Origin of the sequence: Flavobacterium sp., from assembly GCF_041392005.1 — a bacterium.
Taxonomy (GTDB): Bacteria; Bacteroidota; Bacteroidia; order Flavobacteriales; family Flavobacteriaceae; genus Flavobacterium.
Map to the genome: position 1 here is coordinate 57672 of NZ_JAWKMX010000001.1, position 230686 is coordinate 288357.

Below are 230686 nucleotides of genomic sequence, written 5' to 3' on the forward strand. Positions count from 1 at the left end.
TCATCGTTATCATCAAACGGTAATGAACGACCTTGAATTACGTACTCAGCAGTAGTATTATCAATTAATGAATATAAATTAGACGATGCTGTTGATAGTAATTTACCATCTATTGCCGTGTCAACGCCTAAAGTAGCGCCTGTCATATAAGCTACCATCATTTGGTTGTGGTCTAATGAGCCGTTACCAAAGTTTAACCAAATTCTGTTGCGTTCAACTGTATTAGTTGTTTTAAAGAATTGTCCGCTATTTGTATTCATACGCTGTGCATTGTTAAACACCGCATTACCAGCTGTAGTAGCTTCTACAAAGAAACCTTGACCTATTTGAATTTCGCCATTTGGAACAACCGAACTATTATCGGCAGTAGTAGTACCTGCGCCTCCTGCTAATGTGTAAGAAGCATAGTTGTTTTGGTCGTAAGTTCCGCCTGTAGCTTGATTCGATTGGTTTTGGTGTGTCCAGAAATAAAGTGTGCTAATACCTGTAGCCGCATTATCGGTTAAGAAAGTATCGGCATCAATTGTAGAAGCATAAGGATTACCTAATAAATTAAATCCACCGCCTGAACCTACTGTAACTGGCACAGAAACATCTCCATTAAATGGAACTCCTGTAAATTCTCCGTTGTGAACAACCGCAACAGTTGGCGTAGCTTGTTGTGTATTATCGGCACGAATGCTGTAGCCTATTCCTTCTGCAAAACTGCTGTTTACAGGATCTGCGTTTGCCCATGCACCAGCAGATTCGTTATAGCTGTAGAAACGTTGCCATAATGTATTTGGCGAAAACGCCATTAAGTTTTGATCCGATACTGGAGAACTCCAATATGTATAATCTAACCAAAGCATTGGCTCGCTATTACGTTTCACGGTAATGTTTCCTACGTTAGCTACGTCTTGATTTTGAACTAAATTAATATCGTTTTCTAAGGTTACACTAGCAGCAGCATCAACAGTTATAACACCGTCAATAACTAACGTACCAGAGTCGAAAACAACTGTTCCGCTTGTAACATCTAAACTACAAGCCTCGAAACCTGCTCCTGTATAATTACCTGCGATAACTGCTTTTTGATTAGCTACCGGTGCACTTGGCGACCATGCCGTTCCATCCCATGTGTGAGTTACTGAACAAGGAGATGCTGCACAAGAAACAACTGCCTCCCATCCAGAACCGACGACTGAAAAATCAGAAGTAAATACAAAAGTTAATGCTCCTGAAGCGTCAGTTGATGTAAACGGACCTGGTATAGTTGTTCCTGAAAAACCGTCTCCAGAATGTAATGCAGGATAAGTATCATCGGGACCATCATAAACTTTTAAATAATCGTAATCTTCTTCTGTATCAAAGCTACTAAAAGTAACTGTTACCACATTTCCTGCTGTTGGATAAACAACCGTTGTAATATTTTCATCTGTAGAATAATCACTTCCTGCTCCACCTGAATCGTAAAAATTGTCTCCACAAGATAAAACTGTAGTAAAACTACCACCACTAGCCCAAGAACTAGTATCACCACCACCACAATTAGCACGAACCCACCAATAGTAGGTAGTAGAGCTTGACAATCCAGAAGCGGTATAAGGCGATGTTTGATTCGTTACAGAAGGTGTAGTTGTACCATCTGGTGCTGTATTGCTAGTACTCCAATATATATCATAATTACTTGATGGCATACTCGTAGAAGCAGTCCAACTCAATTCTGCTGAATTTACTGTAATTGTACCTGCGCTTAATGCTGTAGGGGCAAGACAAGAAGGCGGAGTTACAATTTCTACATTATAATCTTCCGTTTCTCCCCATGCTTGTCCTGTACAAGCTCCAGCAGCTGTATAAGCAGTATCGCCAGCACCTCTAATACGCATTTTAGTTACTCCTAATGTTGCACTTAGAGGAATATTTATATTATAATTTACTACCGCACTTGAACCTGCAGATGTTGTAGATAATGCTACATTTTCAGACGCTTCAAACACTCCATTTTGGTTAAAATCTATCCATATAGCACTATGCTGCGTACCATCTGTACCCATAGTAATAGCAACTGGAACAATTGTTCCTTGTGCTAAAGATATAGGAGTATTATTAACATCAATATACCATGGTGCTACACCTCCTACATTACCCGATGAATAAGAACCTATTGTAACTTCTGCAACCGTATCTGAAGCACCTCCAGATGTAGTTAAACCAGACGAACAATAAACAAATCCTGTACCCGTTGTAAAACTCATTTCTGAACAGCCTACCGCATCTCCATTTATATTTTTTGGCACCACTTTCCAGTAATACATAGTGTTATCAGTCATTAAAGCTGGCGTATAAGATAGTGCTGTTTGATTTCCTACAAATGGAGCTGGTGTTGTAGTTCCAAAATACACATCGTAAGAAGTTGCAGACGCTTCTGCATTCCAGCTTAAAGTAGCATTTTTGGCAACATCTGTAGCCATATCTGCTGGAGCAAAACCTGCTGTACAGTTAGGTGGTGTTACAGAAACTTGTTGTACAGTTACATCGTCTATATATACATAATAATCTCCAGAAGTTCCCCATACTGCATTAAAACGAACTCTAATAGAGTTTCCATTTGGCACACTCGCACCAGGAACCACATAAGAAACTGTTGCACAAGTATTTGCAACTACGTGATTTGAGTTATTTACTTGCCCAGCAGTAACTGTCCATGTTGTTCCACCATCTACAGAAACCTCAGTAGTTAAAGTACCATTATATGGATCTGTAGCTGCTGTTGCTGCAGACCAGTTTACAATTTTATATTTGAAACTAATTTGAACATCTTGACCATTAGAAGTCCAAGTAGGAGTTGACAATGTTGTACCCGTTGTCGTACTGTAAACATTCTTTCTCCAAGCTGCAGTAGCACAAGATTGCGTAGTTGTAAGACTTCCACTACCTAATGCCCAACCACTCGGAGCTGTCGTTGTAGCAAATGTTTCATTAATATTTACTTGTGAAAATAAATATCCTGAAAACATAAGAAACGCAATTAATAATAAATTGGTAATTTTCTTCATTTGTAGCATAATTTAAGTTGATAATCGTTTTTAGTAATTCAATAAACAATAATTAATAAAGGTAACAAATATATGTTTTTTTTCGTTCATTGTTACAAAATCGATTGTTTTTTTTAAGCTTTATAAAAAAAATAGCAATCGAAAATTTGATTGCTATTTTAACTATTTTATTATTTTTTTACGCTTGCCCTGTAGGCCCAAAGTTCAAAGGGATATTAGGTTGTTCGCCTTCTTTAATTATGCCGTGCTGCGATTCAAACTTTTTAACGTTCTCTGCCAGTGCACTTAATAATCTTTTGGTGTGCTGTGGTGTAAGAATTATTCTACTCTTAACCTTTGCTTTTGGCACGCCTGGCATCATTGCAATAAAATCTAAGATAAATTCGCTATGCGAGTGATTTATAATTGCTAAATTAGAATAAATGCCTTCTGCTGTTTTTTCGTCTAATTCTATATTAATTTGAGGTTGTTGTTCTTTATTATTTTCCATAATGTATTATTTAAAAAAACCTAACAGTTTTTACTGTTAGGTTTTTGTTATGTTAAAATTTTGTTTAAAAATTTTGTTCTTTACCAATCATTATTTCATCAAATGCTTGTTGAGAACCTACAAGAATATCATCATAATCTCGCATACCTGTACCTGCAGGAATACGGTGTCCTACAATAACATTTTCTTTCAATCCTTCTAATGTATCTATTTTACCAGCAACAGCAGCTTCATTTAATACTTTAGTTGTTTCTTGGAAAGACGCTGCCGATATGAATGATTTAGTTTGTAATGAAGCTCTAGTAATACCTTGTAAAACAGGAGTTGCGGTAGCTGGAATAACATCGCGAGCTACAACTAAGTTTTTGTCTTCTCGTTTTAGTAACGAATTTTCATCGCGTAATTGACGCGGCGAAACTATTTGTCCTGCTTTTAAATTAACCGAATCACCAACTTCTTCTACTACTTTCATTCCGTATAATTTATCGTTTTCTTCGATAAAATCGGCGGTGTGAACTAATTGTTCTTCTAGGAATAGCGTATCGCCTGGATCTTGAATTTGTACTTTACGCATCATTTGACGAATAACTACTTCGAAGTGTTTATCGTTAATTTTTACTCCTTGTAAACGATATACTTCTTGAATTTCGTTAACCAAATATTGTTGAACTGCAGATGGTCCTTTGATACGTAAAATATCATCTGGCGTAATAGCTCCATCAGATAATGACATACCCGCTTTAATAAAATCGTTTTCTTGAACTAAAATTTGGTTTGAAAGTTTAACAAGGTATTTTTTAACTTCTCCAAATCGTGATTCGATAATAATTTCGCGGTTACCTCTTTTAATTTTTCCGAATGAAACCACACCATCAATCTCTGAAACTACAGCTGGGTTTGAAGGATTACGAGCTTCCAGCAACTCGGTAATTCTTGGTAAACCTCCGGTAATATCGCCAGCTTTAGACGAACGACGTGGAATTTTTACTAAAATTTTACCGGCTTTAATTTTCTCGCCATCATCAACCATTAAGTGTGCTCCTACTGGTAAGTTGTAGGAACGAATTAATTCGCCATCTTTACCATAAATATGCAACGTTGGGATTAGTTTTTTATTACGAGCTTCAGAAATTACTTTTTCTTGGAAACCTGTTTGCTCATCAATTTCAACTAAGAATGACTCGCCTTGTTTAATATCTTCGTATTCTACTTTACCCGTAAATTCAGAAATAATTACACCATTATAAGGATCCCATTTACAAATTGTTGTTGCTTTTTCAACAACATCGTTATTTTTAACAAAAATGCTTGAACCGTATGGAATATTATGTGTATTTAAAACAATTCCTGTTTTTGCGTCGATTAATTTTAGTTCTGTAGAACGAGAAATAACAATATCAACTGGTTTGCCTTCTGCATCTTCTCCTTTTACTGTTTTTAAGTCTTCTATTTCGATACGTCCAGCAAATTTAGTAACAATGCTTGATTCTTCAGACAATCCACCCGCAACTCCACCTACGTGGAACGTACGAAGTGTTAACTGTGTACCTGGTTCTCCAATAGATTGTGCTGCAATTACACCAACAGCTTCTCCTTTTTGAGCCATTTTACCAGTTGCAAGGTTTCTACCATAACATTTAGCACAAATTCCTTTTTTAGCTTCGCAAGTTAAAGGCGAACGCACTTCAATTTTTTCTAAAGGCGATTCTTCTATTTTCTTAACTAAATCGGTTGTTATTTCATCTCCTGCTGCAACTAATATTTCAGAATTTAATGGGTTTATAACATCGTTTAATGCTACACGTCCTAAAATTCTTTCGCCTAAAGATTCTACAATTTCTTCATTTTTCTTTAACGCTGTTACTTCAATACCTCTTAAAGTTCCACAATCTACCGAATTTACAATTACGTCTTGTGATACATCGTGTAAACGACGTGTTAAATAACCCGCATCGGCAGTTTTAAGAGCTGTATCGGCAAGACCTTTACGAGCACCGTGTGTAGAAATAAAATATTCTAAGATTGAAAGTCCTTCTTTAAAGTTTGAAAGAATTGGGTTTTCGATAATTTCGCCACCAGCAGCAGTAGATTTTTTAGGTTTTGCCATTAATCCACGCATACCTGTAAGCTGACGAATTTGTTCTTTTGAACCCCTTGCTCCAGAATCTAACATCATATATACCGAGTTAAAACCTTGTTGGTCTTCGCGGATATTTTTCATAGCTAATTCTGTTAATAAAGCATTTGTAGAAGTCCACACGTCGATTACTTGATTGTAACGTTCGTTATTTGTGATAAGTCCCATGTTATAGTTCATGGTAATACCTTCCACTTGTTCGTTAGCGTCTGCAATTAAATCGTGTTTTTTCTCTGGAATAATAATATCGCCCAAACTGAATGATAATCCGCCTTGGAATGCGTATTTGTATCCCATATTTTTAATACTATCTAGGAAGGCAGCGGTTGTAGGAACATTTGTTACGGCTAATATTTTACCAATAATATCGCGAAGCGATTTTTTAGTTAATACTTCATTTATATAACCTGCTTCTTCTGGAACTACTTCGTTAAATAATACTCTACCTGCGGTGGTTTGAATAATTTTATTAACTAATTTTCCATTTTCGTTAAAATCTTTAGTTCTAACTTTTATGCGAGCATTTAATTCTAATCGACCTTCGTTAATAGCTATTTCAACTTCTTCTGCAGAATAAAAAGTTAATCCTTCTCCTTTCACTTTTAAAGCAGGAGTTGATAATCTTTCTTTGGTCATATAATACAACCCTAAAACCATGTCTTGAGAAGGTACGGTAATAGGTGCACCATTTGCAGGGTTTAAGATATTATGAGAAGCAAGCATTAATAATTGTGCTTCTAAAATAGCTTCTGGTCCTAAAGGTAAGTGAACCGCCATTTGGTCACCATCAAAGTCGGCGTTAAATGCCGTACATGTTAATGGGTGTAACTGAATTGCTTTTCCTTCGATTAATTTAGGCTGAAACGCTTGAATACCTAAACGGTGAAGCGTAGGAGCACGGTTTAGTAGTACTGGGTGTCCTTTAATTACGTTTTCTAAGATATCCCAAACTACTGGTTCTTTTTTATCGATAATTTTTTTAGCCGATTTAACTGTTTTTACAATTCCTCTTTCAATTAACTTACGAATAACGAAAGGTTTGTATAGTTCGGCAGCCATATCTTTTGGTAAACCACACTCGTACATTTTCAATTCTGGTCCTACAACAATTACCGAACGAGCAGAATAATCAACACGTTTACCTAATAAGTTTTGGCGGAAACGACCTTGTTTTCCTTTTAATGAATCGGATAACGATTTTAAAGGACGGTTTGATTCCGTTTTAACAGCAGATGCTTTTCTTGTGTTATCGAATAATGAATCTACAGCTTCTTGAAGCATACGTTTTTCGTTACGTAAAATTACTTCGGGCGCTTTAATTTCCATTAAACGTTTTAAACGGTTGTTACGAATAATAACACGACGATATAAATCATTCAAATCGGAAGTTGCAAAACGACCACCATCTAGTGGTACTAATGGACGTAATTCTGGTGGAATAACCGGAATTACTTTTAAAATCATCCATTCTGGATTATTTTCTCTGTTTTGATTGGCTTCACGAAAAGCTTCCACAACTTGTAAACGTTTTAAAGCTTCTGTTTTACGTTGTTTCGATGTTTCGTTATTCGCTGCGTGACGTAATTCGTACGACAATTCGTCTAAATTAATACGCGATAATAAGTCCATAATACATTCGGCACCCATTTTAGCGATGAATTTATTAGGATCATTATCATCTAAATATTGATTTTCCATAGGAAGCGTATCTAAAATATTTAAATACTCTTCTTCTGTTAAGAAATCTAATTTGTTTAGAGCTTCTCCATCTGGTCCTTTAGCAATACCGGGTTGAATTACTACGTAACGTTCGTAGTAAATAATCATGTCTAATTTTTTAGATGGTAAGCCTAAAATATAACCAATTTTATTTGGCAATGAACGAAAGTACCAAATATGGGCAATTGGCACAACTAAATTAATATGTCCTACTCTATCGCGACGTACTTTTTTCTCGGTAACTTCAACACCACAACGGTCGCAAACAATACCTTTGTAACGTATTCTTTTATATTTACCACAAGCACATTCGTAGTCTTTTACTGGTCCGAAGATACGTTCGCAGAAAAGACCATCTCTTTCTGGTTTGTGTGTACGATAATTAATAGTTTCTGGTTTTAAAACCTCGCCACGCGACTCTGCTAAAATAGCTTCTGGCGATGCTAAACCTATCGTGATTTTATTAAATCTTTTAACGGTATTTTTATCTTTTCCTCTTGTCATTTTCTTTTAGTTTAAAGTTTCAAGTTTCAAGTTTAAAAAGACAAGATTATGAATATAACCTTGCCTTTTACTAAAAACTATTCTTCTAATCTGATGTCTAAACCAAGACCTTTAAGTTCGTGCATTAATACATTGAATGACTCTGGTAATCCTGGTTCTGGCATAGTTTCGCCTTTTACGATAGCTTCGTAAGTTTTGGCTCTACCCATAACATCATCAGATTTAACCGTCAAAATTTCGCGTAGTGTACTTGATGCTCCGTATGCTTCAAGTGCCCAAACCTCCATTTCTCCAAAACGCTGACCACCAAACTGTGCTTTACCACCTAATGGCTGTTGCGTAATTAAAGAGTATGGCCCAATAGAACGTGCGTGCATTTTATCGTCAACCATGTGGCCTAATTTAAGCATATAAATTACACCAACAGTTGCTGCTTGGTGGAAACGTTCTCCTGTACCTCCATCGTATAAATAAGTATGTCCAAAACGAGGGATTCCTGCTTCATCTGTTAAAGCATTTATTTCGTCTAATGAAGCTCCGTCGAAGATTGGTGTTGCGAATTTTTTACCTAAGTTTAATCCTGCCCAACCTAAAACTGTTTCATAAATTTGACCAATGTTCATACGCGATGGTACCCCAAGTGGATTTAATACAATATCTACAGGTGTTCCGTCTTCTAAGAACGGCATATCTTCTTGGCGTACAATTTTAGCAACAATACCTTTGTTACCGTGACGACCTGCCATTTTATCACCAACTTTAAGTTTACGTTTTTTAGCAATGTAAACTTTAGCTAATTTTAAAATACCAGATGGTAATTCGTCTCCTACCGTAATGGTAAATTTCTCTCTACGCAACCAACCTTGTAAATCGTTTAATTTAATTTTATAATTGTGAATTAAATCGTTTACTAATTTATTGGTATGATTATCTGTAGCCCATTGACCACCTGTAAGGTGTGCAAAATCGTCAACAGCTTGTAACATTTTTTTAGTGAATTTTTTACCTTTTGGTAATACTTCTTCGCCTAAATCGTTCATTACACCTTGCGATGTTTTACCATCAACAATAGCAAATAATTTTTCAATTAACTTGTCTTTTAATTCGTTGTACTTAACATCGAATTCTGTTTCAAGCTTATCTACATCTTCTTTATCTTTTGAACGTTTACGTTTATCTTTTACGGCTTTAGCAAATAATTTTTTATCTAAAACCACGCCTCGTAATGATGGAGAAGCTTTTAGTGAAGCATCTTTAACATCGCCAGCTTTATCGCCAAAAATGGCACGTAAAAGTTTTTCTTCTGGTGTTGGATCAGATTCTCCTTTTGGTGTTATTTTACCAATTAAGATGTCGCCAGGTTTAACTTCGGCACCAATACGAATCATACCGTTTTCATCTAAATCTTTGGTAGCTTCTTCTGAAACGTTTGGAATATCGTTTGTTAATTCTTCGTTACCTAATTTAGTGTCTCTAACCTCTAATGTATAATCATCGATGTGAATTGAGGTAAAAATATCATCGCGAACAACTTTTTCAGAAATTACAATTGCATCTTCGAAGTTATACCCTTTCCAAGGCATGAAAGCTACTTTAAGGTTTCTACCTAAAGCTAACTCGCCTTTTTGAGTTGCATATCCTTCGCAAAGCACTTGCCCTTTTTCTACTTTATCGCCTTTTCTAACAATAGGTTTTAAGTTGATTGAAGTACTTTGATTCGTTTTTCTGAATTTAATTAGTTGGTATGTTTTTTCATCTTCGTCAAAACTTACCATTCTATCTTCTTCGCTTCTGTTGTATTTAATTGTAATTTTATTAGCATCTACATACGTTACTGTTCCTTCTCCTTCTGCATTAATTAATACTCGAGAATCGGAAGCCACCTGACGTTCAAGACCTGTACCAACAATTGGTGATTCTGGACGCAATAATGGAACTGCCTGACGCATCATGTTTGATCCCATTAAGGCACGGTTCGCATCATCGTGTTCTAAGAACGGAATTAACGATGCCGAAATAGATGCAATTTGATTAGGAGCTACATCGGTATAATCTACAGCAGTAGGTTCTACAACAGGAAAATCGCCTTCTTCACGAGCAATTACTCTATCTACTGTAATTTTACCTTTACTGTCTAACTCTATGTTTGCTTGTGCTATTAATTTACCTTCTTCTTCTTCGGCGCTTAAATAGATAGGATCATTTTTTAAATCGACAACTCCGTTTTCTACTTTACGGTAAGGCGTTTCTATGAAGCCCATACTATTAACTTTCGCATATACTCCTAAAGATGAGATTAGACCAATGTTTGGCCCTTCTGGTGTTTCTATAGGACATAAACGACCATAATGTGTATAGTGAACGTCACGAACCTCGAAACCTGCTCTTTCACGAGATAAACCTCCTGGTCCTAGAGCTGATAAACGACGTTTGTGTGTAATTTCAGCTAATGGATTGGTTTGATCCATGAACTGCGACAACTGATTGGTTCCGAAGAATGAATTGATTACTGATGATAATGTTTTAGCATTAATCAAATCGATAGGTGTAAATACTTCGTTATCGCGAACATTCATTCTTTCGCGAATGGTACGAGCCATACGCGCTAAACCAACACCAAATTGTGCTGATAATTGTTCGCCAACAGTTCTTACACGACGGTTTGATAAGTGGTCAATATCATCGATTTCTGCTTTAGAATTTATTAATTCTATTAAATATTTTACAATAGTTATGATATCTTCTTTGGTCAAAACTTGTTTGTCCATAGCAATATCTAAACCTAATTTTTTGTTCATTCTGTAACGACCTACATCGCCTAAATTATAGCGTTGGTCTGAGAAAAATAATTTATCAATAATACCACGTGCCGTTTCTTCATCTGGCGGTTCTGCGTTACGCAATTGACGATAAATGTGTTCTACAGCTTCTTTTTCAGAGTTTGTAGGGTCTTTTTGTAGCGTATTGTGAATAATAGTGTAATCGGCCGCATTATTATCTTCCTTGTGTAGAAGAATAGCTTTTACATCGGCTTCTAGTATTTCTTCAATATTATCTTTATCTAAAATGGTATCGCGATCTAGAATAATTTCGTTACGTTCTATAGATACTACTTCTCCAGTATCTTCATCTACGAAATCTTCGTGCCAAGTATTTAAAACACGAGCTGCTAATTTTCGACCAATATATTTTTTTATTCCAGTTTTAGAAACTTTAATTTCTTCTGCAAGGTCAAAAATTTCTAAAATATCTTTATCGCGTTCAAAACCGATAGCGCGAAATAAAGTAGTTACTGGTAATTTCTTTTTTCTATCGATATAAGCATACATTACACTGTTAATATCGGTAGCAAATTCTATCCAAGAACCTTTAAAAGGAATAATTCTGGCAGAATATAATTTTGTTCCGTTTGCATGAAAAGACTGACCAAAGAAAACCCCAGGAGATCGATGCAATTGTGATACAACAACACGTTCGGCACCGTTAATAACAAAAGTTCCACTAGGTGTCATGTAAGGAATAGTTCCTAAATACACATCTTGTACTATTGTTTCGAAATCTTCGTGTTCAGGGTCTGTACAGTATAATTTTAGTCGTGCTTTTAAGGGCACGCTATACGTAAGTCCTCTATCGATACACTCTTCGATAGTGTAACGAGGTGGATCAATAAAATAATCAAGAAATTCTAATACAAATTGGTTTCTTGTATCGGTAATTGGGAAATTCTCCATGAAGGTGTTATAGAGACCTTCGTTGCTTCTTTCGTCTGATTTAGTTTCTAATTGAAAAAAATCTTGGAACGATTTTACCTGAATATCCAAAAAGTCGGGATAATTCGGAATATTTTTTGTGGAAGCAAAGTTTAATCTTTCAGTCTGATTCGAAATCATCAATGGATAAATTTTAATTAAAAAAGTAATTTTTTGTGTTAAAAACACTATTTATTTTATACTTCCTTTTTTAAATAATCAATACATCTTTAAAAACAAACCAGGAAAGTTGTTTATTTTTTTCTTCGTAATTGATTATTTTTTTTACGTAAAAAAATACGAAATGTATTTATACGCAAAATGGTTTAGGTCTTAGAGAGCATTTCTCAAGACCTAAACCTTGCTTATTATTAAGTTATATTATTTTAACTCAACTACAGCACCTGCTTCTTCTAAAGCATTTTTAAGACCTTCGGCCTCATCTTTAGAAACGCCTTCTTTTACATTTGTAGGAGCTGAATCAACGATATCTTTTGCTTCTTTAAGACCAAGACCTGTTAATTCTTTAACTGCTTTTACTACAGCTAATTTAGAAGCACCTGCATCTTTTAATACAACAGTAAATTCAGTTTGTTCTTCGCCACCACCAGCAGCGTCTCCACCACCAGCTACTACTACAGCTGCAGCTGCAGGCTCAATACCATATTCATCTTTCAATATTGTTGCTAACTCGTTAACTTCTTTAACTGATAAGTTAACTAATTGTTCTGCGAATTGTTTTAAATCTGCCATTTTTTCTACCTTTAAGATTTTTTAATATATTAATTTATTTGTGCGCTATGCAATACAACTTATTATTCTGCTGCCTCTTCTGGTCTGTTTTGAAGAGCACCAATAACACGTTGAACAGGAGATTGAAGTAATCCAATGATTTCAGCCACAACTTCTGCTCTAGATTTAATAGCTGCTAATGAATTTAATTTATCATCTCCAATATAGATATCTTCTGTAATATAAGCACCTTTTAAAAGAGGCTTATCACTTTTTTTACGGAAATCTTTTATAATTTTTGCTGGAGCATTTGCTACATCGGCAATCATTATTGCAGTATTCCCTTTTAAAATTGAGGGTAATTCTCCGTAATTTGTTTCAGAAGATTGCATTGCTTTTTCTAGCAATGTGTTTTTAACAACCTCTAATTTAATGCCTGCTTTAAAACAAGCTCTTCTTAAGTTTGAAGTTGTATCTGCATCTAGTCCTGAAATGTCTGCTAAGTATAAAACATCCACTCCCGCTAACTGTGCAGTTAAATTTTGAATCGCTGTTGCTTTTTCTTCTCTAGTCATGATACTAAATATTTTTTAACTACCAATTATACTGCTTTAGGATCTAAAGCTATAGCAGGACTCATAGTACTTGATAAGTGTATTGACTTAATATAAGTACCTTTAGCTGCAGTTGGTTTTAATTTGATTAATGTTTGAATAATTTCGTGTGCGTTATCGTAGATTTTATCAGCATCGAAAGATACTTTACCTATACCTGCATGCACAATACCCGTTTTATCAACTTTAAAGTCAATTTTACCAGATTTTACTTCAGTAACGGCTTTAGCAACATCCATAGTTACCGTACCTGTTTTAGGGTTTGGCATTAAGCCACGAGGTCCTAAAATACGTCCTAACGGTCCTAATTTACCCATAACAGCTGGCATAGTAATAATAACATCTACATCTGTCCAACCGTCTTTAATTTTTTGTAAATATTCGTCTAGACCAACGAAATCTGCACCTGCTGCTTTTGCTTCTTCTTCTTTATCTGGTGTAACTAATGCTAATACTTTAACATCTTTACCAGTTCCGTGAGGTAATGTTACCACACCTCTAACCATTTGATTTGCTTTTCGAGGATCTACCCCTAAACGAACCGCAATATCTACAGACTCATCAAATTTTGCCGTTGCAACTTGTTTAATTAACGCCGAAGCATCTTTTAAATTATACAACTTGTTTTTTTCAATTTTTGATGCAGCCTCTTTTTGTTTTTTAGTCAATTTTGCCATGTCTAATTCATTTAACGATTAAAAAGGAGCATCTCCTGTTACTGTTATACCCATAGATCTTGCAGTACCAGCTACCATACTCATTGCTTTTTCAATTTCGAAAGCATTTAAATCGGGCATTTTGTCTTCTGCAATACTCTTAATTTGATCCCAAGTAACACTTGCAACCTTTTTACGGTTAGGTTCACCTGAACCAGACTTTACTTTAGCTGCCTCTAAAATTTGAACAGCAGCTGGTGGCGTTTTAACAACAAAGTCAAATGATTTGTCTTTGTACACAGTAATTTGTACTGGTAAAACTTTGCCAGGTTTATCTTGAGTTCTAGCATTAAATTGCTTACAAAACTCCATGATGTTAACCCCAGCAGCCCCCAAAGCAGGTCCAACCGGTGGCGAAGGATTCGCTGCACCTCCCTTAACTTGTAGTTTAACTACTTTACTAACTTCTTTTGCCATTTTAAAAAAAATTTAGCACATCTAACAATTGGAAGCGATGTGATATATAAATACTAATTATTATACTTTCTCTACTTGCATAAAACTTAATTCTAATGGCGATTTTCTTCCGAAAATTTTAACCATAACTTCAAGTTTACGCTTTTCTTCATTTACTTTTTCAACGGTACCGTTAAAACCATTAAATGGTCCGTCTATAACTTTTACAGTATCGCCCACTAAGTATGGTATCGCTAAATTATCTGCTTTAACAGCTAATTCATCTACTTTACCTAGCATTCTATTTACTTCTGATTGACGCAATGGAACTGGATCTCCTCCTTTTGTTTCACCCAAAAAACCAATTACTCCTGGTATTGATTTTATCATGTGTGGAACTTCTCCTGTTAAATTAGCCTCAACCATTACATAACCCGGAAAATAAACTCTTTCTTTTGTTGTTTTTTTACCATCTTTTACCTGAACAACTTTCTCCGTTGGCACTAAAACTTGGGCAATATAATCTTCCATACCTAAACGGGCACTCTCCGTTTCGATATAGTGTTTAACTTTGTTTTCTTGACCGCTTACAGCTCTTACAACATACCACTTTTTAACATTATTATCTGCCATTACGAGAGCTATTTTATGATGTTAAAAAATCCTTCTAAAGCTTTTACAAACAATTGATCTACACCAAAAGTTAACAATGCAAAAATAACAGAAAAAACTGCTACAATAATTGTTAAGCGCTGTACCTCTGACCACTGTGGCCAAGTTACATTAGCTTTTAATTCGTGAAATGCTTCTGAAATATAATTTGTAAATTTTGCCATTTTACTTTTTTTTGCACGGGCAGAGAGATTCGAACTCCCACCAGCGGTTTTGGAGACCGCGATTCTACCCTTAAACTATGCCCGTTTGTTAAAAAATCAGTGTTGCGTGCACAACACTGATTTTATTATATTTAAACTTTTAATTAGTCTAAAATTTCAGTTACCTGACCAGCACCTACTGTTCTACCACCTTCACGGATAGCGAAACGTAAACCTACTGATAAAGCGATTGGACTTAACAATTCTACTTCGATCGTTAAGTTATCACCTGGCATTACCATTTCTGTTCCTGCAGGTAATTTAATAGTACCTGTTACGTCAGTTGTACGTACATAGAACTGAGGACGGTAGTTGTTATGGAATGGAGTATGACGTCCACCTTCTTCTTTTTTCAAGATATACACCTCAGCTTTAAAGTGAGCATGTGGCTTAACAGAACCTGGTTTACAGATTACCATACCTCTTTTGATATCAGTTTTCTCGATACCTCTTAATAATAAACCTACGTTATCACCAGCTTCACCTCTATCAAGGATTTTACGGAACATCTCAACCCCTGTAATTGTAGAAGTTAATTTTTCTGCACCCATACCAATGATTTCAACTGGATCTCCTGTGTTAGCAATACCTGTTTCGATACGACCTGTAGCAACAGTTCCACGACCTGTAATAGTAAACACGTCTTCAACTGGCATTAAGAATGGTTTTGCATTATCACGAACTGGCTCTTCAATCCAAGCATCAACAGCATTCATTAATTCCATTACAGTATCAACCCATTTTTGCTCACCATTTAATGCACCCAAAGCAGAACCTTGAACAACAGGACCATTATCACCATCATATTGATAGAATGATAATAAATCACGGATTTCCATTTCTACTAATTCTAATAATTCTGCATCGTCAACCATATCCACTTTATTCATGAATACTACGATACGAGGCACACCAACTTGGCGACCTAAAAGGATATGCTCACGAGTTTGTGGCATTGGACCATCCGTAGCAGCAACTACTAAGATAGCACCGTCCATTTGAGCAGCACCAGTAACCATGTTCTTAACGTAATCCGCGTGACCTGGACAGTCAACGTGTGCGTAGTGACGGTTAGCTGTTTGATATTCTACGTGAGACGTATTAATTGTAATACCTCTTTCTTTTTCTTCTGGAGCGTTATCAATCTGATCGAATGATTTAGCTTCTGATAAACCAGCATCTGCTAATACTTTAGTAATTGCAGCAGTTAAAGTTGTTTTACCGTGGTCAACGTGTCCGATAGTACCAATATTTAAATGGGGCTTCGAACGATCAAAGGTTTCTTTTGCCATGACTTAATAATTTAATCTTAGTTATTATATATTAGTGTTCAAATTTAATACACATCAAGAGCCAATGACGGGATTTGAACCCGTGACCTCTTCCTTACCAAGGAAGCACTCTACCCCTGAGCTACACCGGCTTTTACCCTGCCATTAACAGGTGTTTTGTGGGGAGAGCAGGATTCGAACCTGCGAAGACATAGTCAGCAGATTTACAGTCTGCCCTCGTTGGCCGCTTGAGTATCTCCCCAAACCATTATCATTATTCTACGAACTTTCTCTAAATTTAGAGCCACTTACTTTCGTAAGAATTAAGAGCCGATGGAGGGACTCGAACCCACGACCTGCTGATTACAAATCAGCTGCTCTAGCCAGCTGAGCTACATCGGCTTATATCAATAAAAAAAGTCCGCTATTTCTAACGGACTGCAAATGTATATAATTTATTTTACAAACAAAACTTTTTTTTAGTTTTTTTACTTTAAGCATGTGCTCTTATTTTTTCTTTATATTTTTTTATCATTCTTTCTAACGATTCTTCTGCCGAATCTATTGCTTCTTCAAATGTTTTACAGGTTTTTTTTATTATTAATTCGTCGCCAGGAACACGCACTTTTACTTCGGCTATTTTGTTTTCTTTATCGCTGGTATTTTCGGTTTTTAGATACACATCAGCTGAAACTATTTTATCGTAATATTTTTCTAATTTAGAGAGTTTTTCATTAATAAAAACCACCAATTTTTTGTCAACATTAAAGTTAACCGCCTGAACATTTACTTTCATATTAAAAATGTTTAAAATTAGACAATAGAACCATTACTCTCCTCTAGGATGTGCTTCTTTATATACTTTTTGCAGTTCTGCCAAACTACTATGTGTATATATTTGTGTTGAAGATAAACTAGCGTGACCTAATAGTTCTTTAACAGAATTTAAATCGGCACCATTGTTTAGCAAATGCGTAGCAAAGGTATGCCTAAGAACGTGTGGACTCTTTTTTACTTTTTGAGATACATTACTAAAGTAAGAATTTATTAATCGATAAACAAATGATTGCGATAATTTATTTCCTTTTTTAGATAAAATTAACAACTTATCATCTGTTATATTCTCTAGTTTTTGTCGTAAATTAATGTAAGTGTGCAAGATAGCTATAGTACAGTTTAAAAGCGGCAGATAGCGTTCTTTATTTCGTTTTCCTAAAACTTTTAGGGTTTTTCTAGAAAAATCGACATCGGATAGTTTTAATTCGATAAGTTCTGTACGACGAATTCCTGTTGTGTAAAGCAATTCTATTATTAATTGGTTTCGAATTCCTTCAAAATCGTCTGGAAAATTATTCATTTCGAAAACTTCGTTCATTTCTTTTTCTGAAAAAGGAACTTGCACTTTTTTTGCTGTTTTTAACGATTTGTGCTTTAGCAACGGATTTACCGATATTTCTTTAATTTTTAATAAAAACTTGTAAAACGATTTCAGTGATGAAATTTTTCTGTTAACCGAATTTGGCGTTATACCGCTATCTACCAATGCTACAATCCAACTTCTAATTAAAGAGTAGTTAGCATTTTCTGCTGGAGTTTCAAAATTTTGAATTGTAAAGTTATTAAATTCATCTATATCATCAGTATAAGCCTTTATGGTGTGCTTGGAAAAATTCTTTTCCTTTGAAAGATAATCGGTATAGGCTTGAATATTGGATTGGGAAGTTTTCAAAATGATGCAAAATAAATAAACCGCTAACGCAAAGTTAACGGTTTATTTTTATTGTATAACGATTTTATTATGATTCCATAGAATCTTTTAATCTTTGAATGTACTGCGCTTTTTGAATTTCAGCTCTTCTAGAAACCGATGGTTTTGTAAATTGCTGACGCGATCTTAATTGACGTACAGTTCCTGTTCTGTCGAATTTTCTTTTGTAGCGTTTTAACGCTTTATCGATATTTTCTCCGTCTTTTACTGGTATTATTAACATAATCTAGGCACCCCCTTTCATTTAGGCTGCAAACTTATAAAATTATTTTGAATTATAAATTATAAATTTTGAATTATTTTTTATTGTTTTATTAAAGTCTTTTTAAGAATGTGTTGTAAATAGTGTTTACTTAACAACAAAAGTAACTTTTTTAAAAGCTTCTTTTTGCTTTTATATTTTTGTTTACACGAGCTAGAAACTCGTGGACAGAAAATCAGCTCCCTTCAAGTTCATGATATGGGTCGGAAAAACAATCTACTTTAATATATCTGATTATTTTCAAATTTTTAGAATTAATGATAAATATATGTGTATCTTGCATACAATCTGAATGATTTTCTTTGAACAGATTTTCCAAGTCATCTTTTTTTATCATATCTATACAAAATTCAAAATCAGAATTATCTTTATCGTAATTTTCAATTTTATAATCTTTAAAAAAATCATCTTTTTCATATAAAAAACGTTTATCATCTATTGCTATTAAATTCCAATTAGAGTGAGTCCAATCATAATCACAAACTTCAAATAAGATAAAATAAGTACTGTCTATATTCTGAAATATAGAATCGTTGCTTTCTAAAATTTCTCTTCTCAAATTGATATTTCTTTCACGAAATGTTTTTTCTGATTTTCTGTTTCCTCCACATTATAAAAATGTTAGCGAGATATCTTCAATTTTATGGCTCAACTGGTCATATTTGTTAGTATAAACTACTTGAGTTTTACATGAGGCCAGTGTTAATAATATTGCTGTTATAATTGTTATTTTTTTCATAAACTAAAGTGTCTTGGCAAACTTGAAATATTTTTATACCCCTCAATAACTATGGTTTTTGCAAATAATAATATTCAAAACTATGAAAAACAGAAAATATTGCCAATTGAATCTTTTAAACCCCTCGCTAGCGCGAGCATCTTGCTCGTGCCACATTCAATTCAAATCAATTTCTAAAACTGTTTGATCATCGTTTTCATAATTTCTTGCACTACTGTATTTCCAATCTATTGGATTAGTAACAAATCCCGATGCTATTGGATTATTGTGTATGTAATTTAATTTTTGTTCAAATACTTTTAAAGACCAAATTTCAATTGGTTTATTATTTTGTTGCCAAAACTGTCTAAATTTCACATTACTATTTTTCTTACCTGCCTTTTCAAACATCCAAAGTAACCATTCCTTTCTACTTTCTTGAATATTTTCTTCAATTATTTTTAACATTTTTCTTGATGTAAAACCTTTAAAATCTCGCATTAAACCCGAAGGATTTCCTAGTGAGGAACGAAAAATTAAATGAACGTGACTTGGCATAATACAATACCCATAAATTTCCATTCCTTTGTTTTTTCTGCAATAATCTAACGATTCTATTATTATATCAAAATAACCTACTCGCGTAAAAACATCTATCCAATACACTGTTGCAAATGAAACAAAATATGCCCCATCTTTTTCTCCAAATTTATATTTTCTACTCATCTTTTTAAAAAGATAAAAGTAAACATTTTTTTATTGGCACGAGCAAGATGCTCGCGACAGCGTGAGGTTGTAAATAGTGTTTAGTAAAAAAATAACTCTTTTAAAAGTTGCTTTTTGTTTTTATATTTTTTGTACCCCCGAGCTAGAAGATCTCGGTATCGTGGGCACGAGCAAGATGCTCGCGCTAGCATTAGGATTAAGCTTCTAAAAACTTACTTTACCGCTGGTTGATAATCTTTATTATCGATTATCATTTTGGCTAAAATTTCTTTTAAAATTTCGGAAGTTCCGCCGCCAATTGGTCCTAATCGGCTATCGCGTAGTAATCGGGCTAATGGATATTCTTCCATATAACCGTATCCGCCGAGCATTTGTAAACAGTCGTAAATAGCATCATCGGCAACTTTAGTGGATTTCAGCTTTGCCATAGTGGCTTCTTTTACTACATATTCGCCTTTATCTAATCGAGCCACGGCAGTATAGTTGAATATTTTACAATGCTCTACATCGGTTGCGTGTTCTACCAATTTATGGCGCAGTGCTTGAAATTTATTAATGGTTTTTCCAAAGGCTTCGCGTTCTGCCATATATTGCAAGGTATAATCAATAGCGTATTCGGCTCTGGCATGAGCATTAATTGCCATAACCAATCGTTCTAAAGCAAAGTGTTGCATAATGTACGGAAAACCTTTTCCTTCTTCGCCCATTAAATTTTGAAGTGGAATTTCTACATTATCAAAAGCAATTTCAGCAGTATCGGAAGCACGCCAACCTAATTTATCGAGTTTTGTTGCCGAAATTCCATCGGTTTTAGTATCAACAAGAAAGATACTAATTCCTTTGTTACCTAAATCGGGTTGTGTTTTAGCTGCCACCACATAATAATCGGCATAAACACCATTGGTTATAAAGGTTTTTGAGCCATTTATTACATACTTATCGCCTTTTTTAACAGCCGTAGTTCGCATTCCTGCCACATCGCTACCACCAAAAGGTTCGGTTATACACAATGCACCTATTTTATCGCCCAAAATACTAGGTGCTAAATAGTCGCGTTTAATGCGTTCGTCGCCTTCGGCATTTAAGTGCGTCATGGCTAAATACGAGTGCGCCCACATTGCCGCTGCAAAACCACCCGATTTTACTTTTTGTAATTCTTCTAAAAAAATAACCGTATAAAACAAATCTAAATTCATTCCGCCGTAGGCTTCGGGATAACGAATACCAAAAAAACCCATTTCGCCGAATTTTTTCCAAATAAATCGTTCGATAGTTCCTGTTTTTTCCCATTTTTCAATATGAGGAACGACTTCTTTTTGCAAAAAATTACGAAAACTTTCTCTAAACAATTGATGTTCTTCGGTAAAATATATAGTATTCATATACGGACTTTATTTGTTTTTACGTTTTTTTAATCTAGTTCCAAATATAAGGCTATTATTTGTAATTTTTCTTGAGGAAAGTCCTTAATTTTTGTTAAATCGTTAATAGTTGTTATTTTTCCATTCATACTTCTATAAGTTACAATATCTTTAGCTAAGTAATAATTGAAGTACGGAAATTGCTTAATTTCATTTATAGAAGCTTGGTTAATTTTTAGTTTTTTTAGCTTGGCAACATCAGCTTCAACAAAAAAATATTTTTTAATATTTTCAAATGTTTCAGGCGAAATACCCCAAACAAATTGCAATTGGTCTAACGAAACGTAAGTTCCAAATTTCTCTTTATCGCGTAAAATAATATCGGAAAGTTTATCGCCAATGCCATAAACTTTCATTAAATCTTCTTTTGAAGCAGAATTAAGGTTTATTTTTTCAATTTTGGCTTGCTTGTATTTCGAATTAGAATTTTGAATGAAATCTGAGTTTTTACTTTGTTTATTTTTAACCCAATCTGGAAATTTAAAATAAGGCGAAATTGCAGCCAAAAGCGAATCGGATATTTGGGTTACTTGTTGAAACTCTTTTGCCGAATTCACAAATTTATTTTGTTTTCGAAAAGCAAAAAGACGATCTAATTCTGTTTCGGTCATTCCTAATTGATACCCTTTGTAATCGGAAATAAAATTAGGATTAAACGGTTGTATTTGAAATTTTTGATTTTGCTTTACTTTCTTTATACTATCTACTTCGGTTTGAAAAGCCAGCCATTCTTTATTGTCTTTTTGGTTACTTTTAGGTTGTAATACTTCGAAAATAGAATCGGAAAAAAACATCAAAAAAGATGTTATCAGTATTAATGCTAATAAAACAAAAATCCCACTTCGTTGTTCGGAAGAAAAAACGAAACAGGATTTTATTTTTTTCATTGTTGTTATTTTAAAAAAGTAATTGCAAAATTATTCTTTTTCTGGTTGTCGTACCAAAACATCGTCGTTTTCGCTATACGAATCGGGTTCTTGTTTTGGTGGTGTACTTAATACTTTATAAAAAAAGTAACTAGCAAAGGCTATTACAAAGCCTTGTGCACAAACCATTGTTATTATTGCTGCTGTATTCATTGTGTTACTCTCCCTTCTTTTACTCGTTTTTTATAAGCTACATATACTACAATACAAATAAATAAGAATAATGAAAGTAATAACATTCTTCCTATAAATTTGTAAAGCGAATTATTCGTAAAATTACCTGTTGCTATTTTGTCTTTTGGCGAAACAACATCATCTACTTTTACAGTTACTTGTTGGTTTTTAGAAGCGTCAAAAGTATATTCTTTGGTATCGATAAAGCTAACTTCTTTGGTTTGTTCGGTTTCTTTATCAAAAACTTTTTTGGTATTTTCAAATTCTAATTTAATGTAATTAGAATTCGCTTCAATTACTTTACCCGTTTTTGTACCTGTTCCTTCAAAGTTTTCAGCATAATAAGCATTGGCAAACCATTCTTTATTATGCGTATCATTGTCTTTAATTTTATCTATCCAATCTGGCACACTTGATACCAATACCCAACCTAGTAATAATGGTGTAACAATTAAAATGATGTATTTGTAAAAACCAGGTAATTTAATATCGGCTCCTTTATTAATTTCTGCCCAACCTTTTTTAATTCCGAAAATATACGAAAATAATACCGTTTCTAAAAAGGCAAACACTACTAAACTTACGGTTCCTGCCCAGTAATCGTATTGATCGAATAAGCCTTCGTTAAAAAATATTACAGTAGGTAACCCCATAATTAAGGCTAAAGCTCCAAAAGACCAAGCACCTTTTTCTTTACTCCAATTAAATTCATCACGCATAAAGCCCATCCATGGCGTTCCCATTGCTAGTGATGATGTAATACCTGCGAAGAACAACAAGCCGAACCAGAAAACTCCAGCAAAAATAGCGATAACATCACCCCATTGTTGAAACAAGTAAGGCATGGTTTGAAATGCCATTCCGAAACCTGCATTTTGAATTACCCAGTCTAAACCAAGATATCCTGCTGCAATTGGAATTACAATTAAACTTCCTAAAACCACTTCTACAAACTCGTTCATAAAACCAGCAGAAACAGCATTTAAAGCAATATCGTCTTTTTCTTTTAAGTAAGCCGCATAACAGTGAATAGTTCCCATACCTACTGAAAGTGTAAAGAAAATTTGACCTGCTGCCGCTAACCATACTTTAGGATTACTTAACGAATCGAATTGCGGTGTCCATAAAAAGTTTAATCCGTCCCAAGCATTAGCATCTGGAAAAATATCTGACGCGCCCGACGTTCCTAGTGTTAAGCCACGAACTGCCAAAATAAAACCAAAAACTAGTAATAATGGAATACCTATTTTAGCTACTTTTTCAATTCCACCTAAACCTTTAGATAAAATATAAGTATTTAAAACCAAGCAAACAATATAAAACAATATAGCTTCAAACGGAATTCCTGTTGTAGATTGAGATACATCTACATAAGACGTAAAAAAGTTTGCCACATCGCCTTGCGACATTCCGTTAAAAGTACCAATTATAGAATGGTACACATACGACATTGTCCATGATTCGATATAACAATAATACGCTGCCACGGCAATATTGGTAAAAATTCCGAAAACACCAATGTATTTCCAGATTCTCCCTTTTGCCATTGTATCTAAAATATACGGTGTACTATGGTTACCAAATTTTCCACCATAGCGACCTGTTGACCATTCTATAAACAATAGCGGAATTCCCATTACTAAAAAACAAACAAGATATGGAATAATGAAAGCACCGCCTCCATTTTGAACAGCTTGTACTGGAAAGCGTAAAAAGTTACCTAAACCTACTGCATTTCCGGCCATTGCTAGTATGAGCCCAACTCGCGAGCCCCACGATTCTACTTTTGCAGACATAAATTTTGATTAGTTGTTAATTTTATATTTTCAAAGATAAGAAAACATATCAATTTTCAAAGTTTTAGTATTAAAATGAAAGTTTATAAATCGAATACCGAACTTCTTTTGGTTCGAATCATATCTTTTAACTTTAGCAAAAAAGCTAAGGTTAAATAAAATCCGAAACCAACACCTACAGTTATAAAAGTAATATAAACAAAAAATAAACGCACATTTGTTGCTCGCATACCAAGGCGCTCGGCAAGCCGAGAAGCAACAAAAAAACCATGCTTTTCAAAATAATGTAATAACTGAATAATCATGGGTCAAAAATACTATTAATTTTTTAAAAATTGAATTCCAACTACACATCGTAAACATTGTTTTTTAGTACAATATTCATTTTTTAATTGTAATAAACTTTGCGAATCGAAAGCATTTTTACTTGTAATTCCTATTGCTTTAAAGTTATTAATAATAGTATTATGCTCGGATTTTAGTTTTGTTTGAAAAGCAATTATTTTTTCAATATCATTGGTTCCTAAGTAATTAGAATATGAAAACTGTAACGGGATTACGGTATTAATAAGTAATAACTCTATAAACGACCGAGATAAATTACTGTTTTTTGTTTTTCTTGTTTTTTCCCAATTATAATGCGTTTTCCAATAATTAGAAATGTCAACAAAAAATAATTTACTTGCATTTTCTACCGATTTAAGTTCAATTATTTGCTCAAATAAATTAGAAAACTTACTAAAAAGTGCTGCTAATTGTGCTAATCGAATTGTGGGAAAGTTATCGGGGCGAAGTTTATAAAATTGTGGTTTTACTGAAGGGTTTTCGGTTAATTGATATTTAATTTTTTGATACTGCCAAATGGTATTCAATTTTTCAAAATAAAAATCATCAACCGTAACCGATAATAAACCCGAAACACCAAAAAACAACGCTTCTAAATTTTCTTTTTCAAAACGTTCTTTTTGAAGCACAGCATACGGAATACTGCGCATCATTTCTTTAAAATTATCGCCGTTGTAATTTAGTCCAAAATTTTTTGCTAGAAGTATAAAAGTTGTTGCTTCCCAGTTTCTATCTGCTTTTTCAAAAACCTGATTTACAAACTGTTGTTTATTTTGCAAGCGTTCTACAAAAAGCTGCTCTTTCCATTTCAAAAATTTAAAATCGTCCGTTTTAGCAATAAAATCTTCACAATTTATCCATTTATTTTGCTCTACTAATTTTTTGATAGAATAAATAAGTTCTGGCGCTACAAAATTTTTAAGTTCTAAAACAGGTATTTCAGTTGTATCTTTTCGGTACACTTCTACATCGTGTTCCCAAACTACGTGTAAAATAACATTATCGTAGGCACTGTCTGTTTCGTGATGATGCAAATACCAATCAGACGATTTTACGTGCATTTCTATGTTTCCCGCCCATTTTTGATGGGCTATAATAAGTTGTGCATTAAAAAAATCGGGACCAGAATTTTGTTGATAAAAACCAAAATTTAAAATTTGAAGCTCTTCTCCTTTTGTGGTTTTTAATTGGGTTGCAAAAATACGTTTGTGCAACCACAAATAGTGTAGTATTATTTCTTTCATAATTAATCTGTATGGCGTATAGAATTGTAAAGATAATAAATTTTATATTTGTTTAACAAAATTCAAATAAAATGCGCTTTCAAAATCTTTGTTTTCTATTTTTTTTATTTACATATTGTTTTTCTTTTGGGCAGAATTATAAAATTACTTACCAAAAAATTTCAAACGGAAAAACCAATACGCAAAACCCAATTCTTGTGTTAGGCAATTCAAAATTATCGGTAATTACCAATGAAGATATTGTAGCCGAAAAAGCCGATTTCCCTTTTGAAATTACGATTTTTAATGCTGAAGAAAAGCTGCTTTTTAACACCACTACACTTTCTAAAAACAAAACCATTAACACATGCGACACTACTTCTATTGCCAAATATAAATTTGATAACACTAATGATTACAAGGAAATTTTAGGATATCGCTGTAAAAAAGCAACTACCGTAATTAACTCGAACACTATTGAAGTTTGGTTTACCAATGCGCTAAATATGAAAGCCTCGCCATCAATTATTGGAATAGATTTAGGTGTGGTTTTAGAAATTAATAGGAATAATACTTTTACAATAAGAGCTGCTAAAATTGAAAAGACAAAACAAGAATTTCCTAAAATACCGAATATTAAAAATTGTATCGATAAATTAACATATAACGATTTGGTTTGGAAAAGTAAGTTTAATACAATTCCTATTTTTGAAAACGAGGTTATCAATTTTTCAGAAAAATCAACATCTAACGATAGTATTTTACGATTTGCAAACGGAACTGTAATTGTTAAAAAAATACAATTCCCTAAACTTTCTTCTTCTGATTTAACGTTTATTGATGTTACAGAACAATCGAATGGCGATGCGTATGACAGAACAGGAAGCGTTTTTATTATTCCACAAGATAAAACCGATTCTTTTTTAAACGGAATGCAAAACGGAACAAAAACATTACCTATTTATACCAACGGAAACGGCAAAGAATACCAAGGTGTTGTTGCGACTGAAAGTTACAATCCGCCAATTGAATTATTGCGTTTTTTTACACCATTTGGTATTGCCCACTACAATTATATTGAATTAAAAGGAAAAGATTGGTTTAACAAGGCTTTTTACCGTCAAGATATTTCAGAATTGAATAGTTATTTAAGCGAAAAAGAATTGTATATAGGCTGTTTTATAGGAAATTACGATAAAGGCGGACATAAGGTTTCTATAAACCTAACTTTACATAAAGAAGAAAATATTGTGAAAGAAAACACCACTATTTTACCGCTTTTTAATACAACCAATGTTCTTGAAATGGCAGGGCAAAATTACGGTTCAATGTTTGACAACGAAAACGGATTGCAAGTAATCTTTACTTTAGAAAAACCGATAAAAAATGCAAAACTTCGCTATATAACCACTGGCCATGGTGGTTGGGAAAATGGCGATGAATTTGTTCCAAAAGAAAACAGTATTTATTTAGATGGGAAATTAGCGTACAATTTTACACCTTGGCGACAAGATTGCGGTTCGTTTCGCTTGTACAATCCGGCGTCGGGAAATTTTAGTAACGGTTTATCATCATCTGATTATAGTCGGGCAAATTGGTGTCCGGGAATGGCTACCAACCCTGTTTATATTGCTTTAGGAAATTTAGAAGCAGGTACACATACACTTCAAGTGAAAATTCCACAAGGACAACCCGAAGGCAATAGTTTTAGTTATTGGAATGTTTCGGGTGTGCTTATTGGGAATTAAAATTTTTGAATGGTTTATAAAAAAAGGGAAGTTTTTAATAAAACTTCCCTTTTTCTTATATTTAGATTCTTCGACTTTACTCAGGATAACAATTTATTCTAGATATCCCATTTCTTTCATCCAATCGTCGTTAAACATTTTGCCTACATAGCGGCTACCGTGATCGTGAAATAGTACTACTACCACATCGTTTGGTTTAAAATGTTCTTTTAGTTGTAGTACACCTTTTATAGCTGCGCCTGCGCTATTTCCTAAAAACATTCCTTCTTCTTTCGCTAGTTTTTGTGTGTAAACTGCAGCGTCTTTATCGGTTACTTTGGTAAAACCATCTATTATAGAAAAATCGACGTTTTCTGGTAAAATATCTTCTCCAATACCCTCGGTTATGTATGGATAAATTTCGTTTTCATCGAAAATTCCTGTTTCGTGGTATTTTTTGAATACAGAACCATACGTATCTATTCCCCAAACTTTTACATTTGGATTTTTTTCTTTTAAATATTTTCCTACACCAGAAATTGTACCGCCTGTTCCTACACCTACTACAAAATGGGTAATTTTTCCTTCGGTCTGTTCCCAAATTTCTGGTCCAGTGCTTAAATAATGTGCTTTTGCATTACTAGGGTTATCGTATTGGTTTACGTACCAAGAATTTGGAATTTCGGTAGCCAATCGTTTTGAAACCGAGTAATACGAACGCGGATCGTTTGGTTCTACGGCTGTAGGGCAAACCACTACTTCGGCACCAACTGCTTTTAAGATATCTACTTTTTCTTTGCTTTGTTTATCGGCCATTACAAAAATACATTTGTACCCTTTTACAATAGCTGCCAAGGCTAAACCCATTCCTGTATTTCCAGATGTTCCTTCTATAATTGTTCCGCCAGGTTGCAAACGACCGTCAGCTTCGGCATCTTCTATCATTTGAAGTGCCATGCGGTCTTTTACTGAGTTTCCTGGATTAAAAGTTTCGTATTTTGCTAGAACCAAACACGGTAGTTCTGCTGTAAGTTTGTTTAGTTTTACTAATGGTGTATTGCCTATAGTTTCTAGTATATTTTTTGCGTATTTCATTTTATAAATTAAAAAGTTGAAAGCCTTCGCTAAATTTGGACAAAGATATTTGATATATTAATAGTTTCCAAAAAATCCTTTTGATGGCTTACTAACCCCGATAGCGTTAAGCACCGCGTGCTAACAATAGCGGGAAAATGGTTGGCAAAAGGAAACTGCGTTTCGTTTTCTATTTAAAAAAGTTCCACACTAAACCAAAGCGTACCATAAAATCGCGGTAAGGATAATTTGGCGCCGAGTAGTAATTATAGCCCGTCCAAGCGGCATTAAAATGTTCGGCTTTTAAGAAAATTCGAGTTTGACGAACTTTTGCATTAATAAAGAAATCGAACATAGGGAAACCTCCTATTTTTTGTTGATTTTGGACAAAAAACTCGCCCAAAACAGGATTGTAATCGTTAGCATAATAACTGGTAAAGTAATTAAACACAATACCTGTTTGAATAAACATTGCTTTTTTGAAAACATGCTCGGAAAAATACAATGAATTTCGCGTTACAATTTGGGGTACATTTAAAACGGGATTGGCTTGTTCTGCATTTTGAAACAAAATAGTATTATCTAATGCAAATTTTCTGTATTTGAATTCTTTATTGGCTTTTATTGATGCGTAATTTATAGTATTGTTGTACTGATTAGGCTTTAGTAATTGTGTAGTTGTACCAGCGGCTGTATTATAGAAGTATAAATAGTCGTTTAAAATTGTATAATTAGCTTCTAGATTTACCCATTTTGTATTAGCCGTAAATTGAAATTGATTTCGCTTTTCGTTTTTAAAATTGTTGTACCAATTATAATTTTTATAATCGCTTTGGTATAACGTATAGTTTAAATTGGGTAATGTATTTAATTTTTGGTATTTAAACTGAAAATTATAATCGTCGTTTACTTTATACTTTGCCGTTGCTTCGATAGTAGAAACATTTTGTTGCGTGATTGCGTTTGTTACAATTAAATTTAGTTTTATATTATTTAAATTGTAATGATAATTAGCGCCGATAGATGTTAATTTATCGTTTATAGCGTTAGGAACTGCTATATTGCCATATTGATCGTATATAATGTTATTATAAAAATAATTATACGTATTGTTTTCTACAAAAACAATAGCATTTCCATATTTTTCGGTTGTAAAGCCAATGCCTAGTTTATTGTACAGCTGATTAAATCGGGTTTTGTTTTTAATAGTATTTGAATACGAAGCGCCTAAACGTGGAGATGGTGTAGGTTGGTCGAAATCGAAAAATTTGTATTCATGATTAAACTGGTGGTAAATAACCAAACTATTAGGATTTGTTTTACTTAATTTAAAATTGTGGTCCACAAACACGCGTAATCCTTTTAATAACGTTTCGGCATCGTTGTAGAACACTTCTAATCGTTCGCGTTCGTTATATGGATCTTCACTAGATTCGAATAGTGCAGTATTTGTAATACCGCCATTTTCTTGGTTTAAAATATCTTGCGAAGTAAAATGAGTGTTTAAAAAATAGCGTTTGTCTTTTGTAAAATAGCTGGTAGTAAACCTGAAGTTTCCAGAACTTGTTATATTGTTAATATATTTTCCTATTGAACGTAAACCTCTATATGCTATCGAAAAATTAAGCTGTTTGTTTGCATTTACTGTTAAAAAAGCATCGAGTGTTTGTCCTTGTTCCATAACCGATTTGTAATATAAATCTGTTAACGGTGTAGGTACTTGATAGTAGTTTATATCGTTATATTCTAAATAATTAAAATGTTTAGCTGTAAAACCAAAGTTAGGATTTGCAGACTTCGGCTTATAATTAAAATCGAGTGTATTATATGTGTGTCCTTCGTTAGCAAAAGGCATTAATCCGAAAATATCTTTTCGAAGTAAATTAAATTTATATTCTTTATTTATACTTAAAGTGGTATCTACATAGGTAGTATCGCGCTGAATAGTATAAATTTTATATAAATCGATAGGTGGCTTTTTTTCTTTAACACCTGTTCCTCTTAAGCTTTTAATAGTGTCTTGGCTTTCTACATTTCCATTACTATCTAAAGCTCCAATTTGAGAAATAACGGTACAAAAAGGAAAAAACAAAAAGAATAAAAAAAAATTTCTCATTACATTTTTAAATATTAGCAAATGTAATGAGAAATTTGAGATAAAAAAACCCTCTCAATGAGAGGGTTTTGAAAAGACTATTATTTAACTCTTCTTTTTAATTTATCTAAACCTTTTAATTGAGGTTTAACAGATCTACCAGAAGCAATGGTTGTTGATGTAGTAGCATCATACATTGTTACAGTTGTTCCGCTAATATTGAAAGAAACAACATAAACTGGAGAATTCAAATTAGGATCAGATCCAAAATCAGAATCCACCGCATTAGCTGCATCTTGAACATAAGAACCATTTAATGTATTACCTTTCATAAAGGTCGTAGTAACTGGAATACTAAAAGCAGGTGCTATGTTTACTGAAGATAAATTCCCATCGTCCCATACATTTTGGAAAATATGAAAATCACCATCACCTAATTCAGATAAAGATAATTGTCCTATTTCTGGACAATCAGCCGTACCAGCGATATAATCTATCAAATTAAAATTAGAATCTGCATAAACAAAGTCATTATCGTAACCTATATCACAAAGCGTATAATCTGAACCACTAAACTGGAAAGTTTGATCCCATTCAAAGATAAATGTTAATAAATCATCCGATTGATTAATAGTAACGACAACCTCTTCTGAACTTGCTGCTACATCTCCATTAAGGTAGCCCATTGAAGACAATCTAAATTTGATAGTTTCAGACGGATCAAACATAAAATCTTCAAAAGCACTTATAGTAAATGTATATGAATTTTGATATTTAGGAAACTCAACTCTGTAAGCATCTTCAGTTCCCGATTCAATTGTTGTATGATCAAGGCTTAATTCATAATCATCAAATTCAGTAGCAGAAGAACCTTCAGCAATTATATCTAACCTAAAAAGCATATCCTCGTTTAAAGGAGTGTTAGTTACTAATGTAATTTCCAAATCTTTCCCTTCATCAACCATGTAAGATGATTGTGAAAATGAAACAACTGGTTTTACATTAGTATTAGTTCTGTAATCAGGCTCAGTTTGCTCGCAAGATGTTAATGCAAATGAAGCTACAACTAATAATGCAAAAGTTTTAAATAAATTATATTTTATATATTTTCTCATAATTATAATTATTAATTTGGATAAATTGTCCAAGTTCTATCTACATACCAAGATACACCTGCAACGTTAACTCCAGTAAATGTAATACTTCCATCAGGATTCACTACACCCTCTGGCATTGGAGTATTTGTACCTGAAATAGGATTAGATGCTTGAAATTGCCAATCTGTAATTACTAAATTACCACAAACATCTGAAAACTCCCACCAATAAACACTAGCAAACGTTGGAAAATAACTAGCTCTGTAAGAACCAGGACCTATTTCAGTTATTGTAATAGGCTGAGGACCTGATGTATAATTAATAACATACTCACCCGCCAAAGCAGATACACAAATTCCTTGTAAAGTTATTTCAATTTTTTCAAATTGTTTACCCACAATAGAATTTGAAGCAGAAGTTATTAAAAGCGTAAGCTTTTTAGGATAATCTGGATCAAAAGTGATTGGGTGAACATTAATTGAAATCGATGAAGTTGTTTCTCCTGCAGGTATAACAACTGTTCCACTACCTCCTGAAGGAAGATCAAATTCGACACCTGCAACTGCAGCGTCAGCATCTGTAGACGATAAAACTTCCCAAGAAACAGTTATATCTTCATTAGGTAATTCTTCATTTGCATAACTAATTAATGTTATTGGCACAACCAACTCGGCGTCTGTAGCATCATTAAGATAATTCTGCGAAACGGATTTACTAGTAAATCCAACAATTGTATCTTGTGGACCGTTAGCGTTTGTAACTTCGTCGTCAGAACAACTTACTAAAGCCATAACCGACAATACTGTTAATAAAATTTTTTTCATAACTATTTAATTTTTAATTTTTCCAAAATGGACCTACTTGAAACAACTGAGCTTGTGGAATAGATGGTACATTTGCAGAATTAGAAACAAACTCTGATAATGGATACTGTAATCTATAAGGTCTATTATTATATAAAGCTGTTGTTGCTAAAGGCAAGTTAGGGAAACCAGTTCTTGTTAAATCAATATAAGCTTCAATAGGATTTATACTATTTGTAGCTAACCATTTTTGAGTCATGATAGATTCAATATGATTGCCAGACCAACCTAGACCATTAACTGAACTAATGTCAGACATATAAGAACCCATAGATACTCCTAAAAAGTTAAAAGAAGCTGCAATCCCTGCATTAAATTCTGTTTGTGGATTAAAAGATGTTAAATAACCTCTTTCAGCAGCTTCTGCTAAAAGAAAATGAACTTCTGAAAGTGACATGATGATACCATCAGAATCAGCAGAAGGCATAGGTAATAAAATTTTTGATAAATCACCTGAAAACTGATTTGCACCTTGATAAGCACCAGATACATTTCCTCCAAAAGTTTCATACAAAGCATCTCTTCTATTATCTACCACACCATTAATTGTACCGTTTAAGAAATCAGCTATATATCCACTAGCTCTCTGTTGGTTATAAAAAGTGGTAAAATTCCCAGCTGCATCAACAAAAACATTTGTGTAAGGATTCATTTGAGTGTCTGTTGAATCATTATACCCTGGATTAATAGTTACAGCAGATGTTAAAAATACACCGTTAGCGTCTAAATCTGCAAACTTTTGAGTTAAATAAGTAACAGACTCTGTATCAGTTAATCCAGATTGACGTAACAATAATTTAACTTTAATAGTGTTTGCAAAAGCTTTCCAGCCATCAACATCTCCGTTAAATACAATATCTTCAGCTCCTAGTGGCGCTTCATTAGCATCTGCACCATCAAACATAGCAATAGCCATATCCAAATTATCATATAATGCTCTATAAATTTCTTTATCATCATCATATTTAGGGAATAGATTATCTTGACCTAAGAATGCTTCAGAATAAGGAGCATCTCCATATAAATCGACTATATACTGCATATAAAAAGATTTCATAATGTAAGCAACAGCCTTATGGTTATCATAATTCTCACTATCGTAATCTATTACACTCTGAAAATTACCTAATTGAACATAAATTCCATCCCATATACCATCATAAAAATTTTGATTAATATCTAAGGTATATTCATTACTTACATCAATACCTGTAACGTTATTTACATCACCATACCAATTTTGCATAAAACGATTACCTAGTATTGTCATAGTTCTAGATTGCACTCTATAAGAACTATTTAGAGCTCCAGGCAATAATAAGTCTGGTCTTATATCTTCCTCATTGATAGCATTTGGATTTTCATTAATATCCAAATAATCATCACAAGAAAACATTGAAAAAGCTAATAATATAGCTAATACATACTTCATATTTTTCATACTTTAATTTTTAAAAAGTTACATTAACAGACATACCATATGTTCTAGAAGGCGGATACAAGCCAATAGAAGATAATCCTTGAGCATTACCAGTAGTAAAGTTAGATTCTGGATCTGAATAAAACTTATTCTCACTTGGTAACCAAATAAATAAATCTCTAGCGTTTAAACCAAACGTTACAGAATTTAAACCTAAATGCTTAACCGCATCAGGGTGTAAAGAATAACTTAATGCTACCTCTCTAACTTTGAAAACTGTTTTATCTAAAATATTGTTCTCAGCATTATTGAATGCGTAATCATTAGAAAAATAGGTTTGATAGCTGTTATAAGAATTACCACCTGTAACAATATTAGTATTTTCTGTATAAACTGGATTTCCATTAGTATCTGTGCCTGATTGGTAAACAGAGTTAGGGAAAATAAAACCTCCCGCACGACCGTTTACTGCAGACTCAATTAAATTACCTGTCCAAGCTAATTGATATTTACCACCAGAATAGAAAACACCACCGTGTCTGTAATCTACAACAGTTGTTAACTTAAATCCTTTATAAGACAAATTATTTGTAAAACCTAAAACAAAATCTGGAGTAGAAGTACCAAAAGTTTTAAACTCTGATGTATATAATGGATTACCTGAATTAGGATCTATTATCACTCTACCTTGATCATCTCTTTGATAACCTATACCTTTTATAGTAGGAAATGCCTCTCCTTTTACAGCAAACACCCCAACCTGGTCGTTTAAAGTACCTAAACTTAATTCATCTGCATCGTCAGCAACCTTATCAACAATGGTTTCATAAGTAGAATAATTTAGTTTAGCCGACCATTCAAAATCACGCCCTTCAGCATCTTTAGCTTCAATAGGTGTAAAACCCAAATCTAAATTATAACCAGTGTTGTGCAACTCCCCTATATTCGTTCTATAATTAGTTAAAGAAGATGCTGATGAAGTTCCAACAACAGTGATTAAATCTTTAGTATCTGTATAATAGTACTGCCCATCAAAAGTTAATCTATCTTTAAAGAAACCTAAACTAATACCAAAATCTTTAGTATAACTAATTTCTGGTTTAATAAATTGATCTGTAGGAGCTGCATTTCTTGAAATTGAAGCTAAATCCCCGATTGGAAAACCTGTTGATGTTACTCCAATTTGATCTGTATTATAAGCACCTACAGCAGAAGAGTTACCTGTTACAGTATAAGAAGCCATTACCTTAGCATAGTTTAAAACATCTGATTTTAAACCACTAAATGCTTTAGTAGGTATAAAAGACACCCCAACACCTGGATAGAAAACACCATCTACAGATCTATCTAAAACAGAAGAATATTGTTGTCTTGCTGCTAAATTCAAAAATAAATAGTCTTTGTAACCAAAATCTAAGTTAGCAAATGCAGAAACTGATCTATCTAAAAAGTAATCATTTTGCATAGCACTTGGTAAATCAGGAGCCAAAACATTATCAAAATTATAGAAAGTATTTTCAATATTTAAATCTTGACCACTAACTTGGTTTATTTTCGAAAACGACTCATTAACATTAAATCCTAAATTAGCTTTGAAGTTTAATGATTCTGTTAAATCGTAATCAAAATTCGTTAAGAAATCGGTATATAAATATCTAAATGACGAATTAGAATCACTAAAACTTGAACGTGTAATTCTATTACTATAGTCATTATAAGTATCATCTTCCGCAGTCCAAGCATTCACATATGTAGTACTTGAAGTAGTTGACAAACGTAGAGAAGAATTTACTACAAAATTAATATTATCATTTAAATCATATTTTAAATTTAAACCTCCAGTAACATAATCATTTACGTTATTGTTTCGAATATTATCTCTTGTCCAATAAGGAGAACGATAATACACATTCCAGTTACTATTATTGTCGTTACCCTCAAATGAACGAACTGGAATATTGGTAGCTGTTTGTAATAATTGTGCATACAAAGCAAATGTTCCACTATTAGGATTAGATGCAGCTCTATGCGTTCTTGCACTAAAATATGAAACGTTACCATCTACAAACAATTTACCAAATTGTTTTCCTGCTCTAAACAAAACATTAGTTCTTTTATATTCATCCCCAGAAACAACAAAATCTCTATCTTGTCTTCCTAAAGTTAAACGAGCATAACCCGATTTAGTATTACCCATGCCAACAGATATAGTATTTTGCTTAATAATACCTGTTTGGAAAAAATCTTTAATATTATCAGAATCTCCAGTATATGGAGCCATTAAAACTTCACCATTAGCTTGAGGCAAACCTACTGGCACTAGCTGACCATCCATTTCAGCACCCCAAGAACCATTTTCAACCGCAATTTGCTCACCATACCAACCTTGACCATATCGCGTTTGACGAAGTGGTAAATAAGCTACTGTTTGCAAATCAATAGACGAAGAAATACTAACTGACAATTTATCCTCTTTATTCCCCATTTTAGTTGTAACAACAATTACACCATTGGCTCCGTCTTGACCATAAAGAACCGCCCCTTGTTGACCTTTAATTACGTTAACAGACTCAATAACTTCTGGCGGCAAACTCTGAAATACAGTAGCAGAAGAAACCACATTATCAATAACAATTAACGCTTCTTGATTACCTGTTAAAGACTTAGGCCCATTAATTACAATTCTAGGCGAAGAATTAACAGAGTTACTAGTAGTCGAGATTTGCAAACCCGAAACCTTACCTGTTAAAGCCTGAACAGCATTAGGAGCAGCTGCTTGAGTTAATTCTTCTGTTTTTACAACATCGTAAGAACCAACAATTTCATCTTCTTTACGCTTAATACCCAAAGCAGTAGTAATAACTAAATCATCTAACAAAACACCTTCTGTAAGGGTAACGTTATATTGATTAGCTGCACCAACAGTAACCTCTTGATTCGTCATACCAACAAAAGAGATTTCTAAAACATCTCCTTGCTTAGCCTGAATAGAATAATTACCGTTAAAATCTGTTGTAGTACCCGTTGTTGTTCCTTTAATAACAACGTTTGCACCTACAACTGGTCCCAATTCATCTGAAACCGTACCTGTAACAGTTTTCTGTTGCGCAAATGAAAACTGTACCGTAAACGCTACTAAAAGCGTAAAAATCCATTTAAACTTTGATCTCATATTAAATTTATTTGAGTTAGTTATTAGGCAAACTTCTTAATAATTTCTTAAATAACCAAATAATCCTTAGGAATATTATCAATTAGTTTGTGTTAAAATTTTAATACTAATGCCTTTCTCCACTAAACCACTCTGTAATTTAGATGCAAAAAAACAAAAAGGGTTGCGTTAAATTTTATACTTTTGTTATTATTATTTTATGTTAAAGAAAAGTTATAGTAATTATTTATTAGAATGCGGTACCGACGAAGCTGGTCGTGGTTGCCTTGCGGGTCCTGTTACAGCAGCAGCAGTAATACTACCTATAGATTATACAAATGACATTTTAAATGATTCTAAAAAATTAAGCGAAAAAAAAAGATTTTCATTACGTTCGGAAATTGAAAGCAAAGCCGTACAATTTTCAATTACTCATATATATAATGTAGAAATTGATGAAATTAACATTTTAAATGCTTCTATGAAAGCTATGCAAGAATGTATTTTGAAGTTTACCACGAAACCAGAATTTATTATTGTAGATGGCAACAGACTTATTTTTAGAAAGCTTGGAATTAAAAACACTGTAGGAAAAATTTTAACAACAGAAGAAATTCAGTATTTAAAAGTTATTCCTAATAAAAGTATTGTTAAAGGAGATGCAAAATATTTAAGTATAGCTGCAGCTTCTGTTTTAGCAAAAACCTATCGCGATGAATTTATGAATCGTATTCATAACGAATATCCTATGTACAATTGGAAACAAAACAAAGGTTACCCAACAAAAGAACACCGAGAGGCTATAGCAAAATATGGCATTAGCCCTTATCATAGAAAAAGTTTCCGATTATTACCCGAACAGTTAGAACTTGATTTTAATTTGTTGTAGCATTAAAATTTTACATTTACTTTTTGTGCAATTAACTCATCGTTATGTTTGTATTCAAAATACCAACCATCGTTCTTTTTAGTAAATACACCTTGTAAATTGCCTTTTGTTGCAGTAAATACATTTTCATTGTTGGTATTTCCTAAAATATAAATCACATTCGGAACGGTATCTACTAGCTTGTAACCCGTTTCGGTGGGTAACGCAAATAATTTTTCTGTAGGAATTGTTTGTTCATTTATTTCAACAGCTGAGACTGCCTCTTCTACTGCTCTTCTGGCTTCTTCAACGGCATCGTTTACTGCTTTCTCAATTTCAACTTGTTCTACCTTATCTATATTGCTAACTTTATTTCCTTCGGAAACTGGAACTTTAAAATTCAATTGTCCTTTTAGCGAAGTAAGCGCTGTACGAAAAACTTCGTTATATGCCACCTGATACGATTTTTCTCTACTGCTTCCTTTAAAACTTTCGATTAAGATTTTATTTTGACAATCTTTAATTACAATTACAACATTAGTTGTGAATAATTTATTACTTTCTACCGCATCGACCAACATTGCTTTGCAACGATTGTTCGCTAAATCAATTGGTAACGCATCAGTATCGTAAAAAACGGTGTAACCTTCGGTTTCAAAAAACGATTTGGTAAGCGCATTGAGTCCGTATTGATTTTTACTTTTTAAAAATTCGAATTTTTCTGGCACAATAACATATTTATAGTTTTCTTGCGAAAAACCACTAAGTGAAAAAAGTAGTACGAATATGCTTATATATTTTTTCATTATAAATAATTTTTTAATTGTAATAAATGGTTAATTTGCGTTACCGAGTTATCGGAAGCTTTTTCGTCAGGATTAAAATAAATGGCTTCCATTCCAAAATCGATTGCGCCTAAAATATCGGCTTCCCAACTATCGCCAATCATGATGCTTTCTTCTTTTTGTGCTGCGGCATTGGTTAACGCATAATCAAAAATGGTAGGATGCGGTTTTTTTTCGCCTGCCATTTCAGAATTGGTTATGGTTTTAAAATAATGTTCAATATTCGAATTTTTTAATTTTTTATCTTGAACAAAATGAAATCCGTTTGTAATTATATGTAAATTATAGTTAGGTTGAAGATAATCTAAAATTTCTATTGTGCCATCAAATAAATGGTTACTATTAGGCAAATGTAAAATATATTGTTCTGCTAATTGTAAAATTGTTTCCTTAGAAACCGCAACTTGCAAAGTATCAAAAACATCTTTTAAACGATAATAGCGTAAATCGTCGTGCGATACTTTATTTCCTTGATATAGTTTCCAATAATATTGATTTCGAGGAATGTAATGTTCTAAAAAATCATCGGTTGAAAACGGAAACACATGCGATTTAAAAATAGTATCAAATGCAGCTTGCGAATTTTTATCGAAATCCCATAAAGTATGATCTAAATCAAAAAAAATATGTTTTTTATTTTGGAACAAGCGTTTTACAATTTAAGCATTCGTAACTGAAAATTCGCAATTGATACTTTCTATTAACTATTTTCCAGCAGTAATTACAGCGTTCTCAACATGATAAATCCAATCTTCCACATCGCTATCGTTATAACGAAATGTTCCTTTTAAAGTTACATATTGATCGGTTTTAAGTTTAGGCAAATCACCTTTAAATTTTATACCCATAATAGTTTCGGGTCCCGATTTTCCGCAGAAAAAACAAGATGCAAAAACATTTTTACTGATAGCATAATTTTTATTGTCAATAGGAATAATAAATCCTTTTATCACTACGGGTTTTCCTTGCAATGCCTTTAGTTTTAAATTTACTACAGGAAACATAACCTCGCCATAGGTTTTATCTTTCTTTTTTACATAATCAATTTTACCTAACAAATTCCAAGTTAATGTATCGGCAAACGTAGTGGGCAATTCAATTTCATATTGACTTTTTTCTGTTGTATTATGAGTAGTAAAACCAAATATCACTAAGGCAATTACAAATACTGAAAGTAAACTTATTATTTTACGCATTGGCTAATGTTTTTGATATATTTAATGTATAAGCTTTAATTGCTGGTAGTAATGCAGCTATAATTCCTACTAATAATGTTACTACAAACAACCATCCTTCTTTATTCCAAATAAATTCATACGGATTGAAACTCAATTTAAAATCGGCTTCTGATGATTTTGAAATTAACAACAAAGCTACTCTTCCCAAAATCGTACCAAAAATAAAACCTATACTGCATAAAAGCAAACTTTCCATGAGTACAAGCCACAATAATTGTCGTCTTTTGGCTCCGTTAACACGTAAAAGTGCAAATTCATTTTTTCTTTCTTTTAAGGTATTAAAAAGCGCTATAAAAATAGAAATACCCGAAATAAGCATAATACCATAGGCTAAGTAGCGAAGTGCTTCAATACCGACACCAAACAAAGTAAATAATCGATTGATTTCGATTGCTGGCGATGCAGCTTGCATTTTAGTGTTTTGAGGAATAATACGTTGCCATGTTAATTTTGCCATTGGGTTTCGCATTTGTAATAAAACCGAAGTGATTTCCATACTCGGTTCATCAATAGTTAAATCCGCGGCATTGTGATGCTCGTGCTCGTCACCTACTTCATGAATGTGACCTTCTTCTCCATGTTCTGGGTTTTCATGCCCTTGATGGTGCATTTGCCAAACGCTTGGTATGTTACATAAAATTAAATTGTCAACTACTTTACCAGTTGGTTTTGTAATTCCAACAACTTTATAGGCATAATGATCATGCACTTCACCTTCTTCGGCATCACCGTGTGAACCGAAAAACTCATCTCCTAATTGCAAATTTAATTTTTGAGCAATTTCACTACCCACGACCACTTCAAAATTATGAGCAAATTGTTTCCCTTTGGATAGTTTTATATCGAAATGATTAAAATAATCTGTTGTAGTTCCTAATATTTTAAATCCTTTGTAATTATCGCCAAAAGCTAATGGAATGGCTTTGCCTACCATAGGATTTTGCATCCAAACTTTAGCACTATCAAAACTAATATTTCCTGTGGGCGCATCAACTTGATAAATTGATGATAAAATTAGTTGTAACGGACTTCCTTGAGCACCCATTACTAAATCGATACCATCTAAATTTTTAGTAAATTTTTCTTCAAATTGCTTTTCGAGTAAAATTAATACGGTAATAATGGCGACACTCGATGTTAATAAAATAATACTCAATAAAGTATTCAACGGTTTAAACCAAAGGTTTCGCCAGGCTAATTTTGTTATCATATTAAACCATTGTTATTTTATTGGTAAACTTTTCTTTTATTCTGGCATCGTGTGTAACAATAACTAATGCCGCCTTGTATTCTTTTGATAAATCGGTGAGTAATTGAATAACTTTTTCAGCATTTTTATCATCTAAACTAGACGTAGGCTCGTCTGCCAATAATACTTTGGGCTCGTTCATTAATGCACGTGCAATAGAAACGCGTTGTTGTTGTCCGATGCTCAACTGACTTGGTAATTTACTTGATTGATTAGCAATATCTAACCTTTCTAACAAAAGATTGGCTCTTTTTGTATGCTTTTTCCCTGTTGCCAGCCAACTTGCCATTTCTAAATTTTCTAATACGGTAAGAGCACTTACAAAATGTGATTTTTGTAACACTAATCCAATGTGCTTTCCTCTAAATTTATCTGTTTTAGATTCGGGAAGTGACGCAAAATCTTTTTTATCAATTTCAATTGTTCCTGTTTTAGGCTTCAACAATCCTGCTAATAAATGCAAATAGGTTGTTTTACCTTTACCTGAATCGCCAGTAATCAAAATGGTACTTCCAGCTTCACAATACAAATCGGGCATGTGAAAAAGTTGGTCGTTATCGTAGGTAAAAGTTACACTGCTTGTGCTAATCATTACAATTTCTAATTATGAATTACGAATCCTTTTAAATCTAAAATCATTTATTATTAATGGCTGCAAGATACAGAAATCAACTTAGAATTTTTCTTAATAATTTCTAAAAAATTCCTTCATCTACAAAACTATAGTAGCTTTTTTCGGTAATGATAACATGATCTAAAACCTGAATATCAAGACTTTTTCCTGCCTCTTTAATTTTTTTGGTAATTTGAATATCGGCATCACTGGCCTGCAATTTCCCCGATGGATGATTGTGTGTTAAAATGATTGCAACCGCATTGTGTTCAAGTGCAAGTTTAAAAACAATCCGAGTATCTACAACTGTACCTGTAATTCCGCCTTTGCTTATTTGGTTTTTATAGATTACTTTATTAGAATTATTGAGCAATAAAACCCAAAATTCTTCGTGGGGCAATTCGCCAATTATGGGTTGCATAATATCGAAAACAGCTTTACTTGACGATATTTTTTTAAGTTCGATTACTTCTTCTTCTCGTCGTCGTCTTCCTAATTCTAAAGCGGCAGCTATGGAAATAGCTTTTGCCTCACCTATTCCTTTGAAATTCATGAGTTGTTGGATTGATAATTTACCGAGAAGATTGAGATTGTTTTGGGTGCTTGCCAATATGCGTTGACATAATTGCACAGCACTCTCGTTACGAGAACCTGAACCAATAAGAATTGCAAGAAGTTCGGAATCTGATAAGGAAGATTTTCCTTTAAGTAAGAATTTTTCACGCGGGCGATCGTCTTCGGCCCACTGATTAATTGGCGTATACATAAAATTTTTATTTGGCGTTTATAAGAACAAAAATAGAAATTTTTGTTGATTTGATGATCTGTTGATTTAATTTTTTTGTCACTCTGTATAAGTCTAAAAAAGATTCCTACGGAATGACAAGTTTTTAAAACAAGAAAAACTTTTGCACAATTTTGTCACTCCGTAGGAGTCTAAATTCTCATTAGTGTGTTTTAGATTCTTACAGAAATCGAAGATTCGACATAGTCAATGACAAAACACACTAAAAAAACAATTTATTCTTTTGGTTCTGAAAATTTAAATCTTTCATTTAAAAATTCCATTTCAGGGTTAAATGCTAAAATCAAATCTAATTTCTTTTGACGTGTTAAGTTTTTAATTTCTTTTTCTCTTTCAATGGCTAATTGAATCCAAGAAAATTTTTCAAAATAGATTAAATAATGAACATTATATTTTGCAGTAAAAGATTTTGGATTAATCTTCTCTTTATGTTCATAAAGTCTTTTTGGCAAATGATTTGTAACACCAGTATACAAAACTGTTTTATTCACATTGGTTAAAATGTAAACATAAAAAGTGTAAATACCTTCATTGTATTCAATCATAATTCTACCTTGTTTATTTTTAGATTCTTACAGAATGACAAAAATAAACAAACTGGTTTTTATAAATCATACTAAAACTATTCAAATATCGTTTTTAATAATAAAACATTTCAATGAAAATATTCAGTTTTATATTTTTAGCTGTATTTCTTCTAAATTGTAAAAAAGAAAACAAGGTGTTTGTTATCCAAAAAGCAACGACACACGAATCTGAAAATATTATTTTAATAGAAAGTCCAACTAATTTCTACCAAAAACTGTCAAACGCAGCAATTTCTATAATTGATCCTGATGTTGTTTATACGCCAAGTTATGTTTCTATTAAATATCCTGGTGGAGATGTTCCTGCAAAAACGGGTGTTTGTAGTGATGTGGTCATTAGAGCCTATCGAAAACTGGGAATTGATTTACAAAAAGAAGTTCATGAAGACATGAAATTAAATTTTTCTAAATATCCAAAAACTTGGGGTATGAAAACTACAGACACCAATATTGACCATAGACGCGTTCCAAATTTGGAAACGTTTTTTGAACGAAAAGGGAAACGTTTACCGATTACTCAAAATGGCAATGATTATCAAGTTGGTGATATTGTTTCGTGGCGATTAAATGGAAATAGCATTCCGCATATTGGAATTGTTACGCATTTAAAATCTGATGATGGGAAACGAAATAAAATTGTTCACAACATAGGAAGCGGACAAGTTTTAGAAGATTGCCTTTTTAATTGGAAAATTGTGGGGCATTATCGATATGGAAATTAGATAATGAGGAAATTAGCGAATTTGAAAATTAACTCACTAAATTTTCTCATTTTCAAATTGGCTAATTGGCTAATTAATTAATTGTTTCACTTCATCAAAATTCAATCCGCCGTAATTACCAGAACTCATTAGTAATAATGCTGAATTATCTAAATTTTGGTTGAAAAGAAAGTCTTTGAATTCGGTTGGGTTGGTGTAAATAATTAAATCGTTTCGTTCAAAAGAATTCGCAATTTGTTCGTAGGTTACTTCTTCCAATTGTTTGATTTTAACCGCATCGGGCGAATAAAAAACTACAGCAACATCGGCAGCATCTAGAGCTCCTTGATATTGTTTCAAAAATTCCGCATTTAAACTACTATAAGTATGCAACTCTAAACAAGCTACCAATTTCCTATCTGGATATTGATTTTTTACCGCTTTGGTTGTCGCCGATACTTTACTTGGCGAATGTGCAAAATCTTTATAAGCTACTTTATTTACACTTTCTGCAATTTTTTCCAAACGTTTGCTGGCGCCTTTAAATGTAGCAATAGCTTCATAAAATTCGGCTTCATCAACACCCATACATTGACAAATCCATTTGGCTCCCGCTAAATTATTCAAATTGTGCGCTCCAAAAACCTCAATTGGCATGGCGCCATCGGGTGTTTCTAATAGTGTAGTTCCATTTTCAACTGAATATTCCGGAGTTTGATAGGCAATTTTACGAATTTGATTTTCACAAGCTTCCGCTACTTGTTTTACCGTTGCATCTTCTTCATTGTACACCAAAATTCCGCCTTTGGTAATTAAATTGGTAAAAATTCTAAATTGATCTACATAATTATCGAAAGTTGGAAAAACATTAATATGATCCCACGCAATACCCGAAAGCAAGGCAATATTAGGTTGATACAAATGGAATTTCGGACGCAAATCGATGGGTGATGTTAAATACTCGTCACCTTCTAAAACGATAAATTCATTTTCTTCAGTTAAATGCACCATCGTATCAAAACCTTCTAGTTGTGCCCCTACCATATAATCTACTGCAATATTATGATAATTCATTACATGAAGAATCATTGATGTAATGGTTGTTTTACCATGTGAACCACCTATTACAACACGAGTTTTATCTTTTGATTGTTCGTATAAAAACTCTGGATACGAATAAATTTTAACCCCTAATTCTTGTGCGCGAAGCAATTCAGGATTATCCTTTTTAGCGTGCATTCCTAATATAATTGCATCTAAATTGGTTGTGATTTTATCTGGAAACCAACCTAATTCGTTAGGTAATAATCCTTTTTTATCTAATCGTGATTTTGAAGGTTCAAATATGGCATCATCGCTGCCCGTTACTTGATATCCTTTTTCGTGAAGTGCTAAAGCTAAATTATGCATGGCTGCTCCGCCAATGGCTATGAAGTGTACTCTCATTTTTAATTAGAAATTAGGAATTAGGAATTAGAAATTTTTCAACTCAAAATTTATAACTCATAACTCAAAATTATTTTTTAATTGTTGGGCTTTCTCTTTGTTTTTTAATTTGTTCAAATATAAATCATATAATTTTTCGAAGGTAGTTTTAGAGTTACCTGTTTTGTGCGCCATTATATAATTTTTTTCGGCACTTTGATACCGTTTAAAATAAACATCGATATAGCCTTTTGCTAAATAGCCGTCAACTTTAGATAACGTCATTAACTCATCGGCATATCTTTGTGCTTTTTTTTCGCTACCGCCTATTATTGCTGGTAATTCGATATATAACATTACCAATGCCCATCGGGTTTCAATATGCTTTTTATCGAGAGAAGCGGCTTTTAGAAAAGCATTTTCCACATCGTCAATTAAAGAAAGAGCTTTGAATTTATTACTTTCTTTAGCTTTCATGCCCAATGCGCCACCATATTTGTACCAATAATTAGCGTTTTTAGGAAAACTTTCTTTTAAAATTTGATAATTTTCTATAGCGTTATCCCAATCTTTTTGCTGTCCGTAAGCATCGCCAATAAACTCAATTGACTCATTCTTTTTATAGTTTTCTGCAAGTGATTTTTTAAAATAAACTATTGATTTTTCCCAATTTCTTGTGTTAAAATATTGTTTTCCCAATTCATAATTTGATTGTGAAAAGCCATAAAACGATAGTAAAAGAAAAATATAATATATTTGTTTCATCTGCTTCAAAGGTAGAAAAATGTAATCATTTGATAAAAAAAATTGTTCAAATCCAACCTTTTTTATAAAAAGTTGCTCTTTACTGTTAAACAAATTGTTTATGAAAAAACTAATTTTACTACTATTATTATTTTTAAGCACTTTTATTGGGGCTCAAAATTTTGAAAAAGATTGGCAAAAAGTATATGAGTTTGAATTAAACGGAAAAAACAAATCGGCTCAAGAAATTGTGGCTAAAATTCAAAAAAAGGCCTCTCGAAAAAAAGATGAAAAAGAGGTTATTAAATGTTTTTTATATTCTTCTAAATTTGAACTTTTAACTAATGAAGAAGGCCAAACAGAAATTTTAAAAAATTTAGATGCAGAAATAAAAAGAAGTTCGCCTATTGCAAAATCATTTTTCTATTATATAAAAGCAACTATTTTATTAGATTATAAAGAAAAAAATTCAAATAAAATAGCACGACGTTCTAAAATAGCAACGAAACAAAATAGTAATTTTTTAACTTGGAATTTAGATGATTTTGATGCTGAAATTGATAAAGACTTCGAAAATATCTTTATTTATACCGAAGCATTAGTTAAACAAAATATTTTAGATTGGAAAAACACCATCGAAATACCTTTTATTATAGATGGAAAAAATTATTCATTATACGATTTTTTCTACCTTAAATATCACAATTATTTAACTTCAAAAGTATATTTAAGACACTACCAACCAAAGGAATACTTTACAAATTTCATTGATTTATTCAGTAAACCATCAAAGGAATTTAGCGCTGCTAAAATTAATTTTATAGAAAACAATAATTTACAAAAACTAACTAAAATTATTCAAAACTATGAAAGTTATTATCAATCTGAAAATAATGATAAAACAGATCAATCGTATTATGACAGACTAAAATACATAGCACAGTTTAATAATAATCTCGACATCAAAAAAATAATTTCAGTAATTGAAAAAATTACTACAAATGAAGCTTTAAAGCAGCAAATTAAACTTGATAACGCAAATGAATTAAATAAATTAGCATTTCAAAATAAAGATGTCTTTTATCATAAACAAGCTTTACAGTTAATTGATTCAATACTTGAAAGGAGAATTAATCCTAAGGTTTTAATTGAAGCAGAGCAACTTAAATTTAATATTTTAAACAGACAGCTACATATTGAAATGTTACCAGAGTTATACCCCCATCAAAACAATAGAGCTTTTGTACGGTATAAAAATGTTGATTCGTTAAAAATTAGTTACTATAAATTTCCACTTAATTTAAGTGATGAAATTAATAACTACAGGAATTCTTATTTAAAAGATTCGTTAGTTCTTAATTTTATTCAAAAAAATAAAGCTGTAAAATCGTGTACAAAAACTTTACCTAATGCAGATGATTACTTTGAACACACAACCGAAATATTACTAGAAAAACTTGCTATTGGAAATTACTTAATATTTTTTGAAACCAAAAACAATAGTACTTCTAAAACCAATGCTTTTTCATATTCACAAGTTTCAGTAACTAATTTTTATGTTGTAGAAGAACACGCTAAAAACAACGACAATTTATATATCTTAAACAGAAAAAATGGTCAACCTATTCAAAACATTAAAATAATTAGCAATGAAGAAATTGTAAAAACCAATTCTATTGGTAAAACTAGTTTTCAAAAACAAGAAAGAGAAGAAAATAAAAAATACAACAACAAACTTTTACTTGTAAAAGAAAGCGATTCTATTCATTATAATTACAAAAGAGAATTTATTTATAGTGATGAAAGATACGATTCATTTGAAGCTAAAGCCCAAATTTTTACGGATAGAGCAATTTATAGACCAGGACAAAAAATGTATTACAAAAGCATTCTTGTTCAAAAAATTGATACTCAAAAAAATATTGTTCCTTTTGTAACCGTAAAATTAATTATTGAAGATAGTAAAGGAAACAAAATAAAAGCAGAAGAAATTCAAACCAACGAATTTGGTTCTTTTTCTGGTGAATTCGAAATTCCAAAAAGCGTAATTACAGGCAAATTTTCAATTTATGTTGATGAACCTGATAATTATGAAAATGACAAAAAATATTATAATACCGAAGAAGATGAACACTCTTTTTGGGATAATGTAGATTTTGATAATTGGCAAGGCAGAGTTGATTTTTTTGTAGAAGAATATAAACGTCCGACTTTTGAAGTAACTTTTTATAAAACAAAAGAAAACTACACAATTGGCGATACTTTAAAAATTACAGGAAATGCAAAATCGCTTGCAGGAAACAATCTTACCGATGCTAAAGTAACCTATACTATTTCGAGAAGTACTTCTGTAAAAGAGAAATTTATTCCTTATGAAGAAAATTTTGTTGTTTCGGAAACAAAAACCGATAAAAACGGAAATTTTACGATTTTTATTCCTGCAACTCACAATGAAGTTTTAAATGACAGTATAAATTATTTTCATTTTACGATTAATGCCGATGTAACCGATACAAATGGCGAAACTAGAAATGCTTCCAAACAGGTTTTTGTAGAACAAAAAATGCTAAAACTCAATATTTTTACAGAATACACTTACTATAAAGAAAAAGAAAATAAAGTTACAATACGTGCCACAACTTTAAATGATTATCCAATTGCCACAAATGCTACTGTCGAAATCTATCAAATAAATCAAAAACAATTTAGAAAACAACGATTATTTCAAGTTCCAGAAAATTCAACAATTAGCAAAGAAGATTTTGAACAACTTTTTCCAGAAGAACCATATGATTATAATGATTCGGAGCCATGGGAAACATTAATTAAAACTCAAAAAATAAATACCGCTGAAACTTCAGTTTTAGATTTATCATTTCTAAAAAATTATGAAAATGGAACGTATAAAATTGTAGTTAATGCTAAAGATAAAAAAGGAAATAATATAACCGATAAAAGAATCTTTTTTTTAGATTCCAAAGTAAAACCCGATTTAAAAAACAATATTTTCGGTTATAAAAACATCACAAAATCAGAAAGTGATTATATCGAAATTGAGCTGTATTCTGAAGTTTCAAATTTATGGATTACAACACGTTATATAGAGATTAACTCTAAGAATTTTAACACACAAATAAATCAATTAGAAAATGGTAAAAAGGTGCTTAAATTTAGGAAATCTGAAAATGCAATTTCTTTTCAATTTTCAACAATTTGGGAAAACATTCCTTACGCACAAGAGCTAGTAATTTTTAAACCTGTAGAAGAAACCAATTTACTCATAGAAATTGAAAGTTTTAGAAATAAAATTGAACCTGGAAGCAATGAAAACTGGTCGTTTAAAATTGCGAATTCAAAATTAGAATCCGAAATTTTAGCTTCTATGTACGATAGCTCATTAGATTTTTTTACTACAACAAATTGGCAAAGAAACCTGTTTAACAATCATGCTTTTTCGGGTTTAAATTTTCCTCATTTTTATTCTTACCAAAAAAGAGAAAATATCTGGTTCAATAACTTAAAAATTTTTGAAAAAAAATATAATCAAAATTATAATACACCTTTTGAAATTAATTGGTTTGGCTTTAATTTCAATAATTTTAAATACATTTCAGAGCAATATTTAAAAAAAGTAAAAACATGGAGTAAAATTCCTAAAGGAGCAAAAATGATTAGCGGCATAGTTTCAGATGAACTAGGTCCAGTTGTAGGAGGAAACGTTGTTATTAAAGGAACAACAACAGGTACTACTACAGATTTTGATGGCAACTACCTAATTCCTGCCAAGGAAGGAGATGTTTTAGAAATTTCTTTTGTTGGTATGATTACTGAAGAAGTTACTATTGGCACAGCTAATCAATACAATGTTACTTTAAAGGAGGGCGTTTTGTTAGATGATTTAGTTATTACTGCTTTAGGTATAAAACGAAAACCAGACTTATCAACTTCTAATTATGAATTAATTGTTGGAGAAGATTTAGCAGACAGCTCTAATCTTTCGCAAGCATTAGTGGGTAGAGTATCTGGGTTAAACATTCAAACTACTAGCGTTGGTCTAAATAATAATAGAATTACTTTGAATGGTAACCGTTCAATTACAGGTAACAACGAAGCTTTAATTATAATTGATGGTGTTATTGCAACAGCTGCCGAATTCAATAATTTAAAAACTGAGAACGTTCACGAAATTCAAATTATAAAAGGAGCTCAAGGTGCTGCACTTTATGGTTCTGATGGCGTAAATGGTGTAATTATTGTAACTACAAAAAGTGCATTAAAACAACTTGTGCAAGTTAAAACTAGAACTAATTTTAACGAAACTGCTTTCTTTTATCCACAATTAAGAACAGATAATAACGGTAAAATTTTATTTAACTTTACCACTCCAGAATCCTTAACAAAATGGAAATTACGACTATTTGCCCATAACAACAATTTTGAAACAGGATATTTAGAATCGTCTATTATTTCACAAAAAGAGTTAATGGTTCATACCAATATGCCTCGATTTTTTAGAGAAAATGACAGCATAACGCTTTCGGCAAAAGTGGCCAATATGACTACTGAAACAAAATCGGGAATGGCTATGCTTATGTTATTTAATGCCGAAAATAACCAACCTATTGACTCTATTTCGCTAAACACTAACAATCACAAAAACTTTACTTGTAAACCCAAAGAAAGTGTTACCTTAAACTGGACTATTACAATACCGAAAAATATTAGTGGTTTACAATATAAAATAGTAGCAAAATCCAGTACTTTTGCAGATGGCGAAGAAAATATTATTCCTGTTTTAAGTAATAAAATTGTACTAACAGAAAGTAGAAATATTTGGCTAAAAGGAAATACTAAAAAAGAAATTGTTTTTGAAAATCTTTTGAATACTAATTCAACTAGTCTAGAAAATCAGAAATTAACCCTCGAATATACCTCTAGTCCTATTTGGATAGTTCTGCAATCGCTTCCGTATTTATTAGAATATGAACATGACTGTGCTGAACAAACTTTTGCTCGATATTATGCTAATTTTATTGCTTCAAAAATAATTAACAGTAATGATAAAATTAAAAATGCTTTAGAAAATTGGAAAAATAACAATGTAAAATCAAAATTTACTTTAAATGAAGAATTAAAATCGATTGTGCTAAACGAAACACCTTGGCTTTTAGACGCCGAAAGTGACGAGGAAAAAAACAGCCGCTTAGCGCTACTTTTAGATTTAAGTTCGCTTAAAGATTCTCAAGAAAATACATTCAAAAAACTACTAGACAAGCAAAACGAAAATGGTTCCTTTTCTTGGTTTAGTGGTGGTGGCGAAAATGTTTTTATAACACAACACATTGTAGCTGGTTTTGGTCATTTTATACAAATGTTCCCCGAAGAAAAAGAAAATATAAAGGAAATTACAGCTAAAGCAGTTGATTATTTAGATAAAAAAATTAACGCAAAAAACATCGAAAACAAGCATTATATTACCAATAATTTAGAGCTTCATTATTGGTATGCACGTAGCTTTTATTTAGACTATTATCCTTTAAATAAAAAACTTACAAACATTTTTAATTATCAATTGGAAGATTTCAAAAAAAACTGGCTTACTTATTCGCTTTACCAAAAAGGAATAGCGGCGATTATTTTACAAAGAATGGGCGAAAAAAAATGGGCAAAAAAAATTATTACACATCTTAAAGAAACTGCTGTAAAAGACAAAAACAAAGGTATGTATTGGTTAGAAAATGAAAGTGGTTATTATTGGTATCAATCACCTATTGAAACTCAAACCATTTTGATTGAAGCCTTTAATGAAATTGAAACCGATAAAAATTATATAGAAGAATTAAAAGCGTGGTTGCTATACAAAAAACAAACTAATCGTTGGACTACAACTAAATCAACTTCTGATGCTGTTTATGCTTTATTGTTACAAGGAAAAGATTGGACAACTACAAAAGAAAATATTAAATTTACTGTTGGAAATGATAAAATTTCGTCAAAAAAGATGGTTGAAAGTGAAAAACAAGCAGAAACAGGTTATATAAAAATCAATTGGAATAAAGAAGAAATAACAAATGAAATGGGAAAAATTTCAATCGATAATAAATCTAAAAAACCAGGCTTTGGAGGTGTTTATTGGCAATATTTTGAAAATTTAGAAACGGTAAAACGCGATAGTACTTCTGTTTTAAACATTGCAAAAAAACTATTCAAAAAAGTAAAAACTGTAAACGGAAATACTTTACTAGAAATTTCTGAGAACAATATTCAAGTAGGCGATTTAATTACCGTGCAATTAATTGTTAAAACAAAAGAAAATTTAGAATTTGTGCATTTAAAAGATTCTCGTGCTTCTTGTTTTGAACCTGTTGATGTACTTTCTGAATACAAGTATAAAGACGGCACTTCATTTTATCAAAGCACAAAAGATGTTGCAACACATTTCTTTTTTGACAATCTAAACAAAGGAACGTATATTTTAGAATATGATGTAAGAATAAATAATTCAGGTAAATTTTCAAATGGAATAGCTACTATACAAAGTATGTACGCACCAGAATTCTCGGCTCATTCTAATAATCAAACTATTATTATTAAATAATATGCTAAAACAATTTTTTTTACTTCTTTTCTCATTTACCTTATCGGCTCAAGTAATGTTTTCGGGCAAAGTAATCGATATTAAAACAAAAGAAACGTTAACTGGAGCATCTATATATATTCCTAATACAAGCATTGGTACAACTTCAAATTTTGAAGGTTATTTTAATGTTCAACTTCCGCTTACTACAAAAGAAATTGTAGTTAGTTTTATGGGTTACACCACTGTAAAAATACCTTTAACATTAACCGAAGGACAAAACATAACCGAGACCATTTTTTTGCGAGAAGCCAATGCTAATCTTGAAGAGCTAGTCATTAGAAAACAAAAAATAACCAAAGATTGGAAACGAAAGTATGCCATTTTTAAAGCTAATTTTATTGGAAAAAGTAGTCTTTCTGAAAATGTTGAAATTTTAAATAAAGAAGAAATTTATTTTGAGGAAGAACGAAATGCTACAGGCTACGTATTGGTTGCAAATAGCAATAGCCCGCTGCTTATTAAAAATGAAAATACAGGTTATTTAATGACGTATGATTTAATTGGTTTTACCTACATACATACTAAAGATCACGAAGATTACGCTTCTTATTTTGGATATTTATTTTTTGAAGACATTGTAAAAAAAGAAAAACTTAATGCAAAAAAAACAACTAAAAATCGAGTAAAAGCATACAAAGGTTCGTTACAGCATTTTATTAAATCGGTTTTTGAAAATAATTTTACAGAAGAAGGCTTTGAGATAAATCAATACATACTAAAAGACAACCCCGATTATCCTTCTGAAGCAGCGCTTAAAATTAGAAACGAACGTATTAAAAAAGAAGGTTTTATAAAGCTTAACCCACTTCCTCCTAAAAAAATTGCAATTCTAGGTAGAAAATATTCAAAAAGCGATTTTATTAGCGAAGAAAACAACCAACAGTTTTTTAATTTTAACGATTTGATTCGAGTAATCTACACAAAGGAGAATCCCGACAAAAATTACACATTTTCATTACGACAAATGTCTTATCTAAAAATTGATGAAAAAATAGAAATTTTTGAAAATGGCAATTACTTCCCGCCTACACAACTTATTGCTTACGATTATATGGGTTGGAAAAAAATTGGCGATGCCTTACCATTAGATTATGAACCCAAAAAAGATTGAAAATTGGTATAATTATTGTAAATTAGTAGTCAATATTAATTAAAACTTTAAAAAATTATGGGATTATTTTCATTTATTAAAGATGCAGGCGCTAAAATTTTTGGCAAAAAAGAAACCGAAGCACCTGTAGAAGAAAAAGCACAATTAAAAGCTAGTGCGCTTTTAAACCATGTTAAAGAGCTTGGTCTTTCATATCAAACTATTGTTATTAAATTAAAAGGCGACGATGTTACCTTAGAAGGAAAAGTGGACAAACAAGAAGATGCTGAAAAAATTGTTTTAGCCGTTGGAAATGTTGAAGGCGTTGACACAGTTGACAATCAAATGGAAGTAGTAGAACCAAAACCAGAAGCACAATATCATACTGTTGAAAAAGGCGAATGGTTATCTAAAATTGCAAAAAAATATTATGGCGATGCTAATAAATATACAGTTATTTTTGAAGCGAACAAACCCATGCTTAAAGACCCAGATTTAATTTATCCTGGTCAGGTTTTGCGTATTCCAAACCTAGATTAAGTATAAAATTTCCAACAAAAAGGAGTGCAAATGCACTCCTTTTTTATTTCAACAACTTTTAATGTTTTTTTACTTCATTATCGTTAGTGTTTGGCAATCTTTTATACTGACAACAACCGTGTAATTCTTCATACGCTTCGTCTGTTGCTTTAAATGTATCGGTATCGTGTCCAGCAACTGCTATTGCTTTTTTTACATCGTCTGCCGAACATTTTCTTTCGTCAATTATAACATGAACATCTTGGCAATCTTGATGCCATTGTGCATCTTTCACGCCTTTTACAGAAAATGCTGCTTTTTCAATGCGTTTTTCACACATTTCGCAATTTCCATTTACTTTAAAAACAATTTCTTTCTTTTTACTTTTTTTCTCTTGCGCTAAACCAACAAAAGAAATCATCATTACTAAAATAAGCGTTATTTTTTTCATCTTTATAGTTTTATAGTTAATTATTTTATTTTAAATCGTAATCCTGCATAGTACATTTGCCCAAAAACAGGACCATATATCATACTGCTATCAAAATATGTTCCAAAAGGGTTTTCGGCTTGAATAATTGCATTTTTTTGTTTGTAATTTCCTATGTTTTCGCCGCCAATATATACTTCAAACGTACTTGAAAAAGTTCTCGTAATTTGTGCATTTAGTGTAGCAAAAGCAGACGAGTAATTGGCTAAACGATACTGACTTGGATTAGTTTGTGTAGTTGGCAAACGTTGTTTTCCTAACCAATTATACGTAAAATCGAACTTCCATTGTTGCCCTTTATCTAAAATATGTGTTTCATAAGCTACATTGGCAAAAAAGCGATGTTTTGCTTGTAATGGTTGTTCTAACTTACCTGTTAAATATTCTGTTTGTACATCGTAATATTTATAAGCTGTTTTAATATTAAAGTGCGTAAAAGGCATTATACTAAATTCGGCTTGAAAAGAATTAGCAAAACTAGCACCATTTAAATTGTGAAACACTACTTGTTGTGGGCTATAATCTAAATCTACTACGGCTCGTTGCTGAAAATCGGTACGGTAATAATCGAGCACAAATTCCGATTCCATATTCCAAAGTTTAAATTTTTGAATAAAACTCATACCATAATTCCAAGCTATTTCGGCATCTAGTCCATAAATTTTTCCATCGTTATTTAAAATGGAGAAATTTCTAGACGAAGCAAATAAACTTTGATTTTCAGCAAAAATATTCGCGGCACGTTTTCCTCTTCCTGCAGAAGCTCTTATTACTGCATCGTGCCAAGGATTATAACGCAAGTGCAAACGAGGCGTAATAAAAGTTCCTAATCGGTTATGGTTATCTATTCGTGTTCCTACAACTAAACTAAAATTGTCTAAATTATCGTAAGTGTATTCAAAAAATGTGCCTATTGAGTTATCGATACGCGAAAAATCTTGAACAAAATTAAAGGCAACAAACTCATCGTACGCATCGTAACTAAAGTTAATTCCTGTAGCAAATTTATTTTTAGTATTGCTAATTATTGAATTGTAAATTAAATTTGAATAATAACTTTTTTGATGAATATTATATTGGTTTAAACCAAAATACGAATCTTGTTTGTGTGCTTGAAACGAGTTTTGAAAACCTATACTTTTATAAGGTTCATCTGGAAAAACGTAACCCGTTTTGTTTGAAATTTCAAAACGTTCGGTAGTAATTTCACTGCCCCAAAAATTAGTAGTCAACCTATCAACATCTGGATTAAAATTAACTTGACCCGAATTTTTATCATCGCGCAAATAACGCAAATTTAAAAAACTAACCCAACCTTTTTCGGCATTGTTATACTGCCAACGATTTAAAATATTAATTTGTTTTCCTAAAGGATTATCTAAAAAACCATCGTTATTGTTGTCGTTTTTTACATTTCGAGTGTTTCCATGAATAAAAACTGATGAACTTAACTGATCTGAAAATTGTTGGGTAAAATGAGTATTTAATTCATATCTACTATCCATAGAACCGTATAAATTTAAAAAAAAGGGTTCGCCTTGAAAAGGTTTTAGCAATTCGTAATTAATTTGTCCCGAAATACTTTCGTAGCCATTAATTACACTTCCTGCACCTTTTGTAATTTGGATACTTTCTACCCAAGTTCCAGGTATAAACGACAAACCATAAGCTTGCGATGCACCACGAACCGAAGGTATGTTTTCTTCTGCCATTAATATGTATGGACTAGTTAAACCTAGCATTTTTATTTGTTTGTTTCCTGTAACAGCATCAGAAAAATTAACATCTATTGAAGGGTTTGTACTAAAACTTTCCGAAAGATTACAACAAGCTGCTTTTAGCAACTCTTTATGTCCCATTTTTTGAACGTTAATAGCCGAATATAAAGAGTTTTCGGTGCTCTTGCGTATTTTGGTAATTTCTAATTCGTTTAGTGTTTTGGTTTCTTTTAACTGAATCGTTATAAAATCGTTAGTTGTAATGTTTACAACTTGTGTTTCAAAACCTATAAAACTTATGACCAGCGCGTTTGTAGTAGGTGTTTTAGAAAGCGAAAAAAGTCCTTTTGTATCTGCTGTAGTACCAATTGATGTGTTTTCCCAAAAAACATTGGCACCATATAATGGCAAGTTATCTTCATCAACAACTTTCCCTTTTAATAATTCTTGAGAAAATATAAAATTACTAAAAAACAGTAATGAAATAATTATTTTGTTTTGCATATAAATACTTTTAATGTTTAAAATTTTGATTAAAATCTAATTTAGAAACATTAAAAATTTATGCGTAAAGTACTAACTTGCAATATAGTTTATAGAGTGGCGGCGAATTAGATTCGCAGTAGTTTTCAATTATTTTTTTTTGAATAACCGAAACAATGTTTGTTGTTAATTTATACCAATTAGAATATTGTAAAACAAAAAATTGTAAGTCTAATTGAAACGATTTTACTAAAATGTTATCCGCTTTTTCATCGGCTTTTATTACTTTATCGGAACAACATTTTGAATGATTATCGTCATTACTACAACAAGTATTTTTTGTAGCATTACAAGTTTCATTTTGCTTAAAATTTATAGATACAGAAGCTATTTCATTATGACAATAATGAACATTAAAAGCCAATCCTAAATTAGAAAACAGGATAAATACCGTTAGTAGTATTGCAGTTAGCTTTTTGATAATCATAGCACAAAGGTACATTTTATTTTTTATTTGTCATTTTTTTGTGATTTTTTTTGGAAATAAAACGCTGGTAAAAACAATAGTAAAAACAGTGGCTGAATTAAAAATCGGCGTATGTAAAATATAACTAAATAATCTTTGAAAAAATAAAGACTAAAATAAAAGGCAACCAGTAAAACAATAAAAAAAACAGCTAGCATACTGGTTGCAAATTTTATCATTTTAAAATCTTTAAAAAGCACATATAAAATAGCCAGTGTACTAATACTATTGAGTAAATAACGAACGAAATAACTAAAACCTAAGGAAACCGAGTTAAATTGCGGTAGAGATTGGTTATGATAATCGCCTTTAAAAAAATCGAGAAAAGGATCGTAGAACAATTGTTTTTGATAAAACCGAATTAACGCTAAAATTACTACGAAAAAAAGAACAAAAAACACTTCTTTTTTATGTTTTAGTATTTTTTTCATAGCCCGAAAATTTGGTTATCCATACTATCCATAAAACAAATACAACACCGTAAATAAATAATGGAAAAAGTATATCGTGTAAAAAATCGTTGTATTGCGGATAATAATAAAAAGCATAATTTAATAATGCAATCCGTAAAATATTCAACAAATAAATAATTATAGAACCTGCTAAAATAAAAACAAAAGTTTGCTTAAAAGTATTGGAAAATGCAAATACAAAAGCCGCAAATAAAATAATGACACTTATTGCATTACAACCCTCAACAACTCTAGAAACATATTTATTACTAACTAAAAACGACATATAATTACCCATTTCGTTAGGATAAGTATAAGCTTCCTCGCCAAACATATTTAATAGCCTAGCCGAATAAATAGCTACATTTTTAGTAATTCCATCTACTTCATATTGGTTTTCATCATATTGATTTAGATATAACTTATAAACAACCGTAAATACAATGTAGAAAGCCAAAAACTTAAATAAAAATAAGAAAAAAGGTTTATATTGAATAAATGCCGACTTCACGTTGTAATTTTTAACAAAAATATAGATTTTAATTTGTTTCAATCTAACTATTTTCGCAAAAAAAAATAAGTATGAATTTCAATTCTTTGCAACCTAGCATTAAAACAATTATTTCATCAAACAAAACAAGAGATGAAAAATTATTTGCAATTTGTCAATTTCTTAACCAAAATGTACCGTATTACAATTGGGTTGGATTTTATTTTGCCAATCATGAAACCAAAACTTTACACCTTGGCCCTTATGTAGGAGCAGCAACAGACCACACTATAATACCTTTTGGAAAAGGAATATGCGGACAAGTTGCCGAATCCAATCAAAACTTTGTTGTACCCGATGTACAAGCGCAAGATAATTACATTGCGTGTAGCTTAACGGTAAAATCTGAAATTGTTGTGCCACTTTTTGTGAACGGAAAAAATATTGGACAAATAGATATCGATTCGCACGAAATTGACCCTTTTACAAAAGAAGATGAAATTTTTTTAGAATTTGTAAACCAGCAAGTTGCCTTATTGTTTTAATGTTTTAAAAAATAATTCATAATTCATAATTCATAATTCATAATTATTTTTATCTTTGCAACCAAATTGAGAAACACTCAATTGTACATAAAAATCATTTAAAAAAATATTGGAATGTATTTAAGTAAAGAAACAAAAGCTGAAATTTTCGCTAAACACGGCGGAAAAGCTGAAAACACTGGTTCTGCTGAAGGACAAATTGCATTGTTCACTTTCAGAATTAATCATTTAACAGGGCATTTAAAGAAAAATCGCCACGATTACAACACCGAACGTTCATTAGTAAAATTAGTAGGTAAAAGAAGAAGTCTTTTAGACTACTTAAAGAAAAAAGATATCAATAGATATCGTGAGATTATCAAAGAATTAAACATCAGAAAATAATCAATATAAGGGGCTTTGCGCCCCTTTTTGTTTACAATAAAAGACAGAAAAAAGTTTGGTTTTTCATTGGGTTTTAAACAACTAGCAACACACAACAACACAACTACCCTTTGTTTAATTAAGAATTAAAATTTTTTATGATTCCTAAAGTAACCCAAGAAATTATCGATTTAGGAGATGGAAGAACCATCTCAATCGAAACAGGTAAATTAGCCAAACAAGCAGACGGTTCTGTCGTGGTTCGTATGGGCGATGCTATGTTATTAGCAACTGCAGTATCGGCCCGTACTGCCAACCCAGGAGTAGATTTTTTACCCCTAACCGTAGATTACCGCGAAAAATTTGCGGCAGCAGGTCGTTTTCCAGGTGGTTTTTTCAAAAGAGAAGCTCGTCCTAGCGACCAAGAAGTATTAACTATGCGTTTAGTTGACCGTGTTTTACGTCCGCTTTTCCCTGACGATTATCACGCCGAAACACAAGTTATGATTCAATTAATGAGTCACGATGAAAATGTTATGCCCGATGCTTTAGCTGGTTTAGCTGCATCTGCCGCTTTAGCTGTTTCAGACATTCCTTTTTACAACTTAATCTCGGAAGTACGCGTAGGTAGAGTTAACGGTAAATTAATCATCAATCCAAGTCGCGAACAATTAGCAGAATCTGATTTAGACATGATGATTGGTGCATCTAAAGATTCTGTAGCAATGGTTGAAGGCGAAATGAAAGAAATTTCTGAAGCCGAAATGATTGAAGCTATTAAATTTGCACACGAAGCCATTAAAGTTCAAATTGAAGCACAAGAAAAACTAAGAGCCGCACTTGGCTTAACCGAATACCGTGAATATGAAGGCGAACTAGAAGACGAAACGGTAAAAGCTAAAGTAAAAGCAGTCGCTTACGATAAATATTATGCAATTGCTCAAGAAGCATCGTCAAAACAAGAACGTGGCGAAAAATTTGCTGTAGTTAAAGAAGAAGTAGTAGCTTTATATTCGGAAGAAGAATACGCAGAAAATGCCGATTTAGCAGAATTGGTTTCAAAATACAATTACAAAGTACAAAAAGAAGCTGTTCGCAACGTAATTCTAGAAAAAGGAATTCGTTTAGACGGAAGAAAAACTACCGAAATTCGTCCTATTTGGTGCGAAGTAGATTACTTACCATCTACACACGGTTCGGCCTTGTTTACTCGTGGCGAAACCCAAGCTTTAGCTACTGTAACTTTAGGAACATCTAGAGAAGCAAACGTTATTGATTTACCTTCAGAGCAAGGCGAAGAACGCTTCTATTTACACTACAACTTCCCTCCTTTTTCAACAGGCGAAGCACGTCCACTACGTGGCACCTCTCGTAGAGAAGTTGGTCATGGAAATTTAGCACAACGTGCTTTAAAAAATATGATTCCTGCCGATTGCCCTTACACTGTACGTGTCGTTTCAGAAGTATTAGAATCAAACGGTTCTTCTTCAATGGCTACCGTTTGTTCGGGAACGTTAGCTTTAATGGACGCTGGTATTCAACTTAAAAAACCTGTATCGGGTATTGCCATGGGCTTAATTACTGATGGTAATAATTTTGCTGTATTATCTGATATTTTAGGCGATGAAGATCATTTAGGCGATATGGACTTTAAAGTAACAGGTACAGAAGACGGAATTACCGCTTGCCAAATGGATATTAAAATTGACGGTTTACGTTACGATATTATGGAGCAAGCCTTAGCTCAAGCTCGCGATGGTCGTTTGCACATTTTAGGTAAATTAACCGATACGTTAGCACAACCTAGAACTTCTGTAAAACCAAAAGCACCAAAAATTATTACACGAACTATTCCAGGTGCATTTATTGGCGCTTTAATTGGTCCTGGTGGAAAAGTTATTCAAGATTTACAAAAAGCTACCCAAACTACTATTGTTATTAACGAAGTTGATGAGCAAGGTGTGGTTGAAATTTTAGGAACTAACCAAGAAGGAATTGATGCTGTATTAGCAAAAATTGATGCTATTATTTTTAAACCACAAGTAGGCGAAACGTATGAAGTAAAAGTAATTAAAATGCTCGATTTTGGTGCGGTTGTAGAATATACACAAGCGCCAGGAAATGAAGTATTACTTCACGTATCAGAATTAGCTTGGGAACGTACCGAAAACGTAACCGATGTAGTGAATATGGGCGATGTTTTTGAAGTAAAATATTTAGGAATTGATCCTAAAACGAGAAAAGAGAAAGTTTCACGTAAACAATTACTTCCTCGTCCGCCAAGAGAAGATAAAAAACCACAACCTAAAAAAGACAATCAAGGTTAATTTTTTTACATATTAATTCAAATATAAAATCCCTCGAATAAAATTCGAGGGATTTTTGTTTAAGCTGTATTGGCTCAAAAAAAGCTGCTTGAAAATTCAAACAGCTTCTGGATTTTGTTCTTTATTACACTTACTTATACTAATTTAACATTTTCCACAGTTTATCTTTTAATTCTTGTAAACCTTGTTGTGCTACAGACGATATAAATAAATACTCTACGTTACCAAAAGCATTTTTGAGTTCTTGGTTCATTTCTGTTTTTAGCTCTTCGTCGAGCATATCGCTTTTAGAAATAGCTATTAACCTGTCTTTGTCGAGCATTTCAGGATTATAACGACGAAGTTCATCTAATAAAATTTCGTATTCTTTTACAATATCGGTTGCATCGGCAGGAATTAAGAATAATAATGTAGAATTGCGTTCAATATGACGCAAAAAATAATGGCCTAAACCTTTTCCTTCGGCTGCTCCTTCTATAATTCCTGGAATATCGGCAACTACAAACGATTGAAAATTGCGATAGGCTACAATTCCTAAATTGGGTTTTAAAGTAGTAAACGGATAATCGGCAATTTTTGGTTTTGCTGCTGTTATTACTGATAGCAATGTTGACTTACCTGCATTTGGAAAACCTACTAAACCTACATCGGCTAGTACTTTTAATTCTAAAATAATATCGAGTTCTTCGCCTGCCAAACCAGGTTGTGCATAACGCGGTGTTTGATTTGTTGCACTTCGAAAATGCCAATTTCCTAAACCACCTTTACCGCCTTTTGCCAAAATTTTTTCTTCGCCATCTTCTGTTATTTCGAATAAAATTTCATCGGTTTCCTTGTCTTTTATAACAGTACCTAAGGGTACTTCTAAAAATTTATCTTCGCCATCGGCACCTGTACTACGACTGCTCCCACCATCGCCACCATGACCCGCTTTTACGTGTTTGGTAAATTTTAAGTGATACAATGTCCAAAGGTTTTTGTTCCCTTTTATAATAACATGACCGCCACGACCACCGTCGCCACCGTCTGGTCCGCCTTTTTCAATAAATTTTTCGCGGTGTAAGTGTGTGGAACCTTTTCCTCCTTTGCCTGATGCTACATAAATTTTAACGTAATCTACAAAATTCCCTTCTGTCATTTTTATTAGCAGTTAAAAGTTGGTAAAACAACTTATTATATATTAATTTTGACAAAGATAATCTATCTTCTATTTCTTTACTATTTTAATTGTAAAGTTTGCTGTTTTTATGAAAATTATTTAAAAAAATCGGTTCGAATACGACCTATACTATTACTAATAGTAGCCTTTAATGTATTATAATCATTAATATTTTGCATAGCCTGTTGCAAGGAAACTTCTGTAGTTTCTTTACTTATTTCTTCTAGTAATTTTTTCGATAAATTTTGAATTAAATATTCTCTATACGAAACTAGCGTTTCTAAAATTAATCGTTTTAAAACCGCTTCATCGTCTTTTGTTTTTACAAAAACTTGTTTTTTATCGAGCCAACCGTGCAATTCATACTTTTCTTCATTCATTAAAATATCGATAACTATTTGCTCTAATTCTGGCTCAAGTTGGTTTAAAAATTCATTGCGCTCAAAATTTCCTTTGCTTAAAAAAATGGCTAAAATTTGATGGATTAATTTTTTAAAAATAGGGTTCGAAAATTCTATTTCATCTTCTTGCAAATTCATATATACTTTTTCAAATATTTTCTGCACGCGCTTTTCGGTAAAATTTTCTTCCTTTCCATCTTCATTTAATCGCAAATAAGTTTCTTCAAATTCTATTTCTTTATTGCCGTAAAGAATTAAAATTTCAATAATTTTTCTTTCCAATAAATTAGCTACTTCCTCACTTGTAAGCAATTGGGCAACATTTTCATTACGAACAACTTCCAGTTCTTTTTGTTCTTTTTTAAATTTTTTATTGGTTTCCTGAAAATCTTTTTTATCAATTTGTGCTAACGTATTGTACAAAACATCTTCTGAGATATCCATTATACGCGAACATTCTTGCAAATACACTTCCCGTTTAATTCTATCAGAAATTTTAGAAATACTTACAACCATATCACGAATGAGTTCGGCTTTTTTTATAGGATCGTTTTGCGCTTCATTCATTAACAACGAGGCTTTAAACTGAATAAAATCTTTAGCATTTTCATCTAAATATTTTATCAACTCGTCATAAGGCGTTTTTTTGGCAAAACTATCTGGGTCATCGCCATCTGGAAAAGTACAAACTTTTACATTCATACCTGCTTCAAGAATTAAATCGATACCACGAATTGATGCACGTAAACCCGCAGCGTCACCATCAAACAAAACCGTCATATTTGGTGTTAAGCGTTTTACTAAATTGATTTGTTCTACCGTAAGTGCCGTTCCTGATGATGCAACTACGTTTTCGATTCCGGCTTGATGAAACTGAATAACATCGGTATAACCTTCAACCAAATAGCAATTGTTTTGCTTAGCTATGGCTTGTTTTGCATGGTAAATTCCGTAGAGAATTTTACTCTTATGGTAAATATCACTTTCGGGCGAATTGAGATACTTTGCTGCTTTTTTATCATTGGTTAAAATTCGACCACCAAAACCCAATACCCGACCACTCATACTTTGTATCGGGAACATTACACGACCTTTAAAACGGTCGAATTGTTTTTCTTCTTTTACAATCGTTAAGCCTGTTTTGTCGAGAAATTCTAATTTATAGCCTTTCCCTAAAGCTTCTTTGGTAAAAGCATCCCACTCGTCGGGCGAATAACCCAAACCAAATTTTTTGATAGTATCGGTAGTAAATCCGCGTTCTTTAAAATAACTCAACCCAATGGCTTTGCCAGCTTCGGTATTGTGTAAAGTATTTTGAAAGTATTTACTAGCAAATTCCGATACCAAATACATACTTTCTTTTTCATTGGCTAAAGCAGCTTCTTCATTGGTTTGCTCGGTTTCTTCTATTTCGATATTGTATTTTTTTGCCAAGTAACGAATGGCTTCTGGATACGTAAAATGCTCATGTTCCATAAGAAAAGTGACGGCATTTCCTCCTTTTCCAGATGAAAAATCTTTCCAAATTTGTTTAACAGGCGATACCATAAACGACGGCGATTTTTCGTTTACAAATGGACTTAATCCTTTTAAATTACTTCCGGCGCGCTTTAATTGCACAAAATCGCCAATAACTTCCTCAACGCGAGCGGTTTCAAATACGGTTTCTATAGTAGCTTGTGAAATCAATTTTTAATTCATTTGGAATTTTCAAAGATACAAAGTAGAATGGGTTTTATACAAAAAACCTGTTGGCTTTTACAAACAAACAGGCTTTTATGATAACTAACTGAAAAGATTAATTAAAATCGAAACGAACACCTAATGAAATGTTGTTTTGATTAACGGCATTGTTTTTAAATAAAGGATTTAAATCGTATTTAATATACAAACTTGTTGCTCGATAACCAATGTATGCACTTAAACCGTAATTGAAATTAGAAACATTAAAATCGCCTTTTTGTTTAACTTTTATACATTGATCGTCTTCTTGATAGCGTAAAATTTGTTTTGATTTAACACGAATTCCACCATAACCGCCAATACCTAAACGAACCGATTCGTGTGTTCTAAAATAAGGATTGCCATCTTTATCAAATTTTTTAGGAGTAAAATCGAATTCCAAATGTAAGGGAACCGTCAAATACACATTTCGAAAACGCGATTCTTTGAAATTGGTAAAACCATTTTGCAATTCGGTAACGTTTCCATTTTTAACAAAATAACGGTTATCGGTTGGACGCAAATTGTTGTACATTAATGACAATCCGTATTTTGCATGCAATAAGTTGTTGTTTTTAAAAACACGCGTATTACCTGTAATTCCCCATTCATACGAATGTGAACCCCAAAAACGAAAATCGGAATTATCTAAATTTTCACCGTCAGTAACTACATTATTTAAACCCATAGCGAATACGAATTGTGAAGTTGTTCTTTTAGAAAGACGCTTCATTTTATCTTCTTCTCCTTGATACACTTTCATTGCTGTTAAATTTATTTCGGTTCTATTTTTCCCAATTGAGTCGTTAGAACTTGATCCAATAACTATTACTGTTCCTTCTTTCTTAGTTCCTTCGTTTATTTTACCCTCAACTTTATCTTTCACCAATTGTTCTAATTTTTCATGTTCAACGGTTACTTTTTCTTCTATGTTTCGAGCTCTTTTTTGCGAAGCTATCATCTTTTGATTATCAGCTTCTTCTTTGGTAATTTTACCATCAGCCAATTGTTTATCAATGGCTTCAACTTCAAGTTTAAGGGCGTTTTTTTCTTCAGTAGAAATTTTTTCTATGGTATTGGCAATTAAATTAGCTTGTTTTTCAAAGCTCAATTTTTTAATAGAATCGTTTTCTTGAGCTTGTAAATTGCTTACAAATGCTAGTAAGAAAATGGCGGTGTAAAGAATAATTTTTTGCATAACTGTTCGTTTTTTGATTATTGATTATTTTTGATTTGATGATTATTCATAATTGCGGTTGGCGACTGCTTCACGTGCTTCGGCAAATTTTCTTTTAAGTTTATCAAAAGTGGTTTCTCTATATTCTACATCTATTTCTTTTTCTACCGAAGAAAGTAGTGATTGTGCATCTACTTTAATATTACTTTTCGAATTGTTGTTTGGTGTGCTTATTTTTGCATTTGAATTGGATTTGTTTTCAACAGTTGCCAATAATTTTTCGGGTGAAATATAATTATACTGATTTATTGTTGTTGGTTTATCAGTCGTAGCAATTGCTTCAGTAGAAGTAGTTGGTAACGTTTCTTTCACTTCATCATTTGTACTGTCTTCTATATTAAGCGATGGCTTTTTTTGATTACTTTTTGAATTATTTTGAACGACAACCTTTGTATGAACAGGCAAAACGGTTTCATTAATGTTAATTTCATCTTTATTTAAATCATCAATTATTTTTGTTTCATTAATTGGCGATTCATCTGCGTTTACAACTGAATTTTGTGGTGTTTCTAGTTTTGAATTTTGATTTAATAACCAAAATGAAATCCCACAAACTACAAATAAAGATGCCGCTACATAATACCAAACCATCAATTTCTTTTTAGGTTTTGCATCAACAGAAAGCATTGCGTCCAAACGATCCCAAGCAGCAGTAGATGGCGCAATGGTTCGTTGTTCCAACTTATTTTTTATGTTTTTTTCGATATTATTTGGTTCCATTTTCTGTTGCATTTAATTGGTTAATTTGGTGTTGCAATAATTTGCGTGCATGCGCCAATTGCGATTTTGAAGTTCCTTCAGATATTTTTAGCATTTCAGCTATTTCGTTGTGCTTATAGCCTTCAATTGCATATAAATTGAAAATTGTTTTGCAACCATCAGGAAGTTTATCAATCATTAATTGTATATCATCAGCAGAAAAACTCAAAATTTCATCTGTCAAATCATATTGAAATTCATGATTTACAATTTCATTTGTTTTAAAAACATTTTTTTTTACTCGAATATAGTCGATACATTCATTTACCATTATTCTTCGAATCCAACCTTCAAAATTTCCTTTCGATTCAAATTTTTTTAAATTGGTAAACACTTTCATAAATGCTGTTATCATAACATCTTCTGCAAAATGACCATCTGAAACATAATAGCGACAAATGCTCAACATTTTGGGTGCATATTTTTGATACAGTGCATGTTGTGCTTGCCTGTTGTTTTGTACAGCTTGCTTTATTAGGTTGTTTTCGTCTTTATGTAAATTGATAACTTTCACTTTTTGTCAAAATTCAATATCAAGTTCAATATCAAAATTCAAGTTTAAAATTTGCTTCTAAAAGTATAGACGAGAATAATTTTGAAAAGGTTGTATGTGTTTAAAAAATATGTCAATTTGAAAACATATTGACTTATTGGCTACTTGACTTATTTCTTACGTTCGATAACGTAGTTAACCATTAAAATAAGTGAATCTTTGTAGGGTGAATCAGGAAAATCTTTGAGCAATTGCAACGCTTCTTGTTGAAATTGTATCATTTTTTGTTCGGCATATCCTAATCCATTGGTGTCTTTTACAAACTGAATAACTTCTTTAACGCGTTTTTTATCTTTATTATGATTTTTAACCGAATTTATCAGCCAACTTTTTTCTTTTGAAGAACAATTATTTAAGGTGTAAATAAGTGGTAATGTCATTTTTTGTTCTTTAATATCGATACCTGTAGGCTTTCCAATGGCATCATCGGTATAATCAAACAAATCGTCTTTAATTTGAAAAGCCATTCCGATAAGTTCACCAAATTTTCGCATTTTTTCAACCAATTCGGCATCATTTGGAACCACCGAACAAGCGCCTAAAGAACAACAAGCGGCAATAAGCGTAGCGGTTTTTTGACGGATAATTTCATAATAAACATCTTCAGTAATATCAAGCCGACGCGCTTTTTCAATTTGAAGTAATTCGCCTTCACTCATTTCGCGTACGGCTACCGAGATAATCTTTAATAAATCAAAATCGTTATTATCTATTGACAACAACAAACCTTTAGACAGTAGATAATCGCCAACTAAAACTGCAATTTTATTTTTCCAAAGTGCATTAATAGAGAAAAAACCACGGCGTTTGTAGCTATCATCAACTACATCATCGTGCACTAAAGTTGCCGTATGAATCAATTCAATAACGGATGCACCGCGATAAGTACGTTCGTTTACATTTCCTTCTGAAACCATTTTGGCCGTAAGAAAAACAAACATAGGTCGCATTTGCTTTCCTTTGCGATTGACAATGTAGTGCGTGATTCTGTTGAGCAACGCCACTTTGGTAGACATCGCTTCACGGAACTTTTTTTCGAAAAGTTCCATTTCTGTACCAATAGGCTGTTTTATTTGCTCAACGATTTTCATCTGGGGTCAAAAATACGGAAAATTAAGAAAAAAACTACGACTTATTTGCTAATTGTCCACAAGCAGCACCTATATCTTTTCCTCTACTTCTACGAACTTTAACAACAATTTTATTTTTCTCTAAAGCAGAAATATAATCATTTATAGCTTGTTCAGTAGCTTGTTGAAACATTCCATCATCAATTGGGTTGTACTCAATTAAATTTACTTTACAAGGTACATATTTACAAAATTTAACCAAAGCATCAATAGATTTTTTATCATCATTAATTCCTTTCCAAACGACATACTCGTAGGTAACTTTACTTTTTGTTTTTTTGTACCAATATTCGAGGGCTTCACGCAATTCTGTAAGTGGAAAATTCTTAGTAAACGGCATAATTTCATTTCGGATTTCTTCAATTGCTGAATGCAACGAAACGGCTAATTTGAATTTTACCTCATCATCTGCCATTTTTTTAATCATCTTTGAAACACCCGAAGTGGAAACTGTAATGCGCTTTGGCGATATGCCTAAACCTTCTGGTGACGTAATTTTATCGATGGCTTTCATCACATTTGGATAATTCATCAAAGGTTCACCCATACCCATAAATACAATATTTGACAACGGATGGCCGTAATACAAGCGACTTTCTGCATCTATTGCAGCAACTTGATCGTATATTTCATCGGGCTGAAGATTTCGCATTCTTTTTAAACGTGCTGTAGCACAAAATTCACAATCCAAACTACAGCCTACTTGACTCGATACACAAGCGGTTGTTCTTTTTTCTGTTGGAATTAATACCGATTCAACAACCAAATCGTCATGCAAACGCACTGCATTTTTAACCGTTCCATCGGAACTTCGTTGCATCGTATCAACTTTAATATGATTGATTACAAAATTAGCTTCGAGCATAGCTCGGGTTTCTTTTGAAACATTGGTCATATCATCAAAAGTGTGTGCATTTTTTTGCCACAGCCATTCATATACTTGATTGCCGCGAAAAGCTTTATCGCCATTGGCAACAAAAAAATCACGGATTTGTTCTTTAGTTAAGGCGCGAATATCTTTTTTATCGGTTTGCATGGTGCAAAGTTAACTAAAATCGTTCAACTGAAGCTTTCTTCCAAAAATGTAAAAATTTATTTGGAACAGAATTTTCTTGCAATAGGCAACCTTCTGGAATTTCAGGAAAAGTTTCAGCAAATGTTTCCACTTCATTACGTTCTACTCGAGTACTCACAGCATCGCGAGTAACCTCATCGGGATGCGTTAAACCAGCCGACGCCATTAATTCTAAGGCACTATGTATTGTTTCCTTGTGATATTGTGCTACACGAACACTTTTATCAGCAGGAACTAAACCTTTCATTAAAACAGGATCTTGTGTGGCAACTCCTGTTGGGCAGGTATTTGCATGACATTCCAATGCCTGAATACAACCTAGTGCCATCATCATGCCTCGGGCCGAATTACATAAATCGGCACCTAATGATAGTGCTCGAATAATATCGAAACCAGAAACCACTTTACCACTAGCAATTATTTTGATTTCATTTTTAAGTCCGAAACCTTTTAAACAATCATACACAAAAGCAATGGCATCGCGTAATGGCATACCCACGTGATCTGAATATTCTGGTGGCGCAGCGCCTGTTCCGCCTTCGCCTCCATCAACGGTAATAAAATCGAAATACGTTTGGGTTTGCACCATGGCTTTACAAATAGAGATAAATTCTGATTTATTGCCTACACATAACTTCATACCAATAGGTTTACCTCCAGATTTTTCTCTAAGAAGTTTTACAAAATCCATTAATTCTAGCGGATTGGTAAAAGCGGAATGTTTGGGTGGCGAAATAACATCGCCTCCATCTTTACGAACCAAACGAATATTGGCTATTTCATCAGTAACTTTTGCAGCAGGTAAAATACCGCCATGACCTGGTTTTGCACCTTGCGAAAACTTAATTTCTATCATTTTAACATTATCCAGAGTTGCTCTTTTGGTATATTCTTCAACTGAAAATTTACCATCTAAGGTTCGTGCGCAAAAATAGCCTGTACCAATATTCCAAACTACATCGCCACCTTCTAAGTGATACGGAGAAATTCCACCTTCGCCCGTATTATGGTAAAAACCACCTAATTTTGCTCCATTATTCAAAGCACTTACAGCATTTTTACTCAACGAACCGTAACTCATAGCACTGATATTAAACATACTTGCTTCGTAAGGTTTTGTACATTGCGACGAACCAATTTTTACACGTGGTTCTGTTACTGTTTTTGAAAATGAAATGGCATTCATACTGTGATTAATCCATTCGTAGCCCGTGTCGTACACATTGAGTTGCGTACCAAAAGGCTTATTAGACGAAACATGTTTACTTCGCTGGTAAATCATACTTCGTTCTAATCGATTAAACGGACGACCATCAGTATCGGTTTCTATAAAATACTGACGCATCTCGGGACCGAGTTCTTCAAGTAAATACCGCATTCTTCCTAATAGCGGAAAGTTTTTGCGTATAGTATGTTTGGATTGATACATATCATACAATCCCATTAAAATTAAGGGAATGAAAATAAATAATAGCAATAAAAAACGTGAATTTACATAGGATAATATTGCAATAAACGCTATTGATGTGATGGCAAATACCAGAAAAGCTTTTCTCATTTTGATTAATTGAAATTTGAATATCATCAAAATTATCAAAATAATACAAACAACGAAAATAGATTTTGTAAATTCGCTTAAAATAAATTCGTTCAGATTCTGAAATAAGTTCAGAATGACAAAAAAATTGTAAAATATTATGCACTTTATATCAGAAGATTTGGAGAATTATGTAGCCAATCATTCAGAAAACGAACCTGATTTGTTAGCAAAACTCAATAAAGAAACCCATCAAAAAATATTGCAACCTCGTATGTTGAGTGGTCATTTTCAAGGCAGAGTTTTGAGTATGCTTTCAAAAATTATTCGTCCGCAGCATATTTTAGAAATTGGCACTTATACGGGTTATGCAGCTTTATGCTTGGCAGAAGGTTTAGCCGAAAATGGCACGTTAGACACTATTGATAATAACGAAGAATTATATGATTTTCAGAAAAAATATTTTGATGCTTCGGATCATAAAAATCAAATTGTTCAACATTTAGGAAATGCTTTGGAAATTATTCCAACGTTAAACAAAAAATTTGATTTGGTTTTTATTGATGCTGATAAAGAAAATTACATCAATTATTTTACTATGATTGTTCCGATGATGAACAAAGGTGGTGTTATTTTAAGCGATAATGTGTTGTGGAGTGGCAAAGTTTTGGGCGACGTAAAAGCCAACGATAAATCGACAAAAGTGTTGTTGGAATACAATCAATTATTAAAGAATGATTCGAGAGTGGAAACTATTTTATTACCTATTCGCGATGGATTGACGGTGAGTCGGATTTTATAAATATCTTTTATAAAAAATTTCATACAGTTTATAAAACAAAGTTCCAGAAAACGTTCCAAAAACATAACCTGTTAAAATATCACTTGGAAAATGAAGTCCTAAATAAATACGACTATAGGCAAAAACAAGTGGAAAGAAAAATAACAAACCTGTAAATTTATAATATTTACGCATTATCAATACAATAAAAACCGTGCTTGCCATTGAATTAGCAGCGTGTCCTGAGAAAAAACTATAGGAATTACGTTGCATTACAATTCGAATAAAATCTTTAATTTCGGGATCGTTACAAGGGCGAAATCGTTGAAAATGATTTTTAAAAAAATTAGTAGCTTGATCGGTAAATGTGATGAGAACCGCCAAAAATAAAATTATAATTCCTAGATTTTTCCAACCTACTTTTCGTTGTAATAAATGAAAAACCGCAATAAAAAACGGTGACCAATACAGTTGTTTGGTAATAATTTTCCAAAAACCATCAAACGCTTCAGAACCCAATCCGTTTAAAAAAATGAATAATTCTTTATCAAGTGTAAGTAATTGTTCCAAATTATTGCATGCGTTTAATAGGTCCGGTTAAATTTTCGATGTCTTCTTTAACTTCTTGAATTGGATTTTCGATAGTTGACGAAACATCATTTAACGGGTTAATAGATTTCGAAATTTCTTCTTTCGCTTTTTTAATTTCATCAGAAATACCACCCGATAAAGAATTCATATCTAAACCCGATTCTTTAGCACTATTATTAATTTCGTTTTTAATATCGTTAGTAGCATTTTTTATTTGCGCCATTGTTTTGCCTAATGTTCTGGCAAATTCAGGAATTTTATCTGAACCAAATAACATTAATGCAATAAAAATGATAAATAATAATTCGCTTCCGCCTATTCCAAACATAATTATAAAAATTGCAAAAAATTAAGAATGTAAAGTTACAAAGTTATGGTTGAGTTTTTGTTAAAATTAGCTAAAAAACAAACGTTGCATTGAACAACGTTGAAAAGTGTTTTATGATTTTTTCTTTTACTTCGCTTTCATCAATTTTTTTACCTAATTCTACTTGAAGTGAAGTTACGCCTTTTCCGCGAATACCACACGGAATAATATTATCGAAATATCCTAAATTAGTATTTACATTAAGTGCAAAACCGTGCATAGTAACCCAGCGGCTAGCACGCACACCCATGGCACAAATTTTTCGGGCAAATGGTGTACCAACATCGAGCCAAACGCCTGTTTCGCCTTCGCTACGTGTGCCTTTTAATCCATAATCGGCAAGCGTTAAAATTATTGTTTCTTCGAGTAATCGTAAATATTTATGAATATCGGTAAAGAAATTTTCCAAATCTATTATAGGATAGCCTACTATTTGCCCTGGACCGTGATAGGTAATATCGCCACCACGATTTATTTTGTAAAACGTAGCTCCTTTTTCTTCTAATTGTTTTTCAGACAACAACAAATTTGATACATCGCCACTTTTTCCTAATGTATAAACGTGCGGATGTTCTACAAAGAAAAAATAATTTGGAGTTTCTATATTAGGATTATCTCTTTTTTGTTTCTTTTGTGCTACCACTTTAGCAAATATTTCTTCTTGAAAATCCCAAGTGGCTTTGTAATCTTTTTTACCTAAATCTTGAAGTTCAATTTTTTTATTCATTTTTTAAAATATTACTTCAATATTCGATTTTTCCACATCGTTCATATATTCCTTAAAAGGCATTTCTATAGTAATGGTTTTTCGGTCTTCGCTGTACATAACTTCATATTTTGAAGTTACTTTTTTTACAGCTTTTGGAAATGTATATTTAATTTTAAAATGCGATTGTGCAAAAAGCATTTCTATAGATTCATCGTGTTGTTTTGAAAATGCAGCTTCAGATTCGGTTTCTTCGTCTTCAACTACAGTTTCTACTTCTGTTTGCTTTTCTTTTGCTTTTAATGATTTTTTAAAAGTTGCACCATCATAAAAAAATTGTTGTGCAGCATCAGTAGTTGCCGATGTGTTGTTTATTCCTGTTGGTAAATCATCTTTTGCAATACCAAAAATTGTCATACTTTGCAAAGGCGACATCATTTCGTCTAACTCATTTACCGTAGTAAAATCGGCAAACATAGAGTACTTCATTACTTCATCGGCTTCTTTGATTAACATATGAATTTTAAAATTTTCCATTTTTTTTAATCGTGCTTGTTCTGCCGCCGAAAGTTGTGCAATGCTATCTTTTTTTTCTGCAAATATTTCTTTAAACGAAATGATACTATCGATATCTTCCTTTTTAGCATTTTCTTCTAAAGTATCAGAATTTTTTCGATTTCCTGCCATTGAAATTAACTGAGAAGCATCTAAATCGAAGGCGTATTTTCCAGTTCCATCTTCGTTAATAATAAGATTTTCGGTAATTGAACAACTTGTAGAAAGTAGTGCCACACAAGTTGCGATTGCTATTTTTAATAATCTCATTTTTGAAAATTTTTACAAATATACAAAATAGTTTACCTATTAGCCCTGATAGAGCCAATAGCTTGTGTAAAATGCAATCGTTTTACACAACTAAAGGCGAAAGCAGGAAGTACAAAACCAAATAAACCAAAACATTTTGCTTCTTAAAAAAACTTTTAAACTTAAAACAAATGGCTTAAATTTGCAGGTTTAAATTTATAAGTATATGCAACTTTCAGAACAAGAAATTATTAGACGAGAAAAATTAACTAAGCTACGTGAACTTGGTATTAATCCGTATCCTGCCGATTTGTATCCTGTAAACGCAACATCGAAGCAAATAAAGGACAATTTTTCTGATGGTAAGAAAGTTGTAGTTGCTGGGCGTTTAATGAGTGTTCGCGACCAAGGGAAAGCCTCGTTTGCCGAATTGCAAGATAGCGAAGGTAGAATACAACTTTATTTTAATCGCGATGTAATTTGCGAAGGCGATGATAAAACTCTTTACAACACCGTTTTTAAAAAATTAATTGACCTTGGCGATTTTATAGGCATTGAAGGCGAATTATTTACCACAAAAGTTGGTGCACAAGCTATACGAGTTACTCATTTTAAATTGTTGAGCAAAGTATTGCGTCCGCTTCCATTACCAAAAACCGATGAAGATGGGAACGTATTTGATGCTTTTACCGATGCAGAACTACGCTATCGTATGCGCTATGTTGACTTAGTAGTAAACCCACAAGTGAAAGAAGTTTTTGTAAAACGAACCAAATTGTTCAATGCGATGCGAACTTTTTTTAACGAAAAAGGGTATATGGAAGTTGAAACACCAATTTTGCAAGCTATACCTGGTGGTGCGGCCGCACGCCCTTTTGTAACGCACCACAACTCATTAAATATTCCGTTGTATATGCGAATTGCTAACGAGTTATATTTAAAACGTTTAATTGTAGGTGGATTTGATGGTGTTTATGAATTTTCGAAAAATTTCCGCAACGAAGGAATGGACAGAACTCATAACCCAGAGTTTACCGCAATGGAAATTTATGTAGCCTACAAAGATTATAACTGGATGATGGAGTTTACCGAAAATCTTTTGGAATATTGCGCTACACAAGTAAATGGTACAACACAGGCAACTTTTGGCGAACATACGGTAGATTTTAAAGCGCCTTATGCCCGCGTTACCATGACTGATGCTATTAAACAATTTACTGGTTTTGACATTTCGGGTAAAAACGAAGACGAATTGCGAGAAGCAGCAAAGTCTATGGGAATTGACGTTGACGACACTATGGGTAAAGGAAAATTAATAGATGAAATTTTTGGCGAAAAATGCGAAGGCAATTTTATTCAACCCACATTTATTACCGATTATCCAAAAGAAATGAGTCCACTTACCAAAGAACACCGAAGCAATGCCGAATTAACCGAACGTTTTGAATTGATGGTTTGCGGAAAAGAAATTGCCAATGCGTATTCTGAGTTGAACGACCCAATTGACCAACGCGAACGCTTTGAAGCTCAATTAGCCTTATCGGAACGCGGCGATGATGAAGCCATGTTTATTGATCAAGATTTTTTGCGTGCTTTAGAATATGGTATGCCGCCAACATCGGGTTTAGGAATTGGTATGGATCGATTAATTATGTTTTTAACCAATAACGCATCGATACAAGAAGTTTTATTCTTTCCGCAAATGAAACCGGAAGCAAAACCACTTGAAATAAGTGAAGAAGCAAAACTAATAGTTGAGTTATTAAAAACAGAAAACAATCAACCGTTAGCTACTTTAAAAGAAAAATCAGCATTAAGCGGAAAAAAATGGGATAAAGCCATGAAAGAGTTGGCAAAAAATAATCTTACAAAAGTTATGGTTACAAACGATGTAAAAACTGTAGTTTTAAGCTAGATTTTTCACAATTTGCTACAATTTTACTTAAAAGAGTGTTAATTCACTCTTTTTTTTTACATTTGATTAAACCATTTTAAAAAAATAGGTTCTTACTAGTAAACAAAAATATATTTTATGAAAAAAATTTTAGCAATGGCACTTTTAGCTACAACAGTTTTAGCAGGTGCACAAGAAAAAGGCGAAAAAGCCGACAGAATGAAACAACGTTTAACTGTAGAGGAAAGAACAGAACTACAAGTTAAACATATGACTTTAGAGCTTGATTTAGACAGTAAACAACAAGAGCAAATTAAAGCATTAATGCTGGAAGCTGGAAAAGAAAAAGAAGCAAAAAGAGAAGCTTTTAAGGCAAAAAAAGACGGTAACGAAAAACCTTCTAAGGAAGAAATGCTTAAAATGAAAAACGATCGTTTAGACAGCCAAATTGAAATGAAAGCTAAATTAAAAGCGATTCTAACAGAAAAACAATATGAAAAATGGGAAAACTCTCAAAGCAAAAGAAGAGAAAATGCCAGAGAACATATGAAAGAAAATAGAGGTAATTTAAAAATGGGTAGAAAGAAAACTGAATAATAATTTGCAAAAACAGTAATTTTACTTTAAGTTTGGACTAAATTATTAATCAATAATCCAATGAAAAAAATTGTTGCGCTATTTGTTTTTCTTTTTGCTTTTAGTTTTTCAACACAAGCACAAGAAAATAACGCCAAAGCAAAGTCTAAAGCCGAGGTTAAAGAATTAATTGAATTCTTAAATTTAGATTACGCTACTACTAATGATGTTTACGAGGTAGTTTTGTATAAAAACACTAAAAAAAGCAGTGGCAATGCTTATAACCAACAAGAGTTAAGCAACGAAGTTGATCTTAAGTTACGAGAATTATTATCGAAAGAGGCTTATATTAACCTTCAGTCAAACACTGTTTTGTATAAAAAAATTGTTGAGTAAATTGTACTTATGAACAACCCATTTTTATATTTTATTTTAAGTTTTTGCTTTTTTATTTCGGTGCAAGCTCAAGAAAAAAGAGTCGAAAAAGATTTAAAAAAGTACGAAGTTGAAGCACAAAAAGATTCGGCCGCAATTGCAGCTTTTTTACAACTTGATGATGTTACTAAAGATAAAGTTTATACTATTTTGTTGTACAAAGAAAAAAATTTGCCAGACATTTTAGATTTACCAGAAAGAATGAAAATTTTTAGTGCAAATATTACAAATAGTTTACAAAAAGCACTTTCAGACGAGCAATTTATAAAACTTAAAGAAAATGAAGGTTTATACGCTAAAGCATTAAATTAAAATACAGAATAAATATAATTTAGTAAAAAAACTTCTCGCAAAAGCGAGAAGTTTTTTTATTTACACAACTAAAAACGTGTTACTTTTTCAACAGCAGTAATTGTTTTATCTAAATCTTCATACGAAAGCGCATCGGTTATAAACCACGTTTCATAAGCAGATGGTGCAATATAAATACCTTCTTGTAATAAATTATGAAAGAAATTTTTAAACTGTTGATTATCGCCATTTTTAGCTGTTTCAAAATCGAAAACAGGATTTTTATCGAAATGTACCGAAATCATAGAACCTACTCTATTTATAGTAAAATCAACTTTGTTTTTAGATAAAACCTCTCGCAAACCATTTTCTAAATAAGCCGTTTTATCTTCTAACCGTCTGTAAATTTCAGTATCTGCGTTTAATGTTTTTAGCATTTCGTAACCCGCCGCCATTGCTAATGGATTTCCAGACAATGTTCCGGCTTGGTAAACAGGCCCCATTGGTGCTAAATAATTCATTATTTCATTTTTTCCTGCAAAAGCACCTACTGGAAGTCCACCGCCAATTACTTTTCCAAAACAAACCAAATCGGCTTTTACATTAAATAGTTCTTGTGCGCCACCTTTTGCTAATCGGAAACCAGTCATTACTTCATCAAAAATTAACAGCGCATTATTTTCTGTACACACTTGGCGTAGTTCTTTTAAGAAATTTTCTTTTGGTGGAATACAGCCCATATTTCCTGCAACAGGTTCAATAATAACAGCTGCTATTTCGTTTTTATTCGATTCAAAAATTGCTTTTACATTTTCTATATCGTTATAATTTGCTAATAATGTATCTTTTGCAGTTCCTTGTGTAACACCTGGGCTATTAGGCACTCCAAAAGTACTTAATCCACTACCTGCTGCAATTAAAAACGAATCGGAATGACCGTGATAGCAACCTGAAAATTTTATAATTTTATCTTTCTTTGTATAGCCACGAGCCAAACGAATAGCACTCATACAGGCTTCGGTTCCTGAATTTACAAACCGAATTTTATCGATATTTGGTACCATTGCAATTGCTAGTGCTGCAATTTTTGTTTCAAGCGCTGTAGGTGTACCAAATGAAGTTCCTTTTTTTGCTCTTTCAATTACAGCATTAACAACAGGTTCATAAGCATGGCCTAAAATCATTGGCCCCCATGAGTTAATATAATCGATATATTGATTGTTATCTTCGTCTATTAAATAAGCACCTTTAGCTTCTTTAATAAAAACAGGCGTTCCTCCTACTCCTTTAAATGCTCGAACAGGCGAATTTACACCACCTGGTATTACAACTGAAGCTTCTCTAAAAAGTGCGCTACTTCTTTCGTATTTCATTACTTTGTTTTGTTATAAATTATTTTTTGACCTATAGAAAGTGAATTATCCGATAAGTTATTTAGTCGCTTTAACTCATCTACAGTTGTATTAAATTTTTTTGAAAGAGAATATAATGTATCGCCCTGTTGCACTGTGTAAACCTGATTAATTCCTTTTATATTAGGCTTCGCTTCCTCATTTTTATTAGTAGTTATAGTGCGTTTATTTGATGCTACTTCTTCATCGTACTGGTTAAGATTATAACGTTCTATAATCCCTATTAATTTTGCTGGATATTTAGGATCGGTTGCATAGCCTGCATTCTTTAAGCCTTTTGCCCATTCTTTATAGTCTAAAATATCCAATTCGAATAAAGTAGCATAACGACTTCTAGATGTTAAAAACAACGAATGGTCGCGATACGAATCGGCTGGATCGTTATATTTTCTAAAACATTCTTGCTCGGCATCGTCGTCGTGTGTAATAGAATCGCCTTCCCAACCTTTATGGCATTTTATTCCAAAATGATTATTAGCTTCTTTACACAATCTGCCCTTTCCTGCACCCGATTCTAAAATTCCTTGTGCCAATGTTATACTTGCTGGAATTTTATAATTTATCATATTGTTTTTTGCCACATCTTTAAATTGATTAATATATTCGTCAACTGTTTTAGGTTCTACATATACTTTTGATGTAGCCTCTAACGTTTCATTTGGCTTTGATGTTGGTTTTGATACTGGTGTTACTTTTGGTTTAACCACAACCGGTTTTGTAGTAGTTGGCGACTTTGTAGCTGTTTTTGATTTTTTTGATGCACCACAACTAAACAAAAAAACTGATGCTAGTAGAAGCACAATTAGTTTAAATTTCATATTCAATTATTTCTTTATTTTTTGCATTTAAAACTTGGTTTACACCTTTAATACCTTGTAAGCCTCCTGTATGAATAGCTAAAATTTTAGCATTAGGCTTAAAATATTTTTTTTCGATTAAATCGAAAATACCAAACATCATTTTTCCTGTGTAAATTGGATCTAGTGGAATATGAGTTTGTTCATAAAACTGATTTAAAAACGCAACTAACTCGGGTTTTATTTTACCATAGCCACCAAAATGATAGTCTGAAATAATTTCCCAATTTGTCTTTTGGACAAATTTACGAATATCATTCGATAAAAAATCGCCTTTTAAGGCAGCAAAACCTAGAATTTTTTGATGATTACTAGACGAATTTATAATTCCTGAAATTGTACCACCTGTGCCTACTGCAGAGCATATATAATCGAACTCGTTTTTATCTTCTTCTGTTACAATTTCTTCACAACCTTTTATAGCTAAATTGTTTGTTCCACCTTCGGGAATTAAATAAAAATCGCCAAAACGATTGTGCAAACTTTCTATAAAATTTGGATTTTCTTTATTTCTATACGTTTCTCTATCTACATAAAAAAATTGCATTCCTAAACTTGAAGCATGAGCTAACGTAGGGTTTAATTGTTGATACTCTAATTCATTACCACGAATTACACCTATTGTTTTAAACCCATTTTCTTTACCTGCTGCTGCAGTTGCTACTATATGATTTGAAAATGCACCACCAAAAGTTACTAGTGTTGTTTTATTTAATTGCTGGGCTTCTAAAATATTATACTTTAATTTTCTAAACTTATTTCCAGAAATAAGCGGATGCAACAAATCGTCTCTTTTACAATAGAGTGATATAGCAAATGGAAAATTTATTTCGACCTTTTGGTTCATTGTACAAAAATAAAAAATCCCGCAACAAATGCGGGATTTAAACGTATTTATACTATAGTAATTATTTAACTAAAACTTTTTTAGTAAACGATAAACCTTGGCTTGTTTTTACTTTAACAATATAAACACCATTGTTTAAGCTTCCTGTTGGTATTTCTATTTGATTAGCTGTTCCTAAACTTTGTTTTGCGATAACTTTTTTACCCAACACATCATAAACAGAAGCTTCTGCTACGTCTTCATTTAACGGATTAATTAAAGTTAATAATCCTGCTCCATTATTTTGATAAACTAAAAATGAATTTGCTATTTCCTGATTATTTTCGTTTAATACGCTGTTTAATTCAAACACAATTTCGAATTGTGTTGTGTTTTCTCCTGCTGGCAAACTTACAAATGCTTCATCTGTTAAAATATTGTAATATATATCGTTTACTTTATCGTGAAGATAAATTTCATTTGCTAAATCGAAGTTAATAAGTTCTGAAACTTTTATTTTATATACAGAAGCTACATCACTTTTAAGTGTAACCGGTATTTTTTTATCGATTGCGAAAGGCATTGTAGAAACAACTAACTTTTCAGCACCATCAATAGGGTTTAAACACGCTACTTTTGCAACGTTTCCGTAAGGACAAATACCGTCAAACAAGTCGTAACTATCTGAAGTGTTATTTGCAAATACCGCAGCACTCTCATAAACCACAGTGTCATCAATAAAAAAATGAATTTTAAATTGAGGTGCTTGTAATTTAGAAAATTGAGTATAATCTACTCCTGCCACATTTGGTATTTCGTCCCAATTAGTAGCATTAGTTAATGTGGTTCCAAAATTTGCTGTCTTTTCAAATTGCGAATAATTTGCCGCAGGGTCGTTATCTTTTACAAAAGCTCTATAAATATTACGCATAGTGGCGGTTCCTGATGCTACAGCACCGTGAACCATAAAACCTTGACCTACAGGTGTAAACATTCTTTGAAAAGTATTTCCAGATGCAGTACCCGTAGTTGGTGTTTCGCCATCGTTACTATAAGTATTCATAGGAGCAGATGTATAAGTGCCTGGACTATTTGCATTTAAAGGATTTGGCACATAGGTACCATAACCGCCAACATACCCGCCAACATTGTGTGTTGCATTGCTTTTATCGTGCTCCCAAAAGTAAGCGGTGTTATTAATTTGTGGCGTTCCTGTAAGAGTTGGCACTCCAGTTCCGTAATCAATTGTATAACCGCTATTTTCTAATAAATAATAATTTAAATTAATAGCTGAAGGATATGGATTTCCAACTAAAGTTAAATTTATGTAACTGGTTCCATCGTTGTTAGAAACAGTAGCCGACATATTACCATCGTTTGGTTTTCCTCTAAAATCGTAACGTTGATTACTACCCGAATTGTTTTGTTTTGTTTGTAAGCCAGCCATAGCTGCATTAGCATCTTCATCTGGATCTGCAACTGTTGTATCTGTTCCAGATACGCCTTTCATTGTAAAACCCAATCCTGGTTCTACCGTTGTACCCGCACCTACATATACCCAACCGCCAGTTCCTGGTGCATAAACATTACTAGCATAATATTTCCAAATCCATTTATTTGAAATATTTAATGAAGAATTAGACGTAGAACCGTCCCAAGCAGTAGAATTTGTGGCTGGTATGCTTGCTGTTTTTGTAGTAGGTCTATTCAATAAAGTTATTCCAAAGTTAGAGTTTCCAGAAGTTGCATTAGGCACTCCTACTGGAGAACACCAATAATTGTATTGGTAATTATTAGTTGTTCCTTCTTGAAAAACCGAAAGTGTACCCTCACCCACATTACTACTAGAACCCGTAGTTCCTTGCAATAATTGCGACTGATTACGTAAATATACATTTGCTGTATTGGCTAAATTTACGTCTTGCTCTACATATACAAAAGCATTATTTGCATACATATACGTATCCGAACTTACATACATTTGTGAAAAAGATGCAAACGCGGAAAGAAAAAACAGAAATGATACAATTTTTTTCATAACCTAAAGAATTAATAGGCAAAGATAATAATTTTTTACCGTTTAATTACTTCTAGAAATATATCTACAAAGTATTTTAGTGTTAATTAATGTTAAAATAAGTGTTAATTTTTTAATCTTTTTCTTACAATATTAATTTTTATTAACTTTTTGTCGATTTTTTTTGTTTTTAAACTATTTATTTTTAATTTTGATACAATGATAACTAAAAAATAAACCCTAAATTTTTTAATCATGCTACCAAAACCTACTGTAAAAAAGAGATTACTTTTAATTTCTTTTGTTCTCCTTTTTTTGGGAACATCGGCTTATGCACAAGGAATTTCTTGTGCTTCTGCAGAAACCTTATTAATTAATGGTTCTTGCGACACTAACACTTTTATCTCTAATACAACTCAGGATTTACCCAATGCCAGTGGTTGTTCTATGGGAAATTTTAGAAGAGAAGGCTGGTACACTTTTGATGTAACTACAGGGCCACAATTAATAACCATTACAGCTAATGCCGATAATCGTAATCTTTATTTGCAGTTAATATCATCTAGTGGTAGTTGTTCTGGTTTAAGTCAAATTGCTTGTGCAAATGCTGTTAACTCAAATAGTACTCAAACCGAAACCATAACAACTACTCTAAATAATGGTAAGTATTTTATTAAAGTAATAAATTGTGGACAAAATGGCAATATGCTACTTAATAGTATTTGCATAACTTCTCCTGTTACTAATGGAAGTTGCGCAACAGCAACAGCCTTACCTTGTAATACTACAATTTCTGGAACCACAGTAGGCGCTACAGGTAGTACACCAAACAACACTGGTTGTTCGTTAAGTGATTATGGCGTTTGGTACAATTTTGTAGGCGATGGAAATTACAACATTATTTCTTCTACAGCTGCTGCTGGGTTTAATCATGAAATGGTAATTGTTTCGGGTACTTGTAGAAATTTTACCACCGTAACTTGTGAAGATAATGCGTTAAGTGGTGGCACCGAAAGTTATAATTTTATTACAACATTAGGAGAAAACTATTATATATATGTTGCTGATTTCGATGTAAATTCAACCACAACAGGTAGTTTTAGTGTAACTAGAGAATGTATCAGTTGTATGCCTCCTGTAATGACTCCTATTTCAAACTTAACTCAAAATTCGGTTACATTAAACTGGAACGTCCCTCTAGTAGCTCCTTCTAGCGGTTATCAATATGCCGTAACAACAAGTGCTACACCGCCTGCATCTGGCACATTTACAACTGCCACAACTGCCAATGTTACAGGTTTAGTTGCTAATTTAGTGTACTACGGACACGTAAGAAGCGACTGTGGCAATGGCGACTTCAGCACTTGGGATACTATTCAGTTTCAAACAGGTTATTGTACTTTTTCTGCAAATTCTGGATATTATTTTATAGACAATTTTAGTACAACAAACGGAATTTCAAATATCAACAATAATTCTACCTTTTCGCCAGGTGGTTATGGTAATTATTCGGCTTATAACATTGTGAGTCAATATGCGGGACTTTCATTCGATTTTTCGGCAACAGTAAATGGCGGAACACATGGTATGAATGTTTGGATAGACTGGAATAAAGACATGGAGTTTGACGATGCAACAGAACTTGTTTTCGAAAGTAATGGTTATGTTGCAAATGCAAATGGCACCATTACTATTCCAATAGGCACGTTACCTGGAGATTATAGACTTAGAATTGTAGCTAATTATTTCGACACAACACCATCGGCTTGTGGTTCTTTTCCTTATACAGAAGCAGAAGATTATACTGTATATTGTCAAGGAACTTTGCCTTGTGCTGGTTTTCCTTCGGCCATATTCCATAATGTTATTTCACAAACCGAAGTGGAATTTTACTGGAATGAAGCTAATCCTATTCCTTCAAACGGATACGATTATTATTTTGCTTCATCGCCATCTCCAACACCTAATTTTACAACAACTGCAACAGGTAGTGTAAGTGCAGGAAATACAAACGTAATTATTTCTAGTTTAACACCTGGTAACACCTATTACTTTTGGGTTCGTTCTAATTGTGGCGCAAGTCTTGGCAATGGCGGATGGGTTGGCCCTTTTCAGGTTATTATGCCTACTTGTAATGTAGGCAACAGTATGGGCACAACAGATTTAAGTTGTCCTTCTGTTATTGCAGGTGGTTTAGATTTAAATGGAGCCGATGTAGAAGCTATTGATTGTTCTTCTACTTCAACTTGTGTTACACTTGAAGCTAATTATTTAAACTTAGGCGAAACTTCTGATTATGTGGTGGAATCAATTCCTTTTAATCCACCTTATAATTTTTCTTGTCTTAAAAATCCAGTAAGTGTTAACATTGACGATATTTGGTCGCCAAGAGTAAAACTTCCTTTTAACTTTTGTTTTTACGGAAATAATTACGACGAATGCTTAATTGGTTCTAACGGCATATTAACTTTTGATACTACAAACAACATACCTGGTGGAGTTTGCAACTGGGGTTTCGATGATAATATTCCTATAAGTGGCGACTCAAGTTTAATTGAAAATGCAATATTTGGTGCATTTAGCGACATAGACCCTTCATTAGGCGGCGAAGTAGGCTGGGAACTAATAACATTAAATAGTGGTTGCAGAGCATTAGTAGCGTCTTGGAATAATATTCCAACATTTTCTACACTTTGTAACAGTCAGTTATACACTGGTATGATTGTGTTGTATGAAAACACAAATGTTATTGAAGTTTACATTCAACAAAGAAATGCCTGTTCTACTTGGAACGATGGAAATGGAGTAATTGGTATTCAAAATGCCGATGGTACTTTAGCAACTGTTGCGCCTAATAGAAATGGATTAGACCCAGATTGGTCAACAACAAATGAAGCTTGGCGTTTTATTCCATCAGGAAATTCAATAACCTCTATTGCTTGGCACGAAGGTAGCGGCACTTCTGGACCTGTATTAGGAACTTCTAACACACTAGCTGTTTGTCCTACCGAAACCACAACCTATACAGCTGCCATAACCTACGCGTTATGTAACGGTAACACTTTAGTAGAAACAGATGAAACTACTGTTGTTTTTACAGGAGGAAAAATATGGAATGGCTCTGTAAGCAGCGACTGGGACAACGATAACAACTGGACGCCAACTGGAAAACCTATTCAAGACGATTGTGTTTTTATTCCTGAAACAGCAATAGACCCTGTTGTTCAAGGTGAAAATTACAATGCAGTTGCCAAGAATTTAACCATTTTAGCCAATGCTAATTTAACTGTTAATTCGAACAACTACATTACAGTTAACGAACGAGTAGCTGTAGATGCAACAGCCACTTTTACTTTAAACGATTCGGCTAGTTTAATTCAAATTGAAGATACCGCTAATACTGGAAACATTACCATGCACAGAAATGTAAACATTAGAAAACAAGATTATGTGTACTGGTCATCTCCGGTTCAAAATTTCCTTTCAAGTGCAATTTCTCCTGCAACAAGTACAAGCCTTATATGGAAATGGGAACCTACAATTTCGTCATACCTTAACGGTTACGGAATTTGGGTAAACGGCAACGAAAACATGACTTTAGGAAAAGGGTATATTGTAAGAGGACCAAACAACTACTCTACAACTACATTACAAAACTTTACAGCAACCTTTAATGGGGTAGCAAATAACGGAACTATTGCTGTTCCTATTTATAGAGGAACTTACACCGGAACAGATTATAATACAGGAAGTTCTAATACACTTGCAACAAAAGATGATGACAATTGGAACTTACTAGGAAATCCATACCCATCTGCTATAGATGCTGATGATTTTTTAATTTCTAACACAAACGTAGAAGGTTTTATTAAGTTATGGACACACGGTACACTACCTTCTTCTATAATTTCTTCTCCTTTTTACGGCAGTTACGCCTATAATTATACGCTTGCCGATTATTTAACCTATAATTTAACTGGTCCATTAAATGGCCCAGGTTACTTTGGTGGAAAAATAGCATCTGGACAAGGATTCTTCGTGTTAATGAACGATACTGGTACTACTGCACAAACTGCTGTATTTAACAATTCTTTGCGAAGCCATTTATATGAGAATGACGAATTTTTTAGAACCAATAACAATCAATCAATAGCAGATAAAAACAGAATTTGGTTAGATTTACTAAATACTACCACAGAAGCTAACACCAGAACTCTTGTTGGGTATATTGAAAATGCTACAAAACACGAAGACCGATTATACGATGCAAAACTCGAGTCGAAACTTTCGTTTAGTATTTATTCACTAATTAAAGAAAAAGAATTTGCTATACAAGGTATAGGCTTACCATTTACAAGTAACGAAAAAATAAAATTAGGATATAAAGCACCTCAAGATGGCAATTACAGTATTCTAATTGGCGCTGTAGATGGCTTGTTCGAAGATCCTAACCAAACTATAGTTTTAGAAGACTTAGAACTTAACATAGAACACGATTTACGAAGATCTCCATATAATTTTACTACAACACAAGGCGCTAATAATGAACGTTTTATTTTAAAATTCAAGTTTAAAAACCGTAACAACGCACTATTAAAAGATGGCAATACAGTAGTAGTTTCAAAGAATGAAACTAGTGTAACCGTTAATGCTACCGATGAAAAAATAAAATCGGTAGTAGTATTCGATTTTACAGGAAAGCAAATTGCAACCGCTTTAGATGAAAATGCTAATGAAGTAGTAATTACCCAAATTCAAAGAAAAAACGAATACCTATTAGTACAAACCACTTTAAACGATGGCACTATAATTACCAAAAAAGTATTGTTCTAAAGTAATTTTTTCAAAGTATAAAAAAACAGCCAACGTAAGCTGGCTGTTTTTTTTATACCCAAACAAATACTTGTTAAAATTTTACACCAAACTATAAGTTATAAATTTTTTGTGTTAAAAAACAAACATATATTCTGACAAAAAACCACATTTTTAATATTTTTTTAATATTTGTTAAATATTTTTTTACATTTGATAATTAATACCTTCTAACCAAAAATTTAGATTATGAAAAAAAATTACTCAAAAAATTATAGCATTTCTTTTATTAAAGAATATTTGCTTAAGAATATAGCCTTTTGGTTATTATTTTTATTTGGTTCTTTTTATGGATATTCTCAAAGTGATGCATGTTCTGGTGCTGTACTTTTAACATCTAATACAAGTTGTATTACTACAACTGGTTCAACTGTAGGAGCAACAGATAACAATGAAACTGGAGACTGTACAAACGGAACGGAAAAAGCTGTATGGTACAAATTCGTAGCTGTATCTACAGCTCATACAGTTACTGTAGACGGCGCTACTGGCTTCGACGCTGTTGTTGGTGCTAATTCTGCTTGTGGTTCTACTACAAGACCAACAGGCGGGGCTTGTACCGATGCAACTTTTGACGGAGGAATAGAAACCTTGAATTTAACAGGACTAACTATAGGTAATACTTATTATATTCAAGTTTATGATTATTATGGAGATGAAACAGCAAATGGTTTTACTATTTGTGTAACACATAGCATCCCTATAACAAACGATACTTGTAGTACTGCTATAAGTTTAACACCTAACACTACTTGTACACCTACTACTGGTGGTACTAATGGAGCTACTAGTGAAACAGAAACAGGAGAATGTTCATTTTTAGGCACAGCCTATGATGTATGGTATTCATTTGTAGCAACATCGACAAATCATACTGTTACTGTAGATGGCATTACAGGATTTGATGCGGTAATAGGTGCATTCTCTTCTTGTGGGGGAAGTCATCCAACCGGTGGTGGTTGTACAGATGCAACTGCAGGTGGTGGGATAGAAACGATGAATTTAACAGGACTTACAATAGGAAACACTTATTATATTCAAGTTTATGAATATTGGGATGATTTAACAGCAAATGGTTTTACTATTTGTGTTACTGAAACGCCTATGATGGTTCCCGCAACAGGAAACAACACTTATACAACTTGTTCAGGTACTATATATGATAATGGAGGAAGCACTGGTAATTATGCTAGTAGTTCTAACGGATATAGCGTAATAACACCTAGTACAGCAGGTACTTATGCAGAAGTAAGTGGTTCTATAACTGCCGAAGCGGGTTACGATTATTTAACTATTTACGATGGTGTAGGCACAGGAGGAACAGTATTGTGGGGAGGTGCACCTCATGGTTCAGGTACTTCTTGTACAACTTTTACAGTGCCAACTATTACTTCTATTTCAGGCTCATTAACAATACGTTTTCAATCTGATGGAACAGGCCAATGTTCTGGTTTTGCTCTAAATATTAATTGTTCGCCTACTCCAGGTACAGGTCCACCTGTTACCTATTGTTCACCTACTTCTTGGGATCCAGACGGTTTATATATAAATAGTTTTGCTTTTGTAGGAACATTAGCCGACCCTGCTGTAAACACTTCTACATTTAGTGGAACTGGCTATCAAGATTTTACTACCTTAACACCACTTGCAGAGCAAGCACAAGGCGAGGGAGTTAATATTGTTGCTTATGCTACTGGAACAACTTTTTTAAGAGGAACTTGGAAAGCTTGGGTAGATTGGAATAAAGATGGGGATTTTACAGATGCTGGAGAAGAAGTGTTTAATATTTATGGATTTGCAGGTGGTAGTGTAACATTTGGTTTTGCCATACCTACAGCACAAGCCCCAGGCGATTATAGATTACGAATTAGAGTAAATAATGGCGACGACGGTGCAGAAACGTTTGGTTTTGATTTTGATCCTTGTGATGATTTTGATAGTGGTTTTTGGGAAGACAACTATGGCGAAACAGAAGATTATTTATTTACTGTAGTTGCAAAATGTAATTCATTAATCACTAGTGTAACTGATGGTGAAATTTGTGGAACAGGAACTGTTGACCTTGAGGCAGAAGCAACTTCAGGAGTTACAGAATTTAGATGGTATAATGCACTAACTGGCGGAAGTTTAGTTGGAACGTCAACACCAAGCGGAACTACTACAACTTGGACAACGCCTTCTTTAGCAACTACAACAACCTATTATGTAACCGCTTGGGATGGTACTTGCGAATCGCAAGTAAGAACTGCAGTTGTAGCTAAAATAAGCCCTACTCCTTCTGTAAGTTTTACACCTTCAAGCCCTGTTGTATGTGGTGAGCAACCTGTTCAAATTACAGCTGGTGGCGATAAAGAAACTGTACATTTAATAAATGAAAAATTTAATTCTGGATTAGGTGTTTTCTCTACAATTAATAATGATGCTAATCCTACAGCCACAGACAATAAAACTCGATTCACAAACCAAACAAGTGTTTATGTTCCTACCACACTTGTAAATGTTTGGTTTCCAGCAATATCTTCTGGTTTTGGATCAAACAGTTTTGCTGTAGCATCATCAGATGCATCAGCCCCAGATTATCCAGATTATCCAGTAGATAATTCGCTTGCTTTAACGAGCTCCGTAAATTCTACAGATTTTTTAAATTTAACGTTAAAATTAAAATTATACTATTCTAGGTATTATCCTGCAGGATTATACCCAACCGATGAATACGTTGCTATAGAATTATCAACCGACGGCGGTGGAACATACCCTGTAACTATTGCGACTTTTACATCAAACCAAGGGATAGGCACAAAATTTGTAGATTTATCATATGATTTATCTACTTATATCGATGAAACAAATTTAAAAATTAGAATTAGACAATATGCTGATGCCGATGCAAGTTCAGGTTGGACACCTGGTGGAGTAGCTGTAGATAACGTAGAGCTTTTCGGTGAAAAACCATTAAACACTGCATTTAACTACAATACTGCTGTTGTACAGGCATTTACTGATGCTGCATGCACTACAACATATACTTCGGGCACTCCTGTTACTACAATATGGGTTAAACCTACTTTAACGCAGTTAGCCTCTGGTACTACTTTTAACATTCCTGTAACGGCAACACTATCTAATGGGTGTTCAGCAGCAGGAAGTATTAATGTTACTAATAACACTAAAGTCTTTAAAGCAGGAACCGCAGGAACCGATTGGAACAATGCTGCAAACTGGGGTCCTACAGGCTTACCTACTGCTACTGATTGTGTAATTATTGAAGATAACGATGTAAATGTTACAGGTTCGTCTTTTAACGGGTTAGGTTTAAACTTAACTGTCAAACCTACGGGTAACTTAAATATTGAAGCAGGCAATGCTGTAACTATAACCGATTTCGTAAATATTGAGTCAGGAGGGGTTTTAGAAATTCAAGACGATGCTAGTTTGGTTCAAATAAACGATGTAAACAATACAGGCAATGCTCTTGTACATAGAGTAACAACTGGGTCGCCTCAAGATTATGTCTATTGGTCTTCGCCAGTTGATGGGTTTAACACACCTGCTTCAGGCTTTGTGTACAGATGGGATCCTGTTTACACCAACCCTAATGGAAGCCAGGGTTATTGGTTAGGCGCAACCAACACATCAATGGTAGAAGGTAAAGGCTACATTATTCGCGATATATTTAGTAGAGATTTTTCAGGTGTATTACGAAATGGTAATGTATCTATAGGTATTCAAAGAGGTAGTTTTACAACTGCAGGAACATCAAGTGGTGTTGCTTATACAAAAGATGATGATGATTGGAATTTACTAGGTAACCCCTATCCGTCAGCTATTTCTGTTAGCTCATTCTTAGCGGCTAATAACGACCCATCTACTGGTATTCAAGGTGCTGTTTATGTATGGCGTCATAATATTGGTTTAAGTAGTGCTAATCCAGATCCTTTCTATGAAGATTTTCAATTAAATTACGATGTTAACTCTTATATAACACACAATGGAACAGGTAGTACCCCTGCTGGCTACAACGGATTTATTCCTAGTGGTCAAGGTTTCTTCGTAAACATGGTAGATGGCGGAGCTGCAAGTTCTAGTGTAGTTTTCAATAACAGTATGCGAAATGCTTCGCACGATAATTCGCAATTCTACAGAACTTCATCTGCTAACAAGAGTATGCTTACTACTGAAGAAAAACATAGAATTTGGTTAGAAATTTCAAATAGTAATAATAATTCGGTAACCACATTAATAGGTTATGTAGAAAATGCTACAAACGAATACGATAATCTTTACGATGCTATTCCGTATGCGGCTAATACATTTAATATTTACAGTTTAATTAACAATGAAAAATATCTTATACAAGGTAGAAGTTTACCATTTAATGAAAATGACCAAGTACCTTTAGGATTTTTAGTACCTAATGATGGTATTTATACAATTGGTATCAATCAGGTAGATGGTTTATTCGAAACCGATAATCAAGATATTTATTTAGAAGATTTACAATTGGGCATTATTCACGATCTTCGTGTAGCTCCGTATAGTTTTACAGCTACTTCTGGTTATAATGGCACTCGATTTGTATTGCGTTATACAACTAATAGTTTAAATGCCAATACATTCGATTTAGACAACACCGTTTTGGTTCATACTCAAAATGCAATTACAGTTACATCAACAAATGAAGTAATTAAGTCGGTTATTGTTCACGATATTTTAGGGAAACTAATTTATCAAAACAAAAAAGTAAATACTACAGAATTACAAATAGAGAGTATTAAAAAATCGAATACTGCATATATTGTTGAAGTTGAATTAGAAAACGGAAAATCTAAAACAGTAAAAGTTATTTTCTAAATTTAATATACTTTAAATAACACAAAAAAGGCCTCTTCTTTAAATAGTCGAGGTCTTTTTCATTAGCATAAGCTTCTCGTTCAAATGAAATATTTCTATACGCTTTTTTCCAATTTTTATATTGTATCAATCGAATTAAAAACGCAATGCCATACCAAATAAAAAAAGGAACAATTAATAATTCTAATTGTTGTCTAATATGAATTTTTTCATGGTTTAACAACACCTTATTTTGCCTATCTTCTTTTCGCAATAAAAAAATAAACGGAAACACCGTTATTCCTCTATAGCCTTTGGGCAACAAATATTTAAAAACAATTACAAACATTTCCAACAAAGTTGCTAATTTTGTACTAATGAACAAAGATTTACATCCAAATAATTTAATAGAAGGCGAAGATTTTTATTTCACTCCCGAAGGCTATAAAGTTTTTACAGAAAAATACCATTTAAAAAGAGGTTATTGCTGCAAAAGTGGCTGTCGTCATTGCCCATACGGATTCGATAAAAATACAGGAACTATTTCAAAAGACAAAAGAGAAAAGAGAAAAGAATAAAGACAATTTTGCTATACAGAGCTTATCAAAATATATTTTTCTAAAACTTTAAATAAACAACTAACTATAAACAACAAACCTAAAAATGGACAACCACATACAAAATTATCGCATCAAAATATACAAGTCTTACCACAGGTCAAACATTCGTTACCCCTAGTTTTTAATTTTGGGCGTACCCACAAGTGGTCGGGCTATCCGTGCTACACGGTAGCTTACTCCTATCCCTTACGCAAAAAACAACAATCTAAACGAATCGCAAATTGCACATTGCAATAGGCACAAGACTAAACAAAATGACATTTCAAGAACAAATACAACAAGGAATTCCAACCGTTTTACCACAACCAAAACCCTACGATTCAAATATAAACCATGCACCTAAACGCAAAGAAATTTTAACAAACGAAGAAAAAAAATTAGCCTTAAAAAATGCTTTGCGTTATTTCGAACCAAAACATCATACTACACTTATTCCCGAATTTAAAGAAGAGCTTGAAAAATACGGGCGCATTTATATGTATCGCCTTCGTCCCGATTACGAAATGAAAGCGCGAAACATTAACGAATATCCAGGCAAAAGCCTTCAAGCTAAAGCCATTATGTTAATGATTCAAAATAATTTAGATTACGCCGTTGCCCAACATCCGCACGAATTAATAACATATGGTGGAAATGGCGCTGTGTTTCAAAACTGGGCACAATATCGCTTAACCATGAAGTATTTATCGGAAATTACCGATGAACAAACGTTAGTAATGTATTCTGGCCACCCAATGGGACTATTCCCTTCGCATAAAGATGCACCGCGTGTAGTGGTAACTAATGGTATGATGATTCCTAATTACTCCAAACCAGACGATTGGGAAAAATGTAATGCACTTGGTGTTACGCAGTACGGGCAAATGACCGCAGGAAGCTATATGTACATTGGTCCACAAGGAATTGTTCACGGCACAACGATTACGGTTTTAAACGGGTTTAGAAAAATAAAGAAAAACCCAAGTGGTAGTCTATTTGTAACTTCTGGTTTAGGCGGAATGAGTGGCGCGCAACCCAAAGCGGGAACCATTGCGGGTTGCGTTACCGTTTGTGCCGAAGTGAATCCGAAAATCACCAAAATTCGCCACGAACAAGGTTGGGTTCATGAAGTTATTGAAAATATTGATGAATTAGTAACACGAACAAAAAAAGCGTTAACAAATAAAGAAGTCGTATCTATAGCCTATTTAGGAAATATTGTTGATGTTTGGGAAAAATTCGATAAAGAAAACATTACAATTGATTTAGGTTCCGATCAAACCTCATTGCACAATCCTTGGGCTGGTGGCTACTACCCTACTGGTTTTTCTTTTGAAGCATCAAATGAGATGATGGCAAACCATCCAGAACAGTTTAAAGCGGAAGTTCAAAAAACTTTGCGCCGCCATGCAGACGCTATTAATAAACACACAGCAAAAGGAACATATTTTTTCGATTATGGCAACGCTTTTCTTTTAGAAGCTTCTCGTGCAGGTGCCGATGTTATGAATCCTAATCCAACATTAGGACGTGAATTTAAATATCCTTCCTATGTACAAGATATTATGGGGCCAATGTGTTTCGACTACGGTTTTGGCCCATTCCGATGGGTTTGTGCCTCAAACAACCCAGACGATTTAGCAAAAACAGATGAAATTGCTTGCACTGTTTTAGAAGAAATGATGCAAAATTCGCCAGCAGAAATTCAACAACAAATGGCCGATAACATTCAGTGGATAAAAGGTGCACAACAAAACAAATTAGTAGTAGGTTCGCAAGCCCGTATTTTATATGCCGATGCCGAAGGAAGAATTAAAATTGCAGAAGCATTCAATCAAGCAATTGCAAAAGGAGAAATTGGCCCAGTAGTTTTAGGTCGCGACCACCACGATGTATCAGGTACCGATTCGCCTTATCGTGAAACTTCAAATATTTATGATGGCTCTCGCTTTACAGCAGATATGGCTATTCACAACGTAATTGGCGATAGTTTTCGTGGTGCTACTTGGGTATCTATACACAATGGCGGCGGCGTAGGTTGGGGCGAAGTTATAAATGGTGGTTTTGGTATGGTTCTTGATGGTAGTAAAGAAGCATCTAAACGGTTGGAAATGATGCTTTTTTGGGATGTAAACAACGGTATCTCAAGAAGAAGTTGGGCGCGAAATGAAGGAGCTATTTTTGCAATAAAAAGAGCTATGCAAACGCAACCTTTATTACAGGTAACCATCCCTAATATAGTAGATGAAAATTTATTATAGTTTCAAGTTTAAAGTTTCAAGTTAAATAAATTACGTAATAACTCTAAACATGAAGCATGAAACTTTTAACAAAATTTATTATGAAAACAATTAAATTACTTTCGTTCTTATTAATAATTGCAAGTTTAACATCTTGCAGTTCCGTGAGAGTTAACGCCGATTATGATAAAAAAGCAAATTTTGGTTCGTATCATTCTTATGCCTATTTAAAAAGTGGTGTTGATCAAGCTCAAATTTCCGATTTAGATAAAAAGCGAATTTTATATGCTATAGATGATGTTATGGCAACAAAAGGCTTTTCAAAATCTGAAAATCCCGATGTTTTAGTGAGCATCTTTACAAAAGAATCAGAACGTGTAGATGTTTACAATAATGTAGGTTTTGGTTGGGGCGTTGGTTGGGGCGGTCCTTACTGGGGTGTTGGCTACAATAATGTTTCTACCACTCCCGAAGGTACATTGTTTATCGACTTTGTAGATGCTAAAACGAAGGAGTTAATTTGGCAAGGACAAGGAACAGGCTATTTAACACAAAATGTTGATAAAAAAGACGAACGAATTATGCAATTTGTAAACAAAATATTAGCACAATATCCACCTGAGAAAAAATAAATAAAAAATATCCCGTTAAAAAAGGTTTTGAATATCTATTCAAAACCTTTTTTATTTATTGTACCCATATTGCATTTAGAAGCTAAAAGTTATTAAGCAACGTTACTTCGAGTAATTTTTCGTAGTAAAGCGAAGAAATATTTTATCGAGAAGTATTAAATTGTAAGTTCTCGATACATTTCTTAGATAAATTTGCATAAAATTTATCCAAGAAATATTCGAACTGACGAAATAAACAAATAAAATTTTCTAAATGCACTACGGGTTTTATTGTATAATTTTTTAAAAGTAGTCCAAAATAATATCATTCAATGAATATATGTTAAAATAAGCAATCTAAAACTATATTTTTTTGTACTTTTACTACAGAAACAACACTAAAAATATGAATTCCGAATTTGAATCTAATCCATTAATTGACAGGCTTCCGGCGCACTTAAAGCAATTTATAAAACCACAAAACTATGAAGAATACACGCCTATAAACCAAGCGGTTTGGCGCTATGTGATGCGTAAAAATGTAGATTATTTATCTAAAGTTGCTCACGAATCGTATTTAGAAGGATTAAAAAAAACTGGAATCAACATTGAATCAATACCTAGTATGTATGGCATGAATCGAATTCTTAAAGAAATTGGTTGGGCTGCCGTTGCTGTAGACGGATTTATTCCGCCCAATGCTTTTATGGAATTTCAGGCTTATAATGTATTAGTTATCGCTTCCGATATTCGTCAATTAGAACATATTGAATATACACCCGCTCCCGATATTATACACGAAGGTGCTGGCCATGCGCCTATTATTGCTAATCCGGAATATGCCGAGTACTTGCGCCGTTTTGGGGAAATTGGCTGTAAAGCCATATCATCGGCTCGTGATTACGAATTATACGAAGCTATTCGTTTATTATCCATTTTAAAAGAAGCCGAAGATACTCCTGAAGCAGCCATTAAAAAAGCGGAAGATGAAGTAGAATATTTGCAAAATAATATGGGCGAATTATCAGAAATGTCGCGTATTCGAAATTTACATTGGTGGACCGTTGAATACGGTTTAATCGGATCGGTTGAAAACCCTAAAATATACGGCGCTGGTTTACTATCTTCCATTGGCGAAAGCGAATGGTGTATGACTGATAATGTGAAGAAAATTACCTACGATATTTCAGCTGCCGATACTAGTTTTGATATTACAAAACCGCAACCACAGCTATATGTTACACCAGATTTTGCTTATTTAAGTATGGTTTTAGAAGAATTTGCAAATAAAATGGCTTTGCGAACAGGTGGCTTATCGGGTATAAAAAAACTAGTAAATTCAAAAGCATTAGGAACAATTGAACTGAGTACTGGTTTACAAATATCGGGTAAGTTTACAAACGTTATTGAAAGCGAAGGAAAACCAGTTTATATTCAATGTACAGGTAAAACAGCTTTGGCATATAGAGAAAAAGAATTAGTAGGTCATGGCGCAGCTTATCATGCGGAAGGTTTTGGTTCGCCAATTGGTAAGTTAAAAGGCATTAATTTAGCAATTGAAGACATGAGTCCGCGCGATTTAAAAGCCTATAATATTTACGAAGGCGAACAAATTACTCTTGAGTTTGAAGGAAATATAAAAGTTACGGGCGAAATTGTAACGGGAACGCGAAACATTCAAGGTAAAATTGTACTCATTAAGTTTAAAAATTGTACCGTTACACATAATGAAAAAGTTTTATTTCAACCCGAATGGGGAATTTATGATATGGCTGTAGGAAAAAAAATTGTTTCGGCTTTTTCAGGACCTGCCGATGTAAATAGTTTTGACATGGTAAATCATGTTCCTTCGAGCAAAACTATTAAACAAAAAAAATCGGCAGAACGAGAAGAATTAGAAGTATTATATCAAAATATTCGAAATATACGCGAGGGTAAACCTTTTGCTATTACTTTAAAAGAAGCATTTGGTGCAGTTAGTGGTAATCATCCAAACGATTGGTTATTATCGGTAGAAATTGCCGAGCTGGCCAACCGAGAAGGAAACGAAAATTTATTAGAGAAAGTATTACTTCATTTGGAAAATTTAAAAATAAAACGGCCAGATGTAGCGCACCTAATTACCTTTGGTATAGATTTAATTTTAAAAGAAAATGAAGTAGCTTAGTAACATTTGTTGCAATTCTGTTTTAATTTTAGTCCTACATTTGCTTTAAATTTTTAACTAAAAAATTAGGTATGGGCTTTTTAGATATTTTAGGTTTTGGGAATAAAACCAATACAATTCAAGAATACATAGAAAAAGGAGCAGTAATTTTAGATGTTCGCACTAGAGAAGAATATAATAACGGACATATTAAAGGTTCTAAAAATATTGCCCTACAGGTTTTAAACGGAAATGTGTTGGAAATTAAAAAATGGAACAAACCTATAATTGCATGTTGCCAATCGGGTATGCGAAGCGCACAAGCTACTTCTTTATTAAAGAAAAACGGAATAGATTGTATTAACGGCGGCGGCTGGGCTAGTTTGCAAAGCAAGTTGTAATTTTAAAACTGTTGCGTTAATTTGTTTTGTTAATTTGAAATAAATTCAAATTGATAAATTACAGTTTAAAATCGGTTTCTTTTTGAATAGTATTGCCATTATATTGCAATGTCCAACCCATAGTGTTAGTTACCACTAAAAATTTAGTAAGCTCTGCTAACAAACGGTTTTTTGCATTTTTCTTTAAGGATGAATTTTCGATTTTTTTTCGCAAATTTTCCTTGGCAATTTTGTTTATCTTATTGTGGTCTTCGCCTGTAAATTCGTTAAACGTACTCGATTCGGTATTGTAGTATTTAATATCGGGGCTTATTTTTATTTCCTCATCGGGAATGTTTGTGATTTCTAAAATTTTATTTTTTTCGTCTATTTTATACTCAATTTTACTTAAATCGAAACCAACCGTTACGTCGGCATTAATAACTACTAATGCTTTTTTATCGAAAGTTAAACCCGGAATATAGGTTTCGCGTTGGTCTTTATAAGTTAAAACTTCGGCAAAATGACCTTGGGTAACTACAAGTTTGCCTACATTTTTAATTTCTTGTTGAATTAAATTTGTTTGATATTCGATAGTTTCCGTTTCTTTTGGTTGCAAATAATGATACCCAAAAAAGACTACTAAAATTAAGAGCACAAAATAGAATATTTTTGATCGCATTGTTTCAAAATAGATTTGTTACGAAGATATAAAAAAACCACCCGAAGGTGGCAATTTTATTCCTTAATTATTTTCATTTTAATCGATTTTAGTTCATTGTAAATTTCTACAATATATATTCCTGATTGAAAATTTGAAAAATCAACAATATCACTATTTATAAACATTACTTCCTTACTATAAATTTGTTTTCCTGTAAAATCGTAGATTATTATTTTAGTAATATCTTCTTTACTATTAATTAGCAATTTATTTGTTACTGGATTTGGATAAGCTTTAATATTTTCACTTGTAAAATCTGAATTATACATTGTTTCTGTTGATAGTTTTAAAATAAATACATCTTTTAAACCAGCTGAGGTTAAATTAAAAGTTGCTCCACTTGGATCAAAATCGACAATGTCTAAAAATGCTCCAGTTGTGTAAACAGCATCGTTTGTTTTATCTACTATTACACCTCTTGCTAAATCATTACCGGTTCCACCTACTGTTATATTCCAAATAAAGTTACCATTCGATGTTAATTTAGTAACAAAAATATCGTTACTTCCATTTGAGTTTACATTAAAATTAACGGAAACATCTGGGTCAAAATCGGTTGTACCAGAAAACAAACCATTCACCAAAATATTATTATTACTATCAACAGCTATTCCTTTGGCATCACAATTTGTGTTACTAGTAATTGCCTTTGCCCAAACGTAATTTCCATCACTATCTAATTTTGAAACAAAAACACTAAATGAACCCGTGGCATTAAGATAAACAGCAGCGGTGCTTGGATCGAAATCGGCAGTATCAGAAAAATATCCTGTAGTAATAATATTATTGTTTGAATCTATAACTAATTTAGAGGGTTCTTCTGTACCGTTACCTCCCATACTTTTTGCCCAGATAAAATTACCATTATAATCAAATTTTACAACTGCAATATCACTACCGCCCGATGAAGTTAAACTATTTGTAGCCGCACTTGGGTCAAAATCAACAGTTCCATTATAATAGAATAACACAACTACATTTTCTAAAGTATCCAAACCAACTGATTCGGCTCGTTCATTACCTGTGCTACCAAAAGAATGTCCCCACAAAAAATTACCATTTGTATCAAGCTTTACCAAGAATGCATCAATAGAACCGTTTGAAGTAATGTTTAAGGTATTTGCGCCTGGATCTAAATCTATTGTTCCTTGATACCTTCCTGATATATAAACACCATTACTAGATGCTACAATATCAAGCCCCATATCAACAGAAGTTCCTCCAAAACTTTTTGCCCAAATAAAGTTGCCATTACTATCTAGCTTTATTACAAATACATCATAAACCCCTACTGCTGTTAAATTAAAGTTTTCTGTATCACTTGGATTAAAATCGGCTGTGTTTTGATAATAACCCGTAACATAAACATTTGAATTACTATCTATAAAAACTGAATTTCCTTGATTATAACCCGAATCTCCTATTTTTACTGCCCATAGTAAAATACCATTTGCATCATTTTTAGAAATAAAAGCCGTTCTATTAGCTGAAGAATTCAACGCATAAGTTGAAGCGGAAGGGTCAAAATCAGCACTAACTTCAAACCAACCTGTGGTATAAACATTTCCAGAATTATCGACAGCAATATCTGTTGATTCGCTATTATATAGTCCTTGAAAAGGTATTGCCCATTCAAAATCTTGAGCATAAATAGAACAAGTAGCTGCTAATAAAATAACCAATTTAAAATATAATTTTTTCATAACTTCATTATTTTATTCAAAATTATAATTTTAAAAAGCGTAAAGCCATAAGGCAATTGTCGTATTTTAGAAATTATATCAAATTATTGCGTTTTGCTTTTTGAACTGCTTCTAGTTTTGAGTGTACTTGAAGTTTACTGTAAATATTTTCAATATGTTTACGAACAGTTGATGGCGACAAAAATAGATTTTCGGCAATAACGTTATAACTTAAGCCTTTGCTTAATTGTTCTAAAACCTCAACTTCGCGATGGGTTAACTTAATTTCTTCTGTTTCTAGCGAGGCATCAAAATCTACTGGATTTCGTAGTAATTTTAAGGTTTTTAAAGCAATTGAAGGTGTCATAGCGGCGCCACCCGAAAGTGTTTCTTGAATGCCGTTGTACAACGTATTAGGATCGACTTCTTTTAGTAAATATCCATCGGCACCCGCTTTTATAGCGTTAAAAATATTCTCATCGTTATCGAAAACGGTTAACATAATAATTTTTATTTGCGGATAGCGTTTTTTAAGTTCAAATGTAGCTTCAATACCATTCATTATGGGCATTTCGATATCCATTAACACCAAATCAATATGTTTATCAATTGCTATTTTTTCTATAATTTCTTTTCCATTTACTGCCGAATATTTAAACGTAATAGCTTCAAAAAAAGATAGTTTTTCTTTAATTGCCGAAATTAAAAAACTGTTGTCATCTACTATTGCTATTCTAACAGTGTTTTGCATAGTTACTCGTTTACAATCATTTTTAAAAAATCTTCGGCGGTTTTTCGTTCTTTATCATCTTCTTTTTTATTTGCTAAGGTTTTAAATAATTTAGGAAACATTTTATGAAAAAACGATGGCGAATTTCGCATTTTATCGATATAGTAATCGGTTATGGTTCGTAGTACAATTAAAATAATGGCAGCAGCTAAACCCGCTTTTCCAAAAATGATAAATAAACCTGGTAAAATGGCTACAAATTGCTGAATAAATATTCGCAAATAAGGTTGAAACATATAAAGTTCTACTGGTAAATTTTTATAATAACCCGATTTGTAAAAGTTGAACCAAAAACGCAAACCATAAGAAATAATCATAAACAACAAACCTAGTTGCACACCTTTAATTTGCAGTATATTAATAAAATTTTGTATTCCTATAGCATCTGATATTCTGTTGTCTTCCATAGAGAGAAAAACGAAGAAAAAAGTGGTTTGTATAAACACAAAAAAACCGTAATGTATGGTAAAGAAAAAAGTATAAAAAAGTCCTTTTAGGTTTTGACGTGTATTATTTTTCTTTTGAAAAGTTAACACTAACATTTTTAGAATATGAAAAAAACCAATTATAACAGTTTCAATGGCATATAAAATAACTATTTCTGTTGGGCTAATTTCTCCTATTAGCAACAGAAAAATATAAAATAATGGCGTTAGCCAAATGGTTCTATTGTTTTGCATTATACCGTTTTTCATTCGTTTTTATTACCTTTAAAATTGTAATACTACTAAAGTTCCTTTACTACTCGAGCTAATGTTTATTGTACCGTTTAGTTCTGCTGTGCGTTTATGAATTGAGTTTAATCCGTTTCCTTTTTCTACAGAAAGTGTATCGAAACCTTTTCCATTGTCTTGTATTGTAATCTCAAATTGGTTAACCAGTTTAGCAATGGTAACGCTAATTGTGGTTGCTTTAGCATGTTTAATAGCGTTGTTTACCGATTCTTGTATTATTCTATAAATATTCATTCCGTCTTTAGCATTAAATACTTTTTCAGATGGCAAGTTACAAATAAATTGAAAATCGATACCTTGCAAGGAAACATTAGCTTGCTCTATAAAATTTGAAATTCTAGTTTTTAAATCTTCTACCGAAATTTCATCTTTATTCATTGCCCAAATAGTATCGCGAAGTTCTTGAATGGTTTCACGAGTAAACTGGCTCATGCTGGTAAGCTTTTGTGTTACTTTAGTATCGTTTTCTTCTAAAAACATTTTTAAACTATCAATTGAAGAAATAATAAAAGTGAGTTGCGAGCCTATATTATCGTGCAAATCGCGAGAAATATTTAAACGCTGTGCAGTTAACCTATTTTGAGTTTCTATTTTTTGTAACACTTTAGCTAATTCTTTTTCTTTTTCTAACTGCTTGTTTTTATAATATTGTCGGTTTATAAACAGTAACGATACCAAAGCTGTTAATAGAATTATAAACCCTAAAAATAGTAACCAATTATTTTGTGTTCGTATCTTAAGTTCGTGTTCGGTTACTTTAGCTTTCTCTTGTGCTAATGCTTTTTCTTTTTCTGCGGTTTTGTATTTTACTTCAATTTCTGTTAACGCTTTAGCACTTTCTTGCTTAAATTTTTCTTGTATTTTTTCATAAAAAAGTGTGTTGTAATAGGCCCCTTTTTCTATATCATTAAGCATATAGTTGGCTTCGGCAAGTGGCTGGTACACCTCAACTTCAAAATCGGTATTTTCGATGTTGCTTTCGAGTTCTTTGGTACATAATTCGCCATAGTATATAGCTAATTCTGGCTTTTTAAGTTTTATATAATTTTTAGCTAAATTGCCATAAATAGTTACTTTATTTTTTGCATTTATAGGAATTTTAGACGGTCGGTTTAACGACTGTAAGTATAAATTAGTTGCTTTTTGATAGTTTCCAGCATCATAAGCTAAAGATGCTAAACCTTCAATAGCAATATAGTAATCGTTGTTTTTATCTATTGTAGTAAATAATGCTAATGCCTTTTCAAAGGCTTGTGCCGCTTTTTCGGGTTGCGACATGTTTTTATAGCAAACACCTAAATTGTTATAGCTCGCTATTTGTTCTTGAACTAATTTTAAATCTATTCTTATTTTTAGCGCTTTTAAATGATACGTTATAGCTTTTTCAAAAAGTCCCATTTCTTGATAAATTAATCCAATGTTATTGTAATTAGGATCTATTCTATCTTGCTTTTCTAAAGGAAATTGCTGGTTAACTTTTATAGATTCGAAATAATACCGAAGTGCTTGTTCAAAATTACCCTGATTCCAATTGTACATTCCCAAATTGTTCAAGGTATGTTTTTCATGAATCAAGAAATTATTGTTTTTAGCATATTGTAAGGCTTTTTCAAAAAAATATTTTGCAGAATCGGGTTTTCCGTTTATGTCGTAATAAATTCCTTTTATACCTAAAAGCGAATTATAACCAAATTTTTGATGCGTTGCTATAGCAATTTTTTCAGTTGAATCGATAAGTTGCTTGGTTTTTACTTTATCGCTAAAAAGATAGTGCCAAACAATTTTGTTATATACATCTACCTTTATAGAGTCGTTTTTTGTTGTTGTAACAATTCGATACAAGCTATCTACTTTTACTTGCTGCGACCAACCTAAACACGATAGCAATACTAAAAAAAGAAACTTATTTTTCATTGCGTTATGGTTTCCTTGTTATATTCATTAAATATACAAAGTTTACTAATTAATTTAACGTAAAAATACAATTGGCAACTATTTTCCATTGTATAGAAAAGGTGCCCAAAATTGTGGATGTTTATAGGTTTCGCCAAAATCGCCATTTATAAAGCTTCGTTTTATTTTATTTAATGTAGTTGCTGCATTGGCATTTTGTTGTACTACATTTTTAAATAAGTTTTGCATAGTAAGCGCTGTTCCTGCATCGTCAACTGGCCATAACGAAAGCATAGTAGCATTTGAACCTGCAATTAAAAAAGCCGAATTTAATCCGTTTATACCTTCGCCGCCATATAGTTTGCCCAAACCCGTATCGCAAGCACTTAACACAACCAAATCTGAATGTAATTGTAGTTTTGCTATTTCGGGTGCCAATAAAAAAGTGTCTTCATTACCATCGCCACCATTAGGTTGCGAAAACATAACACCACTAAACTCGGGAATAATTTCGGTAGTAAAACCATGCGTAGAAATTAATATGTTTTTATATTGCTTTAGCTCGCCTGTAGCACTTGCTTTTTTTATATTACTTTCACTCATTTCGTAACCTTTATAAACTTTTATATCGTTTGCTAAAGTGCCTACAAATTCTACTTCGCGTAATGTTCCTGCCAAATAGTTAGCGCCTCCAAAACCAAGAGCTTCAAGTTCGGGTTTAAAGTTATATATACCTTTACTGATTTTTTGGTTAACCGCATCGGAAATTTTATAAAAATCGTCTATGTCTCGGGCGGTTGCTTTACTATTTCCCGACGGTTGATAAATAGCACCACCATACGCTAAAACAGGTTTTCTACTAGCGCTATAATTTCGAGTAGCAATAGCTTTCCAAATAGTTGCACTTGGAATATAGCGAACATCGTGCGTAACCACAAAATATTGGTTTTTTGGCGATAAAAAAGCTTCAAATGGTAAATAGTTTAATTCTGAAGCCGAACTGATAATTACTTTAGGATACTTTTCTAGTAAATCGCTAACGGGTTGCAAGGTTAAATTGTACCAAAAGTGCAAAAAATCGGTTTGTGCAGCAGCAACTTTTGGATTATTTTTTTCCAGCACTTGGCGCGTCCATTCTACAAGCATTACAAAATCTTCTTTTTTATAAGCTGCTTCTTTAGAAGCGTATTGCACCAATTGTCCGTCTTTATAATCGACTTGAAAATTAGCCATATAGGCATTTAATTTTGAAGGTATTTTTTTAACTCTATCTGTATAAAACTTTTTTAAATGCAACAATTGATCAATAGGGTAATTATACCGTGTTTCGGCTTTATCTTTTGTAATTGCTGTAATAATTATTTCGCCTGGCCTGCCAATAGTGTAGCTTAATAAAACCTCATTAGGTTGCAATAAACTTTGTGCATCGTTTATAGAAGCTAAAGTTATATTTTTATGAAGTTGCTCTTTTAAATAACCACTTCGACTTTGTTCTTGCAGTTGAAATATTTTCTCGGTAGCATTTGTGTGTTTATAGCTCATTACTAAACCCGTATATACACCCGAAATATCGTTCATATATTCTAATTTTTGTTTAGAATTGAGCTTTTCTTTTACTTTTTCGGCTAGTGCAATACTTTTTTCAAATTGACTAATTGCGTTTTTATAATCTTTAATATTAAAATATATAAACCCTAAATTATTGTATAAATTTTGAGCTTCATCGAAAATTCCTTCTTTTATTTCGGCTTGGGCGGTTTCTTCTGTTATGCGTTGCGCATCGGCATACAAACCCTGACGAGCTTTTACAATAATATAATTGCTATTAATTTCTCGCGATAAATAATTATCGTTTAATTTTTTTGCTAAATTGTATGCTTTTGTTAAATATTCGCCTCCTTTGGCTAAATCGGCTTGTGGACCATCAAGAACATAATACGCACCAATAGAATTATAGGCTTTTGCTTTAAAATAATCGTTATTTAACTGATTTGCCGTTTGTTCTAATTGATACGCCATTTGCAATTTTTCTTGTTTTTTATCGCCTAAATCTGCTAAAACGTGAATTTTATGCAATTGCATACTCGCTAATTGATTCGAAACAAAACCTAAATTTTGGTATTCGTCTAGTGCTGCATTTATATCTACTAATGCGCCTCTTTCGTCGTAACTTTCTTTTTTAAGTATTGAACGAAACCATAGCACGTAGCTTCGTTTCCATGCAAATAATTTATCGTTTTGGGTTTGGTTTAAAAAAACATCAAATTGTTTTTTGCACTCGGCAACATTTCCATTTATATAAAAATTAACTGCTTTTGTAAGTGGTACCATTTTATTGAGTATAGGATTTGCCATAGGCATAGCGTTGTATTTTGCTGCTAAAACATCTATATTATTGCAAGTTGTACCTTTACTAACACCTACAAAGCATTGATCGAATGCTAATGCTAAAGCAGGATTCATTGTTCCGTTTGAAGAAATTTTGGTTAACCAATTTTTATACGAACTGAAATCTTTTTTTGTAAAATATTCTAAAAGCGTTACATCGTTATAAATATCATCTAAACTTTTATGAGAACGCAATTGCACGGCATAATTAAGATTTTTTTCGGCTAAAACGAGGTTGTTTTGCACAAAATAAAGATACGATTGCACCATATACGGATACGGTGAAATAGGTTCTATGTTAAATGCTTTTACGACTTCGGTTTGGGCTTGGTTTACATTTCCGTTACAAATTTGATAAAAGGTATTGAGATAATATCCTGCAAATTCATCGGGAAAATGAATTGTTAACAGCTTAGAACCTTCTTTCATTTTGTCTAGGTTTTTAGTGTTGTACCCTTGCATATAAAGGCCGTAGTAGTCGTTAAAACTATTGGGCTGTGCATAACTATACAATCCAATACATAACATTATTTTTAAAATGGTTAACCTCATTTTGTTTACAATTAAATTAATCTATTGCATATAACAATTTGCCGTTATCGTAATAGCCTTTTTCGGTAATAGTTCCGTCTTTATCTACCATAAAGCCTAAGCCTTCTAAATAGCCTTCGTCAAACATTCCTACGTATTTTGTGCTATCGTTAAAGAAAAATACTCCAAAACCTAATCTTTGACCGCCTAAGTATTGTCCGTAGTACGAATTGCCACTATTCCAAACGTGAATCATTGGAAACTGGCGGTAACCATATTTAAAATAACCTATTGCGTAACCTTTATCGTCTTTTTCCATAGTAAAGCCACTTTTTCCATCGCCTTTTATTAAAACGTATTTTCCTGGTGGTTTTACTTTGTGTCCGCCAAGATCTATTTTATCGTTTTTGTATTCATCGGTTGCAGTAGGCTTACCGTTTGTTATTACAAAAGACGGCCCTTCTTTTTTACTATCGCGATAGGTATATAATTCAATTTTTTGTTTTTGGTTATCCATTATAATAACCGTTCCGTCAATGGTATGTTCTTTGTTGTAGTTTTGGTAGGTTACTTTTCCATCGGAATGTTTTATCATATTTGGTCCTACAATTAACGCACCCATTCTAAAGCCATAGGAAACATCGCCAGCATTGTTCGTAAATGTTTCAAAGGTAATTAGTCCGTTTTTTACATCTTTTTTACTTACTTGTTTTTTCATGTTTTGCTGTGCAAAACCCATTGTTGTAAAAGTTAACAATGCGAATAGAATTATTTTTTTCATCTTTTTATTTATTTTATTGATTGAATAGCTTTTGCATAAAAAATGGAAAACTATTTTTTGGAATTAATTCAACATATTTTCTATATGTGTTTTTATGAACGCATTTCCAGCTTCAAGAATACCATCTTTATATTTTTCTACATCTACAGGCAGTATATAACTGTTTGAAACTGTAATGTTGTTTGCTCTATAAACCTTTCCAAAAGCAGTATTAGTTCCTATATAATCTTCGTCGTTTTTGGCTTCGCTTTTTATAGTTTGGTTTTCAATAGCATCTTCTATTACAATATCGTTTTTAAGGTTACCTATATAACTTACAATAGGCGAACCACCAATGGCGTTTCTTCCGCAGGTAAATTCTATTTGACTTTGCGCGGGTATATCTACTTGTTTTTTCTTTCCAATAGTTAAGGCTTGTAATTTGCTAATTTCTTTTTCGTTTACAGCTTTAACATTATCGTACGCCACTATTCGCAATTGGGTTTCAACTTTAATATTAGCACTTTTATTTTTTTGTGCCCACGAATTTTTATCTTCTATAAAAAACACAAAAAGCTCAACATTTGCTACAAGTGCATCGTCTAAATCTTTTGATAATTTAGAACCGTAGTTCATTTTAAAAAAATTCTCGTTAGACGAATAAAACGCATAATTACTAGGATGTACCGAAGCTACACCGGGAAAAATAGTATAGGCTACAGGATAATTTTCAATTCGTTCACGACCTTTAAGCGCATCGGTATTTTCGAACGCTTTACCATCTAAAAATGAGTAGCCTTTTGCTTGCAGTTGCGATTGAAAATCGGCAAATAAATTATTGGTAATATCTATAAAGTCTTGCTCGGTTAAATTATCTAATCCTAAGAAAAGTTTCGATTTTGCATCGCCTTTTAGTACGCCGCCCATAAGACCGCCTTTTGATGACTTTTCTTTTTGATTATAAAATTGAAAATGCACTACAAAATCGTTTACAAACACTTTTTTAGGTTTGTCTTTTAATTGTTTTGTTCCTACACTTCTATCTTTTGTTTTTACTTCGCTAATGGTTTGTGCATAACTGTTTGCAGAAAAATAAAGTAAAAAGCAAACAACTACTGTAAAATATATTTTTTTCATTTCAATAAATTTATAGTTAGGTATTTTTACTGAGTAATAGTTACGTTAAAAGAACCTTCGGTTATGGTTTTAACAGAGTCGTCATTTGGATTTTTACACGAAAAACTAAATGTTCCTTTAACGTTTGTTTCTGAAAAAGAAGAAATAGCTACTTCGCCTCTATTTATACTATCATCATCGTAAGGCGCTGTCCACATTTGCGAGTTTAGTGGATCGGTTGCATTTCCTTCAACATAAGAAGCTATATTTGTATTTACGCTATTTCCACCTAATTGAAAAGTTCCTTCGCCATCGACATCGTTTATGGTAATACGATAACCTTTACCTTCCATATTAGTTCCTTGAATACTTAATACATTGCTAGAACCGTAACTAATTAATGTAGCCACGGTAAGTTCACTTGTAGAAGTTACTGTTGTTCCATCTACTTTTGCCGTTACTGTTCCTGCTGCTGCTGTACCATCGTTTCCGCCATCGTCATCGTTTGAACACGCAAACATAGTAACGGATAAAATAAAAATTGCTAGTAGTTTAATTGATTTCATAATACATTATTTTAAAGGTTATTATCTGAAACCAAAATTCTAAAATAATACTACGGCAATCAATACGGCAAATGGCGTATTTTATTAAAAATGGATTGTAGGATACTGATTTTTAATTGTTTCTATTTTTTTTTGAAGATTTTGAAGAAATTTTTGATGTGCTTCGGTATCTGGATTAAAAGGTTTGTGTTGCAATCCTTTTTGAATAGCGCAAATATCGTTCATCAACTGAAATTCGTTTGGGTTGATATAATTTTCGAAGAATTTTATCCAAATATAATCGACCGCTTGCTGGTTTGGATGCAACATATCGTCTTTATAAAAACGGTAATCACGAAGTTCATCGACCATTATTTCGTAGCTTGGAAAATAGTTGACAGTTGACAGTTGACAGTTGACAGTTTTGTACAATGCCGAAAGTAAATTTCCTTTACTTACGTTGTTTTCGAAAAAACCATCTTTTATATGTCGCACAGGCGAAATGGTAAAAATAAATTTGACATTTGGATTAACCGAATGAATTAGCGACACTATATTTTGTAAACTTTCTTCAATTTGTGAAGTTGAAAGCAGCTCTTTTGTAAATTCTTTTTGTGGTACTTTATGGCAGTTGGCTACAATTTCTTTAGACGAATTATTTCGGTAAACCCAACTTGTGCCTAATGTAATTAGCAAATGAGATAATGAGACAATTTGACGATGTGTCGATTCAACAATTGAATTCAAATTGTTTAAAAACGCTTCTTTGTTTGGATTGGATAATTCGGAATGTACCTCGAAACAATGCCATAAATCGTTGTGATAAAAAATATCGTTTTCGGTAAATGGTTGTTGTGCTACTACTCTTTTTACTAATTTTTCAATAGAAACAGGATTAAAAATTATCCCGAAAGGATTAACTGTGGTTTGAAATTTAAAATATTGAAACTTCTCGCCTATATTTTCGGAAAAACACGAACCCAACAACATAATTTTCGATTGGTAATCGATAGGGAAATTGTATTTGGCTATGGGTATTTCGGTTCTAAAGTTCATTTTTTTAATGTGTCAATTTGTCGATGTGTTAATACGGCAATTTTATTTCAAAAATAGTGATAAAAAAGAAATCCCGACTCGTTAAGTTAAAAAGTCGGGATTTTATAGTAAGATTTTAAAAAAATTATTGGTTATAGGTGTATTGCGTTGTTACTGAATTACCATTTATATTAGTTTCAACACTTGAAGCTGGATAACCATTTGAATTATACTGATATTGAATTGTATAATTATCAGCAGAATAACCCCCTAAACTTGAGCATGCTAAAATATTATTATTTTTACCATCTCTATGAAAAGGTAATTTAGAGTAACCCGTTATATTTTTTCCTGGATGATTTTGAGAATCAAATGTATAATTAAATTGCTCAATTATATTACCATTCAAATCATATTCTTCTACCTTATATATGTTTCCAGAAGTATTTAAAAAATACTTGCCTGAATTTTGTAAATTAGTTTGACTATTTAAATCGCCAAGATAAAATGCGGTTGAAATGGTATTATCTGTATTATAAACAAATGTAGTTTTGCTTCCATAAGGATTATTATCACTATGATAAAGGTTTGTTGCCGAAATTACTTCCTGATTAGCATTATATTCAAACAATGATTCTGTATATTGAACACTATTGTTATTTTCTGAGTATTTAATTTTTGTAATTAAATCTCCTGTATAGGTAAATTCTTGTAAGTCGCCACTAGAAGAGACAATAGAAACTAATTTTGTTCCGTTATAATTGTAATCACGAGTAAAAGAATTTGTTCCGTTGGAATAGTTTATCTGCGTAAGCAAAACAGGCGTAGCTGCACTATCATCATCATTAGAACACGAGGTAAACACAAGTGCTAAAGTTGTAACTAAAGTTAAAAGTTTTTTCATAATTTAGTAATTGTTAATTTTTGTTAAAGAAAAAAAAAAAAAAAAACGAATTACAAAATTTTTGTTATAAAATTTATTACAACGCTTACGGAATAAAATTTTACACACTTTTAGTGTAGCAATGCTGAACTTGTTTCATAATCTAAAAAAGAAAGAAGCTGTGTAAAAAGTTTAATTTTTGTCATCCCGAATTTATTTCGGAATCTAATAACATTTAACAATCCAGTATTTATAGAAGCTGAAACAAGTTCAGCTTAACAAGATTACACTTTTTAGACAGCCGCAACAATCTTTCTTCTTTTCTCTATTTTCTATATTCTTAACAAATAAATTCAACGGCTTTTTCTAAAGCTTCTTCAATTCCTGTAAGATTTTTACCACCAGCAGTTGCAAAAAACGGTTGTCCGCCGCCGCCGCCTTGTATGTATTTACCTAGTTCGCGTACTACTTGCCCAGCGTTTAATCCTTTTTCGGCAACTAATTCTTTCGAAATATAGCACGTAAGCATCGGTTTGTCGTCGTTTACAGTAGCTAAAACCACAAATAAATTGGTTTTATTTTGCCCTAATTCGTGTACTAAATCTTTTGCTCCAGCGGCGTCCAAATCTACTCGTGTAGCTAAAAAGTCAACGCCATTTATAGTTTGTAATTGCGCTGCCAATTCGCCTTTTAAATTCTTCGCTTTATCTTTTAGCAACTGCTCAACCTGTTTTCTCAATTTTGTGTTTTCATCTTGTAACGAACTTACCGATTTGGTAATGTCTTGCGGGTTTTTCAAAATCGATTTTACTTCGTGCAGCAATTCATTTTGTTCCATTAAATATTTTTTAGCAAAATCGCCCGTTATGGCTTCAATTCTACGAATGCCAGCTGCCACTGCACTTTCTGACGTAATCATAAAATGCCAAATATCGGCTGTGTTTTTAGTATGAATTCCGCCACATAATTCCATACTTTTTCCAAAGCGAATAGTACGAACCGTATCGCTATATTTTTCGCCAAATAAAGCGATTGCGCCTTCTTCTAGGGCTTGTTGGTACGGAATATTGCGTTGTTCTTGTAGCGGTAATGCTTCTTTTATGCGAGCATTTACAAAATCTTCAACTTGTTGCAATTCTTCTTGTGTAACTTTTGCAAAATGCGAAAAATCGAAACGTAAATATTGGTTACTTACCAATGAACCTTTTTGCTCAACATGAGTTCCTAAAATAGTTCGCAACGCTTGATGCAATAAATGTGTAGCCGAGTGGTTTGCCGATACATTTTTTCTAAATTCGGCATCGACTACTGCCGTAAACATACCGTCTAATTTTCGAGGCAATGTTTTCGTAAAATGAATAATTACATTGTTTTCCTTTTTAGTGTCTTCAATATAAATTATTTCGCCGTTATCGGCTTCTATAAATCCTTGATCGCCAATTTCGCCACCACCTTCGGCATAAAACGGTGTAATATTGAAAACCAATTGGTACATTTCGCCTTGTTTTTGGTTTTCTATTTTTCTATAGCGTGTTATTCTAACTTTAGTGGTTGCCAAATCGTAGCCTACAAATTCTTCTTCATCGTCTTCAATAAGTTCAACCCAATCGCCAGTAGTTACTTTTGATGCGGCACGCGAACGATCTTTTTGTTTTTGCAACTCTTGTTCAAATTCTGTTTCGTTTAAAGAATAGCCTTTTTCTCTAAGAATTAATGCTGTTAAATCGATAGGAAAACCAAAAGTATCGTACAATTCAAATGCTTTTCTTCCGGAAACTTCCTTACCATTTGTTGAGGCAATAACACTATCTAATAAAGCTAAACCTTGTTCTAAAGTACGTAAAAATGAGTTTTCTTCTTCTTTAATTACTTGGGTTACTAAATTTTTTTGGGAACGAATTTCTGGGAAAAATTCGCCCATTTGATTACTTAATACCTCAACTAATTTATAAATAAAAGGCTCTTTAGTATTCAAAAACGTAAAACCATAACGAATTGCTCGTCTTAAAATTCTACGAATAACATAACCTGCACCTGTATTCGATGGTAATTGTCCATCGGCAATAGCAAAAGCAACCGCACGAATGTGATCAACAATTACGCGAATGGCAATATCGGTTTTTTCATTAGCGCCATATTTTACACCTGTAATGGTTCAACTTCTCCGAATAAGTGGCGTAAATACATCGGTATCGTAATTTGATTTTTTGCCTTGCATGGCCATACATAAACGTTCGAAACCCATACCCGTATCTACGTGTTTAGCTGGTAATTTTTCTAGAGAACCATCGGCTTTACGGTTAAATTCCATAAATACATTGTTCCAAATTTCTACCACTTGCGGATGATCGGCATTTACTAAACTGTAACCTGAAACTTTAGCACGTTCTTCATCGGAACGCAAATCGATATGAATTTCCGAACACGGACCACACGGACCTTGCTCGCCCATTTCCCAAAAATTATCCTTTTTATTTCCTTTAATAATTCTATCTTCAGAAACATATTGCTTCCAAATATCAAATGCTTCTTGGTCAAACGGAACATTTTCAGCAGGATTTCCTTCAAAAACGGACACGTATAATCGGTCTTTATCGAGTTTTAAAACTTCAGTTAAAAATTCCCAAGCCCAAGCAATTGCTTCTTTTTTAAAATAATCGCCAAACGACCAATTGCCCAACATTTCGAACATCGTATGATGGTACGTATCAAAACCAACATCTTCTAAATCGTTGTGTTTTCCTGAAACACGAAGACATTTTTGCGTATCGGCAATTCTATTTTTTTTGGGTGTTCCGTTTCCTAAAAAGAACTCCTTAAACTGCGCCATACCCGAATTGTTAAACATTAAAGTAGGGTCGTCTTTTAAAACAATTGGAGCCGATGGAACAATTAAATGTCCTTTCTTTTCAAAAAAATCTAAAAAAGCTTTTCTAATGTCTTGCGATTTCATAAACTATAAACTTGTTATTATCTAGTTAATTTTATGATTAAATACTAGATAAAAATGAAACATTTTATAAATTTGTTCGTATAACAAAATGTACACAACTAATTTGCGTACAAAAATAGTAAAATTAGTAGATGCCAAAAGTAAAATATTACTACGATCAAGAAAATTTAGCGTATAAACGAATTACGGTTAAGAAACGTAAAAAGTTTGCTTATGTGTTGCTGTTTTTAGTATCGGCTGCTCTGTTTGGTTTTTTATGCTTTATATTGTTAATGAATACTTCGTATTTTGAAACGCCAAAAGATAAAATTTTAGCCAGCGAATTAGAGTATATGAAAATAAATTATAAGGTTTTAAATAAAAAAGTAGATCTTATGAATAAAGCTTTATCGGCTATTGAAGAACGCGATAACAATATTTATCGTATTTATTTTAACACGAGTCCTATTAGCGATGAAGAACGAAAAGCAGGTTTTGGTGGGGTAAATCGTTATAAAGACTTAGAAGGTTACAACAATTCTGACTTGGTAATAAACACTTCTAAACGTGTAGATGTTTTGTTAAAAGAATTAGCCATACAAAGCGAATCGTTAGACGAAATTGTAAAACTTGGCGAGCAAAAAGAAAAGTTATTAGCTGCAATTCCGGCTATTCAACCTGTAAAGAACGAAGATTTAAAACGAATGGCATCGGGTTTCGGGTATCGTAACGACCCTTTTACCAAAATTAGAAAATTTCATTACGGTATGGATTTTACTGCACCATCTGGAACGCCAATTTATGCAACGGGCGATGGCGTAGTATTAAAAGCCGACAATTCGCTTTCGGGTTATGGTAATCATATCGAAATTAATCATGGTTATGGCTATGTTACCTTGTATGCGCATTTAAGCAAATATAATGTTAGAGCTGGCAAACACGTAAAACGAGGCGATATAATAGGCTATGTAGGAAGTACTGGACGAAGTGAAGCTCCGCATTTGCATTATGAAGTAATAAAAAATGGCGAAAAAGTAAATCCTATTAATTTTTATTACGGAAGTATATCGGCTGAAGAATATGTTGCTATTGCTAAAATTGCCAGCCAAGAAAACCAAGCGTTGGATTAACAATTTAGGTTTTTTTAATAACTTATTTCAAAATGAAAACACGTAGTTAAACAGTAAGTTTTAAAGATGAAAATCGAATTACAACAAGGGAAATTATACTATAGCATAGGCGAAATTGCTTCAGCATTTGGGGTAAACGCGTCATTAATTCGATTTTGGGAAAAAGAATTCGATATTTTAAAACCTAAAAAAAACGCAAAAGGCAACCGAAAATTTACACCCGAAGATGTAACCAATTTAAAACTAATTTATCATTTAGTAAAAGAACGTGGTTTTACACTTGATGGTGCTAAAACACATTTAAAAGAAAATCAAAAGAAAACTTTAAACAAATTTGAAATTATTCAAAAATTAGAAACTATAAAAAATCAATTAACTGAAATTAAAAACAATCTTTAAACCCTATTATTATGAAAAAATTCTTACCGTGGATTATTGTTGCAGCTGTTGTTTTAATTGGCTACAATTATTTTAAAGGCATTAACAATACTGCCGTAAAGCTAGAACAAAATATAGAAGAAGCTTGGGGAAATGTGCAAACAACTTATCAAAGAAGAAACGATTTAATTGGTAATTTAGTAAAAACAGTTGAAGGCGCTGCAGACTTTGAAAAATCGACTTTAGAAGCCGTTGTAAATGCTCGTGCTAAAGCCACTTCGGTTACTATTGACCCAACCAACATTACACCAGAGCAATTACAAGCATTTAATCAAGCACAAAGTGGTGTAAGCAGTGCTTTGTCACGTTTATTGGTTACCGTTGAAAAATATCCCGATTTAAAAGCGAATCAAAATTTCTTAAAATTACAAGACGAATTAGCAAGTACCGAAAATCAAATTTTAACCGCAAGAACACGTTTTAACGAAGCGGTTAAACCTTACAACAACCACGTAAAAGTTTTTCCTAATAACATTTTTGCAGGTTGGTTTGGTTTTAAAGAAAAAGCCTATTTCGATGCTGTTGAAGGTGCCGAAAAACCAGTTGAAGTAGAATTTGATTTTGGCAACAAATCTGAAGACACAAAATAATGTCGCAAACCGAAGATTTTTTAACAAAAGAAGAAGAACAAGAAATTGTTCAAGCTATTGTAAAAGCTGAAAAAAACACTTCGGGCGAAATTCGTGTGCATTTAGAAGAACATTCTAGTAAAGATCCTCTTGCACGTGCGCAAGAGGTTTTCTTTTCTTTAAACATGCAAGAAACGAAAGCTCGAAATGGCGTTTTAATTTATATAGGTGTTGCAAATAAGCATTTGGCTATTATAGGCGATAAAGGAATTCACGAAAAAGTGGGCGCTAATTTCTGGAACAGCACAAAAGAATTAATTCTTTTTCATTTTAAAACAGGTAATTACAAACAAGGTTTAGTAGAAGGTGTATTACAAGCAGGCGAACAACTAAAACATTACTTTCCGTATCAAACAGACGACACAAACGAACTTCCAAATGAAATTTCTAAAGGATAATGATTAAACTGACTTTAAAAACTGCACAATTCTTATTGTTTGCCATTTTATTACTATTGCAAACTATAGGTTGGGCACAATTTGATATTCCTAAAGTTCCCGAATTTCAAACTTCGGTTTACGATTATGCTACTATTTTAAATGATTCGGAAAAGCAATTATTAGAAGATAAACTTATTAAATATTCGGATAGTACTACTACACAAATTGTATTTATTTCTATTGAAAGCTTAAAAGGCGAAGACATTGGAATTTTAACACCAAAGTGGGCACACGAATGGGGAATTGGCCAAGCCGACAAAGACAATGGTGTGCTTATTTTATTAGCCAAAGAAGAACGAAAAATTTGGATTTCTGCCGGATACGGGGTTGAAGATCGTTTAACTGCCGGAATTACAGGCGAAATTATACGAAACATTATAATTCCTGAATTTAAAAAAGGAGATTTTTATTTAGGTCTTAATAAAGGTGCCGATGTTATTTTTGAAGTTTTAAAAGGAAAATACAAAGGTACTCGCATACAAGACAAGCCCGACTTTGATATTTTACCGTTTATTATATTCTTTATATTTTTAGTCGTTATTTTTATTATTTTATTTAAAAACAATAGCGGCGGACCAGGTTCTGGAACTGGTAGATTTAACGGAACCGATTTTGGCGACACTATTATTTTAAGCCGAATGGGCAGAAATTCTGGCGGTTTTGGTGGCTTTGGTTCATCGGGCGGCGGATTTGGCGGTGGCGGATTTGGCGGTGGCTTCGGTGGCGGCGGATTTTCTGGCGGTGGCGCTGGTGGAAGTTGGTAGTATTGCAATTTACAACAGCATTAGAAGAATATTCAAAAACTATAATAGCCCTCTAATCCATAAAAATAATACCATTATCATTTTTCTTTTTTGCACCAAACTTTTCTAACTTATAAGTAAGTGAAAACATTACATATTGCTGTAAAACAGTATTTTCGGCATCGGTAATGGCTGTTGGGCTTATGGTTCTTCTTGCGCTAACGTTTTGATCTAGCACATCATATACTTTTACTTTGGCTAGCAATTGGTCTTTGAAAAAATTATAGCCTAAGCTAATATTCCATAAATAAAAATCTTTTTGAAAACCACCCGAAATATTTGAATTATAAGTATAGCCAAAATCGTTTCCTAAAACTACGTTTTTGGGCCAATAACTTGTGGTTTCTATTTTAAAAATATGCCTAAAATTGTTAGAGTTTTCAATTATATAGTTTGAAAAATCAGTACTATTAAATGTATATCGGTACGAAGGTGCAATTGTTATAACATCTTCTATAGCCCAAGAAAAATTTACTCTTGGATTTATACTATAACCTTTAGCTTCGTACAACGTATTATTGGTTAAACCCTGATCGAAATTATAATCTATATAAATTCCGCCGCCATATTTTATAGTTCGTTTTTCTTTTTTATGCGATTTGTTTACTGTAAAACCTGTATATACTTGCGAGGCTTTATTTACATTTTCATAGGTTGTAGAAGCTTTAAAATCGTTGTCGTAAACGGTTGAACTTACAATTTGATTTGCCGTAACGTCGCCACCAAAATAAGCATAAAACCCAGAACGAGTTGCATAATCATAATTGTTAAAATTCATATACAGTCTATAGCGTTCTTCTGGTTTTAAGCTTTGATTTCCTATAATTGTATTTAACGGATTGGCTAAGTCTTGAAAAGGTAATAATTGCCGAGCCGTTGGTAAATTAACATTGTAAGAATAGTACGTATAAATAGATTTCGATTTTGCTAAAGTCCAACTTAAATAACCATTAATTGCAGGAAACATATAATCTTTTTTTACCTGCGTTATTGCTCCTAAATAATTTGCCTTGTTGTCGAATTTTAAAATATCGGTTCCTAAAGAAATACGTCCGCGAATTTTTTTCTTTTTTAACTGAATTTTTATAGTTGAATTAAAGGTTTTAGTACTTGAAAAAATAGTGTTTGAAAGAATATCATTAAAATCGGTATAATTATTATTAACGGTATTAAAATCGAAAGTGTTTTTTATTTCTTCGCTTTTTTTCCATTGGTACGATGCACTAAAACCTAAACTTAACGAATCTAAAACAGGTTCGTTATAATTTATTTCAAGTGTATAATTTGTTGCGTCATCATCATCGTTAGTAATTTGGTTACGAACATCGTTAGCACTACCCGATTGATAAAAATTTGTGGTATTTTGTGTGTTTAAATTAGACGTATTTTTGTTGTTTTCATTACGAAAAGACAAACTTGCCCAACGTCCTTTTTTAGTTAATTTTTTATTTATATAAAGATTGTTTTTAAACCTAACGTTTTCTGATTCGGTATAATTGTCGTACGTGTTTTCATTTAATAGCGCATTATTTTCATCTAAAGTAAAAGAATTGCTTTTATACAAATTCTTTACATTACTCTTCGATAAATTTGGACTTATATACATGGTAGTTGTTGAGTCTATTTTAACTTCAAAATCTAAACTTACATTGTGCGCGTTAACATCGTTTTTTGTAACAGCTTCTGATGCTGTATAAGTACTACCCGTTGGCAACAAATTTGTTCTTTTTGTTGTATTTTTATTATCGGTAACGGCATTAGAAAAATAATAACTTCCGTTAGGATCTACTTTTTTAGCAAACCACTCATCTGCAAAATTAATTCCAATCATATTCGATTTTGTAATGCCTGTATTACCGCCAAACTGCATACCGTTTATGCCGAAACTACCATTGTCGTTTACCCAAATAGAGCTGTTGCGTCCGCCACCCATATTATCGAAAATTTCATCCATTGAAAAACCGACTGAGTTAATATTATTTGACGAACCTAAAACGCTAATTTTTTGAGTATCTTTAAAATAATTAAATAACAAACTCGATTCATAACGATTATTAGAACCATAACCCGCAGTTGCTTTACCAAACAATCCTTTATTTTTATCTTCATCAATGGTTAGGTTAATGGTGCTTTCGTTAGAACTTGCACTATCGCCAGAAATTTCTTCTTCTTTTGTTTTCGTATCGGTAACTTGAACTTTATTAATCATTTCTGCAGGAAGATTTTGTGTCGCAATTTTACCGTCTTTTCCAAAGAAAGGTTTTCCGTTTACTAAAATATTATTTACTTCTTTTCCGTTTACGGTAATTTTGCCTTCATCATCTATTTCAACACCTGGAAGTTGTTTTAGTAGCGCTTCTACATTTGCATTTGGACGAACTTTAAACGACGAAGCGTTAAACTCTAGTGTATCGGTTTTTACAACAATTGGTGGCGCTTCAACATTTAGTTGCAAGCCTTCTAAAACGGTTGTTTTTTCTTCTAATTCTATTACACCAAAATTATAATCGGATGCAATAGCTTCAACTGTTTTATGGTAAGTATTGTAACCAAAAAAAGAAATTTTTAACGCCACAGAATAATCTATAGGTTTAAACTCAAATCTAAAATCGCCATTTTTACTACTAATACTATAATCTACAACTGTAGAATCGGATATTTTTTGAAAAAAAACAGTTGCTGACTCAACGGGTAATTTTGTTGTCTTATCTATTATTCTACCCGATACGGCTACTTTATTTTGTGAAAATACTTGAAATGAAACCAATAAAAAAAGTACAATATTGAAGTGAAAACGCATAAAAATAGTGTTACATTACTAATCCATAACTGCGAATTAACACATTTATTGCTTTTTTAGAAAATTTTTCTTACAGAATTTATTTTATTTTTTAAGTTTTTTCAAAACATCTCTTGCCGCTGCTTTATAAGCTGCCGTATGATTCGAATAATCTTGTGTAAGTATAGTTTGCAATTCTAAAACAAGCCAATTGTGCGTTTTAGAAAAATTGCAAAGAGCTCGCATTGCATAAACTTTTGTAGCTACTTTTTCGTTCTGAATAAGCCAATCTAAACAACTTTCTATTAATTGTTGTTCTTGTGCTTTTAATAGTTTATTATTTGAGATTGAAATAAACCAACAAATTTTAGAAATAGAACGCAACGCCGAATCGTTTTTATACAATTTTACCTTAGCACAAAACTGATCTAAATAGGGTAACAACAATTCTATTTTTTGTTCTAAAACCAATTCTAATGCCCAGCAAGCTTTAAAATGATTTACATCGGAAACTGCAAAAGACAATTCAAATAATTCGTTTAGGTTTAACGGATTTGCTAAAGCCGTTTCACAATTTAAATCGCGCTGCCATCTATGTGCATTACTATTTGCAATTTGATTATAAAAATCAGATTTCATATTATTTGTTTTTGTAGCTTTTATAAATATATCATTTTTACAAAAAACAACAAATAGATTATGCCAAATCTACAATTACTTTGTAAATTTGTTTTCTAAAAAAATAAGATTTTGATTCAATTACACGATAAATTTTTTGAAGCTTTTATTTCGGAAAACGAAATAAACTATACTATACAAAAACTTGCCAAGCAAATAGAAGACGATTTTTACGACGACACGCCCATTTTTATTGGAGTGCTAAACGGTGCTTTTATGTTTTTTTCCGATTTAATGAAAAACTACAACCGCCCTTGCGAAGTAAGTTTTGTTAAAATGGCATCGTACGAAGGCACAAGTACCACAAACCATGTTAAAGAACTTATAGGCTTAAACCAAGATTTAACAGGTAGAAGTGTTGTTATTGTTGAAGACATTGTAGATACTGGCAATACGATAGAAGAATTAAAGCAAATTTTTAAAGATAAAGGTGTAAAACATTTTAAAATTGCCACCTTATTTTTTAAACCCGAAGCTTACAAAAAAGAAATAAAATTAGATTATGTTGGTATTCGAATTCCGAATAAATTTATTGTAGGTTTTGGTCTCGATTATGACGGATTAGGAAGAAATTTAAAACAAGTATATCAATTAACAACACAAAACAAAATGATTAATATAGTATTATTTGGAAAACCAGGAGCAGGAAAAGGAACACAAGCCGAATTTTTAAAAGAAAAATACAACTTAGTACACCTATCTACTGGCGATATTTTCCGTTTTAATATTAAAAACAATACCGATTTAGGTAAACTTGCCAAATCGTATATGGATAAAGGCGATTTAGTACCTGATGAAGTTACCATTAAAATGCTACAAGACGAGGTTGAAAAAAATCCTAATGTAAACGGTTTTCTATTCGACGGATTTCCTCGTACAATAGCTCAAGCCAATGCACTAGATGCTTTTTTAGAATCAAAAAAATGGGAAGTTACCGCAACTGTTGCGCTAGAAGCAGACGATGAAATTTTAGTACAACGCTTGCTGGAACGCGGAAAAACTTCAGGTCGTCCAGATGATCAAGACGAAACAAAAATAAGAAACCGCTACGACGAGTATAATCAAAAAACAGCACCATTAATCGATTATTACCAAGCGCAAAACAAATTTCATTCGGTTAACGGAATTGGCTCTATAGAAGAAGTAACTGTTCGTTTAGCAAAAGTTATTGATACTTTATAAAAGTTTTTTTTAAAGTAATTCGTTAATTTTTGTTTCAGGAAAAATTTCTATTGGATTAGCATTAGCCGTAAACCAGCGTGCTGGTAATTCTCCTTTCAAAATAATAGTTGTATCTTTTACTTGGAGCCAACTACCTTCTCTAAGACCAATTACAGGTTGTGGGTTAAATTTGTGAAATTCGGCAATTCGGGTTTCGCGAGTTTCTCCCATATGATTCAATGCGGTATCGGTATCTATATAATGCGGATTAATATTAAAAGGAATCACACTTAAGGTTTTAAAACTAGGTGGGTACACTATAGGCATATCATTTGTTGTTCCCATAGTTAAACCTGTAATATTGCTTCCGGCACTTGTTCCTAAATAAGGTGTTCCTTTTTGTAATTGTTGCGCAAGTGTTTCTACAATGCTATTTTTATACAATGTACTTACGAGTAAAAAAGTGTTGCCACCGCCTGTAAAAATTCCTTCGGCATTTTCAATAGCTTTTTTAGGATCTTCAAACTCGTGAATTCCTACAACTTTTTTACCTATTTTATTAAAAAAAGTACTGGCTTTTTTAGTATATTCATCATAAGTAATACCACTTGGTCTAGCATACGGAATAAACAAAATAGTAGTTGCTTCTTTAAAATGTTCTATTAATACATTGGTTAAGTAATCCAAATAACTTCCACCGTATAAAGTAGAAGTACTAGCAATAATTAAGTTTTTCATTGGCCAAAAATTTTTTCAAAAATAAGGCTTTAACATAAGTTTATCAACTAATTAAGGTTTTGTTGTGAAGATTACTTTTACTTTTACTTGTACCAATAATTTAGTATGCAACAAAAATTACTCTTGCTTTTTATTCTTATTACAAACGGAATTCTTTTCTCGCAAGAAAAAGGAAGAAAAGAACTTGTAGGTACAATTGTGTCTGATTCTGTAGAAGTTCAAAACATAACTGTATTTAACAAAAACACTCGTAAAGGAGTAGCAACTAACGCAGAAGGAAAATTTGCAATAGAGGCAAAAGCAAAAGACACGCTAATTTTTCAGGCGCTTTCATTTGTTACCCAACATTATATTGTAAAAGAAAGCGATTTTTTATTGCAGAATTTTACCCTAAAAATGGAAACAAAAAACACACTTTTAGACGAAGTGGTTATTACGAATAAAAATTTAACCGGAATTATAGAAATCGACAGTAAAAACATTAAAACTTATGCTATTAATATGAATGCTATTGATTTTAGCAAATTGAGTCCAGACGATATTCGCGATACTAAAGTAAATGCCTTTACCAACAACGGTTTAAGTCCGTTAACTGGCATTAATTTTGGTGCTATATTAAAACTATTTGTTTCTAAAGAAGCGAAAGAAAGAAATAGAAAAAAACGATTGCAAAGCTACAAAAACGAAGACTGGGAAAAACAGTTGCTTACAGAATCCTTTCAAACCCATTTATACAAACGATATTCCGATACTTTTTTTACCACTAATTTAAAAATTCCTCAAGATGAAATTACAGCGTTTATTGCGTATGCAGAACCCGATTTTGAAGAAATGACACATTTGCTAAAAACCGAAAACGAATTTGAATTATTAGAATATTTAATAGAAAAATCTAAACTGTATTTAATAGCTAAAAAAGAAGAAAAATAAAAACTCAATTTTATATTTTCTAGAAAAAAACACTATTTTAGTACAAAATTCTTTTATGCAACCCGAAAAAGAAATAAAATTACGGTTACGGTTTTATAAAACAAGTCCTAAATCTATTGATGCTATTATGGCTTCTTGCGAAAAACTAAAACCAGATGTTTCGCCCGATTTTCATATTAAAACGCTAGATAATCATATTTGGCTAAGTATTGGTGCACGCCGAAGAGAAAAACATTCGCCTAATTTGCACTTAGAACTCGACAAAATGGAAGATGGCAATACGGCTATAAATGGTTTGTTTGGCCCCGATCCTGTTTTATGGACATTATTTATGTTTTTACATTTTGTAGTGGCGGGTATTTTTATTATCTTTTTTACAATTGCATATTCGAAATGGACGTTAAACCAAAATTTTGGACTCGATTTAGTTATTATGCTTTTAATGATTGGTTTATGGATAGCACTTTATTTTATTGCACGTATGCTCCGTAGAAAAGGTATTCCGCAAATGCACGAATTAGAAGATTTACTCGATAAAATTTTAGATTAATATTTTTACTACTTTTAAAAGTTTTTCAGCTACTGTATTTATGCAAATCGTCAACGAAAAGTGGACTGATTTAGTTAAAAAATTAAAAATTTAGAATTTCGCAAACCTAATAAAGAAACTTGTGTTTTTTTGCAATTGCTAAACCCATAATCCTAAGTCCACTGGTTCGAATCCAGTTCACGCTACTAAGTAAGAGAATCAAGAAATTGGTTCTCTTTGTGTTTATACGCGCATTATTAATTTTTTAATATTAATGCGCTTTTACACCAAATACTTTTTTAACGCTTGATAATAAAAGTACTACTATTAAACCTGCGGTTAATCCTAAAAGAGCTTCTTTAACAATAGAGGGCAACTGTGGTAAAAAATGATGAAAATAATCGATATTGTGGGCAAAAATTCCACCTGCTACTAAAACAAGTGCAATTGTTCCTACAAAACCTAATAATTTAATAACAATAGGCAAGGCTTTTACTAAGCCGTTTCCTAAACTATAAAAGAAACCCTTATTATTCGATTTCTTTATTAATTTATAACCTGCATCGTCCATTCGTACAATAAGCGCTACAATACCATAAACCCCAATAGTTGCCAAAAATGCAACAACAGAAACCGTAAGTATTTGAATGGTTAAACTTTCGTTTAAAACAGTTCCCAAAGCTATTATAACAATTTCAATAGATAAAATAAAATCGGTTGTTATAGCCGAACGCACTTTTACTTTTTCATCAATTGTTTCTGTTTTATCTTCCTCAATCACTTCACTTCCCTTTTTACTTTTGTGAAAGATAAATTCAATTATTTTTTCGGCACCTTCATAAGCTAAATATAATCCTCCCAAAATTAATATATATTTTATTAGTATAGGAAAAAACGAATTTAACAGTAAGGCAATAGGTACAATTATAAGTTTGTTTAGAAAAGAACCTTTCGTTATTGCCCATAAAACGGGTAGTTCTCTAGAGGCTAAAAAACCTGTTGCTTTTTCGGCATTAACCGCTAAATCGTCGCCTAAAATTCCAGCTGTTTTTTGGGTAGCCACTTTACTTGCTACCGCTACATCGTCCATTAAAGCCGCAATATCATCTAATACTGCAAAAATTCCTGAAGCCATAAAATAGTTTTTACAAAAATAATTTTATTTGCTTAATTTTAAACCAAATAAATTATATTTATAATAAAAATTATATGCAGCATAATAAACAACATTCTTTGGGCTTGGTTTTATCGGGCGGCGGTGTTAAAGGCGCAGCGCATATAGGTGTGCTTAAAGCATTAGAAGAACATAATATTAAACCCAGTTTTGTTTCGGGCACAAGTGCTGGTGCTTTGGCTGGCGCCTTTTATGCCTGTGGCTACTCTAGCGACGATGTGCTAAAGTTAATGACTGAAAACAACTTTTTTAAACTTGGTGCCTTTACTTGGGCACAGCCCGGAATGTTAAATGCAGAAAAATTTTTAAGTGTATTTTGTTCGTATTTCGAAGGTAAAAATTTTGAAGATTTAGCTATAGAACTACAAGTAGCCACTACCGATATTGTAGCAGGAACACTAAAAATTTTCAACTCTGGTCCTATTTTAAAACCAGTTTTAGCCTCTTGTGCATTTCCTTTTATATTTGCTCCTATTGCAATAGGAAAATCGCTTTACTCTGATGGTGGTATTATAAATAACTTCCCTATTGATGGCGTGGCAAATAAAGTAGATAAAATTTTAGGCGTATATGTAAGTCCATTACGAAAAATAACCAAGCAAAATTTAACCTCTGCCATTGATGTAGCCGATAGGGCTTATCGAATTTCAAACCGTTACGAATCGTTAACCAAACTAAAGCAGTGTAATTGGCTTATTAATCCACCAGAATTAGATAAATATGGTACTTTTACATTAAGTAAAATACGTGAAATTTATGAATTAGGTTACCAATATGGTGTACAAGTTATTCCACAAATTAAAGCCGAATTAAATGTGTAACGCTACATTAATGGCGATAATAATCGGGCAACTCGTTCTATAAATTGTACAAAATAAGATCTGTTTTTCCAAGATTCTAATTCTAATTTAGTAGCGTTTTTTAAATCGTTTAAAAAAGCCTCTCGCAATTCGTTAGAAAATTCTGCATCGTAAACAAAAGCATTTATTTCAAAATTTAAGTCGAAACTTCGCTGATCTAGATTTGCTGTTCCAATGGTGGAAACAAAACCATCGCAAACCATTGTTTTGGCATGCACAAAACCTTTGGTATATTTATAAACTTCTATTCCTGTTTCTAATAATTCTTGGTAATACGAATTTGAAGTAGCATTTACTAAAAACGAATCGGAAACACCTGGTACTAATAATTTAATAGATACATTACTTAATTTTGCAATTTTTAAAGCATTTATAAAAGAAGTATCGGGAACAAAATAAGGTGTCGTAATTAATATTTCTTTTTTAGCCATAATTATAGCTTGCATTAAAGCAAACATAATATTAGGATGGTCCGAATCGGGGCCGCTGTAAACAATTTGAACTAATTTTTTAGTATTGTTTTCAAAAATATTTTTAATAGGAAAATACTCTTTTAAAACGCCTATATTTTGCTGCGCACAAAAATTCCAATCCGACATAAAAACGCGCTGCAAGCTTAATACCGCCGAACCTGATATTTTTAAATGCGTATCGCGCCAATATAAATTTCGACTATTCGGATTTGCATAGCGTTCTGAAATATTAATGCCACCAACATAGCCTGTTTTTCCATCAATAACAATAATTTTTCTATGATTTCTATAGTTTATTCTGTTTGCAAAAAACAACAATTTTATTTTATAAAACGGAAAAACTTCAACACCACTAGACTCTAAATCTTTTATAAACGATTTTTTCATGGATTTACTTCCAAAATCGTCATAAATAAATCGAACTTCGACACCTTCTGCTGCTTTTTGTTTTAAAACTTTGCCAATTGCTTTTCCTATTTCGTCATCTTCATAAATATAATATTCTATATGAATATGATGTTTTGCATTTTTTAAACTTTCTAAAACATCGGGAAATTTGCTTTCTCCGTTTAGTAATAATTTTACATCATTATTTAAAGTTAAAACATTGTCTATTGTGTTAAACTGTGCTAAATTGATAAAGTTGTCTAAAAAGTTTTCAGATTTATTTATAGCATCTTTAGAATATTCTTTAAGTTCTTGTTCTAATTCTGGAAAAGCATTTCTATCGACTTCTAATTTTTTACTATACAGTTTGTTAATTCTATAATTTCTGCCAATAGCAAAGTACACAATAAGCCCTACAACCGGAAACAACGAAATAAGCATTAAATAGGCTAACGCCTTGCTTGTTGTTGTTGTGTTTACAATAATAATAGCAACCGTTACAAGTATTACTACATAAAAAATAACTACTAAAACTGTTAGCATTTTACTCTTTTTTTATAATTGATTATAAATATATTACTTTTAATTGTAAAATAATTATGCGGTTTTAAAATTATAATTTTAAACAAGTTGTTTATTTTTTTTATACATTTGAGTTTTAATCGTTAAATTATTGTTTTATGCTATTTAATCCTATTGCCTGCATTGTTGCAGCATTATCTACTTTTATAGTAGGTTTTATTTGGTACAACCCAAAAGTTTTTGGTACAATTTGGATGCAAGAATCGGGTATGACCGAAGAAAAAGCAAAACAAGGTAATATGCTAAAAATTTTCGGGCTTACACTTGTGTATTCAATAATTGTATCTTTTATGTTGTCGCCTATGGTAATTCATCAGTTAAGTGCTTTAGGAATGGTAGGCGGGCCTGATAAAGTAGCCGAAGCACTACCATCATATACTGCTTTTATGAACGATTATGGTACCGTTTTTAGAACATTTCAACATGGTGCTTTACATGGCTTTATGGTTGGTTTACTTTTTGTATTGCCAATTACTGCAATAAACGGGCTTTTTGAACAAAAATCGTGGAAATATATTTTAGTAACAGGTGGTTATTGGGTAGTTTCACTTACCATTATGGGCGGAATTATTTGTGCTTGGAAATAAATTTTACTTTAACATTTAATTATATATAATCGTTCTATTTTTGTAGGACGATTTTTTTTTCTTTTGAAAAACATTCATTTTAAAATTTATACAGCTATTACCGAACTTCCAATAGAATGGGATAATGTTTCGGTTGCCAATCATTTTTTGCAAACGCCTTACTTAAGCGTACTCGAAAAATCGGCTTCTGTAAATATGCAATGCTTTTTTATTGGCATTTTTCAAAATAATGAATTAATAGGAACTTCGCTTGCGCAATATATTGATCTTAACAAATTAGAATCGTTTGGCGAACGCGATACTTGTTTTAAAACACTATTTCGAAATTTTATGCTAAAAAACTTTGCTTCGCACGTAGTCTTTATGGGAAATAATATGATTACAGGACAAAACAGTTACACATTTAGTAAAGATATTGGTTTTAAAAACATAAGCGAAACTATGATGCAATGTTCGCAAGCCTTAATTCAATATTTTAAAAAGAAAAAAATCAAAATTCATCTGGTTAGTTTTAAAGATTTTTATGCGGTTTGTGCTACTAAATTGCAACAATTTGAATTTAAAAATTTATACGAATTTCACACGCAACCTAATATGATTTTCAACTTACAACCAGATTGGAAATCTAAAGATGATTACGTAGCTTCGTTTACCAAAAAATATCGCGACCAATACAAACGAGCCCGAAAAAAAAGTAGCGCAATTACACTAAAAGAATTATCGCTTACCGAAGTTGTTGTTCTAGAAAACACGCTGTATTCGCTTTATTATTATGTAGCTAAAAATGCGCCTTTTAATACTTTTTTTCTAAGCAAAAATCATTTTTCAACTTTTAAAAAACAATGCGGTAATCGCTTTAGAGTTTTTGGTTATTTTTTACACGATAAACTTATTGGTTTTCATACGCTTTTACTTAACGGAAAAGTTTTGGAAACCTACTTTTTAGGTTACGATGAACAGCATCAAAAAGAAAATATGTTGTATTTAAATATGCTATACAACATGACCGAATTTGGTATTGAAAACCAATTTGAAAAAATTATTTTTGGACGTACAGCACTTGAAATTAAGAGCTCAATTGGTGCGAAACCTGTTTATATGTCGGGATTTTTATTTCATACCAACCCAATTATTAATCGTTTTATTGGCAACATTTTTCCAAAATTAGAACCCGAAACTTCTTGGAACAAACGTAATCCTTTTAAGTAGTCTGGTTACCGTTTGTAATTTTCTTTTTAAATTTTGAATTAGAAAACGAAACCGAAAACTAGTTTTCAAGTTCCAATTGAACGTTTTCCCAATCTTCCATTAACTGCTCTAATTCTTTTTTCTTTTTCTCATATTGGCTAAAAAACAAATTATCTTCCATTAGCTTTTCGTAGTTTTTTGCTAAATTTTCATCGTCTTTTGCTATCGCTTTTTCCAATGCGCTAATTTGACTTTCTATTTTACTTAATTTATTTTGTAGCGCTTTTTGTTTCTTTTGCTCTTCGTATGATAAGGATTTTGTTACTTTACCTTCTGTTTTCGTTTCTACTTGTAGTACATCATCTTTCTTTTCAAACTCCCGCATATTTTGTGCATTGCGTTGCTCCAAAAAGAAATTGATATCGCCTAGGTATTCTTTTATTTTTTTATCTTTAAATTCATAAACGGTATTGGCTAATCCTTGTAAAAAATCGCGATCGTGCGATACTAAAAGTAAAGTTCCTTCAAAATTTTGCAACGCTGCTTTTAACACGTTTTTCGATTTAATATCTAAATGATTGGTAGGCTCATCCATTAACAAAACATTAATAGGTTGCAACAACAATTTGCATAATGCCAAACGATTGCGTTCGCCACCCGAAAGCACTTTTACCTTTTTTTCAACATCGTCGCCACGAAACAAAAAAGCGCCCAGCATATCGCGCACTTTGGAACGGTTGCTATCGGTTGCCGCATCTAGCATAGTATCTAAAAGCGTTTTTTCGCCGTCTAAATATTCGGCTTGATTTTGCGCAAAATAGCCCAATTGTACGTTATGACCAAGTTTAATTGTTCCTTTGTAGTCAAATTCGTTTACAATGGCTTTTATAAACGTTGATTTTCCTTGACCATTTTGTCCTACAAAAGCAATTTTACTACCACGTTCTACCAAAAGTGAAATAGTTTCTAAAACCTCTTTTTCGCCAAAATTTTTACTCACATTCTCGGCTTCTACTACTACTCTACCCGGTGTAACCGAAACAGGAAACGAAATATTCATTACCGAATTATCGTCTTCATCTACTTCAATTCGTTCTACTTTTTCAAGTTTTTTAATTAGCGATTGTGCCATTGATGCTTTTGAAGCTTTGTAGCGAAATTTTTCAATGAGTTTTTCGGTTTCTTCAATTTTTTTCTGCTGGTTTTTTTGCGTAGCTAATTGCTTTTCTCGCAATTCTTCACGTTGAACTAAATACTGCGAATATGGCTTATTATAGTCGTAAATTTTACCAAGAGAAATTTCGATAGTTCTATTGGTTACGTTATCTAAAAACATTTTATCGTGCGAAACAATTACCACAACACCTGGAAAATTTTTAAGGAAATTTTCGAGCCAAATAATACTTTCAATATCTAAATGGTTGGTTGGCTCATCAAGAAGTAGCACATCGTTGTTTTGTAGCAATAATTTTGCTAATTCAATACGCATTCGCCATCCGCCCGAAAAAGTTTCCGTTGGGTTGTTAAATTCTTCTCGTTTAAAACCTAAACCTTGTAATACCTTTTCGGCTTCGCCTTTGTAGTTGTAACCACCTAAAATTTCATATTGATGCGTAATATCGCTTAATTCATCGATTAAATCGTGATACGATTGGCTTTCGTAATCGGTTCTATTGGCTAGTTGATGGTTTATTTCGTCAATTTTATGCTCTGTTTTTACAATTTCTTCAAATGCTAAATAAGCTTCTTCTAGCACGGTTCTTCCTTTTTCAAAATCAATATCTTGACGTAAAAAACCCATTTTTACTTGTTTCTCGGTTGCAATTACACCAGAATCTGGCTTAAAATCGCCTGCTAAAATTTTTAACATTGTCGATTTTCCTGCACCATTTTTACCTACTAATCCTACTCTATCGCCTGCGCCTAAACGAAAGGTTACTTCTTCGAACAAATAGGTACCACCAAATGATATTGATAAATTATGAATATTTAACATAGTCTATTTTTGTTACAAAAGTTACCAGCAAAACAATTTGTTACTGTAACTTTGTATAAATTTTATGCAAATGTTAAAAAAAGGAACGAAACTGAATAGCATTTTAACAGGAAGTTGTCCGAAATGCCAAGAAGAAAATATGTATGTAGAGAAAAACCCTTATAAAATGGGTTATTTATTTAAAATGCACCAAGATTGTAGCCATTGTAAATTACACTATCAAATTGAGCCTTCATTTTTTTACGGTGCTATGTATGTGAGCTATGCTGTAGGAATTGCCTTTGCTGTTGCTGCTTTTATAATTTCGTTTGTATTTTTGGGCAGTTCGCTTTTAACCGCTTTTATTGCTATTGTGGTTACTTCTATAGTTTTTTTTCCTGTAATTATTAGAGTATCGCGTAATATTTGGATTAATTTTTTTATTGATTACGATAACGATTGGAAAAATAATTTAGGAAACCCGAAGAAGAAAAAATAATGCGCATTTAAACGAAATAACGGCTGCAATCTATTTCTTTGTCTAATGGAATTTTGTTCTCTAAATAATTCCAAAGGTTTTTTGCTAAAAATGGCGCTAACATAACACCTCGCGTGCCTAATCCGTTTAAAATATGTAGGTTATTATAAATTGGGTGTGTGCCCACTAGTGGTCGCCTGTCGTTTACCGTTGGTCGAACGCCTGCTAAATGCGCTACAATTTGGTAATCGCAGGAAATTAACTCGTTTAGTTTTTCAATTAATTCGATTTTTCCTTCGGTTGTGGGTGCATTGGTTTTGTCTTTCCAATTGTAAGTAGCACCTACTTTGTAGGTATTATTGCCAATTGGTAAAATAAAAATATTCGACTTTACAATTTTATTAAGCTGCAAATTATTTGATTTAATATGTAATAATTCGCCTTTTGTTCCATCTAATGGTAATTGCTTAAAAAATGGATTCTCATGCAAACCAAAGCCTTCTGCAAAGATGATGTGCCTTACTTTGTTATCTTTATATTGAATGTAATTTTCTTTAAATTCTATAGCTTCATATTGAAATGCTTCAGAAGAAAATAGGTTGTTTTGCTTTAAATGTCTTTGATACGATTGAATTAACTCTTTTATATCGAGATAGCCTGATGCTGCTACTTCTCCAAAACCAAATGGTGCCTCAATTCCACTTATTTTTTCGAATCTAATTTTAGTTTCAAGAAAGTTTGACAACGATGGCTTGTCGGAAGCCGAAAACCAATTGTTTTGTTCTTCTACACTTGCAAATTTACGCCATAAAGGAAGCGGGTAATTACACTTTATTTGTAACTTACTTTCTAGAGCCGTATAAAATTGATGCACTAACTCTAGTTGCTCTTGCGCTTTCCAAATAGCGGTAAACCGTTTTAAAACAACAGGATTATACATTCCTCCAGCAACTGTAGAAGAAGGTTGTGAAGCATTATCGAAAACTAAAATTGATTTATTGTTTTGAAGAGCCATTTCGGCAAAAGCAGTACCAGCTAGGCCACAACCTACAATTATATAATCTATCATGGTGCAAAAATAAAAAATCCCGACAAGTAAACTGTCGGGATTAATTTAAATTGGAAAAAAATTATTTTAATAACTCCACATATCTTGTTCGAAATCGCGGATTTTTTCTTTAACTCTATCGGCTTCTAAAAGCTGCATTTGAGCATTATCTCTAATGTAATCTTTAATTTCTCTATCGGCATACACGTTTTCTTCAACATAGATTAACGCGTTAAAACGGCGTGCATTGAGCAAATGATCGAAACTAAATGGAATAGCTGAATTTTTATTATTAAATGCTTTTGCATCGTGTAATACATCGCGAGCAGCAGGGAAATATACCCAAAACAATTCGATCATTTCGTCTGTTTCGGGATCTTGTTTGTACACGTGAATATCTGGTACAACAGGACAAATACCTAACATACGATATTTTAATTCGCCTTGTCTTTTATCGAAGTACCACAAGCCTACTATTTTGAATGCTGTAACCATATCGGGAGTAACTTCGTATTTAACAATGTACTCTTCTGGTATAGTTTTAGCACCAGACTTATAAGCTTCGTAATCTTCGTTCATTAAATCGATAGCTGCATCTGTTGTGTCTATTGCATAAAGACGGCCATCTATTTCTTTTTGAGTAATTTTAGTGGTAAAATAACTATCGGCATAAACTTCTGTAATTTCGCCTTTTTCCATTGCATCTTTTAAAACAGTGTACAACGGCTTTCTATCTGGGCCCAAATCTTTTTCTACAGGATAGTATAATGGAAAATTAACACGTTCATCTAAATCGATAATTTCCCAAACTTTTCTACCCCACATTACATCGCGATCCATAACATAACCATAAGGTAATGGTTTGTCGTTATCGGCTTGTAATTCAGCTTCTGTTTTTTTACCTATTTGATCAGCTGTTTTAGCATTTAATAAATTTGATTGAGCAAAAGTAAAAGTTGAACTTAAACTTACTAGTGCTACTACAATAATTTTTTTCCAATTCATTTTATATCCTTTTTATTTAAAACGAAACACTATCTAATTTCGTATGTACAAGCTGAAACTTTTTTAGCTTGCTGACCGATACCTGCAAAACTTGCTTTAATATCTGAAATTACAATAACATCGCCTTTCATCGCTTTTTTAACAGCTGCTTGCGCTGCTCCATTAAGTCTGTTTCCTGAAACTACTACAGTTGGTTGACCTGGCACTTTTATGTTAAAACCAGTAACGTTAACGGTAACAGGGAAATCGAAATCTTCTAAAACTGCTGAAACAGTTGAAGACGCTAAACTAGATGCTGGTCCAGTTGCTTTTTCTTCTCCTCTAATTTTACCTGTTGGTGCAGGAATTCCTTTAATACGGAATACTTTCTTATCGGAAACATTACCTGTAGGTAATTTACCTGTAACATTAATCGTAACTTCTGTACCAGAAGAAGGGCTTAACATATATTTACCATTACCTACTTTACGCATTCCTGGAGCACTAGCTGTTACATCTGAATCTGGAATACCAGCAAATGTAATTGTCATTGGGTTATCTACACCACGATATACTACATTCATTTTATCTGCAGAAACGTTTGCTGATTTAGGGCGTGGTACAACCACATATTTACCATCGAAAGGAATAGTTACAGGTTTATTATCTTCCATAAAGGTAAAACTACCTTTCACTGGATGCTCGCCAATACCACCAGCGGTAGCATTAATAACAGCTTGACCATTTTCTATACTACCTGGCCCTTCAAAAGCTGTAGGGACAGTATTAGAATCGTATTTACCTAATACTACTTTACCTGTTACTTTTTCGCCTTCAAAATATACATTTTTATCTAAAGCAACAATAGCCTGAAAAGTTTTCATTGATGCCGCTTGCTTGTACGAATTTCCTAACGCTACATTATATACTTCATTTTCCATAGATTTAATGTCGTTTTGCATTGCTGACAATTTTGCAACAGTTGCAATTGCAGGGAAACCTTTGTAATGATAGTCAAGATATTTTTTTGTAACTCCTTCACTATCCTTTACATCTCCAGTACCAAACAACTTATCAACCTTAGACAAAACTGATTGATAATCAACATTTTTACCTAAAGCTGCTTTCATTTTATTTCTGTAATCATCAATTTTAGCAACAATTTCTTGTCCTCTTGGTTTATAAACATCGCCTTTAAACCATTTTTCATCGATATTACTTTTATCCATAGCTTCATAAGGCAAAATTCCTTTTGAGTCTGCTGGGAAATCAACTAAAATATCTTTCTTTTTTACATCTTCCAAAAAATTATACAATTCATTTGAAGCTTTATCTACCTGCTTCGAAATATCATACGCATTTTTAAAATTTGTACCTTCATCTTCCGCTGCTTTGTTAGCTAAAACTTCCGCTAGCTTTTGATTTTGCTCAGTTTGAGAAATATTCACTCCAGCAAATTTTTCGTTCATTAAACCGAAAGCGGATAATACTTCTTTTGACATATTTAAAGCTAACATAGCGATGAAAACCAAGTACATTAGGTTAATCATCTTCTGTCTAGGGGTTAATTTTCCTCCTGCCATTTCTTAAAATTTTGTTTTAATTAATATTGTTTTTAAGTTGAGTGTTGAATAATAAAATTATCCTCTGTTACTCATAGCAGAAAGCATACCACCATAAACTGCATTTAAAGATGCAATGTTAGATGTCATTGATTGCATTTGCTCTTTTAGTTTAGCTGCGTTTTCAGCAATTTCAGCATTAGCTTGTGCATTGCGTTGTGCGCCTTCTAATTGTGCTTGATACAAGCTGTTTAATGATTTTAAATTATCGGCAGCTGCAACCATTTCTGTAGCATATTGTTTTTGAGAAGCAATTGAATCTACTGTTGGTGCAATATTTTTAGCTGCGCCTTCGAAGTTTTTAATTGAATTACCTAAGCTTTCCATTAAAGCACCGTCAATTTTAGCTTCTTTAAGCATATTGTCTAATTTTTGAGACAATAATCCTTGTGCATCTTCTGGTTTTTCTTGTTTTATTGCTTTTGGTTTAGATTCTCCACCTGCTAATTCTGGATAAACTAAAGACCAATCTAAATCTTTTGCTGGTGTATCGAATGCAGAAAGCGCAAAAATAGCTGCTTCCGTTAAAAGACCTATAATCAACATCTCATTTGCAAAAGTCCAGTGCATTAATTTGAATAGTGCTCCTACGATTACTACTGCTGCCCCCATACCGTAGCAGAAATTCATTACTTTTGGTGATAAAATTGCCATAATAAATAAAATTTAGTTAGTTTAATTAATTATAATTTAAAAATTTGGTTAAAATACGTAGTTGAAAATTATCGTTTTTTAGCTGCAGTTGCATCTGTACCCATATAATCTTGAACGGTACGGAAACCTATATAGCTTCTAGACGAATCGGCGTATTCGAAATCACGAGTTCCTACAGCTAAATAATAGCCTACATCTTTCCAAGAACCGCCACGAATTACTTTACGTTGGTTTTTACGATCTGGAACATTTGGATTCATTGTTGACACAAACTCATAAGCAGAAGCATCGTAAGAAGACTGCGTCCATTCTGATACGTTACCCGACATATTGTATAAGTTAAAGTCGTTAGGTTCAAACGATTTTGCTTCAACAGTATATAACGCACCATCTGCAGCATAATCGCCACGATTAGGCTTAAAGTTTGCCATAAAACAACCTCTATCGTTTTTAGAATAAGGCCCACCCCAAGGGTAAGTAGCCGATTCTATTCCACCGCGAGCCGCATATTCCCATTCTGCTTCTGAAGGCAAGCGAAATGAATTGATTTGATCTCGTCCTTTTTTCTTTTTTATGTAAGAATTTTTATAAAGTGTTCTCCACGCACAAAATGCTTTTGCTTGATTCCAAGAGACACCTACAACAGGATAATCGTCGTAAGCTGCATGCCAAAAATAATCGTTGTGCATAGGTTCGTTGTACGAATACGCAAAATCTTTAATCCAAACAGCTGTATCGGGATAAATTTCAATTGGCGGATTCTCATCATACAATCCTTTTCTTCCTTTTTTCTTAACTGCTTTATTCCAATCTACCTCACGATATCTGAATTTTAATTTAGAAACATCCATTGTTTTTAACCCATTATACGATTCTGCATCTGGTAAGTACATAGAATCCATAACCTCAACATAATACTCATCTGGATACTGCTGAGGATCGTCAATCAATTTAATTTTCTTGTTTAACTTTCTACCAGCATACATATCATCATCCGTACCTAAACTGTAATAGTTTTCGTACATATATTTATCGTATGGCGACATCGTTGAAGGATCTGCGTCTGCAAATGCGTAATCTCCAATACCTCCAGAGCCTGCAGTTTGTCCAACCTCATCTGCTAAAATTGCCAAACGGGTTCTGATTGTAGAGTCTTTTACCCACTCTACGAACTGACGATATTCTGCATTAGTAATTTCTGTTTCATCCATATAAAAAGAACGAACAGTAACTGTTTTAGTAGGCGCATCTTGAATATTAGCTAAATCGTCATCAGATTTACCCATAACAAATGCTCCACCTGGAACCAAAGTCATTCCATAAGGTTTTTCTGGGTGCCATTTTCTACTTTTGGCACCTACTAACTCCCCTCGATCTCCTTTGCTACAACTTACTAATAATGACAAAATTGCCGTTAATGCAACTAATTTCTTCATATAAACTTGGGTTAATTAAATTTTATATTTAAGGGCGTAAACCTATTCAATTATTTTGAGAAAAACAATTTTTTTTTAAAAAACATTACATTTTAAAAATATTACTAGACAACTAATGTTCTAGCAAACTTATGCTTTTCTTTATAACTATAACAAATTTCGCCTTTGTATTTTCCACCATCTTTCTGGTATTTCCTGCTCGCACGCAGCCAGATATTCTTGATGTGTGCAAGGTAATAACGTATTTCTTTTAATTTTATTATCTATGTTTGAAAATATTGGAATTTCAATCCACCATCTATCGGTTTTATTACTTTTATAAAAAACCAGCTCTTCATCATCTATAGGTACTATATATTTGTAATAATTTTCTTTTACTGTAAACGGATATTCGTTGTAACGGTTTGCATATCCTTCTATAAAATACCAAAGTGTTTGAGCTACTAAGGTAACTTCTTTTGTTGAATTATAAAAGTTAAAAACACCAAAACTAGAAATTTTATCGCTTATTCCTGCATAGCGTGCTAAGGCACAAATTTCTTTACCCGAAAAACCATTGGGATTAAAATAATTTATGTTTCCTGAGTTTGAAGATTCTACAGACATCATATCGAAACTTGCAATATCTGCATCTCTAAAAACAGGCTCTGTTATGTATAATTTTTGCGACACTTCGCCCAAGCGATAAGCATCGAAATATAATTTTTCAATTAAATCGATTTCTTCTTGGGAATTAAAATAGGTTTGGTAACCCAAGTTAGAATAGTTAAATAAATTATTCGGCTCTTCTATTACAATTTTTGTAAGGTATGAATTAAACGGCAAACCACTTTCTTGAGCAAAATCGAACTTACTATCGACCGAAACCAAGTTTACCATTTGATCTAAATTATCGTAGGAACGATATAAAGCATACGTTAAATCTTGAGAACCACCTATTATAACAGGTATAATTTTTTTGCGAAGTAATTCGCTACAAATAGATTTTACCAAAAAATACGTATCTTCTATAGTAGCGCCCGCTTGTATAGTACCTAAATCGGCTATTGAAACAGTCCAGTTTCCTGGAAACAATGCGTAAAAGTACGTTCTAAATTTCGAAAAATCTTCGTCATCATTCGTTAAACCAGCACCTCTGTAATCGTTTACTGCAAGTATTGCCATTTCAACACCATCTAAATTAGGAAAATCAGTTTCGGTATGAAAAACCACCTTATTACCTAATGCTTGTTTAGATTGTTTTTGAATTTGACTAACAATTTCTGAATTTACGGGTTGTAAAAAATCATACATCATTAACTACTTCTTTTTAGCTGAAACTTTTTTAGTAGTGGTTTTTTTAGCAGGTGCTTTTTTATCTAGAATTTCTTTTACTTCTTCTAAAGTTAATTTTTCAGCATCTACATCTTTGCCGAGTTCTACTTTTGTTTTGCCTTTTAAAATGACAGATCGTCCCCAACGTGCTTTTTCTACACGAATACCTTCATCTTCCCAATTATGAATTAACTTATCTTTTTCTTTTTGTAGTTTATCTTCAATAAGTTCTTTAACATCGGCTTGCGATAAATTATCGAAATTGTATTTTTTACTTACATTAATAAACATACCGTTCCATTTTATAAATGGTCCAAATCGTCCCACGCCTTTTTGCACAGGTAAACCGTCATGAGTTGCAATTGGCGCGTCGGCTTGTTTCTTTTCTTTAATTAATTCAATTGCTCTATCTAAAGAAACATCTAGTGGTTCTTCGCCTTTTGGCAATGATATAAAGGTTTTGCCAAAGCGAACATAGGGTCCAAATCGCCCATTATTAACCTCAACTTCTTCGCCTTCGTAATTGCCTAAATTTTTAGGAAGCAAGAATAGCGATAGCGCTTCTTCTAGTGTAATTGTACCAATATTTTGCTCGGGCAATAAGCTGGCAAATTGTTTTTCCTCATCGTCGATATTACCAATTTGCGCCATAGGTCCAAATTTTCCTAATCGAACGGAAACTTGTTTTCCAGATTCTGGATGATTACCTAAAATACGTTCTCCAGTTTCTCTCTCTGCATTTTTTTCAACATCAACAACTGTAGGATGAAAATGTTTGTAAAAATCTTTCATCATTTTTACCCAATCTTCTTTTCCCTCGGCAATTTCATCAAAATCTTGTTCTACTTTTGCAGTAAAATTATAATCTAAAATTGATTCAAAATTCGCAACTAAAAAGTCGGTAACAATAATTCCAATATCTGTTGGAACTAACTTTCCTTTGTCGGAACCTGTGGTTTCTTTTAAAACAACCGATTTAATATCTGAACCTTGTAGCGTAATTTGATTATATTTTCTTTCTACACCTTCACTCGAACCTTTTTCTACATAATTTCTATTAATAATTGTAGAAATAGTTGGTGCGTATGTTGATGGACGACCAATACCTAGCTCTTCTAGTTTTTTAACAAGAGAAGCTTCCGTATAGCGGCTCGGTGGACGTGAATATCTTTCTGTTGCTGTAATATAATTGTTAGATAATTTTTCGCCAATAGTCATATTAGGTAACATGCCTTCTTGTTCTTCTTCATCGTCATCATTACCTTCTAAATAAACTTTAAGAAAACCTTCAAATTTGATTACTTCACCATTAGCAACAAATATTTCTTTATGAGTATTGCTTTCAATTTTTACATTGGTTCTTTCTAATTGTGCATCACTCATTTGCGAAGCAATAGTTCTCTTCCAAATCAAATCGTATAAACGCGCTTGATCACGATCTAAATTTACGGTATGGCGACTCATATCAGTAGGACGAATGGCTTCGTGCGCTTCTTGTGCGCCTTTTGATTTGGTTGCAAAATTACGCGTTTGTGCAAATTCTTTACCGTAATAGCTTTCAATTTCAGCTTTTGCTGCTTGAAGCGCATCTTGCGATAAATTTACACTATCGGTTCTCATATACGTTATCAAACCAGCTTCATACAATCGCTGAGCAACCTGCATGGTAATTCCAACAGGCATATATAATTTTCGCGAAGCTTCTTGTTGTAAAGTTGATGTTGTAAATGGCGCAGCTGGCGATTTTTTGGTTGGTTTCGTTTCTAAATCGCTAACTTTATATTGACCATTTATGTTTTTTTGTAGAAAATCTTCAGCTTCTTTTTTAGAAGTAAAGTTTTTTGGTAATCGTGCTTTAAATGATTTCCCAGCAGCAGTTACAAATTCTGCTGCAACTGAATACGAAGCTTCTGCATCAAAATTTTGAATTTCACGTTCTCTTTCAACAATTAAACGTACAGAAACCGATTGCACACGCCCAGCCGAAAGTCCGCCTTTTACTTTTTTCCATAATACAGGCGATAATTCATAGCCTACTAATCGGTCTAATACACGACGAGCTTGCTGTGCATTTACTAAATTATAGTCAATAGTTCTTGGGTTTTCAATAGCTTTTTGAATGGCTGTTTTTGTAATTTCGTGAAAAACAATACGTTTCGTTTTTTCGGGCTTTAATTTTAGTTCTTCAGCTAAATGCCATGAAATCGCTTCTCCTTCGCGGTCTTCATCGGAAGCTAACCAAACAGTCTCTGCTTTGTTGGCTAAGTCTTTAAGTTTTTTAACCAATGCTTTTTTATCAGTAGCAACTTCGTATTTCGGTTTAAATCCGTTTTCAACATCTACACCTATTTCCTTTGAAGGCAAATCGGCGATGTGTCCAAAACTAGACTCAACTTGGTAGTCATTTCCTAAAAATTTTTCTATGGTTTTTGCTTTTGCTGGAGACTCAACGATTACTAAATTCTTTGCCATTCTCAACTTTGTTTGTGGCAAAAGTATAAGTTTTTTTTAAATATCCACAATTGAATACTTTAATATAGCAAATAAAATGTTAAAGAAAATATGACATCTTGTCAGATATTAAAATTTAATAGTATCTTTGCAAATTAGGATGAAAGCGGTTTTTTAAAAAACAATATGGAAAAAATAATTGAAGAAAACAAACAAGGAACAAGTTTGGTAAACGACCAAGTTGAAGGAAATAATAAAAAACTTTTTATAGAAAGTTACGGTTGTCAAATGAATTTTTCTGACAGTGAAATAGTTGCCTCAATTTTAGCAAATAATGGCTACAATACCACTCAAAATTTAGAAGATGCTGATTTGGTTTTAGTCAATACGTGTTCTATTCGTGATAAAGCCGAGCAAACTATTCGTAAGCGTTTAGAACAATACAATGCCGTTAAAAAAATTAATCCCGATATGAAAGTGGGAGTTTTAGGTTGCATGGCAGAACGTTTAAAGGAAAAATTTTTAGACGAAGAAAAAATTGTTGACTTAGTAGTTGGCCCTGATGCTTATAAAGATTTACCCAATTTATTAAAAGATGTAGAAGAAGGACGCGATGCTATTAATGTTATTCTTTCTAAAGAAGAAACCTATGGCGATATTCAACCTGTGCGATTAAGTAGTAATGGGATATCGGCATTTGTATCAATAACTCGTGGCTGTGATAATATGTGTACGTTTTGTGTAGTGCCATTTACAAGAGGAAGAGAAAGAAGCCGTGATCCGCAAAGTATATATGAAGAAATTCAAGATTTATGGAATAAAGGTTTTAAAGAAGTTACGCTTTTAGGTCAAAATGTGGATAGTTATTTGTGGTATGGAGGTGGCTTAAAAAAAGATTTTGAAAAAGCCAGCGATATGCAAAAAGCGACGGCTGTTGATTTTGCTCAATTGTTAGATGTTTGTGCAACTAAATTTCCAAAAATGCGTTTTCGCTTTTCAACTTCAAATCCTCAAGATATGCACATTGAAGTGATTGAAGTTATGGCGAAACATCATAATATTTGCAAATACATTCACTTACCAGTACAATCGGGTAGCAATCGAATTTTAGAAGCTATGAATCGCCAGCATACTCGAGAAGAATATATGAATTTGGTAGAAAAAATTTATGAATTAATACCTGATATCTCTTTGTCGCAAGATATGATTGCTGGTTTTCCAACTGAAACAGAAGAAGATCATAAAGATACTTTATCGTTGATGGAATTTGTAAAATATGATTTCGGATTTATGTTTGCTTATTCAGAACGACCGGGAACATTGGCCGCAAGAAAAATGGAAGATGATGTACCTGAAGAAATTAAAAAACGTAGATTGACAGAGATTATTGATTTGCAACAAAAAATGGGTTTGGCTCGCACACAGCGTTTTCTTGGTCAAACGGTTGAAGTTTTAGTTGAAAAAGATTCTAAACGTTCTGATAAACATTGGAGCGGACGAAATTCTCAAAATACCGTAGTAGTTTTTCCAAAAGAAAACTATAAACCTGGCGATTTTGTAATGGTAAAAATTTCTGACTGTACTGCAGCCACATTAATCGGAGAAGCTGTTGGGTATTCAGAAATAATGCAATAATACAGTCGAATGAATAAAGTTTTAAAGTCGAAAGTATTTATTTTATGACTTTTAACTTTTAACTTTTAACTTTTGTAAATGGAAAACATTCAAACAATAAAACAACGCTTTGAAATTATTGGTAACGACCATAAACTAAATCGTGCGCTGGAAAAAGCCATTCAAGTAGCACCTACTGATATTTCGGTTTTAGTAACTGGCGAGAGTGGTGTTGGTAAAGAAAGTATTCCTAAAATAATACATGCTTTATCGCATCGTAAACATGGTAAATATATTGCGGTAAACTGTGGTGCTATTCCAGAAGGAACTATCGATAGTGAACTTTTTGGTCACGAAAAAGGCGCTTTTACTGGAGCAACAGCCACGCGCGAAGGTTATTTTGAAGTAGCCGATGGCGGTACTATTTTTTTAGATGAAGTGGGCGAATTGCCACTTACTACACAAGTACGATTGTTGCGTGTGTTAGAAAATGGCGAATTTATTAAAGTTGGTTCCTCAAAAGTTCAAAAAACCAATGTGCGAATTGTAGCTGCTACTAATGTAAATATGCTAGAAGCTATCGAAAAAGGTAAATTTCGAGAAGATTTATATTATCGTTTAAGTACGGTTGAAATTCATTTGCCACCATTACGTGAACGAAAAGACGATATTGCTTTGCTATTTAGAAAATTTGCTTCCGATTTTGCGCACAAATATAAAATGCCACCTATTCGTTTATCGGAAGAAGCAACGCATTATTTAATTCAATATAGATGGAGTGGTAACATTAGACAACTGCGCAATATTGCCGAACAAATTTCAGTACTTGAAACCAATCGCGATATTGCATTAACTACACTAAAAAGCTATCTTCCACAAGAAAATTCAAATTTACCATCAGTAATTAATACCTCTAAAAAAGAAGGCGATTTTAGTAACGAACGTGAAATTTTGTATAAAGTGCTTTTTGATATGAAAGCCGATTTAAACGATTTGAAAAAATTAACTTTAGAATTAATGCAAAATGGAAGTTCTAAAGTGCAAGAAAACAATCAACATTTAATTCAACGTATTTATGGGCAAAACGATGAAATTTTAGTTAATTCTAAACCAAAAACCGAAGTATATCAACCAAGTGTTCATCATACCGAAACATATCACGATTCGGAAACCGACGATAATGACGACAATTATCTTATTGCCGAAACAATTGACGAAGAAGAAACACTAAGTTTAGAAGCTAAAGAAATTGAATTAATTAAAAAAGCATTAGAACGAAATAAAGGAAAGCGAAAAGCAGCTGCCGATGAATTAGGAATTTCAGAACGAACTTTATATCGAAAAATAAAACAATACGATTTGTAATAATTAAGTATTCAGTTTACAGTTATTAGTTAGCAGTTAAGTAAAAAACTTTAATTTACACAATGAAAAATTTAAAATTTATAGTATTCACTTTTATAATAATTAGCATAAACAGCTGTGGTGTTTACAATTTTACAGGTACAGGAAAAATTGATGCCGAAACTTTTCAGGTTAATTATTTTCAAAACAATGCCGATTTAATAGAACCCGGTATTGAAAGAACTTTTACACTTGAACTTCAAGATATTGTGCAAAATCAAACCAATTTAAATTTAGTTAGCCAAAATGGCGATTTGATGTACGAAGGCGAAATTGTAGAATATCGCATTACACCCATGACCGCAACTGCCGATCAATTTACAGCGCAAAACCGCTTAACTATTGGCATAAACGTTAGGTTTACCAATAAAAACAAAGAAGACGATAATTTCGAAAAACGATTTTCTTTTTACCACGATTATCCGGCAAACGAGCAAATGACAGGAAATCGACTAACAACTGCTTTAGACGAAATTTACGAACGTATAACTCAAGATGTTTTTAACGCATCGCTAGCAAAATGGTAATATTTTGAATACGCAAGAATTTACATATTTATTACACAAATCGAAAACGATAAACAAGCAACAAACAGTAGCTTTAGAAAGCATTTTAATTGATTTTCCTTTTTTTCAAAGCGCACGAGCTTTACATTTGAAAGGATTATTTAACCAAGAAAGCTTTCGATACAATTACGAATTAAAAAAAACAGCAGCAAACACTTTCGACAGAAGTATTTTATTCGATTTTATTACTTCAAACAACTTTAAAACATTACCTAATTCTGCTATTGAAAAGCAAACTGATGTGCTACAAAACATTACCGTTAATCAGGCCGAAATAATAACAGCAACTAGTTCGTTTAGAGAAATAAAAAAAGATACCACACAAGAAAATGTTAAAACAATAGAAATTGAACAAAACTTAGAAATAGGAAAACCGCTAGATTTTGAAAATAACGAAAAACATTCGTTTAACGAATGGTTACAACTTACCAAAAGCAATCCTATTATTAGGCAAGAACAAGACAATATACCAAACAAATTAGACGAAAAAATAGAATTAATAGATAAATTTATTGAAAATAATCCAAAAATTTCACCCGTAAAAGAAACCACCCCAGCACCTTTAAATATTAGCAAAAGTGCAGCAGAACCAACACATTTAATGACCGAAACTTTAGCAAAAATTTATTTAGAACAAAAAAAATATACACGGGCTATACAAGCTTATGAAATTTTAATTTTGAAATATCCAGAAAAAAGTAGTTTCTTTGCAGACCGAATTGAGAATATAAAAAAATTACAACAAAATAATAGTTAAATTATGTTTACAGGATTTTTAATTGCAATAACAATTGTTTGCTTCTTATTAATATTAGCCGTTATGGTACAAAACCCAAAAGGAGGCGGATTGTCTTCTTCTTTTGGAGGTGGTGGTTCTCAACAATTAGGAGGTGTACAAAAAACAACCGATTTTTTAGATAAAAGTACATGGTTTCTTTTTGCCGCGCTAATTGCGCTAATTTTATTATCGTCATTAGCATTCGATTCTAGTACACAAGGATCAAAAGTTTTAGGAAACGACGAAGTTTCAATTCCAAAAACTGAAATTCCTACTATGTCTGAAACACCCGCTAAAGAAGCTACACAAAATCAAGCAACAGAAACAACCGAAGAAAAATCGGCACAGTAATTATTGCTTTTTTCACAAAACAAATGTCAGCCTGTCAGTGCTGGCATTTTTTTTTACTAAAAACTGTCAGAAAAATCATTTGGCACAATTTCTGAAAAATATTGAAAACGTAAACTTTAAATTTTAAAAAAATAAATATGGCACTTAAAATTAAACCAATTGCAGATCGAGTGGTTATAGAACCTATGCAAGCAGAAACTACAACGGCTTCCGGAATTATTATTCCCGATACCGCAAAAGAGAAACCTCAAAAAGGAACAATTGTAGCAGTAGGAAATGGTAAAAAAGACCATACTATGACGGTTAAAACTGGCGATATTGTATTATACGGAAAATATTCAGGTACCGAATTTAAATACGAAAACAAAGATTACCTAATTATGCGTGAAGACGAAATTTACGCAATTCTTTAAAATTAGTTCAAAGTTTCAAGTTTAAAAATCAAACCTTATAACTTGAAACAAATTAACTTTTAACTTTAAAAAATTAAACTAAAAACAAAATGGCAAAAGATATAAAATTTGATATTGAAGCTCGCGACGGATTAAAACGCGGTGTAGATGCACTAGCAAATGCAGTAAAAGTAACATTAGGACCAAAAGGAAGAAACGTAATTATTTCAAAATCATTTGGCGGACCAACCGTTACTAAAGATGGTGTTTCCGTTGCAAAAGAAATCGAACTAGAAGATGCACTTGAAAATATGGGCGCACAAATGGTAAAAGAAGTTGCTTCAAAAACTAACGATTTAGCAGGCGATGGAACTACTACCGCAACAGTTTTAGCACAAGCAATCGTAAAAGAAGGCTTAAAAAATGTTGCTGCAGGTGCAAATCCAATGGATTTAAAAAGAGGAATCGACAAAGCGGTTGAAGCTATTGTGGAAGATTTAGGAAAACAAACCGAATCGGTTGGCGATTCCTCTAAAAAAATTAAACAAGTAGCTTCTATTTCTGCCAATAACGATGAAACTATTGGCGAGTTAATTGCTACCGCTTTCTCAAAAGTGGGCAAAGAAGGGGTTATTACAGTAGAAGAAGCAAAAGGAACCGATACCTATGTAGATGTAGTAGAAGGAATGCAATTCGATAGAGGTTATTTATCGCCTTACTTTGTAACTGATGCCGATAAAATGATTGCCGAGTTAGATAATCCTTATATTCTATTGTACGATAAAAAAATATCGAACTTACAAGAATTATTACCCGTTTTAGAACCTGTGGCGCAATCTGGTCGCCCATTATTAATAATTGCAGAAGATGTTGACGGTCAAGCATTAGCAACATTAGTGGTAAACAAATTACGTGGCGGATTAAAAATTGCGGCTGTAAAAGCACCTGGTTTTGGCGACAGAAGAAAAGCAATGTTAGAAGATATTGCTATTTTAACTGGCGGAGTAGTAATTGCCGAAGAAAGTGGTTATTCGTTAGAAAATGCTACCTTAGATATGTTAGGAACTGCCGAAACCGTTACTATAGACAAAGATAACACTACCATTGTAAACGGAAGTGGCGATGCTAATAACATTAAAGCTCGTGTAAATCAAATAAAAGCACAAATTGAAACTACAACTTCAGATTACGACAGAGAAAAACTACAAGAACGCTTAGCAAAATTAGCTGGTGGTGTTGCCGTTTTATATGTAGGCGCTGCTTCAGAAGTAGAAATGAAAGAAAAGAAAGACCGTGTTGATGATGCTTTACATGCAACTCGCGCTGCGGTAGAAGAAGGAATTGTTGCTGGTGGTGGTGTAGCTCTAGTACGAGCCAAAGCGGTTTTAAGTAAATTAAAAGCTGAAAACGAAGACGAAGCAACAGGCATTCAAATTGTAAACCGAGCAGTAGAATCGCCATTACGTACCATTGTAGAAAATGCTGGTGGCGAAGGTTCGGTCGTAATTGCAAAAGTTTTAGATGGCAAAGCCGATTTTGGTTACAATGCCAAAACAGGCGAATATGTAAAAATGTTAAAAGAAGGTATTATCGACCCTAAAAAAGTAACACGTGTTGCACTAGAAAACGCAGCTTCAGTTGCAGGTATGATTTTAACTACCGAATGTGCACTGGTTGATATTAAAGAAGACGCACCTGCAATGCCAATGGGCGGAGGCGGAATGCCAGGAATGATGTAATATTTTACAAAAGCATTAAAAATCCGGTTAATTTTTATTAATCGGATTTTTTTATTTAACTTAAATATGAAGAAAACAAGGGTAATTAAAAAATTATTCAAAAAAATGTAACTTTTTTACAACAATTCTCGTATAACAAAATGAACACATTAATTTAGGAGAAAAATTACATGAGACAACTCAAAATTACCAAGCAGGTAACCAATCGTGAAACTGCTTCCTTAGACAAATACCTACAAGAAATTGGAAAAGTTGATTTAATTACTGCCGATGAAGAAGTGGAATTAGCACAACGAATAAAAGCTGGCGATCAACGCGCACTAGAAAAATTAACAAAAGCCAATTTACGTTTCGTGGTTTCAGTTGCAAAACAATATCAAAATCAAGGGCTTACCCTACCCGATTTAATTAACGAAGGAAATCTTGGTCTTATTAAAGCAGCGCAACGTTTTGACGAAACTCGTGGTTTTAAATTTATTTCGTATGCCGTTTGGTGGATTCGTCAATCAATTTTACAAGCATTAGCAGAACAATCACGTATTGTACGTTTACCGTTAAATAAAATTGGTTCGATAAACAAAATCAACAAAATGTATGCGTTATTAGAGCAATCTAGCGAACGTGCACCTTCAGCTGAAGAAATTGCCAAAGAATTAGACATGACCGTAAACGACGTAAAAGAGTCGATGAAAAATTCAGGTCGTCATTTATCAATGGATGCTCCACTTGTTGAAGGAGAAGACTCTAACCTTTATGATGTATTACGTTCTGGCGAATCGCCAAATCCTGATAGAGAGCTAATTCACGAATCATTACAAACTGAAATCGAAAGAGCTTTGGAAACACTAACACCAAGAGAGGCTGATGTGGTTCGATTATATTTTGGTTTAGGCGATCAACACCCTATGACATTAGAAGAAATTGGCGAAACTTTCGATTTAACTCGTGAACGTGTACGCCAAATTAAAGAAAAAGCAATTCGTAGATTAAAACATACTTCTAGAAGTAAAATTTTAAAAACCTATTTAGGATAACCCTAAATTACAACAACAACAGTTTATCATAACTGTTCGTTTTTTGATTGATGATTGAAACCTCGGCTGATTACCGAGGTTTTGTTTTTTGCAAGGCAAACAAAATTCATTCTGTTTCGCTATTTGATTTCTTTTCTATAGTTTGTTTTACAAAAAACTTCTAACTTCTAACTTCTAACTTCTAACTTTATAATATCTTTGCCAAAACAACAACACACATTATGAATACTACTGTAATTGCACCTTCTATTTTAGCTGCTGATTTTGCTAATTTACAACGCGATATTGAAATGATTAACAACAGTGAAGCCGATTGGTTTCATATCGATGTTATGGACGGTCATTTTGTGCCCAACATTTCATACGGAATGCCTGTTATTGAAGCTATAAAAAAACACGCTACAAAACCGCTTGATGTTCATTTAATGATTGAAAAACCAGAACGATACATTGAAACTTTTGCTAAAGTTGGTGCCGATATTATTACCGTGCATTATGAATCTACGGTACATTTACATAGAACTTTAACACAAATTGAACAAGCAGGTTGCAAAGCTGGAGTTGTTCTTAATTTAACAACGCCTGTTTCTGTTTTAGAAGACATTTTACCAAAATGTTATATGGTTTTAATTATGTCGATAAACCCAGGTTTTGGCGGACAAAAATTTGAAGAAATAACCTATAACAAAGTTCGTAAACTTCGTAAAATGATTAACGAACAAGGCTTACAAACACTAATTGAAATTGATGGTGGCGTAACCAATAAAAACGCAAAACAATTGGTCGATGCTGGTGCCAATGTTCTCGTTGCCGGAAGTTATATTTTTAACGCCGAAAATCCTGTAGCAACTATAGCCGATTTAAAGAAAATTACAAAATAAAGAATGAAAGATATAGAAAATCGACAAGATATTCTGTTAATTATGCAAAAGTTTTACGATAAACTTTTAGCCGATAGTACTATTAATTTCTTTTTTACGGAAACTACCACAGTTAGTACACATTTAAACGAACATTTTGAAACATTAGCTAATTTTTGGGAACAAGCTTTATTTTTAAAAGGCGGTTATCGCAATAATATGTTTCAAAAACATTTAGATGTTCATAAAAAAATGGCTTTTACAAGCAATCATTTTCAAACATGGCTAAATCATCTGCACAGTACTATTGATGAAAACTACGAAGGCAATTATGCCGAACAAATGAAGACAATGGCGCAAAGTATCGCTACCGTTATGCAAATTAAACTTTCTTAATATTTCTTATTTTTTTTACTTTTTTAATTATTTAAAATGAAATTATTGAGAATTTCACAATTGTTTTAATTTTTTTTAATTTAAATAGCATTTAAAATTTTCATATTATTAAATTAGTCTTTTAATTAACTAAAAATGAATATAAAAATAACAGGTTCGGGGTCTTATATTCCTACTGAAAAAGTAACTAACTTAGATTTTGCAAAACATACTTTTCTTAATGAAGATGGTTCTCCATTTCCGTATTCTAATGAAGTTGTAGCACAAAAGTTTAAAGAAATTACCGGAATTGAAGAACGTAGATACGCAGCAGATAATCTTTTAACATCAGATATAGCAACTATTGCGGCGCAACGCGCTGTTGAAGATGCTAATATAAATATTGAAACCCTCGATTACATTATTTTTGCGCACAACTTTGGTAACGTTAAAAAAAATGCTATTCAAACCGATACCGTACCAAGTTTAGCATCTAGGGTAAAACATAATTTAAAAATAAAAAATCCAAATTGTGTAGCCTATGATATACTATTTGGTTGCCCCGGTTGGGTAGAAGGTGTAATACAAGCCCAGGCATTTATTAAAGCTGGTATGGCAAAAAAATGCTTGGTAATTGGAGCCGAAACACTTTCTAGAGTTGTCGATAACCACGATAGAGATGCCATGATTTATTCTGACGGTGCTGGCGCTACTGTTATAGAAGCTAGTGAAGAACAAGGCGGTATTTTAGCACACAACACGGCCACTTATGCTTATGATGAAGCTAATTTTTTATTTTTTGGCAATTCGTTTAATAAAGAATTAGACCCAGATGTGCGGTATATAAAAATGTATGGGCGCAAAATTTACGAGTTTGCCTTAGTAAATGTTCCTAAAGCAATGGCTGTTTGTTTAGATAAAAGCGGAATTGGTATTGATAAAATAAAAAAAATACTTATTCATCAGGCTAACGAAAAAATGGACGAAGCCATTATTCAACGTTTTTTCAAGCTGTATAAAAAACCTACGCCTGCTAACATTATGCCTATGAGTATTCATAAATTAGGAAACTCAAGTGTTGCTACCGTTCCTACGTTATACGATTTATTAGTTAAAGGAAATATAGAAAATCATAGTTTACAAAAAGGCGATTTTGTTTTATTTGCTTCGGTTGGAGCTGGCATGAATATTAATGCTTTTGTTTACGAAGTATAGTTTTATTTAACCAAAAATTAAGCGCTGGCAAAGCTTTTAATTGATAGGTAGTTACTATTGATACTGTAACTATTAATCCTACTTTTGTGAAAATTTCGAGCCAATTATTGGTAAATTTTGGCAAAAAACAAACAGCTAATACTATTGCTACCATTGTACAAAACAATATAAAGTAACTTTTATTAAAAGGAAGAATTTTCATCTTTTTATAAATAAAAATTAATTTAACTACATTAAAAATTACTAACGAAATTAGGGTCGCTATTGAAATTCCAACAATTCCTAAATTGGTTTGAAAAAGAAAAAACAAATTGAGTAAAAAGTTTAGTACAACTAAAACAAAAACAGCTACAATATTAAATTTATAATAGCTCGAATACGAAATAATTTCAGAGCTAAATCCCGTTGCCATATTAAACAATACGTTTACACCTAAAATATACAATACCGGTAAAATAGGTAATAATTTATCGGCAGTTGGTAACATTTTAAAAAAAGGTTCTGCTCCTACAAATACGCACCCTAAAAGCACTGCGCCTATAAAAAACAGCAATTTTGCGGTTTCAATATATTTTATTTGCAAAGTTTTCCAATCTTCATTTTTAATAAAAATCGATATTTGTGGAGCATAAATTGTAAACAAACCCGTTGCAGGAATTGCCATTGCAGCTGCAAAATTTACAGCATTTTTATAAGCCCCATTAGCTGTAAAGTCGAGAAATTCTGGAATCATTAATCCATCTATACGAAAGGCTAAAAAAGAACCAAAGCTTCCTAAAAACGAATAAAAACTATACGTAAAATAACTTTTTTTTGAAATTTCAGAAAAATGAGAACTTGTATCGAAAATCGAAATCGAAAATCGCTTCAATACATAATTTATAATCAAAAATACCAATATAAAATAAAAAGCAATAAAAACAGAAAAAGCAACTTGATTAGAAATATATCCGTATAAAAACAAAATAAAAACTATAGGTAGTGCAAGTTTTGGTATAATTTTTTCGTAAAATGTAGGAATAGCTATTTTTTGTAAATTAGCGGCTTGTCGCTTAAAAACTTCTATAAATGCCATTAACAATGCTAGTGGTAATGCGTAAAACAAATACACTTTTTTATCCCAAGCAAACAAAACAGAAGCAACAACAAGTACTATTGCTATAACTAAAAAAATACGAAATATAGTTTTTAGCGTGTAACCTACCAAACTTTCTTTACTAGAAGCCGAAAGCGATGGATAGAAATGAATTAACGCTTGCGAACCACCAAAAACCAGCACTGGGTAAAGTATTTGTGCTAAAGAATCGATATAAGCAACCTCACCATAAAAATCATAATCATACGGATACAAGAACAAAGTTGCAAGTAAACCAATTAAAATTCCAACATAATTAATGGTTGTAAACCAAAAAGCTTGTTTATGTGATTGAATGTCTTGCATTATTTGTAACTTTTTCTAGCTTTTAGCAAGGTTATAAAGTGAATTTTTAACAAAATATAATAACCCAATAATTGCCAAAACATTAAAAAAACATTTGAAAACGAATAATAATTTTTAAAATACTTTGGTAAACCTATTACATTTTTAAAGGCTATAAGCAAACCAAAAATGAAATTATGATTAACATTTAAAACGGCAGCTAAAAGTTTAAATTTCGATTGCTTTACATCTTTTTCAAAATTTCGGGTAATAATTCTATCGTGTACAATTACTGAATTTTTAACTATAATTGTTTTAAAACCGTAATAGTTTACTCTATCGGTATAGTTTCTATCTTCTCCATAATGATGAAACATTGGCTCAAAAAAACCTACTTTTTCTACTACATTTTTTGGTAATAACCAAGCTGCTGCATTTACAAAAGGAACTTCATCTATATTTTCTGAAATAGACCGTATTTTTCTGTTCCAATACATTTCAAAATTCGTATCTAAATGGGTTTCATCGGCAGAAAAATGAAGCGGACTTGCAATGCCATACTTTGAATTTTGTTCTAGTGCCGCTACTAAATTTTCAATTGTGTTTGGCATAATCCAAGTGTCTTGATTCAACAAAAAAAAATAATCAAAACCCTGTGTTAGCGCCTTTTTTAGGCCAATAGTATTAGCACTGCCAAAACCTAAATTTACTTCTGATGGTATAACTTGAACAAAATTAAACGATTGTAAAATTTTAACCGAAGCATCAGTAGAAGCATTATCTATAGCAATAACAGTAACGGGTACAACCGATTTTTCAATCGAATGCAAACATTTTTGCAACCATTTACTTCCATTATAAGTAACCAGTATTACCGCTACGCTTTTCTTCACATTTATACATTTTCCAAACAAAAATAAGGATATTTCTTGTGTAACTAAGGTTTTGTTTATTTTTGTTGTCGAATTCTACTAAAATGAAGTATTATATTGTTATTCCCGCACATAACGAGGCCAATTTTATTGGCTTAACATTAGAATCGCTAATAAATCAAACTATTTTACCTAGCAAAATTGTAGTAGTAAACGATAATTCGACCGATGAAACAGCAGAAATTGTGCAATCGTTTATGGCAAATAATACTTTTATTTCATTGCTAAACAATACTTCCGCAGTACAACATTTACCAGGTAGTAAAGTTGTTTTAGCCTTTAATAAAGGTTTAGCAACACTCGATAATAATTACGATTTTATTGTAAAGGCAGATGCTGATTTAATTTTTCCTCCCAATTATTTCGAAACAATAATTCATCATTTTAAATCGGATGAAAAAATAGGAATGGCTGGCGGATTTTGCTATATCAAAAAAAATGGCGAATGGACGTTAGAAAACTTAACGAATAAAGACCATATTCGTGGTGCATTAAAAGCTTATCGAAAAGCTTGCTTTAAACAAATTGATGGTTTGCGAACCGCTATGGGTTGGGATACTGTTGATGAATTGCTTTGCAAATTTTACGATTGGAAAATTAAAACTGATGAAACTTTACACGTAAAACATTTAAAACCTACTGGTGTTAATTATAATGCTGCTTCGCGCTACAAACAAGGCGAAGCATTTTATAGTTTGGGTTACGGATTTTGGATAACGGCAATTGCTTCACTAAAATTAGCCATGCGAAAAGGAAAACCCTTTTTATTTTTTGATTATTTAAAAGGATATTGGCAAGCAAAAACCCATAAAGCACCTTTATTGGTAACTGAAGAACAAGCAAAATTTATAAAAAAGTATCGCTGGAAAAAAATGAAAGAAAAAATTTTCAATTAGTTAGTTTGTTAATGAGCTAGTTAATCTTTTTATTATTTAGTTTTAAATTGATTTATTGCCGAATTGCCGAATTGACACATTAATTTAGTACTTTAGCCATTATTTAAACAAGTTATGTTTGTAACACGAATTTTATCGCAAACCGGAAAATATTTTCTCATGCTCAAAGAGGTTTTTACACGACCTGTAAAATGGAGTATGATGCGCCAATTAATATTAAAAGAAGTTGACGATTTAATTATTGGTTCATTGGGCATTGTTTCGTTTATTTCGTTCTTCGTAGGCGGCGTTGTGGCCATTCAAACAGCTTTAAATTTAACCAATCCGTTAATTCCAAAATATTTAATTGGTTTCGCCACGAGGCAATCGGTTATTTTAGAGTTTGCGCCTACATTTATTTCTATTATTATGGCGGGAAAAATGGGTTCTTTCATAACATCAAGTATTGGAACCATGCGTGTTACTGAACAAATTGATGCGCTAGAAGTTATGGGTGTAAATGCTTTAAATTACTTGGTTTTTCCAAAATTTATAGCTTTGCTTTTGTATCCATTTGTTATTGGTTTAAGTATGTTTCTAGGGGTTTTCGGTGGTTATTTAGCTACTGTTTACGGTGGTTTTGCCACAAGTGCCGAATACATAACGGGTATTCAAGACGATTTTATTCCGTTTCATATAGCCTATGCTTTTATTAAAACAGGAGCTTTTGCTTTTATTTTAGCAACTATTCCGTCGTTTCATGGCTTTTATATGAAAGGTGGCGCACTCGAAGTGGGTAAAGCCAGTACGGTTTCGTTCGTTTGGACATCGGTAGTTATTATTTTAGTAAATTATATTTTAACCCAAATGTTGTTAAGCTAATGATTGAAGTAAAAAACTTAGAAAAAACCTTTGGCGAACAAAAAGTACTAAAAGGTATTTCGGCTACATTTGAAGCAGGGCAAACAAGTTTGGTTATTGGCCAAAGTGGCTCTGGAAAAACGGTTTTTTTAAAATCGCTTTTAGGCATTCATACACCCGAAAGTGGAACTATTGCTTTTGATGGAAGAATTTACTCGAAACTTTCTAAAGACGAAAAACGCGAACTTCGCACCGAAATAGGTATGGTTTTTCAGGGTAGCGCTTTGTTTGATAGTATGACGGTTGAAGAAAATGTAGGCTTTCCGTTAAAAATGTTTTCTAATAAAACAACTAAAGAAATTAAAGAACGTGTCGATTTTGTTATAGAACGTGTAAATTTAGTTAACGCCCATCATAAAAAACCTTCGGAAATATCGGGTGGAATGCAAAAACGTGTAGCTATTGCTCGTGCTATTGTGAACAACCCAAAATATTTATTTTGCGACGAACCCAACTCTGGTTTAGACCCAAAAACAGCAATTGTAATAGATAATTTAATTCAAGAAATTACAAAAGAATATAATATTACAACCGTTATTAATACCCACGATATGAACTCGGTTATGGAAATAGGCGAAAAAATTGTTTTTCTTAAAAATGGTTTATTAGAATGGGAAGGTTCCAATAAAGAAATTTTTAAAACGGATAATGAAGCCGTTACCGATTTTGTGTATTCATCTGAATTATTTAAAAAAGTACGAAAAATGTACTTAGAAGATGATAAATAGCAAATAATAAACTACTCGGCTTTTACAACTACTCTATCGTTTTTTAATTTCGATTGCAACCATTTTCTATATTTTGCAATTTCTTTATTTATATCTGCTTGTTTGGTATCTTTTTTAAATGTAATAACAAAGTTTGGAATGGTATCTATAGCCTTAAAATTAGTATGTAAAATAGTATAATATGCAACCCCATCAACGTTGTCGTTTAAACTTTTAATTTCGTCAGCAATATCTACAAAAGAAATAGCTGACCCATTATTTAATTTTTCTTTTAGAGCAAATATTTCTCTATCTTTTTCTAATAATTGCGCTTCTTTATTGGCTAATAATTGCTGATTAGATACATAGGAATTTTCAATTTCAGACAATCGGGTTAATGTTTGTTGGTTTTCGGTATCTTGAAGCACTGATACTTGCACATTTTCGTACCCTAAACTAGCAATATGATCTTGTATTTTTTTAATTTGATGAGTATCTAAACTTTTCCCAATTACCGCAAAACTAACGCTTTGCTGTTGAAAATCTGTCTCAATATTAAAAACACCTATGCCTTCTTGCTTTTGAATTTTATTTAAGGTTTCGCCTACACATTTTTCAAAATCTGATTTTTTATACAATTGGTAAAAGAAAAAAACACTTGGAATAAAAATGGCTAGTGTAACAAATGTAATAAAATGCGATATTCTTTTTTTTCGCTTTTCATCGGCATATTCTTTAAGCGGAAAACGCAAAAACTTTACTACAAAATAGGTTGCAGTGGCTATAAATATGGTATTTATCATAAATAAAAACATAGCACCGCCAAAAAAATGCCACTTTCCTGTTGCCAAACCGTAGCCTGCTGTACACAATGGAGGCATTAAAGCTGTAGCAATAGCAACACCAGCAATTGTATTTGTTGATCGGTTTCTTCTACTAAAAGCAACAATTAATGCAAAACCACCAGAAAGTGCAATTATGATGTCTAAAACCGTTGGCGATGTTCTGTTTATTAGCTCATTAGTTTCATTTTGAAATAACGGCACACTAAAAAACAAAAACGATGTTACCAAACTTAGCACCACCATTACACTAAAGTTTTTTAATGATTTTTTTAACAAATCGGTATCGTAAATACCAAGTGCTAAACCCATTCCTAAAATGGGTCCCATTAAAGGCGAAATCAACATAGCGCCAATAACTACCGCTGCAGAATTAACATTTAAACCTGTTGAGGCAATTAAAATAGAGAAAATTAAAATCCATGCGTTTTGACCTCGCATATCTACACCAGCTTTAATATCATCTATTGTAGCATAACGGTCTGTATCGTGGAAAATATCGAAAGTTTCTCTGACAAATGTTTTAAAATTAGATACCGCTTCGCCAAAGGCATTTTTATTTTCTGCTGGAGTTTCCATATTATTTTAATTTAGCAACTATTTGTTTTATATTTTGTTCTTTCGATTTTGGATAAATTAATAATGTATCGTCTTTATCTACAATTATATAATCTTGCAAACCATCAATAACTACTAGCTTTTTTCCATCGGTACGAATGATATTATTTCCTGCATTTTCTAAATAAACATTGGCATTTACAACGGCATTATCAAAGGCATCTTTTTCTAATTTTTCATGTAAAGAACCCCAGGTTCCCAAATCATTCCAGTCAAAAGTAGCGGGTAAAACATATACGTTATTTGCTTTTTCTAAAATGGCGTAATCAATAGAAATATTGTCAGCTTTTTCATAATTTTCACTAATAAATGCTCTTTCATTTGCTGTTTGATACGTGTCATATCCGTTTAAAAACAAGGTATTCATAACAGGTTGATAGTGTTCAAAAGCATGCAATATAGCTTTAACACTCCAAATAAAAATTCCAGCATTCCAAAGGAAATTTCCGCTATTTAAAAATGATTTTGCCGTTTCATAATCGGGTTTTTCTCTAAATTGACTTACCTTTTTAATAGCATTTTTATCATTTTTATCAAATTCGATATAACCAAAACCTGTATTCGGAAACGTTGGTTGAATGCCTAATGTCATTAAAGCATCATTATTTTTACAAAATTCAAATGCTTGAATCATATTATCGGCAAATGCTTTTTCGTCTTCAATCCAATGGTCAGAAGGTGCAACAATCATTACAGCATTAGGATTGTCTTTTTTTATTTTCATTGCTGCATATACAATACATGGTGCTGTGTTACGCATTGCGGGTTCTAAAACTACATGATTGGGATTTATTTTTGGCAATTGCTGTAAAACCAAATCATTATACTTTTCATTGGTTAGCACCAATATGTTTTCTACAGGAATTGTAGTTGCTAATCGATCGAAAGTTTTTTGTAGCAACGATTTTCCTGTACCTAACATGTCATGAAATTGTTTCGGATAATCGGCTGTACTTACTGGCCAAAAACGAGAACCTACACCACCAGCCATTATTATTGCATAATAATCTTTATTCATTTTTTTGATTAAATCGTTTGAAGTTACTAATTTTTAATTTGGTAATAATTCTACCTCTGCATTGGGCTGAAACAAATATATTTTCCCTGATGCTAATTCTATACATTCATAGCGTTTTACTCGTAATGCTATTTTTTGAAAAACCCTTCCGTTTTTTATTCTAAATTTTGCACCAATAGGTATTTCAAAGATATAATTTTTATCGTTACTATTTTCATCATATTTTTTTAATGCTAAACTTAAATTTACATCGGTGTCACTACTTGCCTTTGGGTTTCGAAAATGTCGAGCTATAAGTGGTAACAATTGATTTGGAAAAATTTCTGGGCGAATAAAAGGCACCATCAATTGCTGAAACGTATGTTTCCATTCGTTGCCGTGTGGTTTAATAAACCTACCATATTTTTGAAAAGCGACTAAATGCGCAATTTCATGAATTAAAGTAATTAAAAATCGGTATTTATTTAAATTCGCATTCACCGTAATTTTATGAAAACCATCGGCATCACGACGATAATCGCCATGACGGGTTACACGTTCATTTACAATTTTAAGATGCACATGATTGGCTTTGATTAATTCAAAACAAGGTTGAACAGCGTGCTCTGGAAGATATTTTTGGAGAATGGTAATCAATTATGAATTATCAGTTATGAGTTATGAGTTATGAGTTATTTCTCTTTGTAGTGATAATTATACTTTTTATAATTTTTAAAACTTCATTACATTTTGGATAAATTGTATTAAATTCTTCATCAGTAATATAATTGGTTTCATTTAACAATTCTAACCAATACATCGCTTCATCGCATTCTTTTTGTGAAATTGAAAGTTTATGAATAAATCGGCTCTGCTTTGCGCATTAATTGCTTCACGAACATTTGCCCCAATAGAAGTTATAGAACGCAGAAATTGTTTGCTCATTACAAATTCTTTTTTATCAGTAATTAATAAATTGAAAAATCTAACTCCTATAATCGCTAATTCGAAACTCTTCGTTTTTATTATGCTTTCACTCATAACTTATAACTCAAAACTCATAATAAAACTACGGAGTAGTTGAACTTACTTGTAAAACTTTTCCATTATAATATTTATTTCCATTTAAACTGAAATCGAAAATATAATTTGCCATTTCTTTTGCAGAAAGTGGTGCTTGGTAACCTGGGAAAGCTTCTTGTAGCATTTCGGTATTAACAGCACCTAAAGCTAAAACATTAAAAGCAATTTCTTTTTCTTTAAATTCTTCTGCTAATAATTCAGATAATGTAATCACAGCGCCTTTGCTTGATGAATACGCAGCCAATCCTGGAAATTTCATACTGCCTTGAATTCCACCCATTGAACTAATTGTTACCACATGACTTCCTTTTTTCATATAAGGAATACAAAGTTGGGTTAACGTGGCTACCGCAAAAACATTTACTTTATAAACATGTTCAAAATCATTAATAGATAATTGTTCAAATGGTTTATTTATCAATAATCCTGCATTGTTAACCAATACATCAACTTTTCCTTGCCAAGATTTTTGAATAAAATGATTTACTTGTCGTAGTTCATCTGCTTTTGAAATATCTATGGGTAAACAAGTAATGTTTTTATTTTCAATTAATTCTTTCTTAGAATTTCTTGAAATTGCCAAAACCTGATGCCCCTCGCTTGCAAATTGAAGTGCTAATTCTAAACCAATTCCACGTGATGTTCCGGTGATGATTACTTTTTTACTTTTCATTGATTTTTATTTCTTTTTGAGGTGCATTTATCATTTTTTCTAACACTGGATTAATAGAATTGATCACATTAGCCATATGCGGAAGATTCATCAATTCAAATTCGTCATCGGGCTGATGATAATAATTGAAGTTTTCAAAATCGAAAGAAGAAACCGTTTGAGCTGGCACATTACATTCTGTAAAAAACGGATAATTATCTGATGCTCTAAACAATTGATATTGTGTTTGCATAGGGATATATCCTACTAATTTTGTTTTGGCATAATTGTTAATTGTTGTTGCCATATTGGTTTTTCCAAATCCAGTTAAATACAACAACATATCATCTCGTTGCATAGGCACACCAATCATTTCAAAATTAAACATGAAATAAATATCCATATTTTCATTTTTTAATCGTTGTGCTAAATGTTTTGAACCCAATAATCCTTTTTCTTCAGCAGTAAAAAACACAAACAAAAGGCTTCTCTTATTGCTTTTTGCTTTCGAAAAATACTTCATCACTTCAGTAACAGCTGTTGTTCCAGATGCATTATCATTTGCTCCATTTGCAATTGAATCGCCATTTACTTCATTAATAATACCTATATGATCGTAATGTGCACCAATAATTACGAATTCATTTTTTAGCTTAGCATCATTACCTTCTAAATAACCAACAATATTGTATGCTGTTTTATTAAAATTTGATATTGTATCGCGATAGGAATTAAAATAAGGTTTTACACCGTTACTTTGCATCATATTCATTAAATACGTTCCCGCTTTAGCTATACCACTACTTCCAGTATCTCTTCCCATTAATTCGTCTGATGTTAAGTAAGATAAAGTTGATCCTACACTTTCTGGTGTCGCTTTGTAACTCGCTTTTGTTTCAGTTTTCTCAACTGTTTTACACGAAAATACTAAGAGTACGATAAATAACAGTAATAGCTTTTTCATATTTTTGATTTTTGTAAAAATAAAAAAATCCCAACAATTGTTGGGATTCAATTTTAAATATATTTTTTGAAATTTTGAAAATCGAAGATTCAACGAAGTTAAATTAGTTCAAAATGACAAATGTTTTATGCTAACATAGTAACAGGATTTTCCATAAACGCTTTAAACGTTTGAAGGAATTGAGCACCAGTTGCGCCATCAACCGTACGGTGATCGCAAGCTAACGTAACCGTCATCGTGTTTCCAACCACAATTTGTCCATTTTTAACAACAGGTTTTTCAATAATTGTACCTACTGATAAAATAGCTGAGTTTGGTTGATTAATAATAGATGTAAACGATTGGATTCCAAACATTCCTAAATTTGAAATAGTAAATGTACTGCCTTCCATTTCGGCTGGTTGAATTTTTTTGGCTTTAGCTCTTCCCGCCATATCTTTTACCGAAGCACCTATTTGAGTCAAGCTCATTTGATCAGTAAATTTTAATACTGGCACTACTAATCCGTCTTCCACAGCAACAGCTACACCAATATTAACATGATGATTTAATACCATTGCATCGTCTCGCCATTGTGAGTTAACTTGAGGATGTTTTTTTAATGCCATAGCCGATGCCTTAATAACCATATCATTAAATGATACTTTAGTATCAGGTAGCGAATTAATCATACCTCGAGATGCCATTGCATTATCCATATCTAACTCAATAGTTAAATAATAATGTGGTGCTGTAAATTTAGATTCCGCTAAACGACGCGCAATAGTTTTACGCATTTGCGAATTTTTAATTTCCTCTTGATACACCTCTCCTGCTGGAACAAATGGTTTAACAGCGCTAACTGCTTGGGATGCTGCAGCAACTGCTTGAGCAGGAGTTGCAACTGAAGATGCCGTAAAGTTTTCTACATCACTTTTTACAATTCTTCCGTTTTCGCCAGTTCCTTTTACTTGCGCTAAGTTTATACCTTTTTCTTCTGCAATTTTTTTAGCTAATGGCGAAGCAAATATTCTTCCTCCAGTAGTTGTATTTTGTACAGTTGTAGTCGCTGTTTCTGCTTTTACTTCCGTTTTAACTTCTTCTTTTTTAGGTTCGTTAGTTGTACCTCCAACTTTAAAATTAGCAACCACACCCGAAACATCTGTTCCAGCTGGTCCTAAAATAGCCAAAATGGTATCAACTGGAGCAGAATCACCTTCAGCTACACCTATATATAAAAGTGTACCTGCATTGAATGATTCGAATTCCATAGTTGCTTTATCCGTTTCAATTTCAGCAAGAATATCGCCTTCTTTAACTGCATCACCAACTTTTTTCAACCATGTTGCTACGGTACCAGTAGTCATCGTATCGCTTAAACGTGGCATCGTAACCACTTTTACTCCTTCAGGCATTTTAAAATCTGAAGTAGCAGCTGGCTTCTCTTCTTTAACTTCTGTATTTTCTTCTTTTGATGCTGCAGGAGCATTTCCTCCTTTTAATAATTCAGAAATATCTTCTCCTTCATTTCCAATAATAGCTAAAAGCGAATCTACAGGCGCTGTTTGTCCTTCGGCAATACCAATATGTAATAATGTTCCCGCATTAAATGATTCGAACTCCATGGTAGCCTTATCGGTTTCAATTTCAGCTAAAATATCTCCTTCTTTTACTTTATCTCCTACTTTTTTAAGCCATGTTGCCACGGTACCTTCTGTCATGGTATCGCTTAAACGAGGCATTGTAATAACTGTTGCCATAATGCTTATAATTTATGAGGTAAAAATGGATAATTTTCTTGTTCGTACACAACATCATACATCACATTCATATCTGGATATGGCGACTCTTCGGCAAATTTTTCGCACTCTGCTACTAAGTCAGCAACTCTTTGATCCATTACTTCAATTTCTGCTTCTGTTGCGTAGTTATTTTCTTTAATAATATCTAACACCTGTGTAATCGGGTCAATTTTTTTGTATTCTTCTACCTCTTCTTTCGTTCTATAATGTTGTGCATCACTCATTGAATGACCACGGTAACGGTATGTTTTCATTTCTAAGAAAGTAGGACCATCGCCACGACGTGCTCTATCGATAGCTTCGTGCATTGCTTCGGCTACTTTTATAGGATTCATTCCATCAACAGGACCACAAGGCATTTCGTAACCTAAACCAAGTTCCAAATATCAGTATGATTCGCGGTTCTTTCTACTGAAGTTCCCATTGCATACCCATTGTTTTCAACAATAAACACAACTGGTAATTTCCAGTTCATCGCCATATTAAAAGCTTCGTGTAATGAACCTTGACGAGCAGCACCATCACCAAAATAGGTTAACGTAACACCACCTGTATTAAAATATTTATCAGCGAAAGCAATACCAGCTCCTAGAGGAATTTGACCCCCGACTATTCCGTGACCGCCATAAAATCCTTTTTCTTTAGAAAAAATGTGCATTGATCCACCTAAACCCTGCGATGTTCCAGTTGCTTTACCTAATAATTCAGCCATAACACGACGCGGATCTACTCCCATTCCAATAGGCTGAACGTGATTACGGTAAGCCGTTATCATTTTATCTTTAGACAAGTCCATTGCATGTAAAGCACCCGCTAAAACAGCTTCTTGACCATTGTATAAGTGAAGAAAACCTCTTACTTTTTGTTGAATATATAATGCAGCTAATTTGTCTTCAAATTTTCTCCAAAAAAGCATTTCTTCATACCACTTTAGGTAAACTTCTTTTGTTATTGGCTTCATGTATTTTGTTTGTTAAATTGAATTTATCCGAAAAAATCGAAAAAATTTATAATTAGCAAAAATACTATTTCAAAAATGATTGTAAAAATTAATTTTAATGATTTTTATAGTTTTTACTAATAAATGTTAACTTTTTTTAAACGAAAACGTTATAGGTAATTTTTGTCGAATAATAATGGTAATAAATTTTTTAACGAATCGGATTTAAAGACTTCGCCTTTTGCGCCCATAAAATAAATTTCAATTGGCGTTTCTTGTTTAATTTCGTATTCTGCAATTGACTGTCTGCAAGCTCCACAAGGAGGAATTGGCTTTTCTAAATCTTTGTCTTCTGGCGATGCAGAAATGAAGATTTTTTGAACCTTAGCCTCTGGATAGTTAGCACCTGCATAAAAAATAGCAACGCGTTCTGCACAAAGACCCGATGGATAAGCCGCATTTTCTTGATTGGTTCCTAAAACTATTTTGCCATTGTTTAGCAAAAGTGCAACACCAACCTTAAATTTTGAATACGGTGCGTAAGCTTGCTGCCTTACGCTAATTGCTTGTTGCATTATTGATTTGTCTTCAGGAGTTAATTCCTCTACCGAATTAAAAACCGTAAAATTTGTTACTACTGAAAGTTGTTTCATATTTAAGGAAAAAAAATCCAAACTCTTAACTGAATTTGGATTATAAATTTACTATTTTATTTTTTTATAACTCATCATATTCATCGCCAAAATTAAATGTAAGCGAAAAACGCAATGTGTTTTCTAATGGGTTTTTTACTTTTGATGCCGAGAACAAATACGATACATCAATTTTAACAATATTATATTTGAAACCTGCTCCTAAAGTAAAGTATTTTCTTGCACCTTTCATTTCGCTTTCATGAAAATACCCTGTTCGTAATGAAAACGAATCTTGATAAGCATACTCGGCGCCTAATGCCCATGTAAATTCTTTAAATTCTTCGCCAAAACCATCGGGTGCATCGCCAAATGATTTGAACATTCCACTAACCCAACTTGTTTTTCTGTATTCGTTATATAATATAGAAGAATCTGTATTATCAATATCGCCGTCGCCATCTGCATCTTCAATTTTAGGAGGTGTTGGCACTAATAATTTAGTAACTTCGCCTGTAACAGCCACTTTATTGTATTCGTCTAAAATAAAATCGAAACCAGCACCTAAACGTAAATTTGTTGGTAAAAAATTATCGTTTAACTCATCGAAATCGTACGAAATTTTTGGTCCCATATTTTGAAAATTAAAACCTGCTCTAAAACGACCGTTAAAATCGTTAAATGCGATTTCTTCGGATTGATAATAACCCGCTACATCTACTGCAAATGTTGTGGCTGCTGTTGCATCGTTATTTGCATCTGGCACTTTTAAATTAGAACGAATAAAACGCCCTGCTACTGCCATAGAATAGCGTTCGCTTAGTTTTAACGCATATGAACCATCGATAGCAAATTCATTTGGACTTACTGTTCTTGGGATTTCATTGGGATCGCCTGTTTGACGAAGCTCTATATCGCCTAACCCAAAATAGCGCAAAGAACCTGCAAAAGCACTACGTTCGTTAATTCTGTTATAATACGTTACTTGTCCTAGCGAAATATCGTTTGCTATATCGGCCAAATAAGGTGTATAGCTTAATGAGAAACCTTGTTTACGCAATGAAAAAGCGTATTTTGCTGGATTGTATTGTTGTGAATACGCATCGGCTGAAGTGGCAACACCCATATCTGCCATACCTGCAGAACGGGCATCGGCAGCAATTAAAAGAAAAGGCACGCCTGTTGTAATAACTCTTTCTTGTGCTTTACTTACAACAGAAAACACTATTAACGCTAGAAAAACTATTCTTTTCATTATATAATTTATTAGATTGACAAATATACTATTTTATTACAGTATTACAAGTTTCTCGTATTTTTCTACACGACTACCTGTAGTACTTGACTTAACCGTTAATTTATATACATATACACCTTTTCCTATTTTATCGCCGAAATCGTCGCGACCATTCCAAGTTATTTCTCTACATAAAAAACCATCGGTAACCACCTGTTGGTTAATTGTTTTTACTACCTTTCCTGTAATGGTAAGAATTTGAACTTGAACATCTAAAGGTTCAAAAGGCATGTTGTGTGTAAACCAAAACTCGGTATAACTTACAAAAGGATTGGGGTAATTTAACACTCTTTGAATTTGCAAACCATCGGCCGCACAAACGGCATTAAACTGTAATTCTAAGGTTACTGGATTATTGTAAACATCCCATGCTTTAACTAAAACGGTGTGCATACCTGCTTCTAAGTTTCGAAAAGGAAATTTTACGATTCCTTGTGTAAAATCGTCTAATTCTGTTTCGTAATAATCGTTTAAAATGTAGGGATTTGTTTCATCTCCATCTAATATTGCAACAATATCGTGCCCTATACCACTAGCAGTATTTATACCATGCTCATCTTGTAGTTTTACTATTAAAATAGGCGAACAATTGGTAATATCGCCCGAAACAAAGCTTTCGTCATTCATATACAATTGCATCGTAGGAGCTGTTGTATCGGCAGTAGCATTCTCATTTACCCCTCCTACTTGAATACTCAAATCGTAACCTGTTTGATCTTGTAAAATACTATTAGTACGTTTCGCATAAAAACTAATTTTTCCATTGCCTACTGGAATTCTAATATCTTGCGGCACTATAAAGCTAAACTCGAACTTTCCATTTGTTACCGTTGCATTTCCTCTTACTATGGTTTCGCCTAACGTAACAAAATCCATTGTAATAAGCTGTCCCGAACTGTTTGTTGTACCATCATTACCAAGTGTCGTTCTGTTTATATTTTTATCGAATATTTGAATGGCAACATCGCCATTGTAATCGGAAAGTAAGTTTCCGCTTTCAGTATGAACCTCTCCTTCTACCTTCATTAAATCTAAAGCACGAAAAATAGGGAGTGCTCCACCTACAGAAACATCGTTTACTTTTGTAAGCACGACTTTAGGTTTTGGTATAGCTAGTTGTAGTGCTGGGTCGCCAATATAGGATACCACACGTCTGTTAGATGAATTTACTTGCAGCTTTGTTAATCGAACCGCTTCGGCTATTGTAGGGTAATTGTATCCGTCGAAAGTGTATAATTCTTCGGTTAAAATATTGTTCATACTTAAACCTGTACTAACACTTATAAGTCGGGTTGTAGCAACTAAACTAATTGCTCCTCCGTTTGCATTCCAATACATGTATTCGCCACCTGTTAATCTATTTGGATCATCGAAACGAGTAAAATCGCACGTTATGGTAATAAATAGTGGAAAACGATTTGGGTTTATTAATTGTTGCGCCTCTAATTTTTCGAATAAGCGTTCGCCTGCCAAAAACTCTTCGTTTCCGTGTCCGAAATAATTTATTACTAAAGCTCCTAATTCTATTGCATTTAAAAAATCTTCTTTAGCTTTTGGATATCGTTCGCCGCCTGACGCTACCTCTTGCACATAAGCATCGGTGTGTATTTTTTTTACATTTACAAATGGTTTTGCTGCTGTTAAATCGTCTGCTATACCGTTTAAGTGCGATTGTAATGTTGCATCTATAGCCGTGTCGGCATCATCAGAATAAATAACAAAAGAATTTCGCCATCGTCCATACGATTTAGCATCGTAATATTCTATTACTTTAGCAACCATTTCATTAGCTTGTTGCAGATTATTGATGAGCATTCTTCCTGTTGCAATATCAATTCCATCTAATGTATTGGTCATTGGTCCTTCATTATCGTCCATTAATCCATAAAAATCATCAGACATATTAGTTACATACAACGACATATTAGAAACGTTATTGGTTTCTGAAGCATTAGGATTGAACGAGTGAAAAATAGGCACATAATTAGAATTATTATAAATTCTATCTTTATAATCGTAAGAAGCATCGCCAAAAAGGTTTACATATTTAACTCTTTTATTAGTTGATGAAGCATTTTGATACACATACTTTATAAAATTTCTAATAGCTGCAATATCTTGTTTACCTGAGCTAAATTCTTGATAAATTTCGTTAAGCTTTACAACTTTTGTTACTAAGCCCGATGTGTTTATGTGAAAATTAGCAAGGTTTTGAGCTGCATTGTAAAATTCGGTTGGCGTAATAATTAAATAATCGATATCTTGAAAATTACCTTGATTATTTAAAAATATAGTGCCTTTTAAATTTTGATTAGCTACTTGCGAATTGGCTTCTTTTAGTGGTTCTAGAAAACCATCGGTAACGGCTACATATTTTCGCGTTGTACCTAAATTTGCTTTAAACGAAAAAGTGGTATTGCCAGAATTTGTAAACTTCGTAATGTTATACAAATCGGTAACATCCCAAACCTGCTTAATGCCCGATGCGTTAGCAATTACAAATTCGCCTACACCTATATTACTAGCTTGATTATTATTATAAAACAAAAACTGATTTCCTGTACCTTGCAAATTGCATAACGCATCAACCATTATAAAATCTAAATAGCCATTAGCCGATGGAACACCACCGTTATCGTATGTTATTGCAAAGTTTAAATTTTGATTAGCAGCAGAAATTGTGGTGTTTAGTGCCGATTCTCTAGCCGAATATTCGGCAGTTTGTGGTATGCCTCCAAGTGTTACATTACCAATATTTTGTCCGTTTACATTTACATCAAATGAGGATTGATTTGGACTAGCTGCTGCAAAATTTATTTTAACCGCAACAGGCTGCGTAGTGTCTAAATTTGGAATTGAAAGCTCAAAATTTTGACTATTGGTTACATTAAATTGTTCGCCAAACCATCGTCTGCCTACTTTTGCCACGTTAACCAAATCTTGTTCGTACACCACTTTTGTATTGTACTTTTGAAACGTTTCTACAACAGTGCCCGATGGCTGTGTGTTTTCTAAAATTCGTTTTCCATAAGCACCTTGTGCTGTAACATAATAATACGATTTGTCGTCGTACAAATTAACCGATGTTAAACTTTCTGTATTCCAAGTATCGGTTCCTTCTGCATAGAACAAAATATAATCTGAATCGTTAAAAACACCGTCTTCTTCGCCAATAAATTGCACTGCATTTTCTTCTAAATCTGTTGGGTAAAAAGTACTATTTAATAATGGTAGCATTCTACCACCGTTTCCAAAAATTTTAATGGTTCTTGGATCAACATTTGTATCAAGCCCTAAACTTTGTAAAAAACCTTTGGTTATTTTGTAAACTCCAGATTTATTAATATAAAACCGATACCAATTTCCGCTTGCCAAAACCGAGTTTTGAATGTTTGTTGCGTTTTGAAGCGACTTTGAAGATGTTTGTTTATTATTTGTAAAACTAAATTGTATCGATTTTACCCTTTTAAAACTATTTCCTTCTTTAATTATTGGATTAAACGATAGCATCGTATAAAACTCATCTCTAGCGGTTACCGTTTCAATTTTTGCGTTAATTTTATTAGGCAATGCCGTTTTATTTAAATCGTACAATTCATTTTCCGAAATTGACTCTAAAACAACATTTTCAACAGTTAATGTTTCATTATTTACTTTGCCTTGTGTTTTAAAAACATCGTTATAACGAATAGTTTTAGTTTCTAAATCTAAAACAACCTCGTTATTTTTAAATGATGGATATTTAAATACTGTCTCATCTAAAAACACGTGTTGCTTAAAACCGTCCCACTCTAAAATTATTTTTTTAGATTCTTGAGAAAGTAATAAACCATAAAAACCTAAACAAAAGATTACAAAAAAATACTTTTTCATTATGTATTAAAACGCAATTTTAATTTTAATATTACAAATAGAAAAAAATATTTTATGAAATACTAATTCAAATACAATAAAATTAACCTACTAACGTTATATAAAGGTTGACAATAAAAATATTTTTTTAAATTCGTAAAAATTTGTTGCATTTTAAATGAGAATTCTTATCTTGCGACACTAAATTTATTACCTACTATATGAAAATTAAGAACTTAATGAATTGGAAATTATTAGTTGCTTTATCTGCTGTTTTTGTATTGGCAAGTTGTAGCAAAGGTTCTTCATCTAAAGGTGCTTCTAGAGCTACTGGATGGAAAATAAATGATAAAAACGGTGGGTTTCAATACAACTCAAAGTACAAAAAGCAAGAAACGCCTCCAGGAATGGTTCCTGTAGAAGGTGGTACTTTTACAATGGGTAAAGTTGCCGACGACCCTATGCACGACTGGAACAATACGCCTACACAGCAACATGTTCAGTCTTTTTATATGGATGAAACCGAAGTAACAAACCTAATGTACACAGAGTACTTGTTTTGGTTAAAAACTATTTTTCCTCCTACAGATGAAAATTATAAAAATATATATACAGGTGCTATTCCTGATACCTTAGTTTGGCGAAACCGTTTAGGTTATAACGAAACTATGACCAACAATTATTTAAGACACCCTGCATACGCAGAATATCCAGTTGTTGGAGTAACTTGGGTTCAAGCAACTGAATTTGCTAAATGGAGAACAGACCGTGTAAACGAAAATATTTTAGAGAAAAATGGCTACTTAAAAAAAGATGCTAAGACAAACTTTGATGAAGATGTTACTGCCAGTTCTACTTTTAGCACAGAAGCTTATTTAATTTCTCCAAACCAAACATTAGGTGGAAATCAAGACGTTGTATTGCGAAAAGGGCAAAATGGAAGAAGCAAACAAGCTGCTGATGACGATAAAAACGTTTACGCAACTAGAAGTACAGGTATAATATTACCAGAATATCGATTACCAACCGAAGCAGAATGGGAATATGCCGCACTTGCATTAGTTGGAAACAGAGAGTACAACTTATATAAAGGGCAGAAAAAATACCCTTGGAGTGGTCAATACACACGTTCTGGAAAAAGAAAATACAGAGGCGACCAATTGGCTAACTTTAAACAAGGAAAAGGAGATTACGGCGGAGTTGCAGGCTGGTCTGATGACGCTGCTGATATTACTCAAAAAGTAAAATTTTATCCACCAAACGACTTTGGTTTGTATGATATGGCGGGTAACGTTGCCGAATGGGTAGCCGACGTATATCGTCCAATGGTAGATGATGAAGTAAACGATTTTAACTATTTTAGAGGAAACGTTTACATGAAAAATAAAATTGGTGATGACGGTACTACTGAAATTGTTACTACAGAAGATATTAAATACGATACTTTAAGCAACGGTAGAATAATGGCACGAAATCTTCCTGGTCAAGTTGCTCAAGTTCCTGTAGATGAAAACGAAACGTATTTAAGAACTCAATTCTCTAAATCTGATAACAGAAACTACAGAGATGGTGATAGATCTTCTACTCGTTATTTCCGTTTTGGAGAAGATGAAGAATCTGGAAATGAAGGTGGCGAACAATATTCTATGTACGATGCACCTAAGCATAAAATTGGAATGGAACAAGAGTTAGACTCATTAGGAAATCCAATTGGCGATGAACAATTAATTAAACAATACGATAAATCTAACAAGCGTACATCATTAATAGATGACAATGTTAGAGTATATAAGGGTGGTTCTTGGAGAGATAGAGCTTATTGGTTAGATCCTGCACAAAGAAGATATTTCCCTCAAGATATGGCAACAGACTACATTGGTTTCCGTTGTGCAATGTCTAAAGTTGGGCCTAAATCTAGTAGAAAAAGCCCTAGAGGAAATCCTAAAAAATAATTTCTTACAAATTATATACAAAAGCCCATTTAAAAAATGGGCTTTTTTTATACCTTCGCTATATGGAAATTAACGAACTACACCAACTTTTTTTACAATCGTCTGGCATTACTACAGATACTAGAACTATTAAAGAAAATTCAATTTTTTTTGCACTAAAAGGTGAAAATTTTGATGCTAATGAATTTGCACATGAAGCCATTGCAAAAGGTGCTTCATTAGCTATAATTGACAATCCAAAATATAAAATAAACGGTAAAACAATAACCGTAAAAAATTGTTTAGAAACTTTACAAAAGTTAGCACAATTTCATAGAAACTATTTAAACATTAAAATAATTGGGCTTACAGGCAGTAATGGTAAAACCACTACTAAAGAATTATTTAATGTGGTGCTTTCTCAAAAGTATAATACATTGGCAACTATTGGAAACCTTAACAATCATATAGGCGTTCCTTTAACCTTACTTCGTTTTACTGAAACTACCGAAATTGGCATCGTAGAAATGGGAGCTAACCATCAAAAAGAAATAGAATTTTTATGTGAAATTGCACAACCCGATATAGGCTACATTACTAACTTTGGAAAAGCACATTTAGAAGGTTTTGGCGGCGTGGCAGGAATAATAAAAGGAAAAAGTGAACTCTATAACTATTTGCGTGAAAACAACAAAACAGCACTGGTTAATTTAGACGACACCATTCAGGAAGAAAAAACGAAGCATATTAGCCGATTTACTTTTTCTACACAACCTAATGCTGATATTTATATTAACGCCGCTTGCGCTGAACCCATGGTTAAAGTTTCGTTTAACGAAACAATAATTCAATCTAACTTAATTGGGTTGTACAATGCTAGTAATATTAATGCCGCTATAGCACTTGGAAAATATTTCAATATTGATGACTACAAAATAAAAAAAGCAATTGAAAATTATATTCCTACGAACAATCGTTCGCAGTTAATTGAAAACAATAATAATAAAATCATACTTGATGCCTACAATGCCAATCCGAGCAGTATGGATGCGGCATTGCTAAACTTTTTTCAGCTTAAACACGAGTCAAAAATTGCTATTTTAGGCGATATGTTTGAACTTGGAGAAGAAAGCCAAGCAGAACATCAAAAAATTATAGAATTGTGCAACACGCAACCTACTATTACTTTCTATTTAATTGGCAGTCATTTTTACAGCGAAAAGTGCGCTAGTAATTTTATTCATTTTTTTACTTCAACAGAAAGTTTTATTTCATTCTATAAAACACTAAACCCTAAAAACAGTTTAATTTTAATAAAAGGCTCGCGAGGAATGAAACTAGAAAAAATTTTAGACAACTAAAAAATAAAGTATTTAAAGTAACCTCCAATTTTCTCAAATAAAGTAATCTTGCTAAATCTAAAAACAAAAAAAACGCACAAGGAAACTTGGCGTTTTTTATAATTCTGTATCTGTGGGCGATGAGGGATTCGAATACCGACGATAAATGTCGGTATCGAGACATTCGTTTACGAATCGTCTCGACCCCCGTTATATTTTTCTATAAAACTTCTAATTCTAATCTTGTTCAAATTTTTTAATTTTTTCTCTAATGCCATTGCTTCGCTTCGTGTATTTTTGGTTATTACACAAACTAATTCCCAAGGCAAATAAGGTTTTGTAGCTTTTTCATATCCAGAATTATGACGGTTTAATCGATTTTGAATAGCATTTGTTTGCCCAATGTAATACTTATCGAAACCTAGAGAATGCAAAATATAAACATAATACATAAAAAATAAAGTATTTAAAGCAACCTCTAATTTTCTTAAATAAAGTAATCTCGCTAAATCTAAAAACAAAAAAAACGCACAAGGAAACTTGGCGTTTTTTATAATTCTGTATCTGTGGGCGATGAGGGATTCGAACCCCCGACCCCCTCGGTGTAAACGAGGTGCTCTGAACCAACTGAGCTAATCGCCCCAATATGTGTGCTTTCATTACCTGATTGCGGGTGCAAATATAAGAGAGATTTTTATTATTCCAAACATTTTTTTGAAAAAATTAAACTACTTCGGCAACTACAAAATTACTTCCACCAATATAAATAACATCTTTTTTGGTTGCAATTTCTTTCGCCTTTTTATAAGCTCTTGATACCGTGGAATATGCACTTCCAGATAATGAAAACATAGCTGCTTTTTTTTGTAACTCTTTTTCATTTAAAGCTCTAGGGTTTTTAGGTTTGCAAAAATAATAATTTGCTTCTTTGGGCAAAATAGCCAAAATTTCATCAATATCTTTATCATTAACCACACCTAAAACAATATGTAAATTGTCGTGTGGCAAACCTATTAACTGTTCCATCACAATTTTAAGTCCGTGTGCATTATGAGCCGTATCGCAAATAGTAAGCGGTTCTTCATTTAAAATATGCCATCTTCCAAGCAATCCTGTATTAGCAACAACATTTTTAAATCCACGAGTTATGGCGTCTTTTGGCAAGCTAAAATGTGTTTGCAATAAAGAAACTGCAGTTAAAACAGTGGCTTTATTCGCTTTTTGGTAATTACCCCGTAAATCGGTGGCATAATTTGGAAAAGTATGTTCTTGTGCAAAATAAATTTCGGCATGCTTTTCTTGAGCAACTTCTTCAAATACATTTTTTGTTTCTGTAGTATATTCGCCAATAACCACTGGAACATGATTTTTTATAATACCTGCTTTTTCTAAAGCAATTTTTTGTAGCGTATTTCCTAAAATTTGCTGATGATCAAAACCTATATTTGTAATTATAGAAAGTACTGGCTCTATTACATTTGTAGCGTCTAATCGGCCACCTAACCCAACTTCAATTATAGCAATATCGACGTGTTTTTTTGCAAAATATGAAAAAGCCAATCCTGTAGTCATTTCAAAAAAACTGAGCGCATTTTCCTCAAAAAAATCTTTGTTTTCGGTAACAAAATCAACCACAAATTGTCTTTCAATTTTCTTTCCGTTTATCTTAATGCGTTCTCTATAATCTTTTAAATGCGGCGAAGTAAACAACCCCACTTTATAACCTGCCTCTTGAAAAATAGACGCCAGCATGCTCGATGTAGAACCTTTACCATTTGTACCTGCAACATGTATTGTTTTAAAGTATTTTTGCGGATTTTTTAAATGATTAACTAAAGCAAAGGTGTTCGATAAATCGGCTTTATAAGCTATTTTACCTTGGTTTTGGTACATTGGCAATTGGTTAAACAACCAATTTGTAGTTGCTTCGTAATTCATTTGTAGCGAAACTTTAGTTGTACTTGGTTTTGTATTTCCCGCCATTCGTGCTACACGGTAGCTTACTACTGTCGGGGCTATTAAGGCTTGGGGCTTGTTGTAGTTGCGTAAATTTAGTACAAAAGATAACAAGTACAAAACTCCTTATAGAATTTTCAGAGAAAATTCAAAACACACACCAAGCGTAGCAATTGATAAAAACTATTGTTATAGCCAGTTATTCTTCCATTCGTTTTCTTTTCTGAGTGTTGTCAACTAATTTTTTATCAATTACTATTAACATTAAACTTTCCAAAGTGTAGCGACGATAGAATTTCATAAAGGCCATAAAAAAAATATATGAAGCTAAACTTATTAAAACCATTGCAAAAATAATGTATTTACTTTTGTCAAAAAACTCTTTGAAAGTTATAGTAAGTTCTGCTTTTATGTAGATTCTGTATATCAATAACCAAAACATAAAAACAGAAATTAGACAAAGCGACCTTAAAAAACCATATAAAGCAACATAATTTGTTAATCTCGATTGATGATTTTTAGAATTTTCATAAACATAATGCGAAAAGATTCTATGAAAATCATATTCTCGTAATGTCTTTGTAATTGGAGTTCCTAATTGATTTAATAGAATTATCCCTTTTGTTTTTACTGTTTCAATGATATAATTATCTGCTTTTTTTGTATAAAATGTTTTAAAGCTTAATACTTCGCCAAATAAATAGTCAAATACACTAACTGGAAAAATTAATAAAAGAAGTAATATTTTCCAGAATATTATTTTTTTCTTTCCAATCCAAAACTTATGGTTTGGCTTTAAATTCATTAAATATTTTGAAGGATAATTATACTTCCAATTAGAATATCTCTCAATTGTAATTGATGATAAAAAATTTATCAAATGTCCAACAGCATAACTTATAATCACAAAGAACAAGAAGCTATCTAATTGAAAAGATTTATCATTACTTAACGTAGATAAAATTGTATTTAGATTTGTAAAATCTGTTATTGTAACTAACAATACAATTATGTAAATAACTAATGCGCCAGGAATAAAATATCCTAAAAAGTCATAAATTGAAAAAGGATTTTGCTTTATCATGAGTTAAAATATAATTGGCTACAACTAAACCTATAAGCAGCTTTTTTTTATTTTTCTCCTAGCGAAAAATTAACTTCAATCCACCCTATTTGTGTTTCTGGTGCATTGGCATCAGACTTCCATTTATAATTTTTTGCGGTTTTATATGCGGCTTCTAATACACACGGTTTAGTATTGGTTGTTCCTTTTACATATTGTGTTTTTACAACGTTGCCGCTTCTGTCAACAGTAATTTGTACAATAACTTTACCCGATTCGTTACCGCATTGCTGAACAATTTCGCCTTTCTTTGCTAAATTTCTACCTTTTAGCCCGTAGCCTGTACCAGAACCATTGCCGCTACCGCTGCCGTAAAAACTAGTGGCATACCGATCGCCATTGGGGTCGCCTTTATCGCCAGGAATACCATCGTTACCGTGACCGCCCGTAACTTTTCCATCAGATTCTTTTCCGTTAATAAAAGCGTCTAGCGCATTTGTTGTAGTGCTAGATGGTGTTGGTTTAGTTTCTTTTGGTTTGGTCGTTTCTTTGGGTTTATCTTTTGGTTTTGTGTTTTCTTTAGGTGTAACGGTTACAGGCGAATCATCGTCTTGGGTAAGGGTATTGTCGTTATCTTGTGACGTTTCGGGCTGGCTGGGTGTGGGTTGTGGTGCGGTTTTTAGAGGTTCTGTGGGTTGTATTTCGCCTTGCCCTACGTTGCTTGTTCCAAAATTAATGGCTATTCCGTTTTCGGGTGGCGGATCCATGTAGGTTAATCCGAAAATAGAAAACAAGAGAAATAGTATTACAAAAATAGCAGTTGTAATGGTGAATGATTTTTTTTCTTCGGGTGTTTTTAGATATTTCATCTGTACAAAATATTTTAAATTAAGGAAGATGGAATACCTATTTTGAACATTTTTGGTAGATTTTCAATTTTGTTAAGGCATTTTGTCTTCTGTTTTTTAGCCCTGATTGAGCCATTGTTGAAGCTTTTTTGCACAAGCAAAAAGCGACTGGCGAAAGCAGGAAATAGCTTCTAAAAATTATTTTGGATTAACCGCTGCTACCATTTTTATTTTATTGCGGTTAGCAATATCCATAACATATATTACGTCTTTATACGGCACTTCTTCTTCGGCACGAAGTACAATGGCTCGGTTTCCTTCTTGTTCTGTGGGTAGTATCTCTAAAAGTTTTGACTCGAGTTCTTCTTTTGCAATTTGGTTTTTATCGATATAAAACTGCAAATCTTTTGTAATATTAACGGATACGTTTTTGTTGCTATCGGTTTTTCCTTTCCCTTTTGGCAGTACTAAATCTAAAGCATTTGTAGTTACCATAGTAGAGGTTAGCATAAAAAATATTAGCAACAAAAATACAATGTCGGTCATAGACGACATATTAAACTCGGTAGAAACTTTATTTTTGTTTTTTCCTATTTTCATTATACGGGCTCGTTTAACAAATCTAAAAATTCAACGGCGTTAGCTTCCATTTGGTTAACTACTTTGTTGGTTTTTACAACTAAATGATTGTAACCAATGTAAGCCACAATACCTACAATTAAACCTACAACTGTTGTTGTCATGGCGGTATAAATACCTTCGGCAAGCATACCTACTTCTATTTGACCGCCGCCGCTTGCCATTTTATGAAAGGCTAAAATCATACCAATTACTGTTCCTAGAAACCCAATCATAGGACCAGCACCTGATATAGTTGCTAGCATACTAGTGTTTTTTTCTAGTTTATATAATTCTAAATTACCTGCATTTTCTATGGCTGTATTAATATCTTCAAGCGGGCGGCCTATGCGTGAAATTCCTTTTTCAATTAATCGGGCAACAGGCGAATTTGTTTGAGCACATAGCATTTTAGCAGCGTCTATTTTTCCAGAGGAAATATTTAGTTTTATATTATTCATAAAACTAGCATCTGTTTTACTGGCTTTGTTTATGGCTAATAATCGTTCAAAATAGAGAAAAATAGCAAAAAACAACATAATAAACAGCACTAGAATAATAATTTGACCGCCAATGCCACCGTTGGTTAACAAGTCCCAAACGGAAAGTGTTTTTTCTACAGGTTGATCATCGGTTATTGCTTCACTTGCTAAAGCTAAACTATCGGCTTGAAGAAATATACTCATACTTTATATTTTTTATATTAACGTAAATTGTTTAAAAAAATTATGATTCATTAAGATGTTGCATTTAAAAGAAAATCGCGCAATATAATAAATGTGGCTGCACCTGCTAAGAAACCAATTAATGCTAACCAACCAATTTTTTTAAGATACCACATAAAATCTATTTTTTCCATACCCATTGCTACTACACCTGCTGCAGAGCCAATTACCAACATGCTTCCTCCTGTTCCTGCTGCATAGGCAATAAAATGCCAAGCCGGTTCGTCCATACCTATTTGAAACATTCCTATACTTGCTGCTACTAGCGGTACATTATCGATAACCGCAGAGCCTGCACCAAGTAAAAGAACCACTAAATCTGAAATTTTAGTAGAATGGTGTTCGGTTCCTAAATACGGTACGGTTTGTTCTAATGTTCCTGCAAAATCGAACAACATTCCTAGTGATTCTAAAGCGGCAACTGCCATTAAAATACCTAAGAAAAACAATATACTAGGCATTTCAATTTTAGATAACGATTTATGCACAGGACTATGATGAACTGCTGCGCCTTCGCCACCTGTAGCATTTCCTAAGCTAAATTTTGTGTTGCTTAAATACTCTGCAACAGCTGCTACAACAGCTAACGACAGCATCATTCCCATATACGGTGGTAAGTGTGTAAGTGTTTTAAATACAGGCACAAAAAGAATTGCTCCTAGACCTAGATAAAACATTAACGATCCGTATTTTGATTTTGGTTTTTCATCATCTGAAAGCTCTACAACAATATCACCTTTAAACAATTTCATTCGAGAAGCAATAAAAACAGGAACTGCAAAACACGCTATAGATGGTAATAATACATGCTCTATTAATTGCGAAGCCGAAACTTTATTTGCTATCCACAACATGGTAGTAGTTACATCGCCAATTGGCGACCACGCACCTCCAGCATTAGCGGCAATAACAATTAACCCTGCAAACCATAAACGCATTTCTCTTCTAACCACTATTTTCTGTAGAATAGTAATTAATACAATTGTTGCCGTTAAATTGTCGATAATTGCAGAAAGAACAAAGGCTAAAAAAGTAAAAATCCATAATAAGCGTTTTCTACTTTTTGTTTTTATATAGCTCTTAATTGTAGAAAAACCATCAAAATAATCGATAATTTCTACAATGGTCATAGCACCCATTAAAAAAACAAGAATTTCGGCTGTTTTTCCTAAATGATGTAACAATACACCTTCTAAATGATGGGGTTCTTTCCCTATTCCATCAACTATTTCATACACTTGCATATGGTCAAGTGCTATTAATGCCCAAAGAATGGCCATCATTCCTAGAGCAGGAATTAATTTATCTATTTTAAATGTGTGTTCTAAAGCAATACCTATATAACCTAGTACAAAGACTATGATTAAAATTGTTTCCATTCTATTTTATTTATTATTATTTATTATACTAATTGTTTTAAAGCAATTTCAAAAGCGCGAGCACTTATATTCTTTTTATCAGAATTCATATTGTAAACATTTTGAATTGCTGTTTTTATTGTGTTTGAAGTATCCGAAAAAATAGCATCGTCGGTCATTTGCACTTTACGTTCCATAAAATAAGCAAATACTCTTGCCATACCACAATTGGCAATAAAATCGGGAATTAAACTTACTTTAGCATCGGTTTCTTCCATAATTGAACCAAAGAAAATTTCTTTATCGGCAAATGGTACATTAGCACCACTTGAAATTACTTCTAATCCTGATGCAATCATTTCATCAACTTGTTTTTTGGTAACCAATCGCGATGCTGCGCAAGGTGCAAATATTTGCGCTTCAATTGTCCATATTTTTTGGTTAATTTCTTCGAAAGGCATCATGTTATCGGCTACCAATTTATTGCCATCTTTATTTAAAAACAAGGTTTTTATTTCTTCAAATGTAAATCCTTCTTCATTAATTAATCCACCGTCTCTATCTATAATACCAACCACTTTTGCGCCCATTTGTGCCAAATAAAAAGCGGCAGCTGATCCTACATTTCCAAATCCTTGAACGATGGCTTTTTTACCTTTAACATTTCCTCCAAAAATAGCGTAATAATGACGTACTGCTTCGGCAACACCATAACCCGTAATCATATCGGCAACGGTATATTTTCGTAAAACATCAGGCGAAAAATTTGGGTTTTCAATTACTTTAATTACCCCTTGGCGCAATTGACCAATTCGGTTAATTTTGTCGGCTTCTGTGGGTTTAAAATGGCCGTTAAAAACACCTTCTTGCGGATGCCAAACGCCACAATCTTCCGTCATAGGAATTACTTCATGTATTTCATCAACATTTAAATCGCCACCTGTACCGTAATAATTTTTTAATAACGGAGAAACGGCTTTATACCATCTTTCTAAAACACCTTTTTTTCTTGGGTCGGCTGGGTCGAAGTTTATTCCCGATTTTGCGCCACCAATAGCTGGTCCAGAAACCGAAAATTTCACTTCCATAGTTTTGGCTAAAGATAAAACTTCGTTCATATCTAAACCTTTACGCATACGTGTTCCTCCGCCCGCAGCACCGCCACGTAGCGAATTTATGACCGTCCAGCCTTCGGCTTCCGTTTCAGAATCTTTCCAGTTAAATACAATTTCGGGTTGTTTATCCTCAAATTTTTTAAGTAGGTCTTTCATGTGTTGTTTTACTATTAAGTTTGACAAATATACATAAACTAAAAAAGTTAGAATAGGTATTTGATTGTAATATTTTGTTAATCGGTGTTATTTTTTAGATAAATTGTGCCCGATGAATGGTTTTGTTTTGCACCAGTTACCGAAGCTAAAACATTTATTTCATTACGCAAACGCAAGACACCTAAAAAGCCGAAAATAACAGCTTCTTTAAATTGAATTACATAATTATTAGGTAGCACATATTTTTTTGATGAATTCAGTTTTTGAAGTAATTCAATAAGATACGAATTGTAAGCACCACCACCCGTTACTAAAACCGTTTTATTGTCTTTTATAACTTGATTTATTTGTATTGCGACGTGTTCTGTAAAGGTTCTTAAGATATCGTATATTGGTAGCTCATACTTTGAAATTAGAGGTAAAATAGTTGACGTAATAAATTCTTTTCCTAAAGATTTTGGAAAACCTAATTGATAATACGGTAAAGCATTTAATTCGGATAACAATTCTTTATTACAATTTCCTTCTTTTGCCAAATTACCTCCATCGTCGTAAGAAAAACCTAATTGATTAGCAAAATGATTCAAAACAATATTAACAGGAGAAATATCAAATGCTATGCGTTTATTATTTTCTTGAAATGAAATATTAGAAAATCCGCCTAAATTTAAGCAATAATTATAATCAAAAAATAATAATTCATCTCCTATTGGCACAAGTGGCGCACCTTGACCGCCTAATTGTACATCTTGAACACGAAAATCGCACACTACATTTTGATTTAACAGTGATGATAAAATAGGTAAATTACCTATTTGTAGTGTAAATCCATTTTCGGGTTGGTGTAAAATAGTATGCCCATGACTACAAACAGCATCTATTTCGATAATGGAATATTTAGCAATAAAACTCGAAATTTGCGCTGCTAAATGAATGGTATATTCATTATTGAAACGTTCCATTTCAGATTCATCATAATCAAAAGCAGCTTGTAATTTTTCATACCATTCCTTACTATAAGCGATTGTCTCTGCGTTTTTGATGAAAAAATTCCATTTGTCTTTTTTATAAAAGAAATGACAATAGACTATATCAATCCCATCTAATGAAGTACCCGACATAACGCCAATAATTTTATAATCGTTTTTAATCATGGGTTAAATTTACTAATAGCAATTGAAAAATTCACAATAATTAATTACATTTGAAAACTATTTTTAAACAATACACAAATTTTTTATACAATTACTATGGATTTTAAATTAAGCGAAGAACACTTAATGATTCAACAAGCAGCTAGAGATTTTGCTCAAACCGAATTATTACCTGGTGTTATAGAAAGAGATGAAAACTCTATTTTTCCTACAGAACAAGTTAAAAAAATGGCCGAATTAGGCTTTTTAGGAATGATGGTCGATCCTAAATATGGTGGTGCGGGTCTAGATAGCGTTTCTTATGTTTTGGCAATGGAAGAAATTGCAAAAGTCGATGCTTCTGCAGCCGTAATTATGTCTGTAAACAATTCATTAGTTTGCGCTGGTATGGAAAAATATTGTACCGAAGAACAAAAACAAAAATATTTAGTTCCTCTAGCTCAAGGCCAAGTAATTGGAGCATTTTGCCTTTCTGAACCCGAAGCCGGTTCCGATGCCACTTCACAAAGAACAACTGCCAAAGATATGGGCGACTATTATTTATTAAACGGTACTAAAAACTGGATTACAAACGGCGGAACAGCATCAACCTATTTAGTAATTGCTCATACTCATCCAGAAAAAGGACACAAAGGAATTAATGCTTTTATTGTTGAAAAAGGTTGGGAAGGATTTACAATTGGTCCAAAAGAAAATAAAATGGGAATTCGTGGTTCCGATACACATTCATTACTATTTTCTGATGTAAAAGTTCCAAAAGAAAATAGAATTGGCGAAGACGGCTTTGGTTTTACTTTCGCTATGTCAACCTTAAACGGTGGGCGAATCGGAATTGCTTCTCAAGCATTAGGAATTGCACAAGGCGCTTACGAATTAGCCTTAAAATATGCGCAAGAACGCATAGCTTTTGGCAAACCAATTATACAACACCAAGCCATTGCATTCAAATTAGCCGATATGGCAACTCAAATAACTGCAGCACGAATGCTTTGTTTCAAAGCCGCTTGCGAAAAAGACGCAGGACAAGATATTTCACATTCTGGCGCTATGGCTAAACTTTTTGCCTCTGAAACAGCTATGAATGTTTCTACCGAAGCAGTACAAGTACATGGAGGTAACGGCTACGTTCGCGAATATCACGTTGAACGTATGATGCGCGATGCAAAAATAACACAGATATACGAAGGAACTTCAGAAATACAACGTATTGTCATTTCCCGAGGATTAACAAAATAATATTCAAAAAAATAGTTTAAAAGAGTTCAGCATAAGTTGAGCTCTTTTTTTATAGAAGCCACAAGTTTACAACTTCAAAACACGTACTCTTCCCGCTATCGCCTGCACGGGGTGCTTGGCTCTATCGGGGCTAATAAAAACCTAAGTCTTTGTAATTAGCGATTTAGCGAATGTGGCAATGTGTCAATTAGACAATTTGAAAATGTATCAATTTGAAAATAAGATTATTTTTCAAAGTACACTTTTCACTTTCGACTTTCGACTTTTTACTTTTCACTAATTTTCAACATCCGACATTCAACATTCGACATTGGACTTTTGACATTCGACATATATTAAACAAAAAAGCCTGTCTAAATAATAGACAGGCTTTTCAAAAGAAAGGCAGCGACCTACTCTCCCACATTACTGCAGTACCATCGGCGCTATCGGGCTTAACTTCTCTGTTCGGAATGGGAAGAGGTGAGCCCCGACGCAATAACCACCTTAAGTTTTTAGTTTTCAGTTCACAGTTTTTAGTTTACAGTTTTACAACTCTTAACTTATAACTCAAAACTCATAACTGCAACTTTGTTGCTAATATTTTAACATATTGAGAAAAAAAGAATTTAAATAAGAAAGAAAGTTTCCCCCGCAATTAAGCGGGGGAGACGTGTACATAAGCTTACGGGTTATTAGTACTACTCGACTATGACATTACTGCCTTTACATCTATAGCCTATCAACCTAGTCATCTTCTAGGACCCTTTAAAGAAATCTCATCTTGTGGTGGGTTTCGCGCTTATATGCTTTCAGCGCTTATCCCTTCCGAACGTAGCTACTCTGCAATGCCCCTGGCGAGACAACAGATACACCAGCGGTTCGTCCAATTCGGTCCTCTCGTACTAGAATCAGATCCACTCAAATTTCTAACGCCCGCAGTAGATAGAGACCGAACTGTCTCACGACGTTCTGAACCCAGCTCGCGTGCCACTTTAATGGGCGAACAGCCCAACCCTTGGGACCTTCTCCAGCCCCAGGATGTGACGAGCCGACATCGAGGTGCCAAACCCCCCCGTCGATGTGAGCTCTTGGGGGAGATCAGCCTGTTATCCCCGGCGTACCTTTTATCCTTTGAGCGATGGCCCTTCCATGCGGAACCACCGGATCACTATGCTCTACTTTCGTACCTGATCGACCTGTATGTCTCTCAGTCAAGCTCCCTTATGCCATTGCACTCTACGCACGGTTACCAAGCGTGCTGAGGGAACCTTTAGAAGCCTCCGTTACTCTTTTGGAGGCGACCACCCCAGTCAAACTACCCACCAAGCAATGTCCCCCGCAATCGCGGGGTTAGGCCTCAGACAAGCAAAGGGTGGTATTTCAACAATGACTCCACAACGCCTAGCGACGCCACTTCATAGTCTCCCACCTATCCTACACATCACGTGTCCAAGGTCAATACTAAGCTATAGTAAAGGTGCACAGGGTCTTTTCGTCCCACTGCGGGTAATCGGCATCTTCACCGATACTACAATTTCACCGAGCTCATGGCTGAGACAGTGTCCAGATCGTTACACCATTCGTGCAGGTCGGAACTTACCCGACAAGGAATTTCGCTACCTTAGGACCGTTATAGTTACGGCCGCCGTTTACTGGGGCTTCAATTCAATGCTTCTCCGAAGATAACATCTCCTCTTAACCTTCCAGCACCGGGCAGGTGTCAGGCCCTATACGTCATCTTACGATTTTGCAGAGCCCTGTGTTTTTGATAAACAGTCGCCTGGACCTCTTCACTGCGGCCCCGATTATTACATCGGGGCGACCTTTCTCCCGAAGTTACAGGTCTATTTTGCCTAATTCCTTAGCCATGAATCTCTCGAGCACCTTAGGATTCTCTCCTCAACTACCTGTGTCGGTTTACGGTACGGGTACTTATCATCTAAGTTTAGAAACTTTTCTTGGAAGCCCTTAGGCACACTATCTCTTTGTCCGAAGACGCTGAGTACTATCAGTCTTTGCCATTCTCTACGGATTTGCCTATAAAGAATATAGCTACAACCTTCAACGAACAATTCCGTCTGTTCGCGGTGCTTTCATCACTCCGTCATTCCATCACAATGATAAGTAGTACGGGAATATTAACCCGTTGGCCATCGACTTCCCCCTTCGGGTACGCCTTAGGACCCGACTAACCCTCAGCTGATTAGCATAGCTGAGGAAACCTTAGTTTTTCGGTGTGCGGGTTTCTCGCCCGCATTATCGTTACTTATGCCTACATTTGCTTTTCTAAACAGTCCAGCAAACCTCGCAGTTTACCTTCAACCCAGTTTAGAATGCTCCCCTACCACTGTATTTACATACAATCCATAGCTTCGGTAGTATACTTATGCCCGATTATTATCCATGCTCGCCCGCTCGACTAGTGAGCTGTTACGCACTCTTTAAATGAATGGCTGCTTCCAAGCCAACATCCTAGCTGTCTAAGCAGGCAAACCGCGTTTTTTCAACTTAGCATACATTTGGGGACCTTAGCTGATGGTCTGGGTTCTTTCCCTCTCGGACATGGACCTTAGCACCCATGCCCTCACTGATTATTATCATTTACTAGCATTCGGAGTTTGTCAGGAATTGGTAGGCGGTGAAACCCCCGCATCCAATCAGTAGCTCTACCTCTAGTAAACTATTATAAGCGCTGCCCCTAAAGGCATTTCGGGGAGTACGAGCTATTTCCGAGTTTGATTGGCCTTTCACCCCTACCCACAAGTCATCCGAAGACTTTTCAACGTCAACCGGTTCGGTCCTCCACTGTGTGTTACCACAGCTTCAACCTGCCCATGGGTAGATCACACGGTTTCGCGTCTACCATTACTGACTATAGCGCCCTATTCAGACTCGCTTTCGCTACGGATCCAGTACTTAATACCTTATCCTTGCCAGCAACGGTAACTCGTAGGCTCATTATGCAAAAGGCACGCCGTCACCAAATAAATTGGCTCCGACCGCTTGTAAGCGTATGGTTTCAGGATCTATTTCACTCCGTTATTCACGGTTCTTTTCACCTTTCCCTCACGGTACTGGTTCACTATCGGTCTCTCAGGAGTATTTAGCCTTAGCGGATGGTCCCGCTAGATTCATACAGGGTTTCACGTGCCCCGCACTACTCAGGATACTGCTATCTTACTACGCTTTACTTATACGGGACTATCACCCTCTACGGTTAACCTTTCCAGGTTATTCTAATTCATTATAGCTCGAATATCGCAGTCCTACAACCCCGTTATTGCCGTAACAACAACGGTTTGGGCTAGTCCGCGTTCGCTCGCCACTACTTACGGAATCACTTTTGTTTTCTTCTCCTCCGCCTACTTAGATGTTTCAGTTCAGCGGGTTCACTCACCTATCGGTGTACTATGTCTTCAACATAGTGGGTTGCCCCATTCGGATATCTGCGGATCAACTCGTATGTGCCAATCCCCGCAGCTTTTCGCAGCTTATCACGTCCTTCATCGCCTCTGAGAGCCTAGGCATCCCCCATACGCCCTTATTTTGCTTATTGTACTTTTTAGATTAAACTTATAGCTTATAGCTATCAGCTTAAAACTGTGCTTTCTATTCTACTTATTATATTTTTTTCTCAATATGTCAATGAACTTTTTTCTTAGTGATTAGTACCTAGTAATTAGTGATTAGTTTTTTTTTTTACTAATTACTATTCACTCTTTACTATTCACTTGAATAGTGGAGAATATCGGAGTCGAACCGATGACCTCCTGCGTGCAAGGCAGGCGCTCTAGCCAGCTGAGCTAATCCCCCATTCTTAAATTCAGAATTATGAATTCAGAATTACGAATTTTGAATTCTCAACTTCCAGAATTTCCTTTTTTATTTAATACAGATTTTTTAATTCGTAATTTATAATTCGTAATTAAAAAAAGTAGTCCCGGGCAGACTCGAACTGCCGACCCCTACATTATCAGTGTAGTACTCTAACCAGCTGAGCTACGAGACTCTGTATTTAATAGTTTTGAACCAACAGCTAGAAAGTAAAACAATACCTAAAATAACTTAATTTTATCGTTTCTCTAGAAAGGAGGTGTTCCAGCCGCACCTTCCGGTACGGCTACCTTGTTACGACTTAGCCCCAGTTACCAGTTTTACCCTAGGCAGCTCCTTGCGGCGACCGACTTCAGGTACCCCCAGCTTCCATGGCTTGACGGGCGGTGTGTACAAGGCCCGGGAACGTATTCACCGGATCATGGCTGATATCCGATTACTAGCGATTCCAGCTTCATAGAGTCGAGTTGCAGACTCCAATCCGAACTGAGACCGGTTTTATAGATTCGCATCCTATCGCTAGGTAGCTGCTCTCTGTACCGGCCATTGTAGCACGTGTGTGGCCCAGGACGTAAGGGCCGTGATGATTTGACGTCATCCCCACCTTCCTCACGGTTTACACCGGCAGTCTTGTTAGAGTTCCCACCATTACGTGCTGGCAACTAACAACAGGGGTTGCGCTCGTTATAGGACTTAACCTGACACCTCACGGCACGAGCTGACGACAACCATGCAGCACCTTGAAAGACGTCCGAAGAAATTACTGTTTCCAATAACGTCGTCTCCCATTTAAGCCCTGGTAAGGTTCCTCGCGTATCATCGAATTAAACCACATGCTCCACCGCTTGTGCGGGCCCCCGTCAATTCCTTTGAGTTTCACACTTGCGTGCGTACTCCCCAGGTGGGATACTTATCACTTTCGCTTAACCACTCAACATAAATGCCGAACAGCTAGTATCCATCGTTTACGGCGTGGACTACCAGGGTATCTAATCCTGTTCGCTACCCACGCTTTCGTCCATCAGCGTCAATCGTCTGTTAGTAACCTGCCTTCGCAATTGGTATTCCATGTAATATCTAAGCATTTCACCGCTACACTACATATTCTAGTTACTTCACAAAAATTCAAGTCCTACAGTATCAATGGCAGTTTCCCAGTTGAGCTGGGAGATTTCACCACTGACTTATAAGACCGCCTACGGACCCTTTAAACCCAATGATTCCGGATAACGCTCGAATCCTCCGTATTACCGCGGCTGCTGGCACGGAGTTAGCCGATCCTTATTCTTACAGTACCGTCAAACTAGTTCACGAACTAGCGTTTCTTCCTGTACAAAAGCAGTTTACAACCCATAGGGCCGTCTTCCTGCACGCGGCATGGCTGGGTCAGAGTTGCCTCCATTGCCCAATATTCCTCACTGCTGCCTCCCGTAGGAGTCTGGTCCGTGTCTCAGTACCAGTGTGGGGGATCTCCCTCTCAGGACCCCTACCCATCATCGTCTTGGTAAGCCGTTACCTTACCAACTAACTAATGGGACGCATGCTCATCTTGTACCGTTGGAACTTTAATCATCAAATGATGCCATTCGATAATACTATGGGGTATTAATCCAAATTTCTCTGGGCTATCCCCCTGTACAAGGTAGATTGCATACGCGTTACGCACCCGTGCGCCGGTCTCATAAGTGCAAGCACTTACTACCCCTCGACTTGCATGTGTTAGGCCTGCCGCTAGCGTTCATCCTGAGCCAGGATCAAACTCTTCATCGTATATTATAATATTATTCGATAAATTGCTAGGTTATTCTTAATATCGCCTTACTTTCTTATTTTTGTATGCTGTTAATCCAATATGTCTATGAACGTATTCTTCTCTTTTTATTTCGCTAAATTTTTAACTTAGCGGGTGCAAAAGTAGTAACTTTTTTTTATCTGGCAAATGTTTTTGAAACTTTTTTTGAAAAAAATTGAAAACACTTACAAAACACAAAAAAATTAAGAACCTCTACTGCTTTTCCGTTTCTAAACGGACGGCAAAGATACTAGCTTTATTCCTTATTATCCAAATAAATTTTTAAGTTTTTTTAAAACTTTTATTTATATAAACAAAACACCCTAAATCCAATGAACATGCCTTATCTAAGCGGGTGCAAAACTAATACTCTTTTTCTTTTTTGCAAACTTTCTCCAACCTTTTTTATAAAGTTTTTTACTATAACCTTACTAACAGAGTGTTAGCTATTCGTAAAATTAATTGTTTGGTTATATTAATCTTCTAAATAACCAAATTTTCCGTTATTAAAATCGTTAAAGGCTTGCATAATTTCCTCTTCTGTATTCATTACAAATGGCCCGTGAGCAACTATAGGCTCTTTTATAGGTTCGCCACTTAAAATTAAAACAATTGCGTTTTCAGTGGCTTCAACTATAAAGTCTTCTCCTTTATTTTCAAATAAAGCAAAATAATCTGTTGCAACAATTTCATCATTCACTTTTATTTCTCCTTCAACAACTAGTAAAGCTGTATTATAATGTGCTGGAAAGCGAAAATAAGCTTTGCCGCCAGTATTTAATTTAGCATTTAATAAATGAATAGGCGTAAATGTTGATGCTGAACCTTTAACATTATTGTATTCGCCTGCAATAACTTCAACTAAACCGTTTTTATCTAAATCAACTTTAGCTATTTCAGTATTTTTTATAGCTTGGTACTTAGGGCTACTCATTTTATCTTTTTTTGGCAAATTAATCCAAAGTTGTACCATTTGAAAAACACCTCCTTTTTTAGCCCATTCGGTTTCGTGAAATTCTTTATGCAATACACCACTTGCAGCGGTCATCCATTGCACATCGCCTTCTGCAATTATACCGCCGCCGCCAGCACTATCGTGATGTTCTACCTTACCATTGTAAGCTATTGTTACTGTTTCGAAACCACGATGTGGATGAACACCAACTCCGCGAGGTTTTTCTGTTGGAGCAAAATAATGCTTTGAATTATAATCCATCATAATAAATGGGTTCATTCGTTCCATATCCAAATGATATGCACTTGGAATAAAATTATGCACTCGGAAACCGTCGCCTACAAAATGAGGTGTTTTAGGCGCTATTATTAGTTCTATTTTTTTAGTTGTCATAATTAATTTATTTAAAATTATAGTACAAAGTTAGTGTAGCGAATAGAACCCTGCATTGATGTATGGTAAGAAGTAAAAATTAATCAAACTTTGGTTTAAAATTACGTTTTGCTAATTCTTTTCTAACTCTACTTAAGCTTTCTGGAGTAATACCAAGATAAGAAGCAATCATCCATTGTGGCACACGAAGTAATAATTCGGGATATTGTTTTATAAAATCTAGGTAGCGTGTTTCGGCATTGGCACCAATAAGCAAGTTAATTCTGTTTTGCAAACTGCGAATGTGTTTGTGCAGACTTTTTTCGTTGTAAATTGCATAAGAAACGCTTAAAGCACAAACTCGATTAGTAAAATTAGCATCTAAAAGAATACATTCCGAATCTTCAATAGCATCAATATAAAAAGTTGACGGTTCGTTAAAATAAGTACTACTTCTATCGGAAATAATCCAATTTTCGGGAGCAAACTGAATAATGTGCTCTTTCCCCGTTTCGTCGATTGTATAGGAACGCAACAAGCCACTTTCTACGAAAAAAGAATGATTACAAACTTCACTTGGTTGCAACAAAAAACTGCCTTTTTCCACTTTTTTAGATGTGCCAAAATTTTTTATCTGTTCAAATTCAGATTCCGAAAGTCCTGCTTTATCGATTAAATATCTTTTAAAATTGTTCACGTTTTTTAATTTTCAAGAACTTTTGCAATAGTTTTATTAGGATTCCACTGATGTAAATTTAGCATTTCTTGATTATTTAAGGTTTCTATTACTATTCCTAAAACATTCAATTTTTGCTGTAGTGGATTTTTAAAATTAATAATTTCAATTGCTATAATTTTTCGTTTAAACAAAGTATTATTCCACTTAAATTCTAAAAAATTTCCTTTAGCAACAGAACCATTGTTTATTATTTTCCCTGAAAAAACAACACCTCTTCCCGTTATTTTAAAAGTGTTATTTATTTCAAATAATGCAATTTGACTCATTAATTAAAAGAATAAAAATTGGTTTATAAAGTTATAGAAAATTATTGTAATTTTACCGCCGAACACAACTACACTGCTTTTATGAGTCAAAAAATATTACTTTCCGCAAAAGAAGTAAACATAATATTGCACCGTTTGGCTTGTCAATTAATCGAAAATCATCTCGATTTTTCTACCACTTTATTAATAGGAATTCAACCCAGAGGAACACACTTAGCAAAGCGATTGGCTCATATTTTAAAAACCGATTATACTATAGAAAACATACAAGTAGGTTTTTTAGACATTACTTTTTTTAGAGATGATTTTAGAAGAAGTGAAAAACCACTGGAAGCTAACAAAACTGAAATCAATTTTATTGTAGAAGATAAAAAAGTAGTCTTTATTGACGATGTTTTGTACACAGGCAGAAGCATTCGTTCAGCTTTAACAGCAATACAATCGTTTGGACGACCAGCAGAAATTGAATTATTAACTTTAATAGACCGCCGATTTAGTCGTCATTTACCCATTCAGCCCGATTATAGAGGTCGGCAGGTAGATGCTATAAACAACGAAAAAGTAGTGGTAAAATGGCAAGAAAACGATGGCGAAGATTTGGTTCTACTAGAAGAAAAAAATAAATAACAACACAACTACTAAATGAAAGAGTTATCAGTAAATCATTTAATCGGAATAAAATACATTACCAAAGATGATATTGATTTAATTTTTGAAACTGCCCGTCATTTTAAAGAAGTAATTAATAGACCTATAAAAAAAGTACCGTCGCTTCGCGATATTACCATTGCTAATATATTCTTTGAAAATTCAACACGAACCAAACTTTCGTTTGAGCTGGCGCAAAAACGCCTTTCTGCAGATGTTATTAGCTTTTCGGCAGCGCAATCGTCAGTCAAAAAAGGGGAAACCTTAATTGATACGGTAAACAACATTTTATCGATGAAAGTAGATATGGTGGTTATGCGCCATAGCTCGCCTGGAGCAGCACATTTTTTATCGCAAAACATTAATGCAAGTGTTGTAAATGCTGGCGATGGTGCACACGAACACCCTACACAAGCTCTTTTAGATAGTTTTACTATACAAGAAAAACTAGGCGAAGTGGCTGGTAAAAAAATAGTAATTGTAGGCGATATTTTGCATTCGCGAGTGGCTTTGTCTAATATTTTTACGCTACAAAAATTAGGCGCAGAAGTTAAACTCTGCGGCCCAAAAACCTTACTGCCAAAATATGTAGAAAGTTTAGGTGTAAAAGTAGAATCTAACTTACGAAAAGCTCTTGAATGGGCAGATGTAGCCAATATGCTTCGGGTTCAAAACGAACGGTTAGATGTAAATTATTTTCCCTCAACAAGAGAATATACTCAACAATATGGTGTTACCAAAGAATTGCTTAATTCGCTAAATAAAGAAGTGGTTATTATGCACCCAGGGCCAATAAATCGTGGTGTAGAAATTACTTCCGACGTTGCCGATAGCGACCAATCGGTAATTTTAAACCAAGTTGAAAATGGCGTAGCCATTAGAATGGCCGTAATTTATTTATTAGCAAGCAAAATAAAACAATAGATTTAGTATCTTAGCAAAGCTAATTAAAACGTTTTATGAAAGTCGATAAAAAAGGACATACTACCATTATTAAGGATACCAAAGGCGATATTCAACTGTTTTTAGAAAACATAACAAACGAATATCACAATTTTAAAAGCGATAACCTTATTCTAGATGTTTCGCACGCCACTACTATATCGTTGGCCAATTTGGTTAGCTTTAAAGATTTAGCAAAAAAACACAAAAAAGCTAAAAAATCGCTAGTTATTGTAGCCGAAAACATCAATTTTAATGATGTTCCCGATTATCTCCACATTGTACCTTCTGTTTTAGAAGCGCACGATATTATTGAAATGGAAGAAATTGAACGCGATTTAGGATTTTAATTCCGTTTATACAGCAGTTGGCAGTAATTATATGAAAAAACTATCTAAAATATTTTTATTGTTGGTTATTGCTTTTACAATTTCATGTAAAAAAGACAACCAAGAAAGTAAGTTTGACAAAGCAAAAAAAATAACTGAATTTAAGAATACTAAATTTTCTCCAACACTCGAAAACGAAATTTACAAAGAAAGCAATTCAATATATTGTGTTACTCTTTTATATGCATGGAATGAAATTACAGATGAAATTGGAAAACCATGGGGAATAGACAAGAAAGACAATGATTTGATACTTTTAAGCAAATCAAATACATACAAAAAAATGTTTTAGATAAAAATGAATACTTTGCAGATGTAGAAATTATCGAAAATAATATTAAAAGCATTTTTCAAAAAATCTTTACCTTTTGGAATTAAAAAGTTAAATTCATATGGATAAGAAACTAAAATTTGAAAATGTTCCTGTTAAATCATTTGGGGTTAATGGATGGGATTGAAGTATCTGATTGTGTTTCAAATTTTATTATAAAAATGATGATAATTTTATAATAAAATTAAGACCGACAGATATAACACATGAAATTATATTATTCAAAACTGAGGATAGTTACAAAAATTTAAATGAGATGAACCAATCATTGTTAAAATTAACAGACGTTTCAACAGAACAAAAGCAAAACTGGAAGTTTAATTTTTTTAAATGATGATATTATTATAATTCCTAAATTTAATTTCAATATTGAAAAAAATTATGAAACAATGGAAGGGAAAATTCTAAACGGTTTTGAAAATAAATTTAGAATTGAGACTGCATATCAAAGAACTGCATTTGTATTGGATGAAAACGGAGCGGAAATTGAAAGCGAAGTAGAATATGCTGTTGAAGCATCAGAATCAATTGGAGAAATTGAAAAACCAAAACCCAAAAAACTAATCTTTGACAAACCATTTTACGTATTACTTAGAAAAAAAGGTGCAGAAAACCCTTATTTTGCTTTATGGAATGTTAATTCCGAACTTTAGAAAAGAATAACTTCTACTAACAGCAGTTAAAAGTAATGGCTTAGGCAAGGGCATACTTCCGAATTTTCTCTGAAAAATCAAAAGTTTGCGTTATATTTGTTATGGCTTGGTGTTGGCTCGTCGCCACTTATTTTAGCTACCAAACGTTAGAACACATTCAGCTAAAGCTGACCAAAGTTGCTACGTGCTTCGCACTCCCGCCCCTTTGGAAATGTGTTCTAACGAACTGCTAAACCAAATTACTTTTTTACATACCTGTAAACGACAGCTTTAGCTGCCCATCGAGGGAAAACGTGTACTAACATAAGCTGTGTAATTGCCTACTTTTTTGTTTCCCAATAAGCGAAATTTGTACAAATTACGTAAACTACGTTTATTTGACAACCAATTGGACAAATTGAAAGTGGAAGTTGTTTATTTGTCAATTGTTTTAACACAATTTCTTATATTTACTCAAAAAAGTAGAACTACGTTTAGCATTCGTTAGCGGTCAGATCAGGACGACCATCTAAAAACTAAAACACTTAAAAAATGAAAGGAAAAGTTTTAAATCTACTTCTATAATTTCTTCTTTATTCGGTTATTTGGAATGGGGAAAAGACAATAGTACATTTACTTTTCAAGGAGAATATGAACTATTAAAAAATATGCTTAATGAGCCTAGATCAGCAATTCACCCATTTTCAATTATACCACTTTTAGGACAAATAATTTTGTTCATTACTCTTTTTCAAGAAACACCAAACCGAAAATTGATTTATGTTGGTATTTCTTGTCTTGGTCTTTTATTAGTATTTATGTTTTTCATAGGAGTAATTAGTGTAAATTTTAAAATATTAATTTCAACATTACCTTTTATTGTGGTCGCTATTCTTATAATTATTAATCAACGTAAAGCCCAAAATGAAAATTGAAACTCACAAAATAAATGACAATAAAATAGCATCAGCTAACAGCAGTTACAAGTAATGGCTTTTTTTGGCAACCTTCCGAATTTTCTCTGAAAAATCAAAAGTTTGCGTTATATTTGTTATGGCTTGGTCTTGGCTCGTCGCCACTGAGAGCAAGCCGCAGTTCGTTAGAACACATTCATCTGAAAATGACCTACGCAAAAATTATAATCGGAATTGGAATCTTAATCGGAATTTTTCTCTTTAAGAAAACTAAACCGAAATTTTTAGTCGGAATTTTAGTTGGGCTAATTATTAGTTTTATTCTGTTCTTTATCGAAAATGTACTTCTAAAAAACATTTCGTTTATCAGTTTCGGAATTTTGAGCTTGATATTCGTTGCTTATAGTGGAATTAAAAGAAAATGGCTGAATTTGATTATAGGACTTTTTGCTATCTTTTCGTTTTTGTCGAAATTATTGCACTATCCTTATACAAATGAGCTGAAATTATTAATGATAATTCCGATTTTATGTTACTCGTTGACTTTGAGAAAAAAAGAAAAATATGAAAACGAATTATCGATTTTGACAATATTCGTTTCGTATGAATTAAGCGAGTTTATTAAACTAATTGAACAATGGATAAACTGAAAAAGCCGATTTATTAACATTGTATAACTGCAACTGAAAAACCATGAAATTACACATACTAGGCTGTTATGCCGCCACGCCACGAACCATTTCCAACCCAACTTCGCAAGTATTAGAAATAAAAAACCAACTTTTTTTAATTGATTGTGCCGAAGGAACGCAAACACAACTTCGCAAACAGAAAATTAAATTTTCACGTATCAATCACATCTTTATATCGCATTTACACGGCGATCATTTTTATGGCTTAATCGGGTTAATTTCAACTTTTATGTTACTTAATCGAGCAAACGATTTGCACGTTTACGGTCCAAAAGGAATTAAAGAAATTATTTTATTACAGCTTAGAGCATCGGGTTCTTACACAGGTTATAACTTATACTTTCACGAATTAGAAAATACAGAAAGTGAAATTGTGTATGAAGATGAAAAAGTATTGGTTAAAACCATTCCGCTAAAACACAGAGTTTATACAAACGGCTATTTATTTCAAGAAAAAAATATAAAACGGAAACTAAATCTAGAAGCCATAGATTATTATAAAATAGATACTTGTTATTTTCAAAAACTTATTTACGGTGGCGATATGAAATTAGATGATGAAACTATTATACCAAATGCAGCATTAACTTTTAATCCAGAACCTGAAAAAAGCTACGCTTTTTGTAGCGATACAGTTTATAATGAAGAAATTGTACCAATAATAAAAAACGTAGATGCACTCTATCATGAAAGTACTTTTTTAGAAAGCGAGGCACATTTAGCGGAAAAAACAATGCACAGTACAGCCAAACAAGCCGCAAAAATTGCTAAATTAGCACATGCAAAATGTTTAATTTTAGGTCATTATTCTACTCGATACGGAAACATAGAACCTTTTAAAACCGAAGCTAAAACTATTTTTAATAATGTTATACTAGCAGAAGATGGAAAAACAATCGAACTCTGAAACTTATTTTTCTCGAATATTGAAATTTATAATTAAGCTATTTACAGCAAAGAAAAAACAAAACAATGAGTGATTTAAGTAATTATCGCAAAACATACGACAAAGCCGAACTTTTAGAAAACACTATTCCAGAAGACCCTATTAATTTATTTCATAAATGGTTTCACGAAGTAGAAGATTTTGGTGGCGTAGAAGAAGTTAACGCCATGACGGTTTCAACTTTCGGTTTAGACGGATTTCCTAAAAATAGGGTGGTATTACTTAAAAAATTTAACGAAGAAGGATTTATTTTTTACACCAATTACACTTCCGAAAAAGGAAAAGCCATTTTAAACAATCCGCATATTTGCTTGTCTTTTTTTTGGCATTCCATAGAACGCCAAGTTATTATTAAAGGTATTGCCGAAAAAACTACCGAAAACATTTCCGACAATTATTTCGCATCGCGCCCAAAAGGAAGTCAACTTGGGGCTTTAGTTTCCAATCAAAGCGAAGTTATTCCGAACAGAGAGTATTTAGAAGAAAAATTAAAAACCTTAGAACATCAGTTTGAAAACAAAGAAGTACCTCGACCTAACTTTTGGGGTGGCTTTTTAGTTCGCCCAGTTGAAATAGAATTTTGGCAAGGTCGCCCTAATCGCTTGCACGATAGAATTCGATACCAACTAAAAGAAAATTACATCTGGAAAATAGATCGACTAGCGCCTTAAAATAAACTATTGCTTACACAATTGTTAAATAATTAAATTTTTTGACTATTTTTTCTATTTTCAATTGATTTTTTCCTACATTAGTATTCCCAAATCTTATTTATCGTAAAACTTAACCTACTAATGTTATGAAAATACTAGCATCTATTTTCTATATTGGTTTCTTTGTAATGTATTTTTCTTCGTGCTCTAACGATACTTCAAAAGGAAATGAAACCAATGCAAATTTTACGCAAGAAAGCTACAACCATTCTCCAGATGAAATGGAAGCATTAGCGCTACTTAACGAATACAGAGTGTCTAAGAATTTGCCAACGCTTCAAGTTATAGAACACATCTCCTTTGTAGCAAGTACACATAACGATTATATGATAGCTAACAACACGCTAAATCATGATAATTTTGAAGAAAGACAAGCAAATATGGTAACGGTTTTAAATGCTTATAAAGTGGGTGAAAACGTAGCTTCTGGCCACAACCCTATAGCCGAAATAGTAGCAGCTTGGACAAACAGTAATGGTCATAAAAATATAATTGAAGGTGATTATACTCATTTTGGAATAGCCATAACAACAAACGCGGCAGGTAAAAAATATGTAACCAATATTTTTATAAAAAAGTAAACCAATAATTACTGCTGATTTTAAAAAATGAATTTACGTTTTTTGTAACTTTACGCTATGAAAAATTTTGAATTAGCAATTATAGCGCACGATGGTAAAAAAGCCGAAATGGTGCAATTTATTAATAAAAACAAAGCGTTACTCATAGCCGAAAAAATAAAAATAATTGCCACAGGAACAACCGGAGGCAAAGTAGAACAAACCGGAATAAAAGTAAAAAAAATGCTATCGGGACCACTTGGCGGCGATGCCCAAATTGCTGCTCGAGTTGCCGAAGGAAAAACGAAAATGGTTCTGTTTTTTAAAGATCCAAACTCTAGCCACCCGCACGAGCCCGATATTAATATGCTTATCCGCATTTGCGATGTACACAATGTTCCGCTAGCAACTAACGAAGCTTCAGCTCAATTGCTTTTAAACGCATTAAATTTAGAGTAAGTATTTTATTATGCGTGCATACAAATTTGTATATTTGGATAAATTTTGATTTCTATGGCTAAAAAGAGTTTAACCGAACTGCTTCAAATACAATATCCTATTATAATGGCGCCTATGTTCTTAGTATCAAACACTAAAATGGTAAAAGAAGCTATGAAATGTGGTATTGCAGGTTGTATTCCTGCATTAAATTACAGAACATTAGACCAGTTAAAAGACGCTATTAATGAATTGAAGCAAGCCAAAGTTGCTGGCGGAAGTTTTGGATTTAATTTAATTGTAAACAAATCGAATGTAAAATACAAAGAACAGCTTCGTTTACTTTGCGAAGAAAAAGTCGATTTTATTTTAACTTCATTAGGAAGTCCAGAAGAAACCATAAGAGAAGCTCACAAAGTTGGTATAAAAGTATTTTGCGATGTTACCGATTTAAATTTTGCAAAAAAAGTAGAAAGCCTTGGCGCCGATGCACTCGTGGCTGTAAACAACGAAGCAGGTGGCCACAGAGGTAATATTAATCCTGAAACGTTAATTAATGTCTTAAATGAAAACACTACTTTACCTGTAATTTCTGCTGGTGGTGTAAGCTCTAAAACCGATTTAGATAAGATGTTACGTTATGGCGCCGTTGGTGTTTCTGTTGGCAGTCCGTTTATTGCTTCAGAAGAGGCCGATGTTTCTACAGAATACAAACAAGCTTGTGTAGATTACGGCGCTACCGATATTGTAATGACCGAAAGAATATCGGGTACGCCTTGTACCGTTATTAATACACCATACGTACAAAAAGTAGGCACAAAACAGCCTTGGTACGAACGTTTATTAAACAAAAATAAAAAACTAAAAAAATGGGTAAAAATGTTTCGTTTTTACATTGGAATGAAAGCTACCGAAAAAGCGGCTAAAGAAGTTACTTATAAAACTGTTTGGGTAGCAGGACCAAGTATAGAAAATACAAAAGAAATTTTACCCGTTTCAAAAATAGTTGCCAAATTAATTCAATAAAAAAATGCCTCGTTAATTAACGAGGCATTTTTTTATTATTTAAAATACGAAAACGTTTCGTTGTTCTCTATTTTCAGTAACGATTCGTAAATTAATTTAATAACATTTTCTACATCTTCGCGGTGTACCATTTCCACAGTAGTGTGCATATAGCGTAAAGGCAATGAGATTAGTGCTGAAGCCACACCGCCATTACTATAAGCAAACGCATCGGTATCGGTTCCTGTTACTCTTGAAGAGGCATGACGCTGAAACGGAATGTTGTTTTCTTCTGCAGTAGCAACAATCATTTCGCGTAAATTGTTTTGTGTAGCAGGTGCATACGCAATAACTGGTCCACGCCCCATTTTTAAATCGCCTTCAATTTTTTTATCAATCATAGGTGTTGTAGTATCGTGGCAAACATCGGTAACAATAGCAACATTTGGTTTTATGGTTTGTGTAATCATTTCGGCACCACGCAAACCTATTTCTTCTTGTACAGCATTTACAATATACAAGCCAAATGGCAATTTCTTTTTATTCTCTTTTAATAAACGAGCTACTTCGGCAATCATAAAACCGCCCATTCTGTTATCTATAGCGCGGCAAACAAATTTATTTCCGTTTAAAACTTCAAAAGCATCTGGATAGGTAATAACGCAACCCACGTGAATGCCCAATGCTTCAACCTCTTTTTTGGTTTCGCAACCGCAGTCTATAAAAATATTACTAATTTTTGCAGGCTCTTCTTTATCTCTACTTCGTGTATGAATAGCTGGCCAGCCAAAAACACCTTTTACAATTCCTTTTTTAGTATGAATATTAACACGTTTCGATGGCGCAATCATATGGTCGCTTCCACCATTTCTAATTACGTAAATTAAACCATCGTCTGTAATGTAGTTAACGTACCATGAAATTTCATCGGCATGACCTTCAATTACAACTTTATAAGGTGCATCAGGATTTATAACACCTACAGCAGAGCCATAAGTATCGGTTATAAAAGTATCTACATAAGGTTTCAAATACTCCATCCATAATTTTTGCCCCGATGCTTCCCAGCCTGTAGGCGATGCGTTGTTTAAATAGTTTTCTAAAAAAGTTAACGATGTCTTTTTTAATATTGATTTTGAACTCATATCATTTTAATTTTGTGCTAAATTATAAAATTGGCACAAGACTTGACAATAATTGTTTAATTTTGATGAACTTTATAAACTATTATTTTAGAATGAAACTACTTTTTTTGTTTATTAACGTATTGCTTTGCAACTTGATTTTTTCGCAAATTCAAGAACAAGACACGTTAAAAGTTACCAAACAAGACTCGTCTATTTTATATTCATTTGAGTTAAAAGAGTTGGTTATATCGGAAAAGGGAAAATTATCGGAATCGCAAAAAAGACTTATTATTTTAAAAAGACGTGTTTTTAAAACGTATCCGTATGCAAAAGCAACTGCTGAAAAATTGGTTAAAATAAACACGGTATTAGCCCAACTTAAAACCAAAAAAGAAAAGAAAAAATATTTAAAAATTGCCGAAGATTATTTGCAAAAAGAATTTGAACCACGTTTAAAAAAATTATCTAGAAAAGATGGTCAAATATTAGTAAAATTAATAGCTCGGCAAACAGGAGAAAGTACTTTTAATTTAATAAAAGATTACAAAAGCGGTTGGAAAGCATTTTGGTCTAACAATACCGCAAAATTATTTGATATTGATTTAAAAAAAACATACAAACCTTACGATGTTTTTGAAGATTTTCAAATTGAAAGCATTTTGGTAACCGCATTTCGCCAAAAACATTTGGTAGAACAACCGCCAGCAAAACCAATAGACTTAAAAGATTTAGCAAATTCTTGGCGCGAAAAAGCAAAAAAATTAGGCACTAGTACATCTGAAAATGAAGAAGATTAGGGTTTCTATTAATCGAAACGTATTGCTTTAACAGGCGAAATTTTAGTAATAATATACGATGGTAGCATCAATACTACTAAGCAAATTAAGATTGTTCCCATATTAATTAATAAAAAATACGGAATATCTATTACTACAGGTGCACTTGTTACATAATAATTCTCAGGATTTAGTTTTACAACTTGAAAATATTTTTGAATAAGTAATAGTGCAATCGCAATTCCGTTGCCCCACAACAACCCATTACTAATTAAGCGAAACGCATTATAAAGAAACACTTTTCTAACTACCCAGTTCGATGCGCCCAAGGCTTTTAATATGCCAATCATTTGTGTTCTTTCTAATATTAAAACCAGTAGCGCTACAATCATATTTATAGTTGCTACAACAATCATTACAATTAAAATAATAAGCGTATTAAAATCGAACATTTTTAGCCATTCAAATATTCCATAATATTTTTGAGCAATAGTAGTGCTGTTATAAATAGGCGGAATTGCTTTATACACTTCTTCGCCTTTTTCTTCAATTTTATCAAAATCGTCAATAAAAACCTCAAATTGTCCTATTTCATTTGGTTTCCATTTATTAATTTTTTGAATATGACGAATATCGCCCAGCACATAATTGGCATCAAAATCTTGAAATCCTGAATTAAAAATTCCTACAATTTTAAAACTACGCAAGTTATATCCTTTTCCACCATCTTTTAAAAAATAGGTTCGGGCAACATCGTTAAGTTTCAATTTTAATCGATTGGCTAAATATTCGGAAATTACAATGTCATCGGTAATTTTAGAAGATACATTTGGCAATGTGCCTTGCACCAAATAATTTTGCAAATAACTCCAGTCATAGTCTGCTCCTACTCCTTTAAAAACAACACCTTCAACCGTTTCTTCTGTTCTAATTAAAGCCGTTTTATTTGCTATAGCTTGTATGTGCTTGATACCGCTAACCGTTGTAAAATTTGGATAAAAATCTTGCTCGGTAGCAATAGGTATTGTATTAATTTCCGATTGATTATCGTCAAAATTAGAAATAATAATATGTCCGTTAACTGCCGAAAATTTTTCTCTAATTTTTTGTTGCAACCCCATACTTGTAGCCACGGCAACCAGCATCATAATTATACCAAGTGCTACCGCAATAGTTGCTATTTTTATTATTGGAGAAGATACACTACTTTTATGGCTTTTAGCAGTTGCTAATCGTTTGGCTATGAAATATTCTAAATTCAACTTATTATGATTCCGAAATTATTATTCAAAAATACATTTTTATTCTTGGTTTTACTTGTTTTTTCGTGTGGAAATTCAACCCAGTCAAGTCAAAAGTCGAAAGTCGAAAGTCGAAAGTCTAAAACAAAAGATATCGATTCAATAAGAAATGAAAAAAAAATAATTACGGGTGCTGAAAATTTTTCTAAGTACAGTTCTTTATTAAAAGATAAAAAAGTGGGAGTTCTTACCAATCAAACAGGAATAATTGAATTTACAATAATGAAAGGGCATTTACATGAAAAAGAAAGTGAATTAGTAACTATGAGTATTGTGGATTTTTTTCTAGAACAAAAAATTAATGTACGAAAAATCTTTGCACCCGAACACGGTTTTAGAGGAACTGCCGATGCTGGCGAACTTATTAAAGACGGAAAAGATACTAAAACCGGCCTGCCAATAATTTCGCTTTACGGAAATAATAAAAAACCAAAACCCGAACAAATAAACGATTTAGATATTATAGTTTTTGATCTTCAAGATGTGGGCGCACGATTTTACACCTATATATCTACGCTACATTATGTTATGGAAGCTTGTGCCGAAGTGGGAATACCACTCATAATCTTAGATAGACCAAACCCAAATATTGCTATTGTTGATGGACCAATTTTAGAAACGGAATTCAAAAGTTTTGTTGGAATGCACAAAATTCCTGTTTTGCACGGAATGACTATTGGCGAATATGCAAAAATGATTAACGGCGAAAAATGGCTAAACAATAATGTTCAATGTGAATTGACTGTAATTCCTTGTGAGAATTATGCTAGAAATATGTCTTATAGTTTACCTGTAAAACCTTCGCCTAATTTACCAAACGACAAAGCTATAAATTTATATGCGAGTTTGTGTTTTTTTGAAGGAACCAATGTAAGCGTAGGTCGTGGAACCAATAAACAATTTCAAATTTACGGTTCGCCTTATTTATTAACTGGCAAGATTGAAGAAATAAACGGTATTAAAGCAGAACTTATAATTAATGATTATACGTTTACACCAAAACCAAATGAAGGCGCAAAAGAACCTTTATATAATGGTATAGAATGCCATGGTGTAGATTTATCGGAAATTGAAAAGGTAAACCAACTCGAATTGAAATGGCTGATTAACGCTTATAATGAAACCCCAGATAAATCGAAATTTTTTAATTCGTTTTTTACCAAATTAGCGGGAACAAAAAAGCTGCAACAGCAAATTGAAACTGGAGTTTCGGAAAATGAAATTCGTGCTTCGTGGCAAGATGGTTTAGACCAATTTAAGGAAATACGAGAAAAATATTTGATTTATGAGTAAAGAAGAAAGATGAAACCAAATTAATTCTCAACAATAATTTCTGGATTTAATTTCAACAATTCATCTACAAAACCCTGTATGTCTTTTGGCGAAATAACAATTGATTTTGATTTTTCATAAAACACTTCAATTCTATCGGTAAGCGAAGCCGCTGGTGCACTTAAAATACTATCGGTTTTCTTAATTGATTTAATAGTTGAAATCGAAATATTTTTATTAACAACAAATCCTGAATGCACTTTTAAATTTCCTTTTGTAATTGTATAGTTTGTATCGTAAAGCAAATACATAATTAAGATAAAAACGGCAATTATAATAGCAAAAATTACCCAATCTTTTTCTCTAACACCTATAATAATTGCCGGAATTGAAGTTGCCCAATATAAAATTGGTATAAATTTATCAACTTTTGATGGAAATACTTTTTTCATAAATTAAATTTAGATTCCTACGAAAATAGAATATTTTGCGAAATCAATGACAAGGTAACAAAAAAACTAAATGCTATTTACTGTAAACTGTTAACTAAAAAGTTACAATATAATTTTTTTCTTCATTTCTTCTACAATGTTAAAAGCCGCAGGGCAAATCGCCACGTTCTTTAAAGTAAGATTCGCTATTTGCTGAAACTTTTTTCTGTTGGTGTGTGGAAATTCGCGGCACGCTTTTGGACGAACATCATAAATAAAACACTTGTTATCGCTATCTAAAAAAGCACACGGAACACGTTGCAACACATAATCGTTATCTTCGTCAATTCGCAAATATTGTTCAATAAATTGTTGTGGTTTTAAACGTAAATGTTTTGCAATGCGTTCAATATCTGCAGTTGTAAAAAGTGGTCCAGTGGTTTTACAACAATTGGCACAATCTAAACAATCGGTTCTTTTAAATTCGGCATCGTGTAAGTCTTGCATTACATAATCTAAATTCTTCGGTGGCTTCTTTTTAAGTTTATCGAAGTACTTTTTATTATCGTTATGTTTTTCCTTAGCTAGTTTATTTAATTGTTCTAATTTCAAGTTATTTGTTATTTTTGTTTCAAGTTTCAGGTTCTATTTCATGAGCATTAATTTCGCAAATGTAATTTAAACAACTTGAAACTTATAACCTGAAACAAAATTTACTTCGTAAATTTATGAAAGACCTTTTTGGAAAAGCCATTTTAGATTATCAAACCAATAATCATCCAGAAGATTTAATTACCGAAACTTCTATTAGTGAAGCCGATGAAATGAGTGTGGCTTATTTGTTTCGTGGCTTTAATGAAATGCCAAAAATGGAACAAAAAGCATTGCAACTAGCAAAAGGTAATGTTTTAGATGTGGGTTGTGGTGCTGGTAGCCATAGTTTGTATTTACAAAACGAAAGAAATTTAGAGGTAACTTCAATTGATATTTCTGCAAATGCTATTGAAGCGTGTTTACTTCGAGGATTGAAAAAGGCAAAAGTTAAAGATGTAATGGAATTAAATTTAGATTCTGATTTTCATCAGCATGAAAAATACGATACCATTTTACTACTTATGAATGGCGCTGGTATGTGTGGCAAACTGAAAAACATATCAAAATTTTTGCAGAAACTGAAATCATTACTCAACGAAAATGGACAAATTTTACTGGATTCTTCCGATATTATTTATATGTTCGATGAAGATGACGACGGTGGCAAATGGATTCCAACCGATGTAGATTATTATGGCGAAGTTACTTTTGAAATTCAGTATAAAGGCGAAAAAGAAGAACCGTTTAATTGGATGTATATCGATTTTAATACATTACAAAATGCCGCTGTTGCAAATGGTTTTCAGTGCGAATTAGTTATAGAAGGCGAACATTTCGATTATTTAGCAAAACTTACGACATAAAAAAACCGACTAAAGTCGGTTTTAAAGCAAATTCGTTTTTAATTATTGCATATATTTCATTACTAAACCTTGTAATTCCATTCCCACGGTTTGTTGCGTAGCCATTGATTTTTCGGCTAATATTGGTGCATTTTTTTGAATTTTTTGACCAATTGGCGACTCGTAAAATTTTATCATTTCTTTAATATCGTCATGCGAATAAACTTCCATATAATTATCGGCTTGTTTTTCTGAAATAGAATTTACTATTACATCAAACTCTTTTAAAAATTCGGCTTGCTTTTCTGACGGAATCATGGTTAAAATTTGTCCTTTTGCTGCATCCATAGCTGAATTTGCACCCGACAATTTCATCATTTTTAAAACATCAGCTTTAAAATCTTCTTGAGAAAACCCCATTTGCCCTACTAAAATGAAAGCAAAAATTAAGAATACTTTTTTCATTGTAATTAATTTAGAATTAAGGAATATTTAAATATTTATGTGTTTGTAAAGATATGCGCCATTTCGGATTTTTCATAACATAATCAATAATTAATGGTGTCATTTCTTCTTTTTTACTCCATTCGGGTTGCAAAAACAATACCGCTTTTTTATTTACTTGTGCAGCTTGTTCTTCGGCAAACTGAAAATCGTGTTTGTTGTAAATAATTATTTTTAATTCGTTAGCCATATTATATGCTTCTTGAACGGGAAGTTTTGTTTTTTTAGGCGATAAACAAAACCAATCCCAATTTCCTGTAACGGCATAAGCGCCCGAAGTTTCAATATGTACTTTTAGTCCTTCTTTTTGTAGTTTTGAAGTTAATGCAAGCATATCCCACATTAATGGTTCGCCGCCTGTAACCACAACGGTTTCGGCATATTGCTTAGCATTAGCAACAATAACATCTGTTGCAGTAGGCGGATGCAAATCGGCATTCCAACTTTCCTTTACATCGCACCAGTGGCAACCTACATCGCAACCACCAATTCGAATAAAATAAGCCGCAGTTCCCGTATGAAAGCCTTCGCCTTGTATGGTGTAAAACGCTTCCATTAGAGGAAGCATTTCGCCTTTATCTACCGCAATTTGAATTTCTTTTTTTAGCATAGTGCGCAAAGGTATGGATTTTATTCCTTATTCTTTTTTCATATCTTTTAATAATCCTATGGCAAAATAGAACACAACGCCAATGCCTAAAATAATGCACAACCACATAAATATAGGCGTTTGCCAAAATGGTTTTTCTTTTTCTTCTGGTTTTGAAGTATGTATTTTTTCTAAATTAGAAACTTCAACTAATGTACTTTTTTTGGAAATTGCATCGGTAAAATTTGCCAAATCATAATTAGGTTGCTTAAGTGTTGAATCGATTATAACTTGGTATTTTTCGTTCGCTTTTAAATTTGCGATTACAAAAAGTGGGGTTTGAAACAACTTTACATTATTTATTTCCAGTGGTGGATTGTCTTCGTTTTCAATTTCAATTTTAATTTCTTTTTCAAATAAATTGAAAAAATTAAATGTGTTTTTATAATTAGCGTTTAATTGAATTGATGCTGTTTTTTCTAAATATTCTTCTGTTTTATTTTTGGTTTTTCTTTTTCGCTTTACAAATATATTTGCTTTTCTATTGAAAAACTTAGTTGTAATTTCAAATGAAATTTCATTTATTTTTTGTGGTGTTTCGGCAGAAAAAGTAATGTTAGTTTTTTTATTTTGCTTGTCTTCTTCTTTGGCATATTTAAACAAACTTGTAATTTCAGAAGGTTGAAACGCAATTCGATTTCCTTTGTAGTAACCAACTTTTAAAATGTTTATAGGAAGCGAATTTTTATCAATAAACTCAATTTTTAAATATTGATAAGTGTTTGACGGAAATAAAATTGTTTTATTAGTTGTATTTCCTTGTTGCGCATTTAAATTATTTAGCAAACGATTAGAAGCTAAGCCAAACCAATCTCGTTGATCGTTACTTCCACTAATAGAATAGTACTTATTTATTTCGGTATTTGAAACTGTAAAAACTAATTCGCCATTGTTTTCTTGTTGGTAATTTTTAATTATTAACGTTGTAATCGAATCTTTAATTGTGTTTTTTGCTATAATTTCTAACGATTCAAATGTTCGTTCTATTTGTGCTGTTTTTGAAACAAAAACATACGGTACTTCGTTTTGTGCGGCATCAATAATTCGAAAATAATCGGTATTGTCTTGTGTAGCCGAACGCACTTGTGGCGAAAGCAAAATTTCATAAAATCCTGTTTCGCTAACTTCATTTAACTTGCCTTTATAATTTTGAGCAAATCCTAAACTACATACAAATATTGCAAAAATTAAAATTTTAGCCTTCATCATTAGTTTTTTTAGGTTCATCGCTAGTTACTAATTTTTTTAATTTTTGATAGACAAATGAAATAATTAAAATGAGTACGCCTAATAAGATAAATGCAATTATTCTACCTGTTTCGGAAGCGTTGTTAATATCGTACACAAACAATTTTGCTATGGTTAAGCCTAATAACGAAAGTGCAATAATTCGTAGCGTTTTAGATTGCTTTTTAATTCCAATAATTAAAAATACAAATGAAAATAAGCCCCAAAGTATAGGATAACCTATTTTTATGATTTGTGTTTTTGTTTTAGAAAGTTCATAGTTCGCAAACGAAGATATTTCATAAATTGAAGCATCATTAAATGATGAAATATTAGGGTTATATTGTGTTATTTTAGCCGCATCAATAGGCGAAGAAAAATGTAAACCGTGAATAAGTAATTCGCAACTTAATACATAAACAATAGAAAAAACAGCTAACCAAGGCATTATTTTGCCCGATAAAAGTTGTAATTTATTTTCTGCTGTTGCCCTTTTATATAATTGATATACTACATACAACAAAGCAATTACTGTTACATAATGCAGATAAAAAGCATACTGGTTTTGAGTAGTATAGATAAGGTTTTCGACAATTTCAAAATTGGTTAACTTATAAAATGAAACGATATAAAGAAAAATACTAAATATTGAAATAACAGCTGTAATTGTATTGACTAACTGGTTTTTATAGTTTTGTATAACCGTAATTAAAACAGCTAAAAATACAAAATGTACGCAACAGGAAATGCAATACATGAACCACTGTTTTCTAATCGTGCATTTGCTTGAAAATAAACTTCTAAAAAACCTGTAAAATAAGCACTAATTACAATTGCTATAAATAGAAAATTAGTATAAGCTTTTGGATTAAAATTGATTGTAAATACTTTCGTTTCTTTTTCGTTTTTTAATATAAAATAACTTAACACGAAACTAATGGTTACAACTGCTCCTGCAATAAACAGCGGATTTAAAATTATATTAAGTTCTTTATCTGTTGCATAGTTAAGCCAATCTAACAACAAACTTGCAATAGTTAAAAACTGAACTAGTACTGCCGCTAATTTAAAATATTGAATTTTCGATTTTTGTGCTAACCAAAATAACAATACGGCTTCGGCAGCCCAAAATAAAGTAATTTGATTTCCTTCGAACTGAATCGGAATTGTTAAAGTAGCAAACGAAAGTGTTAAACCTATTAAAACATAAATAGCATTTTTATCGAACTTAAATTTATTATACAAAATAGCTGCGTAAACTAAATTGTAAACCGCTAAAAGCAATGTAAATAATCCTGTAAAATTTAACCCACTATGGCGAATGATAGCCATTCCGAAACCGAAAAAAGCAAAATTATTAGCAACTAACATAGTGTATTCAAAACCAGATAATGATCCTTTTTGTCGTAAATTACTAAGTACAATGGCAACCGAAAAAACAACGTAAAATAACGTTGCAAACAATAAAGCATTTCTATGAGGAAAATTATTACTTGAAATTTCGTTACCTAACCAAACCCAATACAAAATAGTAGTAAATACAAACGAAAGTAGTGTTACAACATTCCATTTTTTGAAATATGAAATGGCTAAAATTCCTATGTTTAAAATTGCTAAATAGGTAAATAGCACCACATAATTTCCTTCGCCATTACTTACCATAAAAGGAACCGCAAACCCACCAATTAATGACAAAACGGCTAATTCTTGACGGTTATAAGAAACCGAAACAAAAACACTAAATGCTGTAATACCTACCATTATGGCAAAAGCTACCGTTTGGCTAAACAATTGGTATTCGTGAAAAGCAATAGCAATAGTAAAATAAAATATACTAACTGCACCAGCAACTAAAACCGAACTAAATGCTGCAAAATTCTTTTTTAGTTTATGGGCAATTGCCATTACTAATGAGCCTGCTAAAATTCCGATTCCTACACGTGCGGGTTCGTTTATCCAATCTTTATCGATAGCGTATTTTACAAAATAGCTTACACCTAAAACCAATATTAAAATACCAATTTTATTGATTAGGTTTTCACCAATAAATTTTTCTAAATCCGGATTTTTTTCTTTAAATTGTTCAAACCACGATTTCTTTGGAATGTAGTTTTCTGTAAGAATTTTCTCTGGTTCATCTGATAGTACATCGAAAACTTCTGGCTGAAAATTTTCTGGTATTGTTTCTATTTCTTCAATACTTTCTATAACAAGCTCTTCTGCTTTTGTAGTTTCGAAAACCTCAATTTCTGCTTCTACATTTTCTTCAACAGTACTATTGGCTTGTTGTTTTTCTTCTTTTACATCATCTAACGTAAATTGCGGTTGTGCTAATTTTTCTTCTAAATTTTTTAATTTTTCTTCAACACTATTTAGTTTTGAATGTAGCGAAAAAAAAGAATTATTTATTTGGTTACTTTGCTTATTAAGCGTTGCTATTATTACTATTAGTAAAATTAAAACAAAAACAATAAGTACTGTCATAGGAAATATTTTAGAATACTAATTTACATTTTTTAACAATTCTAAAATTTTATTTTCAATTGCTTCAGTTTCCCAAATTTCTTCGATATTCGCTATCGCTAATATTTCTTGCATAATAGCATTTTGTTTATCGCCTATGGCTAGTGCTTCGGCATATGGTTGATGGGTAAATGTAACTCTTCTATACAGAGGAATCCACTTTTCGGGGTGTTTTGTTGCAAACCATTTTTCAATTTTCTTTTGTAAATGAAATTGATCATGTTTTTGCACTCATTTCTATAAAATTTCGATACGAGAGTTCGGCAATAGCATCAGTATTTGGTTTTCGCGATTTTTGATATTCTTGAAAAATAGTTTTCCAATCGTCGCCATACTTTTCCATCATTTCTACTAAAATGGTAATATCTTCAAATCCTGCATTCATTCCGTGCCCATAAAAAGGAACAATAGCATGGCAAGCATCGCCTATAAGTGCTACTTTATCTTCAAACGTCCACGGGTAGCAACGCATAGTTACCAAATAGCTTTTTGGGTTTTTAAAAAAGTCGGAAATCATTAACGATAAATACGGTTTTACATCGGGAAAATGAGTTTCAAAAAAGTGTTTAACCGAAGCCTCGTCTTGTAGTTTTTCGAATGAATTTTCGCCTTTGTTTGGTAAAAACAATGTACAGGTAAAACTTCCATCAGTATTGGCTAAAGCCATTAACATAAATTCTCCTCTAGGCCAAATATGCAACGAATTTTTATCTAGTGCATGCGAACCATCTACATTAGCTGGAATATGCAATTCTTTATAACCTATTTGTAAAAATTCTTGCGAATAATTGAACATGCTTTGGCGCTGCATACGATGACGAACTCGCGAAAAAGCACCATCGGCACCAAAAACAATGTCGTAGTTAATATCGGTCCACTCGCCTCTTTCGGTTTCACCTTGATGTAATGTTGCTGTTTCTAAAGAAACATCCCATATTTTACTTTCAAAATGAAACTGAACGCCTTCTTTTTCGGCTAAATCAACCATCTTTCGGTTTAAAATTCCTCTGGAAAGCGAAAAAATAGCTTCGCCTTCTTTACCATAATATTGATAATTTAAAGGTTCGTTGCCAATATGAATGGCACGTTTATCTACGGGAATTCCTATTTGTTGTATTTCGTTCTCTAAATTTAATTTTTCTAATGCTCGCCAACCTCTATCAGACATTACTAAGTTGATTGATCGCCCAGAGAATTCCACTGTTCTAATATCGGGACTTCTATCGTAAACATGAACAATGTGCCCAGCTCTTTTTAAATAAATGGCTAATAATGTTCCTACTAATCCTGCGCCTACAACGGCTATTTGTTTTTGTGTTTGCTTTTGCATAGTTGGTTTTCTATAGAAAAAACAAAGGTACGGAAATAAAAAAAGTATTACCGAAGTAATACTTTAAAAAATGGTATTTCTACCAAACTGTTTTAATTAAACACAATTTTATTGCTCTTAATTTTCTTTTGCGATTTCATAAATGCGCCGCACATAGCAAATAGCATTCTAGCTCCTACGTTTCCGTCCCAATCAGAATTTTTATCTGGTGCAACCTCAACTAAATCGAAGCCTATTATTTCCTTTTTCGATTCGGCTAATTTAGCAAACAAATAGGTTGCTTGCTCAAAAGAAAAACCACCTGGAACGGGTGTACCTGTATTTGGACAGTACCAAGGGTAAAGCCCATCTATATCGAAAGAAATACATACTTTTTGTGGAAGCTGTTCTATAATTTCATTGCATTGTTGTTGCCATGTTTTGCCTTCGAAAGTATCCTTTTTTAAATCTAAATCGGTAAAAACTTTTACTCTATTTTTCGAGTTTTTAACCACATTTACTTCTTGTTCACAAAAATCGCGAATACCAACTTGAACAATTTTAGAAATGTTTTTTATTTGTAGTGCATTATACATAATTGATGCGTGCGAATAAGTAAAGCCCTCGTAGGCAATTCGTAAATCCATATGGGCATCTAAATGTAAAATTCCGAAGTCGTTATGTTTTGTAGCTAATGCCTGATAGTATCCTAATGGCGTGCTGTGGTCGCCACCTACTAATACTACGTGTTTGCCTTGGTTTTGCCAATAAAGGGTTTGCTCTTTAACATATTCTACCATTTGCTCGCAAGCTACGTTAACTTTGGTTAAACTTGCATGCAACGAAGTGTTTTCGCCTATAACTTTTCCTTTTTCTAATGCTTTTATAATAGGTGCTACTACTTTTTTGTAGCGTTTTGATTGGCTTTTTAATTTCGAAGGAATTTGTTCCATGTAAATTCCTGCTTTCCATAAATCTGGGTATTCTTGGTGCAGTAAATCTATTTGATAGGAAGCTTCTAGTATTGCTTTTGGTCCTTTTGATGCTCCTGAACCGTAACTTACGGTTACTTCCCAAGGAACAGGAATTACAATAATTTCACTCTGCTCTGCTGTAAAAGGCAAGCCAAATATAGTGGCGTCTTCTAAACCTGGTTGGTTAGGGTCGAAGTTTTTTAATATTTCTTCTTTTGTTTTCATTTGTACAAAATATTTTAAATTAAGGAAAATAAAATGCTTTTATTGAATCTATTGGTAACATACCATACATTTGAACTAAGCATTTCATACTTTAAGGTGCCCCCAATTTTCGCCCGATTTTATTCGGTGTAGTGTCATTAATGAAACGCCAAATTGTTTGGCTAGTATTTTATATCGGGTTTTTCGGTTAGGGTCTAGCAGTTTTTTCTTTAAACGAATGGCTTCTGTAACGGTTAATTTTTTGCCATCGTCTTTTCGGTTTTTTTCTTGAATTTGCCGTTGCACTTCTTTAAAACTTGGGTTAGCATGCACGTGTTTGTACATTTCGTCGCGCGTAACCCATTGCAAATTAGTAACAATATTATTTGTTATGTCATAATCTTTATGAATAATAAACGTTTGTATTTTATGCTGCTTTGTTAAAAAAAGTTGTGCTACCAAATGATGGAAAAAATAGGTTTTTAACGATTTTTTCTTGTTCGTAATTCGTAATCGAATAGCTTTAAAACCCGCTATATTAGAACCTTTTAGTATTCTGTATTGTGTATCGCTATTTATTTCAATATTCTTGTCGCAACTTTTAACTTTTCCGTAATTTGATACAAAATAGCGTTTTTTTGTTACTTCATTAGGAATAAATTCTTTCCATTCCTCTAGTATGAAATGTGCCATATTTATTTTTTTTGAATACCTGCTTTAAGTATTTGTCCAAAATTATACATATCTTCAAATGAAGAATAAAGAGGAACTGGTGCCAAACGTATAACGTTAGGCTCTCGCCAATCAACAATTACACCGTTTTCCATTAAATAATGAAAAATACTTTTTCCTTGTCCGTGTAAATACACCGAAAGTTGAGAAGCTCTTTCCTTTTCGTCTTTTGGTGTAATTATTTCGAACTGCGTATCTGGTATTTGTTCATCAATTTCGTTTAAAATAAATTCTAAATACGATGTAATTTGGGTTCGTTTTTTTATTAATTTTTTCATTCCTACTTCGGCAAACATTTCTACCGAAGCTAAATAAGGAGCCATTGAAAGAATAGGTAAGTTACTTATTTGCCAGCCATTTGCGCCTTGTACTGGATCGAAATTAGGTTCCATTAAAAAACGACGTTCTTTGTTGTGCCCATACCAACCAGCAAATCTATCTAACTCTTTGTTGTTGTGGTGCATTTCGTGCACAAAGTATCCTGACACATTTCCTGGCCCTGAATTCATATATTTATAACTACACCAAGCAGCAAAATCGACTCCCCAAGCGTTAAGCTCTAGTGCTATGTTTCCTGTTGCGTGGGCTAAATCCCAACCTACGTATGCGCCTTGCTCATGCCCAGCTTGTGTAATGGTTTTTATATCGAAAACTTGTCCTGTATAATAATTTACACCGCCTATTAGTACTAAAGCTAGTTCGTTGCCAACTTCTTCTATTTTTGCTAATACATCTTCTAATCGAATATTGTGCTCGCCTTCTCTACGTTTTATTTCTACAATGGCGTCTTCTGGATTAAATCCTACTTTGTGCGCATTGTATTGTACTTGGCTTTTTATTAAATATTGATCGCTCGGAAACGCTTTTTCTTCGCAAATTATTTTAAACTTTGTTGGTGTAGGTTTGTAAAAAGACACCATTAACAAATGAAGATTTACGGTTAATGTATTCATTACGCCTACTTCTGTTGGTTTTGCACCAACAATTTCGCTAAGCGGTTGGCAAAATCTTTCGTGATAATCCCACCAAGGCTTATTGGCATAAAAATGACCTTCTACTGCTAAATTTGCCCAATCGTTCATTACTTCATCTACATATTCTTTTGCCTTTTTAGGTTGTAAGCCAAGAGAGTTTCCTGTAAAATAAATTACATTTTTTCCGTTAATTTTAGGAAAGCAGAATTCGTTTCTATAGTTTTTTAATTCGTCTTGATTGTCTAATTCTTGAGCGTATTCTCTCGTATTTTTAAAACTCATTTGCCTTGCTGTTAGTTAATTTTTAAAATTAAAAGCTATAAATTTAGTAATATTATTTTTCATATAAATAAAAACCACCTAAAACTAGGTGGCTTATTAATTTATTTTACATACTTTGTTATAATATTAACATAGCATCTCCGTAAGAGTAAAATTTATATTTTTCGCGTATTGCTTCTTCGTAAGCTTTTTTCATTAAATCGTGGCCGCAAAAAGCAGAAATCATCATTAAAAGTGTTGATTTTGGCGTGTGAAAATTCGTAATCATACTATCGGCAATACTAAAATCGTAGGGAGGATAAATGAATTTATTAGTCCAGCCTTGAAATGGATTTAAGGTTTTTTGAGAAGAAACTGAACTTTCCATTGCACGCATTGAAGTAGTACCTACACAACACACTCTGTTTTTTTCGGCTTTAGCTTTATTAACTATATTACACGTTTCTTGTGTAATTTCCATTTCTTCAGAATCCATTTTATGTTTCGATAAATCTTCAACCTCAACAGGATTAAAAGTTCCAAGACCAACATGTAAAGTAACCTCTGCAAAGTCGATTCCTTTTATTTCTAAGCGTTTCATTAAATGTTTAGAAAAATGCAACCCAGCAGTTGGTGCAGCTACAGCTCCTTCTTTTTTTGCATAAATTGTTTGGTAACGGTCTGCATCTTCTGGTGTTACGGCTCTATTTATGTATTTTGGAATAGGTGTTTCGCCTAGTTCTAATAATTTTTTGCGGAATTCTTCATACGACCCATCGTATAAAAAGCGTAATGTTCTACCTCGAGACGTTGTGTTATCGATAACTTCGGCTACTAATGAATCGTCTTCGCCAAAGTATAATTTATTTCCTATTCTAATTTTTCGGGCAGGATCTACCAATACATCCCAAAGGCGTTGTTCGGCATTTAATTCGCGAAGTAAAAACACTTCTATGCGAGCACCTGTTTTTTCTTTATTTCCGTATAAGCGAGCTGGAAAAACTTTAGTGTTATTTAGCACCATTACATCGCCTTCATCGAAATAATCGATAATATCTTTAAATAATCGATGTTCAATTTCGCCTGTTTTACGGTGTACTACCATTAATCGTGCTTCATCGCGATTTTCAGACGGAAACTCGGCTAATAATTCTTCGGGAAGATTAAAATTAAAATTAGATAATTTCATAAATGTTTTAGAATTTAGAATTTAGAAATCAGAATTTTTCCGAAATCAAAACGGTTGCAAATATACGATTGTGAAATAGGGGTTGTCAAGTAAATTGGCAATTATTTTCTATTAAAAATTATTGTGCTTGAATTGTAAACCCTACTTGTTGTAAGTGATTCCAGAAGTTAGGATATGATTTTGAAACCACATTGGCGTTATTAATAATAATTGGCACTTTTATAGCTAAAGGTGCAAATGCCATTGCCATACGATGATCTTGATAGGTTGTTATTGCTACATTTTCTTTAATTATACCGCTAGGCTGCAAATGCAAGGAGTACGCTGTTATTGAAATTGTTGCGCCTAATTTTGTAAGTTCTACTTGTAGTGCTTTTAACCTATCGGTTTCTTTAATTTTTAATGTGTGTAAACCTGTTAATGTACATTTTATTCCTAAACCGAAGCACGTAACCGCAATAGTTTGGGCAATATCGGGCGTAGATTGTAGGTTGTAAATTAACGATTTTTGATTTTTGTAATTATCATTGGTTTTTGTAATTGTTATTGAATTATTGTTATTAAATATGGTTTCTACTCCAAAATCTTCATAAATTTCGGTTAATAAGGCATCGCCTTGTAAGCTACTTTTTTTGAAATTTGCTACAGTTAGTTCTGTTCCAATTTCTGATAATGCAATTATACTATACCAATAAGATACTGAAGACCAATCGCTTTCAACCACGAATTTTGAATTTTGAATTTTGAATTTTGAATTGATCTTTATTCTCTTATTAATAAATTCCGTTTCTACTCCAAAGTAATTTAAAAGTTCTAAAGTCATCTTGATATAAGGTAATGATGTAATTTTACCTTCTAATGTTAAATCGATTCCGTTTTCGAGTTTGGGTGCAATTAACAATACAGCAGAAATATACTGACTACTCACATTTGCTGGAAGTGAAACTTTGTTTTTTATTAGTTTTTTCCCTTTTATTTTTAAGGGTGGAAACCCTTCGTTTTCAACATAATCAATTGTTGCACCTAATTCGCGTAAAGCATCTACTAAAATTTTTATTGGGCGTTCTTTCATTCGAGAAGAACCTGTAAGTAGTATTTCTGAATTTTCTTTTTGCGCAAAATATGCCGTAAGAAAACGCATAGCGGTTCCAGCATGATGTACATCGAAGGTTTGAAGTTTTAGATTTGAAGTTTTAGATTGCCAAAGTATGTTTTTCATTACTTCAGAATCATCGGAAATTGATGCGTTTTCGATTTGAATTTCTGGAAAAAGTGCTTGTAATAACAACAACCTATTTGTTTCGGACTTTGAACCCGATATAGCAATTGGTAATTGATGCTTAGTAATTTTCGATTTTTGAAGTTTTAGATTCATTGCGAAACTACTTTTAAACCAATAATTGAAGCTATTAGCGTTGTTATAAAAAACATACGCCAAAAAGTAGCGGGTTCTTTAAAAATAAAAATTCCTACTAAAACACTTCCTACTGCACCTATTCCTGTCCAAACAGTATACGAAGTACCAATAGGTAATGTTTTGGTTACTTTTACCAGCAAAACCATACTTATAGCTAAACAAATTAAAAAACCACTGTACCAAAATAAAGTGGCGTTTCCTGTAGCTTCTTTGGCTTTTCCTAAACAAGTGGCAAAACCAACTTCAAACAAGCCTGCAATAATTAATAAAACCCAGTTCAATTATTTTAGTTTTTTATTGTTATGATGACGGTCGTGATCGCGTTTGGTTTTAATTTCCATTTTTTTATCGAAAGCAGCTTGCAAATTGACACCTGTTTGGTTGGCCAAACATAAAACTACAAAAACAACATCGGCCAGTTCTTCGCCCAAGTCTTTGTTTTTATCGCTTTCTTTTTCGCTTTGTTCGCCATAACGCCGAGCTATTATTCGGGCAACTTCGCCAACTTCTTCGGTTAGTTGTGCCATATTCGTTAATTCGTTAAAATAACGAACGCCATGTTCTTTTATCCAATTATCTACCTCTAATTGCGCATTTTTTATGTTCATTTTTTTCTTTTTTTGATAATTATTGGTAAAATTAGTGAATCGAAAATTGCCATACAAAAAGCAAAAAACATTATTTGAAACCAGAATTGTTGTTTTGTTAAACTTTTATCTACAAAATAAATTATTGTCCCGTATAAAATTCCGTAAAGTAAAAAAGCTATTAGAAATCGAATTAAATTTTGTTTCATTTTTTTATTTCTTTATGCTCTATTTTTTGTATCAATAATTATGGTTACTGGGCCATCGTTTATTAACGAAACTTTCATATCGGCACCAAATTGTCCTGTTTTTACTTTTTTACCTAATTCTGTTTCTAATTGAAAAATAAATTTTTCATACATAGGAATAGCAAAGTCTGGCTTTGATGCTTTTATATAACTTGGTCGATTCCCTTTTTTGGTAGAAGCGTGTAGTGTAAACTGACTTACCACAAGTGCATCGGCATTGGTATCTTTAATTGATACGTTCATTACACTGTTTTCATCTGGAAAAATGCGCATATTGGCAATTTTTAATGCTAACCAATTTATATCTTCAATAGTATCGATGTCTTCAATTCCAACTAAAATCAATAACCCTTTGCCTATTTCGGCCACTTTATTACCTGCAATACTAACCGATGCTTCCGTTGTTCGCTGTATAACTGCTCGCATTTTTACTCGTTTTCGTAATTATTTTGACGGTAATTTTCTTCATCGCCTTCTAAAATTTGTAAATAACTTTGATAGCGCGACCAAGGAATCTCGTCTTGGTCTAAAGCTTCTTTAACGGCACATTTTGGTTCTTCTTTATGCAAACAATTATTAAACTTACATTTGTCTTTTAGTGCAAAAAACTCTGGAAAATAATCGCTTAGTTCTTCCGGTTGCATATCGACCATTCCAAAACCACGAATACCCGGTGTGTCTATAATTTTAGCATCAAAATGCAAATCGAACATTTCGGCAAACGTTGTGGTGTGCTGTCCTTGTTTGTGTTGTTCTGAAATTTCGGCTGTTTTTAAATTCAAATTAGGTGCTATGGTGTTTACCAATGTAGATTTTCCTACTCCAGAATGCCCCGAAAACATTGATACTCGATTCTGCATTAGCGCTTTTAATGCTTCTATTCCTTTTTCTTCTTTTGCAGAAACGCGTAAACATTGGTACCCTATTTCAGAATAAATGGCTTGTAAATACAATTGTTCATCTAATGCAACCTCATCTAAAGTATCTATTTTATTAAAAACCAAAACGGCTTCTATTCCATAGGCTTCTGCAGTAACTAAAAATCTATCGATAAAGCTTGTGGTTGTTACAGGATTATTTATGGTTACTAATAAAAAAACAACATCAATATTTGACGCAATTATGTGAGTTTGTTTAGATAAATTTACCGATTTTCGGATGATATAATTTTTTCGTTCGCGAATTTTAGTGATTATACCTATTTCTTCATCGCCATTTTTTTCTACTGAGAAATCTACACTATCGCCTACCGCAATAGGGTTTGTACTTTTTATACCTTTAATACGGAATTTACCTTTAATACGGCAATTATAAAAAACACCTTGCTCGTTTTTTACGCTATACCAACTACCCGTAGATTTATATACCGTTCCTGTCATGTTTGCAAAGATACGTATTCTAGTATTTGACAAACAAAAAAGGCTATCGTTTCGATAGCCTTTTTTGTTTATGGACAAAAATTAATATTTATAGCCTATACCTTTTTTTATGTTTTGAGAACCTCCTAATCCATTTGAAGAAGCACCAACAGTAGATTTGTCTGCAGTTAACAAAATAAACGGACAACCGTTTTTTGCTGCATCAATTTTTAATTTTTTTTCTGCTTTTTTGTCTCCTGTATTACCTGTATGATAATTTATAAGACCCGTTTTACCTCTAACTTCTTCTCCTTTTTTTAACCCTGCTATGTACGATTTGTCTTCTAAAATAACAACTTTTTCCCAATCATCTTCTCCGTTTATAATTATTTTTTCGGTTACTTCTTCTACTCTACCGCTTTTTCCGTAAACAATTTTTTCGATTGCATATTTACCTACTGTATTTTCCGCATCTTCGCCTTCGTAAACAAAATCGATTGTAAATTCTTCAACTCTTTTAACTTTTCCTTCAACAATTTCGCCGTTGTGTTTGTAAATTTTATCAGATTGCGCACTTACAAAAAAACCAAATAGCATAACCGCTATAAATAAAACTTTTTTCATATTTATTATTTTAAAATTAAAAAGCTAAAGTATAAAAAAATTGTTTCCAAAAAACTAAAATCATTTTTTAAATACTTTTTCTTGATGTGTAATGCTTTCTTGATGGATTGCTTTGAATAATTGTAAAATAAATGCTTCGCTTAATCCTTTTTCTTTGCCAGAAAAAATCATTTTTTTTTGAATTTCTTTCCAACGATTATTTTGCAATATTGCCACGTTTTTTTCTTTTTTTAGCAAGCCTATTTTGTTAGCAATTTGCATGCGCTTTCCTAAGTTTTCTAATAATTTTTCGTCAATAGCGTCTATTTGTACACGAAGTGTATTGAGTTTTTGTAAATAATCGTCGGTGTTATCGGTAATTTTTCTACATTTTAATTCCTTTAAAATGGTAAATAAAGTATTGGGTGTAATTTGTTGCGCTGCATCACTCCAAGCATTATCCGGGCTACAATGTGTTTCTATCATTAACCCGTTAAAATTTAAATCGAGTGCTTGTTGTGAAACCTCTTGAATCCTATTTCTATTACCTGTAATATGTGAAGGGTCGCAAATAATAGGCAAATTTGGAAACTTACTTTGCAATTCTATTGGAATTTGCCACTCGGGATTATTACGATATTTGGTTTTTTCGTAGGTTGAAAACCCACGATGAATAACCCCTAAATTTTTAATATTAGCATTGTGTAAACGTTCTAAACCGCCTATCCACAAAGACAAATCTGGATTTACAGGATTTTTTAACAAAACAATTTTATGCGTTCCATACAAAGCATCGGCTATTTCTTGAACCGCAAACGGATTTACAGTAGTTCGCGCGCCAATCCACAAAACATCAACATCGTGTTCTAAAGCTAATTGTACATGAGTTGCATTTGCTACTTCGGTGGCAATTTTCAAACCTGTTTCCTTTTTTACTTTTTGCAACCATTTTAATCCAATAGCGCCTACGCCTTCAAAACCACCTGGTCGTGTTCGAGGTTTCCAAATTCCAGCTCTAAAAATTGAAACCTCGCTATTTTTTAACTCGTGCGCAATTTGTAAAACTTGTGTTTCAGTTTCGGCACTACACGGACCCGCTATAATTAATGGCTTATTTTTTTTTAAACCAGTAAGCCATTGATTAAAAATATTGTTGTTTTCCATAAAATTGTATCGACTACAAAAATACTATTTATTTTAATTTTAAATTTATACTATGGCTAAACAAATTTTGTTACCTACAATACATATAAATTTATACTTTTGTTAAAACTTTATATATGTCTATAGCGGTTGAAAATATTTCGAAATTTTATGGTAAACAGCAAGCTTTAAAAAGTATTTCTTTTTCTATAAAGAAAGGAGAAATTGTAGGTTTTTTGGGACCAAATGGTGCAGGAAAATCAACCTTAATGAAAATTTTGACTACGTATATTGTTGCCGATGAAGGCGAGGCTTTTGTAAATGACTACAATATAAAATTGGATACAAAAAAAGTTCAAAAATCGGTAGGTTATTTACCCGAACACAACCCTTTGTATTTAGATTTATATGTAAAAGAATTTTTAGCATTTAATGCAGATGTGTATGGCGTAGCCAAATCGAGAATTGATGAAGTTATTGCATTAACAGGATTAACGCCTGAATGTCATAAAAAAATTGGACAGCTATCTAAAGGTTATCGCCAACGTGTAGGCTTGGCTAGTGCGCTATTACACGACCCAGAAGTGCTAATTTTAGATGAACCTACAACGGGTTTAGACCCGAATCAATTAGTAGAAATTAGGGAGCTTATTAAAAATGTAGGTAAAAATAAAACGGTATTTTTATCGACACATATTATGCAAGAAGTTGAGGCTATTTGCGATCGAATCATCATTATTAATAAAGGTGAACTAGTTGAAGATAAATCGATGAGCACGTTGAAACAAAAGTCTGTTGAACAGATAATTGAAGTTGAATTTGATTGCGAAATTTCAGCAGAAATCATACAATTATCTTCATTAGTTAAAAAAACAGCAAATGGCAATTTGTGGCAACTTACGTTTGAGTCTGAAACTGATATGCGTTCGCAAGTTTTTGATTTTGCCCAACAAAACAATTTAAAAATTTTGCAGCTTTCGTTAAAAAATAAAAACTTAGAAGAAATTTTTAGAGAAAAAACTTCTTAATACGCTAGAGAAATTAATCCGTTATCTTGAATAAATATTTGTCCTGTTATTCCTTTAGAATTATCGCCTAATAAAAAGTTTACAGTTTGGGCAACATCTTCAGGTTGTAAAATACGTTTTAATGGATGTTTGGCTTCCATATTTTCAACAATTTTCTCATTTCGCAAAATTCCTGAAGCTAACGGTGTATTAACGATAGACGGTGCAATGGCATTTACCCTAATTTTAGGAGCCAATTCGGCTGCCAAACTTTTTGTAAAACCTTCAACTGCACCTTTTGCCGCAGCAATACTCGCGTGAAAAGGCATTCCTCGTTGTGCCGCAACGGAACTAAATAAAACTACACTTGCACTTTCGGAAGCTTTTATATTTTGCAAGTAATTTTGAACAACTTTTACTGCTCCAAAAAAATTGACCTCCATATCGTTTTGAAAATCATGATTAGTTAATCGATTAAAGGGTTTTAAATTAATTGTTCCAATTCCATAAACAATTCCATCTAATTGAGGTAAATGCGGTAATTCATCTTGTAAAACATTTAATGAAAAATGTTCGCCGTTGTAATCAAAATCGGGTTTGGTTTGCGAAATAATGTAGCAAAAATCGCCATTTACTGAAAGTAGTTTAACTACTTCTTTTGTTATTCCTTTGCTTCCGCCAATTATTAAATATGTTTTCATCTCTTACTAATTTTATTCCCAGTAATTTGTCGTTGTAAGGTACATTTAAATCGATTAATTTCTGGATTTCGTTTTTGTAAATGTTTTTGACTTACTCCCGAATTTACTCGCTTACGCCATCTATTAAAAGACGAACGTTTTAATTCGGTTCGCATTAATTTAATGGCTTCTTTTTCGGGTAATCCAAACTGAAATTTGATAGCTTCAAAAGGTGTTCTGTCTTCCCAAGCCATTTCTATAATTCTGTCTATTTGTTGAAAAGACAAATTATCTTCTTTTTCTACATACATCACTACAATATTTTACTTCCTCCCAATTTCTCTCCCATTTTTTTCGCCATGAAAAAGGTTTTTGGCAAACCAGACAAATTTTAGTAGGTAAATAGGATTTATTGCCTTTATGAAAGGTGTTTTTCAAAATCGTTGACTTTAATTTTTGCTTTTATATCGAACATTAAATTGTATAACCCAAAAAACGTTCGGTTTACATATATAAAGTGTTTAGAACCTCTGCTTCCGTTCATTTTTCGAAGCGTTTTATCATTCGAAAACTTCTCGCTTAATGCCGCAATTTGTGCAAAAAATAGTGGGTTTGAAAAATCGAATTCTTCTGCTTGAACAGGTTGCGTAAAAACCGATAATAATTCGTGAAACATTTTAGAGAAAAACTCTTTCTCTTTTACTGAATCGGTTTCTTTTAAAATTTCTAATTCGTATAGTTTTGATTCAAAATAGTCTTTATTAGCAAGCGCTTCTGGCGTTGCTACTTCAAAATACGGTTTGTAAAACGATTCTGGAATTTCTTTCATACAGCCAAAATCAATCGCGATTAAATTGGCATTTTCATCGACTAAAAAGTTTCCAGGATGCGGATCGGCGTGAAATTTTTTCAATTTATGAATTTGGAACATGTAAAAATTCCATAACGTTTGCCCTATTTTATCTCTTTTTTCTTGCGAAGTTTCCTTTTTGCAAAATTCAGAAAGATGAATTCCCTTCATCCAATCCATTGTAATAATTCTTTCGCAAGAATATTCAGGATAGTATTTTGGAAACTTTAAATTTTCAATAACTGAACAATCTTTTCTAGTTTGTTCGCTTTGAGAAAGTTCTAATTGATAATCGGTTTCTTCGGTTAATTTATCTTCTACTTCTTGGAAATATTCGTCGGAAGTTCCTTGTAAATTAAACATTCTAACCGCTATTGGTTTTACCAAAGCAATATCTGTTTTAATACTATCGCGAACACCCGGATATTGAATTTTAACTGCTAACTTTTTTCCATCTTTTTCTGCTTGATGTACTTGACCAATACTTGCCGCATTTATAGAATCGGGCGAAAATGAATCGAACAATTCTTCTGGATATTGCTTAAAATAATTTTTGAATGTTTTACGAACTAATGGCGCTGACAATGGCGGCACAGAAAACTGCGACAATGAAAACTTTTCCACATACGACTTTGGCAACAAATTTTTTTCCATACTCAACATTTGCGCTACTTTTAAAGCGCTTCCTTTTAATTCTTTTAATCCATCGTAAATATCGGTTGCGTTTTCTTCGTGCAATTTATCTTTGGTTAACGAGGGATTTATGACTTTTTCGCCATAATATTTTAGGTAATTTCCACCAACTTTTGCACCTGTTGTAACCAATTTAGCAACACGTTCTATTTTATTGGTAGGAATAGAATCAATTTTTTTCATTTCGCAACAATTACCTATTTATTTTTTCTTTCCAAAGAAATTTTCCAAAATCGAGAACGCTTTCAAAAGGAACATTGTACAAAACATCAAAACTTGCTTTAACTGACTTTTCAATGAAAATATCGGTTTTTTCAAAGTTTGCAGAAGTATCGTCTAACCAATATTTTAAAATTGATAAAAACTGAACCCAAGCACCTTCAATTAAAACCTTACTTTGTACTTTATTAAACTTTTCAATATCTGATTTAATTGGATTTTCAAGAATTGATTTCACAAATTCTAAATACGAACTACGTAATGATTTCAGTTTAGACAATGCTATTAATTTATTCTTTTCTTGAACTAATAAATAATTAACAAAACTTCTATTAGCGGTTGCTACTTCAAAAAAGGTAAAGTAGAAAACTGATAATTTCTGTTTAGCATCATACGCTTCATAATTGTCTGATTTTTGAATCATCGAAATCGAATAATCAAACATTTGTTTAAAAAAAGCTTGTTCAATTTGTTCAAATGAAGTAAAAAATTGATAAAATTCAGCTTCTTCAAAACCATTATTTTTGGCAAATTCATAAACAGAATTTGGTTTTTTCCCATTAGCTAAAACAAACGCGATATACTTCTCTGAAATTATTTCTGCTGTCAATTTTTTCTTTCTTGTTGTCATAATAAGTTTTTTGTTTAACAAATTTAATAATTTAATTAAACAAAATGTAATTTTTAACAAACTTTAAGATAATAAAGTCCACATATATAGTGTCTTTTAAAAATTAGATGGCAATAGCATTAAAAGTTTAATTGTATTTACTAAATTTGCAACAGAATATTTAAGAGGAAAAATTTGACTGATTGCAACCTCATAAAAAATGCTAAAGCAGTATTCTTACTCCTTTACTTGCAATCGTAACTATTTCTCGATTTAATTTAAAAATAATTAAAATGGCGTATTTATTTACCTCAGAATCAGTAAGCGAAGGACATCCTGATAAAGTTGCCGATCAAATATCGGACGCGTTAATTGATAATTTTTTAGCCTTTGACCCCGAATCGAAGGTGGCTTGTGAAACACTTGTAACTACAGGTCAAGTGATATTAGCAGGCGAAGTAAAATCGAACACCTATTTAGATGTGCAACAAATTGCGCGCGATGTTATCAAAAAAATTGGTTACACCAAAAGCGAATATATGTTTGAAGCCAACTCTTGTGGTGTTTTATCTGCTATTCACGAGCAATCGCAAGACATTAATCAAGGTGTTGATAAAGCCCGTAAAGAAGAACAAGGTGCTGGTGACCAAGGTATGATGTTTGGTTATGCGACCAATGAAACCGAAAACTATATGCCTTTGGCGCTAGATATTTCGCATGCTATATTAATTGAATTGGCAAATTTAAGACGTGAAAATAACGAAATTACCTATTTACGTCCTGACGCTAAATCGCAAGTAACCTTAGAATATTCGGACGATAACAAGCCACAACGCATAGATGCTATTGTAATTTCGACGCAACACGACGACTTTGCTGATGAAGCTACCATGCTAGCAAAAATTAAAAAAGATATTATTGAAATATTAATTCCAAGAATTAAAGCGAAATATCCGCAATATGCGCATTTTTTTAATGACAACATTAAATACCATATTAATCCAACAGGAAAATTTGTAATTGGTGGCCCACATGGCGATACAGGATTAACAGGTAGAAAAATTATTGTTGATACTTACGGTGGTAAAGGTGCTCATGGCGGTGGAGCATTTTCGGGCAAAGACCCTAGTAAAGTAGATAGAAGTGCTGCTTACGCTACGCGTCATATTGCTAAAAATTTAGTGGCTGCAGGTATTGCCGATGAAATTTTAGTGCAAGTATCGTATGCCATTGGTGTGGCTGAGCCAACTTCAATAAATGTGAATACCTATGGTACTGCTAAAGTAAATTTAACCGATGGTGAAATTGGCAAAATGGTTGAGAAAATATTCGACATGCGTCCTTATTTTATTGAGAAACGTTTAAAATTACGCAATCCAATGTATAGTGAAACGGCAGCTTATGGCCATATGGGCAGAACGCCAGAAATAGTAACAAAAACCTTCTCGGCTCCGGGAGGCGAAACTAAAACTATAGAAGTTGAGTTGTTTACTTGGGAAAAATTAGATTATGTAGATAAAGTAAAAGAAGCATTTAATATTTAATTGTAAATACATCATAATAAAAAAGGCAACTTAATAAGTTGCCTTTTTTATTATGACGCTGATTTAAGTTGTTGTAATAAGTTTTTATTCAAACTTTGCTCGGCAAAACTTTTATTTACATGAAGTTCTTTTTCTTCGGAACTTGGTATTTCAAACATAGCATCGGTTAAGATGGCTTCACATAAAGAACGCAAACCACGTGCACCTAGTTTATATTCCATAGCTTTATCTACTATAAACTGAAGTGCTTCTTCATCAATTGAAAAATCGACATCGTCCATTTCAAACAGTTTTTTGTATTGTTTTACCAAAGCATTTTTGGGTTCGGTTAAAATTGAACGCAAGGTTTTAGCATCTAATGGATCCATATGCGTAAGCACTGGTAATCGGCCAATAATTTCAGGTATTAAGCCAAAATCTTTTAAATCTTTTGGCACAACATATTGCAATAAATTGTCTTTATCAATTTCATCTTTATGTTTTAAAGAATCGTAACCAATAGCTTGATGGTTTAATCGTTTTGAAATTATACGTTCAATTCCATCGAAAGCACCTCCTGCAATAAATAGAATATTTTGCGTGTTGACTTCCACAAATTTTTGATCAGGATGTTTTCTTCCTCCTTTTGGTGGCACATTTACAACAGTCCCTTCTAATAATTTTAATAAGGCTTGTTGTACACCTTCGCCCGAAACATCGCGTGTTATTGATGGATTATCGCTTTTACGAGCAATTTTATCAATTTCATCAATAAATACGATACCTCGTTCTGCTTTTGAAACATCATAATCTGCCGCTTGAAGCAATCGGGTTAAAATACTTTCTACATCTTCGCCCACATAACCTGCTTCGGTTAATACTGTTGCATCTACAATGGCTAACGGAACGTTTAACATTTTGGCAATGGTTTTGGCTACTAGTGTTTTTCCTGTGCCCGTTTGCCCTACCATTATAATGTTACTTTTTTCTATTTCTATACCGTCTTCATTCTGCTCTTGCATTAATCGCTTGTAGTGATTGTAAACCGCTACACTCATTACTTTTTTGGTTTTTTCTTGCCCAATTATATATTCATCTAAAAACGCTTTAATTTCTTTTGGTTTTAGCAATTTTAAATCTTCTAGTAATTCTTTTTTACCTGTTTGTTTAAGTTCTTCTAAAACAATGCCGTGCGCTTGCTCTATACAACGGTCGCAAATATGCGCATTTATTCCTGCAATTAATAAATTGGTTTCAGGCTTTTTTCTTCCACAAAAGGAACATTCTAAAATTTCTTTAGCCATTTTTTTTGTTAGTACAGAGTGAAAAGTAAAGAGTGAAGAGTATATTACTAATCACTAAATACTTTTTACTAATTACTTTATTATCGTGTTAATACTTCATCAATCATACCGTATTCTTTTGCTTCGCTAGCAATCATCCAGTAATCGCGGTCGCTATCGTGATGCACTTTTTCTATAGATTGCCCAGAATGTTTGGCAATAATTTCGTATAATTCGTCTTTTAATTTTAAAATCTCTCGAGCTGTAATTTCGATATCCGATGCTTGTCCTTGTGCACCACCAAGTGGTTGATGTATCATTACTCTTGAATGTGGTAATGCACTACGTTTACCTGCTGCGCCGGCACACAATAAAACTGCACCCATGGAAGCTGCCATTCCGGTACAAATTGTAGCCACATCGGGTTTAATAAACTGCATGGTGTCATAAATTCCTAAACCTGCATAAACGCCGCCGCCTGGTGAGTTTACATAAATTTGGATATCCTTAGAAGCGTCAACACTTTCTAAAAATAATAATTGTGCTTGTACAATATTTGCAATTTGATCGTCGATTCCTGTTCCGAGAAAGATAATTCTATCCATCATTAAACGAGAAAAAACGTCTAATTGAGAAACGTTTAACTGGCGTTCTTCCATAATGTATGGTGTCATGCCAACAGGCGGTGTAACTTGGCTTACGATTTTATCGTAATACATACTATTTATTTTATGATGCTTAGTTGCATACTTTTGAAATTGCTTCGCCAGTTCGATCGTAGCTCTCGGGTCTTTTCCAAAATTCATTTTATTTATTTTTTTGGTTTATAAATTAAAAGAGCCCATCTAAAAAGTACTCTATTGTCATTCCGAATTTAGTTCGGAATCTATAAATCGCTGATATATCAGGATTGAGAATCTGAAACAAGTTCAGATTGACAGATTACTTCTTTTTAGATAGACTCTTCAAAGATACTTATTTTTTACGAAAAATTATTCGCCGTACATTTCTTTAACAAACTCTTGATAGTTTACTTTTTTGGTTTTGGCAT

The 230686-nt window shown here is 32.9% G+C and carries 198 protein-coding genes, 7 tRNA genes, 3 rRNA genes and 5 pseudogenes (2 of these 213 only partly in view); 66 read left to right on the forward strand and 147 right to left on the reverse strand.

Annotation, left to right across the window (positions count from 1 at the left end):
* The 26 genes from R2808_RS00310 to R2808_RS00435 form a co-directional block, all read right to left on the reverse strand.
* Nucleotides 1-3038, reverse strand: the 5' portion of a protein-coding gene (locus R2808_RS00310; RefSeq protein ID WP_371268929.1) for a GEVED domain-containing protein. 454 nt of this gene lie to the left of the window's left edge; the window shows 3038 of its 3492 coding nt (coding positions 1-3038); the start codon lies at nucleotides 3036-3038; its stop codon lies off the left edge, out of view.
* A gap of 178 nt (nucleotides 3039-3216) precedes the next feature.
* Nucleotides 3217-3528 (reverse strand): DUF3467 domain-containing protein, encoded by a 312-nt coding sequence (locus R2808_RS00315; protein WP_371268930.1) that lies wholly within the window; start codon nucleotides 3526-3528, stop codon nucleotides 3217-3219.
* 64 nt (nucleotides 3529-3592) lie between these two features.
* The gene (rpoC, locus tag R2808_RS00320) at nucleotides 3593-7888 is read right to left on the reverse strand and encodes a DNA-directed RNA polymerase subunit beta' (RefSeq protein WP_371268931.1); all 4296 of its coding nucleotides are present in this window, start codon (nucleotides 7886-7888) and stop codon (nucleotides 3593-3595) included.
* Nucleotides 7889-7965: 77 nt separating this feature from the next.
* Complete coding sequence (gene rpoB, locus R2808_RS00325) at nucleotides 7966-11778, reverse strand: DNA-directed RNA polymerase subunit beta (RefSeq protein WP_371268932.1); 3813 nt, start codon at nucleotides 11776-11778, stop codon at nucleotides 7966-7968.
* Between the two features lie 240 nt (nucleotides 11779-12018).
* Nucleotides 12019-12390 carry a 50S ribosomal protein L7/L12 gene (rplL, locus tag R2808_RS00330; protein WP_371268933.1) on the reverse strand — a complete coding sequence of 124 codons (372 nt, stop codon included), beginning with the start codon at nucleotides 12388-12390 and terminating at the stop codon, nucleotides 12019-12021.
* 62 nt (nucleotides 12391-12452) lie between these two features.
* Entirely contained in the window at nucleotides 12453-12944 is a 492-nt protein-coding gene (gene rplJ / locus R2808_RS00335; RefSeq protein WP_371268934.1) for a 50S ribosomal protein L10, read from the reverse strand.
* Between the two features lie 26 nt (nucleotides 12945-12970).
* The gene (gene rplA / locus R2808_RS00340; protein ID WP_371268935.1) at nucleotides 12971-13660 is read right to left on the reverse strand and encodes a 50S ribosomal protein L1; all 690 of its coding nucleotides are present in this window, start codon (nucleotides 13658-13660) and stop codon (nucleotides 12971-12973) included.
* An 18-nt stretch (nucleotides 13661-13678) separates the two neighbouring features.
* On the reverse strand, nucleotides 13679-14116 hold the full coding sequence (gene rplK, locus R2808_RS00345; protein ID WP_371268936.1) for a 50S ribosomal protein L11: 438 nt from the start codon (nucleotides 14114-14116) through the stop codon (nucleotides 13679-13681).
* Nucleotides 14117-14176: 60 nt separating this feature from the next.
* Complete coding sequence (nusG, locus tag R2808_RS00350) at nucleotides 14177-14728, reverse strand: transcription termination/antitermination protein NusG (RefSeq protein ID WP_371268937.1); 552 nt, start codon at nucleotides 14726-14728, stop codon at nucleotides 14177-14179.
* Between the two features lie 8 nt (nucleotides 14729-14736).
* On the reverse strand, nucleotides 14737-14931 hold the full coding sequence (gene secE / locus R2808_RS00355; protein WP_371268938.1) for a preprotein translocase subunit SecE: 195 nt from the start codon (nucleotides 14929-14931) through the stop codon (nucleotides 14737-14739).
* Between the two features lie 14 nt (nucleotides 14932-14945).
* A tRNA-Trp gene (locus R2808_RS00360) sits at nucleotides 14946-15016 on the reverse strand.
* Nucleotides 15017-15074: 58 nt separating this feature from the next.
* On the reverse strand, nucleotides 15075-16262 hold the full coding sequence (tuf, locus tag R2808_RS00365; RefSeq protein WP_371268939.1) for an elongation factor Tu: 1188 nt from the start codon (nucleotides 16260-16262) through the stop codon (nucleotides 15075-15077).
* Between the two features lie 59 nt (nucleotides 16263-16321).
* Nucleotides 16322-16393, reverse strand: a tRNA-Thr gene (locus R2808_RS00370).
* 28 nt (nucleotides 16394-16421) lie between these two features.
* Nucleotides 16422-16503, reverse strand: a tRNA-Tyr gene (locus R2808_RS00375).
* 66 nt (nucleotides 16504-16569) lie between these two features.
* Nucleotides 16570-16643, reverse strand: a tRNA-Thr gene (locus tag R2808_RS00380).
* Between the two features lie 91 nt (nucleotides 16644-16734).
* Nucleotides 16735-17037, reverse strand: a complete 303-nt coding sequence (gene hpf, locus R2808_RS00385; protein WP_371268940.1) for a ribosome hibernation-promoting factor, HPF/YfiA family — start codon at nucleotides 17035-17037, stop codon at nucleotides 16735-16737.
* Between the two features lie 33 nt (nucleotides 17038-17070).
* Nucleotides 17071-17970 carry a tyrosine-type recombinase/integrase gene (locus R2808_RS00390; RefSeq protein WP_371268942.1) on the reverse strand — a complete coding sequence of 300 codons (900 nt, stop codon included), beginning with the start codon at nucleotides 17968-17970 and terminating at the stop codon, nucleotides 17071-17073.
* A gap of 67 nt (nucleotides 17971-18037) precedes the next feature.
* Complete coding sequence (rpsU, locus tag R2808_RS00395; RefSeq protein ID WP_371268943.1) at nucleotides 18038-18232, reverse strand: 30S ribosomal protein S21; 195 nt, start codon at nucleotides 18230-18232, stop codon at nucleotides 18038-18040.
* Nucleotides 18233-18446: 214 nt separating this feature from the next.
* Nucleotides 18447-18830 carry a hypothetical protein gene (locus R2808_RS00400; RefSeq protein WP_371268945.1) on the reverse strand — a complete coding sequence of 128 codons (384 nt, stop codon included), beginning with the start codon at nucleotides 18828-18830 and terminating at the stop codon, nucleotides 18447-18449.
* A gap of 336 nt (nucleotides 18831-19166) precedes the next feature.
* On the reverse strand, nucleotides 19167-19715 hold the full coding sequence (locus R2808_RS00405) for a transposase (RefSeq protein WP_371268946.1): 549 nt from the start codon (nucleotides 19713-19715) through the stop codon (nucleotides 19167-19169).
* A gap of 212 nt (nucleotides 19716-19927) precedes the next feature.
* Nucleotides 19928-21097, reverse strand: a complete 1170-nt coding sequence (locus R2808_RS00410) for an acyl-CoA dehydrogenase family protein (protein ID WP_371268947.1) — start codon at nucleotides 21095-21097, stop codon at nucleotides 19928-19930.
* A gap of 29 nt (nucleotides 21098-21126) precedes the next feature.
* Nucleotides 21127-22023, reverse strand: a complete 897-nt coding sequence (locus R2808_RS00415; protein ID WP_371268948.1) for a ComEA family DNA-binding protein — start codon at nucleotides 22021-22023, stop codon at nucleotides 21127-21129.
* 30 nt (nucleotides 22024-22053) lie between these two features.
* The gene (locus R2808_RS00420) at nucleotides 22054-22215 is read right to left on the reverse strand and encodes a hypothetical protein (protein WP_371268949.1); all 162 of its coding nucleotides are present in this window, start codon (nucleotides 22213-22215) and stop codon (nucleotides 22054-22056) included.
* Nucleotides 22212-24032 (reverse strand): sodium:calcium symporter, encoded by a 1821-nt coding sequence (locus R2808_RS00425; protein ID WP_371268950.1) that lies wholly within the window; start codon nucleotides 24030-24032, stop codon nucleotides 22212-22214. Before R2808_RS00425 ends, R2808_RS00420 begins: the two co-directional genes overlap by 4 nt.
* An 83-nt stretch (nucleotides 24033-24115) precedes the next feature.
* The gene (locus tag R2808_RS00430) at nucleotides 24116-24337 is read right to left on the reverse strand and encodes a PspC domain-containing protein (protein WP_371268951.1); all 222 of its coding nucleotides are present in this window, start codon (nucleotides 24335-24337) and stop codon (nucleotides 24116-24118) included.
* Nucleotides 24338-24352: 15 nt separating this feature from the next.
* On the reverse strand, nucleotides 24353-25621 hold the full coding sequence (locus R2808_RS00435) for a DUF2851 family protein (protein ID WP_371268952.1): 1269 nt from the start codon (nucleotides 25619-25621) through the stop codon (nucleotides 24353-24355).
* A gap of 71 nt (nucleotides 25622-25692) precedes the next feature.
* Here R2808_RS00435 and R2808_RS00440 point away from each other — a divergent pair, with 71 nt between their 5' ends.
* Complete coding sequence (locus tag R2808_RS00440) at nucleotides 25693-27348, forward strand: PNGase F N-terminal domain-containing protein (protein WP_371268953.1); 1656 nt, start codon at nucleotides 25693-25695, stop codon at nucleotides 27346-27348.
* A 93-nt stretch (nucleotides 27349-27441) separates the two neighbouring features.
* Here the strand turns inward: R2808_RS00440 and R2808_RS00445 are convergent, their stop codons facing one another.
* The 6 genes from R2808_RS00445 to R2808_RS00470 form a co-directional block, all read right to left on the reverse strand.
* Nucleotides 27442-28422: a PLP-dependent cysteine synthase family protein gene (locus R2808_RS00445; protein WP_371268954.1), complete on the reverse strand. Its 981-nt coding sequence runs from the start codon at nucleotides 28420-28422 to the stop codon at nucleotides 27442-27444.
* Nucleotides 28423-28591: 169 nt separating this feature from the next.
* The gene (locus R2808_RS00450; protein ID WP_371268955.1) at nucleotides 28592-30517 is read right to left on the reverse strand and encodes a putative porin; all 1926 of its coding nucleotides are present in this window, start codon (nucleotides 30515-30517) and stop codon (nucleotides 28592-28594) included.
* 80 nt (nucleotides 30518-30597) lie between these two features.
* Nucleotides 30598-31611 (reverse strand): hypothetical protein, encoded by a 1014-nt coding sequence (locus tag R2808_RS00455; RefSeq protein ID WP_371268956.1) that lies wholly within the window; start codon nucleotides 31609-31611, stop codon nucleotides 30598-30600.
* A gap of 11 nt (nucleotides 31612-31622) precedes the next feature.
* Nucleotides 31623-32417 carry a hypothetical protein gene (locus R2808_RS00460; protein ID WP_371268957.1) on the reverse strand — a complete coding sequence of 265 codons (795 nt, stop codon included), beginning with the start codon at nucleotides 32415-32417 and terminating at the stop codon, nucleotides 31623-31625.
* A 13-nt stretch (nucleotides 32418-32430) separates the two neighbouring features.
* Complete coding sequence (locus R2808_RS00465; RefSeq protein ID WP_371268958.1) at nucleotides 32431-33897, reverse strand: SusD/RagB family nutrient-binding outer membrane lipoprotein; 1467 nt, start codon at nucleotides 33895-33897, stop codon at nucleotides 32431-32433.
* A 10-nt stretch (nucleotides 33898-33907) separates the two neighbouring features.
* Nucleotides 33908-37048: a SusC/RagA family TonB-linked outer membrane protein gene (locus tag R2808_RS00470; protein ID WP_371268959.1), complete on the reverse strand. Its 3141-nt coding sequence runs from the start codon at nucleotides 37046-37048 to the stop codon at nucleotides 33908-33910.
* A 199-nt stretch (nucleotides 37049-37247) separates the two neighbouring features.
* Here R2808_RS00470 and R2808_RS00475 point away from each other — a divergent pair, with 199 nt between their 5' ends.
* Nucleotides 37248-37916: a ribonuclease HII gene (locus tag R2808_RS00475; RefSeq protein ID WP_371268960.1), complete on the forward strand. Its 669-nt coding sequence runs from the start codon at nucleotides 37248-37250 to the stop codon at nucleotides 37914-37916.
* 2 nt (nucleotides 37917-37918) lie between these two features.
* On the opposite strand, the gene R2808_RS00480 is transcribed toward R2808_RS00475, so the two are convergent.
* The 7 genes from R2808_RS00480 to R2808_RS00510 all read right to left on the reverse strand — a co-directional run bounded on the left by R2808_RS00480 (nucleotide 37919) and on the right by R2808_RS00510 (nucleotide 43190).
* Nucleotides 37919-38701: a hypothetical protein gene (locus R2808_RS00480; RefSeq protein ID WP_371268961.1), complete on the reverse strand. Its 783-nt coding sequence runs from the start codon at nucleotides 38699-38701 to the stop codon at nucleotides 37919-37921.
* Nucleotides 38701-39387, reverse strand: coding sequence for a YjjG family noncanonical pyrimidine nucleotidase (locus tag R2808_RS00485; RefSeq protein ID WP_371268962.1), 687 nt, complete (start codon nucleotides 39385-39387; stop codon nucleotides 38701-38703). The genes R2808_RS00480 and R2808_RS00485 overlap by 1 nt, the downstream gene beginning before the upstream one ends.
* Before the next feature lie 57 nt (nucleotides 39388-39444).
* Nucleotides 39445-39936, reverse strand: coding sequence for a hypothetical protein (locus tag R2808_RS00490; protein ID WP_371268963.1), 492 nt, complete (start codon nucleotides 39934-39936; stop codon nucleotides 39445-39447).
* On the reverse strand, nucleotides 39929-41188 hold the full coding sequence (locus R2808_RS00495; protein WP_371268964.1) for an ABC transporter permease: 1260 nt from the start codon (nucleotides 41186-41188) through the stop codon (nucleotides 39929-39931). The genes R2808_RS00490 and R2808_RS00495 overlap by 8 nt, the downstream gene beginning before the upstream one ends.
* 1 nt (nucleotide 41189) lies before the next feature.
* Nucleotides 41190-41819 carry an ABC transporter ATP-binding protein gene (locus tag R2808_RS00500; protein ID WP_371268965.1) on the reverse strand — a complete coding sequence of 210 codons (630 nt, stop codon included), beginning with the start codon at nucleotides 41817-41819 and terminating at the stop codon, nucleotides 41190-41192.
* Nucleotides 41820-41922: 103 nt separating this feature from the next.
* On the reverse strand, nucleotides 41923-42606 hold the full coding sequence (gene radC / locus R2808_RS00505) for a DNA repair protein RadC (protein WP_371268966.1): 684 nt from the start codon (nucleotides 42604-42606) through the stop codon (nucleotides 41923-41925).
* 254 nt (nucleotides 42607-42860) lie between these two features.
* Nucleotides 42861-43190 (reverse strand): GIY-YIG nuclease family protein, encoded by a 330-nt coding sequence (locus R2808_RS00510; RefSeq protein ID WP_371268967.1) that lies wholly within the window; start codon nucleotides 43188-43190, stop codon nucleotides 42861-42863.
* Between the two features lie 113 nt (nucleotides 43191-43303).
* On the opposite strand from R2808_RS00510, the gene R2808_RS00515 reads away from it, so the two are divergent.
* Nucleotides 43304-43954, forward strand: coding sequence for a DUF1287 domain-containing protein (locus R2808_RS00515; protein ID WP_371268968.1), 651 nt, complete (start codon nucleotides 43304-43306; stop codon nucleotides 43952-43954).
* Between the two features lie 69 nt (nucleotides 43955-44023).
* Here R2808_RS00515 and murC read toward each other — a convergent pair whose 3' ends face one another.
* Together murC and R2808_RS00525 are read right to left on the reverse strand one after the other, a co-directional pair.
* Nucleotides 44024-45379, reverse strand: a complete 1356-nt coding sequence (murC, locus tag R2808_RS00520; RefSeq protein WP_371268970.1) for a UDP-N-acetylmuramate--L-alanine ligase — start codon at nucleotides 45377-45379, stop codon at nucleotides 44024-44026.
* Between the two features lie 57 nt (nucleotides 45380-45436).
* Nucleotides 45437-46123 carry a tetratricopeptide repeat protein gene (locus R2808_RS00525; protein WP_371268971.1) on the reverse strand — a complete coding sequence of 229 codons (687 nt, stop codon included), beginning with the start codon at nucleotides 46121-46123 and terminating at the stop codon, nucleotides 45437-45439.
* Between the two features lie 100 nt (nucleotides 46124-46223).
* On the opposite strand from R2808_RS00525, the gene R2808_RS00530 reads away from it, so the two are divergent.
* The 3 genes from R2808_RS00530 to lysM are packed head-to-tail and all read left to right on the forward strand — an operon-like array spanning nucleotide 46224 to nucleotide 54372.
* Nucleotides 46224-52700, forward strand: a complete 6477-nt coding sequence (locus tag R2808_RS00530) for an MG2 domain-containing protein (protein WP_371268972.1) — start codon at nucleotides 46224-46226, stop codon at nucleotides 52698-52700.
* Between the two features lies 1 nt (nucleotide 52701).
* Nucleotides 52702-53853: a carboxypeptidase-like regulatory domain-containing protein gene (locus R2808_RS00535; protein WP_371268973.1), complete on the forward strand. Its 1152-nt coding sequence runs from the start codon at nucleotides 52702-52704 to the stop codon at nucleotides 53851-53853.
* A 57-nt stretch (nucleotides 53854-53910) separates the two neighbouring features.
* Complete coding sequence (gene lysM / locus R2808_RS00540; RefSeq protein WP_371268974.1) at nucleotides 53911-54372, forward strand: peptidoglycan-binding protein LysM; 462 nt, start codon at nucleotides 53911-53913, stop codon at nucleotides 54370-54372.
* A gap of 58 nt (nucleotides 54373-54430) precedes the next feature.
* Here the strand turns inward: lysM and R2808_RS00545 are convergent, their stop codons facing one another.
* The 5 genes from R2808_RS00545 to xrtF are packed head-to-tail and all read right to left on the reverse strand — an operon-like array spanning nucleotide 54431 to nucleotide 58531.
* Nucleotides 54431-54802 carry a heavy-metal-associated domain-containing protein gene (locus tag R2808_RS00545; RefSeq protein WP_371268975.1) on the reverse strand — a complete coding sequence of 124 codons (372 nt, stop codon included), beginning with the start codon at nucleotides 54800-54802 and terminating at the stop codon, nucleotides 54431-54433.
* Nucleotides 54803-54822: 20 nt separating this feature from the next.
* Nucleotides 54823-57063, reverse strand: coding sequence for a TonB-dependent receptor domain-containing protein (locus R2808_RS00550; protein ID WP_371268976.1), 2241 nt, complete (start codon nucleotides 57061-57063; stop codon nucleotides 54823-54825).
* A gap of 58 nt (nucleotides 57064-57121) precedes the next feature.
* The gene (locus tag R2808_RS00555) at nucleotides 57122-57529 is read right to left on the reverse strand and encodes a hypothetical protein (protein WP_371268977.1); all 408 of its coding nucleotides are present in this window, start codon (nucleotides 57527-57529) and stop codon (nucleotides 57122-57124) included.
* Nucleotides 57530-57552: 23 nt separating this feature from the next.
* A complete protein-coding gene (locus R2808_RS00560) occupies nucleotides 57553-57999 on the reverse strand; it encodes an exosortase F system-associated protein (RefSeq protein WP_371268978.1) in 447 nt (148 codons plus the stop codon).
* A complete protein-coding gene (xrtF, locus tag R2808_RS00565) occupies nucleotides 57977-58531 on the reverse strand; it encodes an exosortase family protein XrtF (protein ID WP_371268979.1) in 555 nt (184 codons plus the stop codon). Before xrtF ends, R2808_RS00560 begins: the two co-directional genes overlap by 23 nt.
* A gap of 71 nt (nucleotides 58532-58602) precedes the next feature.
* Here xrtF and R2808_RS00570 point away from each other — a divergent pair, with 71 nt between their 5' ends.
* The 3 genes from R2808_RS00570 (at nucleotide 58603) to R2808_RS00580 (ending at nucleotide 61745) form a co-directional block, all read left to right on the forward strand.
* Nucleotides 58603-59055: a GAF domain-containing protein gene (locus R2808_RS00570; protein WP_371268981.1), complete on the forward strand. Its 453-nt coding sequence runs from the start codon at nucleotides 58603-58605 to the stop codon at nucleotides 59053-59055.
* Between the two features lie 114 nt (nucleotides 59056-59169).
* Nucleotides 59170-59439 (forward strand): 30S ribosomal protein S15, encoded by a 270-nt coding sequence (gene rpsO, locus R2808_RS00575; protein WP_371268982.1) that lies wholly within the window; start codon nucleotides 59170-59172, stop codon nucleotides 59437-59439.
* 137 nt (nucleotides 59440-59576) lie between these two features.
* Nucleotides 59577-61745: a polyribonucleotide nucleotidyltransferase gene (locus R2808_RS00580; protein WP_371268983.1), complete on the forward strand. Its 2169-nt coding sequence runs from the start codon at nucleotides 59577-59579 to the stop codon at nucleotides 61743-61745.
* Between the two features lie 139 nt (nucleotides 61746-61884).
* On the opposite strand, the gene obgE is transcribed toward R2808_RS00580, so the two are convergent.
* From obgE to R2808_RS00620, 8 genes are all read right to left on the reverse strand, one after another.
* A complete protein-coding gene (obgE, locus tag R2808_RS00585) occupies nucleotides 61885-62883 on the reverse strand; it encodes a GTPase ObgE (protein ID WP_371268984.1) in 999 nt (332 codons plus the stop codon).
* Nucleotides 62884-62999: 116 nt separating this feature from the next.
* Nucleotides 63000-64994, reverse strand: a complete 1995-nt coding sequence (gene dnaG / locus R2808_RS00590; RefSeq protein ID WP_371268985.1) for a DNA primase — start codon at nucleotides 64992-64994, stop codon at nucleotides 63000-63002.
* 109 nt (nucleotides 64995-65103) lie between these two features.
* Complete coding sequence (locus tag R2808_RS00595; protein WP_371268986.1) at nucleotides 65104-66225, reverse strand: hypothetical protein; 1122 nt, start codon at nucleotides 66223-66225, stop codon at nucleotides 65104-65106.
* A 42-nt stretch (nucleotides 66226-66267) separates the two neighbouring features.
* A complete protein-coding gene (locus R2808_RS00600) occupies nucleotides 66268-66984 on the reverse strand; it encodes a hypothetical protein (protein WP_371268987.1) in 717 nt (238 codons plus the stop codon).
* Nucleotides 66971-67537, reverse strand: a complete 567-nt coding sequence (locus R2808_RS00605) for an RNA polymerase sigma factor (RefSeq protein ID WP_371268988.1) — start codon at nucleotides 67535-67537, stop codon at nucleotides 66971-66973. The genes R2808_RS00600 and R2808_RS00605 overlap by 14 nt, the downstream gene beginning before the upstream one ends.
* A gap of 149 nt (nucleotides 67538-67686) precedes the next feature.
* Nucleotides 67687-68667 carry a polyprenyl synthetase family protein gene (locus R2808_RS00610; RefSeq protein WP_371268989.1) on the reverse strand — a complete coding sequence of 327 codons (981 nt, stop codon included), beginning with the start codon at nucleotides 68665-68667 and terminating at the stop codon, nucleotides 67687-67689.
* Between the two features lie 34 nt (nucleotides 68668-68701).
* The gene (rlmN, locus tag R2808_RS00615) at nucleotides 68702-69742 is read right to left on the reverse strand and encodes a 23S rRNA (adenine(2503)-C(2))-methyltransferase RlmN (protein WP_371268990.1); all 1041 of its coding nucleotides are present in this window, start codon (nucleotides 69740-69742) and stop codon (nucleotides 68702-68704) included.
* A 13-nt stretch (nucleotides 69743-69755) separates the two neighbouring features.
* Nucleotides 69756-71339, reverse strand: a complete 1584-nt coding sequence (locus R2808_RS00620) for an FMN-binding glutamate synthase family protein (RefSeq protein ID WP_371268991.1) — start codon at nucleotides 71337-71339, stop codon at nucleotides 69756-69758.
* A gap of 139 nt (nucleotides 71340-71478) precedes the next feature.
* Between R2808_RS00620 and R2808_RS00625 the strand changes: the two genes are divergently transcribed.
* Entirely contained in the window at nucleotides 71479-72120 is a 642-nt protein-coding gene (locus tag R2808_RS00625; protein WP_371268992.1) for an O-methyltransferase, read from the forward strand.
* Here the strand turns inward: R2808_RS00625 and R2808_RS00630 are convergent.
* The 4 genes from R2808_RS00630 to R2808_RS00645 all read right to left on the reverse strand — a co-directional run bounded on the left by R2808_RS00630 (nucleotide 72115) and on the right by R2808_RS00645 (nucleotide 74588).
* Complete coding sequence (locus R2808_RS00630) at nucleotides 72115-72669, reverse strand: phosphatase PAP2 family protein (protein WP_371268993.1); 555 nt, start codon at nucleotides 72667-72669, stop codon at nucleotides 72115-72117. The two genes, R2808_RS00625 and R2808_RS00630, sit on opposite strands and share 6 nt — an antisense overlap.
* A 1-nt stretch (nucleotide 72670) precedes the next feature.
* A complete protein-coding gene (locus R2808_RS00635) occupies nucleotides 72671-73018 on the reverse strand; it encodes a twin-arginine translocase TatA/TatE family subunit (RefSeq protein WP_371268994.1) in 348 nt (115 codons plus the stop codon).
* A 70-nt stretch (nucleotides 73019-73088) separates the two neighbouring features.
* Nucleotides 73089-73784, reverse strand: a complete 696-nt coding sequence (gene lipB / locus R2808_RS00640; protein WP_371268995.1) for a lipoyl(octanoyl) transferase LipB — start codon at nucleotides 73782-73784, stop codon at nucleotides 73089-73091.
* Between the two features lie 3 nt (nucleotides 73785-73787).
* Nucleotides 73788-74588, reverse strand: a complete 801-nt coding sequence (locus R2808_RS00645) for a hypothetical protein (protein ID WP_371268997.1) — start codon at nucleotides 74586-74588, stop codon at nucleotides 73788-73790.
* Nucleotides 74589-74793: 205 nt separating this feature from the next.
* On the opposite strand from R2808_RS00645, the gene lysS reads away from it, so the two are divergent.
* From lysS to R2808_RS00665, 4 genes are all read left to right on the forward strand, one after another.
* Nucleotides 74794-76482: a lysine--tRNA ligase gene (gene lysS / locus R2808_RS00650; protein WP_371268998.1), complete on the forward strand. Its 1689-nt coding sequence runs from the start codon at nucleotides 74794-74796 to the stop codon at nucleotides 76480-76482.
* Nucleotides 76483-76599: 117 nt separating this feature from the next.
* Nucleotides 76600-77058, forward strand: coding sequence for a hypothetical protein (locus R2808_RS00655; RefSeq protein ID WP_371268999.1), 459 nt, complete (start codon nucleotides 76600-76602; stop codon nucleotides 77056-77058).
* Between the two features lie 60 nt (nucleotides 77059-77118).
* Nucleotides 77119-77433, forward strand: a complete 315-nt coding sequence (locus R2808_RS00660) for a hypothetical protein (protein WP_371269000.1) — start codon at nucleotides 77119-77121, stop codon at nucleotides 77431-77433.
* Between the two features lie 9 nt (nucleotides 77434-77442).
* Nucleotides 77443-77784 (forward strand): hypothetical protein, encoded by a 342-nt coding sequence (locus tag R2808_RS00665; protein ID WP_371269001.1) that lies wholly within the window; start codon nucleotides 77443-77445, stop codon nucleotides 77782-77784.
* Nucleotides 77785-77852: 68 nt separating this feature from the next.
* On the opposite strand, the gene hemL is transcribed toward R2808_RS00665, so the two are convergent.
* From hemL to R2808_RS00685, 4 genes are all read right to left on the reverse strand, one after another.
* Entirely contained in the window at nucleotides 77853-79136 is a 1284-nt protein-coding gene (gene hemL, locus R2808_RS00670; RefSeq protein WP_371269002.1) for a glutamate-1-semialdehyde 2,1-aminomutase, read from the reverse strand.
* On the reverse strand, nucleotides 79136-79993 hold the full coding sequence (locus R2808_RS00675) for a glucosaminidase domain-containing protein (RefSeq protein ID WP_371269003.1): 858 nt from the start codon (nucleotides 79991-79993) through the stop codon (nucleotides 79136-79138). The genes hemL and R2808_RS00675 overlap by 1 nt, the downstream gene beginning before the upstream one ends.
* Entirely contained in the window at nucleotides 79983-80879 is an 897-nt protein-coding gene (locus R2808_RS00680) for a 1-aminocyclopropane-1-carboxylate deaminase/D-cysteine desulfhydrase (protein WP_371269004.1), read from the reverse strand. Before R2808_RS00680 ends, R2808_RS00675 begins: the two co-directional genes overlap by 11 nt.
* Before the next feature lie 61 nt (nucleotides 80880-80940).
* Nucleotides 80941-82896, reverse strand: a complete 1956-nt coding sequence (locus tag R2808_RS00685) for a T9SS type A sorting domain-containing protein (protein WP_371269005.1) — start codon at nucleotides 82894-82896, stop codon at nucleotides 80941-80943.
* A 234-nt stretch (nucleotides 82897-83130) separates the two neighbouring features.
* Here R2808_RS00685 and R2808_RS00690 point away from each other — a divergent pair, with 234 nt between their 5' ends.
* Together R2808_RS00690 and R2808_RS00695 are read left to right on the forward strand one after the other, a co-directional pair.
* Nucleotides 83131-87708 (forward strand): GEVED domain-containing protein, encoded by a 4578-nt coding sequence (locus R2808_RS00690; RefSeq protein ID WP_371269007.1) that lies wholly within the window; start codon nucleotides 83131-83133, stop codon nucleotides 87706-87708.
* A 228-nt stretch (nucleotides 87709-87936) separates the two neighbouring features.
* Nucleotides 87937-92598 (forward strand): GEVED domain-containing protein, encoded by a 4662-nt coding sequence (locus R2808_RS00695; protein ID WP_371269008.1) that lies wholly within the window; start codon nucleotides 87937-87939, stop codon nucleotides 92596-92598.
* On the opposite strand, the gene R2808_RS00700 is transcribed toward R2808_RS00695, so the two are convergent.
* Entirely contained in the window at nucleotides 92588-92926 is a 339-nt protein-coding gene (locus R2808_RS00700) for a hypothetical protein (protein WP_371269010.1), read from the reverse strand. The two genes, R2808_RS00695 and R2808_RS00700, sit on opposite strands and share 11 nt — an antisense overlap.
* A 28-nt stretch (nucleotides 92927-92954) precedes the next feature.
* On the opposite strand from R2808_RS00700, the gene R2808_RS00705 reads away from it, so the two are divergent.
* The 5 genes from R2808_RS00705 to R2808_RS00725 all read left to right on the forward strand — a co-directional run bounded on the left by R2808_RS00705 (nucleotide 92955) and on the right by R2808_RS00725 (nucleotide 98574).
* The gene (locus tag R2808_RS00705; RefSeq protein WP_371269011.1) at nucleotides 92955-93155 is read left to right on the forward strand and encodes a DUF5522 domain-containing protein; all 201 of its coding nucleotides are present in this window, start codon (nucleotides 92955-92957) and stop codon (nucleotides 93153-93155) included.
* A 296-nt stretch (nucleotides 93156-93451) separates the two neighbouring features.
* The gene (locus R2808_RS00710; RefSeq protein ID WP_371269012.1) at nucleotides 93452-95437 is read left to right on the forward strand and encodes a urocanate hydratase; all 1986 of its coding nucleotides are present in this window, start codon (nucleotides 93452-93454) and stop codon (nucleotides 95435-95437) included.
* A gap of 80 nt (nucleotides 95438-95517) precedes the next feature.
* On the forward strand, nucleotides 95518-96048 hold the full coding sequence (locus tag R2808_RS00715) for a DUF4136 domain-containing protein (protein ID WP_371269013.1): 531 nt from the start codon (nucleotides 95518-95520) through the stop codon (nucleotides 96046-96048).
* A gap of 385 nt (nucleotides 96049-96433) precedes the next feature.
* The gene (locus tag R2808_RS00720) at nucleotides 96434-98194 is read left to right on the forward strand and encodes an aromatic amino acid hydroxylase (protein ID WP_371269014.1); all 1761 of its coding nucleotides are present in this window, start codon (nucleotides 96434-96436) and stop codon (nucleotides 98192-98194) included.
* 71 nt (nucleotides 98195-98265) lie between these two features.
* Entirely contained in the window at nucleotides 98266-98574 is a 309-nt protein-coding gene (locus R2808_RS00725; RefSeq protein ID WP_371269015.1) for a rhodanese-like domain-containing protein, read from the forward strand.
* Between the two features lie 58 nt (nucleotides 98575-98632).
* Here the strand turns inward: R2808_RS00725 and R2808_RS00730 are convergent, their stop codons facing one another.
* The 12 genes and pseudogenes from R2808_RS00730 to alaS form a co-directional block, all read right to left on the reverse strand.
* The gene (locus tag R2808_RS00730; protein ID WP_371269016.1) at nucleotides 98633-99235 is read right to left on the reverse strand and encodes a DUF4230 domain-containing protein; all 603 of its coding nucleotides are present in this window, start codon (nucleotides 99233-99235) and stop codon (nucleotides 98633-98635) included.
* 56 nt (nucleotides 99236-99291) lie between these two features.
* Entirely contained in the window at nucleotides 99292-100980 is a 1689-nt protein-coding gene (locus R2808_RS00735) for a T9SS type A sorting domain-containing protein (RefSeq protein WP_371269017.1), read from the reverse strand.
* Between the two features lie 73 nt (nucleotides 100981-101053).
* Nucleotides 101054-101710, reverse strand: a complete 657-nt coding sequence (locus tag R2808_RS00740; RefSeq protein ID WP_371269018.1) for a response regulator — start codon at nucleotides 101708-101710, stop codon at nucleotides 101054-101056.
* Between the two features lie 2 nt (nucleotides 101711-101712).
* Nucleotides 101713-102444 carry a DUF6498-containing protein gene (locus R2808_RS00745; protein WP_371269019.1) on the reverse strand — a complete coding sequence of 244 codons (732 nt, stop codon included), beginning with the start codon at nucleotides 102442-102444 and terminating at the stop codon, nucleotides 101713-101715.
* A gap of 15 nt (nucleotides 102445-102459) precedes the next feature.
* Nucleotides 102460-104397: a tetratricopeptide repeat protein gene (locus tag R2808_RS00750; protein ID WP_371269020.1), complete on the reverse strand. Its 1938-nt coding sequence runs from the start codon at nucleotides 104395-104397 to the stop codon at nucleotides 102460-102462.
* 78 nt (nucleotides 104398-104475) lie between these two features.
* The gene (locus R2808_RS00755) at nucleotides 104476-107316 is read right to left on the reverse strand and encodes a CHAT domain-containing protein (RefSeq protein ID WP_371269021.1); all 2841 of its coding nucleotides are present in this window, start codon (nucleotides 107314-107316) and stop codon (nucleotides 104476-104478) included.
* Between the two features lie 16 nt (nucleotides 107317-107332).
* Entirely contained in the window at nucleotides 107333-108076 is a 744-nt protein-coding gene (locus R2808_RS00760) for a hypothetical protein (protein WP_371269022.1), read from the reverse strand.
* Between the two features lie 63 nt (nucleotides 108077-108139).
* Nucleotides 108140-109192 carry a hypothetical protein gene (locus R2808_RS00765; RefSeq protein WP_371269023.1) on the reverse strand — a complete coding sequence of 351 codons (1053 nt, stop codon included), beginning with the start codon at nucleotides 109190-109192 and terminating at the stop codon, nucleotides 108140-108142.
* Nucleotides 109193-109218: 26 nt separating this feature from the next.
* The gene (locus tag R2808_RS00770) at nucleotides 109219-109737 is read right to left on the reverse strand and encodes a DUF6252 family protein (protein ID WP_371269024.1); all 519 of its coding nucleotides are present in this window, start codon (nucleotides 109735-109737) and stop codon (nucleotides 109219-109221) included.
* An 84-nt stretch (nucleotides 109738-109821) separates the two neighbouring features.
* Nucleotides 109822-110772, reverse strand: coding sequence for a GSCFA domain-containing protein (locus R2808_RS00775; protein WP_371269026.1), 951 nt, complete (start codon nucleotides 110770-110772; stop codon nucleotides 109822-109824).
* Nucleotides 110773-110896: 124 nt separating this feature from the next.
* Nucleotides 110897-111655, reverse strand: a complete 759-nt coding sequence (locus R2808_RS00780; protein ID WP_371269027.1) for a hypothetical protein — start codon at nucleotides 111653-111655, stop codon at nucleotides 110897-110899.
* 319 nt (nucleotides 111656-111974) lie between these two features.
* Nucleotides 111975-114587: pseudogene (alaS, locus tag R2808_RS00785) on the reverse strand (alanine--tRNA ligase).
* 131 nt (nucleotides 114588-114718) lie between these two features.
* Between alaS and R2808_RS00790 the strand changes: the two are divergent.
* From R2808_RS00790 to R2808_RS00810, 5 genes are all read left to right on the forward strand, one after another.
* Complete coding sequence (locus tag R2808_RS00790) at nucleotides 114719-115696, forward strand: M23 family metallopeptidase (RefSeq protein ID WP_371269028.1); 978 nt, start codon at nucleotides 114719-114721, stop codon at nucleotides 115694-115696.
* 66 nt (nucleotides 115697-115762) lie between these two features.
* The gene (locus R2808_RS00795) at nucleotides 115763-116095 is read left to right on the forward strand and encodes a MerR family transcriptional regulator (protein ID WP_371269029.1); all 333 of its coding nucleotides are present in this window, start codon (nucleotides 115763-115765) and stop codon (nucleotides 116093-116095) included.
* Nucleotides 116096-116106: 11 nt separating this feature from the next.
* A complete protein-coding gene (locus tag R2808_RS00800) occupies nucleotides 116107-116724 on the forward strand; it encodes a LemA family protein (protein ID WP_371269030.1) in 618 nt (205 codons plus the stop codon).
* Nucleotides 116724-117161 (forward strand): TPM domain-containing protein, encoded by a 438-nt coding sequence (locus R2808_RS00805; protein WP_371269032.1) that lies wholly within the window; start codon nucleotides 116724-116726, stop codon nucleotides 117159-117161. The genes R2808_RS00800 and R2808_RS00805 overlap by 1 nt, the downstream gene beginning before the upstream one ends.
* On the forward strand, nucleotides 117161-117967 hold the full coding sequence (locus tag R2808_RS00810) for a YgcG family protein (RefSeq protein ID WP_371269033.1): 807 nt from the start codon (nucleotides 117161-117163) through the stop codon (nucleotides 117965-117967). Before R2808_RS00805 ends, R2808_RS00810 begins: the two co-directional genes overlap by 1 nt.
* Nucleotides 117968-118019: 52 nt before the next feature.
* Here the strand turns inward: R2808_RS00810 and R2808_RS00815 are convergent, their stop codons facing one another.
* Together R2808_RS00815 and R2808_RS00820 are read right to left on the reverse strand one after the other, a co-directional pair.
* Complete coding sequence (locus R2808_RS00815) at nucleotides 118020-120806, reverse strand: outer membrane beta-barrel protein (RefSeq protein WP_371269034.1); 2787 nt, start codon at nucleotides 120804-120806, stop codon at nucleotides 118020-118022.
* 84 nt (nucleotides 120807-120890) lie between these two features.
* Nucleotides 120891-121424, reverse strand: a complete 534-nt coding sequence (locus R2808_RS00820) for a hypothetical protein (protein WP_371269035.1) — start codon at nucleotides 121422-121424, stop codon at nucleotides 120891-120893.
* A gap of 111 nt (nucleotides 121425-121535) precedes the next feature.
* Between R2808_RS00820 and R2808_RS00825 the strand changes: the two genes are divergently transcribed.
* On the forward strand, nucleotides 121536-122645 hold the full coding sequence (locus R2808_RS00825; RefSeq protein WP_371269036.1) for an adenylate kinase: 1110 nt from the start codon (nucleotides 121536-121538) through the stop codon (nucleotides 122643-122645).
* 9 nt (nucleotides 122646-122654) lie between these two features.
* Here the strand turns inward: R2808_RS00825 and pepE are convergent, their stop codons facing one another.
* Nucleotides 122655-123362, reverse strand: a complete 708-nt coding sequence (pepE, locus tag R2808_RS00830) for a dipeptidase PepE (protein ID WP_371269037.1) — start codon at nucleotides 123360-123362, stop codon at nucleotides 122655-122657.
* Nucleotides 123363-123467: 105 nt separating this feature from the next.
* Between pepE and R2808_RS00835 the strand changes: the two genes are divergently transcribed.
* The gene (locus tag R2808_RS00835) at nucleotides 123468-124292 is read left to right on the forward strand and encodes a carboxypeptidase-like regulatory domain-containing protein (RefSeq protein WP_371269038.1); all 825 of its coding nucleotides are present in this window, start codon (nucleotides 123468-123470) and stop codon (nucleotides 124290-124292) included.
* Between the two features lie 55 nt (nucleotides 124293-124347).
* Entirely contained in the window at nucleotides 124348-124842 is a 495-nt protein-coding gene (locus tag R2808_RS00840) for a hypothetical protein (protein ID WP_371269039.1), read from the forward strand.
* Nucleotides 124843-125092: 250 nt separating this feature from the next.
* Here the strand turns inward: R2808_RS00840 and R2808_RS00845 are convergent, their stop codons facing one another.
* Nucleotides 125093-125956: a DUF808 domain-containing protein gene (locus R2808_RS00845; protein WP_371269040.1), complete on the reverse strand. Its 864-nt coding sequence runs from the start codon at nucleotides 125954-125956 to the stop codon at nucleotides 125093-125095.
* A 74-nt stretch (nucleotides 125957-126030) separates the two neighbouring features.
* On the opposite strand from R2808_RS00845, the gene R2808_RS00850 reads away from it, so the two are divergent.
* Nucleotides 126031-126816, forward strand: coding sequence for a patatin-like phospholipase family protein (locus R2808_RS00850; RefSeq protein WP_371269041.1), 786 nt, complete (start codon nucleotides 126031-126033; stop codon nucleotides 126814-126816).
* A 2-nt stretch (nucleotides 126817-126818) separates the two neighbouring features.
* Here the strand turns inward: R2808_RS00850 and cls are convergent, their stop codons facing one another.
* Nucleotides 126819-128258, reverse strand: a complete 1440-nt coding sequence (cls, locus tag R2808_RS00855; protein WP_371269042.1) for a cardiolipin synthase — start codon at nucleotides 128256-128258, stop codon at nucleotides 126819-126821.
* Nucleotides 128259-128395: 137 nt separating this feature from the next.
* On the opposite strand from cls, the gene R2808_RS00860 reads away from it, so the two are divergent.
* Nucleotides 128396-128884 (forward strand): DUF1761 domain-containing protein, encoded by a 489-nt coding sequence (locus R2808_RS00860; RefSeq protein WP_371269043.1) that lies wholly within the window; start codon nucleotides 128396-128398, stop codon nucleotides 128882-128884.
* Nucleotides 128885-128947: 63 nt separating this feature from the next.
* The gene (locus tag R2808_RS00865) at nucleotides 128948-130093 is read left to right on the forward strand and encodes an 8-amino-7-oxononanoate synthase (RefSeq protein ID WP_371269044.1); all 1146 of its coding nucleotides are present in this window, start codon (nucleotides 128948-128950) and stop codon (nucleotides 130091-130093) included.
* A gap of 58 nt (nucleotides 130094-130151) precedes the next feature.
* Here R2808_RS00865 and R2808_RS00870 read toward each other — a convergent pair whose 3' ends face one another.
* Nucleotides 130152-132068: an ABC-F family ATP-binding cassette domain-containing protein gene (locus R2808_RS00870; protein ID WP_371269045.1), complete on the reverse strand. Its 1917-nt coding sequence runs from the start codon at nucleotides 132066-132068 to the stop codon at nucleotides 130152-130154.
* A gap of 70 nt (nucleotides 132069-132138) precedes the next feature.
* Here R2808_RS00870 and R2808_RS00875 point away from each other — a divergent pair, with 70 nt between their 5' ends.
* The gene (locus tag R2808_RS00875) at nucleotides 132139-132546 is read left to right on the forward strand and encodes a DUF983 domain-containing protein (RefSeq protein WP_371269046.1); all 408 of its coding nucleotides are present in this window, start codon (nucleotides 132139-132141) and stop codon (nucleotides 132544-132546) included.
* 7 nt (nucleotides 132547-132553) lie between these two features.
* On the opposite strand, the gene R2808_RS00880 is transcribed toward R2808_RS00875, so the two are convergent.
* From R2808_RS00880 to topA, 7 genes are all read right to left on the reverse strand, one after another.
* Nucleotides 132554-133594: an NAD(P)/FAD-dependent oxidoreductase gene (locus tag R2808_RS00880; RefSeq protein WP_371269047.1), complete on the reverse strand. Its 1041-nt coding sequence runs from the start codon at nucleotides 133592-133594 to the stop codon at nucleotides 132554-132556.
* A gap of 66 nt (nucleotides 133595-133660) precedes the next feature.
* Nucleotides 133661-134578, reverse strand: coding sequence for a gliding motility protein GldN (gldN, locus tag R2808_RS00885; RefSeq protein ID WP_371269048.1), 918 nt, complete (start codon nucleotides 134576-134578; stop codon nucleotides 133661-133663).
* A 29-nt stretch (nucleotides 134579-134607) separates the two neighbouring features.
* On the reverse strand, nucleotides 134608-136140 hold the full coding sequence (gldM, locus tag R2808_RS00890) for a gliding motility protein GldM (protein WP_371269049.1): 1533 nt from the start codon (nucleotides 136138-136140) through the stop codon (nucleotides 134608-134610).
* 57 nt (nucleotides 136141-136197) lie between these two features.
* Nucleotides 136198-136833 carry a gliding motility protein GldL gene (gene gldL / locus R2808_RS00895; protein ID WP_371269050.1) on the reverse strand — a complete coding sequence of 212 codons (636 nt, stop codon included), beginning with the start codon at nucleotides 136831-136833 and terminating at the stop codon, nucleotides 136198-136200.
* A 68-nt stretch (nucleotides 136834-136901) separates the two neighbouring features.
* Nucleotides 136902-138269, reverse strand: a complete 1368-nt coding sequence (gldK, locus tag R2808_RS00900; protein WP_371269051.1) for a gliding motility lipoprotein GldK — start codon at nucleotides 138267-138269, stop codon at nucleotides 136902-136904.
* Nucleotides 138270-138416: 147 nt separating this feature from the next.
* Complete coding sequence (locus R2808_RS00905; RefSeq protein WP_371269052.1) at nucleotides 138417-139565, reverse strand: formimidoylglutamase; 1149 nt, start codon at nucleotides 139563-139565, stop codon at nucleotides 138417-138419.
* Nucleotides 139566-139568: 3 nt separating this feature from the next.
* Nucleotides 139569-142055, reverse strand: a complete 2487-nt coding sequence (gene topA / locus R2808_RS00910; RefSeq protein ID WP_371269053.1) for a type I DNA topoisomerase — start codon at nucleotides 142053-142055, stop codon at nucleotides 139569-139571.
* A 165-nt stretch (nucleotides 142056-142220) separates the two neighbouring features.
* On the opposite strand from topA, the gene miaB reads away from it, so the two are divergent.
* From miaB to R2808_RS00965, 11 genes are all read left to right on the forward strand, one after another.
* The gene (gene miaB / locus R2808_RS00915) at nucleotides 142221-143669 is read left to right on the forward strand and encodes a tRNA (N6-isopentenyl adenosine(37)-C2)-methylthiotransferase MiaB (protein ID WP_371269054.1); all 1449 of its coding nucleotides are present in this window, start codon (nucleotides 142221-142223) and stop codon (nucleotides 143667-143669) included.
* 78 nt (nucleotides 143670-143747) lie between these two features.
* Entirely contained in the window at nucleotides 143748-145013 is a 1266-nt protein-coding gene (locus tag R2808_RS00920; protein ID WP_371269055.1) for a sigma-54 interaction domain-containing protein, read from the forward strand.
* A gap of 62 nt (nucleotides 145014-145075) precedes the next feature.
* The gene (locus tag R2808_RS00925; RefSeq protein ID WP_371269056.1) at nucleotides 145076-145579 is read left to right on the forward strand and encodes an LptE family protein; all 504 of its coding nucleotides are present in this window, start codon (nucleotides 145076-145078) and stop codon (nucleotides 145577-145579) included.
* 4 nt (nucleotides 145580-145583) lie between these two features.
* Complete coding sequence (locus tag R2808_RS00930) at nucleotides 145584-146375, forward strand: tetratricopeptide repeat protein (RefSeq protein ID WP_371269057.1); 792 nt, start codon at nucleotides 145584-145586, stop codon at nucleotides 146373-146375.
* A 3-nt stretch (nucleotides 146376-146378) separates the two neighbouring features.
* Nucleotides 146379-146747, forward strand: coding sequence for a preprotein translocase subunit SecG (gene secG / locus R2808_RS00935; protein WP_371269058.1), 369 nt, complete (start codon nucleotides 146379-146381; stop codon nucleotides 146745-146747).
* Nucleotides 146748-146884: 137 nt separating this feature from the next.
* Nucleotides 146885-147160 (forward strand): co-chaperone GroES, encoded by a 276-nt coding sequence (groES, locus tag R2808_RS00940; protein ID WP_371269059.1) that lies wholly within the window; start codon nucleotides 146885-146887, stop codon nucleotides 147158-147160.
* Nucleotides 147161-147249: 89 nt separating this feature from the next.
* Nucleotides 147250-148878, forward strand: coding sequence for a chaperonin GroEL (gene groL, locus R2808_RS00945; protein ID WP_371269060.1), 1629 nt, complete (start codon nucleotides 147250-147252; stop codon nucleotides 148876-148878).
* A gap of 170 nt (nucleotides 148879-149048) precedes the next feature.
* The gene (locus R2808_RS00950) at nucleotides 149049-149912 is read left to right on the forward strand and encodes an RNA polymerase sigma factor RpoD/SigA (RefSeq protein ID WP_045967558.1); all 864 of its coding nucleotides are present in this window, start codon (nucleotides 149049-149051) and stop codon (nucleotides 149910-149912) included.
* A gap of 221 nt (nucleotides 149913-150133) precedes the next feature.
* On the forward strand, nucleotides 150134-150793 hold the full coding sequence (rpe, locus tag R2808_RS00955) for a ribulose-phosphate 3-epimerase (protein WP_371269061.1): 660 nt from the start codon (nucleotides 150134-150136) through the stop codon (nucleotides 150791-150793).
* A 3-nt stretch (nucleotides 150794-150796) separates the two neighbouring features.
* Nucleotides 150797-151168 carry a group III truncated hemoglobin gene (locus tag R2808_RS00960; protein WP_371269062.1) on the forward strand — a complete coding sequence of 124 codons (372 nt, stop codon included), beginning with the start codon at nucleotides 150797-150799 and terminating at the stop codon, nucleotides 151166-151168.
* Between the two features lie 135 nt (nucleotides 151169-151303).
* Nucleotides 151304-152362 carry a 3-oxoacyl-ACP synthase III family protein gene (locus tag R2808_RS00965; protein ID WP_371269063.1) on the forward strand — a complete coding sequence of 353 codons (1059 nt, stop codon included), beginning with the start codon at nucleotides 151304-151306 and terminating at the stop codon, nucleotides 152360-152362.
* Here the strand turns inward: R2808_RS00965 and R2808_RS00970 are convergent.
* Together R2808_RS00970 and R2808_RS00975 are read right to left on the reverse strand one after the other, a co-directional pair.
* Nucleotides 152337-153803, reverse strand: coding sequence for a lipopolysaccharide biosynthesis protein (locus R2808_RS00970; protein WP_371269064.1), 1467 nt, complete (start codon nucleotides 153801-153803; stop codon nucleotides 152337-152339). The genes R2808_RS00965 and R2808_RS00970 overlap by 26 nt on opposite strands.
* Entirely contained in the window at nucleotides 153803-154675 is an 873-nt protein-coding gene (locus R2808_RS00975) for a glycosyltransferase family 2 protein (protein ID WP_371269065.1), read from the reverse strand. The genes R2808_RS00970 and R2808_RS00975 overlap by 1 nt, the downstream gene beginning before the upstream one ends.
* Nucleotides 154676-154758: 83 nt before the next feature.
* Between R2808_RS00975 and R2808_RS00980 the strand changes: the two genes are divergently transcribed.
* From R2808_RS00980 to R2808_RS00990, 3 genes are all read left to right on the forward strand, one after another.
* Nucleotides 154759-155610 (forward strand): glycosyltransferase family 2 protein, encoded by an 852-nt coding sequence (locus R2808_RS00980; RefSeq protein ID WP_371269066.1) that lies wholly within the window; start codon nucleotides 154759-154761, stop codon nucleotides 155608-155610.
* 114 nt (nucleotides 155611-155724) lie between these two features.
* Nucleotides 155725-156471: an MlaE family ABC transporter permease gene (locus R2808_RS00985; RefSeq protein ID WP_371269067.1), complete on the forward strand. Its 747-nt coding sequence runs from the start codon at nucleotides 155725-155727 to the stop codon at nucleotides 156469-156471.
* The gene (locus tag R2808_RS00990) at nucleotides 156471-157238 is read left to right on the forward strand and encodes an ABC transporter ATP-binding protein (protein WP_371269068.1); all 768 of its coding nucleotides are present in this window, start codon (nucleotides 156471-156473) and stop codon (nucleotides 157236-157238) included. Before R2808_RS00985 ends, R2808_RS00990 begins: the two co-directional genes overlap by 1 nt.
* Nucleotides 157239-157249: 11 nt before the next feature.
* Here the strand turns inward: R2808_RS00990 and R2808_RS00995 are convergent, their stop codons facing one another.
* From R2808_RS00995 to porU, 11 genes and pseudogenes are all read right to left on the reverse strand, one after another.
* Entirely contained in the window at nucleotides 157250-158638 is a 1389-nt protein-coding gene (locus R2808_RS00995) for a DUF389 domain-containing protein (RefSeq protein ID WP_371269069.1), read from the reverse strand.
* Nucleotide 158639: 1 nt separating this feature from the next.
* On the reverse strand, nucleotides 158640-159695 hold the full coding sequence (locus R2808_RS01000) for a mannose-1-phosphate guanylyltransferase (RefSeq protein ID WP_371269070.1): 1056 nt from the start codon (nucleotides 159693-159695) through the stop codon (nucleotides 158640-158642).
* Between the two features lie 33 nt (nucleotides 159696-159728).
* Nucleotides 159729-160331 (reverse strand): SprT-like domain-containing protein, encoded by a 603-nt coding sequence (locus tag R2808_RS01005; protein WP_371269071.1) that lies wholly within the window; start codon nucleotides 160329-160331, stop codon nucleotides 159729-159731.
* Nucleotides 160332-160359: 28 nt separating this feature from the next.
* A pseudogene (locus R2808_RS01010) lies at nucleotides 160360-160715 on the reverse strand (four helix bundle protein).
* 28 nt (nucleotides 160716-160743) lie between these two features.
* Nucleotides 160744-161430 (reverse strand): SDR family NAD(P)-dependent oxidoreductase, encoded by a 687-nt coding sequence (locus R2808_RS01015; protein ID WP_371269072.1) that lies wholly within the window; start codon nucleotides 161428-161430, stop codon nucleotides 160744-160746.
* Entirely contained in the window at nucleotides 161420-162373 is a 954-nt protein-coding gene (locus R2808_RS01020) for a M20/M25/M40 family metallo-hydrolase (RefSeq protein ID WP_371269073.1), read from the reverse strand. The genes R2808_RS01015 and R2808_RS01020 overlap by 11 nt, the downstream gene beginning before the upstream one ends.
* Before the next feature lie 125 nt (nucleotides 162374-162498).
* Entirely contained in the window at nucleotides 162499-164112 is a 1614-nt protein-coding gene (locus R2808_RS01025) for a 2-oxo acid dehydrogenase subunit E2 (protein ID WP_371269074.1), read from the reverse strand.
* 5 nt (nucleotides 164113-164117) lie between these two features.
* Nucleotides 164118-165115, reverse strand: a pseudogene (gene pdhA / locus R2808_RS01030) (pyruvate dehydrogenase (acetyl-transferring) E1 component subunit alpha).
* Between the two features lie 149 nt (nucleotides 165116-165264).
* Complete coding sequence (cdd, locus tag R2808_RS01035) at nucleotides 165265-165747, reverse strand: cytidine deaminase (protein WP_371269075.1); 483 nt, start codon at nucleotides 165745-165747, stop codon at nucleotides 165265-165267.
* A 64-nt stretch (nucleotides 165748-165811) separates the two neighbouring features.
* Complete coding sequence (gene porV, locus R2808_RS01040; RefSeq protein WP_371269076.1) at nucleotides 165812-166981, reverse strand: type IX secretion system outer membrane channel protein PorV; 1170 nt, start codon at nucleotides 166979-166981, stop codon at nucleotides 165812-165814.
* A gap of 36 nt (nucleotides 166982-167017) precedes the next feature.
* Nucleotides 167018-170896, reverse strand: coding sequence for a type IX secretion system sortase PorU (gene porU, locus R2808_RS01045; RefSeq protein ID WP_371269077.1), 3879 nt, complete (start codon nucleotides 170894-170896; stop codon nucleotides 167018-167020).
* Between the two features lie 200 nt (nucleotides 170897-171096).
* Between porU and gldJ the strand changes: the two genes are divergently transcribed.
* A complete protein-coding gene (gene gldJ / locus R2808_RS01050; RefSeq protein ID WP_371269078.1) occupies nucleotides 171097-172827 on the forward strand; it encodes a gliding motility lipoprotein GldJ in 1731 nt (576 codons plus the stop codon).
* Between the two features lie 62 nt (nucleotides 172828-172889).
* Nucleotides 172890-174167 carry a UDP-N-acetylmuramoyl-tripeptide--D-alanyl-D-alanine ligase gene (murF, locus tag R2808_RS01055; RefSeq protein WP_371269079.1) on the forward strand — a complete coding sequence of 426 codons (1278 nt, stop codon included), beginning with the start codon at nucleotides 172890-172892 and terminating at the stop codon, nucleotides 174165-174167.
* Nucleotides 174168-174334: 167 nt separating this feature from the next.
* Here murF and R2808_RS01060 read toward each other — a convergent pair whose 3' ends face one another.
* The 10 genes from R2808_RS01060 to R2808_RS01105 form a co-directional block, all read right to left on the reverse strand.
* Nucleotides 174335-174598 (reverse strand): GIY-YIG nuclease family protein, encoded by a 264-nt coding sequence (locus tag R2808_RS01060; protein WP_371269081.1) that lies wholly within the window; start codon nucleotides 174596-174598, stop codon nucleotides 174335-174337.
* A gap of 115 nt (nucleotides 174599-174713) precedes the next feature.
* Nucleotides 174714-174788, reverse strand: a tRNA-Val gene (locus R2808_RS01065).
* Between the two features lie 81 nt (nucleotides 174789-174869).
* Entirely contained in the window at nucleotides 174870-176084 is a 1215-nt protein-coding gene (locus R2808_RS01070; protein ID WP_371269165.1) for a folylpolyglutamate synthase/dihydrofolate synthase family protein, read from the reverse strand.
* Between the two features lie 217 nt (nucleotides 176085-176301).
* Nucleotides 176302-177186: a hypothetical protein gene (locus R2808_RS01075; RefSeq protein WP_371269082.1), complete on the reverse strand. Its 885-nt coding sequence runs from the start codon at nucleotides 177184-177186 to the stop codon at nucleotides 176302-176304.
* A gap of 47 nt (nucleotides 177187-177233) precedes the next feature.
* Entirely contained in the window at nucleotides 177234-178034 is an 801-nt protein-coding gene (locus R2808_RS01080) for an energy transducer TonB (RefSeq protein WP_371269084.1), read from the reverse strand.
* 177 nt (nucleotides 178035-178211) lie between these two features.
* Nucleotides 178212-178613 carry an ExbD/TolR family protein gene (locus R2808_RS01085; RefSeq protein WP_371269085.1) on the reverse strand — a complete coding sequence of 134 codons (402 nt, stop codon included), beginning with the start codon at nucleotides 178611-178613 and terminating at the stop codon, nucleotides 178212-178214.
* A complete protein-coding gene (locus tag R2808_RS01090; RefSeq protein WP_371269086.1) occupies nucleotides 178613-179317 on the reverse strand; it encodes a MotA/TolQ/ExbB proton channel family protein in 705 nt (234 codons plus the stop codon). Before R2808_RS01090 ends, R2808_RS01085 begins: the two co-directional genes overlap by 1 nt.
* A 50-nt stretch (nucleotides 179318-179367) precedes the next feature.
* Nucleotides 179368-180735, reverse strand: coding sequence for a sodium:proton antiporter NhaD (gene nhaD, locus R2808_RS01095; RefSeq protein WP_371269088.1), 1368 nt, complete (start codon nucleotides 180733-180735; stop codon nucleotides 179368-179370).
* Nucleotides 180736-180758: 23 nt separating this feature from the next.
* Nucleotides 180759-181985: a Glu/Leu/Phe/Val dehydrogenase dimerization domain-containing protein gene (locus R2808_RS01100; protein ID WP_371269089.1), complete on the reverse strand. Its 1227-nt coding sequence runs from the start codon at nucleotides 181983-181985 to the stop codon at nucleotides 180759-180761.
* A 77-nt stretch (nucleotides 181986-182062) separates the two neighbouring features.
* A complete protein-coding gene (locus R2808_RS01105) occupies nucleotides 182063-183139 on the reverse strand; it encodes an anhydro-N-acetylmuramic acid kinase (RefSeq protein ID WP_371269090.1) in 1077 nt (358 codons plus the stop codon).
* Between the two features lie 96 nt (nucleotides 183140-183235).
* On the opposite strand from R2808_RS01105, the gene R2808_RS01110 reads away from it, so the two are divergent.
* On the forward strand, nucleotides 183236-184375 hold the full coding sequence (locus tag R2808_RS01110; RefSeq protein WP_371269091.1) for an acyl-CoA dehydrogenase: 1140 nt from the start codon (nucleotides 183236-183238) through the stop codon (nucleotides 184373-184375).
* A 379-nt stretch (nucleotides 184376-184754) separates the two neighbouring features.
* Here the strand turns inward: R2808_RS01110 and rrf are convergent.
* The 8 genes from rrf to R2808_RS01150 form a co-directional block, all read right to left on the reverse strand.
* Nucleotides 184755-184864 (reverse strand): 5S ribosomal RNA (gene rrf / locus R2808_RS01115).
* A 165-nt stretch (nucleotides 184865-185029) separates the two neighbouring features.
* Nucleotides 185030-187913, reverse strand: a 23S ribosomal RNA gene (locus tag R2808_RS01120).
* Nucleotides 187914-188096: 183 nt separating this feature from the next.
* Nucleotides 188097-188170 (reverse strand) — tRNA-Ala (locus R2808_RS01125).
* A 122-nt stretch (nucleotides 188171-188292) separates the two neighbouring features.
* Nucleotides 188293-188366, reverse strand: a tRNA-Ile gene (locus R2808_RS01130).
* 77 nt (nucleotides 188367-188443) lie between these two features.
* Nucleotides 188444-189961, reverse strand: a 16S ribosomal RNA gene (locus R2808_RS01135).
* Together the 16S, 23S and 5S rRNA genes with 2 tRNA genes alongside form the textbook arrangement of a ribosomal RNA operon.
* 497 nt (nucleotides 189962-190458) lie before the next feature.
* The gene (locus tag R2808_RS01140; RefSeq protein ID WP_371269092.1) at nucleotides 190459-191331 is read right to left on the reverse strand and encodes a pirin family protein; all 873 of its coding nucleotides are present in this window, start codon (nucleotides 191329-191331) and stop codon (nucleotides 190459-190461) included.
* 79 nt (nucleotides 191332-191410) lie between these two features.
* On the reverse strand, nucleotides 191411-192007 hold the full coding sequence (locus R2808_RS01145; protein ID WP_371269093.1) for a Crp/Fnr family transcriptional regulator: 597 nt from the start codon (nucleotides 192005-192007) through the stop codon (nucleotides 191411-191413).
* A gap of 5 nt (nucleotides 192008-192012) precedes the next feature.
* Nucleotides 192013-192315, reverse strand: a complete 303-nt coding sequence (locus tag R2808_RS01150; RefSeq protein WP_371269094.1) for a hypothetical protein — start codon at nucleotides 192313-192315, stop codon at nucleotides 192013-192015.
* Between the two features lie 81 nt (nucleotides 192316-192396).
* On the opposite strand from R2808_RS01150, the gene pyrR reads away from it, so the two are divergent.
* From pyrR to R2808_RS01205, 11 genes are all read left to right on the forward strand, one after another.
* Entirely contained in the window at nucleotides 192397-192942 is a 546-nt protein-coding gene (gene pyrR / locus R2808_RS01155) for a bifunctional pyr operon transcriptional regulator/uracil phosphoribosyltransferase PyrR (RefSeq protein WP_371269095.1), read from the forward strand.
* A gap of 15 nt (nucleotides 192943-192957) precedes the next feature.
* Nucleotides 192958-193887, forward strand: a complete 930-nt coding sequence (locus R2808_RS01160) for an aspartate carbamoyltransferase catalytic subunit (protein ID WP_371269096.1) — start codon at nucleotides 192958-192960, stop codon at nucleotides 193885-193887.
* Nucleotides 193888-193922: 35 nt separating this feature from the next.
* Nucleotides 193923-194255, forward strand: coding sequence for a ribonuclease Z (locus R2808_RS01165; RefSeq protein WP_371269097.1), 333 nt, complete (start codon nucleotides 193923-193925; stop codon nucleotides 194253-194255).
* Between the two features lie 31 nt (nucleotides 194256-194286).
* Nucleotides 194287-194586, forward strand: a complete 300-nt coding sequence (locus R2808_RS01170) for a hypothetical protein (RefSeq protein ID WP_371269098.1) — start codon at nucleotides 194287-194289, stop codon at nucleotides 194584-194586.
* A gap of 428 nt (nucleotides 194587-195014) precedes the next feature.
* A complete protein-coding gene (locus R2808_RS01175) occupies nucleotides 195015-195278 on the forward strand; it encodes a hypothetical protein (RefSeq protein WP_371269099.1) in 264 nt (87 codons plus the stop codon).
* 584 nt (nucleotides 195279-195862) lie between these two features.
* Entirely contained in the window at nucleotides 195863-196192 is a 330-nt protein-coding gene (locus tag R2808_RS01180) for a hypothetical protein (protein ID WP_371269100.1), read from the forward strand.
* Between the two features lie 672 nt (nucleotides 196193-196864).
* Nucleotides 196865-197770: a ribonuclease Z gene (locus R2808_RS01185; RefSeq protein WP_371269101.1), complete on the forward strand. Its 906-nt coding sequence runs from the start codon at nucleotides 196865-196867 to the stop codon at nucleotides 197768-197770.
* 65 nt (nucleotides 197771-197835) lie between these two features.
* Nucleotides 197836-198480, forward strand: coding sequence for a pyridoxamine 5'-phosphate oxidase (pdxH, locus tag R2808_RS01190; RefSeq protein ID WP_371269102.1), 645 nt, complete (start codon nucleotides 197836-197838; stop codon nucleotides 198478-198480).
* Between the two features lie 128 nt (nucleotides 198481-198608).
* Entirely contained in the window at nucleotides 198609-199103 is a 495-nt protein-coding gene (locus R2808_RS01195; RefSeq protein WP_371269103.1) for a CAP domain-containing protein, read from the forward strand.
* A 57-nt stretch (nucleotides 199104-199160) separates the two neighbouring features.
* Complete coding sequence (locus R2808_RS01200; RefSeq protein ID WP_371269104.1) at nucleotides 199161-199541, forward strand: methylglyoxal synthase; 381 nt, start codon at nucleotides 199161-199163, stop codon at nucleotides 199539-199541.
* 54 nt (nucleotides 199542-199595) lie between these two features.
* On the forward strand, nucleotides 199596-200546 hold the full coding sequence (locus R2808_RS01205) for an NAD(P)H-dependent flavin oxidoreductase (RefSeq protein ID WP_371269105.1): 951 nt from the start codon (nucleotides 199596-199598) through the stop codon (nucleotides 200544-200546).
* Nucleotides 200547-200581: 35 nt separating this feature from the next.
* On the opposite strand, the gene R2808_RS01210 is transcribed toward R2808_RS01205, so the two are convergent.
* A complete protein-coding gene (locus R2808_RS01210; RefSeq protein WP_371269107.1) occupies nucleotides 200582-201670 on the reverse strand; it encodes a M42 family metallopeptidase in 1089 nt (362 codons plus the stop codon).
* A gap of 92 nt (nucleotides 201671-201762) precedes the next feature.
* Here R2808_RS01210 and R2808_RS01215 point away from each other — a divergent pair, with 92 nt between their 5' ends.
* Entirely contained in the window at nucleotides 201763-202449 is a 687-nt protein-coding gene (locus R2808_RS01215; protein ID WP_371269108.1) for a DUF4294 domain-containing protein, read from the forward strand.
* Between the two features lie 8 nt (nucleotides 202450-202457).
* Here the strand turns inward: R2808_RS01215 and R2808_RS01220 are convergent, their stop codons facing one another.
* Nucleotides 202458-203690, reverse strand: a complete 1233-nt coding sequence (locus tag R2808_RS01220) for an ABC transporter permease (RefSeq protein WP_371269109.1) — start codon at nucleotides 203688-203690, stop codon at nucleotides 202458-202460.
* Nucleotides 203691-203696: 6 nt separating this feature from the next.
* Between R2808_RS01220 and R2808_RS01225 the strand changes: the two genes are divergently transcribed.
* Nucleotides 203697-205022: an exo-beta-N-acetylmuramidase NamZ domain-containing protein gene (locus R2808_RS01225; RefSeq protein WP_371269110.1), complete on the forward strand. Its 1326-nt coding sequence runs from the start codon at nucleotides 203697-203699 to the stop codon at nucleotides 205020-205022.
* A 20-nt stretch (nucleotides 205023-205042) separates the two neighbouring features.
* Here the strand turns inward: R2808_RS01225 and R2808_RS01230 are convergent, their stop codons facing one another.
* Entirely contained in the window at nucleotides 205043-205453 is a 411-nt protein-coding gene (locus tag R2808_RS01230; protein ID WP_371269111.1) for a PH domain-containing protein, read from the reverse strand.
* Nucleotides 205454-205555: 102 nt separating this feature from the next.
* On the reverse strand, nucleotides 205556-206044 hold the full coding sequence (locus R2808_RS01235) for a YkgJ family cysteine cluster protein (RefSeq protein ID WP_371269112.1): 489 nt from the start codon (nucleotides 206042-206044) through the stop codon (nucleotides 205556-205558).
* Between the two features lie 116 nt (nucleotides 206045-206160).
* Between R2808_RS01235 and R2808_RS01240 the strand changes: the two genes are divergently transcribed.
* Nucleotides 206161-206889: a class I SAM-dependent methyltransferase gene (locus tag R2808_RS01240; protein ID WP_371269114.1), complete on the forward strand. Its 729-nt coding sequence runs from the start codon at nucleotides 206161-206163 to the stop codon at nucleotides 206887-206889.
* Between the two features lie 42 nt (nucleotides 206890-206931).
* Here the strand turns inward: R2808_RS01240 and R2808_RS01245 are convergent, their stop codons facing one another.
* From R2808_RS01245 to R2808_RS01320, 16 genes and pseudogenes are all read right to left on the reverse strand, one after another.
* Nucleotides 206932-207333: a DUF2059 domain-containing protein gene (locus R2808_RS01245; RefSeq protein WP_371269115.1), complete on the reverse strand. Its 402-nt coding sequence runs from the start codon at nucleotides 207331-207333 to the stop codon at nucleotides 206932-206934.
* 16 nt (nucleotides 207334-207349) lie between these two features.
* A complete protein-coding gene (locus R2808_RS01250) occupies nucleotides 207350-207982 on the reverse strand; it encodes a 7-carboxy-7-deazaguanine synthase QueE (RefSeq protein ID WP_371269116.1) in 633 nt (210 codons plus the stop codon).
* 27 nt (nucleotides 207983-208009) lie between these two features.
* The gene (locus R2808_RS01255; protein ID WP_371269118.1) at nucleotides 208010-209227 is read right to left on the reverse strand and encodes a DUF3999 family protein; all 1218 of its coding nucleotides are present in this window, start codon (nucleotides 209225-209227) and stop codon (nucleotides 208010-208012) included.
* A pseudogene (locus R2808_RS01260) lies at nucleotides 209217-211732 on the reverse strand (DUF2339 domain-containing protein). The gene R2808_RS01255 and the pseudogene R2808_RS01260 overlap by 11 nt, the downstream one beginning before the upstream one ends.
* 18 nt (nucleotides 211733-211750) lie before the next feature.
* Nucleotides 211751-213101 (reverse strand): annotated as a pseudogene (locus tag R2808_RS01265) (FAD-dependent oxidoreductase).
* A gap of 92 nt (nucleotides 213102-213193) precedes the next feature.
* On the reverse strand, nucleotides 213194-214279 hold the full coding sequence (locus R2808_RS01270) for an agmatinase family protein (protein ID WP_371269119.1): 1086 nt from the start codon (nucleotides 214277-214279) through the stop codon (nucleotides 213194-213196).
* 84 nt (nucleotides 214280-214363) lie between these two features.
* A complete protein-coding gene (locus R2808_RS01275) occupies nucleotides 214364-214951 on the reverse strand; it encodes an NUMOD4 domain-containing protein (RefSeq protein WP_371269121.1) in 588 nt (195 codons plus the stop codon).
* A 2-nt stretch (nucleotides 214952-214953) separates the two neighbouring features.
* Complete coding sequence (gene kynU / locus R2808_RS01280; protein WP_371269122.1) at nucleotides 214954-216246, reverse strand: kynureninase; 1293 nt, start codon at nucleotides 216244-216246, stop codon at nucleotides 214954-214956.
* Nucleotides 216247-216364: 118 nt separating this feature from the next.
* Nucleotides 216365-217414, reverse strand: coding sequence for a tRNA preQ1(34) S-adenosylmethionine ribosyltransferase-isomerase QueA (gene queA, locus R2808_RS01285; protein ID WP_371269124.1), 1050 nt, complete (start codon nucleotides 217412-217414; stop codon nucleotides 216365-216367).
* Nucleotides 217415-217532: 118 nt separating this feature from the next.
* On the reverse strand, nucleotides 217533-218789 hold the full coding sequence (locus tag R2808_RS01290; RefSeq protein ID WP_371269125.1) for a 3-phosphoshikimate 1-carboxyvinyltransferase: 1257 nt from the start codon (nucleotides 218787-218789) through the stop codon (nucleotides 217533-217535).
* Nucleotides 218786-219112, reverse strand: coding sequence for a multidrug efflux SMR transporter (locus tag R2808_RS01295; RefSeq protein WP_371269126.1), 327 nt, complete (start codon nucleotides 219110-219112; stop codon nucleotides 218786-218788). The genes R2808_RS01290 and R2808_RS01295 overlap by 4 nt, the downstream gene beginning before the upstream one ends.
* A complete protein-coding gene (locus R2808_RS01300) occupies nucleotides 219113-219439 on the reverse strand; it encodes a nucleotide pyrophosphohydrolase (protein WP_371269127.1) in 327 nt (108 codons plus the stop codon).
* 200 nt (nucleotides 219440-219639) lie between these two features.
* Nucleotides 219640-220092: a D-aminoacyl-tRNA deacylase gene (gene dtd, locus R2808_RS01305; protein ID WP_371269128.1), complete on the reverse strand. Its 453-nt coding sequence runs from the start codon at nucleotides 220090-220092 to the stop codon at nucleotides 219640-219642.
* A gap of 2 nt (nucleotides 220093-220094) precedes the next feature.
* On the reverse strand, nucleotides 220095-221045 hold the full coding sequence (gene rsgA / locus R2808_RS01310; RefSeq protein WP_371269129.1) for a ribosome small subunit-dependent GTPase A: 951 nt from the start codon (nucleotides 221043-221045) through the stop codon (nucleotides 220095-220097).
* Between the two features lie 81 nt (nucleotides 221046-221126).
* On the reverse strand, nucleotides 221127-221648 hold the full coding sequence (locus tag R2808_RS01315; RefSeq protein ID WP_371269130.1) for a hypothetical protein: 522 nt from the start codon (nucleotides 221646-221648) through the stop codon (nucleotides 221127-221129).
* A 60-nt stretch (nucleotides 221649-221708) separates the two neighbouring features.
* Nucleotides 221709-222791, reverse strand: coding sequence for a chorismate mutase (locus R2808_RS01320; RefSeq protein WP_371269131.1), 1083 nt, complete (start codon nucleotides 222789-222791; stop codon nucleotides 221709-221711).
* A 116-nt stretch (nucleotides 222792-222907) separates the two neighbouring features.
* On the opposite strand from R2808_RS01320, the gene gldA reads away from it, so the two are divergent.
* Complete coding sequence (gene gldA / locus R2808_RS01325; RefSeq protein ID WP_371269132.1) at nucleotides 222908-223798, forward strand: gliding motility-associated ABC transporter ATP-binding subunit GldA; 891 nt, start codon at nucleotides 222908-222910, stop codon at nucleotides 223796-223798.
* On the opposite strand, the gene R2808_RS01330 is transcribed toward gldA, so the two are convergent.
* The 5 genes from R2808_RS01330 to R2808_RS01350 are packed head-to-tail and all read right to left on the reverse strand — an operon-like array spanning nucleotide 223795 to nucleotide 226850.
* Nucleotides 223795-224478, reverse strand: coding sequence for an SDR family NAD(P)-dependent oxidoreductase (locus tag R2808_RS01330; protein WP_371269133.1), 684 nt, complete (start codon nucleotides 224476-224478; stop codon nucleotides 223795-223797). The two genes, gldA and R2808_RS01330, sit on opposite strands and share 4 nt — an antisense overlap.
* Nucleotides 224475-224768: a TIGR03643 family protein gene (locus tag R2808_RS01335; RefSeq protein WP_371269134.1), complete on the reverse strand. Its 294-nt coding sequence runs from the start codon at nucleotides 224766-224768 to the stop codon at nucleotides 224475-224477. Before R2808_RS01335 ends, R2808_RS01330 begins: the two co-directional genes overlap by 4 nt.
* Nucleotides 224746-224895, reverse strand: a complete 150-nt coding sequence (locus R2808_RS01340; RefSeq protein ID WP_371269135.1) for a DUF2256 domain-containing protein — start codon at nucleotides 224893-224895, stop codon at nucleotides 224746-224748. The genes R2808_RS01335 and R2808_RS01340 overlap by 23 nt, the downstream gene beginning before the upstream one ends.
* A complete protein-coding gene (locus R2808_RS01345; protein WP_371269136.1) occupies nucleotides 224876-226183 on the reverse strand; it encodes an ABC1 kinase family protein in 1308 nt (435 codons plus the stop codon). Before R2808_RS01345 ends, R2808_RS01340 begins: the two co-directional genes overlap by 20 nt.
* Nucleotides 226184-226193: 10 nt before the next feature.
* Entirely contained in the window at nucleotides 226194-226850 is a 657-nt protein-coding gene (locus R2808_RS01350; protein WP_371269138.1) for a TetR family transcriptional regulator C-terminal domain-containing protein, read from the reverse strand.
* Between the two features lie 272 nt (nucleotides 226851-227122).
* On the opposite strand from R2808_RS01350, the gene metK reads away from it, so the two are divergent.
* Complete coding sequence (metK, locus tag R2808_RS01355) at nucleotides 227123-228373, forward strand: methionine adenosyltransferase (protein ID WP_371269139.1); 1251 nt, start codon at nucleotides 227123-227125, stop codon at nucleotides 228371-228373.
* Between the two features lie 50 nt (nucleotides 228374-228423).
* On the opposite strand, the gene clpX is transcribed toward metK, so the two are convergent.
* The 3 genes from clpX to tig all read right to left on the reverse strand — a co-directional run.
* Nucleotides 228424-229656, reverse strand: a complete 1233-nt coding sequence (clpX, locus tag R2808_RS01360; RefSeq protein WP_371269140.1) for an ATP-dependent Clp protease ATP-binding subunit ClpX — start codon at nucleotides 229654-229656, stop codon at nucleotides 228424-228426.
* A gap of 80 nt (nucleotides 229657-229736) precedes the next feature.
* Nucleotides 229737-230441 carry an ATP-dependent Clp endopeptidase proteolytic subunit ClpP gene (gene clpP, locus R2808_RS01365; RefSeq protein WP_371269141.1) on the reverse strand — a complete coding sequence of 235 codons (705 nt, stop codon included), beginning with the start codon at nucleotides 230439-230441 and terminating at the stop codon, nucleotides 229737-229739.
* A gap of 186 nt (nucleotides 230442-230627) precedes the next feature.
* Nucleotides 230628-230686, reverse strand: the 3' portion of a protein-coding gene (tig, locus tag R2808_RS01370) for a trigger factor (protein ID WP_371269142.1). 1267 nt of this gene lie beyond the right edge of the window; only the last 59 of its 1326 coding nucleotides appear in the window; the start codon falls outside the window, past its right edge; its stop codon occupies nucleotides 230628-230630.

What these genes read in the sequence shown, in the direction of transcription:
- R2808_RS00315 (WP_371268930.1), bottom strand. Translation starts at nt 3,528, where the DNA reads ATGGAAAATAATAAAGAACAACAACCTCAAATTAATATAGAATTAGAC.
- rpoC (WP_371268931.1), bottom strand. Translation starts at nt 7,888, where the DNA reads ATGACAAGAGGAAAAGATAAAAATACCGTTAAAAGATTTAATAAAATC.
- rpoB (WP_371268932.1), bottom strand. Translation starts at nt 11,778, where the DNA reads ATGATTTCGAATCAGACTGAAAGATTAAACTTTGCTTCCACAAAAAAT.
- rplL (WP_371268933.1), bottom strand. Translation starts at nt 12,390, where the DNA reads ATGGCAGATTTAAAACAATTCGCAGAACAATTAGTTAACTTATCAGTT.
- rplJ (WP_371268934.1), bottom strand. Translation starts at nt 12,944, where the DNA reads ATGACTAGAGAAGAAAAAGCAACAGCGATTCAAAATTTAACTGCACAG.
- rplA (WP_371268935.1), bottom strand. Translation starts at nt 13,660, where the DNA reads ATGGCAAAATTGACTAAAAAACAAAAAGAGGCTGCATCAAAAATTGAA.
- rplK (WP_371268936.1), bottom strand. Translation starts at nt 14,116, where the DNA reads ATGGCAAAAGAAGTTAGTAAAGTAGTTAAACTACAAGTTAAGGGAGGT.
- nusG (WP_371268937.1), bottom strand. Translation starts at nt 14,728, where the DNA reads ATGGCAGATAATAATGTTAAAAAGTGGTATGTTGTAAGAGCTGTAAGC.
- secE (WP_371268938.1), bottom strand. Translation starts at nt 14,931, where the DNA reads ATGGCAAAATTTACAAATTATATTTCAGAAGCATTTCACGAATTAAAA.
- tuf (WP_371268939.1), bottom strand. Translation starts at nt 16,262, where the DNA reads ATGGCAAAAGAAACCTTTGATCGTTCGAAGCCCCATTTAAATATTGGT.
- hpf (WP_371268940.1), bottom strand. Translation starts at nt 17,037, where the DNA reads ATGAAAGTAAATGTTCAGGCGGTTAACTTTAATGTTGACAAAAAATTG.
- rpsU (WP_371268943.1), bottom strand. Translation starts at nt 18,232, where the DNA reads ATGTTAATAATACCAGTAAAAGACGGAGAAAATATCGATAAAGCGTTA.
- R2808_RS00405 (WP_371268946.1), bottom strand. Translation starts at nt 19,715, where the DNA reads ATGAGTAGAAAATATAAATTTGGAGAAAAAGATGGGGCATATTTTGTT.
- R2808_RS00410 (WP_371268947.1), bottom strand. Translation starts at nt 21,097, where the DNA reads ATGAATACTATATATTTTACCGAAGAACATCAATTGTTTAGAGAAAGT.
- R2808_RS00415 (WP_371268948.1), bottom strand. Translation starts at nt 22,023, where the DNA reads ATGAAAAAAATAAAATCCTGTTTCGTTTTTTCTTCCGAACAACGAAGT.
- R2808_RS00420 (WP_371268949.1), bottom strand. Translation starts at nt 22,215, where the DNA reads ATGAATACAGCAGCAATAATAACAATGGTTTGTGCACAAGGCTTTGTA.
- R2808_RS00425 (WP_371268950.1), bottom strand. Translation starts at nt 24,032, where the DNA reads ATGTCTGCAAAAGTAGAATCGTGGGGCTCGCGAGTTGGGCTCATACTA.
- R2808_RS00430 (WP_371268951.1), bottom strand. Translation starts at nt 24,337, where the DNA reads ATGATTATTCAGTTATTACATTATTTTGAAAAGCATGGTTTTTTTGTT.
- R2808_RS00435 (WP_371268952.1), bottom strand. Translation starts at nt 25,621, where the DNA reads ATGAAAGAAATAATACTACACTATTTGTGGTTGCACAAACGTATTTTT.
- R2808_RS00440 (WP_371268953.1), top strand. Translation starts at nt 25,693, where the DNA reads ATGCGCTTTCAAAATCTTTGTTTTCTATTTTTTTTATTTACATATTGT.
- R2808_RS00445 (WP_371268954.1), bottom strand. Translation starts at nt 28,422, where the DNA reads ATGAAATACGCAAAAAATATACTAGAAACTATAGGCAATACACCATTA.
- R2808_RS00450 (WP_371268955.1), bottom strand. Translation starts at nt 30,517, where the DNA reads ATGAGAAATTTTTTTTTATTCTTTTTGTTTTTTCCTTTTTGTACCGTT.
- R2808_RS00455 (WP_371268956.1), bottom strand. Translation starts at nt 31,611, where the DNA reads ATGAGAAAATATATAAAATATAATTTATTTAAAACTTTTGCATTATTA.
- R2808_RS00460 (WP_371268957.1), bottom strand. Translation starts at nt 32,417, where the DNA reads ATGAAAAAAATTTTATTAACAGTATTGTCGGTTATGGCTTTAGTAAGT.
- R2808_RS00465 (WP_371268958.1), bottom strand. Translation starts at nt 33,897, where the DNA reads ATGAAAAATATGAAGTATGTATTAGCTATATTATTAGCTTTTTCAATG.
- R2808_RS00470 (WP_371268959.1), bottom strand. Translation starts at nt 37,048, where the DNA reads ATGAGATCAAAGTTTAAATGGATTTTTACGCTTTTAGTAGCGTTTACG.
- R2808_RS00475 (WP_371268960.1), top strand. Translation starts at nt 37,248, where the DNA reads ATGTTAAAGAAAAGTTATAGTAATTATTTATTAGAATGCGGTACCGAC.
- R2808_RS00480 (WP_371268961.1), bottom strand. Translation starts at nt 38,701, where the DNA reads ATGAAAAAATATATAAGCATATTCGTACTACTTTTTTCACTTAGTGGT.
- R2808_RS00490 (WP_371268963.1), bottom strand. Translation starts at nt 39,936, where the DNA reads ATGCGTAAAATAATAAGTTTACTTTCAGTATTTGTAATTGCCTTAGTG.
- R2808_RS00495 (WP_371268964.1), bottom strand. Translation starts at nt 41,188, where the DNA reads ATGATAACAAAATTAGCCTGGCGAAACCTTTGGTTTAAACCGTTGAAT.
- R2808_RS00500 (WP_371268965.1), bottom strand. Translation starts at nt 41,819, where the DNA reads ATGATTAGCACAAGCAGTGTAACTTTTACCTACGATAACGACCAACTT.
- radC (WP_371268966.1), bottom strand. Translation starts at nt 42,606, where the DNA reads ATGTATACGCCAATTAATCAGTGGGCCGAAGACGATCGCCCGCGTGAA.
- R2808_RS00510 (WP_371268967.1), bottom strand. Translation starts at nt 43,190, where the DNA reads ATGATTGAATACAATGAAGGTATTTACACTTTTTATGTTTACATTTTA.
- R2808_RS00515 (WP_371268968.1), top strand. Translation starts at nt 43,304, where the DNA reads ATGAAAATATTCAGTTTTATATTTTTAGCTGTATTTCTTCTAAATTGT.
- murC (WP_371268970.1), bottom strand. Translation starts at nt 45,379, where the DNA reads ATGAGAGTACACTTCATAGCCATTGGCGGAGCAGCCATGCATAATTTA.
- R2808_RS00525 (WP_371268971.1), bottom strand. Translation starts at nt 46,123, where the DNA reads ATGAAACAAATATATTATATTTTTCTTTTACTATCGTTTTATGGCTTT.
- R2808_RS00530 (WP_371268972.1), top strand. Translation starts at nt 46,224, where the DNA reads ATGAAAAAACTAATTTTACTACTATTATTATTTTTAAGCACTTTTATT.
- R2808_RS00535 (WP_371268973.1), top strand. Translation starts at nt 52,702, where the DNA reads ATGCTAAAACAATTTTTTTTACTTCTTTTCTCATTTACCTTATCGGCT.
- lysM (WP_371268974.1), top strand. Translation starts at nt 53,911, where the DNA reads ATGGGATTATTTTCATTTATTAAAGATGCAGGCGCTAAAATTTTTGGC.
- R2808_RS00545 (WP_371268975.1), bottom strand. Translation starts at nt 54,802, where the DNA reads ATGAAAAAAATAACGCTTATTTTAGTAATGATGATTTCTTTTGTTGGT.
- R2808_RS00550 (WP_371268976.1), bottom strand. Translation starts at nt 57,063, where the DNA reads ATGCAAAACAAAATAATTATTTCATTACTGTTTTTTAGTAATTTTATA.
- R2808_RS00555 (WP_371268977.1), bottom strand. Translation starts at nt 57,529, where the DNA reads ATGATTATCAAAAAGCTAACTGCAATACTACTAACGGTATTTATCCTG.
- R2808_RS00560 (WP_371268978.1), bottom strand. Translation starts at nt 57,999, where the DNA reads ATGAAAAAAATACTAAAACATAAAAAAGAAGTGTTTTTTGTTCTTTTT.
- R2808_RS00570 (WP_371268981.1), top strand. Translation starts at nt 58,603, where the DNA reads ATGAATTTCAATTCTTTGCAACCTAGCATTAAAACAATTATTTCATCA.
- rpsO (WP_371268982.1), top strand. Translation starts at nt 59,170, where the DNA reads ATGTATTTAAGTAAAGAAACAAAAGCTGAAATTTTCGCTAAACACGGC.
- R2808_RS00580 (WP_371268983.1), top strand. Translation starts at nt 59,577, where the DNA reads ATGATTCCTAAAGTAACCCAAGAAATTATCGATTTAGGAGATGGAAGA.
- obgE (WP_371268984.1), bottom strand. Translation starts at nt 62,883, where the DNA reads ATGACAGAAGGGAATTTTGTAGATTACGTTAAAATTTATGTAGCATCA.
- R2808_RS00595 (WP_371268986.1), bottom strand. Translation starts at nt 66,225, where the DNA reads ATGCAAAAAATTATTCTTTACACCGCCATTTTCTTACTAGCATTTGTA.
- R2808_RS00600 (WP_371268987.1), bottom strand. Translation starts at nt 66,984, where the DNA reads ATGGAACCAAATAATATCGAAAAAAACATAAAAAATAAGTTGGAACAA.
- R2808_RS00610 (WP_371268989.1), bottom strand. Translation starts at nt 68,667, where the DNA reads ATGAAAATCGTTGAGCAAATAAAACAGCCTATTGGTACAGAAATGGAA.
- rlmN (WP_371268990.1), bottom strand. Translation starts at nt 69,742, where the DNA reads ATGCAAACCGATAAAAAAGATATTCGCGCCTTAACTAAAGAACAAATC.
- R2808_RS00620 (WP_371268991.1), bottom strand. Translation starts at nt 71,339, where the DNA reads ATGAGAAAAGCTTTTCTGGTATTTGCCATCACATCAATAGCGTTTATT.
- R2808_RS00625 (WP_371268992.1), top strand. Translation starts at nt 71,479, where the DNA reads ATGCACTTTATATCAGAAGATTTGGAGAATTATGTAGCCAATCATTCA.
- R2808_RS00635 (WP_371268994.1), bottom strand. Translation starts at nt 73,018, where the DNA reads ATGTTTGGAATAGGCGGAAGCGAATTATTATTTATCATTTTTATTGCA.
- lipB (WP_371268995.1), bottom strand. Translation starts at nt 73,784, where the DNA reads ATGAATAAAAAAATTGAACTTCAAGATTTAGGTAAAAAAGATTACAAA.
- R2808_RS00645 (WP_371268997.1), bottom strand. Translation starts at nt 74,588, where the DNA reads ATGAGATTATTAAAAATAGCAATCGCAACTTGTGTGGCACTACTTTCT.
- lysS (WP_371268998.1), top strand. Translation starts at nt 74,794, where the DNA reads ATGCAACTTTCAGAACAAGAAATTATTAGACGAGAAAAATTAACTAAG.
- R2808_RS00655 (WP_371268999.1), top strand. Translation starts at nt 76,600, where the DNA reads ATGAAAAAAATTTTAGCAATGGCACTTTTAGCTACAACAGTTTTAGCA.
- R2808_RS00660 (WP_371269000.1), top strand. Translation starts at nt 77,119, where the DNA reads ATGAAAAAAATTGTTGCGCTATTTGTTTTTCTTTTTGCTTTTAGTTTT.
- R2808_RS00665 (WP_371269001.1), top strand. Translation starts at nt 77,443, where the DNA reads ATGAACAACCCATTTTTATATTTTATTTTAAGTTTTTGCTTTTTTATT.
- hemL (WP_371269002.1), bottom strand. Translation starts at nt 79,136, where the DNA reads ATGAAATACGAAAGAAGTAGCGCACTTTTTAGAGAAGCTTCAGTTGTA.
- R2808_RS00675 (WP_371269003.1), bottom strand. Translation starts at nt 79,993, where the DNA reads ATGAAATTTAAACTAATTGTGCTTCTACTAGCATCAGTTTTTTTGTTT.
- R2808_RS00680 (WP_371269004.1), bottom strand. Translation starts at nt 80,879, where the DNA reads ATGAACCAAAAGGTCGAAATAAATTTTCCATTTGCTATATCACTCTAT.
- R2808_RS00685 (WP_371269005.1), bottom strand. Translation starts at nt 82,896, where the DNA reads ATGAAAAAAATTGTATCATTTCTGTTTTTTCTTTCCGCGTTTGCATCT.
- R2808_RS00690 (WP_371269007.1), top strand. Translation starts at nt 83,131, where the DNA reads ATGCTACCAAAACCTACTGTAAAAAAGAGATTACTTTTAATTTCTTTT.
- R2808_RS00695 (WP_371269008.1), top strand. Translation starts at nt 87,937, where the DNA reads ATGAAAAAAAATTACTCAAAAAATTATAGCATTTCTTTTATTAAAGAA.
- R2808_RS00700 (WP_371269010.1), bottom strand. Translation starts at nt 92,926, where the DNA reads ATGTTTGTAATTGTTTTTAAATATTTGTTGCCCAAAGGCTATAGAGGA.
- R2808_RS00705 (WP_371269011.1), top strand. Translation starts at nt 92,955, where the DNA reads ATGAACAAAGATTTACATCCAAATAATTTAATAGAAGGCGAAGATTTT.
- R2808_RS00710 (WP_371269012.1), top strand. Translation starts at nt 93,452, where the DNA reads ATGACATTTCAAGAACAAATACAACAAGGAATTCCAACCGTTTTACCA.
- R2808_RS00715 (WP_371269013.1), top strand. Translation starts at nt 95,518, where the DNA reads ATGAAAACAATTAAATTACTTTCGTTCTTATTAATAATTGCAAGTTTA.
- R2808_RS00720 (WP_371269014.1), top strand. Translation starts at nt 96,434, where the DNA reads ATGAATTCCGAATTTGAATCTAATCCATTAATTGACAGGCTTCCGGCG.
- R2808_RS00725 (WP_371269015.1), top strand. Translation starts at nt 98,266, where the DNA reads ATGGGCTTTTTAGATATTTTAGGTTTTGGGAATAAAACCAATACAATT.
- R2808_RS00730 (WP_371269016.1), bottom strand. Translation starts at nt 99,235, where the DNA reads ATGCGATCAAAAATATTCTATTTTGTGCTCTTAATTTTAGTAGTCTTT.
- R2808_RS00735 (WP_371269017.1), bottom strand. Translation starts at nt 100,980, where the DNA reads ATGAAAAAATTATATTTTAAATTGGTTATTTTATTAGCAGCTACTTGT.
- R2808_RS00740 (WP_371269018.1), bottom strand. Translation starts at nt 101,710, where the DNA reads ATGCAAAACACTGTTAGAATAGCAATAGTAGATGACAACAGTTTTTTA.
- R2808_RS00745 (WP_371269019.1), bottom strand. Translation starts at nt 102,444, where the DNA reads ATGAAAAACGGTATAATGCAAAACAATAGAACCATTTGGCTAACGCCA.
- R2808_RS00750 (WP_371269020.1), bottom strand. Translation starts at nt 104,397, where the DNA reads ATGAAAAATAAGTTTCTTTTTTTAGTATTGCTATCGTGTTTAGGTTGG.
- R2808_RS00755 (WP_371269021.1), bottom strand. Translation starts at nt 107,316, where the DNA reads ATGAGGTTAACCATTTTAAAAATAATGTTATGTATTGGATTGTATAGT.
- R2808_RS00760 (WP_371269022.1), bottom strand. Translation starts at nt 108,076, where the DNA reads ATGAAAAAAATAATTCTATTCGCATTGTTAACTTTTACAACAATGGGT.
- R2808_RS00765 (WP_371269023.1), bottom strand. Translation starts at nt 109,192, where the DNA reads ATGAAAAAAATATATTTTACAGTAGTTGTTTGCTTTTTACTTTATTTT.
- R2808_RS00770 (WP_371269024.1), bottom strand. Translation starts at nt 109,737, where the DNA reads ATGAAATCAATTAAACTACTAGCAATTTTTATTTTATCCGTTACTATG.
- R2808_RS00775 (WP_371269026.1), bottom strand. Translation starts at nt 110,772, where the DNA reads ATGAACTTTAGAACCGAAATACCCATAGCCAAATACAATTTCCCTATC.
- R2808_RS00780 (WP_371269027.1), bottom strand. Translation starts at nt 111,655, where the DNA reads ATGAAAAAACTTTTAACTTTAGTTACAACTTTAGCACTTGTGTTTACC.
- R2808_RS00790 (WP_371269028.1), top strand. Translation starts at nt 114,719, where the DNA reads ATGCCAAAAGTAAAATATTACTACGATCAAGAAAATTTAGCGTATAAA.
- R2808_RS00795 (WP_371269029.1), top strand. Translation starts at nt 115,763, where the DNA reads ATGAAAATCGAATTACAACAAGGGAAATTATACTATAGCATAGGCGAA.
- R2808_RS00800 (WP_371269030.1), top strand. Translation starts at nt 116,107, where the DNA reads ATGAAAAAATTCTTACCGTGGATTATTGTTGCAGCTGTTGTTTTAATT.
- R2808_RS00805 (WP_371269032.1), top strand. Translation starts at nt 116,724, where the DNA reads ATGTCGCAAACCGAAGATTTTTTAACAAAAGAAGAAGAACAAGAAATT.
- R2808_RS00810 (WP_371269033.1), top strand. Translation starts at nt 117,161, where the DNA reads ATGATTAAACTGACTTTAAAAACTGCACAATTCTTATTGTTTGCCATT.
- R2808_RS00815 (WP_371269034.1), bottom strand. Translation starts at nt 120,806, where the DNA reads ATGCGTTTTCACTTCAATATTGTACTTTTTTTATTGGTTTCATTTCAA.
- R2808_RS00820 (WP_371269035.1), bottom strand. Translation starts at nt 121,424, where the DNA reads ATGAAATCTGATTTTTATAATCAAATTGCAAATAGTAATGCACATAGA.
- pepE (WP_371269037.1), bottom strand. Translation starts at nt 123,362, where the DNA reads ATGAAAAACTTAATTATTGCTAGTACTTCTACTTTATACGGTGGAAGT.
- R2808_RS00835 (WP_371269038.1), top strand. Translation starts at nt 123,468, where the DNA reads ATGCAACAAAAATTACTCTTGCTTTTTATTCTTATTACAAACGGAATT.
- R2808_RS00840 (WP_371269039.1), top strand. Translation starts at nt 124,348, where the DNA reads ATGCAACCCGAAAAAGAAATAAAATTACGGTTACGGTTTTATAAAACA.
- R2808_RS00845 (WP_371269040.1), bottom strand. Translation starts at nt 125,956, where the DNA reads ATGGCTTCAGGAATTTTTGCAGTATTAGATGATATTGCGGCTTTAATG.
- R2808_RS00850 (WP_371269041.1), top strand. Translation starts at nt 126,031, where the DNA reads ATGCAGCATAATAAACAACATTCTTTGGGCTTGGTTTTATCGGGCGGC.
- cls (WP_371269042.1), bottom strand. Translation starts at nt 128,258, where the DNA reads ATGCTAACAGTTTTAGTAGTTATTTTTTATGTAGTAATACTTGTAACG.
- R2808_RS00860 (WP_371269043.1), top strand. Translation starts at nt 128,396, where the DNA reads ATGCTATTTAATCCTATTGCCTGCATTGTTGCAGCATTATCTACTTTT.
- R2808_RS00870 (WP_371269045.1), bottom strand. Translation starts at nt 132,068, where the DNA reads ATGTTAAATATTCATAATTTATCAATATCATTTGGTGGTACCTATTTG.
- R2808_RS00875 (WP_371269046.1), top strand. Translation starts at nt 132,139, where the DNA reads ATGTTAAAAAAAGGAACGAAACTGAATAGCATTTTAACAGGAAGTTGT.
- R2808_RS00880 (WP_371269047.1), bottom strand. Translation starts at nt 133,594, where the DNA reads ATGATAGATTATATAATTGTAGGTTGTGGCCTAGCTGGTACTGCTTTT.
- gldN (WP_371269048.1), bottom strand. Translation starts at nt 134,578, where the DNA reads ATGAATTGGAAAAAAATTATTGTAGTAGCACTAGTAAGTTTAAGTTCA.
- gldM (WP_371269049.1), bottom strand. Translation starts at nt 136,140, where the DNA reads ATGGCAGGAGGAAAATTAACCCCTAGACAGAAGATGATTAACCTAATG.
- gldL (WP_371269050.1), bottom strand. Translation starts at nt 136,833, where the DNA reads ATGGCAATTTTATCACCAAAAGTAATGAATTTCTGCTACGGTATGGGG.
- gldK (WP_371269051.1), bottom strand. Translation starts at nt 138,269, where the DNA reads ATGAAGAAATTAGTTGCATTAACGGCAATTTTGTCATTATTAGTAAGT.
- R2808_RS00905 (WP_371269052.1), bottom strand. Translation starts at nt 139,565, where the DNA reads ATGATGTATGATTTTTTACAACCCGTAAATTCAGAAATTGTTAGTCAA.
- topA (WP_371269053.1), bottom strand. Translation starts at nt 142,055, where the DNA reads ATGGCAAAGAATTTAGTAATCGTTGAGTCTCCAGCAAAAGCAAAAACC.
- miaB (WP_371269054.1), top strand. Translation starts at nt 142,221, where the DNA reads ATGGAAAAAATAATTGAAGAAAACAAACAAGGAACAAGTTTGGTAAAC.
- R2808_RS00920 (WP_371269055.1), top strand. Translation starts at nt 143,748, where the DNA reads ATGGAAAACATTCAAACAATAAAACAACGCTTTGAAATTATTGGTAAC.
- R2808_RS00925 (WP_371269056.1), top strand. Translation starts at nt 145,076, where the DNA reads ATGAAAAATTTAAAATTTATAGTATTCACTTTTATAATAATTAGCATA.
- secG (WP_371269058.1), top strand. Translation starts at nt 146,379, where the DNA reads ATGTTTACAGGATTTTTAATTGCAATAACAATTGTTTGCTTCTTATTA.
- groES (WP_371269059.1), top strand. Translation starts at nt 146,885, where the DNA reads ATGGCACTTAAAATTAAACCAATTGCAGATCGAGTGGTTATAGAACCT.
- groL (WP_371269060.1), top strand. Translation starts at nt 147,250, where the DNA reads ATGGCAAAAGATATAAAATTTGATATTGAAGCTCGCGACGGATTAAAA.
- R2808_RS00950 (WP_045967558.1), top strand. Translation starts at nt 149,049, where the DNA reads ATGAGACAACTCAAAATTACCAAGCAGGTAACCAATCGTGAAACTGCT.
- rpe (WP_371269061.1), top strand. Translation starts at nt 150,134, where the DNA reads ATGAATACTACTGTAATTGCACCTTCTATTTTAGCTGCTGATTTTGCT.
- R2808_RS00960 (WP_371269062.1), top strand. Translation starts at nt 150,797, where the DNA reads ATGAAAGATATAGAAAATCGACAAGATATTCTGTTAATTATGCAAAAG.
- R2808_RS00965 (WP_371269063.1), top strand. Translation starts at nt 151,304, where the DNA reads ATGAATATAAAAATAACAGGTTCGGGGTCTTATATTCCTACTGAAAAA.
- R2808_RS00970 (WP_371269064.1), bottom strand. Translation starts at nt 153,803, where the DNA reads ATGCAAGACATTCAATCACATAAACAAGCTTTTTGGTTTACAACCATT.
- R2808_RS00980 (WP_371269066.1), top strand. Translation starts at nt 154,759, where the DNA reads ATGAAGTATTATATTGTTATTCCCGCACATAACGAGGCCAATTTTATT.
- R2808_RS00985 (WP_371269067.1), top strand. Translation starts at nt 155,725, where the DNA reads ATGTTTGTAACACGAATTTTATCGCAAACCGGAAAATATTTTCTCATG.
- R2808_RS00990 (WP_371269068.1), top strand. Translation starts at nt 156,471, where the DNA reads ATGATTGAAGTAAAAAACTTAGAAAAAACCTTTGGCGAACAAAAAGTA.
- R2808_RS00995 (WP_371269069.1), bottom strand. Translation starts at nt 158,638, where the DNA reads ATGGAAACTCCAGCAGAAAATAAAAATGCCTTTGGCGAAGCGGTATCT.
- R2808_RS01000 (WP_371269070.1), bottom strand. Translation starts at nt 159,695, where the DNA reads ATGAATAAAGATTATTATGCAATAATAATGGCTGGTGGTGTAGGTTCT.
- R2808_RS01015 (WP_371269072.1), bottom strand. Translation starts at nt 161,430, where the DNA reads ATGAAAAGTAAAAAAGTAATCATCACCGGAACATCACGTGGAATTGGT.
- R2808_RS01020 (WP_371269073.1), bottom strand. Translation starts at nt 162,373, where the DNA reads ATGAAAAAGCTATTACTGTTATTTATCGTACTCTTAGTATTTTCGTGT.
- R2808_RS01025 (WP_371269074.1), bottom strand. Translation starts at nt 164,112, where the DNA reads ATGGCAACAGTTATTACAATGCCTCGTTTAAGCGATACCATGACAGAA.
- cdd (WP_371269075.1), bottom strand. Translation starts at nt 165,747, where the DNA reads ATGAAACAACTTTCAGTAGTAACAAATTTTACGGTTTTTAATTCGGTA.
- porV (WP_371269076.1), bottom strand. Translation starts at nt 166,981, where the DNA reads ATGAAAAGAATAGTTTTTCTAGCGTTAATAGTGTTTTCTGTTGTAAGT.
- porU (WP_371269077.1), bottom strand. Translation starts at nt 170,896, where the DNA reads ATGAAAAAGTATTTTTTTGTAATCTTTTGTTTAGGTTTTTATGGTTTA.
- gldJ (WP_371269078.1), top strand. Translation starts at nt 171,097, where the DNA reads ATGAAAATTAAGAACTTAATGAATTGGAAATTATTAGTTGCTTTATCT.
- murF (WP_371269079.1), top strand. Translation starts at nt 172,890, where the DNA reads ATGGAAATTAACGAACTACACCAACTTTTTTTACAATCGTCTGGCATT.
- R2808_RS01060 (WP_371269081.1), bottom strand. Translation starts at nt 174,598, where the DNA reads ATGTATTATGTTTATATTTTGCATTCTCTAGGTTTCGATAAGTATTAC.
- R2808_RS01070 (WP_371269165.1), bottom strand. Translation starts at nt 176,084, where the DNA reads ATGAATTACGAAGCAACTACAAATTGGTTGTTTAACCAATTGCCAATG.
- R2808_RS01075 (WP_371269082.1), bottom strand. Translation starts at nt 177,186, where the DNA reads ATGATAAAGCAAAATCCTTTTTCAATTTATGACTTTTTAGGATATTTT.
- R2808_RS01080 (WP_371269084.1), bottom strand. Translation starts at nt 178,034, where the DNA reads ATGAAATATCTAAAAACACCCGAAGAAAAAAAATCATTCACCATTACA.
- R2808_RS01085 (WP_371269085.1), bottom strand. Translation starts at nt 178,613, where the DNA reads ATGAAAATAGGAAAAAACAAAAATAAAGTTTCTACCGAGTTTAATATG.
- R2808_RS01090 (WP_371269086.1), bottom strand. Translation starts at nt 179,317, where the DNA reads ATGAGTATATTTCTTCAAGCCGATAGTTTAGCTTTAGCAAGTGAAGCA.
- nhaD (WP_371269088.1), bottom strand. Translation starts at nt 180,735, where the DNA reads ATGGAAACAATTTTAATCATAGTCTTTGTACTAGGTTATATAGGTATT.
- R2808_RS01100 (WP_371269089.1), bottom strand. Translation starts at nt 181,985, where the DNA reads ATGAAAGACCTACTTAAAAAATTTGAGGATAAACAACCCGAAATTGTA.
- R2808_RS01105 (WP_371269090.1), bottom strand. Translation starts at nt 183,139, where the DNA reads ATGATTAAAAACGATTATAAAATTATTGGCGTTATGTCGGGTACTTCA.
- R2808_RS01110 (WP_371269091.1), top strand. Translation starts at nt 183,236, where the DNA reads ATGGATTTTAAATTAAGCGAAGAACACTTAATGATTCAACAAGCAGCT.
- R2808_RS01140 (WP_371269092.1), bottom strand. Translation starts at nt 191,331, where the DNA reads ATGACAACTAAAAAAATAGAACTAATAATAGCGCCTAAAACACCTCAT.
- R2808_RS01150 (WP_371269094.1), bottom strand. Translation starts at nt 192,315, where the DNA reads ATGAGTCAAATTGCATTATTTGAAATAAATAACACTTTTAAAATAACG.
- pyrR (WP_371269095.1), top strand. Translation starts at nt 192,397, where the DNA reads ATGAGTCAAAAAATATTACTTTCCGCAAAAGAAGTAAACATAATATTG.
- R2808_RS01160 (WP_371269096.1), top strand. Translation starts at nt 192,958, where the DNA reads ATGAAAGAGTTATCAGTAAATCATTTAATCGGAATAAAATACATTACC.
- R2808_RS01165 (WP_371269097.1), top strand. Translation starts at nt 193,923, where the DNA reads ATGAAAGTCGATAAAAAAGGACATACTACCATTATTAAGGATACCAAA.
- R2808_RS01170 (WP_371269098.1), top strand. Translation starts at nt 194,287, where the DNA reads ATGAAAAAACTATCTAAAATATTTTTATTGTTGGTTATTGCTTTTACA.
- R2808_RS01175 (WP_371269099.1), top strand. Translation starts at nt 195,015, where the DNA reads ATGGAAGGGAAAATTCTAAACGGTTTTGAAAATAAATTTAGAATTGAG.
- R2808_RS01185 (WP_371269101.1), top strand. Translation starts at nt 196,865, where the DNA reads ATGAAATTACACATACTAGGCTGTTATGCCGCCACGCCACGAACCATT.
- pdxH (WP_371269102.1), top strand. Translation starts at nt 197,836, where the DNA reads ATGAGTGATTTAAGTAATTATCGCAAAACATACGACAAAGCCGAACTT.
- R2808_RS01195 (WP_371269103.1), top strand. Translation starts at nt 198,609, where the DNA reads ATGAAAATACTAGCATCTATTTTCTATATTGGTTTCTTTGTAATGTAT.
- R2808_RS01200 (WP_371269104.1), top strand. Translation starts at nt 199,161, where the DNA reads ATGAAAAATTTTGAATTAGCAATTATAGCGCACGATGGTAAAAAAGCC.
- R2808_RS01205 (WP_371269105.1), top strand. Translation starts at nt 199,596, where the DNA reads ATGGCTAAAAAGAGTTTAACCGAACTGCTTCAAATACAATATCCTATT.
- R2808_RS01210 (WP_371269107.1), bottom strand. Translation starts at nt 201,670, where the DNA reads ATGAGTTCAAAATCAATATTAAAAAAGACATCGTTAACTTTTTTAGAA.
- R2808_RS01215 (WP_371269108.1), top strand. Translation starts at nt 201,763, where the DNA reads ATGAAACTACTTTTTTTGTTTATTAACGTATTGCTTTGCAACTTGATT.
- R2808_RS01225 (WP_371269110.1), top strand. Translation starts at nt 203,697, where the DNA reads ATGATTCCGAAATTATTATTCAAAAATACATTTTTATTCTTGGTTTTA.
- R2808_RS01230 (WP_371269111.1), bottom strand. Translation starts at nt 205,453, where the DNA reads ATGAAAAAAGTATTTCCATCAAAAGTTGATAAATTTATACCAATTTTA.
- R2808_RS01240 (WP_371269114.1), top strand. Translation starts at nt 206,161, where the DNA reads ATGAAAGACCTTTTTGGAAAAGCCATTTTAGATTATCAAACCAATAAT.
- R2808_RS01245 (WP_371269115.1), bottom strand. Translation starts at nt 207,333, where the DNA reads ATGAAAAAAGTATTCTTAATTTTTGCTTTCATTTTAGTAGGGCAAATG.
- R2808_RS01250 (WP_371269116.1), bottom strand. Translation starts at nt 207,982, where the DNA reads ATGCTAAAAAAAGAAATTCAAATTGCGGTAGATAAAGGCGAAATGCTT.
- R2808_RS01255 (WP_371269118.1), bottom strand. Translation starts at nt 209,227, where the DNA reads ATGAAGGCTAAAATTTTAATTTTTGCAATATTTGTATGTAGTTTAGGA.
- R2808_RS01270 (WP_371269119.1), bottom strand. Translation starts at nt 214,279, where the DNA reads ATGAAAACAAAAGAAGAAATATTAAAAAACTTCGACCCTAACCAACCA.
- R2808_RS01275 (WP_371269121.1), bottom strand. Translation starts at nt 214,951, where the DNA reads ATGGCACATTTCATACTAGAGGAATGGAAAGAATTTATTCCTAATGAA.
- kynU (WP_371269122.1), bottom strand. Translation starts at nt 216,246, where the DNA reads ATGAGTTTTAAAAATACGAGAGAATACGCTCAAGAATTAGACAATCAA.
- queA (WP_371269124.1), bottom strand. Translation starts at nt 217,414, where the DNA reads ATGAAATTATCTAATTTTAATTTTAATCTTCCCGAAGAATTATTAGCC.
- R2808_RS01290 (WP_371269125.1), bottom strand. Translation starts at nt 218,789, where the DNA reads ATGAATCTAAAACTTCAAAAATCGAAAATTACTAAGCATCAATTACCA.
- R2808_RS01300 (WP_371269127.1), bottom strand. Translation starts at nt 219,439, where the DNA reads ATGAACATAAAAAATGCGCAATTAGAGGTAGATAATTGGATAAAAGAA.
- dtd (WP_371269128.1), bottom strand. Translation starts at nt 220,092, where the DNA reads ATGCGAGCAGTTATACAGCGAACAACGGAAGCATCGGTTAGTATTGCA.
- rsgA (WP_371269129.1), bottom strand. Translation starts at nt 221,045, where the DNA reads ATGACAGGAACGGTATATAAATCTACGGGTAGTTGGTATAGCGTAAAA.
- R2808_RS01315 (WP_371269130.1), bottom strand. Translation starts at nt 221,648, where the DNA reads ATGAAAAAAGTTTTATTTATAGCGGTTATGCTATTTGGTTTTTTTGTA.
- R2808_RS01320 (WP_371269131.1), bottom strand. Translation starts at nt 222,791, where the DNA reads ATGGAAAACAACAATATTTTTAATCAATGGCTTACTGGTTTAAAAAAA.
- gldA (WP_371269132.1), top strand. Translation starts at nt 222,908, where the DNA reads ATGTCTATAGCGGTTGAAAATATTTCGAAATTTTATGGTAAACAGCAA.
- R2808_RS01330 (WP_371269133.1), bottom strand. Translation starts at nt 224,478, where the DNA reads ATGAAAACATATTTAATAATTGGCGGAAGCAAAGGAATAACAAAAGAA.
- R2808_RS01335 (WP_371269134.1), bottom strand. Translation starts at nt 224,768, where the DNA reads ATGTATGTAGAAAAAGAAGATAATTTGTCTTTTCAACAAATAGACAGA.
- R2808_RS01345 (WP_371269136.1), bottom strand. Translation starts at nt 226,183, where the DNA reads ATGAAAAAAATTGATTCTATTCCTACCAATAAAATAGAACGTGTTGCT.
- R2808_RS01350 (WP_371269138.1), bottom strand. Translation starts at nt 226,850, where the DNA reads ATGACAACAAGAAAGAAAAAATTGACAGCAGAAATAATTTCAGAGAAG.
- metK (WP_371269139.1), top strand. Translation starts at nt 227,123, where the DNA reads ATGGCGTATTTATTTACCTCAGAATCAGTAAGCGAAGGACATCCTGAT.
- clpX (WP_371269140.1), bottom strand. Translation starts at nt 229,656, where the DNA reads ATGGCTAAAGAAATTTTAGAATGTTCCTTTTGTGGAAGAAAAAAGCCT.
- clpP (WP_371269141.1), bottom strand. Translation starts at nt 230,441, where the DNA reads ATGAATTTTGGAAAAGACCCGAGAGCTACGATCGAACTGGCGAAGCAA.